This window comes from Chryseobacterium sp. CCNWLW53 (assembly GCF_037083525.1).
Taxonomy (GTDB): domain Bacteria; phylum Bacteroidota; class Bacteroidia; order Flavobacteriales; family Weeksellaceae; genus Chryseobacterium; species Chryseobacterium lathyri.
Genome location: NZ_JBAOJR010000001.1, coordinates 692,060 through 922,745 on the forward strand (window position 1 = coordinate 692,060; position 230,686 = coordinate 922,745).

Here is a 230,686-nt window from a genome sequence, read left to right on the forward strand (position 1 = left end):
TTTATTGCTTTAATGATTCTTTTTTTATGTTCTTCCATTTAACCAATACTGACAGGTAAAGGTATTAAGATGAACCGAATTTCACTTGTCATATATTGCTGTTTTTGAAAAAAGGACTGAAATCATAAAGTCTTTCGGAAAATGTTTTATAAATTTATCGTTAAAATCACTTTAAATCATTTAAAAATGAAAGGACAAACATTAGCATTACTGGCGGGGTGTGCATTTTTAGCGGCTTCATGCTGCACTACAAAAACGTATGCCGTTAACGCTAAGAGCGGAACACAGACGGGTGGAACGGCAAAGTTCACCCAGAAAGGAGAAGAAGTGACCATGAAACTTGAGGTTACAAATCTTACTCCAGGTATTCATGCAGTACACATTCACGAAAAAGGCGACTGTTCTGCAGCCGATGGAACTTCTACAGGCGGACACTGGAATCCTGCTAAAGACGACCATGGAAAATGGGGTGCCGAGCATTTCCACATGGGAGATATAGGAAACCTTACTGCTGATGCAAGCGGAAAAGCTGTCCTTACTTTCAAAACAAACAAATGGTGTCTGGGTTGTACGGATGAGTCTAAAAATATCATCGGAAAAGGGCTTATTGTACATGCTGCTGCAGACGATTTCCATACTCAGCCTACCGGAAATGCAGGAGGAAGAGTGGGATGCGTAGAAATTAAATAATCTTTTATTGCCATAAAAAAACCGCTGATCTTCATCAGCGGTTTTTTTGTTTTTATGATTTAGCTCCCATATCGGAAACGATATTCATTGCTTCCTGTAAGTATGGGTCTTTTTTCAGATTTTTGATCCACATTTCAGATTTTTTCTTGAATGCTTCGTCTTTTTTCTCTCTTTCCACTTCACTTGGATACATCATGAACTTCAGACCATTCTCGAACTTGCTCAAAGCTTTGAATTTCTCGATCTGAGCTTTTCTCTGCTTCATCAGTTCATTGAATTTGTTGATATTAAGCGTGATGTTTTCTTCTTTATCCAGCTTCTCTCTCCACTGGGCAGATTCAAGCAACAACTGGTAGTTGCTGTTTTTAGCCATTCTGTCTGCGCTTGCTTTTTCAAGAGCCTGAATATTGAAATAATTCAGTTTCTGGAAATTAGTCCCTGGAATTTTATCCCAGGCCAAAGCATAATCATCATATCGCTCTCCTACCTCAGCATAAGTAAAAAAGTCTTTCATCTGGATATCAGAAACAATTCCTTTTCTCTGGGTAGATTCTCCTGTGATTTTGTAGAATTTCTGGATGGTCAGTTTCAAAGATCCGAAATCATCTTCTGTATTCAGGAATCTGTTCAGGTCTACAAAAGTCTGTACCGTTCCTTTTCCAAAAGACTGTGGAGAACCAATGATCATTGCTCTTCCGTAGTCCTGCATTACACCGGCCAGAATCTCAGAAGCCGAAGCGGAAAGTTCGTTCTGCATGATCACTAACGGACCTGTCCAGATTGGAGTTTCATTTTTGTTCTTTAAAGTCTGGATTTTTCCGTTTCCGTCTTTCACCTGTACGTATGGTCCTGCATCCATGAAAAGTCCCATGATATCCCCTACTTCAGTTAATGATCCTCCGCCGTTGTTTCTAAGATCAAGAACGATTCCTTCAATGTTCTGCTGTTTAAGCTTGAGGATCTCATTTTTGATGTCGTCAGAAGCATTTCTTCCTTTAGCATCCTCAAAATCAGCATTAAAGCTTGGAAGGTTAATGAATCCATATTTCTTTCCGTTTGGAGAATTCACTACGATACTTCTTGCGAATGTATCTTCAATAGCTACTTCTTCACGGATCATCGTTACGTCCTTAATCGTTCCGTCTTTTTTCTGAACCGTCAGTGTTACCGGCGTTCCTTTTTCACCTCTGATGAGTCTTACGGCTTCATCAGAAAGCATTCCCACTACATTTACCGCATCTTCTTTCGGTTTAGATTTTACTTTCAGGATCTTGTCACCTTCAGAAAGTTGCTTGGACTTCCAGGCCGGTGCCCCAATCGTTAAAGCTCCAAGGAAAAGATTCCCTTTTTTCTCCTGGATAAGAGCTCCGATACCGATCACTTTTCCGGTGAACTGGGTATCAAAATCTTCTTTATCTTTTGGAGAATAGTAATTGGTATGTGGATCGAATACTTCAGTATATGCATTCATATACACGGTAAACCAATCCATTTTCTTTCTCTTTTTGAATCTGGTGAAGGTATCTTTTACAAGATCTTTCACTTCATCGGTCGCTTTTTTGATTTTCTGATCCTGATTAAGCGGCTGATATTTGATGGTATCTTTCAGCTTGTACTTCTGAACAGAGTCTTTCTTCTCTTTCTGAGCTTCTTCTTTACTGTTCATAGACTCAATCTCCTGAAGGATATTGTATTTGATATACTTTCTCCACTCGTTATACTGTTCCTGTTTGTTGACAGGTACTTTCTTAAGCTTAGGTTCAAGAGTCAATGATTCATCTTCCTGAAGATTAATCGGCTTGCTGAAGATATCCTGAGTAATCTTATCTATTTCATCCACTCTCTGATAAAGTCTGTCGATGGTAAGTTTGTAGAAGATCAGGTCGCCCTGGCTGATATAATCGTCCAGCTTTGCTTCATGCTTGCTGAATTCGTCCATATCAGACTGCAGAAAATATCTTTTAGCAGGGTCTACCAGTTCGAAATAATGTTTATAAACGTCCTTTGAATAGGCATCATTGATGGGTTTCGGGCTGTAATGTAAATAAGAAAGGGTATTCTTTACGCTCACCATAATCGTCTGCATCTTTTCATCGTCATTCTTTGGCGAGTTGAAACAAAACATTAGACTTGTCAATGGAATTAGGAGTAAAAATTTATTCAGTTTGAAATTTTTCCACATAAACTGTCTTTATTTATTAATTTTTTTAAAATATGTACTACAATTAGTAGCAGCAATTAATTCGCTGTTACAAACTATCAAATTTAATACCTTATTTATAATTATCGGATAGTTTTGAGTATTTTTGTTAAAATTTAATTTTTTATGGAAAGACCACTTATTCTGGTAACTAATGATGACGGAATCACAGCGCCTGGTATCAGAAACCTTATACAATTCATGAACGAAATTGGAGAAGTTATTGTTGTTGCCCCCAACTCTCCCCAAAGTGGAAAAGGCCACGCTATTACAATTAATTCTACCTTAAGCTACGAAGAAGTAACACTTGAAGGGCCACAAACAGATTATTCTTGTAGTGGAACTCCTGTAGACTGTGTAAAAATGGCTCTTGATAAAATTCTTACAAGAAGACCGGATATTGTAGTTTCAGGAATCAATCATGGCGCCAATTCTTCAATCAATGTGATCTATTCCGGAACGATGTCCGCCGCTGTAGAAGCAGGTGTGGAAGGTATTCCGGCTATTGGATTCTCCCTTCTTGATTTCAGCTGGGAAGCTGATTTTACCCAGGCTAAAGAATATATTCAGAATATTGTAAGAAGAACCCTTGAAAACCCAATGCCGAGAGGAATTGTACTGAACGTCAACATCCCGAAATTAACTGCAGGAGAAATAAAAGGCATAAAGGTCTGCAAACAGGCCAACGCCAAATGGGAAGAAAGCTTTGACGAAAGAGTGAATCCACACGGAAAGAAATATTACTGGCTAACGGGTTATTTTAACAATATGGATGATTCTGAAGATGCTGATGAAACAGCATTGGCCAACGGATATATTTCAATTGTTCCTGTAAAGTTCGACCTTACGGCTTATGAATACATGAAAACCCTTGAAGAAGTAATGAATTTCAACTGATGTACGGCAAGCTAGACAATCCTGTTTATCATTCACTTAATGAATACCACGAAAAGTTCTGCTTTAATTTTGGGGACACGAAATTTTACAACCCTGAAGTAGCCTGTTTTGGTGGCGCAGCAGAGATTTCAACAGCAGAAGACATTACAGAATATGCAAAGATCTGTGATGATTTTCTTATTTTCGGGACCCGCCCTGATCTGGGAAACTTAAAAACGGATCTGTCGCAACTCGTATGTGATCAGTATGTTCTGGAAAATCCCATTCAGAGTGATCTGACTGAGGAAATTATTGAACTGAAAGAAGATCATTATGACAAGCTTCTGGCATTTGTAATGAAATTCTATCCTTATTACTTTAAAGCAAGGACCCCTGAATTAGGGCGCTATTTTGGAATTTTTAAAGATGATCAATTGGTTGCTGTAACGGGCGAAAGGATGCAGATGAATGATATGACGGAGGTAAGCGCTGTGATTACAGATACGGATCATCTGGGAAAAGGTTTGGCCAAACAGCTGGTCACTTTTGTTTCCGGAAAGATCTTTGAAGATGGAAAAACACCTTTCCTGCATGTTGCAGAAAGCAATACCGGAGCTAAAATACTTTATGAAAAGCTAGGCTTCAAGCATAGAGGAAAAATAAACTTATGGGGCGTGAAAAGATAATTTTCCCGCCCTTTTATTATTATCCACAGACTTTTAAAAATTTGAGCGATCTGAGAGGATCTACGGTAAATCATTTTAAAACAAAACTTTATCCTCTTTTCTCAATTCCTCAAGGTATTTGATTTTATCATCCCTGTAAAACAAATTCATTGTCTCGAAAGGGATCATTTTTAAATCTTTATTGACGATGTGCACACAGGATTTTTTGATGGCGCGCACGTCAAAATCGTGAGCATCCATAAAATTCATAATGATAATTCTGAAGAGATTATCATAGTCTAAATTCGGAGCCGAAACTTCCGGAAGACAGCATAATAGCTGGTTTACTTTAGGCTGAACTTTATCTACAGAAATCCCGGTGCTGAAAATATCTAAAAGCTGCATTTGCAATCCCTTATCCTGTTCGTAAACGATCGTATTTTTCGTTTCATTATTCAGCAAGTCGGCAGGGTTGATATACCGTGTAAGAGGAATGGTTTCCCCTTCGAGCTTCAGAATATAGCCCATCGCCAAAGCATCAGGATTACATGGAACGGGAATAATATCATCGCCGTTCAGAAGCGGAAACTGATTTAAAATTTCCTGTCTTACTTCTGTTAAGGTAATTTTTTCGTGTGCAGAATCTTCCCTGTTTCTTCCTGCCACTTCAACGGGCTGAAAGGTAATCCCACGGACACATTTCTGTTTTAAGGCAAAATCAATCAATTTTCCGATCTCGTCGATATTTTTTCCTTTCTGAAGAACGATAACCAAAGTCGTGGAAAGATTTAATTCATTTAATTTTTCCAAGGCTTTCATGCGTACATCCGTCAAATCTTTTCCTCTGAAATCTTGCAAAACTTCTGGTTTAAAAGAATCAAACTGAAGATAAATTTCAAATTCCGGAGCATAAGTCGCCAGTTTTTCTACAAAACCGGGATCATTGGCAATACGGATTCCGTTGGTATTGAGCATCAGATGCTTAATCGGTTTTGATTTGGCAATATCCATAATTTTAAAAAACTCGGGATGAATGGTCGGCTCGCCACCACTGATCTGTACAACATCCGGCTCGCCCTCGTTTTTAACGATAGTATCAAACATGGCTTCAATCTGCTCCAAAGTTCTGTGACTTCCATAATGCGGTGAAGACATTGCATAACAGGTAGGACAAGTCAAATTACAGCGGTCAGTAACTTCCACAATAGAAAGACAGCTGTGCTGCTCATGATCTACGCATAAACCGCAATCGTAAGGACAGCCATATTCCACATCGGTTCCGAAATGAACGGGCATTTCAGAGGCTTTATTGTAGTTCCTGATATTTTTGTAGTACTGCACATCTGAAGCAATCATGGTCTTAAAAAAGCCATGGTCCGGACATCTTTTGGTCATAAAAACCGCCTCATCTTCAATAATGATCTTCGCGCCTACCCTTTTCAGGCATTCTGGACAAAGACTGATGGTATAATCGTAGTACGTATAATTTCTTACCGGCATAATTTCAATTTTTTACATTCCTCCACAAACAAAACCGCTGATCAGGCCACAAATCAACAACGAAATCAGCATCGTCTGCCAAAACTGCTTTTTTGTAAATTTCCTGTCATTATTCCATTCATAAATAACTTTTGCGATCAAGGTTATAACTAATGAAACTACCAGGCCAATTACTATGATTATTCCTATAATCATGACGACCAGGCCGCCAAGGTTACCAACTTCCAGAAGTGTCAGCATTTTCATAATTTAAGTTTTATGGTGTTTTTAATTTTATAAATGTAGTAAATAATCACCGAAAGAGATACCAGTTGAATGGTTCCTAAATTTCCGATGATCCCGATTTTAGGTTTAATAAAATCTAAAAAGAACCTGAACGTAAAATAACTGAGCATAAATGCCTGAAAAATAAAGCCTGAAGGATATTTTCTTTTTTTCTCAATTATTTTTAAACAGGACCATAAAACAATCAGAAAAGCAATTTCATAAAGCGCTACCGGATGTCTTAAATATTCATCACCAAGATGCATTCCGAACATTGAATCAGTGGGTAACCCGTAAGTCTCTTCGTGAACTCCCGTGAGAAAACAGCCGATTCTGCCGATGATTATAGCTAATATTAAAGGGTAAACAATCAAATCACCGGTACTTTCTTTGTGACCGACTATCTTTTTTGCCCATTCAACTCCAATCAGTCCAAAAGCTAAACCACCAACAATGGTGTTATTGGTCCAAAATCTTTTAAAGCTAAAATTTTCGAATAAAGTATAAGGATTTTCAAGGTTACCAATAAGCTTTGAACCGATTAAGGCCCCGGCCGTTGCCCCGATAAGTACTGCTGCGGAAGTATTGAAAGACAGTTTTTCGGCTGATTTTCTTTTTAAATAAAAATAAAAACGCATCCCGAGAAAAATACCCAGGGTTTCAAATACAGGATGTGCAAGAACTGTTTTACCGAAAATCTGAAAAGTAACAGGAAAATCCATCCTGTCAAAAGTAGTATATTTAAGGTAAATTACTAATTTTAATTTTTAAACAACAAATAAATTCATCAAAATGCGAATAGAAAATGATATAAAACTGGGTTTTAAAGATGTGATGTTCAGACCAAAGCGTTCTACTTTAAAATCCCGTTCGGAAGTGAGCCTCGAAAGGGAATTCACTTTCAGACATACCAAAAAGAAATGGAGTGGTGTTCCCCTGATTGCAGCTAATATGGATACGGTAGGAACTTTTGAAATGGCCGTAGAGCTGGCCAAAGACAAAATCATTACTGCCGTTCACAAACATTATACTCCCGAGGAATGGAGCCAGTTTCTGGACAGCCAGCCCGAAAGTATTTACCAGTATATCGCATTGAGTACCGGTACCGGCCAGGCTGATGAAGAAAAACTTAAAACGATCCTCGAAAAGCATCCAAAAATTGAGTTTCTGTGCATCGATGTAGCGAATGGGTATTCCGAGCATTTCGTTGGATTTGTGAAGAAGGCAAGGGCCAATTTTCCTGATAAAATTATTATGGCGGGAAATGTAGTGACGGGAGAAATGGTGGAAGAGCTTCTTCTTGTGGGCGCTGATATTATTAAGGTCGGCATCGGACCAGGTTCAGTATGTACAACAAGGGTGAAAACAGGAGTAGGCTATCCTCAGCTTTCTGCGATTATTGAGTGTTCTGATGCTGCTCACGGTCTTGGAGGGCATATTATCGCCGACGGAGGCTGTAAAGTTCCCGGGGATGTAGCCAAAGCTTTCGGAGGAGGTGCAGATTTTGTAATGCTTGGCGGAATGTTTGCCGGTCATGATGAAAGCGGCGGCGAAATCATTGAAGAAAACGGAAAAAAATACCGTTTGTTCTATGGCATGAGTTCCAAAACAGCGATGGATAAGCATTCCGGAGGCGTGGCAGAATACCGTGCTTCGGAAGGAAAAACGGTGAAGGCGGCTTACAAAGGTCCTGTTTCGGAAACGGTGAAAGATATTTTAGGCGGCGTACGCTCTACGTGTACTTATGTAGGAGCTTCCAAACTGAAAGAATTGTCTAAGAGGACTACTTTTATCAGGGTTCAGGAACAGGAGAACCAGATATTTAAAGACTGATATCTGAAAAGAAATAAGCTCTCGCTGATTTTGCAGATGGAGCAGATTTTTTATTTTTGATCACAGTAGAAATAAAAACCGGCTGTACAAGTGATGTACAGCCGGTTTTGTTTGTTTTAATATTAAGTCAGCATTCCGCCGTCTACGTTTAAAGTTTGTCCTGTGATATAAGAAGACATTTCGCTTCCTAAGAATACACATGCATTGGCAACATCTTTGGTCTGTCCTGCTCTCTTCATCGGAATTCTGTCTCTCCATGCCTGAAGGGTTTTCTCATCCAGATCTGCTGTCATTTCAGTTTCAGTAAATCCTGGTGCAACCGCGTTACATCTTATATTTCTTGATCCCAGCTCCAGTGCAATAGATTTTGTAAATCCTATTACTCCGGCTTTAGAAGCTGCATAATTGGACTGTCCCGGATTTCCGCTGATTCCAACTACTGAAGTCATATTGATAATAGATCCTGATTTAGCTTTCATCATCGGCTTAATCACCGCTTTCGTAAGGTTAAATACAGAATCCAGATTGATTCTCATTACCTGGTCCCAGTCTTCTTTAGACATTCTCAACAGCAGGTTATCTCTGGTGATTCCGGCATTGTTGATCAGAATATCGATCTTTCCGAACTCTTCCATTACATCGTCGATTAATTTTTGAGCTGCATCGTAATCTGATGCGTCAGACTGATATCCTTTGATCTGGGTTACAGAACTTAAAGCCGCCTCTAATGCTTGAGCTTTGTCTACAGAACCGGCATAGGTAAATGCTACTTTTGCACCCTGTTCAGCGTACATTTCAGCAATTTTTTTTCCGATTCCTCTTGTAGCTCCGGTAATTAGTGCTACCTTTCCTTCTAATAGTTTCATCATATCTCTTGATAATTATATTCTTGGTAAATACTACCGTCTTTTAAAAAACGGCAATTTAGCATATTTAATTTTATACTAATTAAGCAGTCCGCAAAGATATTATAAATTGTTATTCAATGCATTTCAAATCATCAAATTAGTGAAATTTTTTCGCTGTTTTTTATCATATTCTACAGACGGCTGCCGCTGTTTTTAAATCTTGTAAAATAAAGAATATCTGTTTTTTTATCTTTCTCCAGTTTCAAAACTTCCTTTTGCCAGTAATACTTATCATAAATAACATCTTTCAAAGGCTCGTTCTGAAAATTCACAACACCATATTTATCCTGCTTTTTTACAACAATTTCATTCTCAGAATTTTCAAATACAATGATATCATCGTATATAAAAGGAACAATCTCTTTTCCTTTTTCATTAATTATTCCGTACAAATTATTGCTGTTTCTGCAGACTACCGGTTTTGAATACAGATTAAAAATATTGAAAAAATCAGGCTCCTGCTCTTTGATAAAATCAATGTCTTTCAAAACAGAAACGGACTTATCAAGCACAGAGAATCTATAATAACTGTTCTGTTTTTTAATGATGAGCTGATCCGGATAGAAAGCTATGATCCGGGTATTTTCCTCTAAGATGTTCTTCAGGTCTTTATCCAGAAATTTGTCTTCATTTCCTTTTTTAAGATAAATGAAATCTTTCCCTGAAATACTGAAGCTCTGTATAAAATCATATTCCTGAGGAGCAATAATATCTCCTTGAAGATTCACAATTCCCGATTTCTTTGATTGATCACTGTAAACACTAAAGAGATCATTGAACAATGGCGTTAAAAACTTAAAGTTGCTAGGATAAAGCTTTTTGTCTTTCTTATCAAAAACAGTTGTTTTTCCTTTTTTTCTGAGATAAACATATTCTTTTGTTCCAAAATATTCCGGCGAAGCATCATCAAAGATCTCATCAGCGAGGATATTTCCTTCGATATCAATTAAGCCGTATTTTCCTGTAGCCCGGTTTTTAGTGATCAGAAAAGGGTATGAAGTAAAACTGTAGATCTGGGCCGAAAATTTGTGCAGCGTCTGCCCGTCTTTTCCAATGATTTCACTCTGATTATCTTCATTAATAATCAACGCTTTATCATTTTCAAACTGATAATCTTCTTTAAACTCCCTTCTGCTGACCTGTTTCCCTTCCAGATCGTATAAATACCAAGTTTTATCTTTCAATACGAAAAGTCGGTCTTCTGCTACGAACCTGATCCTGTCAGAATAAGGAATAATCTGTTTTCCGTTGTAATCATACACGGTTTCTTTCTCCTGTTTTGAAGAAATGATGCATTTTTCGCTGAGCCAGGGAGTATTAAAGCTCTGGTCATCCAAAGAGAGCAACTGATTCCCCTTTTCGTCAATAATGGCAGATTTTGTCTTATAGTTGGATTCTTCAGTGGTAAGAATGAACCTGTTTTTGAATATATGTGAAATGCTGTATTTTGATTCAAAGGTTATATTTCCTAATGAATCTACGATGCTTCTGGTCTTTGTTTTTGAATCATAAACGGTTCCGTATCCTCCGGAATAGGAATTGACTTCTTTTCCGATCTTTTTTGATAAAAGAATTTTGGTATACTGATTGGTCTGGGCCATACACACTGACGAACACAGTGCGAAAACTAAATTTCTCAATGAATTTAAATAGAATTATTGACAATAAGAACGATCTCTCCTTTTAAAGTTTTGCTTTTAGAAAATTCAATTAATTCATTGATTGTCCCGCGTTTGGTTTCTTCAAATTTTTTCGAAATTTCTCTGCTTAGACTGGCTTTTGTTTCTTCTCCGAAAAATTCTTTGATCTGCTCCAGAGTGGTATTGATCTTATGTGGGCTTTCGTATAGAACGATTGTTTTTTTCTCTTCTGCAAGCTGTTTCAGCTTCGTCTGCCTTCCTTTTTTCTGAGGCAGAAATCCTGCAAACAGAAATTCATTATTCGGAAGTCCGGACACGACAAGGGCCGGAATTAGAGCTGTGGCTCCGGGCAGACATATCATTTCGATATCATTGTCTGAGCCTGCTTTTGCCAGCAGATAGCCGGGATCTGAAATTCCCGGGGTTCCCGCATCGGTAATAATGGCAATATTCTGTCCGCTTTTAAGATCAGCAATTACTTTTTCAGTAGCCTGATGCTCGTTATGAAGGTGATAAGATTTTAAAGGCTTGGAAATCTCGTAATGCTTTAAAAGTATTCCTGATGTCCTTGTATCTTCACATAAAATATAATCAACTTCCTTAAGGACTTTTACAGCCCTGAAGGTCATGTCTTCTAAGTTCCCGACCGGTGTGGGAACAAAATATAAGATTCCGCTCAAAATTATAAGAATTTATTTTCTACCAATATCCAGAGTCTCTGGGCATATTCATCTACTTTACTCCACTTTCTTTCGTAATAAAGATCACTGAGATATTCTTTTGCTTCTTCCAGATTTCTGAAACTGTTCAGTTGGGCCACTGTATCATTCAGATCCGTCTGGCTTCCGCCAAAAAGCATTTTTGAAAAGGCAATTCTGTCATTCAGATCGAGCCTGAATTCAGGCTTCACCTTATCAGCCTCCATAAAGTTAGTCGGAATATTTGTTTTAAGAATGCTTCCCTGATCTTCTTTTGTTTCAGAAGGTTTTTCTTTCGGCACTTCTCTTTCCAGAGGATCATCATCAAAAAGCGTCTGCACAGCCTTCAATCCTTTGATATTAGCCAGTTTTATCTTTTTCTCCTGCTGATAGGCATCCAAATCTTCGAAGCTCTCATCAGAAGCCGGTTTTGTTTTTTCTGTCCCGGGAACAGGCTTTTCTATTTCAACAATTTTCCTTCTGTCATACACCTCTGCAAGGATAGTTTCTTCTTTTTCTTCTGAAGGAAAATCATTTTTTATTTCACTCAGAATACTTTCGACATTAGAAGTTTCTGTCAGCATTTCACCCTGTTCAACAGTTACATTGGATACACTGAACTGTTCTTCGTTTTCTTCAATCAGGATTTCGTCTTCCAGCATTTCCGTATCAAAGATGCTTGGAATTATTTCTGTCTGTTTTTTGTCTTTAGCTTCGGTATTATTATCTGCTTCTTCGTTTTCAAGGTCATTTGAAGCATCCGTTTCATGTGAAACATTGTCTTCATCTTCGTCAATTTCGTTCAATTGATTATTGAAAACAGCCTCCTCTTCTGTAATTTCATTGATGAATAAATCCTCATTGAGACCTTCATCATTATCCGGTTCAGCATCAGCAAGGATTCTTTCCTCATCCACAAAACTAAAGACTTTTTCGTTAACGTTGAACGCTTCATTTTCATCGATTTCGTTCAGCTGATTATTAAAAACAGCCTCCTCTTCTGTAAGATCACCTTGAGAAAGTTTTTCATTAGCATTTTTAGCCGGATCCTGATTATAATTTTCTTCTACAAAACTTACAATATTTTCATGGAACTCATTTTCTGCGATCTCATCAAGCTGATGGTTAAATTTTTCCTCCTCATCTCCTGAGGCAACTGCATATTCCTCTCCTTCATTTTCATCAATTTCATTAAACTCATTATTGAAGATCGCTTCTTCTTCCGTTACCTCATGATGAGATTCATGTACATCATCAGTTTTTAATGAAGCGTATTGGTTTTCTGAATTTTGCTGCGAATTATCTGTAATAAAATATTCGATATTCTTTTCCAGAAGTCTTAAAAAAGAGATCCTGTTTGCAAGCTCATCTACAAGATCCTGCTTGGAAAGTAATTCATCTACGTTGTTTATTTTCTCCAGAATATCAATGATATTCTTGGATTCAAAAAAAATTTTTTCCTTTAAATCTTGGATGTTCTGCATAATAAGAATCTTATTAAAATTGCTTACTTTTGATCTTAAAAATATACGGCTAATTTAACAAATGTTTTTAGAAAATACAATTAATCATTCCAAACAAAGTGGTTGGATGGAAGTTATTTGTGGCTCTATGTTTTCGGGGAAAACCGAAGAGCTGATCCGAAGATTGCGAAGAGCAGAAATGGCGGGCCAGAACGTGGAAATTTTTAAACCGAGACTGGATACACGATATTCTGACGAGGACGTTGTTTCTCATAATCAGAATAAAATACGCAGCACAGCAGTAGATAATCCCAATGAAATTCTTCTGCTGGCCTCTAACTGTGATGTAGTGGGAATAGATGAAGCTCAGTTTTTTGATGAAAGCATTGTTGATATTGCCAACCAGCTTGCCAACAGCGGCGTACGAGTGGTTGTGGCAGGTCTCGATATGGATTTCCTTGGACGTCCGTTCGGACCGATGCCCAATTTAATGGCTACTGCAGAATACGTTACTAAAGTGCATGCTATTTGCAAGAGAACGGGTAATCTGGCCAACTATTCTATGAGAACTTCCCAGGGAAATGATCTTGTGGAGCTTGGCGAAACGGAAAGTTACGAAGCAGTAAGCCGGCGTGTTTTTATTGATGAAGTACTTTTAAAAAAGAAAAAATAAATTAACTTGTAAAGGTAAAAGAGCAAAACTTTGAAATAAAAGCCTGGTTTGAACTATATATTTCAAATTCCCTCTATTTACCATTATTAGCTCAAAATATAGCAGAAGGGGTACCAATGAATTATACAGTAAAACAAATTGCAGACATCACCAATGCACAGATCATTGGAGATCAGGATTTAGTGATCAGAAATATAGCGTTCGACAGCAGAATTATTTATTCAACGAAGAATACGGCATTTGTAGCAATCAATACGCATAAGAATTCCGGTGAAAAATTCATTGAAGCTGCCATAGATCGTGGTATTGGTGTGATCATTTCTGAGCATCAGCTTCCGCAGTTTGATACTATAACATGGGTCATTGTTGAAAATTCGGTGGAATTCCTTCAGAAACTGGCAAAATATCATTTCGAAAATTCTCACCTTAAGTCTATCGGAATTACAGGAAGTAATGGAAAAACCATTTTGAAGGAATGGCTTTATCAATGTCTGTGGAATGAATTCCCGACTGTAAAAAGTCCGAAGAGTTTTAATTCCCAGATCGGTCTTCCGCTTTCCTTACTTCAGATCAACAATTCCCATCAGCTTGGAATTTTTGAAGTAGGAATTTCAAAGCCATACGAGATGGAAAAACTGGAAAATATATTCCATCCCCAGATTGGGCTGCTTACCCATATCGGAACTGCTCATGCAGCCAATTTTGAATCTGAAGAAGAGCTGATCAATGAAAAGATCATACTTTTTAAAGGTTCTGAAACCATTATCTATAATGGCGATAATACATTGGTTGACAAAAAGATAAAGGAATTATATTCTAGTAAAAAATTAATTTCCTACGGCCTTAAGAAAGGCAACCAGGTTTTCATAAAAGAAAATATTTCCAAGGATGAAAAAATTACGGTTGTTTATTTCGATGAAGAAATCTCCTTCCCTGTCCATCAGAGAGACGAAGCTACCTTAACGAACGCTCTGGCTTTGATCACCGTTTTAAAAGAATTGAATATCGATAATCAGAAAATTGTCGAAAAAATCAACGCTTTAAAGGCAGTGGAAATGCGTCTGGAAGCTATTGAAGGTATAAAAAATAATATCGTTATTAACGATTCTTTTAATCTGGATTTAGATTCCCTTAAAACTGCCCTTCAGTTCCTGAATGAATATAAAAAAACTAAAAAAACTTTGGTTTTAACGGATATTGTAGGGGTTAATTCTAATTCCAAAGAACTTTATGAAGAAGTTTCTGAACTGGTGAATGACCAGAATTTCGATTCTGTATTTCTTATCGGTGACGAAATATCAAAATTTAGTGAATTATTTAAATCTAAAACTTCTACTTTCGTTAATACTCAGGAATTAATTGACAGCAAGCATCTTACCGAAATTGAAAACCAGATTATCCTGCTTAAGGGAGCAAGAAAATTTGAGATCGAAAAGCTTAAGGATATTCTTGAACTCAGAAAGCATGATACCGTTCTAGAGATCAATCTGAATGCTATTCTTCACAATATCAACTATCACAAATCCCTCCTAAAACCGGGAACGAAAATGATGGCGATGGTAAAAGCGAATGCTTATGGGCTGGGCAGCTATGAAATTTCCGAATTTTTACAGCATCATCATATTGATTATCTGGGTGTTGCTTATGCCGATGAAGGAGTAGAGCTTCGAAAAAAAGGAATAACCACTCCTATTGTGGTCATGAATCCGGAACAGCACAGCTACGAAACCATCATTGAATATAACCTTGAGCCTGAGATTTACAGTTTCAGAGTATTGGAACTGTTTTACGATGCCGTACAGAAATCCGGTTACGACAAAAAATATCCTATTCATATCAAACTGGAGACGGGAATGCACCGCCTTGGTTTTAAAGATTTTGAGCTGGATCAACTAAGCGAAACTTTAAGTCATAAAAATGTAAAGGTTCAGAGCTTATTCAGCCATTTATCATCTTCTGATATGCCTGAAGAAAAACAATTTACATTCAGACAGCTTGAAGTTTTTGAAAAGAATTCCAGTTATCTGATCGAGAAACTGGGTTACGCTCCTCTCAGACACATCCTGAATTCTTCCGGGATAACAAGTTATACGGAACATCAGTATGAAATGGTAAGAATTGGCATTGGAATGATTGGAGAATCACCTTGTAGTGAAATACAGAAACAGCTTCAGTCTGTGGTAAGTTTTAAAACCGTAATTTCACAGATATCAACGGTTGATACCGGTGAATCTGTTGGCTACAGCAGAAAATATAAGGCTGATCATGCAGTAAAGATAGCTACTATTCCTGTCGGCTATGCCGATGGAATCCCAAGACTGATTGGAAACCAGGTTGGAAATGTAGGCGTTAACAAAATATTGGCTCCGATTGTCGGAAACATCTGCATGGACATGATGATGATTAATGTAGATCAGATTCCCAATGTAAAAGAAGGTGATACAGTCACCGTTTTTAATGCAAAACCAAGTTTAAAAGAATTTGCAGGCTACTGCAAAACAATAACCTATGAAGTGTTAACCTCCATTTCGCCCCGGGTGAAACGGATTTATATAAAAGACTAGTTATGAGAAAACTCCTGATCCTTCTCTTCGTATTCCAACTCCTGATGATCCATTCTCAAGTGAAAAAGGATCTGGTCATACCAAAAAATCCAAGAATCGGCCTTTCTCTTGCCGGTGGTGGTGCCAAAGGTTTTTCACACGTCGGAGTACTGAAAGTACTGGATTCACTAGGAGTAAAGGTCGATTATATTTCCGGAACCAGTATGGGAGCCATTGTTGGAGGCCTATATGCCTCGGGATATTCCGGGAAAGAAATAGAAAAGATTGTAATGGACACCGATTTCTATTCTCTTATAATGGATCCTAAATCCAGACAGGAAACTTCTTTCTTTAATAAATCCGTCGATAAATACCTTTTATCCATTCCTTTAAAAAACGGGAAGATATCCCTTCCCTCCTCCATAAGCTCAGGACAGAGAAATGTTTACCTACTTAAGGAACTTTTTAAAAATGTTTCCAATATTGATGATTTTTCCAAACTGCCAATTCCTTTTATGTGTGTTGCTACCAATCTGGAAAGCGGCAATATGGAAATTTTCGAAAAAGGCGATCTTGTACAGTCAATAATGGCCAGTTCTGCCTTTCCTTCTCTCATGGATCCTGTAAAAATTGGTGACAGTATTTATATAGACGGAGCGATGACGGTAAATTATCCTTCAAAGCCATTAAAGGACAAAGGAATCGATATCGTGATCGGTGTGGACCTAAACCAGGATTTATCGAAAAGAGCAGATTTAAACAATATTATATCAATCCTTAATCAGGTTATTGATTTCGGAATTAAAAGAGATACCAGAAAACAATATAAATACACAGATATTAATATCAAGCCCAATCTGAAAGGAATGACTGCTACCAGTTATGATGAGAAGAAAAAAATTCTCGACAGCGGCTATGCGGAAGGTATGAAATACACCGCTGTGTTGGATCAGCTTCCCAAACGAGAGTTTGACCGCCTTAGAGAGCGTGTAAACCCAATATATTCCAATGTGTATAAGATTGACAGTATTTCGCTGGATGGAGGCCGTATTTATGGTAAAAACTACGTCTTAGGTAAAATGGGCCTACGTCTGCCATCCATGCAAACCTATGGTTCTATCAACAAAAAAATCGATAAACTGGTTGCTACCAATAACTACCGTTTCATCAATTATGATATTATTCCAGAAAATGATGCCAATTATCTTAAGCTTTACGTTACAGAGGATGAAGCCCGCCATTTTTTAAAAGTTGGACTGCATTATGATGAAGTCTTCAAAACCGGTCTTCTTCTGAATTATTCAGGAAAGCGTCTTTTATTTAAAAATTCAAACTTGTCCCTTGATGTTATCGTAGGCGATAAACCAAGATATTATCTAAACTATTTTATTGATAACGGATATATCCCGGGCTTCGGTATCTACTCTTCCGGGATGAGCTTTGATCTTAAGAATATTGACAATAATGTAGTGGATAAATGGGAATGGTTCAGGAATGAAGCTTTTATACAGTCTGTATGGAAGGATAAATTTGCAATCGGAGGCGGAATCAGTCATGATTATTTCGGAGCTGAAATAAATGGTGAGCATGAAAGGTATATGCGTTTTTTAAATCCTTATGTTTTCCTGAAAAGTGATACCCAGAATGACAAAGACTTCCCATCTAGAGGCATTTACATCAACGCGGAAGGTAAAGTAATCGATCTTTTGAAATCTGAGGTTGAAAAGAGAATTATACAGGTTAAAGCAGATATCAGGATTAATGTTCCAATTTCAAAGCAATTTTCCTACCGTCTTAATTTGTATGGCGGAATTACCATCGGCGATAATCTTCCGGAATTTTACCAATACAGACTTGGCGGAATTTTTGAACAGAATATGATCAATTTCAGAAGCTTCGGAGGATTTTATTTTGCTCAGCTCAATACCAATAATGTCATTCTTGTTTCCAATGATCTTCAGTTCAAATTCAATAAAAACTATTTCTTAAGCGGGAATTTTAGCTTTGCCAATCTTTCGGATGATATCAATTTTGAAGATGCAGTTAAAGTAAATTATAGTTCAGTAGGACTTACTGCCGGATATAAATCTCCGTTTGGACAAATTAAGGTCAATTTTAGCCACTCACTTAAAAACAATCAAAAAGGCATATTCAGTGTTATTTTAGGACACTGGTTTTAATACAATGATACAATTCTTTTACGAAAATTTAGAGGAATCTGTAAATACAGATTATCAAAAATGGCTGGAAGATATTATTCTTTCAGAAGGAAAAAAACTAGGCGAAATCAATTATATTTTCTGCGATGATGAATATCTGCTTAAGATTAATCAGGATTATCTGCAGCATGATTATTATACCGACATCATCACTTTTGATTATGTAAAAGGGAAAACAATAAGCGGAGAGATTTTCGTATCTTTGCAGCGAATTTCAGACAATGCTTCTACCCTATCCAGAGATTACGAAGAAGAATTAAAAAGGGTTTTGGCTCATGGCATACTTCATCTTGCGGGATACAAGGATAAGACAGAAGAAGAAGAGAAAGAAATGCGGAGAATGGAAGATTTATACCTGGCTAAGTTTAAGGAATTAAATCCTTAATAAATTGAAGAATCACTTAAAGAATAATCCGTAAAGTGTTCAATTATAGCCACAATAAAAGCTCACCTGGAGCACATTCTCTAAAAATGTTTCACGTGAAACATTCATAGAAAACAGTAAAATTAAAGGCTTTAAATAAGCAATATAAAAATGATTTCAGATACATATGACGTAATCGTAGTAGGCGCCGGACATGCAGGTTGTGAAGCTGCAGCCGCTGCAGCGAACCTAGGTTCAAAAACCCTGCTTGTTACAATGAATATGCAGACCATCGGACAGATGAGCTGCAACCCGGCAATGGGAGGAATCGCAAAAGGACAGATCGTAAGAGAGATTGATGCTATGGGAGGATACTCCGGAATTGTAGCCGATAAGTCAGCAATCCAGTTCAAAATGCTGAATCTTTCAAAAGGCCCTGCGATGTGGTCTCCAAGAACGCAAAATGACAGAATGCTTTTTGCAGAAGAATGGAGATTAGCATTAGAAAACACACCCAATCTTGATTTCTTTCAGGATATGGTAAAACAGCTTATTGTAGAAAACAATAAGGTAACCGGAGTTATTACTTCTTTAGGAATTGAGATAAAAAGTAAATCTGTAGTTCTTACCAACGGAACATTCCTTAATGGTTTGATTCACGTTGGAGACAAACAATTAGGCGGTGGAAGAATGGGCGAACCTAGAGCATTCGGAATTACCGAACAATTGGTAAGCTTAGGTTTCGAAGCAGGTAGAATGAAAACAGGTACTCCTCCCCGAGTAGACGGAAGAAGCCTTGATTATTCTAAAATGGAAGAGCAGAAAGGCGATGAAAATCCTCAAAAGTTCAGCTACACAGATACTCCGAAATTAACAAAACAACTTAGCTGTCATATCGTTTACACCAACGAGACAGTACATGATATTTTACGTGAAGGTTTCGACAGAAGCCCAATGTTTAATGGTACAATTCAAAGTTTAGGCCCAAGATATTGTCCAAGTATTGAGGATAAGATCAACCGTTTTGCGGAAAGAACCAGACACCAGCTTTTCGTAGAACCGGAAGGATGGAAAACGGTTGAAATCTATGTAAACGGATTCAGCTCTTCCCTTCCGGAAGACGTACAGATCAAAGCCATGAAGCATATTCCCGGCTTTGAAAATGTAAAAGTATTCCGTCCCGGCTATGCTATTGAGTATGACTACTTCCCTCCTACCCAATTAAAGCATACATTAGAAACAAAACTAATCGATAATTTATATTTTGCGGGCCAGATCAACGGAACCACAGGATATGAAGAAGCTGCAGGACAAGGATTAATCGCTGGTATTAATGCCCACAATAAAGTACACGGAAAAGAAGATTTTATTCTGAACAGAGATGAAGCTTATATCGGAGTATTAATTGATGATTTGATCACAAAAGGAACGGAAGAACCATACAGAATGTTCACTTCCCGTGCAGAATACAGACTTTTATTAAGACAGGATAATGCTGATATCAGATTGACTGAAAAAGCTTACCATCTAGGTCTTGCTAAAGAAGACCGGTTAAGAAAAGTTGAAACAAAAGTAGCTAAGAGTCAGGAACTTGAAGAGTTCTTAAGAGAAACTTCTTTAAAGCCAGGTATTATTAATCCAATACTAGAAACTATTGAAAGTAATCCCGTAGATCAGGCTTACAGAGCATCGCAGTTTCTTACCAGACCTAATATTACACTGGAAAAGCTTGATACTATTGATGTTATCAAAGAATTTTCATCAAAATATGATGATGAAGTAAGAGAACAGGCTGAGATCAATATCAAATACAAAGGTTATATTGAAAAGGAAAAAGAAAATGTAGCGAAACTTAACCGTCTGGAAAATATAAAAATTCCGGAAGATTTTGATTATAAAAGCCTTTCCAGCCTTTCTTCAGAAGCAAAGCAGAAAATGTCTAATGTAAGACCAAAAACTATTGCACAGGCAGGCAGAATCAGTGGTGTTTCTCCAGCCGATATAAACGTTTTACTGGTCTATTTAGGACGTTAAAGCAAAAATGTTTCACGTGAAACATTTATAAATTAAAAGCAAAAATTAAGGTATTTATAGCCGTTAAGTTTTCAAGCAGTAAATACCTTATTTTTAAATATCAAGTTATTAATTCAATGAGAATAAAGGATCATTTTCTTTCACAGGAAATATTTGAAATAAAAGAAACAGAAACAAAAGGGGTTTTCAAGACCTCTCCTATTCCATCCAATATTTCCAAATATTACGAAAGCGAAGATTATATTTCCCATCATCAGGATTCAGGAAGTTTTAAAGAAAAGCTTTATAAATTCTTACAGTCTTTTAATCTGCAATACAAAAAAAATATCCTCGCAGACAGGATAAAAAAGGGATCTAAAGTTCTTGATTACGGTTGCGGTGCCGGAGAATTTGTAAAATATATAGAAAACGATTTTGAAACTTTCGGTTTTGAACCTGATGCCGATGCCAGAAAAGCTGCACTTAATAAAATATCCAAAACAACGGTAATTGATAATATCAACATTATTCAGGACCACAGTTTAGATGCTATTACATTATGGCACGTTTTTGAACATGTAGAGAACCAGGATGAGATGCTTGAAATTTTTCACAGAAAATTAAAAGATAAAGGACTTCTCATTATAGCTGTTCCCAACCCTACTTCTTATGACGCAAAACATTACAAAGAATATTGGGCAGCTTATGATGTACCGAGACATATTTATCATTTCTCCAAAAATGGTATGGAAAATTTAATTTCCAAGAAACCAAACTGGAAAATGAGAAAAATCAAACCTTTGGTCCTTGACTCTTTTTACATCTCCATGCTGAGCGAAAAATACAAAAAATCACCTCTTTTTTGGCTAAAAGCAGTTATTTACGGAACGATTTCTAACGTAAAGGCTCTTTTTTCGAACGAATTTTCAAGTTTGATATACATTATCGAAAAAAGATAGAAAATCGATTTTTGAGCCATTTCTGAAGGTCAATTTTCACCAATTTCAACAAAAAAAACAAAACCTGGAGAATATTCCGGGTTTATTTTTTGATCAATATATAAGTCAAATTAAAAAGTAAATTTAAAAACTCCCCTACTCGATTCCTTTAACAATTTAGAAAATGTAAAAAAGGAGTATATCAATTTATAGCAAGCTGTAAATTTCTAAAGATTATTGATTGACCAATTTCAGGTTAGAAAAATTATCCAAAATAAAAAAGCTGTTGAAAATAAAATTGAGCTAACAAATTATTTTACAAAATTTTGAATGAAGGTTAAAAATTTGATCATGTGAAAAAAAATAACCTTAAAAAATATTCGCCAATAGCATATTTTCATCAGAAAATAAATTTTATAAAAAGATGTAGATATCCACATCTTTTTAACAAAATTGGAAATTTACCACTCATTTTCGAAAACTAGCCTCAACTCACTCTTAATTTAAAAGCAAAACAAAAAAAGACCGCCATATCTGACGGTCTCCTATATATAAAAATAAAATATTATTTATTGATAGCAGCAACTCCAGGAAGTTCCAAACCTTCCAGACTTTCAAGCATCGCTCCTCCACCTGTAGAAACATAGCTCACTTTATCATCATAACCGAACTGCTTCACAAAAGCAACACTGTCACCTCCTCCCACTAAAGAGAAAGCTCCTAATTTTGTAGCTTCAGCAATACTGTCTCCCAAAGCAACTGTCCCGCCCGCAAAGTTTGACATTTCAAAAACTCCGATCGGCCCGTTCCAAAGGATTGTTCTTGAATTCAGCAATACATCATTGAACTGGTCTCTTGATTTATGACCTGCGTCAAGTCCCATCCACCCTTCAGGAATTGCATAGATATCTGCTTCTTTTCTTTCCGCATCATTATTAAAAGCTTCCGCAATAATAACATCAGAAGGAAGATATACTTTAACTTTATTTTCCTTCGCTTTTCCTAAAATCTCAAGAGCTAAAGGAAGTTTATCCTCTTCTACTAATGAGTTTCCTATTTTTCCGCCTAAAGCTTTAATAAAAGTAAATGCCATACCTCCTCCAATGATCAGATTATCAATTGCCGGAAGTATATTTTCTATAATGGTAATTTTAGTTGAAACCTTAGAACCTCCAAGTATAGCAGTTACAGGCTTCTCTCCTTTTCTCAACACTTTATCAATAGCCTGAAGTTCTTTAGCCATTAATAAACCGAAAAACTTAGTTGATTCAAAATATTGAGCAATAACTGCTGTAGAAGCATGTGCTCTGTGAGCTGTCCCGAATGCATCATTTACAAATGCATCTCCAAGTTTTGAAAGCTTTTCAGCGAATCCTGCATCCCCCTTTTCCTCTTCACTATGAAAACGAAGATTTTCCAACAATAAGATCTCACCAGGCTGAAGCTCAGAAGCTGCCTTTTCAGCCTTTTCCCCGATACATTCATCCACAAACTTAACTTCCTTTCCAAGAACAGCAGAAACTTCATCTACGATATGCTTAAGAGAGAATTCATCTTTTACTTCGCCTTTAGGTCTCCCAAGATGGGTCATTAAGATTACAGAGCCCCCGTCATTAATAATTTTTTCTACTGTAGGTTTTACAGCTACGATTCTTGTATTATCTGTTACTTTTAACTGATCATCCTGCGGAACATTGAAGTCCACTCTTACCAGAGCTTTCTTGTCTTTAAAATTGAAATCATTGATTGTTTTCATAAGTATCTTTGAATTTTCGTTTCACAAATGTAAGCTTTTAAACATTTTCAAGAGAACCAATAAAACAAAACTTTTTGAAAACTTTCCCCCAACCCAATCACCCACTAATCAACAATTTTTTCTCTTTAAAAGAAAAGAATAATGTAGTTGTTGTTGAGTATTGTTAGTTTCGGGGATAAGTTTTATCAAAATAATTGGTAACAAATAATTTTTATTCAATTCATATTTAATTCACATTGTAATATCTTGTAAATCTGTCTTTTCACAGACTTATTAACAGATGTGAGTAAGTTTGCCACAAATCCATTATTAGTTATTTGATTATGGAAAAACTTTGGATTAAGTGGAGAAAACATTTTGAAAGTTGTGGTTAAAATTTTCAAATACATTTCCCATTACGAAATAAATCCATCTTTAAAAACAGAAAGTTGGAAAAAGTTTTCCACAGTTATTCACATACCTTTTCACAAATTACCATGGATTAACTAACAGACTTTGTTATTATTCTTACCTTTGTCATGAAATAAAATCTAAAAAGACTTAATACAGGTATTATGAAAAGAAAAATAGCTATTGCTGCAGACCATGCAGGCTATGAATACAAGGAGATTGTTAAGAACTATCTTTCAGAACAATTTGATGTTCAGGATTTTGGCACGTTTTCCACAGACAGTGTGGATTATCCGGACTTTGTTCACCCTGCCGCAACATCTGTGGAAAATGGTGAGAACGAATTGGGAATATTGATCTGCGGAAGCGGAAACGGAGTTCAGATCACAGCGAACAAACACCAGAAGATCAGATGCGCACTTTGCTGGATGCCGGAGATTGCAGTGCTGGCAAGACAGCATAATGATGCCAATATGATCTCAATACCGGCAAGGTTTATCTCTAAAGAATTAGCCATAGAAATTGCTGAAAAATTTCTTTCTACAGAATTTGAAGGAGGAAGACACCAGAACAGAGTAGATAAAATTGCTGTTTGCTAAAATATATAAAGGCCTGTAAATCAAATTGCAGGCCTTATTTATTTTTTATTTTGTATCTTTGCAACAGTTAATAGAAATTACCAGTCTATTATTTCCATCCCAAACCTGAATACCTAAAAGATATTTATTCACAGGTTTTTCTCCCCTCTTCTCCATATTTGTAGTAATTTTAACAGACTAAGTTCCATTGTAAATAAATTGGAAAGAAAATTGATGCTGTTGAATTAATAAGAAAATATAAAAACAGTATCCATAAAGAGGTAATAATTCCTGAAAGTGATTTTATTGAAATGTCTCTTAATATGGAGGAAAAAATAATAAATAGAAAGTTTTAATTCGTGATCTTATTTATTTTGAATTTAAAAACTCTGCAGTTCAGAGATTTCAAAAACGGATTATTACAATAATAACAATTAAATAACATTAAAAATGCCAAGAAAAGGTAAATATATAAGCCATAAAAACGAACAGAAACTCATAGAGATCGGAAGACTGATCCTGCGTTTCATGAATACCAATTCATCGAAGATCTATAATTATAAGCAGATTGCAGACGGAATAGAGTATAAAAACCCCCGCCAGAGAGAGCTGGTGATCCAGGCCCTTCACAAACTTCAGGGCTCTGAAAAGATCAAAGAAGTAGAAAAAGGAAAATATATCGTTAATCTGAAGATTGCAGGAACTTTGACAGGAGTCATTGATTTTAACCAATCCGGAAATGCCTATGTTAATGTAGAAGGTGTGGAAGATGATATCTTTATTCATTCCAAAAATGTGAAAGATGCATTACAGGGCGATAAAGTCCTGATTGTGACTTATCATTTCAAAGGAAAAAAACTGGAAGGTTCCGTATTGGAAGTTCTGGAAAGAGCAAGAACTGAATTTGTAGGAACATTCCAGGTGGTTGCCCATAAAGATTTTGGATTTGTGGTTTGTGATAAAAAATCCATTCACACAGATATCTTTATTCCAAGATCTAAATTCGGAGGTGCTGAAAATGGCGATAAAGTTGTGGTAAAAATGATAGAATGGAAGCCGGGTGATAAGAATCCTGAAGGAGAAATCATCCAGGTATTGGGAGCTCCGGGTGAGCATGAAACTGAGATCCACTCTATTCTTGCGGAATATGGCCTTCCTTACGATTTTCCACAGGAAGTTGAGCTCGATGCGGATAAAATTGACAGGAGGATTACCGATGAAGAAGCTGCAAAGCGTTGGGATATGCGTGATATCTGTACCTTCACCATTGACCCTAAGGACGCAAAAGACTTTGATGATGCGCTTTCAATAAGAAAATTGGAAAACGGAAACTGGGAGATCGGTGTGCATATTGCAGACGTTTCACATTATGTAGTTCCGGGAACTATCCTGGATGATGAGGCTTACAAAAGGGCAACTTCGGTATACCTTGTAGACCGTGTGGTTCCAATGCTTCCCGAAGTTTTGAGTAACGATGTATGTTCACTTCGTCCTAATGAAGATAAATATACATTCTCTGCAGTTTTCGAGTTGAATGATAAAGCTGAGATCAAGAAACAATGGTTTGGAAGAACAGTGATTCATTCAGATAGAAGATTTACTTACGAAGAAGCTCAGGAACGTATAGAAACAGGCCAGGGAGACCTTGCAGAGGAAATCAATACCCTTGACAGGTTAGCCAAAATCATGCGTGACGAACGTGTAAGAAACGGAGCTATTACATTTGACAGAAGTGAAGTAAGATTCAATCTGGATGAAAACAACTCGCCTATCGGGGTATACTTTAAAATAAGTAAAGATTCCAATCACCTGATCGAAGAATTCATGCTTTTAGCCAATAAAAAAGTATCTGAATTTGTATCATTGAACAGTAAAGGTGGAGTAACAAACAATACCTTTATTTACAGGGTCCACGATGATCCGAATCCTGCAAAACTGGAAGCATTGAGAGATTTTGTCTCTACTTTCGGGTACAAAATGAATCTTGACAATACCAAGAAAGTTGCAGAATCTTTAAACAAGCTTCTTTCCGATGTCAAAGGAAAAGGAGAAGAAAATATGATCGAAACGTTGGCCATGAGAAGTATGAGCAAAGCGGTATACTCTACAGAGCCTATCGGCCATTACGGTTTAGGCTTCGAATACTACAGCCACTTTACCTCTCCTATCCGACGTTATCCTGACCTTCTTGCCCACCGCCTTTTACAGCACTATCTTGACGGAGGAAAATCTCCAAGCAAGCAGGAGCTGGAAGACAAAGCAAAACACTGCAGTTCTATGGAAAGACTGGCTGCCGACGCAGAAAGAGATTCCATCAAGTTCATGCAGGTGAAGTTTATGGAAAAACATCTTGGAGAAACATTTACAGGAGTTATTTCAGGTGTTGCAGAATTCGGTTTCTGGGTTGAAATTCCTGAAAACGGAGCTGAAGGATTAATCAAATTAAGGGATCTGGTAGATGATTCATATTCTTATGACGCAAAGACCCATGCAGTGTATGGCAACAGGACCGGTAAAAAATATCAGTTAGGAGATCAGGTTCAGATCAAAGTGGTAAAAGCCAACCTTATTCAAAAACAGTTAGACTTTAAGATTGTTGATTAATTAAATCATAAAGTCTAACTTTGTATTAATGGGATGAAATTTTTTTTCATTTAAAATACTATTGAATGTTTGAACTTGTACTATCTGCTATTATCTTAGGATTTATGCTGAGCCTGGTTTTTATAGGACCTATTTTTTTCCTTTTAATTGAGACCAGCTTCACCAGAGGGCCAAGACATGCTCTGGCACTGGATCTCGGAGTCATTACGGCAGATTTATTATGCATTGTTGCTGCATATTATGCAAGTGCGGATATTGTAACATTAATAGATAAGCATCCCGGATTTTACAGGATCACTTCCATACTTATTTTTGTATATGGGATTGTCATGATGGTCACCAGGACCAAAATGCATATGCCCGGTGAAGAAAAAATCATTGGCCAGAACTATTTTAAAACGTTTTTCAATGGTTTTTTCTTCAATCTTTTAAATGTGGGGGTTATTCTTTTCTGGCTGGTTACAGTAATCTCTGTAAGAAACCAGTACCCTGATACCAGCAGTTTTATACTGTATGTGAGTATCGTTATTGGTACCTATTTGTGTATCGACCTGGCCAAAATATTCTTAGCAAAACAATTTCACGATAAACTTACCCAGAAGCTTGCCAACCAGATCAGAAGAATCGTTGGTGGGATTCTTATTGTTTTCAGTTTCTTCATCTTTCTGCAGAGCTTTAAGAAATTTAATCAGTTCGACAGGCGTTTAGAAGAAGCTGAGAAAAAAGAAATCAAGTATCAAAAAACAGAATGAAAAAAATAATATTTCCCAAGGCCCTTAAAAAAGGGTCTAAAATAGCTGTTATTTCCCCTGCCGGAGCTGTAGATGTTTCTCAGCTTGAAAAGGGAATAGAAATGATTAAAAACAAAGGTTTTGAACCCGTTCTGGGCGAACACCTTTATACTAAATATTCAAACGGCTATAATTACGCCGGTACAGAACAGGAAAGAATTAAAGATATCAACTGGGCTTTAAATGATCAGGATATTTCAGCAATCTGGGCCTCTCGAGGAGGTTATGGCTGCCAGCATCTGGTTCAGCACTTAAAGCTGAAAAACTTTACAAATAATCCGAAATGGTATATCGGTTATTCCGATAATACTGTTATTCAAAGCTATTTATTGAAAAAAGGTTTTGCATCTATTCATGGACAAACCATTAAAACTTCCAGCTTTGGAGTTACAGATGAAAGCTATGATCTGGTTTTTGATATTTTGAAAGGGAAAAGGCCTGAATATGCTTTAAAATCACATAAGTTTAATAAGGCAGGGAATATTGAAGGAGAGCTGGTCGGAGGTAATTTAGCTTTGATCTATGCGCTTTTAGGAACCAAGTATTCCTTTGACTTCAGGGATAAGATTTTATTCATTGAAGATATAGGGGAAAATTTTTACGCTTTGGATAGAATGATTATGACCCTGGAATTAGCCGGAGTTTTCAATAAAATAAAAGGATTGATCGTTGGTGGGATGACCAATATGGGTGATGAAAAAGAGAATAAAAGCTATGAAGAAAGCTTCGATGAATTTGCCTACAAGCTAATTTCTGACAGAATTTCAAAATATAAATTCCCAACTGTTTTTGGATTTCCGAATGGACATATTAAAGATAACAGACCTTTAATCATTGGAGGGAAAGTTAATATGAAGGTCGGAGATAAGGTTAAGATTGAGTTTTAGAAAAAAGATGATTCCGGATGAAGCTTACTGAAAATTTTGAGCCCATAAAAATCACTCCGGATCTGGTGAAAAGCATGCTTTATATTCTGTTTTTAGTTAGTGTAGTCTCTTATTTTCTATTCTTTTACAAAGGACTAAAGTTTGAATATAAAGAGAAATGTCCCTGTAATGCTGAGTACACCCTTTCTCAGTATGATCAGAGAGGAAAGATTTGGGAAAGAAGGAACTATGCTTCTAAACCCGATTTTAAAACATTTGAACTCAAGAACAGAATGGGTTTTACACTTGATAAGCTTGAAAATATTGATTTTTATAAATTGAATGATACTCTGTTCAAACCCTCAGAAAAAAGTGAGTTTGATTTGTTTTCAAAACGATTTTACTGGGACTGCAAAAACAGAGAAGTGTGGATATCAACACACCATAAATTATCTTTTAAATAATGGCAACACATAATGATTTTGGTAAAATAGCGGAAGACCTTGCAGCAGAATATCTGCAGAAGAACGGCTATAAGATTGTTACCAGAAATTTCCGGTTTCAGAAAGCTGAAATCGATATTATTGCTGAAAAAGAGGGTTTAATTATCATCGTAGAAGTAAAAGCACGTTCCACAGATGCCTTTATGCTGCCTCAGGAGGCGGTAACCAAAACAAAAATCAGATCCATAGTTATTGCGGCCAATCATTATCTTGAAGAATTTAACAAAAGCAGTGAAGTAAGATTTGATATTATTTCTGTTCTTGCTGACGGAAAAGGAAATTTAGATATAGAACATATTGAAAGTGCTTTTGAAGCATTAGATGCAAATTAAAATCACTAAATACTTTGCACACTATACAACTATACATTTTACAATACAATGAAAACAATACTCATCACCGGAGCTACTTCCGGAATAGGAAAATCTACTGCAGAGCTTTTGGCCAGACAGGGAAACAGAATTATTATCTGTGGAAGAAGAAATGAAGTTTTGGAATCTTTAAAGGCTGAGCTTTCTCAATTTACCGAAATATTTAGTTTAAGTTTTGATGTAAGGAATCTTGAAGAAGTTGAAAAAGCAATAAGTTCACTGCCGGAAGAATGGAAAGCTATTGATGTTCTTATTAATAATGCAGGAAATGCACACGGTTTAGATCCTCTTTCTGCCGGAAAGACAGATGATTGGGATTCTATGATCGATGGGAATGTAAAAGGGCTTTTATATGTTTCCAAAATGATCATCCCTTCCATGAAAGACCGTAATTCAGGGCATATTGTAAACATTAGTTCAGTGGCGGCAAGACAGACTTATGCCAACGGAACTGTTTACTGTGCAACTAAAAAAGCAGTTGATGTGATTTCTGAAGGAATGCGTCTGGAACTTACTGAATTCGGGATCAAAGTGACCAATATCCAGCCAGGCGCGGTAGAGACAGACTTCTCTCTCGTAAGGTTTAAAGGAGACAGTGAAAGAGCTTCTACTGTATATGCAGGATATGAAGCTTTAAAGGCAGAAGATATTGCTGATGCTATTGCTTACTGCATTAATGCTCCAAAACATGTGATGGTTTCGGATATGACCATTTATCCTAGTGCACAGAGCGAGCCGAGAACGATTTACAGAAAATAAGGTGAAAAAATATCACTTTTTATCCTCCTTTTCTCATTTACTTTTTTGGAATGGGCAAAAACTATGGAGCTGGCATAGATAGAAATAAAGCCATAAATTTGCATAAACTAAAGCAATTTCGCTTTCTGCAATTTTTAAATTAAGAAAATGAGAGTATTATACCTCGAAACCTCTTCCAAAAACTGTTCGGTAGCTATTTCAGACGATGAAAAGCTCCTGTGCCTGTGCGAAGAAGTTTCTGAAAACTATAAACAATCTGAAAGCCTACATACCTTTGTGGAGTGGGCGCTGGAAGGAGCAGGGCTTACCATGAAAGATATAGAGGCCATTTCATTAGGTAAAGGGCCTGGTTCCTACACCGGATTAAGGATTGGGGCTGCCTCTGCAAAAGGTTTTTGCTATGGACTGAAGGTTCCCTTAATCGCAGTAAATTCTCTAGAAAGCATGATAGAGCCTTTTTTAGGCAAAAACTACGATTATATAGTGCCATTAGTCGATGCGAGGAGAATGGAGGTTTATACGGCTGCTTATGACGGCAAAACAGGAAAAGAACTTTCACCGACCGAAGCCAAAATTTTAGATGAAACCTCTTTCGGGGAATTTAAAGATAAAAAGGTGATTTTTGTAGGCGACGGCGCTAAGAAGGCCGAAGAAATTCTGAATCTTCCGGATGCAGAATTTAGGAATGATATCTACCCTTCTGCACAATACCTGATCAGAAAGACCATAGAAATGATAGATAAAAAAGAGTTTGAAGATATTGCCTACTTTGAACCGTTCTATCTCAAAGATTTCCATGGGGTGAAGAAAAAGAAATCTTCAGATTCTGTATGACTATAAAAAAATAAGCAGTTACATAAAAAAAAGCGAAGAGTAATTCTTCGCTTTTTATTTATTTGGGCATTTCCGGAATACCATCAGGATTTTTTTCTTTATCCTTATCTCTATCTTTTTTCAGTTTCTGTTTAGGCTTTTTGGGCTCTGTATCTGCGTCCTGTACCTGCTGAAGCTGGCTGTTTTTATCATTTCCGGCTGGATTCTGAGGAATACCATTATTCATATTCTGTACAGGTTGCGCCGGCATTTGTGGCTGCTGTGGAAGAGAATTTCCTTTATTATCTGTTGCCTGGAAAGAAAGCTCACTTTTCAGATAATTTAGCATTTCTTTCGCTTTTATGCCTTCCGGAGTTTTAGAATAATTCAGTGCGATCTGTTCAAGCTGCAGAATCATTACCTCTTTTCCGCTCATTTTCCCGGTGTTGAATGCATTCAATAGGTGGAATTTCGGAACAAGGGCATCTTTGGGATACTTCTGTATCGTCTGATCTATGATGTCACGGCTTTCCCCGAACTTTTCAGCTTCATAAAGAGCGTAAGCCTTTTTGTATTCATTTTCAACATCTGCTGATGATTTCACGAATGAATTATTCTTAGGGTTTCTTGCAAATTCAGCATAAGAAGTATAAGGATAATCGGTCAAAAGAATCTGTTTTGCTCTTTCAGAGACCTGAGGATTCTTTTGGTAATTCATTGCAAAGATTTCATAAAGAGCCTGAAGCATTACTTTTTCCTCAGGTTTTACATCTACAAGATCATATAATGTCTTTGTTGCCAAAGGGGTATTCGTAAAATAATTCTGATACATGACACCCAAACCTAATGAAGCAGTGTCTCTGTCTTTCTTTAACTGGCTCAGTTTTTCCTGATCAGTAGGAATCTGCTCAATATAGTAAGTCGGCTCAAAACGTCTTGGATTAGGTGCCGAAGTCACGCCAAGAGCTTCATTTTTCATATCTTCAATAGTCGCCATCTTTTTAGAATAACGCCAGTTATCAGCTAATGCCCTGTCTCCCCAGATCTGCTTAAAGGAAGATGATCCTTTGCTTATTGTTCCTGTATTGCTGAAATAAAAACCTTTGGTGGTAACCCCAAAATCTTCAAAAGAATTGGTGTTATTGGCAAAAATTGAATTCGCGCTATAATCCCCCGAATCAAAACCTTTGCTTCTTTCTGCACGTCTTCTCTCCTGTTCTTCTTTTTCTTCCTTAACTTTCAGTTTGGCGATATACTTCGAGAAAAAATCTGTTTTCTGAGCATCATTCATCTTCGCTAAAGAAAGAATACTGTCGTTTTTCTTGATCAGATAATAGTTTTTAGAAATCTTCTTAATATATTCAGACTGGTCTTTTAAAAGGACCTTAGAAGGCTCGTAAGTCATGACTGTAAGAGCGGAATCATAATAAGTTCCGGCGCCGATATAATCGTTTTTTTCCAGGTAGCTCTTCCCTATTTCATAATATGTAAGACCTCTTACCTGTGGATCTGAGACCTTTTCAAAAAGAGATTTTTTAAAGAATTCCTGAGCTTCGTCTTTCTTTCCGGCTTTGTTGGCCATTAAACCTAAAGCATAGTAAAATTCATTCTTTCTGGAGCCGTAAGTTCCTTTCTTACTGATCCCTTCCAGATAGTTTTTGGCTCCGTTATAATCCCCTTTTCCATTGAAGGTTTTAGCAATGGCAATTTGGGATTTTACTTCAAACTCAAAATCATTGGCATATTTATAAGCCTGGGTAAAGCTTTCACGGGCTTTATCATTTTGTCCCAGGTTTTCAGAAACCTGTCCTCTCAGATAGGCTATCCTGCTTTTCAGTTTTCTGTCAGAATTCAGCTCAAAAGCCCTGTCCAGTTCAGCTCCGGCTTCCTCCAGCTTTCCTGCGTCCAAAAGAGCCTCAGAATGATAAATGCTCAGCAGTTTAGCATAGCTTTTATTAATATCCTCACCCTGTAGTTTGGCAAAAGTTTCGTTGGCTTTATGATAATCTTTGATCTGCGCATAGGCTACACCCTGGTAGATTCTTGCCAGAGGAAGCCTTTTATCATCCTTCATGTGGGTGAAAACATAGTTCAGGGCATCCAGGGCCTGTACGGCCTTGTTCTGGTAGATTCTGGACTGTACAAGAATCATGTAAGCGTCAAAAATCTTTTTATTCTTTTCTTCACCGTTTCTGATAACAGAATATTTGTTGATGGCTTTCTGAGCCTTTGCCTCAGCAATTTCTAACGTAGTTGCTCCCTTGTTCTGGAGCTCATCAGGCATTCCGGGAGTTGTATTTCCCTGTGCATCGGGCATTCCGGGTGGCATCCCCGGAGCTCCTCTTTCAGAAGAAGGTCTGTTTACTTCAGCCATTTTCATGGAATTTTCAGCGAAGGCGGCAGATTGGCCCAGATCACTTCCCAAAGGCTGATCTTCAATAGTAAGAATAGGAATATAAGGCGCATAAAAATTGTCCTTGTGTCCCTTGTCTCTGCTCGTGAATTCGCTGTTTAACGCATCTTTTGCATTAAAAAGGGTATTGTAATATGTGTTGAATCCTTTCATGAATTTTGATCGCTGTTCCGGCTTTTTGGTCTTGGTAGCACAGGAAGCAACGATGCACATGATTAAAAGGAATAATATATTCTTTTTCATTATTCAATATAACTCTCTTATCTGCTTTTTATTATGAGCAGCTGATGATTTTGTAAAAATAACAAAATTTTGTAATGAATAATATTTATATTTCTTTCAAAATTTTATAAACCAAATGAGTAGGAAGTCCCATGATCGTATAAAAGCTTCCATTCATCCTGCTGATCTTGGCCATGCCCAGCCATTCCTGGATGCCATAGCTGCCTGCTTTGTCGAAAGGTTTGAAATTTTGAACGTAATATTCTATTTCATCATCGGTAATTTTATCAAATTCCACATCCGCAACATCAGTTTCGGTCCATGTTTTATTAACGGATTTTATGGTAATTCCCGTATAAACCTGATGAGTTTTTCCAGAAAGCAGCCGCAGCATATGCTTTGCTTCATTCCCTTCTTTCGGTTTTCCAAGGACCTTATTATCTATTGCAACTACAGTATCGGCTGTTAACAGTACTTCATCATCAGACAGTTTTCTGAATGCTGCTGCCTTTAATTCAGACAGATAAGCTGCTGCCTCTCCTATTTTGATATCCTTGGGAAGAATTTCTTCACAATCTATTTTTACAACCTCGAAATCGAAGCCTAAGCTTGAAAGCAGTTCTTTTCTTCTTGGTGACTGGGATGCTAAAAGTAATTTCATAAGTTTTTATACAGATTGCGTATTATCATCATGCCAGTTCCCCTGAACCTTCATGACCTGCTCGATTACATCACGTACTGCCCCGCTTCCTCCTTTTTTGGCAGAAATATAATCAGATATTCCCTTTACTTCAGGAACGGCATTTTCAGGACAGGCTGAAATAGCAGAATTTTCCATAATGTGAATATCAGGAAGATCATCTCCCATTGTCAGGATCTCCTCATTTTTAAGATTGTATTTCTTTTTAAAATCTTCAAAGTCAACCATTTTATCGTGTGACTTTGGATAATAATCCTCTATTCCAAGATAATTGATCCTGTGCTTTACCATTTCATCATTTCCGCCAGTGATTACTCCGATTAAATAATTGTTTTTTAGTGCTTTAACTACTGCATAGCCATCCAGAACATTCATTACCCTGCACATATTTCCACCGGGCATCAGATAAACGCTTCCATCTGTAAAAACTCCGTCTACATCAAATACAAATGCCTTAATATCTTTTAATTTCTCTTTATAGCTCATACATTTTTTGAATAGAATGATTCATTGTTTTATAAATTTCAAGACTTTCGCCTTTTAATAACTGTTCATGTATTTCCAGTATCCTCACATCATTTCTTACGGCTGGGCCGGTTTGGGCGGCTTTAGGCTCGATCTCATGAATTTTCTGTACTGTTTCATCAATCAAAGGCAGAAAATAATTAAACGGAATTTCCTGCGAATCTGAAATCTCCTTTGCCTTTGCGAAAAGATGATTGACAAAATTGCAGGCAAAAACTGCGGTAAGGTGGATATATTTTCTTTTCTCGTGGCTGCTTTCCATCACATTTTCTGAGATTTTGGAAGCAATTTCAAAAAGAAGCTGTTTATCCTGTTCATTTTCAGCTTCAATAAATAACGGAATCTTCTCATAATCCAGTTCTTTTGATTTTGAAAATGTCTGCAAAGGATAAAAACTCGCTTTTCGGTACGCGCCTTTCAGAATTTCTTTGGGAAGAGATCCCGAAGTATGGGCAACCAGACAGTCTTTTTTGGTGATAAGCTGAGAAACATTTTCAACGGAGTTATCGCTTACACAGATGATATACAGGTCTGCATCTTGAAGTTGCTCCGTAGAATAAGGAACATTCAATTCCCCGGAAATCTTCTTTAATTCTTCGCCGTTCCTTCCAAAAACTTGCATTAATGGAATATTCTTCAGGCTAAACGCCTTTGCCATGTGATAAGCCACATTTCCGGAACCTATAATTACAGTTTGCATCTAACAAAGATAAGATTTTAAAGGAAGACGGAGGCAGAGCTCCCTGAAGTTTATGGTGGAATATCTCTGTTCCTATTGTGTAAGGCACATGACATAATGATCTGATATTATTTTAAATATTTGGACCGAAAATTGAATAAGTAATTTAACTTTCGGCTATTTTTGTAATCCAAAACAGTGAAAGCATCTTATGAAGATTAAGGACGCGGAAATTATTTCGTTGATGCAGAATCCACGGACCCAGGAAAAAGGAGTCCGTGCCTTGATGGATGCTTATCAAAGCAGATTGTACTGGCATATCAGAAGAATTATTGTGGATGGAGATCTTGCTCAGGATACGCTACAGGAGACTTTTATTAAAGCTTACCAGAATTTTCACCAGTTCAAAAATGACAGTCAGCTGTATACCTGGCTTTACAGGATTGCTACCAACGAAGCATTACAGCAGGTCAATAAGTTGAAAAAAATGCAGAAAACGGATGAAGATCCTGAGTATTATATGCAGAACCTGGTGGCCGACAATACGGAAGGAGATGCGGAAGAAATACAGCTGCTGCTCCAGAACGCCATACAAAGCCTGCCCGAAAAGCAGAAACTGGTATTTATGATGCGGTATTATGATGATTTACCCTATGAAGAGATTTCTAAAATTGTAGATATGTCTGTGGGGACTTTAAAGACGAATTATCATTATGCCAAACAGAAAATAGAAGAGTATATTAAAGAAAATTACGAGAGATAATTTTTTGAACAAACAAAGATGAAAGAGTTCGACATAGAAAAACTAGAACGTAAGAATATTTACAAAATTCCGGATCATTTATTTGAAAATATCCAGGATAATGTAATGAACGAAGTGAAAGCGAATAAAAAAGCACCGGTTTTCAAATTAAACTGGATGTATGCTGCTGCTGCATCGCTTGCTTTAATATTCGGGGCAACGTATGTTTTTAATTCTGACAATGATCCGGCGGCAGATGTGGCGAATTCAAAAACATTAGCAGTCAACATTCAGGAACCAAAAACAGAAAGCGAACGTGCTTATGAAACTTTGGAAGCAGATTTAACTTCTGTTGAAAATAATAATCAAACAGTTAGTAGTCAGGGAACTAAAACTATTTCATACACTCCTAAAAAGGATGTTGAAAGCGCAACAGCTCCGCAGCCTGTAAAAGCTGCCACTAAAAAAGAAGAAATTAAAATGAATGAATATCTGGATTCTTTTTCCAATTCCGAAATATCAGAACTTGCAAGCAATTCGACTCAGGACGTTTATTTAGATTTATATAATTAAGAAAGATGAAAAAGATATTATTTACACTTTTTATTATTTATGGTTTTGGCCTGAATGCACAAAATGCACAGACTACAGATTATGACTGGAAAAAAATGGACCCTAAACAACGAAAAGAGGTAATAAACAATCTTTCTCCTGAAGAGAGAAAAGAACTTCTTAAAAAGTTTAGGAATAATATGGTGGTAGAAAATCTCGAAATTGATGCCAGCGATAAAACAGAATTTACTCAGCTTTATAATGAGTATTTAGATAACCAGAAGCAGATAAAAAGCCAGTTTAACCCTGATTTCAACCCTGAAACATTATCTGACGATGAAGCCAAAGCAAAGCTTCAGCAGAGTTTCGAAGTAGGACAGAAACTGCTTGATAACAGAAAGAAATATGCTGACAAGATGCAGCAGGTGATTCCTTGCCAAAAAGTATTGAAGCTATTCCAGTCTGAAGGAATGATGAGAGATAAAATGAATGAGAGAAAACCTCACAGCGGACGCAATAATAGTATGGCAAAGCCCAAACAAAACCCATAATAGTTTATTTTTTTAATGTTGGACGGCTCTTACAGACAATTGTTTGTGAGAGCCGTTTAGTTTTAAAGCAAATTCATATTTTTGATGAAATCTTTATGTTATATGAAAAAAATACTACAGATCGCTTTATTTTTTGTTTCACTAATTTCTTTTGCACAATCTCAGGAGGTCATTAAAGAAAGAGGAAATCTTTCAAATCCAAAAGGGAATATTTATAAGTCTCTTGAAGTAATTGATCAAAGAGAAGATCAAAAAATAGGAGAGCTGCCTTTCGGAGACGGCAAAGAAATGAAAGAAATTGTTTTTCCCACTTCCATAAATCATTTCTTAAGTCAATGGTATACAGAAAGTAACCATAAAGGCGGGAAAAATGAAATGGTTTTAGTTCTTAAAAAGCTTAAAACCTATCTGGGAGAAACAGTAGGAAAGGAAACAGAAGGAGATATAGAGTTTTCTGCCCAGACTTTTCTGAAAGATGGAGATAATTATAAGTTTTTATATAAAAAAGATACGGTTTATAGTTTCAGAAGTAAAAATATTTCGGATATAATGGTGAAAAATATTCCGGTTATTTTTGCGATGTTTATGAAAAAAACATATACGCTGAAACCCAAAGAAAATTCTGTAACAATCGATGCTCTTACGGATTATGAATCTTTTGTGAAAGCCAATTCCGAAGCATATAAAAATGAACAGCTGAAAGATGGAATTTACTTAAATCATACTTCATTTATGAACCAGATTCCTGAACCGGGAAATTATGTTTTTGAAAAAAATGAAAAAGGAGCAGTTTTAAGAGCGATAAAAGAAGAAAACGGTAAGAAAGATAAAATCTCTGCCAATGAAATGTTCATATATGTACAAAATGGAAAGGCTTATAAAAAAACATACTCGGGGTTTTTAGAGCTTAATAAAAATGACAGAGGATTTTATCTGGTAAGCAACAGAAGTTATATTCTTCCGGTTCAAAATTCTGCTGTTTTTTTGAGCGTTGGTGCAGGACAAGGAGGGATGTATGGAGGTCTTGCTGTTGGTCTTGTAGGAATTTTTGAGCGAGGACTTAGACAAAATAAGGCGAGAAAAAGTGAAACGTTTGCAATTTATATCGATCCACAGACAGGAGAATATGATTTTTCGGAAGAATAACATAACCACTCTTACAATTTTTTGTGGGAGTTGTTTAGTTTTTAAACTAATTCATATTTTTACGGACGAACTTTAAAAAAAACAAATGAAAAAAAAATTATTATTTCTATTATTTTCTAGTTTTGTTTCTGCTCAAAAAGATCAATTTATAGAGCTCAGAAATAGTATAAAAGATAAAAGTCATTTTGCCAAATCTCTTACTTTGCTAGACAAGAGAGAAGATAAAAACATAGGAATAGTTTCTCACAGAAAAGATCCTTTTGCGGTAAAATTTGAAAAAGATAATTTGGAAAAATTATTTTCTGATTGGTTTTTAGAAGATAATAAGGTACAGGGAAATATTCAATATTTTCTTGTGCTGGAAAATTTAAAGGTTAATGATATACCGTCTGAAAGATCAGTTACGGGACATCTGGAAATGAAAATGTCTACCTTTTTAAAAAGAAATGATAAATATTATTTTTTGAAAAAACGTACAATTTCAAAAGATTACCCACAGAAAGATCATGCATATATTACGAGAGCCATAGCGGCTAAAATATCATCGGAATTAGCTAATATTATCAAAGATTCCTACACTGAAACTGGGCTCAATATTCCTATTTTTGAAACTGATCTTGGAAATTATGAAAAAATAATACCCGAAAAGTTACCGGTTTACAGTTCTGAAACTTTTACGGACGGTGTTTATAAAGATTATAAATCATTTGCCGAACAAAAGCCAGATAAAGAATTTGCAGTAAAAAAGAATAAAGATGGTGTAATTAAAGGGGTGAAAAGGGTTGATGGTTATGATAATCTTGGTAAAGATGTTTTTGCGATTATAGATAACGGAATTGCCTATAAGAAAACACCCGTAAGTATTATCGAAATTGAAAAAGATAATGACGGCATTTTTATAATGGCATCTCAGGAAGAAATTTTTCCGCAATATAACAGTACACCGATTATTGTAGGAGCAGGTGCTGCAGGCGCTATTGGGGGATTGGTTGCTGCTGTAATAGACGTTGCAGCTACAAAAATCCGCAAACGTAATGCATCGTATTATAGAGTAGGAATTGATAAGCTTACAGGAGAATATATTTTACCCGAAAATTTCGATAAACCTAAATAAGACAAAATAAAAGAGAGACAATTTGTCTCTCTTTTATTTTTTTATCTGTAGTGATAGGGCTTTGAAATAGCAAGTGCGGAGAGTGGGAAAAGCTCCTAAAAACTAAATCATTTTAATGATGGTTTAAATTAATTTCACCCCATAAAATAAGAATGAGGAATTGTCTTGCTTTTTTTTATCTTTGCAAATTACAAGGTTCTTAAATGAAAAACATACGAAATTTTTGCATAATCGCTCATATCGACCACGGTAAAAGTACTTTGGCGGATAGACTATTGGAATATACCAATACTGTTACCCAAAGAGAATTACAGTCTCAGACGCTGGATGATATGGATTTGGAGAAAGAACGCGGGATTACGATCAAGTCTCACGCGATCCAGATGGATTATGAGTATAAAGGAGAAAAATATATCTTAAATCTTATTGATACCCCGGGACACGTAGACTTTTCTTATGAAGTTTCCCGTTCTATTGCTGCCTGCGAAGGAGCCCTTCTTATAGTAGATGCGGCACAGAGTATTCAGGCTCAGACCATCAGTAATCTTTATCTGGCATTAGAAAATGATTTGGAAATTATTCCAATTCTTAATAAAATAGATCTTCCGTCAGCAAACCCTGAAGAAGTAACCGATGAAATTATGGGACTTTTGGGCTGTAAATATGAAGATGTCCTTAGAGTTTCCGGAAAGACAGGAGAGGGAGTTCATGATTTGCTCGAACAGATTGTCAATAGAATTCCTGCCCCGGTTGGAGACCCGAATGCTCCGTTACAGGCACTGATCTTTGACTCTGTTTACAACCCGTTCAGAGGGATTGAGGCTTATTTCAAAGTAGTAAACGGAAGTATTTCTAAAAACGAGAAAATCAAATTTTTTGCTACGGGAAAAGAATATGGTGCTGATGAAGTAGGAACATTAAAACTAAAGCAGGTTCCGAAAAAGACTATTGAATGCGGTGATGTAGGCTACATTATTTCCGGAATTAAAGATGCAAGAGAAGTAAAAGTAGGTGATACCATTACCTCTTTCGTAAACCCAGCCGCTGCTGCGATTGACGGTTTTGAAGAAGTAAAGCCAATGGTATTTGCAGGGATTTATCCTATTGAATCGGAAGATTTTGAGGAGTTAAGATTTTCATTAGAAAAATTAAGACTGAATGATGCTTCTTTGGTTTTCGAACCTGAGAGTTCTGCAGCACTTGGTTTTGGTTTCCGTTGCGGATTCTTAGGAATGCTTCATATGGAAATCGTACAGGAACGTCTTGAGAGAGAGTTTGATATGAACGTAATTACTACGGTTCCCAACGTTTCATATCACGGGTTTTCAAAAAAAGATCCTGAAACTGCAATTTTAATCAACAACCCATCAGAAATGATTGATCCTAATCTTTTAGATAGAGTTGAAGAACCGTATATAAAAGCTTCTATCATTACTAAATCCGATTTTGTGGGTGCTGTAATGACGCTTTGTATTGAAAAGAGAGGAGAGATTGTCAACCAAAGTTATTTAACGGCAGACAGGGTAGAATTAACATTTAATATGCCTTTGGCAGAGGTTGTTTTCGACTTTTACGACAGACTGAAATCTATTTCCAAAGGATATGCGTCATTCGATTATTCACCAATAGGAATGCGTTCCTCTAAATTGGTTAAAATGGATATTCTGATCAATGGGGATATGGTAGACGCCCTTTCTTCACTGATTCACGATAGCAACGCTTATTATATCGGTAAAAAGATGTGTGAAAAGCTTCGTGAGCTGATTCCTAGACAGCAGTTCGATATTGCGGTTCAGGCAGCGCTGGGAGCGAAAGTTATTGCCAGGGAAACCATTAAAGCATTAAGAAAAGACGTTACCGCAAAATGTTACGGAGGAGATATTTCCAGAAAACGTAAGCTTCTTGAAAAACAGAAGGAAGGTAAGAAGAAAATGAAGCAGATTGGTAGAGTAGAAGTACCGCAATCAGCTTTCATGGCTGTATTAAAACTAAACGATTAATATAAAAAGACCGGTAATTTTTACCGGTCTTTTATTTTTTTAGAAATTTCGCTGTTTTTCGATAAGGTTGGCTTGTATCACCAAAGCACCGAGGCCGAGGATGACTTCAGCAATTCCCAAAGTTCTTACAAGATTGATCCCGCATACGAGACATTCAGGTTCCGGGAAAGGTTTTTTCCCTACAACAATGATCAAAACTCCTCCTATGATAATAATGACCACGATAAAGGCTCTTAATAATGTTTTCATGATGGTATAATTTTTTATTTTCTATACCAAAGTTGAGCATATCTGTCATAAAATTTATAAGGAAAATCACTGTTTCACTGCGGTGATTTCACTTGTTTTTATTTCTTTCTGGTGAATTTTATTTCCATGGTTTTATATTCTTTCCCTGTCTTAGAATCAGGACCATACATTTCCATGGTGTGATTGTTGGCATCCGTAAATGTGTAAACCTCTCTGAAATCACAATCTTGTCCAGGTCTTGCCGGATCAGTCATCTTACCTTTAAGTTCAATAGATTTCTTGGAAGGGTTCCAGTCTCCTTCCGCATGCATGATTCCCGTTCCCATGTTATCGACCCAGGTACTTACAAACTTTTTCTTAGCGTTGTCGTAGCCCATTATGCTCATTCCTTCAAACGGCATTCCCATAAAGCTTCCTTTGTAAGTACTGTGCTGATATCTTCCTTCAAAGATCATTTTATTTGTACATTCAGATTGGCTGGTTACAGGTTTTGAATCTTTCTCCATCCAGGAAGTAGTTGCTCCGGTCCAGCTTCCGTCATATAATGCCAGCGTTTTGTGCATCTCACCGGGTGTGGCGTAGTCCATCCAGGCTTTTGTCGCAGCAGCAGAATCTACAGGTTTCCATTCTGCAGAATCTGTTTTAGCTAAGCTTTTTTCAGTTACAGGCTTTCCTTTTTCACAAGCGGTCAAAAGAAAGACTATTGAAAATAATAACAATAGATTTTTCATAATCAGTTAATTTTAAGTGGGTTATTATAAAATAAAGTTAGTTAATTTTATTATTCTGTCAATTCTTTTTTGATTTCGTTTATTAATCTTACCTTTGTGTATTGGTAACGCAAATTAGAATTATGGGATCTTCAAAAAAAATTCAGGATATTAAAGTGGCTGTTGATGCCGTTATTTTCGGATACTTTGATAAGCAGGATCTTCAGCTTCTTTTGATCAAAAGAAAAATTGACCCTTTCAAAGGAGGCTGGGCGCTTCCGGGTGGTCTTGTTCTGGATGATGAAAATCTGGATGATGCAGTGAAAAGAGAACTTCACGAAGAAGCAGGCATAAAGCCCGATTTTTTGGAACAACTCTATACTTTTGGTAACGTTGGCCGCGATCCACGGAATAGAGTAGTTTCTGTGGCTTATTTAGGCCTTGTCAACCCATCCTATCATGAACTGTTTGCAGATTCTGATGCAGAAGATGCCCAGTGGTTCAGCGTAAATAAACTTCCATCACTTGCCTTCGACCATAAATCCATTATTGATATTGCGTTAAACAGACTCCGTACCAAGCTTCAGTATCAGCCTATCGGCTTTAACCTCTTGAATGAAGAATTTCCTTTTTCTGACCTTGAAAATCTTTACAGAACTATTGTTGGGCGTGAGATAGACCGCAGAAATTTTCGCAAAAAGATCATGAGCTATGGTCTGCTTAACGAAACCAATAATGTTAAAAAAGAAGGCAGCGGCAGGCCCGGAAAACTTTTTACTTTCAATAAGGAGAAGTATGAAGAACTTGAAAAAGAAGGCTTCTATTTCGAGCTCAAATAATCTTTACTTTAGACGAATCAAGTTCGAATTTACATAAAAAACTTATCATTTACCATTTTAAAATCATTAAACTTAAATTTTAGTTTGATGTATTTTTGTTATATTTCGTGAAAACATTAGTGTCATTAGTGTTTAAAATACTTAATTTTTAATATTGATAATCAATATGTTAAAGATTTAGCGTTAAAATAACACAAATAAATTTTGTACATAGAATTATATTGTTTTACATTTGTGTAATAATAACGCAATCATGAAATACACCTTACAAAATAATATTGAAAGATTTCAGAGAAAAGAAAGACTTGAATTTCTGTTCTTCTGGGGACATACGGTAAAAGATGAGATCACAAAGTCTTGTTTCAGTCAATGGTTTCCTATTCAATTTGAAGAAAATGGAATACTCTATAAAACCGCGGAGCATTATATGATGGCCGGAAAAGCAAGGTTATTTGATGATCAGGAGATTTTAGAAAAGATTTTAAGATCTGAAACACCTAACCAGGTCAAAAGCCTAGGAAGAAAAGTCAAAAATTTTGATCCGAAACTTTGGGACGGGCATAAATATGAAATAGTAAAAAGAGCTAATCTTTTGAAATTTTCCCAAAATTCAAAATTTAAAGATTTTTTATTATCAACTGATGATAAGATTCTGGTTGAGGCCAGTCCTTATGACAGGATCTGGGGAATAGGAATGCTGGAAACTGATCGCAGAGCCAAGAATCCGCTTCTTTGGGATGGAGAAAACCTGCTGGGCTTTGCTTTGATGGAAGTAAGAGACGAGTTAAGAAAATAAACACAATCACTAAACACAAAATTATATCATGGAAAAAACAGAACTTCACCCGCAGATATTTCTAATTGAAGATTTCCTGACCTCCGATGAGTGTGATGAATATATTGCTATGGCACAGGGAAAAGTATTTGAAGAAGCGAAGATCAATATGAATGGGCGCCAGATGATGAGTAAAGGCATCAGGAATAACGACCGACTGATGATTTTTGATAACGATTTGGCAGAAGATCTTTTCAGAAAAGCAGCAGAATTTCTTCCTCAGGAACATGAAAATTATAAGCTTCAGAATTTTAATGAAATGTTCAGAGTTTATAAATATTCTCCGGGGCAGCGATTCAAAATGCATCGGGACGGAAGCTACATCCGGAATGAAAATGAAAAAAGTTTCTATACTTTTCTAATCTATCTGAATGATGATTTTGAAGGAGGAGAAACAGAATTTGAAAGTTTGTTCACAGTAGCCCCAAAGAAAGGATCTGCTCTGGTTTTTTACCATCCGCTGAGACACGAAGGGAAAACTCTGATCAGCGGGCAGAAATATGTTTTAAGAACTGATGTAATGTATTCCAATAACTGACAATCTGTAATAGGATATGCATTACTATGCCTATTCCTTTTAGCGTAAAAACAACACAAAATAAATAAAAAATGGAAAGCGGACTAAAACCAAGATTCATAGAGTCGTTACAGAGAAATAATGACCAGATAAGAGAAGACCGTGCACGCACCATCGGGGCAGATTCCGAATTGATCTACAGGCGCAGGGTTGAGGATATAGAACTGAAAATAAAGAGACTGGAGAGAGAACAGGAAGGCCTCATTGATATCAGTCCTTTAGACAGGAACAGCCTCACATTTGCAGACTTTCAGCCCGAGGCATTTGTTCAGAAAGATATAGAATATTCATTAACCCTCAGAAATTTAAATATTCAGTTAGAAATCGCAGTAAAAAGATTTGAATATTTATTCGGTAAAACATTTTAATTATGGGAAGTACAAGATACGATATGGACGCTCGTTTCGACAGAGCAAGAAAAGAAGGTTACGGATCTAAATCCGCAGGTGAAATTTTCACTCAGAATGCAAAACGAAAAGCACATGAATCTATGAATCCCAAAGGGGTTTCTTTCAGAGAATCCAGAGATTCTGAAGTGCACCCGAACTCTGTTCCCATTATTTTGGGACTGGATGTAACGGGCAGTATGGGACATATTCCGCACGAGCTCATTAAAGAAGGACTTCCAAAATTAATGGGCGGAATTATCCAGGGCGGCGTTCCGGATCCGGCATTATTATTTCTGGGAATAGGTGATCATGAATGTGACGCGTACCCTTTACAGATTGGCCAGTTTGAATCCGGAGATGAGGAGCTGGATATGTGGCTGACACGGACTTATATTGAATCCGGTGGTGGCGGAAATGCTGGAGAAAGTTATCTGTTGGCGTGGTACTTTGCCGCTTTCCATACGAGAACCGATGCGTTTGAAAAGAGAAATCAGAAAGGGATTTTGTTTACGGTAGGTGACGAACCTTGCTTAAAAACGCTTCCGGCATCAGCAATCAGGGAAATTATGGGGACAGGGCAGCAGACTTATACGCATCACGAATTACTGGAAGAAGCGAAAAAGAGATATGAAGTGTATCACATTAATGTTCTGCATTCTGATCAGGCTATGAGAGCAGATAGAGGCTGGAAGGAATTATTAGGACAAAACTGTTTATCAATAGCCGATCACAGAGAAATTCCGAATGTAATTAAAGAAGTTATCTGTAACACATTTAAAAATAAAACGTTCAAATCTGCAGGTAAACACGGTTTTGATGATATTCAAATGTTTTAAGTCATGAAAAAGGCACAAATAGTAATAGGTCTGGGTTTTGGTGATGAAGGAAAGGGGATCACTACTGATTTTCTGGCACAACAAAACCCGGAGTCTGTTGTCATCAGGTTTTCCGGAGGCCAGCAGGCCGCACATACCGTAATGATTGATGGTAAAAAACATATCCATTCCAGTTTTGCAAGTGGAGCACTTCGGGGTCTGCCCTCTTATTTTACAGAACATTGTACGATTCATCCGGTATTTTTACTGAATGAAAGAAAGGAATTATTGGAGAAAAACGGAAATATTGAACTGCATATTCACCCATTGGCAAAAGTAACCACTCCGTTTGATGTCTGGCAAAACAGAACCAATGTAAAAAACCTGGAACACGGAACCTGCGGAAAAGGTATTGGAGCAACGATGAAAAGACAGGAAAGTCCTTACAAACTATTTGCCGCGGATTTAATAGCTCCAAGAGGAATGCTGATCGAAAAGTTAAAAGGAATAGCCTATTATTATGGTTTTATGGAAGAGGATCAGCTGGAAAAAGCGCTTCAGGATTTTCTGGGTGCCGTAGACCGGATCGATTGGAAAATAGATGATTATACTTATCTGAATTCATTTGAAAACTTAATTTTTGAGGGAAGCCAAGGAATTTTATTGGATATGGATCACGGAGTATTTCCCAATGTAACCTATACCCATACCACTTCAAAAAATGCTTTTGAGATCTGCAGGCTGTTGAACATTGAGGATATTGAAATGTATTATGTGACAAGGATTTATTCCACACGTCACGGAAATGGCTGGATGAGTAATGAAAAAGAATTGGTGCTGAAAAATAATGAAGAGGAAACATGTGTCTTTAATGATTATCAGAAGGAACTCCGTTTTGGAGAACTGGATTATGATCTGCTGAATTATGCTCTTCTTTTGGATGGAGCTTACGTTGCAGCAAGCAAAAAAAAACTGATTGTGACGTGTCTTGATCAAACAGATGAACAAATTAAAACAGAAAATTTAAAAGTGAAATTTGATGAAGTCTACGGATCATATTCCCCATATTCAAAAGACTTTAAACAAATTTTATAAACCAAATAATGGCTTTATATTTAGTGATAAAAACAGAGCCGAATACAATACAATGATGAAAGAATTTGAAATAAGAGCAGATTACGGCAGAGATACGATTGTGATATACCAGTCATACAATGAGCAGATTGCAAAATCTGCCGTGATGAATCAGAAGTTTTCTGCTCCTTTTTCATTCAACAGGATGACATGGATCAAACCTTCTTTCCTCTGGATGATGGAACGGAGTAATTACGGACAAAAATCCGGACAGGAATGTACTTTAGCCATCCATATTAAGAGAGAGGCCTGGGAAAAGGCATTGAGTAAAGCGGTTTTAACTTCTCCCGAAAAAAGGGTATACCCTAATCCGGGGACCTGGGAAAAAGAATTTAAAAAAGCAGAAGTCCATGTGCAGTGGGATCCGGAAAGGAATATTAAAGGTAACAAACTGGCGTACCGTTCTATTCAGGTTGGAATCAGCCGGTACCTGATTGAAGAATTTAATAATGAATGGATCGTTAAAATAGAAGATTATACGCCTTTGGTAAAAAAGATCTTAAACCTTACAAAGTTGGGAGAATATGATAAGGCAAAAAAACTGTTACCCATTGAAAAATTGTATCCGTTGCCGGCTGAGCTTGCTCTTACAATAGGGGCAAGTATTTAAAAAAAACAAAAGAAATGAAAACAATAAGTCTTTACAGACCGGTAGGAGAAAAAGAAATGATCCTGATTGTAGAAAGTGGATATAAAAATTTCCACCAAGACTGGAATGGCAGCCTATATTTTACCCTGTACTAGATGAAAGCTATGCTTCAGAAATTGCTGAAAAATGGAATACAAGGGATGAAGCTGGAAATTATCTCGGATTTGTTACAAAATTCGAGGTTCCGGAAGAAATCATGAATCAATATCCGGCTCAGAATGTGGGTGCGAGAAACCATAATGAATTGTGGGTTCCGGCGGAAGAGCTGGAAAGCTTTAATGATGCGATTGTTGGGAATATTGAGGTGATTAAAGTATTCATAGGAGACGAGTTTACAAAAGAGACAAGTCCTGAATTGGAAAGCCTGATATTAAATATTAAAAAATTACCATGACAAATAAAGGGATGGCAAAAGATACCTTAGAGATCTTAGCCAAGACATATTATATAAACGAAGAAAACGAAAAAATAACGATAGAAAAAGAACTTGAAATCTGTAAAAAAGAAACCGTTTTATTTTCACCCGAAGAACTTGCTGAAATGGCAAAAAATGAACTTCCGGAACTCGATTTTGAAACAAAGATTGAAATTTGGAATTGCAGTTCCTTGAAAGCAATATTAAAATTAGCAGATGAAGAAAATCAGAAAAAATTAATGTGTCTGAATTTTGCGTCAGCCAAAAATCCGGGCGGTGGATTTATCAACGGTGCTGAAGCGCAGGAAGAAAGTCTGGCCAGAACATCAGCATTGTATGAAACTTAGCTTCAGGCGGAAGATTATTATAAGATTCACAGAGCAATGGAGTCTTGTTTTTATACCGACATGATGATTTACAGTCCTAAAGTTCCTGTTTTCAGAAAAGATAAAGGAGAATTATTACCGAAACCTGTTTTGTGTAATTTTATTACTTCTCCTGCGGTCAATGCCGGAGTGGTAAAGCGGCAGGAACCGGAAAGAGCAGATGAGATATGTGATGTCATGGATATTAGAATGGATAAAATGCTTGCTTTAGCCCTGAATCAGGCAAATGAAACCCTAATTTTAGGCGCCTGGGGATGTGGAGTCTTCAGAAATGATCCAAAAGAGATTGCAGGTTTATTTAAAAAGCATCTTCATGGGAAATATAAAAATAAATTTAAAAGAGTGGTTTTTGCAGTCTTGACTAAAAATGAAGAGATGCTGAAATTGTTCGAAACAATATCATGAAACTTAAATTAAAAAAATATAAAGAACAACTACAGGATTGGCCTCAAAAAGGATATCACATCATGGCTCAATATGATGAAGATAAAATCATAGTCTATCAATCTTACCGAAAGGAAATTGGAGATTTTGCGTTTGAAAATCAATATTTTGGTGGAGGATTTAGTCTGGAAAGGATGACATGGATAAAACCTAATTTCCTTTGGATGATGTATCGAAACGGCTGGGGAAATAAAGAAGGGCAAGAATATGTTTTGGCGATTCATCTGAAAATGTCTGCTTTTAAAAGGTATCTGGAGAATGCAGTCTATTCTACTTATAATGATAAATTAGGAATTTCCCGTCAAGAATGGCAGAATCAGGTGAAACAATCTTCTGTACGATTACAATGGGACCCGGATCATGATCCTTTTGGAAACAAGCTGGAGAGAAGAGCGATACAAATAGGTTTAAGAAATGAATTTACCCGTTCTTTTGCTCGGGAAGATATTCTTTTAATAGAAAATATTTCAGATTTTGTAAAAGAGCAGTACCAGTTTGTTTTAAGGGATGATTTGGATAATCTGATTATTCCGGAAGAAAAGCCTCTGTTATTCGATCAGAAAAGATTAAATGAAAAGCTAAGATTAGATGACAACTAATTGCCATGAAAACTGAATTAACAAAAGGAGACATCACAAAAATCCCCGCATATGCTATTGTCAACGCAGCCAACTCATCACTGCTTGGCGGAGGTGGAGTAGATGGAGCTATTCATCGTGCAGGTGGAAAGCAGATTTTGGAAGAATGCATCCAGATCAGGAACAGACAGGGAAAATGCAATACAGGAGAAGCTGTGGTAACTTCAGCGGGAAACCTTCCGGCAAAATATGTCATTCATACTGTAGGGCCTGTCTGGAATGGAGATATCGAAAGAATGTCAAAACTTCTTTCAAATTGCTATAAAAACTCTTTACAGCTGGCAGAAAGCCTGGGTGCTAAAACCATTGCTTTTCCAAATATCAGTACAGGAATCTACAGGTTTCCAAAAGAATTGGCTGGAAAAATTGCTGTAGAAGCAGTACAGAATTTTCAGGCAGAGAATGTTAAGAAAATTATTTTTGTATGCTTTGATGACGAAAATGAAATGATTTACAAAAAATTATTAGATTAAAACAATGAAAAAACTAACCATATTAAGCGGTGCAGGAATCAGCGCCGAAAGCGGAATAAAAACATTCAGAGACGGGGATGGTCTCTGGGAAAATCATAATATAACCGATGTGGCAAGTCCTGAAGGATGGAGAAAAGACAGGGAATTGGTTCTGGAATTTTACAACCAGAGAAGAAGACAGCTTCATGAAGTTGAACCTAATGAAGCCCATCTATTGGTCGCAGAACTGGAAAAATATTTTGACGTTCAGATCATTACCCAAAACATAGATGATCTGCATGAAAGAGCCGGATCAACCAATATTCTTCATATTCACGGAGAATTGTTCAAATCCTGCTCTTGTAATAATAAAAACCTGATCTACGAACAGAAAGGAGATATACGAATTGGCGACAAAGCAGAAGATGGAGCTCAGTTAAGACCTTTTATAGTGTGGTTTGGGGAGGATGTTCCTTTGTACAAGACTGCGCAGGAAAAGGTAAAAGAGGCCGATATTTTGGTCGTTATAGGAACATCTCTGCAGGTGTATCCGGCAGCCGGACTGATCCATGACATCAAAAATGACTGTCTGCTGGTAGTTATCAATCCTAACGAAACAGGATTCGGATATGGACAAAGAGCCGTAGTGATGAAAGAATCCGCAACAAGAGGTATGCAGCTGCTATTTGATAAACTGGTAAACCTTGCCTGATGGAAAATATGGTAAAAGCCGGAATTTTTGGAGTGTGCATTGGGGATGCGCTGGGGGTTCCGGTTGAATTTAAGAAAAGAGAGGATTTAAAAAGATTTCCCGTTACGGGTTATCTGGAATTTATGTCATGGAACCAGCCCAAAGGAACATGGAGTGATGACAGTTCGTTAACTCTTTGTCTTGCAGAAGAGCTCACGAAAGGCTATGATTTAGAAAAAATTGGACAAAGCTTTGTAAAATGGAACAAATATGGACACTGGACAGCTCACGGAAGACTTTTTGATATTGGTGGAACCACAAGACACTCCATTGCAAGATTGATCAAAGGAGAAAGCGCAAGGTTTTCAGGAAATATTTTTGAAGAAGATAATGGGAATGGTTCTTTGATGAGAATTCTTCCCTTAGCTTTTTATCTTAAAAATGAAGAAAATATCGAAAAACTGTATCAAACGGTAAAAGAAGTCTCTGCAATTACCCACGGACATTTCCGTTCTGTTTTTGCATGCTTCATGTATGTGGTTTTCGCTATAGAACTCATTAAAGGGAAAAGTAAAAAAGAAGCTTTGGAATACGCTGATATTAATGGATTTAATCCTAAAGAAATAGAGCTTTTTCATCGTGTTTTAAAGAATGATATTTCAACCTATAAGGAAGATGAGATCAAAAGTGGCGGCTATGTCCTCCACAGTTTAGAAGCCTCGCTTTGGTGTTTTCTCAACTCTGAAACTTATTCCGAAGCTGTATAAAAGCAGTGAACCTGGGAGAAGATACCGATACAACCGGAGCCATCACAGGAGGAATTGCAGGCATTTACTACGGATTTGAAAATATTCAGGAAGAATGGGTTTCCGAACTTGTAAGAAAAGGAGATATTGAAGTTTTATGTGAAAAGCTTCAGAAAAAATTAATGAATTAAAGACAAAAATCATGAACGAAATACAAAACAAAAGAATAAGCAAATTTCTAAGCCTTATTCTGAGGCATCAGCCCGAGACCATTCAGCTGACACTGGATGAAAACGGATGGGTAGATGTTGATGAACTCATTACAAAATCTGCAAAAGGCAGAATGCATTTCAGTTTTGAAGAGCTGGAAGAAGTGGTGGAAACCAATAATAAAAAACGCTTTGCTTTTAATGAAGATAAAACCAGGATCAGAGCCAGCCAGGGACATTCCATTGATATAGATCTGGCCCTGAAACCGGCACAGCCACCCGATTTTCTGTATCACGGAACAGCAGAAACCAATATTTCTTCTATTCTGGCAAAAGGAATTGATAAAAGGAGCCGCCAACATGTTCATTTAAGCTCAGACAAGGAAACAGCTGCAAAAGTGGGAATGCGCCATGGAAAACCTGTGATTCTGACTATAAGAACAAATACAATGCATGAAGACGGAATACCGTTTTATCTTTCGGCAAACGGAGTGTGGCTGACAGATTTTGTGGATGCCAAATATATTTCAAAGTAAAGATGGACAGAACATTAGTTATTGGTGATATCCACGGAGGATTTAAAGCATTAAGGCAGGTTTTTGAAAGAGCGGAAGTAACAAAGGAAGATATACTTATTTTCCTGGGAGATTATGTTGACGGCTGGAGCGAATCTTCTCAGGTTATCCGTTTCCTCATGGAATTTTCCGAAAAGCAGGAATGCATCTTCATTAAAGGAAATCACGATGCCTGGTGTGAGGAATGGATGTCCACTGGAGAAAGACAGGATGTATGGTTATTCAACGGAGGAAAAAGCACTGTAGAAAGTTATAATGACTACTCATTGGAAGATCTGGCTTTACACCTGGAATTCTTTCAAAGGATGAAAAACTATCATGTAGATGATCAAAACCGGCTGTTTATTCATGCAGGCTATTCCTCTATGCACGGACCTGAAAAAGAAATCTATTCCAGCAATTACCGTTGGGACAGAACCTTGTGGGAAACGGCAGTCGCAATGGATAAGAAATTAGCGAAAAATTCAGAACTCTATCCGAAAAGACTGCTTTTGTACAGTGAGATATTTATAGGGCATACACCGACACTAGACATAGGAATCAGTCATCCTGTCAATAAGGCCAATGTCTGGAATATGGATACGGGAGCAGCTTTCACGGGTTCACTGTCAATAATGGATGTTAATACCAAGGAATTCTGGCAAAGCGATCCGCTTCCTACTTTATATCCGGATGAAAAAGGCAGAAATAACGATAGTGCAGGAAAGCAAACCTTATGAAAAAGCATCCCAAATTTTCAACATCCACCAACCTTATAGGTTTTTAAAATCTATAAGGTTTCTATTAATAACAGCGCCCCGGCTATTAATTTTTTTTCTCCCGCAGATCACAGATCTTTTTCTGAAATAACGAATAACCAAACGAAAATCCTTGATTTTCTGGCGCCTTAAAACAGCACTAAGATTAAAAACCCTAGCGTCCTTGCGATAATCCAACATCACAAAACAGACATCAATAAATCCACAATTTCCCTTTCCCACCCAAATCATATTAAGTAATTTTGAAGCTCAAAAACTGCTTCAATGAAACTGAGATACCTCCTGATTTTCCTGACTACATCTTTGCTTTTCGCTCAAAATTCATTTCAGACCCCTTTTGAAAAAGGAAATAAAAACCAAACGGTTACTTATGATGAAATGAATAGCTATTATCAGAACCTGGCTAAAAGCTTCAATACCGTCCAATACCTTAAAAAAGGAGAGGACGATAATGGAAGGCCCATTTATGTGGTGATTTACAATCCCTTTTCCGAAAAAGATGTTGAAAAACTCAGAAAAGACAAAGCCATTATCTTTGTGAACAACGGAATTCACCCGGGCGAACCGGACGGAATAGATGCCACAATGATGCTTATAAGGGATCTCGCAACCGGGAAAGTAAAAGCACCACAGAATTTTATTATAGCAGCTATTTCCGCCTATAACGTTAGTGGAATGCTGAACAGAGGCTCCCACTCCAGAGCTAATCAGAACGGTCCCGAGCAGTATGGTTTCAGAGGAAATGCAAGGAACTATGACCTGAACAGGGATTTCATTAAAGCAGATTCAAAAAATGCAAGAAGCTTCCAGGAAATTTACCAGTGGCTGCAGCCAGATGTTTTTATTGATAACCATGTAAGTAATGGAGCTGATTATCAGTATACTTTTACTTATATTTCTACCTTCAAGGAACGCCTTGGAGACACATTGGGAAATTACTTTTACAATGATTATCAGGCTAAAAACCTTGAGGATATGAAAAAACTGGGCTATGAAAGCACTCCTTATGTTAATATTCACGGAGATATTCCGGATGAGGGATTTGCTGCTTTTGAAGACTCTCCGAGATATTCTACAGGCTACACATCGCTCTTTAATTCGCTGGGAACAGTTCCTGAAACGCATATGCTGAAGCCTTATGATAAAAGAGTGGATGCGACATACAAATATATGCTCGTGAATCTTCAGAATTTAGACAAGAATTACAGGAAAATAAAACAGCTCCGTCTTGATAATTTGAAGCAGTATAAACCCGGAATGCAGTACGGAATCCGTTGGAAAATAGATTCAACCAGGTTTTCTACAATGGATTTCAAAGGCTACGAGGGAAGCTATAAGCCAAGTGATATTTCCGGAAAGCCAAGACTCTATTACGATAGGAATAAACCTTTTACCAAGAAGATTAAGCTCTTCATGACAGCCGTTCCTACGGGATATATCACCATTCCTAAATACTATGTAGTTCCACAATCCCAATACCGTGTGATCGAAGAGCTGAAAAGAAATAAAATCCTTATGACTGCTCTTAAAAAAGATAGCACGGCAATGGTTGAGGCTTATAAAATCAAAGACTTTAAAACGGTTAAAAATCCATACGAAGGACATTATCTTCATTATGATACCAGTGTGGAAACTGCAAAAAGGAATTTGGTTTTTTCAGCTGGGGATTATTTAATTCCAACAGATCAGCCTGGTGTAAAATATATCATTGAAACCCTTGAGCCTGAGGCTTTAGACTCTTTTTTTAACTGGAATTTATTTGATGGAATCCTGGCGCAGAAAGAATATTATTCCGCCTATATTTTTGAAGACACCGCTTCAGAATTACTAAAGTCAGATAAAAAGCTGAAAGATGCTTTTGAGGCCAAAAAAATATCAGATAAAAAGTTTGCGGAAGATGGAACGGCCCAACTCGACTGGATTTACAGAAATTCTCCTTACTTCGAAGAAAAGACATTCAGACAATATCCGATTTATAGAATCTTATAGAATTTTATATTTGACTTAAATAACTGATAATCAGAATTTAATTTACAGGTTTTTCACGCCTGAATAAAGGGTGTTTTTCCTGATAACTTTGGTACATATTCGGACGAAATTTGCTTTATAAAACCAATAAAAACTATAGTTATGGCAACTAAAAAGCATTTTTTCGTTTCACTGGAAGGAGTAGATCTTTCGGATGAGCAGTTGAAAAACATTGACAGAGGAATTCAGAACGTAGTTCTTTCTGAACTTTCAAAGATTGATAATACCCAGGCTTTCGGGGCTCACAGAGACTTCAAAGGATTGGTAAGACCATTGAAAATTAAAGACTGGTTTCCGTGGGGAATCATTATTTTCAAACCCGGAATTGATATTCAGAGCCAGTTGAAAGACATACAGTCTCAAATCAAAAGCTATGGAGGCTAATTCCAATACTTCAAAAAAGATGTGTCCCAGTTATCTAGGAAAAGTTGGGGCACAGCTTTTCGGGGTGGTCAGCAAAGAGGGGAAGGTACAGTTTATCACACCGCTCGCCGTCACAGAAGATTTTCTGCAGCAGAATAAAGATAAAAACAATCTTGAGCAGAGATTCCGTTTTACCGGAAAATGTGTAGAAAAAGGCTGCGCACAATGGAATAAAGAAGAGTCTAAATGTTCCCTATCCCGGAAAGTTCAGAATTTGGATTTTCATAAAGAAACAGAGCTTGTCTTTTGCCCGATCCGGTCTCAGTGCAGATGGTTCTCTCAGGATGGAAAAGAGGCCTGCTTTTCTTGCAATGAAGTGACACGAAATATGGAAGAACTGCTTGTAAATATGGAAGAATAAAAAAGACGCTTCAAATTGAAACGTCTTTTTTGTTTTTATTTTGGTAAGCCCCTTTTTAAAGCAATTTCTGCTCTTTTCACGGCTACTTTTTCTTTCCAGTCCATATATTTCTTTTTGAAATTGGACTTCATGATATCATCAAATTTACGCTGCACGGTAAGATTCCATAAAGAATGAGCCTTTACTGCCCAGGATTTGTCCCAGGCTCTTAAAGAGATAGAGAAACTTCCGTCCAGGTATTTCATCCAGTGCCACCATCCGGTAGGCATAAAAAGAGTATCACCATGCTCAAGGAAGCACTCAATTCCTTCTACACCATCCAGTGCAGGATATTTTTCAAAATCAGGATTGTCGATATCATAATCTTCCAGTGCATAGGTTGCATAAGGAAGTCGGTACAGTCTTTCTTTCCACTTGTATTCAAACAGCTTTACATGTTTTCTTCCGTTGAAATGAGTATGGAAAATGTGCGCCATATCAATGTCAAAATGAAGAAATGTAACAGAACCTTTCCCTCCAAAAAACATGGACGGATATTTATCAAGGAATCCACCCATCAGTTCTTTTGGAGAAATATAATCTTCCAGTAATTTTTTAGCGTGTTTTATAGGGTCAAAAAAGAAAATTCTCAGATCGGTAGGCTCTTTTTGGATGAGGTCTATATAATCTGCGAACTTCATTTTTGTAGTGGGCGTATTGATGGGAGCGGCAGGATCGGCCTTTTTAGAATCATAAAGAGGAACCTCTACATCACCTACTGCTTCCTTTACATAATCCATGGTCCACTTTTGGTAAGCAGGCCAGTTTCTTGCCATATTTTTAATGACAACGGGCCTTCTGGGCTTTAGATATTTTTCCGTAAACTCTTCCTGAGTAATATCATCAACAACATCTATAGGCTTTAAAATAATTCCCATTCTATAAATTTTATGTTACAAAATTATTAAATAAATATATATGAATCAGTGTTTAAGTATTTTTTAATCTATGATTCAAATCATTTTTAACTATTTAGACTAAATAAAAAATTAAAAAAATCATTTTTTTCTTAAGAACTCTTAGCTATTTCTCAATATTAGCCATTATTATTCAAAAAACGTACAGACGGTCAACAATAAGATTCTAAATAAATTAAAATTTTGGAATCAGATTTTTAAAGAATTAATAAGCCAAACAAACTATCGAAATGAAATTTACATCCTGTTACTTCAAATGATATACGAAATGGGTGAAATTTAAATATCACTAAGTTTATAGTGCTAAAGCATTTAACCTTTATCATTAAAATACATCTTTATAAAAGTGTAACAAAAAACACAAGCGACAAACTAATTAAGCAAATAATAAATTATGAAAGGAAAGATTTCTTTATTTCTGATGCTTTTTTTCACCGTGCTCACCTTTGCGCAGAAAACAGTGTCAGGGAAAATTACCGATGAAGATGGATCTGCTATTTCCAGTGCCAGTGTTACGGTAGAAGAACCAGGCAAAGATGCTATTTTGGCATATGGAATCACCAATTCCAAAGGAGAATATAAAGTGACGTTTACATCTGCAGAACCTAATGTGGATCTGAAAGTAAAAGCATTCAACCAAAAAACCCTGACCAAACAGATCAGTAACAGCGACCAGACTCTGACTTTCAAAATGCAGTCTGAAGCTACAGAAATAAAAGAAGTCCAGCTGAAAACAAAGATGATCACGGCAAGAGGCGATACCATTGCTTATGACCTTAAAGCTTTTGACAGTAAAAGCGACAGAACACTTGCCGATGTAATGAGAAAAATTCCCGGTATTGAAGTCAATAAAGACGGAACGATTCTTTACCAGGGAAATGCCATCAATAAATTTTATGTGAACGGAAAAGATCTGATGGAAGGCGGGTATGGGACGATTAACAATTCTCTTCCCAAAGATGCAGTGCAGAAAGTAGAAGTTCTTGAAAACCACCAGCCGGTAAAAATTCTTCAGGATAAAGTGCCTTCCGATCAGGCAGCGATCAATATCAAGTTAAAAAACTCTGTTACCATGACCGGAAGAGGAGAGGTCGGGACAGGATTCGGAGACCCGTGGTTATGGAATGTTAAACTTACCCCGATGTTTTTTGGACAGAAAAGCCAGTGGGTGGTGAATTACAAAACGAACAATATGGGTGAGCAGGTGGAAAATGAAGGGAATATCTTAGCTTTCGGAAGCCGGTTCGAAGGAAGAAGGATTAATGCTTCTCAAAATGACTGGCTGAATGTAGAAAACGCAAGTACACCCAACCTTCCGGTAAAAAGATATTTAATGAACAATGTGCATTATCTGTCAGCCAACTATCTTACCAATATCGACAAAAAGAAAGAGTGGGAGCTTAAAGCCAATGCCAACTATACCAATAATGCGGTTGAAAGAGAATCTTACAGCCAGACAGATTATTTTGGGGGAAGCTCCAATATTGTAAACATTCTTAATAATTTTTACACAGATAAAGCGAAAGGAGAATTAATATTTACAAAAAATGCTAAAAAAGGATTCTTTAAAAACACCACAAGTTTTTCTCAATATTGGAATGCAGACAGAGGAATTGTTGATAGAACGGATGCCGCAAACGGAGTAAAAAGACACGCCGATGAAGCAATAGAATCGCCAACAACATCTTTTCAGAACTCCCTGAGTACCATTATTCCGTGGAAAGAAAAAATGGTGAATCTTTTATCTTTTATAAGTTATCAGACCGATAAACAGACACTGAAAGTTTTTCCGGCTTCTTATCTGGATATTCCGGGATTCACTCCCGAACCTAAGAATTTTGCAAAACAAAACTTGAGACTTAAAACAATTGAAGCCAATCATTCTGCCAATATCGGGTTCTCTAAAAAGGGGTGGACCTTCACTCCGGAAATTGGATTTAACTTTAAAACAACAGATTTAGTTTCAGATTTATCAAATATTATAACGGCAGGAGCACTTCCGGCAGCCTATAGTAATGATCTTAGATATACTACGGCAACACCTTACGGAAGTTTGGGAGTAAATTATAAAAACGATTCATGGATGTTGTATGCCAATTTTCCTGTAAACTCTAATAACATTAAAGCGGAAGATCCGTTAAGAAATGTTGCTAAAGATGTAAATAAGGTGACTTTTGAACCTAGTGTTTTTGCACAGTATACTTTTGCCTCCTTTTGGAAAGCTTCGGTAAATGCTAATATTAATAACAATTTTGGAGAAATAAATACGGCTTATTCAGGATTCTTAATGACCTCTCCTGGCGGAATCAGTGCCATGGATATCAATAATCCGATACCTCAGAATAATAATAAATCTGCAGGAACAAGGCTGGAGTATAGAAACCCTTTGAATAATTTATTCTTCAACATCAATTACAGATTTTCAGACGCTAAAAGAAACCTGATTTCAAATCCTTTGATCAATGGGGCAGGTTATACCGTAATGCAGTATATAGAACAGGATAATCATGTATTAAATAATGGCTACAGTGTAGAAGTGGGAAAATACTTTCCAAAGTTCAAAACAAATGCCTCCCTCAGTTACAGCAACAATACAGCAAAATCTGATGCATTCCTGAATAATAATTCTTTTACAAACAACAACAACAGCCAGTCATATGGGATTAAATTCAATAATACCTATTTCAGCTGGATGAGCATAGATTATAATGCAAGTATCTCCAGAACAAAGCAAACCAGTACAGGAAATATAAACTCCAATGCCACCAGAACCGGGTTCACGCATAATCTTGGAGCGTTCTTCTATCCGGTAGAAGACCATACTATCGGATTCAACTGGGATCAGGTAAATACAAATGCAGCCGATCAAAAATACCACAACGGATTCTATGACGTTTCATATCAATTTACCTGGGCCAAAAAGAAAATTGATTTTGAACTTAAATGGATGAATATAGCCAACAAAAAAGTATTCGAAACATATGATATCAATACCACGAATATTACTTTTACAAGATATCAACTTCGCCCAAGCCAGGTTATGTTTACCGTGAAATTCAACTTTAAGTAAAAAAAAACAAAAACCAATCTCACTGAGATTGGTTTTTTATTTGAGATATATCCATACATATTGCTAAAAGCTCTGATGATCTGCTGACGGACCATAGCTTCCCGGAAGCGGAATATCATTCAGTCTGTAATACACTCCCAGTTGCGCCCTGTGATGCGTGATTTGGTTTAAAGAATGACGGATAGAGCCATATTTCGTCCATTTTGCTATTTCCTGACCATTGTTTTTTAAAGCCCATGTTTCATTAAGGTCTTCTTCTTTAGCATTGTCAAGCGCCTTCTCCGCAGATTTGAAATTTTCGTCCAGAGTCTGCAGAAGATCTTCTTTTGTAGAAAGATGCTTAGGCTGAAAATCTCCCTTCGCAAAATCCAGATCCGAAGTTTTCAGCATCACATCCGGCCATCCGAAAATTTCAGAAATATGAGTGGCAAGAGGCATCATTTTCATACTTTTCTCATGAGGAGCAAAATCATTTTTTCCTTCAGGATAAACTTCGAAAAATTTCCTGGTCGTCTGGTACTCTGCTTCAAGTTCATCTTTAAATTGTGATAAAGTGTCCATAATATTTGTTTTTAAGTACTTAAAGATAAGAGTTTTAAGAGAGAAAATGTTTTAAGGAAATCATAATTTTCTCTCATGGCTGATCAGATTTACCAGTTATACCTTTAAAAAGTCTGATAAATTATAATATATATAGTTGTTTTGTATTTGCTTGATAATCAGTGTAATGTATCAATTGAAGTGAAATTCTTTAAAAAAGCTGTAACATATTTCAGAAACTGATAACTAATTAGTAAATCTTTATTACAATGAAAAAGCTATTTTCTGTATTCTTTATTGCTCTTTTTGCCATAGCGTCGGCGCAGGATGCCAAAGAATCAAAAGAGGCAGCAAACCGTTTCTTCTATGAGCTGACTTTTAAACCGAAAAAGGATTCTGCCAAGATGGATAAAGTAATTACGATCCTGGATATTACAGACAAAAACAGATCCATTTATCAGGATTATACAGTGATTTCGCAGGATTCTATCATGAAAATTGAAATTGAAGCCATGCAGAAGGCAGGAACAATGAAAGATTTGTCGAAAACTATTAAAACCCCTAAAATATCAGCCAGAATATACAAATCATATCCAGGTATGAAAGTACAGTATGTGGATAAGATAGCAAACGGGTTTACACCAAGCAATATAGGATATAGCGAAGACCTAAAATTTAACTGGAATATCCTTAACGATAAGCAGAAAATTGGAGAATATAACACTCAAAAAGCGACTACTGAATTCGGAGGAAGAAAATGGACAGCATGGTTCAGTACAGAATTGCCTTTTCAGGATGGACCTTACAAATTCTTCGGACTTCCAGGTTTGATCGTTAAAATCGAAGATGATCAGAAAAATTATTCATGGGTTTTACAGGGAAATAAAAAAGTCAAGGATTATACAGAATACTCTTACATCGAAAACCTGATGCAGGCTAAAGGAGGAAAAGTAAATGAATTACCAAGAGAAAAATTTGAAAAAACATTCAATGATTTCAAAAAAGACCCTTTTGCATCCATAAGACCAATGATGACACAGGAAATGCTTTCTAAAACAGTTCCGGGAATGGATGGTACAGTGGGTGATATGGTGAAAAAACAGGAGAAGCAGTACAAAGACTTCTACAACGCCAATGATAATCCGATAGAAATATCATCAGTACAGCAGGATAAAAAGAAAAAATAAGACTTCATATCAACTAAATTATATTTTTAAAATCAACCCAGATACAGCAATGTGTTTGGGTTGATTTCTTTCATACTTTTCGTTATTTAGATTAAATTTAAATAGCGTATATTTGCCCTTACAAAAAATCCGGCTTTGAAACAGATTGACTTACATAAATTAAGCGGTTTCCCTAAAAACAAAATGGGAAAAATTTTAGGGTATGATAACGATTACCTGAAAATGCCAAACAAGATCATAGAAATGGGACTTTTACCGGAGACTATTTTCAGAATTTTGTACCAGGCGCCCTTCAAGGGTCCTATGTATGTAGAATTTGGAGAAGAAAAAAGCCGCATCGCTCTTCGTGAAGAAGAGGGAGAGTATATCATTGTTGAAGAATTGAATTAATGCAGGAAAATAAGAAAAAAAAGGTCCTTTTAGTCGGGAATCCTAATGTAGGAAAGTCTACGGTTTTCAATGCACTGTGCAATAAAAAACAGAAGACCGGAAACTATGCAGGAGTTACCGTTGCGAGCCATTCCGGAAATTACACCTATAAAAATGAAGAGGTTGAGGTGATCGACCTGCCGGGCTCGTACAGCGTTTATCCAAGTTCGGAAGACGAGGCTATTTTTTCTAAATTTCTTATTGATGAGCAGGAAAATTATGAAGGTGTAATCTATATTCTTGAAGCATTAAGCTTAAAAAGAGGACTACTTCTTTTCCAGCAGATACAGGATCTTGGTATTCCTATGATCCTGGTGGTCAACCAGATTGATCAGGCAGAAAGAAGAGGCATTAGCATTGATATCCAGAAATTTTCTGATGCTCTGGGGATTAAAATTATTCAAACCAATGCCAAAGAACAGATTGGAATAGATAAGATTAAAGAGTCTGTTTTGCAAAATGGATTTAAAAAAGCAGAGACCATCACTTTCGAAACGCCAAACGAACATAAAGATTTTATTCAGAAAATTGCGGCCCATAAAGGACTTGACAACGAATATAAAGCCTGGATGAGTATTTCATTGGGCTCCGATCTCGGAAGAATAGAATCTATAAAAGATCTTCTTAACCAGCCTGATTCTAAAAGCTTGGTTCCAAAACGATTACAGGTTCAGGAGACCGTAAGAAGATATCAGAGCGTAGATAAAATATTAGCAGATGTAATCTCTAAAAAAGCCCAGTTCAAAGAGCTTTTAACGGAGAAATTAGATAAAGTGCTGGTCCACAAATTCTGGGGCTATGTTGTTTTTCTTTTTATCCTGCTGATTATTTTCCAAAGTGTTTTCTTCCTTGCAGAATATCCGATGAACTGGATCGATGATTCCTTCTCATGGCTGGCTGCTTTTGCTGCAGAACATTTGCCGGAAGGGCCTGTCAATTCACTGGTTTCAAGTGGAATTATTCCCGGAATCGGAGGAATTGTAGTATTTGCCCCACAGATTGGTATTTTATTATATTTCCTATATCTACTGGAAGATTCAGGATATATGGCGAGAGTGGTATTTCTGATGGACAGGCTGCTGAGACCTTTCGGACTGAATGGGAAAAGTATCGTTCCTTTGGTATCAGGGACGGCTTGTGCCATTCCTGCTGTGATTTCTACAAGAAATATCGAAAATGTAAAAGAAAGATTATTAACCATACTGGTTACTCCTTTTATGACCTGTTCTGCAAGGCTTCCGGTATACAGCATCATTATCGGACTGATCATTTCTGACGGATCTTTCCTTGGAATTAAATATAAAGCACTAGTATTGATGGGAATGTACCTTTTGGGCTTCCTTGTAGCACTGTTTTCAGCAGCAGTTTTGAAAAGATTTATCAAAAATAAAGACAAGACTTATCTTGTAATGGATTTGCCAACTTATAAAAAGCCCCTTTTCGGATACGATCTTAAAATGGTACTGGGTAAGGTTTGGGACTTCGTTACAGGAGCAGGAAAGATTATTTTTATTGTAAGTATCATTGTCTGGTTTTTAAGTTATTTTGGACCCAAACAGAAACCCAATCAATTTGTGGCTACCAATGTAGAACTCGACCATTCTTATCTGGCCAAAATGGGTAAAGGGATTGAGCCTCTTATTGAACCGCTTGGCTACGACTGGAAAATGGGCGTGGGAATTCTGACAAGCTTTGTGGCCAGAGAAGTTTTCGTGGGAACAATGTCTACACTCTACAGTTTGGATGATGATGCCCCCGAAGTGAAAGTAATAGATAAAATGAGAAGAGACGTAAAACCTGACGGCGAAAAAGTGTTCAGCTTCGCAACAGGAATTTCCGTGCTTTTATTTTATGCATTCGCAATGCAGTGTGTTTCTACGCTTGCAGTAGTCTACAGAGAAACCAAAAGCTGGAAATGGACCGGCTTTCAGGTTGTAATGATGACCGGTTTGGCATATTTTGTGTCGTTGATAGCATATCAGATTTTAAAATAATGGATACTTCACTAATTTTTCAGTACGTAATCATCATACTGATCGTTGCATTCGCCTGTTATTCTTTATTTAAAGTACTCAGAAAGAATTTCGCACCGAAAAAATTCAGTTCCAAAAGAACCAACTGTGATAAAGACTGTGGTTGCTCCTGATCCCTGTTTTTAAACTTATAATTGAAAAAATTGTAGTAATTTCATTCTCTGAAACTAAAACCTTTTCGATTTGAGCCCAAAATCAGCAGCAGTCTTGTTATTCTCTCTTCTAACCATTTGGGCAAACGCCCAGACCGATACTGCTAAAATCAAGTCCTATGCAGATCAGGTAATGGTCCGTGTAAATCTCGACACCAATATTGAAAAATATGTTTTTACAGAAGGCCCTGAGGACAAACCTTTAGAAACCATCTTTTCAATCAACAATAAAACAAGAGCTTCCTTTTCTATTGATTATAGGATTATAAGTGCAACTATTTCATTTACACCAAGTTTTCTTCCCGGGAATAATGATGATGCGCTCAAAGGAAGCAGCTCCTATGCAGACTTTAGATTCAGGCTTTTCCCCAAAAAATTTATCCAGACCGTTTATTACAAAAACGTAAAAGGATTTTATATGGAAAATATGAGCGATTTTTTTCCGGACTGGAAAGAAGGAAAAGACCCATACCTTCAGTTTCCCGATCTTAGGGTTCAGAGTTTTGGAGGGTCTACAGCCTATGTACTAAAGGATAATTTCTCTCTGAAAAGTATTTATACACAAGGCGAATGGCAGAAAGAAAGCCGTGGAAGCTGGGTGCCTATTGTAGATTATGACCTTTCCATATTCAGAGATATTTTAAACGGACAGAAAAGTAAAGAAACCCAGTACAGTTTCGGGGGCAGCATGGGGTACTTTTATAATTGGGTGCTTGGCGCGAAAAAAAGAGTGAATATTGCTCCTCATATCTCGCTGGGATTAGGCGGAATGTTTTCCAACAGCTGGGATATTCAGGCGGACGGGACAAAATTTAACAAACAAAATACACAGTATCTAACCCTGAAGTTTGCTAGCGGACTTCATATAGGATATAATACAGACCGGTTTCTGTTCGGAGGAAAATTTAATGTCAATGCTTATGCCTACAATGAAAAAGATAACCAGAATGTAGAAAATAACAATCTATATGGATTGCTGTATATAGGTTACCGTTTTCCGCCACCGAAGGTTATCAAAAGGAATTATGACAAGATTCAGAAAAAGATTCCCATCTTATAACTTATTAGGTCTTTTAAGTATCTTTGCTAATGAAACCAATTAAAAAAATAAAAACAGAATGTCGTTAATAAAATCTATTTCCGGGATCAGAGGGACGATCGGCGGAAAAGTAAATGATAACTTAACCCCTCTGGATGTCGTGAAATTTGCATCAGCATTTGGAACCTGGCTTCAGAATACACAGAATAAAAAGAATTTAACCCTGGTCATAGGAAGAGATGCCAGAATTTCCGGGGAAATGGTTTCCTCGCTGGTAACAGCTACTCTGCAGGGATTGGGAATAAATGTAGTGGATCTTGGACTTTCTACAACACCAACGGTGGAAATAATGGTTCCTGAACTGAATGCAGATGGAGGAATTATCCTGACTGCTTCCCACAACCCAAAGCAATGGAATGCTCTTAAACTGTTGAATGGTAAAGGAGAGTTCATCAGTGGAGATGATGGTGCAAAAGTACTCGCTCTTGCTGAAAGTGAAGATTTCAACTACGCAGAAGTAGATGATCTTGGAAAATATGAAACAAGAAACGATGCGTTTGATATTCATATTCAGCAGATTTTAGATCTTCCGATGGTAGACATTGAAGCCATTAAAGCTAAAAAATTCAAAATCGTTCTCGATGCGGTAAATTCTACAGGAGGAATTGCAATTCCAATGCTTCTGGATAAGCTTGGCTGCGAAACAATTAAATTATATTGCGAACCAAACGGGCAGTTTCCACACAATCCTGAACCTTTGAAAGAGCACTTGGGAGACATCTGTGAGCTTGTAAAAAAAGAAAATGCAGATTTAGGAATCGTTGTAGATCCGGATGTAGACAGATTAGCCTTAATTGACGAGAAAGGGGAAATGTTCGGGGAAGAATATACCTTGGTTGCCGTTGCAGATTATTTATTGAAACATAAGAAAGGCGTTGCTATCTCAAACCTTTCCTCAAGCCGTGCTTTGAGGGATGTTGCCAGAAGCCACGATTCAGAATACTTTGCAAGTGCTGTAGGAGAAGTAAACGTAGTGAACCTGATGAAAGAAAAGAATGCAGTAATCGGAGGCGAAGGAAACGGGGGAATTATCTACCCTGACCTTCATTACGGAAGAGACTCTTTGGTAGGAGCAGCATTGTTTTTAACCCATCTGGCAAAAGAAAACAAATCCGTTTCCGAATTAAGAGCAGGATACCCAAGCTACTTTATGGGGAAAAAGAAAATAGAGCTGACTCCGGAGATTAATGTAGATGATATCTTAGCCAAAATGGAAAAAGAGTATCAGAACGAAGAAGTTTCTACCGTGGACGGTGTTAAAATTGACTTTGAAAACAACTGGGTGCACCTGAGAAAATCCAATACAGAACCTATCATCAGGATCTATACCGAGGCTTATACGCAGGAAGAAGCCGATAAGCTTGGAGATGATATCATCGCTAAAATCAAAAGTTTAATATAAAATACAAGAGGAACGGAACAGAAATGCTCCGTTCTTTTTTTGTCGGAGTTCTTTTTAAATAGTCCAGAAGAAAGAAACGAAAGCATATAAATAAACAGGTTCTGAATTTTGAGATTCTCACTGAAAATGAACCGTTATAACTATTTAACCACAATTTCCGTTTTTTATCCACAATCCTTTTATCTGTTTTCTTTTTTTACTATCTTTAATATAGAAATTTATGAAAAAATAATTCAAAAAAAAGTTGCAACTTTGCATAAACATTTGAATTTCAGTTTCAGAGGTTATTATTAATTAAAAGTTTGCCGAGGTTTGTAAGCATATTCAGACATCGGGCCGACAAAGACAACACTATTGGAAGAGTATTTTGGAAATGAACTTGTAAAAAAGTTCGAGGAAATGATGGAAAATAATGATGAATTCTACTTCGATACCGAAGAGCTAGAAGACATTATTGTTTATTATTTGGAGCTGGGAGATTTTAACTACGCAGACAATGCTGTTAATTATGGCCTTAAGCTTCATCCCAATTCATTGGATATCAAGATCAAAAGACTTGAGATTCTTTTGGAATGGGAAGATTATAATACCGCAAAAGAACTCATTGACGAACTGAAAGGTTCATCCATGGAAAACACAGACTTTATGGTCTGCTATGCGAAGTATTATTCGAACCTGGGAAACCCCAGAAAAGCCATTGACATCTGCAAAAAAGCCTTAGAACTGCAGGAAGAAGAAAACTTCCTTCATAACTTTATTGCGGACGAATATGTAAACTTGGGAGACCCTTTTAACGCTCTTAAACACTACAGAAAAGCTCTGAAAGAAGATCCTATGGATGAGTATTCTCTCGAAAACTGTATGATCTGCTTCAGCGACCTGAATAAGAGCGAGGAGGCTATTGCCTTTCTTAATGAATATTTAGATGAATTTGCCTATTCCGAAACCGCTTGGTTCGAATACGGGCAGTTTTACTTCAACAGAAAGAATTACGAAGAAGCCATAAAAGGATATGATTACCTTTTGGCCATCAACTCAAGTTCTGTAGGAGTATATGCAAACAAAGCAGCCTGTTACGAAGCCTTGGGACAGTACCAGAAGGCCGTAGAGGTATACGAGGAAATGCTTGAGCTTGAATATACCAAAGCATTTACATTTTATAAGATAGGATTGTGCTATAAGGCGCAGAAACAGTCCATAATGGCTTTAAATGCATTCCAGAAATCATTGAGAGAAGACCCACAGTTTTATCTTGCGATGATGGAACAATCTTATCTCTATGAAGAAATGGGAGGCATGAAAGAAGCCCTGCATTTTGCAAGAGAAGCTACCCAGCTGAATGACAGTAACCTTGACTATCAGAAAAGACTGGCATTTCTATTTATTGATTCCGGAAAATTTGAAGAAAGCCTTGCCTGTCTGAAAAAACTGGTAGATGCGGAACCTTCAAGGTTTTATAACTGGTATGCCTATTCAGAGGTTTTGATGCTTCTTGGAGAATATGAAGAGGCGGTAACTATTCTGGATAATGCCTTAAGGGTACATGACAGGGCAGAGCTTTACTATCAGCTCAGCAACTGCTATTTCAACCTGAGAAACCCGGAAAAAGGAGCAGAATCTCTTCAGAAAGCTTTAAATATTGACGCATCGCTTGCTCAGGATATGCAGAAAAAATATCCTTTCATCAAAGATGAGGTAAAGAAAGTCAAAGCCAAAGTGAAAAAGAAGAATTCTTAGAAGTTGGAAGAAGGAAGTTTAGACTGAAGATCGAAGGATCTGCCTTAATTCTCCTTAATAGCTTAAAGATTCTTAATGATTTAAATTAACAATCATAAATACTTAAATCCTGCATCGCTGCAGGATTTTTAATTTATGAATACCTGTTTATTTTTTTATAACCGCTGTTTTAGACCTTAAAAAAATCAGTCCGCCAATAATGACTCCTGCCCCTACAAACTGTAAAAAGCTCAGTTTTTCACCATCCAGAAATCCCCAGATAATAGCAACGATAGGCATCAGCAGGGTTACTGTTGACGCAAATAGCGGGGTAGATACCTTCAGTAGCCTGTAATTTAAAGTCATGGCCAGCCCGGTTCCAAAGATAGACAGCAAGCTTACAAACATCAGTCCCAGCATATTGTCTTCATTAAAACTGAATGTTGAAAAGAATCCCGTGAATGTTAAAGCAATAAGAGAAGGGAAAAATAAAACAAATGAAAAAACAAATGCCGATAAAATCGTGGAAGAGACATCCATTAGTTTAGATTTTACCGTTGTCGTGCTTAAAGCATAGCACAGCGTGGCCAGTAACAGCAATAATATCGGAATAAGTTTGAATTTTCCGCCTTCCCCGTCCCCTCCGAAAGCCAATAAGCAGACTCCGGCAAAGCTGATCATTGTTCCCACGATCTGCCTTTTAGTGGTGTCAAACTTCCAGACCAGCGCTCCCACAATAATCACGAAGATAGGCATCATAGAATTGATAATTCCGGCGATACTGCTGCTTACTTCCGTTTCCGCAATCGGAAATAGAAACATAGGAATGAAATTTCCTGTAAATGCAGCCAGGATAAGCCACTTCAAATGCTTTTTGGGAAACAGTTTATATTTTGAAATCGCGACCGGCATTAAAATAATTCCTGCGATCAGAACCCTGAGCGCCCCTACCTGATAGGGACTGAAATGCTCAAGAGACTTTTTGATCAAAATAAAAGACGAGCCCCAGATAACAGTTAATACAATCAGAAGGATCCATTTTTCTTTATCTGCGTTCATTATTTTTGTGTAAGATGTTTAAAAATTCTTTTTTAGGAATCATTTTTGCGCCTAAGCTTTCCAGGTGCTCTGTATGAGACTGACAGTCAATGAGATCAATATTATCTTTGTTATTTTCCACAAAATGAATAAAGCCGGCTTTAGAAGCATTGCTTACTTTCGCAAACATACTTTCGCCGCAGAAAACATTTCCGATCTGAAGGCCGTAAAAACCTCCAACCAGTTCTCCATCCTGCCATACCTCAATACTTTTGGCAAGACCATATTCATTAAGCTGAATAAAAGATTCCATCAGTTCATCCGAAAGCCATGTTCCAGTCTGTCCCTTTCTGCTCGTTTGCTGGCAGTTTTGGATCACTTCCCTAAAGCATTTGTTTTCAGAAAATGTAAAAATACCCCTGTTTAGTATTTTCCGCATCGATTTTGAAACTTTTAGTTCTTCAGGAAACAGGACAAATCTGGGATCCGGGCACCACCACAATATTTCCTCTCCGGGATTGTACCACGGAAAGATCCCCAGCTGGTAGGCGAACCAAACCCTTTCTGTAGACAGGTCTCCTCCAAAGGCAACCAGCCCGTCGTGACCGTCATAAAGTTCAGGATCGGGGAATGAAATCTCGTTTTCGTCTAATCGGACCATTTTTTTGGAAAAAAAATCCCACTTGATAAAGCAGGATTTATATTTGATCTTATTTTTTAATTAAAAAGGTAAATCATCATCATCGTCACCAGCGAAAGGATTTTCATTGGAAACCGGGGATGCAGATTGAGAAGGAGAGGCCTGAGTAGGCTCAGATCCGTTGTCCATTACTTTTTCAATTTTCCATCCTGTAATAGAATTGAAATACTTAGTTTCACCCTGAGGAGAAACCCATTCTCTTCCTCTGATGTTGATTCCCACTTTTACATTTTCACCCTCCTTAAGGTTATCTAATAAACTGATCTTATCAGACAAAAATTCTATGTTTATCGGCTGTGGATACTGTTCCTGGGTTAAAATAACCATTTCTCTCTTTTGAAAGCCGCTTGCAAATGTCTGAGCATCAAAAAGTTTCTTTACCGTTCCTTGTAATTCCATATTGTAATTATTAACGTTGTAAAAGTAAGAAAATGAAATGTAATAATTGGAGGACCTGAAAAAAAATATGAGAATTTTAATTTTTTTTTCTGAAAAGTTTGGAGACAATGGAAAAAGTCCTATATTTGCACTCACAAAAACGAAGCAAGCTCTTTAAAATAAGCAAAAACAAACCAGCGGATGTGGTGTAATTGGTAGCCACGCCAGACTTAGGATCTGGTGCCGTGAGGCGTGGGGGTTCGAGTCCCTTCATCCGCACTATGCGAAAATAGCTCAGCTGGTAGAGCACAACCTTGCCAAGGTTGGGGTCGCGGGTTCGAATCCCGTTTTTCGCTCCACACCTGCCCTGGTGGTGGAACTGGTAGACACGCAGGACTTAAAATCCTGTGTTCGTAAGAACGTGCGGGTTCAAGTCCCGCCCGGGGTACTAAACTCTCTGTTGATCTCAACGGAGAGTTTTTTTATTTTTAAAGGTTTGTAAGAAATCGTTTATTTATCATTGTTGGTAAGTATTTATGTTTTTTTTAGTTCTTATTTTAAGGCAAATGTTTTATATTTGTAGTCATAAAAAGAATAAGTTCTTTATATAAAGAATAAATAACGAGCGGATGTGGTGTAATTGGTAGCCACGCCAGACTTAGGATCTGGTGCCGTGAGGCGTGGGGGTTCGAGTCCCTTCATCCGCACTATGCGAAAAAACTCTCTGTATTGTTTACAGGGAGTTTTTGTTTTTATAGCCCTCATAAACGGGTGTTTGGCGTGCATTAGTCATGATGCTTTTTGATAAACTATTGATCCGCGTCAGTTTAATTAGCCTTTATCCGTATTTTCCACAAACATTCAATCTGTATCCAAGATAATAGTAACTTCTGTATCTGTGTCCATAATGGAATACTCCATAATTTTGTTATACTAAACAGAGCATTATGGAAACTATTATTCGAAACCAACAGCAGCTTCAATATGCTGACGTCTATATTTCAGATATGCAGTCGCTGAGAAATATCTTTCTGCAGTCCCAAAATTTATCCAGATTAAGCCAGGATTTCGGTGTACCCTTTCTTTTGGCTAAAAAAAGAAATGAGATTCTTGGTTTTGCAAGTCTGATCATTAACGGAAAAGGGGAGATCACATTTAAGATCTATGGGAAAAGTGATCTTGCAGACTCTGAAAAAAAGAATTTTAATCTTCAGGCAGAGCGTTATTTCAATAAAAACAATTCAGCAAATTTCCGGAATGCAGAACAGCTGAAAAGCAGTATCAATAGAATGATCAGCTGGTTGAATGTTGGATAAAACGTCAATAAATTTGTACATTTACTTAAAACCGGGGCTTTATGTCAAAAGACGTTCTCTATCTTAAAATAGCAAAATCTGTCACTGAGCAGATCAAAAGCGATACGCTGCAGCAAGGAGACAGACTGCCTTCACTAAGAAGTGCTCAAAAACTCTATAATGTCAGTCTGAATACTGTAAAACAGGCTTATATGGAACTGGAAAGCCGCTCTCTGGTTGAATCCCGTCCCAAATATGGCTATTTTGTGAGCCAGACTTCCCAAAGAAAGCTGGCATTGCCTTCGGTGGCTCCAATGAAAGAAGCTGAGAAGAAAAATACACCGGAAGATCTTATTGATAAAGTATTCGGAACCATTGATGGGACAGATGTTACCCAGTTTGCTTTGGGAATTCCTGGGAAAAGTTTCCTTCCTTTGGCAAAGCTCAAGAAATGTATGATCAATGTGATCAAAAGAAAGAATGATAGCGGTACAGATTATGAGCCGGTACAGGGAAGCGAATACCTCCGTCGGGAAGCTGCCAAATGGGCTCTGGTGTTGGAAGGAAAAATATCAGAAGACGATCTGGTCATCACCTCCGGGGCCATGAATGCAGTATATACCTGCCTGATGGCGGTGACGAAACCCGGAGATTCCGTAGCGGTGGAAAGCCCGGTCTATTTTGGAGTGCTTCAGGCGATCCAGCAGCTGGGACTGAAGGTGGTGGAAATTCCTACCCATCCTATTTACGGAGTAGATCTGGATGCCTTGAAAAAAGTGCTTCCTACACTTTCTGCCTGTTGTTTTGTGACGAATTTCAATAATCCGTTAGGCTTTCAGATGCCGGATGACAATAAAAAAGAACTGGTAAGGATGATTACGGAATATAATGTTCCTCTGATCGAAGATGATATATACGGAAACCTGTATTTTGGAGCAGAAAGACCCAAACCGTGTAAATTTTATGATGAAGCCGGGCTTGTGATGTGGATAGGATCAGTTTCCAAAACCCTTGCTCCCGGTTATCGTGTCGGTTGGGTTGCTCCCGGAAAATTTAAAGAAAAGGTAATCCGGCAGAAGCTGGTGCAGACTGTGTGCAGCCCATCCCTGTATCCGGATGTAATTGCGGATTTTCTTGAACACGGCCGCTATGACCACCATCTGAGAATGTTCAGAAATAAGCTGTATGCAAACTATCTTCAGATTCAGAAATCAGTGGGAGAGTATTTCCCGGACAATACAAAGGTTTCGGAACCTAAAGGAGGCTTTATGCTATGGCTGGAGCTGGATAAAAGGATATGCACGGAAGACCTTTATGATGAAGCCATGAGCCAGAAAATAACCTTTGCCCCGGGAAGAATGTTTTCCCAATATAATCAATATCAAAACTGTATGCGCCTTAACTATGCCCTGGAATGGACGGACAGGGTAGAAAGTGACCTTGAAAAGCTTGCAAAAATGGTTAAAAAAAGAATTTAATTAAACCTTATAAACGATGAATGATACAAATAATGAAGTAAAAATTATAGCCTATGATCCCCAATATAAAGAAGCCTTCAAGGCTTTAAACGAAGAATGGATCAAAAAATTTTTCACCATGGAGGCCGGCGATTATAAACTGCTGGACAATCCCGAAGAGCACATTATAAACAAAGGAGGATACATTGTTTTTGCTCTGCTGGATAATGAGCCAGTGGGAACATGTGCTTTAGTGAAATTGTCCGATAAGCCACTTAAATTTGAACTCTCAAAGATGGCTGTAAGCCCCAAAGCACAAGGAAAGCAAATAGGATATCTGGTAGGACAGACCTTGGTAGATAAAGCCAGGGAATTAAATGCAGAAAGTATTTCCCTTGAAACCAACTCTGTGCTCGTTCCTGCAATAAAATTATATGAAAAGCTTGGTTTTAAGCATATGCCAGCCTCTGATTCAGCTTATTGCCGCTGTGATACACAGATGCTGCTGGAGCTTTAAATAAGAAATATTGCTGTTCTTAGCTAAGATTCTTTCTGTTCATGAGGTTTTGCTTTCCCTCATGCCTATTCACTCTTTTTCCTTATTTTTGTGAAATTCCTTATTTCAATGAAAAAGATTATCCTCATCGAAGACGAAACCAGTGTTGTATCTTTTATAAAGAAAGGGCTTCAGGAAAACGGGTACGAAGTTTCCGTAGCCTTTGACGGACGCACTGGTGTACAGTTGGTGCAGGCCAACGATTTTGATCTGGTAATTCTGGACATTATGCTGCCGGAAATGAATGGGCTGGATGTCTGCAAAGAAATCAGGAAAACCAATCAGCATGTTCCTATCCTCTTTTTAACAGCTTTGGGAACTTCTGAAAATATAGTGTTGGGTCTGGAAAGCGGAGGTGATGATTATCTTGTAAAGCCATTCAAGTTCATTGAGCTGGTAGCCCGCGTGAAATCATTATTAAGAAGAAGCAATGGAGTAAGTCCTCAGGGAATTGCTGAACCGGAGCCTGATAATGAACATGTCTTCAAGTTTTCAGATCTGATTGTTAATGATTATACCAAGAAAGTTACCCGTGCCGGAGATGAAATTTCTTTAACTTCTACAGAATATAAACTGCTGCTCTACTTCCTGAATAATCCTGAAAAAGTAATTTCCAGAGCTGAAATTCTGGATGCAGTCTGGGGTGTCAATTATGAGCTGGGAACCAATGTTGTAGATGTTTATGTAAATTATCTGAGAAAAAAACTGGATAATCAGGATGATCATAAGCTGATTCATACTGTAATAGGGATGGGGTATGTACTGAAAAAACCTTAATGGATGTTTAATAAAGTTGTCACAAATCAAACCAAAACAATGGTGCTCTTAATGTTGGTATTTACTGCCATCATTCTGCTGTTCAGTGGGTTGGTTTATTTTTCTATTGTCAACTTTTCACACCAGAGATTCTATGAGCTGCTGAAGATCCGTACAACAACTATTGTTCAGATCGAAAAAAGCAAAGACCACCTTGACCTTCCCGAAAACTATATCCTCAACGGCCTCAATGATGAGGAGCTTCCCATGGAAAGAGATTATGTTTTTGCGGTTCCGGCGGATTCCAATTTCAGGAAGATCTCACAGGAGGTTCATATTCCGGACTATTTTTTCAAAAGTATCGTCAGAAAAGGTGAGGCCAATTATAATGACAAAGAATTTTATTATATCGGGCAGACCTTCAGGTATGATGATAAAGATTATATTGCCATTGCTTCTGCCAAGAACCATTACGTAATTTACTACCTGGGATTTTTAAAGAGAACGCTGATTACCTGTATTGTACTGTCCCTGTTCTTCAGTATGATTTTTTCTTTTTATCTGTCTAAAACCTTATTTAGGCCCATCTTAAAAATTACAGGTAAGGTAAAAGAGATCAGCTCCGAAAATCTTCACCTGAGACTGGAGCCGCAACCCGACAATAAGGAACTTAATGAGCTGGTAGATACTTTCAACGGAATGCTGAACCGGATAGAAACTTCATTTGAGACCCAAAACCATTTGATCGGGAATGTTTCCCATGAGCTGAGAACACCACTTACCTCGATCATGGGAGAAGCGGATGTCGCTCTTTCTATCGGCAGAACAGCCGATGAATACAAAGAAACCCTTGAGATTATCCTTGACGAAGCCGAAAAGCTGGATAAAAAGATCAAAGCCTTACTCATGATTGCTCAGACCGGTTTCGATGGAAAGATCCAGAAAATGGATAAAGTAAGAATCGATCAGCTGCTTTGGGATGTCATTGAAACCTTGAGAAAAATTGATTCAAGAAATAATATTTATCTGGATATCAGTATGCTTCCGGATAATCCTAAAAAATTAAAAGTACAGGGCAATGAACAGCTGCTTCATCTTGCGGTAGCCAATATCATCAATAACGGTTGTAAATATTCTAATTTCCAGCAGGTAAAAGTCTCGCTGGGCGCTACAGATACAGATGTTTATATCATTGTAAAGGACTTTGGAATAGGTATTCCGGAGGTGGAAATGAATAAAATCTACGACCCATTCTTCAGGGCTTCCAATACCAAAAACTACGAAGGCTACGGAATCGGACTTCCGCTGGCCAGAAACATCGTAAGAATGCACCACGGCGAACTGATCGTAAGTTCTCACGAAAACCAGGGAACCACAGTACAGATGCGTTTTCCTAATTTCTACAGTACGAGACCGGAAGGAGCTTAATAGCAAAGAATAATCCTACAAATACAAGAAGCAAAGAACAATCTGCTCAATTTCTTAACTCAGTGAGAGAAATCTACGTACTTTATTTTCATTCCTCCGAAAAATTAAAGTATCCATCTCAAATATCTCATATTAACGCCTGTTAACAATATTCTAATCTCATTTTAATCTCTTTAATCACATTTTAATTCCGTTCCAAAGCGCTTCTAATCTTACCGCTTTAGTTTTGTATCATCAAAATATGACGACAAACCTAAATCTAAAAAGATATGACCAAAACAATCTTAATCGCCACGGATTACTCTCTTGAGTCACTGAATATATTAAAAAAAGTGCTGAAAGAGAAAGAAACATCGGAAGACCAGAATCAGTATACTATTCTTTTGGTTTCAGGGTATGATGGTGGAGATTCCATCAGGGACCTTCTGTTCAACACAAAAAGTACCATTTTTAATAAGATCAGGCCGCAGGAATTCTGTGATGCCTATGGAATTATCAAAAATAAATACCCTCATTTAGTAAACAAGATTGTCTGCGATATTTTTACAGGAAGCTTTCAAAGGACATTCAACAATTATATGAAAACGGAAAATATTGAGGAAGCTTATTACTCTCCATCTATTAAGAGTAAAGGAAAGGGAAAATTTGATATTGCTCCTTACATCAGAAAATGCAAAGATATCAAGGTTCAGGAAATTAAAATTGAAATCCCTGAAAGACTTCCTGAAAGAGGAAAACTGGCAGAGATATTTGTTGAGGCCTAAAAAAATGATAAACACAATATAAAAGAATAAAAAAATGTTAAGAAATTATAGTAACAGCCGAACGTTGGGAGACAATATCAGATTGGGGACGCTGACTGCATTCACTGCAGGGACTATAAATATTGCCTCCCTTTTAATATTTCTCTCTTTTACATCGAACGTAACGGGACATTACGCCATCCTTGCTGCGGAAATCAGTAAGGGAAACTGGACGCAGGTGGCTGTAGTTGGGGCATGGATCTTTTTGTTCTTCTTCGGAAGCTTTTTGTCCAACTTCATCGTCATCAACTTTAATAAGAAAAGTAAATATTTTGCTCATGCAATGCCGATTGTGCTGGAAATCATATGTTTGCTTTTTGTGGGAATTTATGGGCAGTTTTATTATCAGAAAACATTGGAAGAAACAGAATATCTGGTTGCGCTGATGCTTTTTGCAACAGGACTTCAGAACGGGCTTACGGCAAGCATCTCCAATTTCTCGGTGAAAACGACCCACCTTACGGGTACCACCACCGATCTTGGAATTCTGCTTTCCATGTTTACCCAGAAAAAATACAGAAAGAATGGTGAGCTGATAGGAAGGGCAAAACTGCTCATGAGTATAATGGCAGCCTATGTTTTAGGAGCTGTTTTCTCTGGACTTACGTATTACTATCTTGAATTCAGGGTATTTTATGTGATCAGTCTGTGTCTTTTGATTGTGATCGGTTATGATGCCTATAAGATTCATATAAGGCATTTTAATACCAAATACCGATACAGCAGAATTTATAAAAAGCCCACTGTACTGGCTTATCTATATGACAAAGTCCACGGTATTCCAAAAAGAAAAGAAAAAAGAAAACTTGTCTTTGATGATTGAGCAATAAAGAAATAAAATAAATATCAAATTATTTTTTGTGTAAACTAGCTGTGAAACACCCCTTTTTGATAATGAAAAAGGGGTGTTCTTTATCAGAAATCTTGGTCGCGTAAATGAGCTACCTGTTTTAGACTAGAATAAACAGATAGATAGAACGTATGCTTAGTCAGTGGCGTAGCCGCGTCTCTTTGCTCAACTAAAAACTAAAGCAGCTCATCTTTAAACTTTGCGTTAAAAAATACCAGCCTTTCAGAATTCTTTTCCTCTGGCAGAGATTAAAAAATGGACAGGATGCAAAATGTGATTAAAATGTTGATAATTAAATTTTAATTCACGGTTTTAATGTTTTAATTCCCGTTTCCATTGCCTATTTTTGTAAGTTGATTATACGTTTTATGTCAGATATTATTCAGCTTTTACCGGATCATGTAGCCAACCAAATTGCGGCAGGAGAAGTGGTGCAGAGACCTGCGTCCATTGTGAAGGAACTTTTGGAAAATGCTATTGATGCGGGTGCATCCAAGATAGAATTGATTATCAGGGATGCAGGAAAAAACCTGATCCAGGTGGTAGATGATGGCAAAGGAATGTCTGAAACAGATGCCCGGATGGCGTTTGAAAGACATGCTACGTCAAAAATCAAAGCAACAGAAGATATTTTCAGAATTGCTACAAAAGGATTTCGTGGTGAAGCATTGGCTTCTATTGCTGCTGTTTCCCAGGTTGAACTGAGGACGAAGCAGAATGATGCCAAAATTGGAACCAATATCTATATTGAAGGCGGTGTATTTCAGTTTCAGGACCCGATACAGACTGCCGACGGATCCAATTTCCTGGTGAAAAACCTATTCTACAACGTTCCGGCCCGAAGAAAATTTCTTAAAAATAATAATGTTGAATTCAGACATGTCATTGATGAATTTCAGCGCGTTGCATTAGCTCATGAAAATCTGGAATTTTCTCTGTTTCATGATGATGAAGCTGTTTTCAGGTTGAGAAAAGGCAGCCAGATGCAGCGTATTGTGGATGTTTTCGGACGTAAACTGCAGCCGCAGCTGATTCCTATAAAAGAAGATATTATCTGGTGTAAACTTCACGGATTTGTTGCGAAGCCTGAAGGCGCCAAAAAATCAAGAGGAGAACAGTTTTTTTTCGTTAACGGAAGGTATTTCAAAAGTCCGTATTTCAATAAAGCAGTTCAGGAAGCTTTCGAAGGATTGCTTTTACCGGGCTATGTTCCTACATTTTTCCTTTATCTTGAATTAGATCCTGAAAAAATAGATGTGAATATCCATCCCCAGAAAACGGAAGTGAAGTTTGAAGATGAACACCTGATTTTTGCCCTTCTCCGTTCCACCATTAAAAGGTCCCTGGGAATTTATAACGTTTCTCCTAGCCTTGATTTTGATAAAGACCCGGAAATGGACGCCATGATGAATAAGCCTTTCCCAAGCAAAGGAAACGGCGGCGGCGGAGTCATCAAAATGCCGGAAATTATAGTAGACAAAGACTACAACCCTTTTATTGAAGAAAGAAATGTACGTCCCGAAGAAATTCAGAATCTTACGGAAATGTACCATCAGAATATTACAGCAGAACCCTCAAAGATTAATTTATTTGAAGACGAAGATTTTGATGAGGACCTGATGAGGTTACCCAATGGCTATTGGCTGTTCAATAAAGGAGATGTAACCCTGATGCTGGACCTTGGAAGAATGCACAGGTTGGTTGTTTCAGAGAACAATAAAACCTCCAGGAAGCCCAATATCAATCCAAATAGCCATACACTTCTGTTTTCTCTGGAGTATCATATGAACGAAATAGAAAAGAATAAATATAATTCTTTCAAAAAATTTCTGCCTGAACTTGGGTTTGACATGAAAATTGCACATGAAAGCGTGCTGAGGATAGACGCGCTTCCCGAGGGTTTGAAAGAAACCCAGGCCATGAAGTTCCTGGAGAACCTTTTTGAGATTCTGGAATATAAGACTGAAGAAGAATTTATGCAGTTTTATCTCAACCAGTGGAACAAAATGCAGTCCAAATCAAGGTTTGATTTCATCTATAAAAAAGATGCGGAACAGATGATCAAAGACTTTACAGCATTAGGCTTCCCGGAATTTTTACCGGATGGCAAAAGATGCTTTTATGAAGTTCCGTTTAATGATTTTAAAAACAAATTTTAAAAAATGTTTAACAATATACCGCCCATCACCAGGAATATTATCATTATCAATGTTATCGTGTTCATTGGGACTTATTTTCTTGGAAATCAGGTAATCGGCTACCTTGCCGGCTTTTATCCTTTTTCTCCGTTTTTCCATTCATGGCAAATCATTACCCACATGTTTATGCATGGAAGTATTATGCATATTTTGTTTAACATGCTGACCCTGTATAGTTTCGGACCTATCCTGGAGCAAACGTTGGGGGATAAAAAATATTTGATTCTCTATTTTTTAAGTGGATTAGGAGCTTTTTTCCTTTTTAATTTATGGAATTTCGTTGAGGCACAACAGCTTACAAATGAACTGCAGCAGCTCGGATTTAATGTTAATGCTTATTTATCCGGCGCAAGTGTAGGATTTAGTGGCGACGCTGCATCAGTTCTTAAGCAGAAAGAATTGTTGGAGAGTTTGAAGGGAATTGTAGCAACGCCTATGGTTGGTGCTTCCGGAGCTATTTTCGGAGTAGTGGCGGCTTTTGCTACCCTTTATCCCGATTCAAAAATCATGATGATGTTCATTCCTATTCCTATAAAGGTAAAATACCTGATGCCTATCGTTATTGTAGTTTCCATATACCTTGGAGTATCCGGAAACGGAGGTGGTATTGCCCATCTCGCTCACGTTGGAGGAGCATTAGTTGGCTGGATTCTTGCAAGAATTTGGAAGAAACATCTGTATAGATTCAATTAGAAACATCTGTGAAAGTCTTCCGTCTTATTATATTAATCCTGCATGTAGGCGTTTTGTTCCTGCTGCTTTGTACCTTTCTGAATGCCTATGTTCCGCCTAAAATATTTCCGTGGTTCAATCTGCTTTCCTTAGGTTTTCCGATCCTTATTGTCATATATGCAGTATTTACGCTTTTCTGGCTTTTCAGCTGGAAAAAGAGAAGTTTTGTATTTATGCTGGCTGGGCTTATCTTTTTTAGCCCTACACAAAGATGGGTGAATTTTTCTTCTGATAAAAAAGAGATAGCAAATCTGAAGGTCATTACCTTTAATGTGAAAGCTGGCTTAATGGGAGCCTCTGAAATTGAAAAGTACCTGGACAATGCCAATGCAGATGTCGTTATGCTGCAGGAGGCCGGTAAAAAAGTTTCTGTTAAAGATAAGGAAGTGATTAATAAGAATGGGATTCTTAAAATCTTTTCAAAACATAAAATAATAGACTCCAGAGAACTCATCAAGAGTGATTATGAAAGTAATAATGCCTATGCTTCCCAGGCAGATATTGAAATCAGAGGTAAAATATACCGTTTTATCAATATCTATCTGGAACCCTTTAAATTTGAAAAAGGGATGATCAAAATGGATGGGGTAAAAGAAGAAGATGAAAGGAAGCTGAAAAATATTGTTAAAAGGCTTATTCCTGTTTTTAAAAAACATCAGGATCAGGTGGATGAAATTAAAGAAGCGATTAGAAGTTCGCCTTATCCCGTGATGGTTATGGGAGATCTTAATTCCGTTCCCAATTCTTATGAATATTATCATTTATCTGATGGATTGCAGGATGCTTTTGTAGAGGCAGGAAAAGGGAGTGCCACAAGCTTTCATGATTATAAATTTCCGATAAGAATAGATTATATTTTTACCTCAAAAAGTATATTACCCATTACCTATAAAGTGGACCGGACTATAAAGCTTTCAGATCACTATCCGGTAGTAGCCACATTTTCAATAAGCCACTAATAATCATAAAATTAGTTAAAGTAACAGGCTTGGTAAGGTTTTTGATGAAAAAAATATACCCTAGACCGTTACTTCATGAAGCTGAGTCAATTACTGCTGTTTATACATATTGCTGTTGCCGTGCTGCTCTTGTGCACATTAGGTAATGCATGGATTCCGCCTAATTTTTTAGGCAGTCTTAACCTGCTTTCCCTGGGGTTTCCCTATCTGATTTTAATCTATGTTTTACTGACGCTTGTCTGGATTTTTAAAAGAAAGAAAATCGCTATTGCTTTTGCTTTAGGTGCCCTTCTTTTTTATAACCCGGTAAGAAGGTGGGTAAACTTCTCACCAAAAACAGAGAATTTAAGGTCGATCAGAGATATTAAAGTTCTCACATTTAATGTAAAATACGGAGATTTCGGCTGGGACAAAGTAAAAAAGTACATTACAGATCAGAATGCAGATATTATTCTTGTTCAGGAAAAAGACACCAACAGAGCAATAAAACGGGATATGATAAAATATCCGTCGGTTATTCTGAAAACAAAACATAAAATCTTAAGACAGGAACAGCTGATTGAGGATAAGGCAAGAGGAAACTCTTTCTATGCAGATGTAGACATCAACGGAAAGATCATAAGGGTGGTTACTGTTTATCTGGAACCTTTCAGGCTTCACAAATCAATGCTTAAATTTGATGGTCTTGCAAACATAGGAGGGAAAATTACCAATCTTCTTTCTCATATGACTCCGACCTTTAAGGCTCATGAAGATCAGATCAGAAAAATCAGAAAAGTAATTGATTTCTCACCTTATCCGGTTATCCTGGCAGGTGATTTTAATTCGGTGCCTAATTCCTATGAATATTATAACCTGGGAAAAGACCTTCAGGATGCCTTTGTTACGGTAGGAAATGGCGCGTCTACCAGCTTTCATGATTATAAAGTTCCGCTTAGGATCGACTATATATTTACCTCAAAATCCATTATTCCTTTAAGCTATAAAGTGGATCATGCTGTAAAATTATCGGATCACTATCCTGTAATTGCAGAATTTCTGCTAAATTAGTTCCATGAAAAATTTACTGTCTGCAGTTTTTATGGTATCATTGTTTTTAATGGCCTGCTCAAAGAAAGAAACTCCGGGTTTCGCCGCCGATCAGGACGTAAAAATTCATTATGATACAGCAGCGGTGGATTCATTTTCAGCAGGAGCAACATCAATAGATATTGTCCGCCAGATCCGGATGTCTTCACAGAAATACCAGGACTCTATAAAACAGGCAGAAAAACTTCAGAAAGAAGAACAGAAGCTGAAAGAAGAGCTTGATAAAGAAAATAAAAAAAAGCAGGAAGAGGATAAGAAAAAGACTGAAGCAGAGAAGAAAAAGAAAACGGCTGACAGCCCGCCTGCCAACGGAACAAAAACAGAATAAATACATTTAAAAAAATATACAATATGAAAAAACAAATTTTAGCAGCTGCTGCAGTGGCAGTACTTGCTGTATCATGCACAAAATCAACAACTAAAACAGAACAGGTTGAAAGCGCAGACGGATCGGTAACAACGACAACGACTACAGTTTCAGAAACGCCTGCTGCTGTTATAGATACCGCTAAAATAGACAAGGCTAAAGAAAATGTAAAAACCAAAGTGGATGCAGCCGGAAATAAAATAGACGATGCAGCCCAAAAAGCTAAGGAAGACCTTAATAAGGCCGGAAAAGATATCAAAGCCGGAGCTAAGGAAGTTGGCCAGGATGTAAAAGATGCTGCGGCAAAAGGAGCTGCCAAAGTAGAAGAGGGAGCGAAACAGCTGAAGGAAGATCTGAAGAAATAGTGAAATACTAAATAAAGAAAACGCAGTCAAATTTTTGACTGCGTTTTTTGTTACATATCTTTTGAGGAATGTTATTACTTGTTAAGCTCCAGCAAAGGATCTATATACTCCCTGTCGTTGCTTAGCCTCGGAACTTTATTCTGGCCGCCAAGTTTTCCCTTGGATTCCAGCCAGTGGTAAAAAAGATTAGGTTTTGCACTGTGGACAATTGGCCTTTTCAGGGTCAGGTTATTGTATCTTTTGGCCTCATAATCTGAATTGATCGTTTTTAAATGATGATCAAAAGCATCGGTAAAACGCTCCAGATCATCCGGATGCTGGCTGAACTCGAAAATCCATTCATGGGCACCGCTTTCATTTTCTTTCATAAAAACAGGAGCCCCCGTAAAATCGGTTATGCTTGCCCCGGTAACTTCACAGGCTTTGGTAAGGGCAGACTCTACATTGGTAATCATAAGTTCTTCTCCGAACGCGTTGATATAATGTTTGGTTCTTCCCGTAATTTTTATTCTGAAAGGATTGGTCGAAGTAAACACAACGGTATCGCCAATCAGGTATCTCCACAGTCCTCCGTTGGTAGTGATCACCATGGCATAGTTTTTCCCGACTTCAACATCTTCCAGGCTTACAACTTTCGGATTGGAAAAATGAAACTGGTCCATCGGAATGAACTCGTAAAAAATACCATAATCCAGCATCAGCAGCATTTCATCACTGTTTGATCTGTCCTGTATCCCGAAGAAGCCTTCAGAAGCATTGTAAATTTCGTAGTAATTGATCTTTTTTCCGATGATCTGCCTGTACTGGTCCTTGTATGGCTTAAAACTGATTCCGCCGTGAAAAAAGACCTCTAAATTAGGCCACAGCTCAGAAATACTTCCGCTGTTCGTCTCTTTTAAAACTCTTTGGAGCAGAACCATCATCCAACTGGGTACCCCAAGGATACTTCCCACATCTTCATTTTTTACTTCTGAGGTGATCGCTTTAAGTTTGCTTTCCCATTCGGACATCAGGGAAACCTTTTTACTTGGCGTTGTAGTAATCTCCACCCAAAAAGGAAGATTGTCAATTAAAATAGCTGAAAGATCCCCGAATTTGGTGTTGAAATCTGCATGAAGCTCAGAGCTTCCGCCCAAACGCAGGTTTTTATTAGTGAATAGCTGGTTTTCAGGATGGTTGTTGGCGTAGATGGAAACCATGTCCTTTCCTGCCTTCATATGACAGTATTCAAGGCTTTCTGCAGAAATAGGAATAAATTTGCTCTTTGCATTTGTGGTTCCCGATGATTTTGCAAAATGTTTGATGTAGCCCGGCCAGCTTACATCTTTTTGCCCCTGCCTTGCCTTCTCAATATAAGGTTCAAAATCTTCATAAGTAACGATCGGAACCTTGTTTTTGAAGTCCTGATAGCTCGAAATCGAATTAAAGCCATAGGTTTTGCCATATTCAGTGTCTTCTGCATGAAACAGCTGGGAAAAGAGTATACCTTTCTGAGTTTCAATGGGATGATCCATGAAATTCTGAATCTGATCTATCCTTTGGCGGATAAACCAGTTGACCACAGTATTGAAAAGTGCCTTTGTTGCCATTCCAACAAATATAATAATATTTGGATTTTTAGAGAATTTTTATGGTGTTAAATAAAAAAACCGCTACAAATTATGTAACGGCTCTGTATTTAGATTTATTATTTCTTAGCAATACTCATCAAAAGCTGCCTGAAGATTAGCTGCAATAGCGCCTGCAGGATTACCTTCAATGTGATGTCTTTCCAGCATGTGAACTAATTCACCATCCTTGAAAAGAGCTACACATGGTGAGCTTGGAGGGAATGGTGCAAGATGTTTTCTTGCTTCTGCTACAGCTTCCGTATCAAATCCTGCAAAAACAGTTGTTAAATGATCGGGCTTTTTGTCACCTGTCAAAGAATAGACAACTCCGGGTCTTGCTGCACCTGCTGCACATCCGCATACTGAATTAATAACCAATAGAGTAGTTCCCGGCTGCTTTAAAGCCTCTTCTACCTGTGCTGGAGATGTTAAATCTTCGAAACCTTTATCTGTAAGTTCTGCCTTCATAGGCATTACTAAATCTGTTGGATACATATATTTTGTTTTTATCGATACAAAGTTAAACAATTCTTTGCGTTTGTTCAATATATAAAAACTATCAAAGCTTTAGTCATAAAAAATTAATACAATATTAATATTTCAATAATATTCCAAAAAACATGAAATAAAGTTATGAATAATGATAATTAAGTATTAAATTTGAAATGATTCTGAAAACGACTGACCATGAAAAAAACATTTATGCTTTCCCTCGAGCATTCAAATTATTTAACATGATGTAATTTACAGCAGTTAAGTAAAGCTTATTCAGTTTTGAATGATGACAGACTGAATTAAATTTGAATATCAAAAAAATGAATCCCGGAACGCCAGCGTTCCGGGATTCTTTAATCAAATCGATATGCAAAGGTTGGATATCCTGTTTTGGGGATCGTGTTTCATGTTTGAGATGATATATACCCGAACCTCGTTTCACGTATCCTGTTTACGAAAGCAGCTTCTTAGCCATTTCGGAAATGCTTTTTCCGTCAGACTTACCTGCCAACGCTTTTGAAGCGACTCCCATCACCTTCCCTAAGTCTTTGGCAGACTCGGCTCCGGTTTGGGCAATAATATTCTTAATTTCTGCTTCAAGCTCTTCCGGACTAAGCTGTTCAGGAAGAAACTTCTCAATCACTTTCATCTGCGCTTCTTCCACTTCCGCAAGGTCATTTCTTCCCTGTGCTGCGAACTGTTCGAAAGAATCTTTACGCTGCTTGATCATTCTCTGAAGGATCGCAATTTCCTGTTCTGCAGAAACTTCAGCGCCTCTTGCTTCCGTCTGTAGAAGTAAAATCTGAGCTTTTACAGCTCTCAGAGAGTCCAGAGCAACCCTGTCTTTTTCTCTCATCGCTGTTTTAATCGCTTCACTTATAGTATTTTCTAAACTCATGGTTTTAAATTTAACAATGTATCAATGTAACAGTTTACCAATGACATGCTTCACAAACTCAGCATGACGGTTGTATTGTTACATTGGTACATTTTTACATTGTTATATTAATTTAATCAACATCTTTATTTAAAAATCTGTTTTCTCTCACCTGCATGGATCCGTTGTTATCGGACAGATACGTGTTGATATTCTGGTCAGATGCATTGGTTCCGTCAATGGCAATATTTTTTCTCTTGAAAGCAGGAACAGATTCGAATTCGCTTGTGCTGTCAAAGCTTTGATAGCGTGAATTGAATTCTTTTAATTTATTTCTTCTCTCCGAAATTCTTTCCTGATCAACAGCTTTATTTACAAACGTGAATTCTGACTCATTGGGTTTTGGCGTTTCAATTTCTGTTTTTTCCTCAAAAGCTGGTTTTGTTTCAGCTTTCGGCTCTTCCTGTCTTGTGTGGAAGATAGCTTCAACTGCCTGAACCGGAATCTCTGTTACTGTACTGGCTGGAGCTGTAAACTCTGCTTTTGGCTGTCCGAAATCTGTTTTAGGCTCATTAGACGAAGGCTGATTATTGACAAAGAAACTGAACTCAACAGGTTTTTCATCTGAGAAAGCACGGGTTGCCGGTGTAGACGGAGCTTCATCTTTTCTGGCATCAAAATCAAATTTAAAAGATTCAATTTCCAGATCATTGGGATCTTCTCCTTCTTCGTCATCATGAGAGAATAGGCTGTAGGATTGTTCCTCTGTTTCTTGTTCATTTCTCCAGCTATTCTGTGTATCTTCCTCTTTATCAAAGAATTTTATTTCGGTTTTAATTTCTTCTTCTTTAATAATCATTTTTTTTTCAGAAGAAGTCATACCGAATTGTGGAGCATCACTGTCTTCATCATCCAGCCTGAACGTGTGTTTTCCTCCGAAATCGCGAGTTGTTTCAGAAGTAGCATCTCTTTCTTCCCTTGTTTTAAAAGGAGAGGCTTTCGGAGTCTCTAAACTGTCGTTAAGGCTAATTCTGATTTTTTCAGTAGGCCCGGCGAATCTTTTGCTGTCATTTGAAAAACCTGTGGCGATAACAAGAACGCTTACAGAATCTCCTAATTCCTCATCTGCACCCACCCCGAAGATAATATCAGCGGTATTTCCAGCTTCTTTCTGGATATGGTCCATAATTACCCCGATCTCATCCATGGTTACTTCTTCTGCACCACTTCTGATCAGTAGAAGAACGTTTTTAGCCCCTGTGATCTTGTTGTCATTCAACAACGGAGAATCCAGTGCTTTTTTAACCGCTTCTTCTGCTTTGTTTTCTCCTGAAGCAATTCCTGTAGACATCAAAGCCGTACCGGAGTTCTGAAGGACAGATTTAGCATCTCTAAAGTCAATGTTTACATCAAAGTAACCGGTAATAACTTCTGCCATTCCTTTTGCGGCATTGGTTAAAACTTCATCGGCTTTTGAGAATCCCTGCTTGAAGCCAAGGTTTCCGAATTGCTGTCTTAGTTTATCATTATTGATCACAATCAGTGAGTCAACATTATTTCTTAATTTTTCCAGACCTATTTCGGCCTGCTCAAGTCTTCTTTTGCCTTCAAAGCTGAAAGGAACAGTAACGATACCTACCGTTAGAATTCCCATATCTTTGGCTACTTTGGCAATAACCGGAGCGGCTCCGGTACCTGTACCGCCACCCATTCCGGCTGTAATGAACACCATTTTGGTATTCTGGCCCATAGATGCTTTGATCTCTTCAATGCTTTCAATAGCGGATTTTTCCCCAACTTCAGGATCTGCTCCGGCACCAAGACCTTCGGTGATGGTAGTCCCCAGCTGTACTTTGTTGGCAACAGGGTTATTGTCTAAAGTCTGGGCATCGGTATTACAGACCACGAAATCTACTCCGTAAATACCTTTCTCATACATGTGCTTCAGGGCGTTGTTTCCGCCGCCTCCTACACCGATTACTTTTATAATGGATGAATTTCCTTTTGGCAAATCAAATGAAAATCCTTGTGTACCTATATTTTCCATAACTATGCTTTTTATAATTGATGATTGACGAATGATAACTGATGAGTGATAAATGGCGCCGGCAATAAACTGTGCATTTTATTTATCAATTATCAATGATCTTCTATCATTTATATTTTACTCTACTTCTTCAAAGAATTTTTTAACTTTTTCCATAAGCGACTGCCCGAAAGTCAGTTTCGCTCTTCTGTTTTCCTGCTGCTCACTAACAACGGACTGTTCCTGAACTATTGCTGTCGGCTGGGCCTGTTGCACTGTCTCTGTTTGTGAAGGAGCAGTTTCAGCTTTAGCCAATTCCTCTTCAACAAGCTCTTCTGTTTCTGATCCCTGTTTTTTGTCGCGGATCTTTAAGCTTTCCATCAGCAAGCCGATTGATGTAGCAAATTCCGGGCCTTTCAGGTACTGGTTTTTATCGTTAGCAATATATTCGTTGGCAAAACCGATTCTGCTGTCAAAACCTGTTGTATAATTGGCAAGCTGACGAAGATGCTTTAAGTTGGATCCACCTCCTGTAAGGACAATCCCTGCAATCAGCTTTTTCTTTTGTTCAAATGCCCCGTAAGCTTTTAATTCTGTATTCACCATTTCCAGGATCTCTTCTACTCTGGCATTGATGATCTGTGCCAGGGTTTTAAGAGAGATTTCCTTATCCGGTCTTCCGTGAAGCCCGGGAATAGTGACAAATGTACTGTCTTTTTCTAATTCCGGAACAGCAGAACCGAATTTTACTTTCAATTGTTCTGCATGTTTTTCTATAATAGAGCAGCCTTCTTTGATATCTTCCGTAATAATTCCGCCTCCGTAAGGAATTACGCAGGTATGACGGATGATATTGTCTTTGAAGATGGCAATATCTGTGGTACCACCTCCGATGTCTACAATGGCAACACCGGCTTCTTTTTCTTCTTTGGTTAAAACGGCTTCTGAAGACGCCAAAGGTTCCAGGGTAAGGGCTTCCATTTCCAGGCCGGCCTCTCTTACACATCTTGCGATGTTTCTGATGCTGCCCATTTGTCCTACCACTACATGGAAATTAGCTTCTAAACGTTTTCCGTGCATTCCTACCGGCTCCTGAATTTCGCCTTCGGAATCCACTTTATATTCCTGTGGAAGAACATGGATAATTTCTTCTCCGGGAAGCATCACAAGCTTTTTTACCTGGTCTTTCAGTGCTTCGATGTCGTCATCTGTAATAAATTTATCCGGATGCTCGCGCATGATATAGTCGGAATGCTGCAGAGAACGGATGTGTTTTCCTGCAATACCTACTGTCACTTTACGGATGGGAACTCCTGCGCTGGACTGTGCTTCAGAAACGGCGGCCTTGATTGAATTAATGGTCTGTGAGATATTATTCACAATTCCTTTATGAACTCCAAGACTTTTGGCCTTTCCAACCCCGAGAACTTCTATCTTCCCGTGCGCATTCCTCCTTCCGACAATCGCGACAATCTTCGTTGTCCCGATGTCCAGACCTACTGAATACTCTTGATTTTCCATTTTATGTCGATTTGATTTTTTTTCTACTTTTCCTTGTTTTCAATCCGGGGTTTATTCCGGTTTTATGCTAATTGTCCATCAGGACTTTTTTATTCTATTTTTACTTTTGCCTTAGGCTTTGTGGCCGCTGGCTTTTTCTCTGTTTTTTTAGTTTCCTTTGGTTTGACTGTAGTCTTTGGCTTTGCTTTTTCTTTCGGTTTAGCTGAAGACGTTTTTGTTTTCTTTGTTTCTGCAGATTTAGGAAGAATGTCAGGCTTTTTAACCGCTGCCAGAGCCGGGGCCTTCGCCAGTTCCATATTCCCTGCTTTCAGAATACTGTCGTTTTCTTTAAAATAAGGATTTAAAGTGGTTACAATCTGGTTCTGATATTTTACAGAGACCATGCTGTACTTTTGAGGATCCTGAAATACAAGATATTTTTCCACAAATGTTTTCAGACCTTTTACTTTAAACTCAATATTGTCCAGATCTCCTATTTCCACTTTATAATTTCCGTCACTGGTCAGGAGGTTATAATCGTCTTTGCTTTTTGAAATTCCGATAAAGAATTTTTTGCTGAAATCGTCTTTATCAATTTTCTCAACCAGCTCGGCCAGTTTCTGATATTCATCCGGTTTCACATTTCCGGTTACCAGCATGCATGGATGCGAGTAGGTTTTGGAAATAGGGAATTCCGTTCCTTTTTCATCTACATAGAAGTCTCTTCCGTCTTTATTCAGCCTGAAAACAGGAACTCTCTGCTTGATATCGAGGTATAATTTTCCGTTCAGGTTTAAATAGACATTGGCACTGTCTACGGCAGGAAGTGAATTGATCTTCTTTTCAAGTGTCGGAATATTCAGATCTCCCACTTTTCCGGAAGGGTTTTCTTTTTTTACAATTTCCCGGATATCTTTTTCATCAATGAAGTATACGGGTGTTTTTTCATTCATTTTTACAGAAATCTTATTGTCCGTAATCTTCTGGCCGCTGAATCTCTTTAATGAGAAACTCAGCAGTAATCCGAGGATGATCACCGTGACAGCAATTTTTAATATTCTGTATTTATTTTTCATATATTTTGTACAATGTACAAAGTACAGTGTACTATTGTATTCTAATTAGTTACTTTATTAATGATCTCTGTACTTTTTACATTGTACTTTGTACAGAAGAATTTATCCATTCACAAATAGGATCATACAGGGTATCAATATTTCCTGCGCCTACGGTGAGAAGGATATCAAAATCTTTTTCTTTTATTTTTTCAAAAGCACCGGACAAGTCCGATTTCTCTTTTTTATCTAAATTCACCTTTTCCAACAGCCAGTCAGAAGTTATTCCTTCAAAATTCTCCTGAAGCTCTCTTGCGGGGTAAATATCGAGAAGGATTAGTTCGTCTGCTTTCCCTAAGCTTTCTGCAAATCCGTCAGCGAAATCTCTTGTTCTGCTGAAAAGATGAGGCTGAAAGACCACCAACAGCTTTTTATCCGGGTAAAAGGTTTTGATTGAGCTCACTACCGCATTGATTTCTGTTGGGTGATGTGCATAATCATCGATATAAATCTTACCGTTAGGATAAATATGCTTGGTATATCTTCTTTTAATTCCTTTAAAATTGGCAATAGCCCTTTTCAGCGTTTCAAAATCTACGCCTAAATTGTGAAGGATTGCCAATGCTGCTGTAGCATTTTCCACATTATGGATTCCAGGGATTTCCCATACGAAATCTTTAATGGTTTCAGAAGGGGTATGGAAATCAAAATAGATCTTATCATGCTCCATGCGGAGATTATCGGAATAATAATCTGCCACCTCATTAACAGCATAGGTTTTATGGTCTCTGCCAATATCCAGCCCTTTTCTTACAAAAAGCTGTTTGTCATTCGGAACTAATGCAGCAAACTGTTTAAACCCTTCTTCGATATGGCTTTTATCACCATAAATATCCAGATGGTCTGCATCGGTAGAGGTTACTACTGCCCAGTCCGGGGAAAGGTTTAGAAAGCTTCTGTCATATTCATCTGCTTCTACTACAGAATACTGTGTACCATTATACAGAAAATTTGATTTGAAATTCTCAGAAATACCACCTAAAAAGCATGAAAACGGAAGATCGGCTTCTTTACACAGGTGAGAAACCAATGTAGAAGTAGTTGTTTTTCCGTGGGTTCCTGCTACAGCAATACAATCTGTATTTTCTGTGATCAGGCCTAAAACCTTGGCCCGTTTTAAAACTTCAAACTGATTTTGGTTGAAATAATCTAATATTCCCAATGTTTTAATGGCGGGAGTATAAATTACCAGGGTGTTTTCTTTTTGAAGTTTGGTTATTTTTTCGTCAATGGTATCTTCAAAAACAATATCAATTCCTTCTTTCATCAACAGGTCAGTAAGCTTGGTATTCGTTTTGTCGTAACCCAGCACTTTTTTACCGGAAGCATTGAAATAGCGTGCCAAAGCACTCATTCCTATACCTCCGATTCCTACGAAGTAATAATTTTGATATGTTTCTAATATGTTCATTCTTTTTGTATTAATGTATTTTGTAAAATGTATTCATGTAAGTTTCGTCGTTAATACATTTTACATTGTACTTTTTACAGTTTTAAATATCTCATCTACAATCTCTTTTGCGGCATTGGGCTTGGCAAAATATTCCAGATTGTGAGACATTTCATTTCTTATACTTTCACTGCTGCAGATCTCTTCCAGTGTATTCCAGAATTTTTCCTGCATTTCAGAGTCTTTTACCATTCTTGCTGCATTTTTTTCAACCAGATTCATGGCATTTTTGGTTTGGTGGTCTTCTGCCGCGAACGGGAAAGGTACCAGAAGAACCGGTTTTTTTGCTACCGCCAGCTCTGAAATGGCAATGGCTCCGGCCCTTGAAACAATAATGTCGGCTGCAGAGTAGGCCAGCTCCATATCTTTGATGAATTCAAGGATCTGGATGTTTCTGCTGTCGATGCCTTTTGTTTCTTCTACAATATCTTTATAATCAAGCTTTCCTGTCTGCCAGATGAGCTGATAATCTTTTTTGATTACTTCATTTAAATGAGATCTCCACGCATTGTTCAGTGTTCTGGATCCTAAAGAACCACCTACTGAAAGGATGGTAAGCTTATCTTTGCTCAGTCCCATTTTTTCTTTTGCCAAATTGGTCTCTGCCATTCCTGTAATGATATTCTCACGAATAGGGTTGCCCAGGAATTTTATTTTTTCAGAAGGAAAGCCTTCCACTTTTGGATAAGCTGTGAAAACCGCTTTAGCTTTCTTACTTAAGATTTTATTGGTTACCCCTGCATGGGCGTTCTGCTCCTGAATAAAGATTGGAATTCCCAGTTTACTGGCCTCATATAAAGCCGGTCCGCTTGCAAAACCTCCAGTTCCGACCGCAAAATCGGGAGCGAAATTCTTAATGATTTTCTTCGATTTAGATAGGCTTTTCAAAATTTTGAAAGGCAGTCCTAAATTTGATAAAATATTTCCTCTGTCGATTCCGGCAATATCAATGCCTTCGATTTTATAGCCTGCCTGTGGAACTTTTTCCATTTCCATTTTTCCGTTGGCTCCGATGAACAAAAATTCCGTATCAGGAAATCTTCTTCTGATTTCATCTGCAATAGCGATAGCCGGGAAGATGTGCCCTCCTGTTCCGCCTCCGGATAATACTACTTTTAGTTTTTTGTTCATTTTTATTGTCTTATTGGTACCGTTTGTTTTGAGTTAAGCGATATCATTAATTTCTGCTACACTTTGTTTTTTGCCCATTCCTTCTTCATCGTATATCTGGATTCTTGAGCTTATATTTAAAATAATTCCAAGCTGGAGATAGGTGACCAACATGGAGGTTCCTCCATAACTTATTAATGGTAATGGCTGCCCTGTTACCGGGATCAGATTAACGGCTACTGCAATATTAACAGAAAGCTGTATGAAGATCATCACCCCGAGACTGAGCACGAGGAGCGAGCCAAAAAAGGCGGGCATCTTGCTGGCAATCATCACAATTCTGATCATCATAATAAGATAGAGACAGATCAGGAAAGCGGCACCAATAAGCCCATATTCTTCTACAATCACGGCAAAAATAAAGTCGGAGGCGGACTGTGGAAGCATCTGCTTCAATGCACTTTTCCCAGGTCCCATTCCGGTAATTCCACCATGGACAATAGCGGCTTTGGCCTGCATGACCTGGTAGTTTTTGGCTTTTACGCTTTCATCATCTACATCAGCTGTTTTTGCTTTGCTGGAGGTAAATGTTTCGATACGGCTCATCCAGGTATGCACACGGTTACCGCCGATGAGGTTGGTATTTAATGCAATAATCAGGAAGAGAACAATGGCTACAAATGAGGAAGATATGAAGCCTGCAATGTATTTCCAGTGAAGCTGTCCTATAATCAGAACAATAACAGAAACCAGCAGGATCATCAATGCTGTGGAACCGTTGTCTTTTGCCACTAAAACAAATACCAGCAGGATAGGTCCGAATATGTACATAATGTTCTCAATCGGAAGTCTTTCCCTGGTTATTTTCTTGGTCAGATACCTGCAGAGATAAATGACGAGCATTAAAAAGGCAAATGACGACGGCTGGAATGAGATCGGTGTGCCGGGAATTTTGAGCCATCTTGAAGCACTGGCCCCATCAATGGTTTGTCCTGTAAACATGGTGACAACGAGAAGCACAATCATTAAGCCGAGCAGGATACTGCTGAGCTTACCGATGTACTCATATTTTACCATTCCAACGACTCTCATGATCACCAGACCCAGAACTACAAAGAACATATGTTTGATAACGTGGCCTGTAGTGGTCCCGTTATTAACGATATATTCCAGATTTGAACTTGCAGAATATACCGGGAAAATAGAGAAAATGGAGATCACAAGGATGACCATCCAAAGTACTTTATCGCCCTTTAGCAGTTCTATTCTGTTTTCTGTGTTCTGTTCGTCCATATTTTTTGTATTCATGTAAAATGTATGCTGTACAATGTACTTTTACATCCGTCATTTTACTTTTACTTTAATACCTGCTCTTTAAACTGTTTTCCTCTGTCTTCATAGCTTTTGAAGAGGTCAAAACTTGCGCAGCATGGGGAAAGCAGAACAGTATCTCCGCTTTTTGCCAGTGATTTTGATATTTTCACGGCTTCTTCCATGCTTGAAGTATCATAGATAAATTCTTTTTTGTCTTTAAAGAAGTTTATGATCTTCGTATTGTCTATTCCCAAGCAGACAATTGCTTTTACTTTTCTTTTAACGAGATCCTCAATTTCCGAGTAATCGTTTCCTTTATCTAAACCTCCCACGATCCAAACGGTTGGAGTTTTCATGCTTTCTAAAGCATAGTAGGTAGCGTTTACGTTTGTTGCCTTACTGTCGTTGATGTATTTTACACCATTGGTTTCTGTTACGAATTCAAGTCTGTGCTCTACTGCCTGGAAGGTCATCAATGAATTTCTAATACTTTCATTGTTGATTTCCAATATTTTACCGGCTATTGAGGCTGCCAGGCTATTGGCAACATTGTGATTTCCAAGAAGGGAAAGCTTATCAAGCTTCATTGAGAACTCATCCTTCATTTTTATCACGATCTGATCGTCATCAACGAAACCTCCTTCAGACAATTTTTCTTTTGTGGAGAAGGGAATCATTTTTGCTTTTATTTCCAGCTTTTCAAGGATGTTTTTGCTCATCTCGTCATCTTTGTTGTAGATGAAGAAATTATCATTTTCCTGGTTCTCAGCAATTCTGAATTTAGCTAAAGCATATTCTTCATAATTGTAGTTGTACTGATCCAGGTGATCCTGGGACAGGTTCAACAGCAGGGAAATATAAGGTCTGAAGTTTTGAATATCATCCAGTTGGAAAGAACTTACTTCCAGAACATAATATTCATGATTCTCATCGGCCACCTGCTTTGCAAAGCTGTATCCTATGTTTCCTCCCAGCCCTACATTCAGTCCGTCATTTTTCAGGATGTAGTAGATCAGGGAAGTTGTTGTTGTTTTTCCGTTGCTTCCTGTAATGGCAATGATTTTGGCATCAGTAAATTCTGAAGCAAATTCAATTTCAGAGGAAAGTCTTATTCCTTTTTCATGAATTTTGTGAACAATATCCGCCTTTTTGGGAATTCCCGGGCTTTTTACGATCCAGTCGGCATTTAAAATTCTATCTTCGTTGTGGTTTCCTTCTTCAAATTCAATTTCATTTTCGGCTAAAAACTGTTTGTAGTTATCCTTAATAGCCCCTTTGTCTGAAAGAAAAACGTCCAGACCTTGTTTTTTCGCTAAATAAGCAGCTCCGCACCCGCTCTCTCCACCTCCTAAAACAACTATTTTCATATTTATTTTTTTGTAAAAAGTAAAAAGTATTAATGTAATTTGGTTTTATTTTTAATACTCTTACTTTGATAAATTTATCTCATTTTTAATGTGATCAGACATACAATAGCCAGCATTACACCGATGATGATCATTCTGTTTACGATCTTACTTTCATGGAAACCACCTTTCTGATAATGGTGATGTAATGGTGACATTCTAAAAAATCTGTTATTCTGGGCATATTCCAGCCCGTATTTTCTTTTTCTGTATTTGAAAACAACAACCTGCAGCATGACAGACACGTTTTCAATCAGGAAGATCCCGCATAATACTGGAATCAGGAGTTCTTTTCTTAAAATAATGGCCAAAACAGCAATTACCCCTCCAAGCATCAGACTTCCTGTATCGCCCATAAAAACTTGTGCCGGGTAGGTGTTGTACCAGAAGAAACCTATTACGGCACCCACCATAGCTACTGCAAAAATGGTGGTTTCACCCATATTCGGGAGGAACATAATATTGAGGTAATCTGCAAAAATAATGTTCCCGGAAAGATAAGCGAACAGCGCGAGGGTGAGCAGTATGATGGCACTGGTTCCTGCTGCAAGCCCGTCTATTCCGTCTGTAATATTAGCTCCGTTTGATACGGCAGTTACAATGAAAATAACAATTGGGATAAAGACAATCCATGCCCACTCATGGGCATCTTTATCATTCATCCAGAACAGTATTCCACTGTAATCGAACTCGTTGTTTTTTGCAAACGGAACAGTAGAAACAGTAATCTTTTCTGTAGGCATAAAGTTTTGCTCTACATTGTTTCTGTTCACTACTTTAGCATCTGCATATTTTCTTTTGACGGTAATGTCCGGGTGGAAATACATTGTAATTCCGACAATTAGCCCTAATCCGACCTGGCCTACAATTTTAAATTTTCCGCTCAGACCGTCTTTATTTTTCTTGATCTTTTTTAAATAATCATCTACGAAACCTATAGCTCCCATCCATAACATGGAAACAAGAAGCAAAACAATATACACATTGGTAATCCTCGTAAAAAGCAGCACCGGAATAATGGTTGCAATGATAATAATAAGTCCTCCCATAGTAGGAGTCCCTTCTTTCTGCTTTTGTCCATCCAATCCAAGGTCACGCACCAATTCACCCATCTGTTTTGATCTCAGATAATTGATAATTCTCTTCCCGTAGACTAAGGCAATAATGAGAGAAAACAGCACGGCAATACCTGCACGGAAAGAAATGTATTTCAGCATTCCCAATCCCGGTATGTGGATTCCCTGACTGGTTAGATATTCGTATAGATAGTATAGCATGTCTTTTCTTTAATTTAAAAATTTAATTTATTTAAAGATTTAAGGAAGAGGTCTCTCCATATTTTCACTTAAATACTTAATAAAGTTTGAAATATTAGAAGAAACTTCCCGTGAAAGATTAATAATTTCTTCTGCTTTATTTTCATCTCCTAATTTTAATCTTTTACTCACAATTATCATACTTCTAACTTCGGCACAACTGCCTTTTGCAATTTTTAAATACTTAATAAATTGTCTGTTATTGTTATATTCTGAGCCTTCTGCAATATTATTGGATATTGAAAATCCGGCTCTTTTTATTTGGTTACTAAATTCAAATTCTCTTTCTAAATTTTCACTTTTGAGAAATAAATAAACTTTTTCAATTAAATCTAAGCTCTTGATGTAAACCGGGAAATTTTCAAAATTTTTAGTCATCATCAAAATTTTTTAATCTTATTTTTATTTGCTCATTAACTTCCAAAGTTCGTTGATCGTTTCTTTGTCGTCAAAATGATGTTTCACACCATTAATGTCCTGATAGTTTTCATGCCCTTTTCCGGCTACTAACACTATATCTCTTGGTTCTGCGAACCTGATTGCCATTTTTATAGCCTCTTTTCTATCCGGAATTGAAGTGTATTTGCTGAAGTTCTGAGGTTCAACGCCTGCTTCAATTTCTTTGATGATCTGGGCGGGATCTTCGGTTCTGGGATTATCTGAAGTGATGATTGCCAGTGTTGATTTTTTAGTGGCAATATTTCCCATTTCAGGCCTTTTGGAGTGATCTCTATCACCTCCACACCCGAAAACGGTGATCAGCCTTTCATTTTTCGTTCTGATATCGTTGATGCTGTCCAAAATATTTTCTAATGCATCCGGCGTGTGCGCATAATCAACAATGAAGAAAATTCCGCCATCTGATTTGAATGTTTCAAACCTTCCGGAAACTCTTTTCAGTTTGCTGATTGCCTGCAAAACTTCATCCTGCTCAAAACCAAGTTCGGAAGCAATTCCGAAAACCAGCAGTAGATTATAAATATTGAATTTTCCTGTCAGTGTAGTCCAGAATTCTTTTCCGTTAAAGTTCAGCAGCATTCCGTTGAAATCTATTTCTAAAGATTTTCCGTGGTAATCTGCCATGGTTTTCATAGCGTAAGACTTTTTCTTTGCCTTTGTATTCTGAAGCATCACCATCCCGTTTTTATCATCCACATTGGTGATGGCTATGGCTGTATCTTCCAGTTCGTCAAAAAATCTTTTCTTTGTTTTCAGATATTCATCGAAGGTTTTATGATAGTCTAAATGATCATGAGTAAGGTTGGTGAAACCAGCCACTTTAAAATGTAAACTTTCAATTCTGTTTTGAGCAATTCCGTGAGAACTTACTTCCATAAAAGCAAATTCGCAACCTTCTTCAACAGCCTGGGCTAAAATTTTATTAATGGTAATAACATCCGGAGTTGTATGCGTTGCCGGGATAATTTTTTCGCCGATTCTGATTTCCACTGTAGAAAGCAGTGCAGAATTGTACCCCAGGTTTTTGAATACATCAAAAAGAAGGGTAGATACAGATGTTTTTCCGTTGGTTCCGGTAACTCCGATCAGTTTAAGCTTTTGTGACGGATTTCCATAAAAATTGGATGCCAAATGTCCCAATGCTTTAGATGAATCTTTCACCTTGATGTAGGTAACGCTTTCATCCATGGTTTCTGGAAACTCTTCACATACAATAGCTTTTGCACCTTTTTCAACAGATGATGCAATGTAAGAGTGTCCGTCTGCAACGGTTCCTCTCACTGCTACATAGAGTGAGCCTTCCGTAACCTTTCTGCTGTCGAAAACCAATTCGGAAACCTCACGGGTATCTTCGCCGTGAATTTCTAAAACTGGGATCCTTTTTAATAATTCTGTTATTATCATTTTATATCTGAGAGGAATTTTTCCTATCCTTTATTAGTAGTCCTTTGAGACTTGTTTCTGTTATTTTAATTCTGCAGAGACAAATAAATTCTCTGGTTTTTGCTGATTATTGTGCCCTCCAGCGGGAACTGTTCTTTAATTCTTCCAACACCTTTATAATCAATTCTGTAACCTAAGTTTTCCAGTTGGGGGATCACATTTTTACCGATGAGGCCTACTACATTAGGCATCTGTTTATTATTAACAGCTACCTTTACATTAGGCTCTACCATTTTACTGAGATTCACCTTTCTGTCTACCAGCATTTCTTTTTCAATATTCTGCGGAGTCTTCAGGAATGTTTTTCCTGCAATTTCTTTAAATACCGGAGCTGAAACGGATCCCCCATAAAAACCTTTTGCGGTATTGGGCTCACTAATCATCACATAGCAGGTATATTTCGGTTGGTCTGCAGGGTAGAAGCCGGCAAATGATGCGCGGTACTTCATTGGGCCTGGTAACCAGTATTCAAATCTTGCGGTACCTGTTTTTCCTGCCATTTTCAGGTTGGGTGTAAAGATGCTTCGTCCCGTTCCTTTTTCTACGGCTTTGGTAAGTGCGCTGGTCATCATTTTAATCGCTTTTTCTGATGCCATTTTGTTCACCATTACTTCGGGCTTCGCACTGTAGACTACTTTTCCTTCTTTCATGATCTTGTCGATGAACAGAGGCTTAAGCATTTTACCGCCGTTAGCAACCCCGTTATAGAAGGTTGTTAGCTGTAACAGGTTGATATTTGATGAATATCCGTAAGAAATTGAAGCCAGTGTTGCGGCATTCCATCTCTTGTTTTGTGGAGTTACGATTTTCGGTTTTGTGATTCCCGGAAGCTCGATATCCATTTTGTCGAATAATTTCCATCTTCTCAGGTGATCAAGAAAGATCTGTGGTTTTTCCGCATAATATTTTGTAATCAATTTTGCGGTTCCCACGTTGCTTGATTTGGCTAAAACATCACTTATATCATAAGTTCCCCCGCCATGACCGTCTGAAATTCTCTGCTTGGCATAAGTCCAGACTCCGCCTCCTACATTTACGGTCGTATTTTCATCAATGAAGCCATCGTCCATCGCTGCTAAAAGTGAAATGGTTTTAAAGGTTGATCCCGGTTCGATATTGTCTTTTAAAGCATAGTTATAAGAATCTTCATATTCTCCCGATTCCATTCTTCTCAGGTTGACAAGAGCCCGTACTTTTCCGGTTTCGGTTTCCATGACGATCACTGTTCCGTGCTTGGCTTCAAAAGTGATCAGCTGTTTCTCTAAAGCAGAGTGGGCAATATCCTGAATCCTAAGGTCTAAAGTGGTGTAAACATCTTCACCGTCCACCGGTTCTTTTACCTTCCAGTAGTCGATGGGCTTCCATTGGGATGAGTTGATCCTTTGCTCCAATCTTTTTCCGTCGGTTCCTGTAAGGTATTTAGAAAAAGCGCCTTCAAGACCGGCTTTAACTTCGCCGTTATCCATACCGATGGTTCCCGCTCCAATTTCTGATGTAGCCAGTTCTCTTTTATAATTTCTGTCGACGATAAAACCGCCTTTATTTTTTCCTTTTTTGAAGATTGGGAAGTTTCTGATCCTGTCGTACTCATCAAAGTCGAGCCCTTTAACTAAAGTATAGTATTGGTTTTTCTTCTTTTTCTGTTCGTCAAATTTCTTTCTGAATTCTCCTCTGGGTTTTCCGAACATTTTGCTCAAAGAATCCGTCAATGCACCGATATTGTTGCTGTAGATAGTATCCTTCATTGTTTTAAAATCAAGATAGATATCATAGCGCATTACGGTTGTTGCCAGAATGGATCCGTCTGAAGCGAACAGGTTTCCGCGGGCAGCCTTGAGAGTGGCTTCGCGGTAGTTTTTATTAATGTAATCGTCCTTAATTTCCTGAACATTAGTGTTTTGCAGGATCACGATCCTGGCAAGAAACATCACAAATACGCACAAGACTCCTACAGCGAAGAGGTAGCCCCACCTTAACGTTTTTTTACGTTTGTTATCGTATTCATTTTGTTTTTGCATCTGTACTGTCCAGTTTGATTAGCAATTTATGAGGATGGTTTTCCAAAGTCATCAGTGAGTCTTTTGCTACTTCCTTCCCCAGTTGGGATTCCATTTTTACTTTGATCAGCTTACTCTGGGCGTAAGCGTTTCTTGATTTATATTCTTCAGTTTCTTCTTTTAATGCATTAACAATTTTGATCTTCTTGTTGACGAGGTGATTGCTATAAATCATCGCCATCATGAGGATGAACAACAGCAAAAAATACTTGTAATGAGTTTTGATCTCATCACGGTTCAGAAAGTTTCCTTTTATAATGTCTATAAAAGTGAGCTTCTTCTGAGGGCGATTTGTTGTTCGTTTTGCCAATTTGTTTATGTCAATTTGTTTGCAGTGATTCCGCTTTGCCTGTCAATGGTCAATTTCTTATGAATCTTTATTCACTTTTCACAATTGACAATTCACTTATTTGCCATTCACTTTTACACTTTAATTCCAGTTCTCATTTTTGCACTTCTTGCTCTTGAGTTTTCTTCAATCTCCTTGTCATCCGGGATGATCGCTTTACTTTTAAGCAATTCAAATACCTTTTTATAATTTCCGTAGATGTCTCTCTGCTGCTCTCCTTCAAACATTCCGTTTTTAAGGAATCTTTTTACCAGACGGTCTTCTAATGAATGGTAAGAAATCACGACAAGTCTTCCTCCGGGTTTTAAAATATTCAGAGACTGAACAAGCATTTCTTTCAGGGCTTCAAGCTCCTGGTTAACTTCTATTCTTATTGCCTGAAAAAGCTGTGCATAGAATTTATTAACCTTATGGGGCGGAAGGTAGCTGAAAAGTTTTTTCAGGTCTTCGGTCGTCGTGATGGTTTTCGTTTTTCTGTGATGAACAATATCTCTTGCCAGCTTTCTTGCTTCTCTCAATTCACCGTAATGATAAAAAATATCGGCAAGCTCAGTTTCCTCATATTCATTGATCACTCTCTTGGCATCAAGATTCTGCATCACGTTCATTCTCATGTCCAGAGGAGCGTTGTTTCTGGTAGAAAAACCTCTTTCTGCCTCATCAAACTGATGGGATGAAACGCCAAGGTCTGCCAATACTCCGTCTATCTGAGAAATCCCATACATTAGCATGGAGTTTTCCAAAAACCTGAAATTCTGATTCACCAGTGTAAACCTGGGATCGTCAATTGTATTTTTAAGAGCATCCAGATCCTGATCAAAACTGAAAAGTTTTCCTTTTTCTGAAAGTCTGCTCAAAATTTCTCTTGAATGGCCTCCTCCTCCAAAAGTGCAGTCCACGTATATTCCGTCAGGATTCGTCACCAAATCATCAACGCTCTGCTTCAATAAAACGGGGTTGTGGTACATACTTAATTGTGTTTTTACTTGCTTTTTACTGCAAGTGTGGTTTATTCTTCATCGAAAGAGCCCATTACATCTTCGGCCAGGCTTGCAAAATCAGCTTCATTGGTAGAAATCACCTTTTCATAGGCTTCTTTATCCCAAATTTCAAAAAGCTCTCCTGCGCTGGTAATGACAGTATCTTTCTGAAGGTTTGCAAAATGAACCAGATCTTTTGAGATCTGAAGTCTTCCCGCATTGTCCAACTCTACTGTTTTTACCCCTGCCGTAAACATTCGAATGAAATCAGCATTCTTTTTAATGAATCTGTTTAGCTTATTAATTTTGCCCATCAGTTTGTCCCATGCATTCATAGGATAGACTTCGAGGCAAGGTTGGAACACAGATCTCTTGACTACAAATGCCTTATCGTCGAAGTTTTCCATCTGTTTGATCAGGGAGGAGGGAACTTTTAAACGGCCTTTGTCGTCAATTTTACACTCATATGTTCCAATGAAACTTTTCATTTGGGACAAATTTATATAATAATTTCCAAAATTTCCCACTTTTTCCCACTTTTTGACTTAATGTTAATAAGTTTTATTAAAGATTCAATTTGAAACGGGTAAGTAATTGATATGTTGTTTGTTGTAAAATGTATTATTTAGGCCATAGTAAAGAGGTTCTGAAAAAAGTAAAGAAAAAGGATGATATTATATTATTTTTAGTTTAAATTAGGGTAATCAAAATTTTTTTGAGGTTTAATTTGTATTTTTGCAGAGCTTTATTAAGGCATTTTATGATATTTAGTACAAAAAAAGAAAAGAAATATACTTTTGTAGAGGCGGGAGAAGGACATCCATTGGTGCTGTTGCACGGTTTAATGGGTGGTTTGAGTAATTTCGATAAGATGGTAGATTTTTTTTCGGAAAAGGGATTCAAGGTATATGTTCCTCAGTTGCCTATCTATGATTTACCGGTACTCAATACTAATCTTACCACTATTGCCAAATATATTATCAAGTTTATAGAAAGTCATATTTCCGGACCTGTTACTATTGTAGGAAACTCTATGGGAGGACATGTGGGACTTATTCTGACTCTGGCAAGGCCGGACCTGGTGAAAAATCTTGTATTAACAGGAAGCTCTGGATTGTATGAAAGAACTTTCGGAGACAGTTTCCCAAGAAAAAACGACCGTTCCTACATAAGGAAGAAAACGGAAGAGGTTTTCTATGATCCTGCTATCGCCACAGAAGATCTTGTAGACGAGGTTTTTTCTGTAGTAAATGACAGAATGAAAGGAATAAAAACAGTAATGCTGGCAAGAAGCGCTATTAAACATAATATGCTGAACGACCTTCCTAAGATTTTGACCCCTACGTGTTTGATCTGGGGGAGGCAGGATAATGTAACACCTCCTGAAGTGGCTGAAGATATGCATAAGTTTATTCCAAATTCAGATCTCTTCTGGATCGAGAAATGCGGACATGCTGCGATGATGGAGAAGCCGGACGAATTCAATGAAATTCTCTACAGCTGGTTAAAAGACAAAGTTTAAAACAAATAATAATAAACCATTAAGAGCTTTTCTTAATGGTTTGTTTTTCTAAAATATTCGAGAGATGGTTATTAAAACAGCAAATTTTGTAAAGAGTAGTGGGAAATGGCAGGAATGCCCAGAGCCTACTATGCCTGAATATGCTTTTATCGGAAGGTCTAATGTCGGAAAATCATCACTGATTAATGCGATGATGAATCACAAGGATCTGGCAAAAACTTCTGGAACTCCGGGAAAAACTCAGCTGATCAATCATTTTTTAGTAAATGAAGACTGGTATCTGACGGATTTACCGGGTTATGGATATGCAAAAGTTTCAAAATCTATAAGAAAGGATTTTGAAAAGCTGATTACCAATTATATTCTGAACAGAAGAAACCTCGTGAACCTTTTCGTTTTGGTAGATTCACGACATACTCCGCAAAAGATAGATCTGGAATTTATCCAGTGGTGCGGGGAAAGCGGAATTCCTTTTTCAATTGTTTTCACGAAAGTTGATAAACTGAAACCGAATGTTGCGATACAAAATGTAGAAAACTATAAAAACGAGCTGCACAAAACCTGGGATGATTTGCCCGAACTGTATGTAACTTCTGCGGAAAAGAAAACGGGTGGTGATGAGATCCTGGATTTTATTCAGAAAACGAATGAATTCCTGAAAAATAATAATGTAAGTTTTGATGAGTAATATAATCTGGAAAATTAAAACCTTCAACGAGTTTACAGTTCCTGAGCTGTACTCGGTCTTAAAGGCCCGTATTGATGTCTTTGTGATCGAGCAGAACTGTCCTTATCCTGATCTGGATAATTACGATCAGAAGGGAATTCATATCTGGGCTGAAGAAGATGGTCAGATTCTTGCGTACTGCCGTGTTTTTGACAAAGGAATAAAGTATGATGAAACTTCTCTCGGAAGAGTTCTTACAACGGAACAGGCGAGAGGAAAAAACCTGGGGCGACAGCTGATTAAGTATGCTGTAGAAACAATAGAGAACCGTTTCCATACTTCAGAGATTAAAATCTCGGCACAGGATTATTTATTAAGATTTTATTCCGAATTCGGATTTGTAGATACCGGGAAAAAATACCTGGAAGATGATATTCCACATACGGAAATGATAAGAAAATAGAAAAGCGAAGAGAAATCTTCGCTTTTTTTGAAATATGATGAGTGTATTTTTTATGATTCACCTGTAATGGCTTTTATAATAATAGGTTCTAAATTGGAAGGTAAATCGGCTGATTTTATCTGGTATTTTTTAATTTTCATTTCTTTAAACCAATTTTCCCAGTATTCTTTGATAACGGCTTCCTCAAATGGATTTCCTTTTTCAGGATTAATTCCGAGTACAATGACTTCCAGGTTGCTTAAGTTATCATTGGCTTTCACGAAACCAAAATTATTCTTCTCAAATGTTGTTTTAAAATCAGACTTTGTTAAATTGTTTGATTTAATAAGCTTTGAGGTTAAATAAGAGGTTTTTGTTTTTTCTGAAAACTTGGAATTTTCATGATACATGTATCCGTCTGTCAGGATAAACAAGATATTCTTGTGATCTTCTTTTACACAATAATCATTGACTTTATTTTTAAAAAATTCCCAGATATCAGAACCTACATATTTTCCGTCTTTAATTGCGGACTGATAAATATTGGCGGGTAATGTAGCATATTTTTTTTCAACGGTATTGAAATAGGCTTTGTTTGTATTTTGATCGAAAGAAACTTTAAGCTCTTTTGTAAAGTCATTGATTTTAGGGTCGGAAGGCTCAGGATTGAAGAAGACCTGCATCTGATCATTATACGTGATGATCCTTTTTGTTTTGATATGGTTCAGAAATCCTTTTTCGATTGCTTTAATATATTCTATATCCCTTTGGAAATATTCCATTGTTGGATTCGGGTTTATTTGGGGATCAATCCGGTCGGATAAATCAATCAGAATACTGACATTGATATTGTTAGAGTCAACTTTAGAAGAAGTTGTACCAGGTGGGAGATCTTTGGGTTCTTTTTTACAACAGCAGACCAAAGAAATGATTAATAATAAATACAATATTTTTTTCATGACAAGTGACTTATAATGCAGATAAATAAACTAAATTTTGATTATCAGAGTTAGCTCCTACATCTTTCAGATTGGTGTTGTAGGTGTCGATACAGCTGTCTATCATGGTTTGCTTTTCCGTTTTTGAAACAGCTATTTTTTCACCAATATAGGTAATCCAGCCCTGAACATATTCCGAAGCGTAGAGTTTGTAATCTTTGGTAGGAATAATCACTCCGTCAATGATGTTTTGAAGTTCTTCAATTCTTCCGCGTGTTTTTATGATGAGTTCTTTGGTAGCTCCTATATTGGAGAGGATTTCTTCAATTTCTTTTTTAAGAACATTAATTTTTTCCATCAGGAAGAGCACATTTTTCTGTCTGATCTCCTGTTCGTTTTTAATTTTATCTTTCTCCCGGTGTTCCTTCATCACAAAATCGAAAACCAGTCCCCAAATAATGTAAACAATGAATCCCGCGAAAATAATTCCCCAAAACTGATTTTTGGTAAAAGCGATTTTAAGATTGAATGGGGGAGAATCGAAGGTTTTGTTTAGTTCATATAATTTAGACTCAATTTCGTATGCCAAAATAGCATCGAAGATGAAGGTGATGAGGAATAACAGTCCCAGTTTGATATAATTGAGTCTGGTTTTGTTTTCTCCAAACATATGAATTAAAAAACCAAGACCTAAGAAAACAGATGGAATCAGGGTGACAAAAGCCCCTTCTATTGCCCCTTCATTCCAGGCTTTGCTGAACGCCTGTGCATCTAATACACTTTGAATCACCGTGCTTTTAGCATCAAAACTTTTAAAAAACGCCGAATAGGAAGTTGAAATATAAAATGTAAGCAGGTACAAACTGATGGGAACAAGAAGAATGGCACCGATCCAGAATTTTGTGGAAGCCCCTTTTGTTGCTTTTACATTGTGCTTTTCCGGATTTCTGGGTAAATCGTTGATCTCCGCTTTTAAACTTTCAATTTTATTTTGATGATTCTCAATTTCATTATTTTTATTGTTAAGTTGTTCTTCTTTGGTTTCCAGTGAAACGGTCAATGCTTTAATCTCTGTTTCTCTGTTTTTTTGTTCATTAATATAAGATTCTTTGAGCTTTTGCTGTTTTTCCACCATTTCTTTTTCCTCATTCTGGAATTTGGAGTAAACGGCATCCAGGCAAATGAAGAGCGTTGTATGGTTTCCATTATTTCTGGAACTGTCTCTATAGCCGGATTCATGGTAGGTTCGCTTTCTGCTTTCCTCAGGAGATTCTGCATTGGAATCAATTTCCGGTATGGGAGATTCTTCTTTTAACGCTTCAATGGGAATTGATTTTAATTTGAATAAATTTTTAATATTAGTGGTCATGATCAGTTAGTTTTTTAGTTCGTATAAAATATCTGTTTTATTTTTTCCGGTTTTTACAGAGGTTATCAGATAATCGACAATCGCTTTTACGTTTTCTTGAAGGAACCCAAACATCAGAACATATTTTTCCATTGCAGAATATTCATTCGGGGAAACTACTCCATCTGCCCAGATCATTACGGTGAGGTCATAGAGATAGTCTACTTTTTCTTCAATGGTCTGGGGAACGAGCGATTTAAAATTGATAGGATTTAAAAGGATTTCGTCCAGGTGTTTAGGGGATATGCCTCTTTCTTCCGCACATTTATAAAGCATTTTCAGTTCCAGGGTACTGAAATCATCATCACAGATGGCCATCTGGTAGAGTCTTAAAAAATGTGCTTTAAGGTTTTCGGTAATTTGAATATGTTCCATGTTTGGGTTAGTTTTCTCTTGGTTTTTTAGGATTAATAATGACATCCCGGGAATGGAGCCTCGGCTGGGTAGGGTGTGCTATCGTTTCTTCCGTAGCTTCTGTGATTTCTTTCTTTTTTTCTTCCGGTTTTTCAACAAAAGCGATCAGCAGAAAGAGGATCCCGGTTATGATATCAATAGGAATCCAGATATTTTTTCTGTACAGATAAATAGGAAAAACAGGGTTGAAAAGGATAAGGATGAAGAGGAAAATCAGACTGAAATAATATTGCTTAAAACGGTCTGCATTATACAAAACAAGTAAAGCACCCATGGAAATGAGAATTCTCAAAATAGTATAATATTCTATAGGAAGTCTGAAAATAGCTAGGAAACAACAGACCGCGCATAAGGTAAGAAAAGGTTTCATGGGATTAAGTTTTAAAATCCGGTCTTGAGATTATATTTGTAATTAAAATTATCTTCAGACATAAAAATGAAAATGAAAAAATCAATCAGTGCAATAAATGCGGGAATGAATGTCCAAAAGAATAGCAAATACAATAATCCTAATTTATTTTGTGCTAAATAAAATCTATGAATGCCTAGGCAGCCTAAAAAGAGAGCAAGCATTGCGGCAGTAAATTTTGATTTCATATGGCTAAACTCTTGATAATATTTCGTTCTTTTTACTTTCAAATTCTTCGACAGAAATGATTCCGTTATCCATTAATCCTTTCAGTTTTTGTAAAACAGCAAAAGGATCTTCAGCTTCTATAAGCTGTGTAACAGTTTGCGGAGTTTGAAAAGGTTGTGCTATTATCGGAGTGGCATTATTTACCGTAACTCCACCTGCTGAGGCTCTTCTGACCTCAAGATCTTTTTCTCTTCTTACACCTCTCATCTTCTCTTCAATTTCCTGGGCAAACTGGTAAAGTTTTCTGGCTTGGGCTTTTGGCAGATAATCCATCATATTGGTGTAATTGCCTATGGTTTTCATTGTAAAAGTGGCCCCTAAAATTCCTTCTTTAATATGACAATCTGCAATATCTACCCAATTATAATCCTGAAAGTCCATGGATAATCCAAAGTTTTTAGGTCTGCAGAAGATAATTCTTCTGTTGGTAAGTGCTATACAGTCTGGAGAAAAATTGATAGCAGGTTTTTTTTGAACAGCAATATATTCTACAAACTCCTGGGATGTTATAAGATCATTGATTCTCTCTAAAAGCTTTTCAACGGCTTTTGGATCTTGTTCTTCGTTTAAAAATTTCTTTAAATTCATGATGTTTTGTTTTTCAAATTATTTTACATCTTTGTAATAGACATATCCGACTTTTCCGCTTTTTTTCACCTGCACTTTATACCAGGAATCCTGTTTGGATAATTGTTTTAATTCAGTGTTTTTTGGAACGGTCTCTATTACTTTAGACTTTAGAAAAGGCTTTTCATAGATCTTGGTTACTGCAATCCCTGCAAAATACCGGTTGTTGGTATTGATGTTGATTTCATCAATCCGGATTTTAGGAGAATTATAAGATTTACTTTTTTTAGTGTAATGCGAATCCGGAGAGGCTTTAGATTTCTTTTTACTGGAAGATGATTTCTTTCCATAAGAGCCACCACTGCATACGCCGCAGCTTCCTCCGGAAGAGCAATGAGCGCAACCTGTACAGTTGGAGCAGGCACTGCATGATGCAGAACCGGTACATCTTCTGCCATGGTGTAGGCTTTTGGAGCCGGAAAGACTGAAAGAATTAGCAGTCAATATACCAATGCTTAGGATGAGTATAGAGATGAATGTTTTCATGGATATTAGTTTTTGTTAATTATAGTTTTCTAAGGTTTTATGGAGTGCTTCTTTGAAATTGTAAATTTCATCCAGGTTGTTCAATAGGACTTTTTCCCCAGCTTCTTTACCGTTATGAAAAGTTTCCAGGTATTTATTTGAGGTATTAAAGTGAAAGCGGCAAAGAGGTTTTCTGTTGTTGTCATCCAGTAAAACTCCAAAATAGGATAGAGTATCCCTGTGGGCAATTCTCTGGGAAGGAACTTTTTCTCTTAAAATCGCTTTTACAATCTGGAAGGCTTCCAGCTCTTCTTCGGTGGTTACAATCTTTGAATCATTATTTTCATCGATAGACTGAGCGGTTTTCACCCCTTCTTCCTGTTTTTCAATCTGTTCATTAATGCTTAATGCAGATTTAAGCCTGAAACTGATGGATTCATTGATGGAAGTCGTTAAAGCCTTCTTGGTATATTCTTTAAAAGAAACCATTCTGTTGGCTGTCATTGGTTTTTCAAAAAATCTGCTGACTAATAATTTGACGAGCTCATCGGAAGGGGTTTCAATTTCTTTTTCAAACTCTTTCCTGATCGCTTTGATGTATTTCAAGGCTTCGGCAGAATCTAATATGCTTTCAAGATTGTAATCTTTTTTGGTGAAACTTTCAAGAATTTTGATAGAACTGTCTTTTAAATCTTCAATATTGATGGTGAAAAAAGGCTTCTCATCCATAATATTAGGCTTTTCCAGGTCGGTATAGAAATTATAGACGATTCCATTGGTCAACACGCCAAACCGTGTTTTTGAAACATGATAATACCGGTGAAGCTGAGAATTGTGTGCATCAGCATTTTCTTTCCAGTGCTTACATTCTATAATAAAAATAGATTCATCATTATGTTTGATTACATAATCTACTTTCTCTCCCTTTTTCGTTCCGATGTCGCAAATATGTTCCGGAAGAACTTCTGTCGGATTAAAGATATCGTACCCTAAAATCTGTATAAAAGGCATTACAAAAGCATTTTTTGTCGCTTCTTCCGTACTGATCTGGTCTTTCAGGCCGACTACTTTCTGGTGTAACTGTTCAAGTTTAATTTTGAGATCCATAGTATTGTTTTTAAAGGGTTTCGTCAACGATTTCAGCAGTAGGCGCATTTTTTTTCACAGATGAAATCCCGATTTCCATTGAAGATTTGGAACTGTAATATTGACTTTTACCAATGATTTCTCCGTTTCTTGCTTTTAGTACAAAGTAGTCTTTATCGTTTTTTGCAACTCTTCTGTCGTATCTTGAATCTTCCTGGGAATTGACCCTCACAGATTCAATACCTTTTATACAAGATGCTTTTTGAACGTAGCCTTCGCTGGTTAAAATGATTTCGCCATTTCCGGCTTTTAGATTAAACTGATACTCGTTGTTGACTCTTTTTGTGATGACAAATTTTTCCATAACAATTACTTAGCTAGTGTGACATTCGTTTGAACATGTTTTACACCCATTTGATTGGGAGTACGTTTTCTTTGATTCTTTTACAGCATCCTTACAAGAAGAATATTCTCCCAAATATTTTCTATTCGCAGGGTCCGGCAGATATTTGCAGTTTTCATGATGTACTTCATGATCTCCGTTGCTTTGTGCTCTTTTGTTTACGTAATACCTTTTCATATTATTTATTTTAAATGTTTAACACTCCAAAAGTAGAACGATTAGAAAACCAATCCTTACGGTTAACCGTAAAAGATAAAACCTTTCAAATTTTTGAAAGGTTTTATACAATATTTAAAAACAAGATTAAATAATTCCCAGATCTTTGCAGAAAGCTATTAATTGTTCATTGCTTGTAACTCCCAGCGCTTCTTTTAAACTGTTTAATTTTTTTTCCACACTACTCAGGCTATTGGGTGTGATATTATTATTCTGCAGATAAGTCGGAATATTTTTTTGCTGAACCCCTTGAGAAAGAAGAGAAACAAGTGTTATGTCATATTTTGTAAACTCATAACTGTTGAGTTTTTTAACTTCCTGTTTAAGGTCAAGAGACAGATAGTTTTCATTAACGTAAACGGATGCGATTGCTTTTTTCAGTTCTTTAGAGTCGTTTCTGGCTTTGCGGACGTATCCATTAATCCTGGATTCGGTAAAAAGCAAATCAATAATTCCTGATTTACGTTCTCCGGAAAAGACGATGATTTTTAATAAAGGCTGTAACTTTCTGACTTCGTCAATCAGTTCTTTTCCATCTTTAATATTCTGAAGATGATGATCTTCTTCATAAGAAAGATCCGTAATCATCAAGTCGTAAGGATCGTTTTCCCGAATAGATTTTTTAATTTTTGCTAAGGCATCATCACAGTAATATACATAATCAACATTCGGAATATTGAGTTCTTCTAATGTTTTCTGGACAGATAAACTACCCATTTCATGGTCTTCGGCTATTAAAATTTTTTTGAACATTTTTTAGTTTTTAGTAAACAGGAAATGAAATGTCGACTTTCAGTCCCTTTTCGGTTTCGGTGTCAAAAATAATTTGTCCTTTTAAAATTTCTATACGGGAAACCGCATTTGATAATCCATTTTTATACATTACCGCTCCGGACATTCCAATTCCATTGTCTTTATAATGGATGGTGATCTCATTGTTAATTCTTTCAAAGCGAAACGAAACAACAGATGCTTTGCTGTGTTTTTTCATGTTGACAAGCAGCTCACGAATGATTTGATAGATTTCTTCCTGTTTAGGCTGGCTTACATTTTCCCAGATATTTTTTTCGTTTCCAGCGATATAGGTTTTTACTGTATCGTTATTAAAAGAGCCAATACTGTTTGAAATCTTTTCGCTAAAATCCTGTTCATCTTTAGCATCTTCCTTTTCGTAGGAAATGTCTCTGGATTTCTCATACACAAATTCCAGCTCATCTAAAGCTTTTTCTTTATCAAAATTTTCCTGATTTTCTATTTTTGTCATGACCTGGTAAATTCCGTTGGCAACCACGTCATGGACTTTTTTCGACATTTTAAGTTGAGTGTTTTTTACTTCGAGCTCTTTTTCTTGTTCGAGTCTTTTTTTTCTTTTTTTATACCAGAACCCTCCACTAACTAAGAGAATAGATAAGGATAATAAACCAATATTTCTTTTTAAAAGCTCAGCTTCATTTTCTGCTATTTCATTCTTCATTTTTTCTGCATCAAATCTAATCAGAGCGAATTGATTTTTCGCTTTATTTCTAGCGGTTTGAAGACTATCATTGAGATTTTGATACTTCAAAAAGAAATGTTTTGAATTATTAGAACTTTCCAATGTAATTATCTTCTGAAGTGCTTTTAACTGATCATCCGGACTATTATTTTTTTTAGCTATCTGCCAGTTTTCATTGGCATAATACAATGCTTTTTTAGGGTCTTTATTTTCAAAATATTCTGTTAGATGATAAAAACTTGCATTTAAGCCATCATTGTCATTTGTCTCCTTTCTGATTTGAAGAGCTTCATTTAGTTCTGGCTCTGCATTATATGCAGGATTTTGGCTAAATTTTGTATAAGCTAAATTATCATAGACCTTTGAGAAAATCTTAGCATGGACTTTTATATTTGGAAAAGCTAATATTTTATTAAAAATATGAATGGCAGAATCATGTTTTTTTAAGTATGTGTATGAGATTGCTTTGTTATTTAGTAGGGTTAACTGATCAATCGGGTCTTTTGAAAAGCTGACAGCTTTATTGTAAAACTGTGCGGCTTTATTATATTCTTTTAAATTTTGGCAGGTAATGCCTAAGTTATTATAATTTCCTACTATTTCCAGAGTATCCTTTTGGGGGTTTAAATATTTAATTGCAGATAAAGCTGTTTCTTGGCTGCCATAATAATCTCCATTTTCACATTGTAAAATGGCCATATTTACTAAACAACTACCGGCGAATGAAGGATTGTCCTCTTGAATGAAAAAATCTTTTGCCTTATTGAAATATTTAAAAGCACTATCTTTTTCTGCAGTTTTTAAATAATTATATGCCTTGTCATAGTCTGTTCTATCACTTTTTGCAGTTCTGTTGTTTTTATTACAGGAAAATAGAATTACAGGTAATAAGAAGATGAATTTTTTCAATTAGTTTTTTATCAAAAATAATAAAAAAAGCGAAAGAAATTCTCTTTCGCTAAATTGGTTATTTTTTTGGAGGAGGAGGAAGCTGTCCCGTTTCTCCACCCGTATCCCCCGGATCTACTCCTTCTCCCGGATCTGTCAGTTGAACTGTTGTCTGCTCCTGATTATTACTATTATCTGATGTCGTGTTTGCGTTGTTATTTGAAAATGCTAATCCCAATAGCATCAATATTAATTCTAACATTGGTTTAAAAATTTAAAATTTGGCATTAGTGTTCTTCCTCACGAAACAGATCGTGAGCAGTGTTACACGTGTAAAAATTTCGAAGCGCTTCTTAAATTTTTGGGAAGTAAACCTTCAAAAACGGAGGAGAAACATCCGCTTCCCAACCCGGAGTTTTCCTCCGTTTTCTCTGGTGATTTTGAAATCAGCTTTTTTTGAATTTGTTTTTTCATTGTTTATTTCTGCTGATTTCTGAGGACAAAGTAAAGACAGAAGTGGGTGTCATTCCTAGACAGAGGAAAGACAGCTGACTGAAGGTAAATGTCTGATTTTTATGGAAATCCGTAATGCAGTTGTCTAAGTTTTGTCTAACTTAGACAGCACTAATCCATTTAAACTAATTCCATGTTTGATAAGAAGAAATTGTTGCTAAAAAAAGCATACGAAAAAGCGAAAAAAGAACTCAATAGAATTGACCCCAGTGATATTTCTGTTTTAAGTTATCTAACCTTAAAACTAGAAGAAAGGTTTGATGTGGTTAAGGATGTAAGAACCTTTGTGAGATATCATAAAAGACTTATAAGAGAGAATAGGGATTACGATATTGATGAGATTACATTGGATCAATTAAGCTGGTATGTAGAATATGATAATTTTGAGGAATTTTGTGAGAATGTAGTGATTGAGAAAGATACAGGGGAAACTAAGATCGAGCTTAAAATAGATCAGGATGAAGATTCCCTTTCCGAAAGGTTATCTAAGATCATCATAAACATTACCAATCAACCCATTTTTAATGTACCTCAATTGGCGAAAAATGGGATGGGAATTGGGGCTATAATATTAACTTTGGCTTTTGGGTTGGCTTATAATGGAGGGGAATTAGGTGAAGATAAATATATGTATTGGAATGGAGAAGAATATATAGGTACAAGCGATGCAAATGCTAATCCTAACTCTGAAGTAGTGGCAATGGACAGAAATATATTTAATCACTTTAAGAAAATTACAAGACCAGATACTTTAACTGTAGAAAATGCTGTAGGCAAGGCATGGTATTCAAAATATAATAATAAGGTGGAATTCTTTACTATGGATGGGAAAAATCCGGAAAACGGAAAAGAACTCAAAAGAGTTAGTGAGCATATGGTGGATTTTTATGCTGGAATAAAGTAAAATATACGTCCTTTTAATTACTTTTTCACAAAAAAAAGCGAACATCAAAAAGATATTCGCTTTATATTTTTTACGCTTCATTCAGCATTCCCAATTCCCCAAAATGTTTTTTAAATTTCTGGATCTTCGGGCCTACTACGGCACTACAGTAAGGTTGGTTAGGGTTCACGTTATAATAACCCTGGTGATACTGTTCAGCAGGCCAGAACTTCTCGAACTGCGTTATTTCCGTTACGTATTTTCCAGGCCATTTACCTGATTCTTCGGATTTTTTAAGGGCTTCCTCGGCTTTAGCTTTTTCTGCATTATCTTTATAATAAATAATGGAACGGTATTGTGTTCCGATATCATTGCCCTGTCTGTTTAGCTGGGTAGGATCATGAAGGAAGAAAAATACATCCATCAGCTGTGCATAAGAAATGATTTTAGGGTCGAAAGTAATCTGTACCACTTCAGCGTGTCCCGTTTCTCCTGTACACACTTCCTCATAGGTTGGATTGTCTTTGTGGCCTCCTGAATATCCGGAGATAGCAGATTGCACGCCTTTAAGCATGTTGAAACAGCTTTCCACACACCAGAAGCATCCACCGCCGAAAGTGATCTGTTCTAAATTATTATTATCCATTATTTTTAATTATTTATTAGCCGTTTTCTTCTCTCTGCATTGGCAGAAAATGAGTAAAAAACCAATCAAAAATAAGAAAAACTTTTTCATTTCGGATGATAAACAGAATGATTTAAAACAGAATTGATTGTATGTTTTAATGATTAATGAGACGATAAATTGAAAGATATGGCACAAATAATTCTGTGAGATCTGTGGAAAAATCAATTGAGTATGTTGTTTAAAAACAAAAAGCATCCCCAAAAGGATGCTTTTATTATTTTAATGCTGTTTCAGTTATTTTTCCCAAACTAAAGCACTTGCTCCAAGAATGGCAGCATCTGCTTCATCAAGTTCACTGAAAACCAGTTTCACTTTATTTCTGAAAATCGGAAGAAGATTTCTTTCCATATGAAGTTTTGCAGGCTTCAAAATAAAATCACCGGCCTTGATCACGCCGCCGAATAAAAGAATGGCTTCCGGTGAAGAAAACATGACGAAATTCGCCAAAGCTTCACCCAGCTTCTGTCCCGTATATCTGAAAACCTCAATAGAAATTGGGTCACCTTTTATGGCACATTCATGTACCGTTTTTGAGTTAATGGATTCTTCAGGATATTGACTCAGCATAGATTCAGGAAATTCAGCCCTCATTTTTTTTGCGGTGATCGCAATTCCTGTCGCTGATGCATAAGCTTCCAGGCTTCCTTCAGATCCTGTGCTCCAGTGCTTTCTTCCGCCTGGTTTTACAATGGTATGGCCAAGTTCTCCTGCAAAGCCGTCATGTCCGTAAATCAAACTTCCATTGGAAATGATTCCACTGCCTACTCCTGTTCCCAGGGTAATCATAATGAAATCCTTCATACCTCGTGCTGCTCCGAACAGCATTTCACCAAGAGCTGCTGCATTAGCATCATTGGTAATGGTACATGGCAGGCTGAATTTGGCTTTCATCAGCTCACTGAAAGGGATCAGTCCTTTCCAGGGTAAGTTGGGAGCCTGTTCGATGGTTCCTTTATAATAGTTGGCATTAGGAGCGCCTACTCCAATTCCGTCAAAGTTTTTCTCTGTACCGTATTTTTCGATCAGGGGCTGAACCTGCTCATACAAAGCTTCGATAAAGTCTTCCACTTTTTCGTACTCATCAGTTCTCAGACTTCCTTTTTCCAGAACTTCACCGCGATGGTTTACTACTCCGAACTTTGTATTCGTTCCGCCGATATCAATTCCTAGAGCAACTTGTTTTGATAAATCTATTAATGACATTTCCTGTTTATAAATTCTAAAGGGTTAAAATTATAAAAAAGATTGTATTAATGAATTATTAACAAACTTTTATTTAAAAAACTTTTATGCAGCTTTTACCGGTTTCTTTTTTCTTCTGCCCCACCAGATCATAAATCCGGTGACAGGCAAGGAAGCACACAAGAGGCTGACAATAAATGCAATGATCTTTGTAGGAAGCCCTAGAATTGCTCCTACATGAATGTCATAGTTGGCCGCTACTGCTTTTTCGCCGAAGTTTTTGTCCTTGGGATCGTGGGTGTGGAGCAGTTCACCGGAGTTTTCATCAAAAATAAGGCTGCTGTTTTTGTGATAAGAATAAGAAAGGTGCTTTACAAACACTTCAAAATTAGGATGCTCATGATCATCCATATGCTCATGGCCAAGGTCAATAGCAAAACCGAAAGCATCAGGATATTTCTGCTGTACAGTATGAATGACTTTGTCCAGTGTTCCTTCAGTCCGTAGTTCTATCGGAGCCTTGGTTTTAATGTAGGAAAAATCCGGATATTTTGTTTCTCCCCCGGAGAATATCACGTATATCATAGCCTGTACAAAGAAAAAAGCATAAAAAAGTCCTGTAATTGCGAAGATGAGAGCAAAGATGGAGGAATAAAAGCCAAGCACATTGTGAAGGTCATAATTCTTTCTTTTCCAGCTTTTGATGTTCTTCCATTTAAAAGAAAAACGTTGCTTTCTTGCTGCTTTATTTTTAGGCCACCAGAGAACAATTCCGGTAATAAGCATGATGATAAATATGATAACAGGGATTCCCACTACATAGGTTCCCCAGTCCTGTTTCAGTAAAAAGCTCCAGTGGATCATTTTTACAATATTGAAGAATCCGTTCTTTTCATCATATGTTCTGAGGACTTTTCCCGTATAAGGATTTACATAAGCCGCTTTATAGATCGGAAATTCATCAAAATAATTCCAGGTATCTGTATTATGCTCATACCAATAAAATATGTACGACATTTTTTTATCGATAGGGACATTTACCCAATGGATAGGATACTTTTCTTTTACCTGTTCGGCAACAGCTTTTTCTATTACTCTGATGGGGAGAACCTGTTTTTGTGCTATATTCTGTTCATTATGGTAGATGACGTCCTTTCTGGTGAGATTTTCTATTTCGTCTTTGAAAACATAAAGCGCTCCTGTAATGGAAATGATAAAAATCAAAAAGCCAATTCCCAGACCTAGCCACAGGTGCAGTTTGGCTGACCATTTTTTGAAAAAGCCCGGTTTTTTCTTATGATGATGTTTTTTTCTCATATCGCAGTTCAAAGTATCACAAAGATAAATTTATCTTTTTATTTAGTTTAATTAAAATTTATATTCAAGCATCAGAGTGCCTCTTCTCCCCAGTGAATTCACGAATTCGCTATCACGAGCAGACCACCATGCTATGGCAGGCTGATACATTTTGTTGAACAGGTTTTCAATACCCAACGAAACTCTCCAGTTTGTATTGATTTCGTAGCTTGATTTAAAATTAAAAACAGTGTATTCCGGAACATAACCTTCTCCGTATACAAATAATCCGGTTTTTGCATTTGGCTGAAATCTGTCCTGCTCAAAGGCGTGCAGCATATCAAAACCAATTGATAGAGTTTGTATAGGTCTTGCCTGAACATAAGCAAGTATCTTAGGCGCAGAAATCCGGCTGTTATTGATTTTTGCAGAATAATCCCCATCGTCTTTAATGGAGGTAATCCCTTCCATCCAGCTGTAGCTTCCTCCGAAATTGATCCATTTTGCAGGGGTAAAGTGAAGGAACCCTTCTACACCGTAAACAATTTCCGGCGACCTCTGTATGGTTAATGCCCGGTCTGCACTCTGTACAAATGAAGCCCCCAGTTTTGAAGTGCTTACATAAGACGTAATTTCGTAGTTGACCCATTTTGAAATCTGTCCTGTAGCACCGAATTCATAATTGTTGACAATGATAGGCTTGGTTTCAAGATTTTGAATGGTTCCCTGGGTAGATGTTCTCAGAATTCTTCCCAGCTCATTGATAGAGTAGGACTGAGAGAAGCTTCCGAACAGGTTAACGAAAGGTTCAATATTGTAACGTACTCCTAAATTAGCCACTAATGCATTATATTTTAGTTTTCCACCGGTCACAAAAATGCTTGTTGTAAAAGTTCCGTCACTTTTAATAGAGGAAAGGGTATTAAAATCTCCTACTTTAACGTTCATGTTTTCGTAGCGAAGACCTCCTTTAATGGTTAATTTTTTTAATAAATCGATTTTAACCAACACAAAAGGGGCCAGGTTGGTCATATTCATATCCGGTGTCCAGTAACGCCCATCTTCAAGCTTCTGAACGGTCTGGTCATTAAGGATATCCATTCCGTACATGACTTCAGCCTGCGAATTTTGAGCGTTCCAAAGCTTTGTATCAAAGTTGAATCTGGCGCCATATTTTTTGGAAATGACATTGGACTGCCCTCCTCCGAAGAAGGTGTCGCTGTATCCGTATACTGTCTTGAAATCCTGCATATAAGCATTGAAATTCAATGAAGTAGTTCCTCCAAAAAGATTCTGGTTATCATAATTGATCCTGAAATTGTGGTTTTTTGGTGTTCCCTGAGGTGTCGTTTCGAGGTTTTTTCCTACACCTTCGCCAATGGTTGGTTTAAAGCCGTATTTTCCGGTTACGAGCCCTAAGTTAAGATCAGATCTGGAGGAATATCCAATGTAAGAAGCTTCAATTCTCTGGTCATTATTGATATTATAACCAACTTTAAGCATTCCGTTATAGTTATCCATTTTTGCAGGGCTGTAGGTTGGAGTAAGGTTTACTCCGTCGGCATCTTTCATATAGCCGGTTCTTTCATAGGCAAGAGAGAAAACATAATCAAATTTATTCACTTTTCCGGATAGCAGCTGGCTGGCTCTTATTCCTAAAGTTCCTCCATAGGTCTGGCCTGTAAAACCAACCTGGGTAAGTCCGGAAATTTTTTTATCAGATTTACTTCTTCTGGTGATATAGTTGATGATTCCGCCGTCTGCACCGTTTCCGTAGATAGAAGAGGCTCCTTTGATCACTTCAATTCTTTCAATAACAGAAGGATCGATGCTTCTGATGTCTCTTGCCCCGTTTCTTAAAGGGGTAGATTGTGGAATTCCGTCAATAAGAACAAGAACCTGACGACCTCTTAAAGTCTGGCCTGTGTTGGAGGTCTGCCCGGAGTTGGTCCCTAAGCTGGGAACCGTATACTGAAGAATGCTGGTGATATCAGAATTGACGGTAAGCTGAGACTGGATCTGCTTTTCTGCAACAATCGTTACTGAGCTTGGTATTTCTTTAATACTTTCTTTTTTTCTGGAAGCAGTCATCACAACTTCATCCACATTGTTGGTCTGCAGGCTGTCCTTAACCTGTGCAAAAACTGTTGCCGACCCTAAGCATGCGGCTGATAAAAGCGCTTTTTTCATTATATTTTCTTTCCTTGTTTCTTTTGTTTTCCCCACCATACTAAAAAGCCGGTAACGGGGAGTGATGTGCAGATGAGACCCGTAATGAACCATAAAATTTTCCCGAACAGCCCAAAATAGGATCCTGTGTGGATATCATAGTTGGCATTGGCATATTTTTCTGCATTGCTCAGTTTCTGATGAGGTTTATCTGCAAGAAGTTTCCCTGAATATTTGTCAAAGACCAATGTATTTCTCTCACTGTAGCGTCCTTCCTGTCCATATATGGTAACCGGTATGTTCTTTAATTCTTTTCCCTTTTTGTTTTTTCCGTTCAGTGGAATTCTGAAGCTGGAAGAGGTAGGATAAAGCTTTCTGGTTTCCTGAGCGGTAAGATCAAAAACGGATGTGTTTTTGATCATCAGGGAGTCCGGAGATTTGATTTCCTTTTCTTTTGGCAGCTCCAAAGAGCCCGAAAGTGTAAGATTGAAGGTGTTTTTGACGTACGGATAGGCAAAGTAAATCCCTGTAATACTCATCAGCAGGGCCAAGAATGAAGCATAAAAACCTAATACATTATGAAGATCGTAATTTTTACGTTTCCAGGTCTTCACATTTTCCCAACTGAACCAGAATCGTCCTTTTCTTGCTTTTTTGTTCTTTGGCCACCATAAAATAATTCCCGTAATCAGCATGAAGATAAACAGGACTGTAGGAATTCCTACTACATATTTTCCCCAATCTGATTTTAAAAGTAAACTCCAGTGAACGGCTTTTAAAATAGGAAAGAGGTCATATTTTTCATTATAAATTCCTGTAGTTTCTCCTGTATACTGATTAACATATACCAGTTTATTGATGAGAACTTCATCAAAATAATTCCAGGCTTTTTTGTTTTTTTCGTAATAAAGAAATTCATAAGATTTGTTTTTATCTAACTGAATTTCAATAGAGCTGACAGGGTATTTTTCATTCATTTCCAAAGAAACCTTTTCTTTAAGAACTTGAATGGAAAGAGGATTTTGGTTGATGGTTTCAGCTTTTACATAAATGGCATCTTTTCTGAGAACGTTTTGAATCTCATCTTTGAAAACATACATTGTACCTGTTAAAGCAACAATGAAAACAATGATACCAACGGACAAACCAAACCACAAATGCAGTTTGGCAGACCATTTCTTTGTAAAAGAAACTTTCTTTTTATGGTAGTGCTTTTTCTTCATAGAAAAAAGTTAACCTCCGCAAAGGCTAACTTTTAATTATTTAAAATTTATATCCGATTGATAATCTCCAGTTACGTGGAGCATTGTAGATCCATGCGTATGAGCCATCATCTGATCTATACCCGCTGTAAAGCTTTCTGTTCAGAACGTTGTTCAGCAATAGATTGACATCGAATTTTTTTGCTACATAAGAAATCCCGAAGTTGGTGTCAAAATAATCTTCAAGGCTTTGATCATACTTTGCCGTTGTTCCAAACCAGGACTGTCTCCCTCCCTGATATTGATAACCTGCTGAAATACCAAATCCTTTTAAATTGCCATGTTCAAATCTGTAGCTTAACCAGGTATTCTGTACATTTTTGGCATTTCCGGGAGACTGCTGACCTATTTTTGCTGCATCACTGTCTTTAATTGTTTTTGCATCTGTATAGGCATAATTAATAACAACATTTAATCCCTTGATAATTTCTCCTTTAATGTCAGCTTCGAAACCTCTTGCTCTTTGTTCACCGGTAGCTACTGAAAGACCACTGCCTGGACGGGCGGGATCAGATGTAAATATATTTTGTCTTCTTATATCATATACAGCAAATGTTGAATTCCATTTCCCGCCAAACCAGTCTTTTTTAATACCGATTTCAAGGTTTTGGCCTCTGAAAGGCGTGGTAAGAGGGACACCTTTAGGGTTTGTTTCTGAATATTGAATAGCCGACTGTGGAACGAAAGTCTTGTCAAAAACTCCATATGCAGAGAAATCATCACTGAAAGAGTAACTTAATCCTACTCTTGGTGTAAATTCACCAGCTGTATCTTTAGGAACTATATTTCCTTCTGAGTAGTAAGGATATCCTGCGAAAGTGGTTCCGCTTGTGTATCTTCCTGCTAATGTAAGACGAAGTTTGTTATTGAACATTTCTATCTGATCCTGTGCATAATATGAGGTATATTTTACGCCTTGGTCATTGTAGAAAGGAGCTGCGGAGTTTAAAGTATAAAAACTATCTGGCGGTAATGTAGAAGGATCTACACCATATTGAGGGTTTTGAATATTAATTGGATAAATTGCAGTCTCAACTCCATTTACAATTTTTGAATACCCTGAAAAATCTGCGTTATATTTTCTGTTCCCATAATCAAATCCAGCAATAATTTTGTGAACGATATTTCCTGTATTCAGAGTTCCTCTTAAATAAGTCTGGAATATGTGGTTTTTTCCGGCAGCCTGCCAGTTGCTTAAAGTCCTGTTAAATATGTTTTTATCAGCAGGGTCAAAAGTTCCCCACCATGAGCCACCATCATAATTCATATCCATATAGGCATACTGTGTACTCCAAACCCAGTCTTTGAATAATTTCTGATCCAGGCTTAAGAATAAACTCTGATCTTTCACTTCTGTTTTTTTGAAGTTCGGATCATTAAAATTGGTATGAACATTCAACGAAGCATAGCCGTCATTAGACATTAAATATGCTCCCGGCTGGTTGAATTTCAGATATTGATAATTATACTGAGCCGTGAATGTTGTTGTTTTTGTAGGTCTGAATGTAATAGACGGAGCGATGATTATTTTGCTTGTTTTATCATTTTCTGACCATGATTTGTTGGAGCTTCCCATTAAGTTTAAACGGTAATCCAAAACACCATCCTTCACAATAACACCGTCAAGATCAGCTTCACCTCTGAAAAGGTTGTAGCTTCCCGTTGTGAATCTTACGCTGTTGGCAAATTTTCCGGTAGGTTTTTTTGTGACTACATTGTAAAACCCGGCAGGGTCACCCATAGATCCCATGAAACCAGCAGGTCCCTTTACGAATTCTATTCTGTCGATGATAGATGCATCAGGATTAATAGGGCCCCATGTTGAAGAAACATTCATTCCGTTCATGTAAGTTGCGATACTTGCTCCCCGCATGAAAACGTTTGAGTAAACATTGTCCCAGTGTTCTACTTTTCTGGCACCACTTACGTTACGGACAATTCCTTCGGACATGTTTAAAGTGATCTGGTCGGCCAGAACCTGCCCGCTTATAGACTGTACGTTCTGTGGCAGCTCTATAAGAGGAGTCTGTAACCTTAATGATCCGGAGACTTCGTTAAGTTTATATTTTTGATAATATCTTCCGTTGACAACAACCTCTTCGATATCATTAGATTTAATAGTGTCTTTTTCCTGAGAAAAAACCAGGATAGAACCTAACAATGAGGCACAGATCAGTACATTTTTCATGAATAAGTCTAATTTTCTGCAAATATATTGTTTTTAATTGTTCTAAATAAATAATAAAATTGATATTTGTCATAAATTATTAGTTGATGAATAGCAAAACCCCGCTTCAGCACTGCTGAAGCGGGGTTTTTATAAGATTTTATTATTGAATTCTTAGGCCGGAATTTCTCCTTTGTATAAGAAAGAAATAATTTCTTTGTTCATCTTGTCTACCATTTCACTGAATAAGTGGAATGATTCCTGTTTGTAAATTACCAGTGGATCTTTCTGTTCGTAAACAGCTCCCTGTGAAGATCTTCTCAGGTCATCCATTTCACGAAGGTGAAGTTTCCAGTTTTCATCAATGATGGATAAAGTGATGTTCTTTTCAAAATCATTGATCAGGCTTTCACATTGAGTTTCGTAAGCTTCTTTAAGATCCGCAACAATAGTCATTGTCTTGTGACCATCTGTGAAAGGAACCTGGATCATTTTGAACATGGAACCCTGGTTTTGATATACGTTCTCAATGATAGGGAATGATTTCTCTTTCAGTAAGTTCAGTTTCATTTTGTAATCTTCTTGAGCTGCTTTGAAAAGAAGATCTGTTAATTCAGGAACCTGCTTGCTCTTGAAGTCATTTTCAGAAACCGGAGATTCCATAGTGAAGAACTTAATGACATCAAATTCGAAATCCTTATAGTTTCCTGTAGCTTTTCCTTTAGCAACAATTGAATTGGAAACATCGAAAATCATGTTCGTAATGTCATATTTCAGGTGATCTCCGAACAGGGCATTCTTTCTTCTTTTATAGATTACGTCACGCTGCTTGTTCATTACGTCATCATATTCAAGAAGTCTTTTTCTGATCCCGAAGTTGTTTTCTTCTACTTTCTTCTGAGCTCTTTCAATAGACTTGCTGATCATAGAATGCTGAATAACTTCACCTTCCTTATGACCCATTCTGTCCATCATTTTTGCGATTCTCTCGGAACCGAATAAACGCATCAGGTTATCTTCAAGAGATACATAGAACTGAGAACTACCAGGGTCTCCCTGACGTCCCGCTCTACCTCTAAGCTGTCTGTCTACACGTCTTGAATCATGTCTTTCCGTACCGATAATGGCTAAACCACCAGCTTCTTTTACTTCTTTGGTAAGCTTGATATCCGTACCACGACCTGCCATGTTCGTTGCAATCGTTACAACTCCCGGCTGTCCTGCTCCGGCAACGATCTCCGCTTCTTTTTTGTGAAGCTTCGCATTCAATACCTGGTGTGGAATTTTTCTTAATTGAAGCGCTTTAGAAAGTAACTGAGAGATTTCAACAGAAGTAGTACCCACAAGTACAGGTCTTTTTGCTGCTGTTAATTTTTCAATTTCCTCGATTACAGCGTTATATTTTTCACGGTTAGTTTTGAAAACTAGATCCTGTCTGTCATGTCTTAAAATAGGACGGTTGGTAGGAATTACCACAACATCTAATTTGTAGATTTCCCAAAGCTCTCCCGCCTCTGTTTCAGCAGTACCTGTCATCCCCGCAAGCTTATTGTACATACGGAAATAGTTCTGAAGCGTTACCGTTGCAAAGGTCTGCGTAGCTGCTTCAATTTTTACATTTTCTTTAGCTTCAATTGCCTGGTGGAGACCATCTGAATAACGTCTTCCCTCCATGATACGACCTGTCTGCTCGTCAACAATCTTTACTTCACCGTCAATAACTACATACTCATCATCTTTTTCGAATAATGTATAGGCTTTTAACAGCTGGCTCATCGTGTGTACACGTTCAGATTTTTCAGCGAATTCAGAGAAAAGTCTTTCTTTAGCTTCAAATTCTTCTTCTTTAGATAAATTTTTAGCCTCAACTTCTGCGATTTCTGTCCCGATATCCGGAAGAACGAAGAAATTGTTATCTTCATTTCCCTGAGACATGTATTCAACACCTTTATCCGTAAGATCTACCTGATTGTTCTTTTCTTCTATTACAAAGTAAAGATCTTTATCTACAATCGGCATATCACGGTTGTTGTCCTGCATATACTGAGCCTCAGTTTTTTGAAGCAATGCTCTGTTTCCGCTTTCCGATAAGAATTTGATTAACTGTCTGTTTTTAGGGAGACCTCTGTATGCCTGAAGCAATTTGAATCCTCCTTCTTTTGTGTTTCCTGCAGCGATTAATTTTTTCGCCTCATTAAAGATGGAGGAAACTGTTTTTTTCTGAACTTCAACAATTCTGTCGATAGAAGGTTTAAGAACATCGAATTCCTGTCTGTCTCCCTGAGGAACCGGACCTGAAATAATCAACGGTGTTCTGGCATCATCTACCAATACGGAATCTACCTCATCCACAATGGCAAAGTTCAATTCTCTTTGCACAAGTTCTGTAGGTGAAGTTACCATGTTGTCTCTCAGATAATCGAACCCGAATTCGTTATTCGTTCCGTAGGTAATATCTGAATTGTATGCTTTTCTTCTTCCGTCTGAGTTCGGCTGGTGGTTATCAATACAGTCGATAGACATTCCGTGGAACTGATAAAGAGGGCCCATCCATGCGGAGTCTCTTTTCGCAAGATAATCATTCACCGTTACTACGTGAACCCCTCTTTCAGGAAGAGCATTTAAGTAAATAGGCAATGTTCCTACCAAAGTTTTACCTTCACCGGTTGCCATTTCAGCAATTTTACCGCTGTGAAGAATAACCCCTCCGATAAACTGAACATCATAATGGACCATATCCCAAACTACAGGAGTTCCGGCTGCGTCCCATGAGCTTTTCCAGATTGCAGTATCTCCCTGAATCTCTACGAAATCTTTACCCGCAGCAGCCAATTGTCTGTCCCAATCAGTTGCTTTAACACGGATGCCTCCGTTCTGGGCCCATCTTCTTGCCGTTTCTTTTACCAGGGCAAAAGCTTCAGGAAGAACCTGAGCAAGAACTTTCTCTTCAATGTCGTATGATTCTTTCTTCAGAGATTCAATCTTTGAGAAAAGAGCTTCTTTTTCATCTACGTTAGTTGAATTTTTTACCTGCTCTTTTATTTGTTCTATCTGCGCTGTTATTTTGCTGGTTGAAGATTTTATGTTCTCTTTAAATTCAGCAGTTTTTTCTCTCAGCCCATCATCAGTTAACTGTTGAATGGCTGGTTCTACAGCTTTGATTTTTGTTACAACTTTTTTTACTTCTTTTAGGTCCTGCGCTTTTTTGTCTCCCAAAAACCCTTTAAGAACTTTGTTTAAAAAACTCATAAATTTTTTGCTTTATGCTTAAAGCAATATGCTTTAAGCGTTTTACTGACACGCTTATCGTGTGAATGTTTTATATAAAAAAGGGCAAAAAAGCTCTAAGCATGACGCTCAAAGCTTATTGCTTTCATTAATATTCGTCTTCGTTCCAAAGGAAATCCTCGTCGGTAGGATAATCACTCCAAACCTCTTCGATAGATTCATAGATTTCTCCTTCGTCTTCAATTGCCTGAAGGTTTTCAACTACTTCCATTGGTGCACCAGTTCTGATTGCATAGTCAATAAGTTCTGCTTTTGTCATTGGCCAAGGTGCGTCACTTAGGTATGAGGCTAATTCTAATGTCCAGTACATAATTTTCTGATTTTTTTGCAAAAGTATAAAATTAGCTTATATTATACGCTTTTTTATACTTGATTTTCAATTCTTTTTGATTAATTTTTGTTCATTGCCCGTCATAGGCTGCATTACAGCTGTGCCAGCAACTTATATGATGTCATTTTCTCAAAAACCATTCCACAAATTTTTTTATGCCATTTTGGAAGTCTGTGTCTGGTTTGTAGCCAATTAATGTCTTTGCTTTTGTGATATCTGCACAGGTTTTCTGGACATCTCCCGGCTGCATTGGCAGATTTTTCTTCATGGCAGAAATTCCCAGGGCGGTTTCTATTGTGCCAAGCATTTTTGATAAAGTAATCACCTCACTTTCTCCTAGGTTAATAATTTCGTAAACCCCGGAATGAGTTTCTAAATAGAGAATGGATTTTGTGATTCCGTCGATAATATCATCAATATAAGTGTAGTCTCTTGCTGTATTTCCATCACCATAGAATGGTATTTCCTGTCCTTCTGAGATCAGTTTTGTAAATTTATGGATGGCAAGATCCGGCCTCTGTCTGGGGCCGTATACGGTGAAGAACCTAAGCTGGATCATGTCTATATGATACAGATTATGGTAAACGTGTCCCAAAATTTCGCCGCTTTTTTTGGTTGCAGCATAAGGTGAAATAGGGCGGTCTACATTATCTGCTTCTGAAAACGGAGTTTTTTCATTGTTGCCATAAACGCTTGACGAAGAGGCGCATATGAATTTATTGATGTTGAATTCTTTGCAGAGTTCCCAAAGATTCATCGTTCCACGTACATTTACTTCCTCATATTCCAGAGGCCTTTCAATGGACGGACGTACTCCTGCAAGGGCTGCAAGATGAATGACAAGGTCGATTTTGTGATTTTTAAAAATAGTTTCAAGTCCCTTTTTATCACGGATATCCTGATAATATAACTGATATTTATCCGATTGTGAAAGGCTAACCAGATGTGTAATATCGGTCTCTTTGTCCGAAAACTCAAAATCCGAAATTTTATCAATAGACTCTAATGTATTTTTAATTTTTGTCTGATAATTATAGAAATTATCAAAATTGTCAACGTTTATGACAGAATGTCCATTCCTTAATAATCGTTCTATTAAGTGTGAACCTATAAAGCCGCTTCCGCCAGTTACAAGATAAATCATTTGTGGATTTTTAATAGGCAAATTTATTAATAATACTTGAATGCTGTTTTCATACTTTTGTCAGAAAGAATAATACATGATCAATTTCCGAAAACTATTTGTATTACCCAAGGAAGAAGATGAAGAATTTACATTCCAGGAAATAGAAGAAGGAATTTATTTTCGGGGACATAATTTATGGCTTCTGGTAATTTCTATGGGAATTGCATGTGTAGGCCTGAATATCAACAGTTCAGCAGCTGTTATTGGTGCGATGCTTATTTCACCGTTAATGGGGCCAATTGTAGGAATGGCCTTTGGTCTTTCTACAGGAAACAGGAGGCTTATAAGACTTGGCATTATCAATTGGGTTCTGATGATTGTTGTTGCGATGTGTTCCTCCGCACTGTATTTTTTTGTTTCCCCTTTTCATTCAGAGACTTCTCAATTGGAAAGTTTTAAGACCGCTACGATTTTTGATTGTTTCCTGGCTTTATTGGGCGGTCTGGCCTGGTTCCTCGGAATTGTAAGGAAAGAAGCTGTAAAAGTAATTGCGGGTGTTGCTGTTTCCACGGCATGTATTCCGCCTCTTTGTACAGCTGGTTTTGGAATAGCGAATGGAAATTGGGAGTATTTTTGGGGAGGCTTTTATTTTTATCTTATCAATTGCTTTTTTATAGGAGTAGGAACCTGGATATTAAGTATATTTTTAGGGTATCAAAGATATTACAGAATAAAGGATAGATCTCACAACCGTAAAATTTCTGGTTTCATCAGTTTACTTTCAATCGTTATCTTAATTCCCAGTATTCTACTTACAAAAAAGAAATGGGAAAAGGAAAAGCTAAAGGAGCGTGCAGAAAATTATATTAAAAATATTAAAGAAAACCATTCGGAGCTGGCTATTATCAGCTATGAGGCATTTAAAGAAAATGATCAGGACTTTTTGAAGATAACACTTTTGAATGACAGTGTCACGATTAGTAAAAAAAGACTGGATGCCCACAATGAGCTGGTAAAAGATATTCACTTGATTTGGCAATATTCACCAGGGGTGAGAAGTTCTGAAAATCCGGAAATGCAAAAACTTCAGAGTCAGATAACAGCGCTGAAAGAAGAAATAGACAGGATCAAATCACAGAATAAAATCAAATAAATTTAATTTTAATATATTTACGATAAACAGAACAATTATGCAGTTTCAAGGGCAAATTTTAAAAATGACGAGTTTCGATGCACAGCCAATTCAATATTATCTCAATCTTTCGGGAGACCTTATCCATATGAATGAGCTGTTCGGAAAAGAATTGAGGGTAAAACACACCGGATTTCAATGTGTTAACTGCGGAGAAAATAAACCTGTTTATAGAATGGGGTTCTGTAAAAACTGCTTCTTTGAAAGTCCTTACGCCAGTGATACAATTATACGGCCTGAGCTTTCTACTGCTCACTTGGGGGTTGCTGAACGTGACCTGGAAGTGGAAAAACAAATCCAACTGCAGCCTCATACCGTATATCTTGCTTATACCGGGGATGTAAAAGTTGGTGTAACGAGAAATAACCAGATCCCGACGAGATGGATCGATCAAGGGGCCACTTTTGCCCTTCCGATCGCCAGAACAGAGAACCGTTATGAAGCAGGAATGATAGAAGTTGCTTTAAAAGAGCATCTTCCTGATAAAACAAACTGGAAAAAAATGCTTCAGGATGATTTTGAAGGCGAAATAGACCTTGCCGATTTCCAGCAGAAGATCAGGCAGTATTTTCCTGAGGATTTCGAGAAGTTCTACAGCGAAGGAGAAAACTTATGGAAATTCGATTATCCTTTTGAAAAACCAGCTAAAATAACGTCTTTCACTCTGGATAAGAAACCTGAGTTTACCGGAAAGCTTATCGGTATCAAGGGGCAGTATTTAAGTTTTCAAGGGGGAGATTTCATAAATGTGAGAGGACATGAGGGGTATGTAATTGAGCTGGAAATAAAAAATTAATCCTTATATTTAAAATAACGAAAACCAAATCACAAATATGAATAAATGGGTTAAAAAGTTATTGATAGGCCTTGGAATTCTGTTGGTCATTCTTCTGGCTGCAAATTTCGGGTTGAATATCTGGCTTAAAACCCAGCTTCCTGAATATATAAAGAATAATACCGACTATAAGGTTTCCTATAAAAAACTGGATGTAGATCTTGGTTCAGGAAATATTTTTGTAGCAGGAATAACGGTAAACAGCAAAGATCCCCAAAATACCAACGTAATTGGGCTCCAGGGAACAATTGATACCCTAAAGATCAGCCGTTTCGGAATTTATGATGCTGTTTTCAATAAAAGAATCAGCTCATCTGACCTTCTGCTGGCGAAACCCAATTTAAATATCAGCCTTGCCCAACCTGTAGACCATAAAACGGGAAAAAAGCGAAATCCGGTTTTGTTTGAAAATATAAGGATCAATAAAGGGGTCATCAATATTTTTAAGCATACCAAACAGAAATTTCTGTCCGTGAAGGATCTAGATCTTTTTGTAGAAAACCTCCAGATGACCGAAGAGTCTGTAGAAGATAAGCTTCCGGTAGTTTTTGACCGTTATGATATCAAAGGGAGAAATTTTTTCTTTCGTCCGGATAATGTTTATGCCATTACCATCAGCAATATTGCAACGTCAAACGGACAGATGTCGGTCGGAAATTTTCGTCTGATTCCGCTGCTTTCTTTCGAACAGTTTAAAAGATTCTATCCCAAGAAACCAAAACTGTTTGAGTTTTCCATTCCAAAAATGGATTTTAAAGATGTGGTTTTAAAGAAGAACAAAATTTCGCTGGCCAATGCTGATTTTCAAAATCCGGTTCTTAATGTATATAATACCGGAATAAAACCCCAAAAGGCTGAGAGAAAAATGAATTTTGAGATCAATCTGGAAGATGTGAGACTTAACAGCCTCTCTGTATTGGTCAATAAACCTGACGGAAGCAGACTGTTTTTTGCAAAAACACTGAATGTAAAAGTCAACCAGCTGAAGTTTGATAAGGTCACTGCGGCAGAAGTGATTCCTGTTGGATATAAAGATTTCCATTTTTCAGGAAAGGATATACAGTACTCAAATCACCGGAACTTTGCCGTTGAGAGCTTTGCATTAAACCCCAAAAGCGGTGAAATCAGGAATCTGATCCTCTCTCCCGGAACAATGGCGGCAGAGAAGGGTTCTATGGATTTAAAAACCAGCCATATTGCATTCAACATTAATAAGTTTGAATTTATTGACAGAAAACTTAATCTTGATCTTAAAGATGTTCTTGTTGAGAATATAAACGGAACGATTAAGGCTGCTGAAAGCAAAGTGAAAAAGAACCATGGCCAGGGAATAATACAATCTGTAATAGTCCGGAAAATGACTCTTAAAAACTCTGATATTGTTTACGATAAAGGAATGCAGCCATTGGCATTTCATGACCTCAATGCGACTGTCAATGCCATTGAAATAGCTCGAAAACCTAATGGGCAAGGACTTTCTTTCAAAATTAGAGACTATTTCCTCACAACCCGGAACTTCGCTTATAAAACACAATTTTATAATTTAAGCGCCAGTCTTTTAAAATTAAATAAAAATAAAATTCAGATCAATAACTTTGCGATGAAGCCTCTCGTTTCAAGAGCACAGTTTATCAGAATGATACCTGTTGAGCGGGATTTGTACGACCTCAAGGCGACACAGGTAACGGCAGACGGAAGCTGGGACCTGTTTTCGGATAATAAATCCATCAATGCTTCCAATGTGACTGTTCTTGCTGCAAATGCCAATATTTTCAGAAGTAAGATTCCCAAAGATGATCCTAAAATAAAACCTTTGTATTCCAGGTTGCTAAGGTCTATAAAAATTCCAATGACCGTTAATAACCTTGACCTGAAAAATTCAGTTCTGGTCTATGAAGAAGACACTCCGGAAAGTGCAGGGCCCGGAAAACTGACGTTCAGCAGTTTTAATATGAACGTTAAAAACCTTAATTCTGCCAAAACAAAAGAAAGATCTACAAAAGTAGATATCAACATCAACTGCTCGTTTATGAACCTGGCGCCGCTTTCTGTCAATTGGGGCTTTGATGTGGCAGATCATACCGATGCATTTTCAATTTCCGGGAAAACAACCAATCTTCCTGCAGGCGGAATTAATCCGTTTATCAGACCTTACCTTCATGTCACGGCAACTTCTGGAACAATTCAGCAAATGTTATTTAATTTCAAAGGAAATCCTGCAGGAATACACGGAACATTCAACCTGAAACATAAAGATCTCAAAATTGCCGTTCTAAATAAGGATAATCATGAGAAAAAGGGTGTACTGACTGCTGTTGCCAATCTCTTTATAAGATCCGACTCCGAAAAATTTCCTGAAGCCGTTGCAGTGGAAAATGTTGAAAGAGACCCTACAAAATCATTCTTCAATCTTTTCTGGAAAGGAATTGAGCAGGGGCTGAAGAAGACTTTAATAGGTGTGAATATTGATAAAACCGAGAAAACCGTAAAAGATGCCGTTTCTTCTGTAAAAGAAGTAAAACAAACAGTAAAAGAACTGAAACAGGATATTAAAGCAAAAAAAGAAGAGCCTAAGCCACAGAAAAAGGAAAAGAAAGGCTTCCTGAAAGGAGTTTTTAAGAAAAAAGAAAAACCCGTAACTGAATAGTTCCGGGATATATCTTAAGGGATAAAGTTGTTATTTCTGGATTTAATCTTTAAGCCGCTAAAAGTTAAATTCATCACTTTCCAGAATAGGAATGTCTCTTAAAAATTTATCAAATTCTTCTCCCGGATAGTTGCTGTCTGCCCCGTAAGAGTCTATAATCATTCCTCGGTTTCCTTCATTATCCTTTACAACGTACAATACTGCGCTATCATCCGGATTGCTGTCTCCTTCAAAACGGTAAGTTTTTAAAATGGTCAGCTCTGACGGCTGGTATATTTTTTCTGAATTTTCAAATTTCATTTCGCAGGCCTCATTCATTCTGAATTCTCTGTGTATTCCTCTTCCTGCAAGAGTATTCATGACCTGGCTCAAAGTTGTCATCCTGTCGTTATTTTCTGAATTATCCATAATATTATTTTCTTAAACTACTACAATAATTAAACCATTGATTTGTCAAATTTACATAAAAAGACAATTACATCTTTGATTAAAATAATGCTGAATGTTAACAAAATTTATAATTCAAAAAAATAAAATAGGTATACTTTTTGCAATAACTACTTTAATAAATCGGACAAAATATGAAAAAAGAAGTTGGCGTTTTACTGGCAGGGGGAGTTGGTCTTTTGGCAGTATTAGGTTTTATTGGAATAAAAAAGATATTGACTAAAAAAGATAAAAAATATAGTGATACCTATTCGGATTATCACAGACATTTTGATGAAAAAAACCACGATGATGAATATCACGGAGTGGAATTTTATGCACTGAAGTAGTAAAAGAATATATTTAATTATGTTAAATCCGGCTCTGTCAAAGAGGCCGGATTTTTTGTGGATAACTTTAATGTTAAAACTTATATTTTATAAGAAATCCACTTTAATTTTACATCACAATGCAGAACGAAAAATTCATAAAAGGACAAGGAGCGCAGCGAAACGTGATCAACCGTTTCGACAGGTATACCTATGAGCCGGATGATGAAGATTTCGAAACCGTAAAAACTTCTTTTACGGAAGTTTTTCCGAAAACCATTGTGAATCAGGTGAAAAGTGAAGACCTGCCGATGGAATATTCCATGAATCCGTATCAGGGCTGCGAACACGGATGTTCCTATTGCTTTGCAAGACCCACCCATGAATATTGGGGCTATAGTGCCGGAATTGATTTTGAAAGAAAAATCATGGTAAAGAAAAATGCTCCGGAACTGTTAGAGAAATTTTTTCAGAAAAGAGGTTACAGACCAGCACCTATCCTTCTTTCCGGAAACACTGACTGCTATCAGCCTGCAGAAAGGCAGTTTGAAATCACCCGAAAACTACTTCAGGTCTGCCTGGATTACAGACATCCAGTTAATATTCTGACAAAAAATGCGCTTGTTCTGAGAGACCTGGATATTCTAAAACCTATGGCAGAGCAGAACCTGGTTTCTGTGTCACTTAGTATACCTACTATTAATGAAGAGCTTAGGCGGAAAATGGAACCGAGAACAAGCTCGGCTCCGAATAAATTGAAGGCTGTAGAGATTCTTACAGAAAACAAAATTCCCGTGCATGTCATGGTGGCACCCATTATTCCCGGGCTGAACAGTGATGAGCCGTTAAGCATTTTAAAAGCTATTTCCGATGCAGGAGCTTTAAGCTTCGGATATACGTTGGTAAGGCTCAATGATACGATAGAGCCTGTTTTTGTCAATTGGATAGAAACCCATTTCCCGGACAGGGCACAAAAGGTTTTAAATCTTATCCGATCTATGCGAGGGGGGAAACTGGGCGACAAAAGATATTTTGAAAGACAGAGAGGAGAGGGGAATATCGCTGAAATGATTCACAATACATTCAAAATCGGGAGAAAGAAATTTTTTGACGGAAGCGAATTTCCCAAACTGTCTACAGCGAATTTTACCGGAGCCAAAGATCAGCAATTGAGGCTGTTCGATTGAATTTAAAGAGTTTTTAGTAAAGTCTTTCTTAAATAAAAACCGCTCCAAAAGGAACGGTTTTCTTATTCGTTTTTGATTTTAAAATTACATAGAGTCATCCGGACATTGGAAATCATCGCTGCAAGCTGCACAGATTACAGTTCCGCTGCAATAATACATACAGAATTCCGGTTCCGGAAGCTTAATTGCTCCTGCTCCTGAGATGCTTTTTAACTGGCCTTTGTTTAGTTTTTTTAAATTTTTCATACTGTTTTAATTAAAAATTTGATATTAAAGTAAAGATAATTAAAATATTTTTAACTAAAATAAGATATGGTAGATTTTAATATTAAAAATTTGTGATATAAAAATAAAAGTCAATAATTAATCTGAAGGGTATCCTATTATCTTGGTACCCGGAATACAGATCAATTATTGACTTTTTTATATTACTTTTTGATAAGTCCTAATTCAATAAGTCTTTCATGTAAAAATTCTCCTGCAGTTGTATCTTCATACAGCTTCGGATTGTTTTCATCAATACAGTTTTCAAGAGCATTCAATGACATTTCGCTCACCGGATGCATAAAGAACGGAATAGAATATCTTGATGTTCCCCATAATTCTCTTGGAGGGTTAACCACTCTGTGAATAGTAGATTTCAATTTGTTGTTGGTATGTCTTGAGAGCATATCTCCAACATTGATCATTAATTCATCCGGTTCAGCAATCGCATCGATCCATTCTCCGTTGTGGTTTTGAACCTGAAGGCCTTTTCCCTGAGATCCCATCAGAAGAGTGATCAGGTTAATGTCTCCATGAGCAGCAGCTCTTACCGCATCATCCGGTTCCTGGGTAATTGGTGGATAGTGGATGGGTCTTAAAATAGAGTTTCCTTCAGCGATTTTATCGTCAAAATAAAACTCGTCCAGACCAAGATACAGAGCCAAAGCTCTTAATACATACTGGCCTGTTTTTTCGAGCATTTGATAGGCTTCTTTACCTACTTCATTGAATTTTGGAAGCTCATCAACGATCACGTTGTCAGGATACTCGGATTTGTATTTTGAATCATCAGACACATACTGTCCGAAATGCCAAAATTCTTTTAAATCACCTTTTTTGAAACCCTTAGCGGTTTCTTTACCGAATCCTACGTAACCTCTCTGGCCACCGATTCCTAGAATTTCATACTTCTGCTTCGTTTCTACAGGGAGTTCAAAAAAGTTTTTAACTTCTCCGTAGAGTTCATCTACTAGTTTGTCATCAAGAAAATGGCCTTTTAAGGCAACAAAACCAATTTCTTCATAAGCTTTTCCGATTTCATTTACAAATTTCTGTTTGCGTTCCGGGTTGTCCGAAAGGAAATCACGCAGGTCTACACTAGGTATTTTATCCATTTTTAGAAATTTACGAATCACAAAATTACATATTTTTTAAATGAAATAATTCTAAAATAAGTATTTATCAGTTAAATTTGCTGTATGAAAAAATATTCTTCTAAGAGAAGTATTCAGATACTTGCCCATCTTCTTCAGCAGTACGGAATTTCAGATGTTATCATTTCCCCGGGATCCAGAAATGCGCCCCTGGCGATTCATTTTTCGGAAATTGATGCTTTCAACTGTTACAGTATTGTAGATGAAAGGAGTGCAGCTTTTGTAGGAATAGGAATGGCTAAAAGTGAGAAAAAGCCGGTAGCAATAACATGTACCAGCGGCTCTGCAGTAGCCAACTACTACCCAGCAGTTACAGAAGCTTTCTATCAGAATGTTCCGCTTTTGATCCTGACCGCCGACCGGCCTACGGATTTTGTAGATATTTTTGACGGGCAAACCATCAGGCAGAAGGATATTTTTCATCAGCATTCTTATGGTGACTTTCAGCTCTTGGAAGACAGTAAAGAAAATGCAGAGGATGTTAATTTTGACATTATTAAAAAAGCAATTGAGCTTTGTTTTGAAAAACAGGGACCGGTACACATCAATATTCCGTTGGAAGAGCCTTTATATGAGCTGGTTTCAGAGCTTCCCTCTTTTCCCTCCGTTGAAAAAACGATCAGGCATAAGGAATATGAGGTGCCATCCAATTTAATCGCAGACTGGCATACGTCCCAGAGAATTATGATTCTTGTGGGAACCAAAGATCACAGCCCGGAGCTGGAAAATCAATTAACGCAACTGGTGAAAAACCATTCTGTTGTTGTATTGAGTGAAGCTAACTCTAATCTGTATCATGAGAAGTTTTTCAGGCATATTGACCGTTATATTTTTAATTTTACTGAAGAGGATTATAAAACCTATGCTCCGGATCTTCTGATTACGGTAGGTCAGAATGTAGTTTCCAAAAAAGTAAAACAATTCCTGAGAAGTGCCCGTCCGAAGCAACATTGGCACCTGGATGAAGTGTGGCAGCCGGATACCTATTTCTCTCTGACTGAAAAGATTGAAGTGAAGCCGGAGGTTTTCTTTTCCAAACTTCTGAAATTCATCAACCTTGAACCTAGACCCTATTTTAATCTTTGGGACGTTCTAAGGGATAAAAAAGATGCTAAACATGAACAATTCCTGAATAAAGCCGAATTTTCGGATTTTTATTTCTTTAATAAAGCTTCACAGACCATTCCTGAAAATTACAATATCCATTTCAGTAATTCCTCCGCGATCAGATATGCACAGCTCTTTGATTTTGGAAAAAGGAAAATGTACTGTAACAGAGGAACAAGTGGTATAGATGGCTCTACTTCTACGGCAATGGGTTTTGCCATAAAAAATGCAAATCCAACCCTGCTTATTACAGGGGATTTAGGCTTTTTCTATGATATCAACGGGCTTTGGAACCAATATATTCCACCGTTTGTAAGAATTATTATTTTCAATAATGGGGAAGGAAATATCTTTAAAATTATTCCGGGACCGGGTAATGCCAATCCCAATACTTTAGACGAATTTATAGCGACAAAACACCGCAAACATGCTGAACATTTAGCAAAACATTTCGGTTTCTCCTACATCAAAGTGGAAGATGAGCCTACGCTGGACCGTGTGCTGGAGAATTTCTTCAAACCTGATCTGCAGCCGAAAATCCTTGAGGTAAATACATACGGGAAAAACAGCGCAGATGTTCAGAAAGCTTATTTCGAGTTCATGAAAGGGAATTAAAGATCAAGATATTCTTCATTCCCCGGTAAATTTGTAATCTTGTCAATAGGATAAATAAACATATCATCAAAATCATTCAGGGCATTAATCAGTTGAAAATGAGAAAACTGCTTAATGTTCTGAAGTGTGATTTCAGTTTCTTTTATCTTTTTATGTTTCAGAAGATTCTGCCTCTGTACTCCGTTCAGCAGATAAGTAGCCGGCGTAAACCAGTCCTTACCTTTTAAGAAAAGAATGTTAGAAAAAGAAGTGTCAGTGATGTGGTTGTTTTTAACAATGATGATCTCTTCAGCTTTTGATTTCATTTTCATCTTGTCCAGCTCCTTACGGTCTTCAAATTTGAAAGAATAGTCAAAGCTGTTGTTTTCAACCAGCTGGAAGCTCTGTATCTCAGGAATAGCGTATGGGATCATCATCGTCCGTACCCTTTTATCAAGGTCATAGGAAAGTCTCAGTTTGAAAAGACCGTCCTCATCATGTTCAAGATTTTTGAAGATCTTGGCCAGATCAATAGAGCCTTCTTTCCCGAAATGGGCAAAAGTCTGGTTGATACGTTTTTGATGTAGTTCCAGAAGAAAAATCTCCTGATCTTCTACTTTTATGCTTTCAATGAATTGGGACATAGATTTTATTTTTCATTTCCTGATATTCGTCTTCTAACTTGCTCATATGCGTTATACCGCCACCGCTTTTGAAATAAAGCAGGTCTCCCTCTTTTTCAATAAAGCGTATCATCACACAGCTGTCAAGGTTTTCACCGTCAAACCAGCCGCATACTCCGGTATAATAACCCCTGTCATATCCTTCCGCATCTAAGATTATTTCCAGTGTTCTCGGCTTTGGAGCGCCGAGAATTGACCCGGCGGGAAGCAGTTTTTCCATCATGCTGCCTATTTTTCCTGCAAACTCTGGCTTTATATTTCCTGAAATTTCAGAACTCATCGCATACAGGTCTTTTTGCTGTGTCCTGATGAGGTCTATATGCTGGAACTGGTCAACTTTCACATTATCTGCAACCATGCTGAGATCATTCCGGAGAAGATCCACAACAGTATAATGCTCCGCTTTTTCTTTTTTGTCGTTTTTCAAAACTTCAGCTGCGTTTTCCAATGATGCATCAATAGTACCTTTCATTGGATAAGTCAAAATTTTGCCGTCAATAATCTTTACAAAAGTTTCAGGAGAAAAAAATACAAAAAAATCTTTATAAAACACTTTATACTTCGCATTTGAGTGATAAAAAATTTCTTCGAGGCTTAAATTGGTCTGAATCCTAGTCTTTCTTGTATAATTGACAAGATAAGAATTTCCCAGACGGATATTTTTCTGAACCTTATCAAATCCTTTTTTAAAGCTTTCCAGCGTTTCCGGAAATGATTCCCATTCAATTTTTTTATTGAGGACGTGTTTCTGTTTTGAGTTTGATAGTTGCTGAAAATCAACTAACAAGCCTGATTTATTAATTTCATTTTCTCTATAGATTTCTATATTCTCCGAAAGGAAATCGATCATGAAAAAGTACGGAACCTTCTGAAGGGAAAGTTCGTCCATTTCCATAAATTTTTGATGATTCATTGAAAACATCCTGCAAAAATAATTAATGATGATTACTTTTGTGTAAAATTTTTTTAATGCAGAGCAGATATCCTCAGAAACCAGGAATAGATTTTATACTGAAGCAGGCTTTTTTCTATTGGAATAAGACTCTTTTCTTTCAATTAATATTTTCAATTTTTTATTTTGGGATCTTTTTTACGGTGCTTTTCTTCTTTGATGGGAAGTATGGTATTTTAGCCCAATATGCAGAAGCGGCGAAATATGCAAAAGATGGCATGGAAGCATATTCTGCGCAGATCGTAAAAATGCAGTCCAATCCGGGATTTCAATATTTTTCCTGGGCTATTATCGGAACTTCTATTTTTCTTTATCCCCTTAATATTGGGTTTTATCAGATTTACAGGAAAATTGACATGAATGAAAAACTGGAACTTGGAGATCTGCTTGTAGGATACAATGGGTTTAATTTTTTCAAATATATAGGATATTATATTTTCTGGTCATTTGTCTATGTCTATACATTTCAGACTATTATCCTTGCTGTTATATGGGTATTTGTCACCATTTTTGTTGCCCCACTGATGTTTTTTAACAATAAACGGATTTTCGAAGCTGTTTCACTGAATCTTCAGGCTTTAAGAAAATATTTTTTAGAAATACTGGTCTGCGTTATTGTTGCGATTTTCTTTAAGTTTATTGGGTTTGCATTATTTTTTATAGGCGGACTCTTTACGTTTCCGTTTTGGAACGCAATGATTTACTCACTGTATAAAACGATTTTCTCGGAAAAAAGTTAAACTTTCAAAAGGTTTAATATGTTTTTATGCCAAAAAAAGTTAAATTTGGTGAAACCATTAAATATTAAACTATGTCAGAATTTAACGAATTTGATCAACAGGGATCTGTTCCAAACAGGGATACAGGATCCATTATTTCGCATTCATTTGAAATGTATAAAGGCGTTTTTCTTTACGGAATCGTCGCGATGATAATTTACCTTATAGGAGGATTCATCATTCAGTCTGTCAGCGGGTTCAATTCTGCGTCCATGATGGAAGAAATGAAAGATGCAGGTGGAGATTACTCTAATTTCAGCTACTGGAATGCTCCGGGATTTTCGCTTTATCTTTCATTGTCCGGTCTTCTGGGGATTTTATTGGCTCCATTATACGTAGGACTGATCTATATAGTGAATAAATACAATACTAAAAGTCAGATCGATTTTGCAGACCTTTTCATCGGATATAAGCAGAATTTTGTAAATATCCTGATCTACAGTATTCTTTCGGGGATTATTTCAAGTGTTGCGATGGCGCTGTGCTTTTTCCCGTTTATTTTTGTTTATCCTTTCCTTTTATTGGGGTATCCTATTCTATTATTCGAAAATGCATCGGCTACTGAAGCATTAGGGAAGTCTTTTAACATTGCCAAAGAAAATTACGGAACGTTTCTTGGTACTACCGTATTGGGAGGACTGATCTCTATTGCCGGAATTGTTTTATGCGGTATTGGTATTATCTTAACGGCTCCTTTTATGATGATCGTCATGTATTCTGCTTATTGTGCTTTTTTAGGAAAACCGAGACAAATCGAATTTAAGAAATAAATAAAATAATAAGATAGGAACACAATGGATAAAGATAAACAGATAAGCAATGTTGCGATAAAACAAGTTGCCCTGCTGGCTATAATTCTGGTGCTTACCGGATTAATCTGTTTTAATCTTTCACTGTTCATACCATCAGTGCTTGGAGCGATCACTATTTATGTGGTCTGTAGAAGATATAATTTCTATCTGCAGGAAGAAAAAAAATGGAAATCTTGGCAATCATCGCTTGTTTTGATGCTGGCCAGTCTTATTATCCTTATTCTTCCAATCTATTTTATTGCCGACCTTCTGATCGATAAGCTGGGAAATGCCCAGGTTTATATGACCAAATTCAATGTATTTCTGGATAAAATACACTCATACATCTACTCAAAAACAAGTTTTGATATTCTCAGCAAAGAGAATATGGATAAAGTAAAGAATTCTGCAGGAAAGTTTTCTACATCAGCATTAAGTGGTACATTTAATACCCTTACTGTGGTAATGTCCATGTATTTTATTCTTTATTTTATGCTGGATAGGCCAAGACTGTTTGAGAAGATCCTGAGCTCTTCCGCTCCATTAAAAAGGGCTAATATTTCTTTGATCGGCGATAAGCTTAGAAAGCTGATCATGGCCAACGCGATTGGAATTCCTGTTGTAGCCTTAGGGCAGGGAATCGTAGCACTGATAGGGTACTTTATCTTTGGAGCACCCAGTCCAGTTCTTCTTTTTGCTTTAACAGCTGCTGCTTCAATGGTTCCTGTTGTAGGTGCAGCTATTGTGTATATTCCGGTATGTATTTTTATGATTGCTGAAGGCAATACTGGGCAGGGACTTGGTTTGGCCGCCTATTGTTTGATAGTAGTCGGGCTTACGGATAATCTGCTTCGATTTACCCTTTTAAAGAAACTTGAAAATATTCATCCGTTGAATACTGTGTTCGGAATTATTATGGGAATGAATTTATTTGGCTTTATGGGACTGATTTTCGGACCGATCCTTATTTCATTTACCCTGCTTCTGATCCAGGTTTACAGGAATGAATTTTCAGATGAAGACACACCGCCAGATCTTAAACTGCCGGATAATGATGAAGAAGAAAAAGTTAATTTAATTGTATAAAAGTGGAAGGCGTAAATTCAGAAATATTAAAGGAGATCTGCATCGTAAAGATGCCTTTTGGAAAATATGAAGGAACAGTGCTTGCTGACCTTCCGGTAAGCTACCTGGAGTGGTTCAACAGAAAGGGTATGCCTAAAGGAAAATTAGGGATGCAGCTTTCAACCGTTTACGAAATTAAGCTCAATGGCCTGATGGACCTTCTGATACCAATCAGAGCTTCTTTAAGATAAGGAAGAGTCTTTCTGATTGACAAATAAGTATAATTTTAGGGCCGCATCGAAGATGCGGCCCTAAAAATTATTATAATACCATCTATTATTCTCTCAAAGCTGTGATTTCATCTCTAAGCTTGGCTGCTTTTATGAAATCAAGATTTTTAGCGGCAGCTTCCATTTCTTTCTGCTTCTGGACAATGATTTTTTCAATGTCTTTATCTCCGTAGCTGGCTTTTGTTTCAGCTGCCTTCTGAAGAATCTCCTTCTGGGTGTATTTCGGATCCGGGAAATCTTTACTTCTTCCCACAAGATTTTCTGAGATCTTTTTATTTAAGGCCTGAGGAACAAGTCCATTGGCTTCATTATGCTGTATTTGTTTCTTACGACGGTATTCGGTTTCATCCAGGGCGGCCTGCATGGACTTTGTGATCTTATCGGCGTACATGATTGCTTTTCCGTTAACATTTCTTGCTGCACGTCCTACCGTCTGGATCATCGATCTTCTGCTTCTGAGCATTCCCTCTTTATCAGCATCCAGAATGGCTACCAGAGACACTTCCGGAAGGTCAAGTCCCTCTCTTAACAGATTGACCCCGATGAGTACGTCAAAAATCCCCAAACGTAGGTCCTGCATAATCTGGATACGTTCCAACGTTTCTACATCTGAATGGATATATCTTGTCCTGATCCCGAATTTCATGAAGTATTTGGTAAGTTCTTCGGCCATTTTCTTCGTTAAGGTGGTAACCAGAACTCTTTCGTCAGCGTCTGCTCTTTTTTGGATCTCCTCCATCAGATCATCAATCTGGTTTAGGCTTGGTCTTACTTCGATAACGGGGTCGAGAAGCCCTGTTGGACGGATGATCTGCTCAATATAAGCTCCTCCGGTTTTCTCCAGTTCATAATCAGCTGGTGTTGCAGAAACATAGATCACCTGGTTTTGCATGGCTTCAAATTCCTCAAACTTAAGAGGCCTGTTGTCCATAGCAGCCGGAAGTCTGAAGCCATATTCTACCAAAGCTTCTTTTCTGCTCCGGTCACCACCGTACATGGCATGAACCTGGGGAATAGTAACGTGGCTTTCATCAATAACCATTAAAAAGTCTTTCGGGAAATAATCAATCAGGCAGAATGGTCTTGAACCGGGAAGCCTTCCGTCAAGATATCTTGAATAGTTCTCAATCCCTGAGCAGTAGCCCAGTTCCTTGATCATTTCAAGATCCAGTTCTGTTCTTTCCTGAAGTCTTTTAGCTTCCAGGGGTTTTTCAATAGAATTAAAGAAATCTACCTGCTTTACCATATCGTCCTGGATGCTTCTGATAGCTCCGTTTAGAGTTTCTTTTGATGTCACAAAGAGGTTCGCGGGATAAATCTGAATCTGATCAAAATTAGATTCTACATTTCCACTTACAGGATCAAAACTCTGGATTTTTTCGATTTCATCTCCAAAAAACTGAATCCTCACTGCATTATCAGCATATGCCGGAAAAACATCAATAACATCTCCTTTTACCCGGAACGTACCTCTCTGAAAGTCTCCCAATGTTCTGGCATATAATGCGTTAACTAAAGAATGGAGGAGTGCGGTTCTCGTTACTTTTTCTCCAATAGCTAATGTGATAAGTGATTTATGAAATTCTGAAGGGTTTCCGATACCGTAAATACATGAAACAGAGGCTACAATCAGTACATCTCTTCTTCCTGAAAGAAGGCTGGCTGTTGCGGAGAGACGTAGTTTTTCTACTTCTTCGTTAATGCTCAGATCTTTCTCAATATAAGTCCCGGTTGTTGCAATATAGGCTTCCGGTTGGTAATAATCATAATAGCTGACAAAATACTCAACAGCGTTATCAGGAAAAAATTCCTTAAACTCCATGAATAGCTGTGCTGCCAGAGTCTTGTTGTGGGCAAGAACCAATGTGGGTTTCTGTACATTCTGTACAACGTTTGCGACAGTAAAGGTTTTCCCGGAGCCCGTTACACCAAGAAGGGTCTGGTATTTTTCGCCGATCTCAATGCCTTCTGTAAGCTTTTCGATTGCTTGTGGCTGGTCGCCTGTAGGTTTATATTCTGATTGAAGATTAAAATTCATAGGAAATGATGTATACAACAAAAATACGAAAGAAATTTTTAGCCTTCATAAAGTATTTGAAGGTGAATGTTTTAATTGTGTTTTTTTCTCTGTCCGTAAAGTATACAAAATAAAAAAGCGCTAAACTTATAGCGCTTGTTAATTCATCTTACTGAAAACTCATGGACATAGGCAATGTGAAGATGCTTGCTGTTGCTTTTCCATTTCTTGTTGCAGGCTTCCATACCATTCCGTTATTTACTGCTGTAACGGTTTTAACAATTTCTTTATTGAATGCCTCATTATCACCGTAGGCTGTTATTTGACTTATTTTTCCGGTTTCATCAACATGTATATGTGCTGTTGATTTTACCAGTTTTTCTTTTCCGTCAAATATACTTGTGTCAAGCATTGACCCAATTTTTGAGCGAAGTAATTTTGCTCCTTCTGGAAATTCTGCTTGAACAAAATCCCTATCCTGTTGTTGGTTTACATTTGTGTTATTACCTTCATTACTATTTGCTTGTGCTGTTTTCTTTGGGGAGATAGTATCTGCAGCGGCTTTTGTACTTTCTTTCTTGAATTCCACTGCTTTACTGGGCTTCTCTTTTATTTTTTCAAAATAACCAGAGTTAGTTGAAGTGACTTGAGGAGACTCCACATTTTCTACAGTCCCTGCGCCCACTTTTTGGGGGTTGTAAGGAGCAATAGGATTGACTGCGTATGTTCTTTCTGCGAATAGAGCTGTTGCTGCAATGAGAGTTGTGATTCCTGCCATTTTTTTCAGGACAGTGAATCTGGATTTTTTCTTTGTCATCATAATAAATCGTTTTTTGGTGTTGTTAAAATTAAATGAATGGGTAAGAGGCGGGTTCTGGATATTGATAATCTCATCAAGAATCAGATTCTGGTACTCTTTAATGTCGTATTTCCTGTTCAAAACAGCTTCGTCTGCAAGAAATTCATGGTTGGTAATGATTGCTTTTTTATAAATATGAAGAATTGGATTGAACCATGTGAAAATTTTCAGGATATCTATAAAAATAAGATCTATGCTGTGTTTCTGGTCAATATGGTTTTTTTCATGCAGGAAGATCCTTGGATCAATTATATTATTTTTTATATAACTCTTACCTAAATAAATGGTATTCCAAAAGCTAAACGGAGGAAGGTTTTCATGAGCTACCTTAACAGTGTAATTCTGGTAGATCATCTTTTCACCCTGTACGTTTCTGATAGCTATAATTGACAAGATACTTTTTATTAAAAGGAAAAGAGCAACGGCTCCGTAGATGAACCATATCAGATTTATCCAATCAAAAATTTCCTGGGCAGGCTGTGCCTGGATGATCTGTTGTGCGGCATCTTCAAATATGATCTCAGACTTATTCACTGTTTTTGGAGGTTGTACTGTGATGGAAATAAATGGGATCACAAGAGAAAAAATCAAAGAAACAAGCAAATAAAACCTGTTAAACCGGTACATTTTTTCTTTTTCCAAAAACAGGTAATATACAGCAATACATACTGAAGAACACAGCACCATTTTTAGAACAATAATGAACATGTTTATTCTTTTATCTTTTGGTCTATTATATCGCGGAGTTCTTTCAACTGCTTCTGACTGAACTTTGCATTAGAAGTAAAAAATGAAGCAAACTGAGTCACCGAGCTGTTGAAAAAACGATCAATCATAGAGGTCATTTCCTCATTAAAATATTCCCCTTTCTCTACTTTTGGATAGTATTCACGGGAATTTCCATACAATGTATAACCTACCAGGTCTTTATTCTGCATTCTTTTCAGCAGTGTGGCGATGGTTGTCGCGGCAGGTTTGGGTTCCGGATACGAATCAAGAATGTCTTTCATGAAAACTCGCTTCTTTTCCCAAAGGATTTCCATAAGATTTTTTTCCGAATCGGTTAATTTTATCTCTTTCATTCTACAATGTTGTAATTTGTTCTACAAATGTAGAATAAAAATTTTCACCTGCAAATTTTTGTGGCACTATTTTTCCATTTATTTTTAACCACTAATCACAACGCTATGAAATTCAAACCAATTTATGTACCGGCACTCAGTGTTTTTTTACTTTTATCCTCATGTAAGAAGAACAATGCAAATGCCCAGCAGACAGGAAACGACGGTAGTGTAGAGACCGAAAAACCGAATACGAATTATAAACCCGCTTTTGATGGACAAACCAGAATTAAAGCTGTAAAAACCACAACAGCCTATAAAGTTGAAGTCCTTAATAAAGACCTTGGCAGGCCATGGGGAATTGTAAATCTTCCCGATGGAAGGTTTCTTATTACCGATAAAAACGGCCATATGAATGTGGTTTCAACAGATGGAAAACAGGTTTCTAAAATCGGAGGATTCCCCAAAGTAGATTCAAAAGGGCAGGGAGGAATGCTGGATGTAGCCCTTGATCCTGATTTTAAGACGAATAATATTATTTATTTTAGTTTTTCAGAACCATTTGGTGAAGGAAATCTGACATCGGTGGCAAAAGGAAAGCTCTCGGCAGATCTTAAAAATATTTCAGAAGTTAAAGTTATTTTCCGTGCAGAACCTTCCTATGATGGCGATAAGCATTATGGGAGCAGACTGGCTTTTGACAGGGACGGAAATCTATTTGTAAGTACAGGGGAAAGATCTGACAAACAGACAAGAGTGTATGCCCAGAAAACAGATAATTATTTAGGAAAGATATTAAAAATTACAAAAGAAGGAAAACCGGCTCCGGGAAATCCGTTTATTGGAAAACAGGGATATAAGCCGGAAATTTATGCCTATGGCGTAAGGAATCCACAGGGAATGGCAATAGATCCGAACGGAACGCTTTGGGATGTTGAAATGGGCCCCAGAGGTGGTGATGAAATTAATCTGATACAACCCGGGAAAAATTATGGCTGGGGAGATATAACCTATGGAATTGAATATTCCGGAGCTAAAGTGGGAGATGGTATAACCCAAAAAGAGGGAACAGAACAGCCCGTTTATTATTGGGATCCTGTAATTTCTCCGAGCGGAGTTACGTTCTATACCGGAAATATTGAGGAATGGAAAGGAAATCTTATCATCGGGTGTTTAAGTGGCGAGCACATTAACAGGATTGTTATGAAAGATAATAAGGTGGTGGGCGAAGAACGCCTTCTTGCTGACCAGAAAGAACGTTTCAGAGATGTGCTGGATGGAATGGATGACAGCCTGTATGCCGTTACAGACAGTGGTAAGCTCTATAAAATCTCTAAAAAATAAAAAGAGGCTGTATCAGCAGATTATTTCAACAAAATCAAATTGTTGATTATTCTTTACGTTGATACAGCCCTTTATGCTTATTTTAAAACTTAAAATTAAGTCTTGCAAAAGCCTGTCTTCCTGCAAAACCCATCTGTACAGGATCGAAAATGCCTCCGGATTCTGTATTGCCGTCTACAGCGGCAGTTTGTAATGTAGGATAGCGGTTAAACAGGTTCTTGCTTCCAATAGTAAGATTGAAGCTTTTGGAAAATTCATAACCAAAAGATAAGTCGGTTGTTACTTTTGCCCCATAAAGCTGGTAGTCATCTGCACCGTTGTAGCCTATCAGCTTTACCTTATCAAATCTTACCAGCTGAAGGTTGGCATTGAACTTATCAATTTTGTAATTTAAGTTCAGATTGACCTTTGTTTTGGGAGCGGACGCTAAAATGAATGCTCTTTCTCTCGCACTCAGGTAGACGTCCTCTTTTCCTTTTAACTTTTCTGAAGTATTGATCTTAGTGATTTCCATGTCATTGTAGTTCCCTGCTAAAGTAGCGGAAAGCTTTCCCGAACCAATATTTTCCGTGTAGCTTAATATAATATCAACCCCTTTTGTTCTGGTATCTATTGCATTGGTGAAAAACTGGGCCTGGTCGATATGATTATCAGCTAGTATTTGACCTATAGCATCATCATCCTGTGTGAAATTTCCTGTCAATACAATCCGGTCTTTTACTTTAATGTAATATCCATCCACTGTTGCCGTGAACTTTCCTGTATTGAAAGTGAATCCGGCACTTCCATTTAACGAGGTTTCTTGCTTTAATTGTGGAATTCCAACTGTTTGTGCAAGGTTACTATCATTAGCAGCAAGCTGTATCGTTACAAGGTTTCCTCCTTGAAAGTTCGTAAACTGAAGACTGTAATATTTTTGTGCCAGAGAAGGTGCCCTGAATCCTGTAGAAACAGAACCTCTGAATGCAAATTGAGGAGTAATGGCATACCGTGTCGCGAATTTACCATTCAAAGTACTTCCGAAGTCACTGTAGTTTTCAAACCTTCCTGCCACGCTGATCATCCAGTCTTTGGTGATATCCAGTTCAGTGTCTACATAGGCGGCAAAATTATTTCTGTTTTTATTAAATTCCTGTGAATATCCAGGAAATCCCTGCGAGCCGCCGGGGCGCACATCGCCGGATAATGGATTGGTAACAAGGAGACCTTCAGGAGTGTCAGATGTTACAATATTTCCGTTAACGTCATACATTGCATATGATGCTTCTTCTCCTTTAATAATCTCAAATTCTTCATATCTGAATTCGGATCCGAGAGCAACGTTTAAACCTTCCAATACCTTAAACTGTTTTGAAGCATTAAAACCTGTTGTATTCTGCAAAAGAGAATGTCCGCCGGCATTAAAACTCGTAGGAGATTTTATTCCCAGAGTGGCATTAATTGTGTTGTCTATCTGATAAGTAAACCTGTTGCTTCCGAATGCATTGTAAAAATCGACATCCCAGCTAGCAACTTTAAATTTCAGACCGTTGTCAAAAGTGAAATCTGTAATGCTGGTATCTTCTATAGGATTAAAACCGTTAGGATAAACTTCAGGGATATTTCCGTCGGCATCCGGTGATCTTGTCCATGCATAGGCATTCGTCTTACGATAGGAAAATCCCTGGCGGGAATAGAATTTCAACCCGTCAGACAAGGGAAGCTCTACATTTCCGAAGAAATAAATATTCTGTGATTTTGCATCCCCAAACCTTTCCCTTGGAGATGAATACTTTTCCGGATTGGCATTCCGTATGGTACGGTCTTTATTGACAAATTCAACAGTGAAATTACCGAAACCTCCTTTGTTGCCTATTTTGGTTCCCAGATTTCCGCTGAAATCGAAAGTAGTTCCGTCTATTTTATGATCCGATACCACATCTTTGTTCCCGGGGCTTTTAAAAAGATTCATTCCATAAAAGGCATTGCCCTCAAAACCCTGACTGCGGTCATTAAGAATAACATTGATAACCCCGGCTATCGCATCAGATCCGTATTGTGCTGAGGCTCCGTCCCGAAGCACTTCAATCCTTTTTATCGCCCCGATCGGAATGGTGTTCATATCCGATCCTGTGTTTCCTCTTCCTTTTGTTCCAAAAACATTAATCAGTGAGGATTGGTGATATCTTTTTCCGTTCAGTAAAAGCAAGGTCTGATCCGGGCCAAGTCCACGAAGGGTTGCTGGGTCAGTTGCATCAGCGCCGTCTGATCCCGACTGTTTATTGGAATTGAAGGAAGGGGCACTGAACTGAAGAAGCTGGTTCACTTCTATCTGTCCCGTCGACTGGCTAACTTGTTTAATATCAATTACATCAACGGGAACAGGAGTGTTGGTGACGGTCCTTTTTTTATTCCGGCTTCCGGTAATGGAAACTTCCTCTATTTTTGATTCCTTGGAAATCGTATCATTTGTATTTTGCGAATACAACATCGAAACTGTTCCCAAAAAAAGAACACTTGTGTACTTTAATTTCATATTTCATATTTAAGTTAGTGATTGTATCAAAAATATTGAATTTTAATCTCAAATCAATATGAAAATATGCTATTGTGTAAGAATTATTTAAATTAAGTTAAATTTTAATTAAATAAAGAAAAATTTCAATCAATATGCTTGTAATAATGAAAAATATTAACTTTAAAAACTTTTGATTATGCGGCTAAGTCCCTCTTCCAGAATTTCTCTGGAAGTAGAAAAGCAAATCCTGATATGACCTTCGGCACCTTTTCCAAACCATCTTTCAGAGCCTGGAACAACAGCTACTTTTCCCTCTTTTAAAACGTGCTGTGTAAAGGCTTCGCTTGAAAATCCGTTTTCAATTTTCGGGAAAATAACAAACGTTGCTTCAGGTAAATTCGGGGTTAAAATACCGGAATTACTCAACATGCTATAGGCAAGATCCCTGTTGTGCTGCAAATGCTCAAGGAAATCATTAAACCACGGCTTGGCCTTTTCAATAGCCACACTTGCTGCAATCTGAGATAATGTAGAAACACCCTCAATGGTAGAATTGAACTGGGATTTTTCGGTAAAATCATCCAAAAGTTCCTGATCATTACACAAAACAGCTCCAATTCTCAAACCGGCGATCCCGAATGATTTTGAAAATCCAAAAACAGTAAAGCTCTTCTTTTTTGCAGCTTCTGAGACTGAAGAATACGTATTGAATTCTTTCTTGTCATAAACGATATCACTCCAGATCTCGTCACTCATTACCCATAGATTATGAGCTTCGGCTATTTCTGAAATTTTTATTAAAACCTCTTTTGAATAAACCCTTCCCACCGGATTGTGAGGATTGCAGATGCTGATCAGTTTTGTTTTTGATGAGATTAAAGAAGTCAGCATTTCAAAATCGATCTCTCCTGTTTTGGAATCAACAGCGCATAATTTGATGTTTCCCCCCGCTGCTTCCACTGTCTTTTTGAACAGGAAATCCACCGGATCGAAAATAATAGCCTCATCTCCGGGGCCTAAAACATATTTGGCGACCAGAAACATTCCCTGGGCAGCACTGTTCACTGCTAAAACATTTTCCGGGGTAAAACTTCCGTTCTTTTCCGTATTGAAGTGTTTTGCAACGCTCTTTTTGAATTCAGGAATTCCTGAAAACGGACCATAGCTGAGGTATCCGTCTTTGATATATTCAATAATTCCCTGCTCGATCTCGGGAGACATTCTGAAATCCGGATCTGCTGCTGTTAAAGGAATAATTCCGTTTTCCAGGGTTGCCCATCTTCCGTTATACGCTTTTCTTTTCAGGGCCTCAAAATTGATATCTTTATTTGTAAACATTTTTTATTTGTATGAAATTGGTAAGGTGTTTTTTTGCTGCTCGTTTAATGGAAGCAGGAACTGGTTCAGGAGTGTTCTTCCGTTTTTGATGTGGATCTCAATTTCTGCTTTTCTCTCTTCCTCATATTTCTGGAAAGTTTCCGGAAGATTATTGTCTTCTAGTAAAAGGCTTGTTAAAACATAAGAGTCTTTTAAAGCCGAAGTAACACCCTGACTTGTAAAAGGAATCAGAGGATGAGCCGCATCGCCTATAAATACAATATTTTCGTGATAAAAAGGATTGAGCTTTTCCAATTCATACACCCTCCATATGTGGGCATTTTCATAGCTGGAATCATTGATAATCGAGGACATAAGAGGATTCCAGTCTCCGAAATTATCAACAATGAATTGTTTGATACAGTCTGGAGTATAATCTTCATTGATGAAAAACCGGGTAATATCAAACTGGCAGTACCATAGTATTTTTGTAGAGGAAAGCTTTAATACTCCGAAAGTAAGGCCTCCGTTTTCATGATGAAATTTCAAAAAATTACTTTCAAGCCTGCTGGCAATTTCTTCATTTTCAATAATATTGACCACTTCATTTTCTAAAACGGCTTTCATTTTTTCATCTTCAAAAATTTTTCTTCTGATTCTGCTTCTTGAACCGTCTGAAGCTATAATAATGTCAGCTTCTAAGGATGTGCCGTCATTGAGCGTTATACAGGATTTCCCGCCGGAAAAACCATTCAGGGTAACTGTTGTATCATAAGATATTTTATCGGAAGGAATGCCTTCGGCCAAAATCTCTATCAGGGTACTTCTTGAAACGACAAAAACATCTTCAAGGTCTTTTTCAGAAAGAATCTCGCCATTTTGATGGTAGTGAAGATACTTTTTTAAAAACTGGCCTTTTTTGTAGAGATCATCAATATTAATGATATTGGAAAGGTATTCAATGCCTTCTTTGGGAAGGATAAATCCGTGTCCCTTCAGGTCATTTTGAGTTCTTCTTTCATAAATATGGTAATCAATATTATTTTTTTCCAAATAATTTGCCATACTCAATCCGGAAACTCCCGCTCCTATGATTGCAACTTTATACATCCTTATTAGTTTTAAATAGTGTTATTAGTTTTTATTACAAATCCAAAGATCTCCGTTTTTGTATTTTTTGCGGGAGACTTTGTTTTCTTCAGTAAGTTTCTTCAGCGTATCAAATGCTTTATCGAAAGAGATATTGGAAAGAACCGCAAATTCCTGGGTGGTTAAAGTAGGATAAACTGTAAACAACTGGTCTGGTTCTGTAGAATATTCCTGTTTTTTTGCGTCAGGGCTTATTTTTGTTATTCTGCGTTCAAAATCTGTATAAGGTTTAAAACCGTAGAGAATGTCTAAGATTCCATCGTCTTTGGTGAAGATCAAAGTAGGGAATCCTCTTACCCCAAGCTGTCTTCCAAGGTCCAGATCTTTTTTGAATTCGATCTGAGCTTTGGATTCATAATCCTCTTTCCACTGGGCTACATCTAATCCTGCCATTTCCGCTGCTTTTTCAAGATGCTCGGATTTTGTAATATTTAATTTATCAAGAAAAACCATTTCACGGATAATTCTCATATAGTTTACAGCTTTCTTTTTATCCTGCATTTGTGCTGCTTTAAAAGCAATGGATGGGGGATAGGAAGAATTTAAAGGATCTGTCAGCCAGACTCCTCCTTCAATCGGCATTTTATAATAAGGACTTACCTCTTCCCAATGGCCGGCAACATCACTTGGTTTACTGATCCCCCCGGAATTGTAAATATCCCATGATGGTAAAAGCCCTCCCATTCTGTAATCTATTTCTACCGAATTGCCATATTCTAATTTCATTTTTCTCAGCTGGGCTTCAATTCCCCAGCAGGAAGAGCAGATGGGATCTGTGTAATAAATAATGGTGATTTTATCTTTAGTACCCTGAAGCTGTTCTGTTGAGTATTCTGAATCTTGTGTTTCCAGGATTTCGCATATTCCTTTTTCCGGATCACAATTTAGAAGAGGATTCTTGTTCATATTATTGTTGTTTGAGTTAAGTAAATTAAAGAATAAAAGTAGGTAGGTAAAAATGTCCAAAATGAAGTTTTTTTGGTTAACATAATATTTGGGCAGGACAAAGGAATAATAACCAGACCGGTTATTATTGAAAGAATAATAAAGTAGAATTATTCCGGAGCTTTAAAGATATTGTCGTCCGAATGAAACCCTGCGACACCACCACTCACTGCAAACTTCATGGCAGAAGCTGCGGTCATTCCCACTACAGGTTTGATGTTTTTTTCTTCAGTAACTATTACCCAGCCTGAAATAGCGTAGGAATGGGGCAGGTATACCGCCACGTAATTGTGTTTTTCAACGTCTGACATTTCTTTTTGAGTCAGAAAGCCTATTCTCCAGATCTCCGGATTTTCATTTGTCTTTACCCAGACAGGATCGTTGAATTTCTTTTTGTCTCCTACAAATGATGACATAACGTCTTTTGTAGGGGTATAAATATGCTTTACTCCCGGAATTTTTTCCAGAAGGCTATCCATAGTATCGAAAAAGAATTTACCTACGACAAATTTATTTCCGAGATATCCCAGAACTGCTGTGATAAGTATCGTTGAAACAAAAACAAGACCCGGAATCTCTTTTGCGACAGAAGGAATAATGTTGTCAACAGCGCTTACAACATACCAGATCACAAAAATAGTAAGTCCGATTGGACCAATAATAACCAACCCCTGAAAGAAATTTTTCAGAAAAAAATTGGCAATATTTTCGAAGGTCAGTTTTTTCAACGTGGATTCTTTACTTTTTTATTTTTTTAACCGTGGATTGTTTCTTTGTTTCCGTAAGATTTAATGATATTGGCTTCATATTCCAGCCATGCGTCCCAGCGCTTGTTTACTTTTTCGGGATTTCCAAGTTGTCTCGCAAATCCTATAAATGTTGTATAATGGTTAGCTTCAGAGATCATCAGCTCTTTATAAAATGTCTTCAGCTCTTCATCTTTAATATTTTCAGTAAGAACTTTAAATCTTTCACAGCTTCTGGCTTCTATCATAGCGGCAAAAAGCATTTTGTCAACAATGAGATCATCTCTGTTGCCTCCTTTCTGAATGAAATTCACAAGTTCATTTACATAGTCATCTTTTCTAGTACGCCCAAAAGTATACCCCCGTTTTTTAATGATCTCATGAACCTGATTGAAATGATCCAGCTCTTCCTGCGCGATGGCGAGAAGCTCAGTAACAATTTCAGGATATTCGGGAAGCATAGTGATTAAGCCAATAGCATTAGTTGCTGCTTTTTGCTCACACCACGCGTGATCCGTTAAAATTTCTTCAATGTTTTCCTCTGCAATATTTGCCCACCTTGGATCGGTGGGAAGTTTCAACTTAAACATGCTTTGAATTTTCTGTAAAATTAAAATAAATTGCGATAAGAAAAATTATTTTATTTCAAATTGATTGCTAAAGCGTTAAGAAGCTGTTTTTTTTCTTAAAAATTCCAGAATTTTCCAGCCTGTATCATCCACTTTTTTCAATCCAGCCGCAATAATGAAAGCAAAGATTACATTAACGGTATAAATTAAAATCATGAGCACCCACCACGGCATGTTTTCCTGTAAGGCAACCACAATGAAATAAACCAGTGATGAGCTTATACCCTGTGCGAAATAAAAAAATATGGCATTCTTACCAATGTAGGTAACGAAATTTTCTTTTGTAATCTTTAACCTGTTATAAAGCACAAATAATGTCGTTAATGAAAACAGTGACCAAATGATATAAGGAATTTTTGGCGGAAATTTATTTTTATTGATTTTGTAGAAAATCTCATTTCCATAATACCAAAACATCCAGATCAGTGCTGCTGCGACTATCATATATAAAACAGGGATTGCTTTTGCAGGAATCTTTTTACCACGCATTCTGTTGGCAATTAAAAAGATGGTAAGATAAAAAGCGACATAGCCTACCTGTCCTCCGGGATAATATTCCGGGAAAACATTAAATATTAGAGTCAGTGTCAGGCATAGTGCTATAAACCAGTTGACATGTTTTGGGAAGAATCTTAAGATCAGTACTCCGAAAACAGCCAGTATAAAATATACTTTCAGATACCAGAAGCTTCCCATGACAACGGGGAATGTATCAGCGTTTGTGTACTGGTGAAGATACCAGTTACCAAGATTCTGCCATTGCGGAATATCTGATACGCTGGTCGCTGCATACTTTGAACCAAAGGTTGAATAGAAACTCTGGAGCCATTCCAGGGAAAAGAACGTTAATCCGAAGACCTTGAAAAAATAATCCAGAAAGAACAGAAATGTTACAAAGATCATATAAGTGATCTGAAGTTTTAATAACCTGTAAAATGTTTTTTCGATGTTTGATCCTGATGTGATTCCGCTTAAAGCATAAAAGAGGGCTACATCAAATACCAGGGAAAATACTCTCACCTCGGCAGGAATATAAAACTGTCCGGACCAAAAAGCGGTATGGATGAATATAATGGAGAGGGTTGCCATTCCCTTGGCAAAATCAATATAGAGATCTCTGTTCATTTGTTGTAGGATATGGCTCAAAAATAAATAAAGTTTGGGATATTTATCCAATAAACTAAAAAGAGACAGAACATTGCTGCCTGTCTCCTTTGTTAAATATGCTAAAAAATGAATGTTATTTAAGGTGCTTAAATTCTTCTTCAGAAATTTCTCCGGTCTGAATCTTTCTAAGTTCATCGATATACTGGCTCATATAAGCATCGATCTCCGGATTTACAGTGTTTTTGCCCATTTTGTAGGTGCCGTTTAACACGCCCTGATAATAGTAGAAGAAGTTGTAGTCAAAATTGGCTGCGTTAAGATCGTACTGCCCAAGAAGGAATCCTAAACGTACTGCAGATCTTCTTTGAGGAGGAGTTCCGTGGTGATTCGCGCTTGTGGTCTGGTAGTCACCGATGCTCTGTGCAAATTCATAAGCTGCAGCAATTTCAGCGAAACTGGTTTTGTTGTATCCGTTTGGTCTTCTTAAATAATATCCTGCAAAACCGTCTGCTTCCAGTTCGTTTGGTCTTGCTGTAGATTCGTTTACAGTAGGAAGACCGAAAATATACTGTAACTGATGCCCGTATTCATGAGCAAGGATCATGGCATTCACGATATCTCCTCCTTTATTCTTTGCATCCGCATAGATTGCGTAACCATAATAAATTTTTCCTGTGGAATAAGAGATCGCATTGTAAGTGGAATTGAAATTGGAAGGATCGTCTACAAAACGAAGAGTTGGATTGCTTCTTCCCCAAAGACTGGCGATTTTAGTCATCTGGGAATTCATAAAGTTGGTGTCTGTTGTGTTTGAAAGACCCGTTTTAAGCACTGCGGTTGAACTCCAGTACTGATCTACATAGGAGCAGCTTTTTTGAAGTTCTCCGGGTTGTTCGATCTTTGCACTTGCAGATTGAGATTCAGGAAGGACAGATTCTTCCATTTTGTCATCACGGCACGCTGATAATGAAAAAGCGGCAATGGCTCCTGCTAATAAGCAGAATTTAAAGTTTCTTTTCATATAAAATATTTTTTGGTGATAACGAAGGTATAAAATTATCTCTTAAGTATGAGCATATTAATGTTAAAAATTATTCAAAACATAGTGAAATGGATTTTGTTATTATTTTTACTAAAAATACGGGACTGATTGTAAGCTATTTGGAAATTTATTCATATATTTGCACCTCGAAATAACTAAAAATTTATAAACAATGTTTGCAATTGTAGAAATAGCAGGGCTTCAATACAAAGTTGAGCAAGACCAGAAGTTGTTTGTAAACCGTTTAAAAGGAGAAAAAGGAGACAAAGTTTCTTTTGACAAAATTCTTCTTACTGTAAACGGTTCAATCACTGTTGGCGCCCCAGCTGTAAACGGAATCACTGTAGATGCAGAGATCCTAGACCATGTAAAAGCTGATAAAGTAATCGTTTTCAAAAAGAAAAGAAGAAAAGGTTATCAGGTGAAAAACGGTCACAGACAATCTTTAACTCAAATTAAAATCACTGGTATCACTGGTTTTGACGGAAGTACTAAGAAAGCTGCTAAAAAAGAAACTGTAAAGGCTGAAGTTCTTTCAGACAACGCAACGGTTAACTTTGGTGAAGATCACGAACTGAACTATCACTTAAAGAAAAACAACCTGTCTCAGTCTAAAGAAAACAGAGAAACTTTAATTACTTTAGGTAAAGCGGTTAAAGTTGAATTAGAAAAGAATGTTCTTACTCACGAAGAAGTAGATGCTGCTATCGTTAAGAATATTGATCAATTTAAAGCACTTAACAAATAATCCAGTAATAAAATGGCACACAAGAAAGGAGTCGGTAGTTCCAAGAACGGTAGAGAGTCTCACTCTAAGAGATTAGGTGTGAAGATTTTCGGTGGACAAGAAGCTATTGCCGGAAATATTATTATCAGACAGAGAGGTACACAACACCACCCGGGTGAAAACGTGGGTATTGGTAAAGACCATACTTTGTTTGCATTAGTAGACGGTAAAGTAGTTTTCAGAAAGAAAGCAAACAACAGATCTTTCGTATCTGTAGAGCCAAACGCATAATTATTTAAGCGTTTTATAAAATTTAAACCTCAGCCAATGGCTGAGGTTTTTTTTGTGCTTAATTCTGTGAAAAGAAAAATATTTTTGCTAATATTCTTATTGTAGTGAAATATTTATATATTTGTTAACAATCAAATAACAAATCATTTGCGGATGCCGAAAAGCAGATAGAGTAGGCAACAAATTAAAACAAAATACTATGAAAAATCTAAAAAAGCTATCAAAAAAACAATTGAGAACAATAGATGGTGGTGCTTTAGCATGTCCTCCTCCTGCAACTACTTGCGTAGAATGGTGCACATGGACTCCACAACAGAGATTAATGTGCCGTAACATGATTATAGATCCGGATCCATGCGGATGTTAGAATAAATAAGTTATTGAAAAATATAAACCTCGGCAGTGCTGAGGTTTTTATATTAAAACATACTGCTGTAAAAATTTTACGCCTGCTGTTTTGCAGATAGACTCATCTGTAATTGATCAAAAAAGCTCCTTGTCAAGTAGACAAGGAGCTTTTTGTTTTAAAATCCTACCTGGAATCCTGCTTTTATTCCGAATGTTGAAATATCCGGTCTGTCGAGATAATTTCCTCGCCAGTTAAAATCTACCCTGAATATTCTAAGGTTTCCGATTCCGATATTTTCAATTCCGAAACCGTATTCAAAATAGATCTGCTCGCTTGGCGCTGAATATTTGAACCCTTCCACATTAATGGATTTAGAGGCATCACTTAAAGTTCCGTAAGCGGTTCTGATAAATGCGATTTCTCTAAGTTTCAGTTTTTTAATCAAAGGAATGAAAGAAAGTATTTTTCCATTGAAATGATGTTCAAGATGAAGCGTTGAATAGGTGTCTGCTACAAATTCATAATAATTAAGTTGTGAAAATGTATTCTGCGCAAGGCTGTATGACTGGTTTCCTGGGATTACATTCTGCAGTGCCAGAGGAACTGTGTCAAAAGTTTTTCCTGCTTCAAAGTTAACAATAGTTTTACCCCAGCTTCCGATCAGAATAGGCTTGTAGAACATGAATTGAAGACGGTTATAGTTGAAGTCGCCGTTAAAAAGCCCCTCAATTCCTCTAGTGTACTTCAGGATAATAGTTGGAGCCAATGTTCCGTGCTCATAACGGTCAACTCCTGTCTGGGAGAATTTTGCTCCAGGTCTTGCAATTAAACTTAAGGTGACGTGGGAATCATTAAGTGTTTTTCTCAAATCTCCATTGCGGTAATACATCAAGCTGAATTTATCTGGATTGGCGGATTTTATGCTCTGTAATGTTCCGTCTACCCTTACCTGGAAGTTTTTCCAGGGTTCAATAGAAGCGAAAATATTAGTCTTGTTTATAGAGCTCAAAGAAGCGTTTTCACCTCTTGCAAAAAGGGTAGATGAAGCAAACGTACGTGCCATGATTCCGTCATCGGTAGTAAGCTGTACACCTAATTGTTCAATATCTCTTTTTGTTCCCGCCCCGATCATGAACCTGTTCACTCTGTTGAACATATAGCGGGCTTCGGCTCCGTATTTAACTTTTTCGTCTTTAAATCCATAAGCTGTGTAAAACTGAACCCTCCATGGGTCATTTTGCCCAAAGTAAGTTCTTGCTCCCAGTCTTATCCTGTCACCTTCCACTTCATTTTTACCGTAAATTGAAAAAATAGGGCCTATATCAATACCTTTAAAGGCATTGTAATATCCTGATGCAAGTGTTTCGTAGATTTTAACGATACGATTGAATTTTGGAGTCTGCTGAAGCTTGTCAAGCATTTCATAGACACCCTGTTCGGATTTTGAGAGTGAGTCAGGTCTTGCTTTTACCCAATAGGCATCGTCTTTATCTACAAATTTATCATCGTATTCTTCCTGTTTCCGTGTGAATACTTTATCATCGAGAGGTTTATTGAATTCATATTGAGAATAATCAACCGACCGTTTGGCTATGATGCTTTTAGAGGTCCTCTTTTTTGCGAAAGGTGTAAGTTCTATCTCTGTAATGAACTTTTTAGGAAGGAATGTATTTTCGTCGGGGTTGTCGTATTCCAGCTCCGTGGAAATACTGTTGATAAAGTTAACATTGATCTTCTGTGTGGATTTTAAAGTGGCTCCTAATACAGCATAATTATCGGTATCAATATAAAGGTAGCCCTGAAAGGCTAAGACGTCTTTCCTTTTGGGTTGGTATCTTATTTTATAGGCATTCTCACCATGAATAGAAATGGTATCTGTTAAATTATAATCATAAGTGCTGAATCCGTTTGTCCCGACGGGGCTTGGGAATCCTATATCGAAATAATTTAATGTATTGTCGTAAATATTAATATCGCGGTAGAGGTTTTTTGCAGTAATGGTAATTACCTGATTATCCTGAAATCCTGATGTTTTTTGGGCAACCAGTAATCTTTTTGTCTTTTTTCCGGGTTTGTTTTCTCCGAAATTTTCATAAATGGATTCATTCAGGAAGATAGGGAGTCCAATCTTTCCACTGGCTGTAGAATCGGCATAATCAAAAATGAAATCAAGCTTATTGAAGATCTTTTTACTCATAAAAGCGCTGTCCAGGTTATTCGCGTCAAACTGGATTTTCTCGTACTCTTTATAAGTATAGGTGTCGAATTTCTCTAGCCCATTGTTTCGTTTTCTTTTCCATACTTCCTGCATGATAGCATAAGCAGGGTTTTCTTTCTTATTTTTGTATTTGGGCTTTTCGTTGTGAATAACGATCTCACCAATTGTGCTTACTTTTTCTTGCGAAAGCTGTACAAAAATATTGGCCGCGTTTTCGGGAGTGACGGTAACGGTTTCTGTGGAATAATTTTTTTTCGCAAATTTCAGCTTATAAATAATACTGTCCGACTGGACGCTAAAGGTTCCAAGGGAAGTTTTTAGAAAAGGTTCAGTATTATCATTAATAAAGACGTCTACACCGGAAATTTCTTTATTGGTTTTTGCATCTACAATTCTTCCGTTTGCTGTGTTTTGGGCGTATGCCAGGCAGGATATAAAAAACAGAAAGAATAGATTATAATATTTGGAGTTGTTATTTAACATCATTTGTTTCTTCAAGCAATTAGCACAAACAAAAAGCGTGCTGTTTATTTAAAAAAGATCATTTTTTTTAACGTTTTCTACGAAAATTCATAAAACTACAAATGTAACGAAAATAACAGTAAAAGATTATAGTAATTAATGACTTAATAATATTGGATTTAATATGAAACAAACGCTGTTAAAAATGCTATATCAAAAAGCAAATATTGATAAATGAATGTTCTGACATTTGCAATTAACATTTTTTCCACAATTTATCAACGCATTAATTGAGTGCATCAACTTATCAATGCCTTTTCAACAGGCTATTCACATATTTTTAACAGGCTTATAAAGTATTCTCCATAACATGCCAATAGCTTATTAGTATTTTTTCCACAAATTACTAACAGTTGTATTTTATTTATTTTCAATGGTTTATTACTGATTAGTATACTTTTCCGCAAAATGTAATGGTGATATGCTTTTGACTAATGTTAAATACAGAAGATTTAACTAACATTTTTACTATTTTAAGAAAATTGTTAATAAATTCTTGATTGTAGCATTAATAGATGGATTGGTACTTTCTGATGGATTAAGAATATAAAATAAAGGCATAAAAAAAGACTTACAGAAATGTAAGTCTTTTTGCTCCTCCTGCTGGGCTCGAACCAGCGACCCTCTGATTAACAGTCAGATGCTCTAACCAACTGAGCTAAGGAGGAATTTTCCTCTGTTTAAGGTGATGCAAATATAAAAGGAATATTAATATCAGGCAAATTTTATCCCCGATTAAAGGCTATTTTTGACTAAAAATGTTGAATCTCAGTAAGAAATATTTTCAGAAAATAATTGAATTAATTCTAATCATCTTCAAATAAATGCCGGAAATAGAGTTCCGGGGATTCTAAAAAATTCTTTGTTAGCTGATAATGCTCTGTTTCTCTATAACTGACCTGTTGAATTTTGTTATCCAATAAATAAATTTCTGCACCGGGATAGCTCATCAGGATCGGGGAATGGCTGGAAATAATGAACTGGGCTTTCCCTGCTTTTTCCAATTTGTGAATGATGGATAATAATGATAATTGCCTTTGTGGCGAAAGAGCGGATTCCGGCTCATCAAGAATATAAAGGCCATTCTGGAAATGATTGTGAAATAAGGCAAGAAAAGCTTCGCCGTGGGATTGCTGATGCAGGGATTTTCCTCCATAGGCATTCAGAACTCTTCTGTCTTCTTTGGCAACTTCATCTATATAAGTTGCAAAGTTGAAAAAGCTTTCAGCTCTCATAAAGAATCCCTGCCCGGTTTTCGTTTTCCAGGAGAGTGTAAGATGTTCGGATAGTCCTGATTCGGTTTTATGGAAATTGTAGTTGTGGTTTCTGCTGCCTCCGGATACATTGAAATCACACTTTTCTGCAATGGCTTCCAGTAATGTAGATTTACCGATGCCATTTTCTCCAACGAAAAAAGTGACATTGCTTTTGAGCTTTAAATCTAAACCATTACTAAGAAAAGGAAGATTAAAAGGAAAATCTTCCGGATGATTGTCTTTTAAGTAAATCCGGGATAGGTAAGGCATTAGAATTATTTTACATATTCTGATTCCATCAAGCAAAATCTATGCAAAATAAAAAAGACCTACATTTCTGTAAGTCTTTTTTGGCTCCTCCTGCTGGGCTCGAACCAGCGACCCTCTGATTAACAGTCAGATGCTCTAACCAACTGAGCTAAGGAGGAATGTCCTTTGTTTTAAGTGGTGCAAATATAGGACGAATATTTATACCGCACAAATATTTTTTAGAAAAAAAATCAAAAAAATTATAAACTGCCTGTAAGTGCTTTAAAGATATCACTTCCGAAGATCAGTAACATCAATCCTAACAGGAAGATAACCCCGATCATCTGTGCGTTTTCCAATACTTTTTGAGGAACAGGTTTCCCCGTAATCACTTCCCACAAAGTAAATAAAACGTGCCCACCATCAAGTCCCGGAATAGGAATCAGGTTCAGGAATGCCAGCCAAACAGAAAACATAGCTGTGAAACTCCAGAATAAGCTCCAGTTAATAGAGACGGCACCATCTTTAGATTTCTGTACCGGCATATTCTTAATGATCGCCAGTGGACCTCCTACTTTCTTATATCCCTGAACTTTCTTGTTGAATACCAGCTTAAACTGCTTCACCTGATACGTTAAGCTTTCAATACTTCTTGTAAATCCTCTTCCGATAGATTGTACAACAGTAAAATGCTGTGTGTTGGCGAATTTTTCAAGCTGTTTGTAAGAAGCTATTCCTAATGTACCTTCCTTAGAAACTTCGAGACTTAGTGGCTGTACAGCGCCAGCTCTTAATACCTTCATATTAATTGCCTTACCTGCATTTTTTATAACAACACCTTGAAGTTCATCATAATAATTAATCTTCTGACCGTTTACCGAAACTACCTGGTCACCTACTTTTAACCCTGCTTCAGCAGTTTTAGGATTCACAATAGTATCAATTACAGGAGCGTATCTTGGATTCAGGAATGCTTTTGGGTTTTCATCTTTAAAAGCGAGTGCTTTTCCGTCATCGTTGGTGTTAAAAGTAACCTCTTTTCCTTTCCTTAAAACAGTTATTTGATCACTTAATAAAATATCCAAAGACAGCTTATCCAAATTGTTCTGAACCTTTCCGTCTACCTTTAAAATCTTGTCACCATCTTCAAAGCCCATTGCTTTTGCAACATTGGTATAATGCATTGGGGTTTCTACTTTCGTTGTATCAAAAGAAGTTTCTCCGTTGAAGTATGAAAGACTTCCAAAAATGATCCAGGCAAGGAAAAAGTTAACAGTAACTCCTCCCAGCATGATAATCAGTCTCTGCCATGCCGGTTTGGATCTGAATTCCCATGGTTGTGCAGGTTTTTTCATCTGCTCTTTATCCATACTTTCATCAATCATCCCTGCAATTTTCACATAGCCACCGAAGGGAAGCCATCCGATACCGTATTTTGTCTGTTCAGGATGTTTTCTCCAGTCGTTGTCTGAAAGTTTTGATATATCGATAGGAACTTCTTTCTCTTTTCCGTCTACTACGATAGTTTCTGTGTCCGGAAGGTTTTTGGAAAGAAATTTATACTGCCATTTTCCGTTGATCTTCTTCATTGAAAAGATAGAAAACCATGGATCGAAAAACAGGAAGAATTTCTCAGCCCTGGTCTTAAACCATTTTGCCGGTAAAAAGTGTCCAAGCTCATGAAGAACCACTAAAATAGAAATACTTAGTATGAACTGGAAAATCTTGATTGCTAATTCCATTAATAAATTTTAGATTTTAATTTGCAAAGGTAACAATTATCAAAACTATGCCAAATAAAAAAGCCCCTCTAAATGAGAAGCTTTGTCATATATTTAGTGAATTCTACAGGTTGAAAGAAACCCCTATGCTGCCGTTGTTGCCGACTTCTGCAAAAACACCCACTTTTTCGGTGAAAAAGTAACGCGCTCCAATATGGGCTCCGATCCCGAAATCCTTTCCAAGAACACCAACGTCAACACCTGGATAAATATCCCATTTTGCAGGTAAATCAAGTGCTTCATTAAGATGAAAATTCAATCTTCCGAAAACAAAAACACGGTTATCTTTATCATGATCTTTATAATTATCAAAATAAACATTCAGCCCGGCCCCAACGGATATCAGTTTATTCAATCCGTAATCATAGGTTCCGGTAACTCCGGTTCCGTATCCCCAGGCGCTTAATCCTGCCTGAACTTTTTGGTCGCCTTTACCCGTGTATGCCTGCGCATTGGCTGCAGTACCGAAAAAAGCAATCATCAACACAAAAAACAATTTCTTCATAAACTTTACTTTTTATAAAATGATAATAATGAAAATATCCTCATCAAAAATAGAACCGAAATCAACGGAAAATCGTATTTTTATTGAAGTTATTTAACAAAGTTTATGAGAATTGTAGGACTTAATTTAGATATTGTCTGGAAAGATAAAGACAGAAATTTTCAACTGATCGGAGAACAGTTGAAAGATCAGGAAGCTGATATTTTCCTGCTTCCGGAAATGTTTTCTACCGGTTTCTGTATGGATGCTGCTGAGGTTTCGGATAGAAATGAAGAATCCCTGGAATTTCTGAAAAAAATCTCAAAAGAAAAAAATGCAGCCATTTGCGGGAGTGCTCCGGTAGAAGAAAATGGTAAATTTTATAACAGAATGTACTTCGTACAGCCTGATTCTGAAACCGTTTTCTATGATAAAAGGCACCTGTTTTCTTTCTCGGGAGAAGATAAAGTGTATACGCCCGGAGATAAAAGAGTTATTGTAAATTATAAAGGCTTCAGGATTTTATTGCAGGTCTGCTACGATCTCCGTTTCCCGGTTTTTGCAAGAAATAATGATGATTATGATGCTGTTCTATACGTAGCCAACTGGCCGGAAAAAAGAGTGGGAGCCTGGGAACACCTTCTGAAAGCCAGGGCAATAGAAAACCTGTCTTTTGTTTTTGGTTTAAACAGAATCGGGACAGATGGGAATGGTCTTTTTTACCAGGAAAGCTCACATTGTTTTTTTGCAGATGGGACAGAAATTTCACAAAAGAATGGAAATATCATTTCTGCAGAACTGAATATGGAGGAACTGAAAGATTTCAGGCAGCACTTCCAGTTTCTGAATGACAGAGATAATTTTGAGATCAAAATTAAATAATTCGAAAGTTAAGATTTTAATATTTTTTTGATTTTTATTGAATGTTTTGAAATGTTTTTTATTTTTTCAAAAGTATATTGTAATTTTTTTTAATTTTAAATATATAATTAGAAAGAATAATATATGAATAAAAAGCTACTGTTTGTTGTCTTCTGTGTTTTGAATTTGGTGATGAACGCGCAGGAAAATACACGTCATCAAGAAAATGATATTGCTGAATTTCAATTGGAAGATGGATCTTCATTTAAAGCAAACTCTGTGAACGCAGTTACTAAAACTATTAATGTGGGACAAATAATAGTCCACAACAGAATATCTGCATTTCAATATACAACACAGGCAGGTGAGAAGACGAAAGAAATAAACTCTAAAGATGTAAGAAAGATTATTTATTATAATGGTGATGAAATTTCTCAAATTCAGGAAAAAATTAAAGTAAAAACGGTAGATAAGAAAGGAAATCTTTCAAATGATACAGCCGAAACGTTCGAATACTTACTCTATGACGGTAAAATTAAATTATACAGTTCAAATGTATTTGAGTGTATGGGATTGAATGCATGCTATTATACTCATTCAAACTTTTATATCCAAAAAAGTGGTGAACCTTACACGGTTTTGGCAGTAAAACAAAAGAGTCAGTTCAATTCTAAGATGGGATCATCCATTGAAAATATCGTTGATGCTTTCAGAGCAATTGGCGGAGATTGTAGTTCATTTAATCAGTATTTAAATTCTTTTGAGAAAGAAATGATGCAGGAAAAGCATTTGGATAAAACTTTACAAAAAGAATATCAGGAAATTTATAAAACTACTTTACAAGAAGTAAAAAAGGATAGAGTGCAAGCCAAAAAATTATTTTATATCGTTGGAGATAAAATACAAAACAGGCAGGCTGAAATTTACATTGGAATCATAAAAGAGTATGAGAAGAATTGCCCGTAAATATACTGGTAATTCGTTATAAAAATCCCATGGATTTCACGAATCGAGACGGATTCTATTCTCAATTATCTGTGTAAATATGAAATCTGTGGGATATAAAAATAAAAAAACTGTGAAAAATCACAGTTTAAGAATATTGTTTAAGCAGTTCCGTGAGTGTATTCACATCATGTACGCCGCTTTCTTTCCATAAGAGTTCTCCGTTTTTAAAGACTGCCAGAGTTGGGACTCCACGTACACCATATTGTGCAGCAAGAGCAGGATATTGGTCTACATCTACTTTGATGATTCTTGCTCCTTCACCTATATTTTCCTTTACGGTATTTAACACTGATGACTGTACTTTGCATGGCTGGCACCATGTGGCAAAAAAGTCAATAAGTACAGGTCTTTCCGAATTAATGATTTCTTGAAACTTTTGTGACATAGTTTTGTTTTTTTATTTAAACCATTAAGATTCAGGAAATAAATCTTAATGGTATGACATTTTTATTTTCCGGACTGTTTCTCGTCCTGAATTGCTTTTATATTTTGCAAGCTTGTACCATCATAAGCTTCCACCCCATTTTTCTTTAAGATTTCCATAGCCTGATCGGCCTGAATGCCTTTGTTGCAGAAAACAACCACTTTCTTGCCTTTAAGCGAATCCATATTGTTCTGTATTTCAGCTAGTGGAATATTGATTGCGCCTTTTGCAGTTCCTGCTTCATATTGTTCAGGAATTCTTACATCGACTAAAGTAACATCAGGGCTGTTGACCATTTCTCTGATGTCAACCTTTTGAGTGCGGCTGGTACTTGTTGTTTTACAGGCTGTTAACGCTAGAATAATAGCAATGAAGTATCCTGCAACCTTTCCTTTTATCATCTTACAATGTTTTTGATTGGCAAACAAAATCTGTTGTAGGCAATTTTTCTATCTTTTTGATGCCGTTGAAGCCACCTTCTATTTCAGTGAAATTTCTGATTCCATGTGAGTTAAGTATGCTTGCTGCGATCATGCTTCTGTATCCGCCGGCACAGTGAAGGAAGAAATGTTCAGAATCATCAATGGTTTTTACCCAGTCGCTGATGATATCCAATGGCTTGTTAAATGCGTTGTCAACATGTTCAGCAGAATACTCACTTAATTTTCTTACGTCAATAATTTTGGCATTTTCAGTGAACTGTTCTGCAAATTCTGCAGGAGAAATTCTTTTGACCTCATCAATTTCTTTACCTGCATTTTTCCAGGTGTTGAAGCTTCCGTCCAGGTACCCTAAAACATTATCAAAACCTACCCTGCTTAATCTTGTGATTACTTCTTCTTCAGTACCTTCATCACTTACAAGCAGAATTGGGTGTTTTACATCTACGATCATATTCCCTACCCAAGGGGCGAAATCTCCTTTAAGGCCAATGTTGATCGAATTCGGAATGAATCCTTTATGGAATTCTGCAGGGCTTCTTGTGTCTAAAATCAAAGCTCCGGTTTCTTCTGCCAATGCTTCAAAATCTTCTGCAGTAACAGGATTTAATCCTTTGTTCATCACTACATCCAGACTTTCATATCCGCCTTTGTTCATAGCTACGTTCATTCCGAAGTATTTCGGAGGAGCAGTAAGACCGTCAAGAACTTCTCTGATAAAAGATTCTTTATCCGGCTGATTAAGGGCGTAATTCGTTTTTTTCTGATTTCCTAAAATATCTACCGTTTCCTTCTGCATATTCTTTCCACATGCTGACCCGGCTCCATGTGCAGGATATACCGTAATGCTGTCGTTCAAAGGTAAAATTTTAGTCTGAAGGCTTTCATAAAGAATGCCTGCAAGATCCTCCTGGGTAAGATTAGTTGCTTTTTGTGCCAGGTCGGGTCTTCCAACATCACCTAAAAATAGAGTGTCTCCAGTAAAAATAGCAGTCTCAGTGCCGTTTTCGTCAATTAAAAGGTAGGTTGTACTCTCCATTGTATGTCCCGGAGTATGCAATGCTTTTATTTTTATTTTTCCGATTTCAAAAATCTGGTTGTCTTCAGCAATGATCGCTTCAAATGCAGGTTGGGCAGTAGGTCCGTATACAATAGGAGCTCCTGTTTTTTTGCTTAGATCCAAATGTCCTGAAACAAAATCCGCATGGAAATGGGTTTCGAAAATGTATTTTAAAGTAACATTATCTTTGTCAAGGCGATCCAGATAAGGTTTAACCTCTCTTAGAGGATCAATAATTGCAGCTTCATTCTCTGATACAATATAATAGGCACCCTGAGCCAGACAGCCCGTATATATTTGTTCAATTTTCATTGGGATCTTTTTTAAATTTTAGATAAAGATACAAAGTATTAGATGAAATGTGAATGAATTGTTAAATTCAGACGATAGTTTCTTTCAATATTCATAGGCTGGCAGATATAAAACCCTTTGTTTTCAAATGAAAAGCCGGAAGTGAAGAATCGCTATTTGACACAACTGTTTTTTATCATGTCTGAAAAATGGAAATAATTATGTAGTGCTATTACTTGCAGCTTTTTTTAACCAATTTGTGAAATTTATAAAAGATGGGGAGAAAGACCTCTGCTGAATAGATCATTAATATTATTTTAATGACCGAATATTTTATAAAAAATTTTATATTTATCAGTTAAAAAAGATCAGATGGCAGATAAAACACAATTTATTGAAGAACTAAATGCAAAATACACTCCGAAAGGAGAACACATTATATTGGGAAAAGGAATGCTGGACGGAGAAGTAGTACCGGAAGTTAACGTTACAATTCCTTTGAAAACCATTAACCGTCACGGTCTTATCGCAGGAGCAACAGGAACGGGTAAAACGAAAACGCTTCAGGTATTTGCTGAACAGCTTTCCCATGCAGGAATTCCTTCTTTGGTTTTGGATATTAAAGGAGATTTTTCAGGAATAGCTGAAGCGGGGCAAATGAATCCTGTAATTGAGGAGAGATATGCTAAAACACAGCTTCCTTATAATCCGCAGGCCTTTCCGGTAGAACTGATGAGCATATCAGGAGGAAAAGGAGTGAAATTAAGAGCTACTGTTACAGAATTTGGCCCAATTTTATTAAGTAAGATCCTGGAGCTTAATGATACTCAGCAGAGTATTATGTCTATTGTTTTTAAATACAGTGATGATAAAGGCCTTCCGTTAATTGATCTCAATGACTTAAAAAAAGTCTTGCAGTATGTAACGGATAATGCTCAGGGAAAAGCTGAACTGGCGGCTAACTACGGCTCTATAGCTCCGGCTTCTTTAGGAGCCATTTTAAGATCTATTGTTGCGCTGGAACAGCAGGGCGCAGCTAATTTCTTTGGCGAATTAAGCTTTGATGTTCATGACCTTCTTGAAACCAGAGATGGAAAGGGAGTCGTGAATATTTTAAGGGTGTCGGAAATTCAGAATAAGCCACAATTGTTTTCTACCTTTATGCTTTCGCTCTTTGCCGAAATTTATATGACTTTCCCTGAAGAAGGAGACAGCGGAAAACCTAAACTTGTCCTTTTCATAGATGAAGCTCACCTTATTTTTGATGAATCTTCAAAAACTTTGCTTTCACAGATCGAAACAATGGTTAAGCTGATCCGTTCTAAGGGTGTCGGAATCTATTTTATCACGCAGATTCCAGGTGATGTTCCTGAAAATATTTTGTCACAGCTTGGACTGAAAATACAGCATGCCCTGAGAGGTTTTACCGCAAAAGATAAAAAAGAAATTACCAAAGCTGTCGAAAATTACCCAACGACAGAATTTTATAATGCATCGAATCTGATTCAGAACCTTGGGATCGGAGAGGCTTTTATAACGGCTTTGGATGAAAAAGGAATCCCAACACCTCTTGTTCATACTTATCTGATTTCTCCGGAATCAAGAATGGATGTTCTGAATGACGCTGAAATTTCAGAACTGACTGGAAATTCTTCTTTGGTCGCTAAATATGAACAACCTGTGGATAAAGAATCTGCTTACGAAATATTGACCAACAGAATGGAGCAGGCAGCTCAAAACTCAGCGCCGACTCAGAAGACAAAACCTGTAAAAGAAGAACCAGGAATGTTTGAGCAAGTACTTCAAAGCAAGGCCGGAAGGACTTTTACCAGTACTTTGATGCGGGAAGGAGCAAAAGCTTTGCTGGGAATGTTCGGGCTTGGCGGAAGAAGGAGATAGTATTTAAAATAAGTTGATAAACTGATTTGTTATGAAAAAGAACATCAGTTTTATGGTGTTAAATTGGTTGTCCTGAAGCTGTTTTATGAGTGGCCTCAAGGTGCGGTTTACTTTTTTTGACATATTTTTTGTTATTTTAGCAGGATTACCTTTACGGGTAAATATTTAATTTAAAAATAGCAGTATAACTACAACTCAATGTATTCAATTATAGATATAGAAAGTAATGGTGCAGGTTATAGACATGAATGCATTATAGACATAGCCATCTACAGGTATGATGGTCAGAAGATTACGGACCAGTTTATATCTCTTGTCAATCCCGAAAGTGATATTACCCCGTTTGTGCAGAAACTGACAAACATTACGCCTAAAATGGTGAAAACGGCTCCAAAATTCCATGAAATAGCTAAAAGAATCATTGAGATTACTGAAAATACAACTTTGGTAGGCCATAATATTGATTTTGATTACAGAATGCTGCGCCAGTCTTTCAAAAGACTTGGTTATGACTTTCAGACCAATACCTTAGATACCATTCCTTTGGCAAAAAAAATGATTCCCGATGAAGTAAGTTATTCATTGGGTAAGCTGGTGAAATCGCTCGGTATTCCATTGACGAACCATCACAGGGCTGAAGGAGATGCAAGGGCAACGCTGGAACTGTTCAAGCTTTTAATATCAAAAGACACTGAAAATGAGATCATCCAGAAGCAACATGACGAGACCAATGCAAAAACATATATTAATAAGATCAAAGTTCTGACTCAGGATCTTCCCAACGAAAAAGGTTTTGTCTATTTCCAGAACGAAGCCGGAAAAATCATGCTATCAGATTACGTTCAGGATATCAATAAGTTTTCAAAAAAAGTCTTCAATTCCAAGTCTAAAAAATGGGAACAGATTCAGAAAGATGTTGAACAGATCAATTATGAGCTTACAGGAACAGATATTATTGCAAAACTGATCCTTAATTCCAAAAATATCAAAAAAAGAGAAGTATGTCCGTTCGGACTTTACTTTAGGAATAATAGGTACATAGTTGAAAAAAATAAACTGAATAAAACGGAAAGGCCTATCCTGAAATTCAGATCATTTACCCAGGGAACAAAAGCGGTTCAGTTTATTGGCTTGCAGGAAGAATTTAATGATGTCAATGTTTTCCTCAAAAAGATAGATTTCAGAAAAAGAAATGAACTTTGGCTCGGTCAGGGAAGAAAACTGGGTGAGAAGCTGTTTCTGATTATTGAAAACGGCAGGGTAGTTTCGTATGGCTTTTATGAACTGTTTACACAGATACAAACCCTCAGTAAGCTTTCAAAACTGAAAATAGACCTGCCTCTATCTTCCACAGATCTCCATAATGATCTCCAGCTTGCCCTGCTTCGTGGTGATTTTGAGACGTTGCCATTGCCAAAATAATAGAAGAATTAATACTTTACAAGTTTTTGTCAGGAAAAAAATGCTTTTCAAATGAATTTCCTTGAAATAAAAAATAAATAGTACTTTTGCAAAAATAAAAAAGAAGCAATGCAAAATTTTAAACAAATTAAAACTGGAAAAAAGGGGGCTGTAAAGTTCTCTAAGGTTTGGAATATTTAAAAGAGTTGTCTTGCATAAAAATAATTAATGTGGCAGGCTCTTTTGGAAGAATCTGCCTTTTTTTATGTTAAAATCAAATTATGAATTCAAAAGATTTGCTACAGATTGCCAATGAATATGGCACGCCAGTGTATGTTTACGATGCTGAATCTATTAAAACCCAATACGAGAAGCTTACATCTTCTTTCTTAAAACACACGAAGTTCTTTTATGCTGCCAAGGCGTTGACCAATATCAACATCTTAAAGTATGTCAAGAATCTGGGCGCATCTTTGGATTGTGTATCAATAAATGAAGTAAAACTTGGGCTGAAGGCCGGATTCACTAAAGAAAAGATCCTTTTCACCCCAAACTGTGTAGACCTTGCCGAAATTGAAGACGCAATGAAGCTGGGTGTTCACATTAATATTGATAATATCTCTATTCTTGAGCAGTTCGGGAATAAATTTGGAAACTCTTATCCGATCCTTGTAAGAATCAACCCACATATTTTTGCAGGAGGAAACTATAAAATTTCAACAGGACACATCGACAGCAAGTTCGGGATTTCTATTCACCAGGTTCGCCATATCGAAAGAGTGATGAAGAGCACCAACCTTAATGTAGAGGGTCTTCACATGCACACAGGAAGCGAGATTAAAGATCCGGATGTTTTCTTGCAGGCATTAGACATTATGCTGGAACTTTCCGAGCATTTCCCTAACCTTAAATATCTGGATATGGGAAGCGGGTTCAAAATTCCTTACCAGGACAGCGAAGAAGAAACAGATGTGAAAACCTTAGGTAAAAAAGTAGAAAAAGTATTGTCCGAGTTCACAAAATCTACAGGAAGAAAGTTTGAACTATGGTTTGAGCCCGGAAAATTCCTAGTAGGAAAAAGCGGATATCTTTTGGTAAAAGCTAATGTGATCAAGCAAACGACGGCTACTGTATTTGTAGGAGTGAATTCAGGGTTTAATCACCTGATCCGTCCCATGTTCTATGACTCTTACCATAAAATCGAGAACCTTTCAAATCCAAAAGGAGCGGAAAGAATCTATACGGTAGTAGGGAACATCTGCGAAACCGATACTTTTGCCTGGGACAGAAAACTGAATGAAGTAAGAGAAGGTGATATTCTTGTTTTCTATAATGCCGGAGCGTACGGTTTTGAAATGAGCTCAAACTTTAATTCAAGATTAAAACCGGCAGAAGTCTTATTCTTAGACGGAAAAGCACATCTGATCCGTAAAAGAGATGAATTTGAAGATCTGTTGAGAAACCAGATAGAAGTAATTTAAAATCAAATATAAATTTATAGAAGCTCTGCAGATTACTGCAGAGTTTTTTTGTTTGAAGGAACCAGAAAAAAATTCATTCTTAATAATGTTTTAAAGCATTTTACTGTAATCAAAAGAGCTTTAATGTGTTGAAATTTTAATACTTTTTAGGAATAGAAATTATAATTTATTAGCTAAATTTGAGAGAGGTAAGAATTTTAAACACTTCCCATTCACGATCCTTTCGGGATTCCTTAACTAAAATAAACACCAAAAAATACTAATTATGGCTAAAAACATAGCAGAGCAGATTGTTGAAATGCTCGAAAATGCCAATGTGAAAAGAATTTATGCAGTAACCGGCGACAGCCTTAATCATCTTAATATTGCTGTTAAAAAAAGCAGTATTGAATGGATTCATGTAAGGCATGAAGAAGTAGGTGCATATGCGGCTGCGGCAGAAGCAGAGCTTGATGGGTTTGCAGTATGTGCAGGGAGCTGTGGTCCGGGACACGTTCACCTGATCAATGGAGTTTATGAGGCGCATAAATCCCACGTTCCCATGCTTGTCATCGCTTCCACGATCCCAAGTGATGAAATGGGAATGGATTATTTCCAGGAAACGAATACTATAAAACTATTTGATGATTGCAGTCACTACAACCAGATGATCACAAGACCGGAACAGGTACAGAGAACGCTTCAGACCGCCATTCAGCATGCCATCTCAAAAAAAGGTGTGGCAGTAATCGGGCTTCCGGGAGATGTATCAGAACTTGATGCCGAAGAAGGACCTACATCTGCCCAGATATTCAGGACCAATCCCGTCATCAGACCTTCCGATGAAGAATTAGAACAGCTGGCTACCTTGGTTAATGAAAGCAAAAAAGTTACCCTTTATTGTGGAATTGGAGCAGGAGAAGCGAATGCTGAGGTTGTAGAACTATCGAAGTTTCTAAAAGCTCCCGTAGGCTATTCTTTCCGTGGAAAAATGGCCATTCAGCCTAATAATCCTAATGAAGTGGGTCTTACAGGACTACTGGGATTTCCGTCAGCCTATCATGCGATGCACGAAGCAGATCTTGTTATTCTTTTAGGAACCGATTTTCCGTACCAAAAATTCATGCCTGTAAAAAACAAAATTGTCCAGATCGATGAAAGTCCTGAAAGATTAGGAAGAAGAGCAAAATTGGAACTGGGTCTGGCAGGAGATGTAAAAGAAACTATTAAAGCCCTGCTGCCGTTGCTGCAAGAAAAAACAGATGCTCATTTCCTTAATGAACAATTGGCATTTTATGAAAAAGTAAAAGAAACTCAGTTTGCTTACGTGAAAGACTTTGGAAAAGAAAACGCCATACAGCCTGAATATGTTGCACATACTTTAGACCGGTTGGCTAAAAAAGATGCCATTTTCACAGTAGACACAGGCATGTGCTGCGTGTGGGGAGCAAGGTTTATTACAGGAACAGGCGAAAGAAAGATGTTGGGCTCCTTCAACCACGGATCGATGGCGAATGCTATGCCGATGGCTATAGGTGCCTCTTTGGCTCACCCCGACAGAGAAGTGATCGCTATGTGCGGAGACGGAGGAATTTCAATGCTCTTGGGAGATATGGCAACCATATTTCAGTATAAGCTCCCGGTAAAACTGATCGTTTTCAATAACAGAACCCTGGGAATGGTAAAACTTGAAATGGAAGTAGGCGGTATGCCGGATAATGAAACCGATATGATTAACCCTGATTTCGCAATGATAGCCCAAGCCATGGGATATCCCGGAAAAAATGTTCATAAACCTGAAGAGGTAGAAGATGCCATTAAAGAATGTCTTGCTTATAACGGGCCTTATCTTCTTAATATATTTACCAATCCAAATGCACTTGCTCTTCCCCCGAAGATAGACTTTGATCAGGTCATGGGAATGACAAAATCTATGGCCCAGCTGATGCTTGGCGGTAAGATGGAAGAGGTTCTGGAAACTGTGAAATCCAACTATAAACATATTAAAGGACTGCTGTAATGAGTGCTTCCTTAAAAAAGTTTTATATAATCGCGTGGTTATTCGGGTTGGTGTTTTATTTTCTGGATTATGTGGTCAGGTCTGCACCGGCAGTCATGATTCCGGAACTGGTCAATAATTTCAGTACAACAGAACTGAAGCTTGTCAGTCTGATCGGAACGTATTACTATACTTACTCTACCTGCAGCCTCATCGCGGGGATGGCTTTGGATAAATTTGGCGGCAAAAAGTCACTTTTTGCAGGCGCTTTAATCCTGGGGATAGGCTGTTTGCTGTTTTTAGCTTCTTCCTATTCTGGTGGCGTGGCTGGAAGGCTGTTGCAGGGAGCAGGATGTGCTTTTGCATTTCCTGGCTGTGTTTATCTTGCAAGTAAAGGATTCTCTTCCAAATCTTTGGCAACGGCTGTTGGATTTACACAATGTATCGGAATGCTCGGCGGGACGGCGGGACAGTTTATCGTGGGACCATGGGTAGAAGAAGGAGTAAATATAGACACCTTCTGGCTTTGGTCGGGTATTATTACAGTTATTACAGCATTTTGCCTGTTCTTGGTAATTCCCGGTGAAAAACAATCTGAAGTACAGCCTGGCGATGCTGTTAAAAAAGTTGGATATCTAGAGCCATATAAAGTTGTCTTTAAAAATCCCCAATCCTGGCTCTGTGGTATTATTTCAGGGTTACTATTTGCTCCTACCACCATATTTGCAATGACATGGGGCGTTGCATTCTTCGAAAAAGATAAAGGCTTTATGTTTCATGATGCTGCCATTACCAGTGCAATGGTTGCTTTCGGATGGGTATTCGGGTGTCCGCTTTTAGGTTTTATTACAGATAAAATCGGAAGAAGGAAACCTGTTTTAATCGGAGGAGCAATCCTGATGATCTTCAGTTTTCTGCAGCTGCTGTATCTTCCGGAATTATATCCGGCCAAAATAAGCATGTTTATTTTTGGCCTTGGTTCCGGGGCTGCCATGATCCCGTATTCTATCATTAAAGAAGCAAATCCTGATTATGTAAAAGGAAGTGCAACCGGAGCAATTAATTTCATCACCTTTGGAGTAACTACCCTGGTGAGTCCGGTATTCAGCAGATGGTTTGGGAAAAGTTTAGAGGCTTCTTCAGGAGAGATGCATTTTCAGTCTTCCCTGTTATTCTGGATTGCAGGAATTGTTCTTGCAGTTTTGATTTCATTCTTGTTAAAAGAAACAGGAAGTAAAGCACAGTTACAGACTTTAAACGCTTAAATGATTTCAATAGTTTTTCTTTCTTGGAAAGCGTTTAAATAAGTAAATTTGTTAAAGCAATTTAATAACTCATGAACAGTCTATGAAAATTTTTACATTAGTGATGGCACTTCTTGTGGCAAACTTTACATTTGCCCAGCAGGATGTTGAAGACAGGGATGATAACCCGATTACGGAAATCAATAAAAATCTTCTAAAAATAGATATCAAAGAACCTCTTTTGCAGGTGGCGGTGAAAAACTGTAACGATTTCAAGCCGGCAGCCTTTGAAGGCGGTGTAACGGTTTATAAAGAAACCTTGCAAAAATTTATGTACGATTACCTGAATTCAGATTTTTATGTCCTGAACGGAGATTTTACATTTACTCTCACCGTTGATCAGACCGGAAAAGTGACCCATATTGAAGGAACTCCTAAAGTAGCCAACAGCACTTATTTTTTTGATGATATGAAATATGTAGTAAGAAGAATCAAAAAGAACTGGATTCCCGCTTTGTGTAACGGTCAGCCTGTTGCTTCACAGATCAAAATTAAAATGCATTTCTCTTCAATCGCTACAGATTTATAAACTACTCAGATGAAAAAATACCTTTTATTATTACTTTTACTATGCATCGGAATTAAAAGCTTTTCTCAAAATACGTCCCCGGTAGAAGTAGCTTCATATACCCAGAAAGCTAAATTCCCCGGTGGTGATGAAGCTTTTCGGAAACAATTTATGGATATGCTTTACGCTTATGTTGATACCCAAAGCTACGCAATCAATGGTAAAATAACTTTTTTAATCAATATTTCACCGGAAGGTAAAATGAACAAGCTTGACGTTGTCCCGAAGATCAAAAACAGTGAAATGTTTATTGATGACGTAAAATATGCTATGAAGAAGATCAAAGGAAAATGGACGCCCGCCATGTATGGGGATACTCCTGTTGATTCTAAAATGATCATCAAGGTTAATTTCAGTACCAATGCATATGACCATGATTAGAATGCTGTTTGCATTATTGGTTATATTTTCCCTGAAGTTATCAGGACAGGAAGCTGTGCAAAATTCTTCGAAAGAAGCTATGCCGGGAGGAATGAACAGTTTCAGAGCAGAAGTGGCTAAACAAATCGATCTCAGTGGTTTCGTCTGGACGCAGCCCTTTAAGCTCGTAGTAAATTTCTCCGTGAGCAGAGAAGGAAAAATGGAAAATATAAAGCTGCAGGAGTCTTCCGGAAATGCTGAATTTGACCAAAGGATCATAGACGGAATCAAAAGGATGAGAAAGAAAAAATGGACACCTGCAAAAAGATATGGAGAGCCGGTTGAGTCTTTTTATACCCTTCCGTTAAACTTTAATCCTCCGAAATAATCCCCTGCCATTCTGTCACAATATTTTGTATCTTTGCAGACTAATTTGTTTGGGATTTAAAATTCATCACGATGCTTTGAAATTTAAATGCTGAGCATTGAACTTTTAAAACGATTATTGTGCAGGAAAAATATATAGACGAAACAAAACAGGGAGAAGCTTTTGCTATCGCTGAAAGACCTGAGAATTCTAAAAAGCTCTTTTTAGAAAGCTATGGCTGTCAGATGAACTTTTCTGATTCTGAAATTGTTGCATCTATTCTTAATGAGCAGGGGTACAATACAACCCTGAAAGTAGAAGAAGCAGACCTTATCCTTTTAAATACATGCTCCATCCGGGAAAAAGCGGAGCAAACCGTAAGAATGCGTCTTTCACAGTTCAAAAACCTGAAGAAAGAGAAACCTAATATGACGGTAGGAGTTTTGGGATGCATGGCAGAAAGATTAAAAACCAAATTCTTGGAAGAAGAGCAGCTGGTAGACCTTGTGGTAGGCCCTGATGCCTACAGAGATCTTCCCAACCTTCTGAAAGAAACAGAGGACGGAAGAGACGCCATCAACGTAATCCTTTCAAAAGAAGAGACCTATGCAGACATCAATCCGGTCCGTTTAGGCGGAAATGGGGTTACAGCTTTTGTAACCATCACCAGAGGTTGCGATAATATGTGTACCTTCTGTGTAGTTCCTTTTACCAGAGGTAGAGAAAGAAGCCGCGATCCGCATTCCATCATTAAAGAATGTAAAGACCTTTTAAATAACGGATACAAAGAGATCACCCTTTTAGGGCAAAACGTAGACTCATACTTATGGTACGGAGGAGGTCCGAAAAAAGATTTCGTTAAAGCTTCCGAAATGCAGAAAGCTACGGCTGTTAATTTTGCACAACTGCTTGATTTAGTAGCTAAAGCTGTACCTGAAATGAGAATCCGGTTCTCTACTTCAAATCCTCAGGACATGAGCCTTGAAGTGTTCAGAATGATTGCAAAACATGATAATATCTGTAAATATGTTCACCTTCCTGTACAGAGCGGCAGTAACAATATGCTTCTGGCTATGAACAGGCAGCATACCCGTGAAGAATATTTGGATTTAATTAAAAAAGCAAAGGAAATTGTTCCTGATATTGCTTTTTCACAGGACATGATCATCGGTTTCTGCAATGAAACAGAACAGGATCATCAGGATACCTTAAGCCTGATGAAAGAAGTGGAGTATGACTACGGTTATATGTTTGCTTATTCCGAAAGACCGGGAACGCCTGCCCATAAAAAAATGGAAGACAATATTCCTGCTGACGTCAAACAAAAGCGTCTTGCTGAGGTTATTGCCCTTCAGGGAGAGCTATCCAGAAAAAGAATGGAATCTTATGTAGGAAGACATCATCAGGTCCTCATCGAAGGGATATCCAGAAAAAATAAAAACCAGTGGAAGGGAAGAAACTCACAGAATGCAGTCTGTGTTTTTGATATGCTTGAAGGCCAGAAAATAGGTGACATTGTGGACGTTTTTGTCTATGGCAATACACAGGGCACACTTTTAGGAAGAACAGCGGAGTAATTTTAAAGTTTTCCTGAAAAACTGGCAGTCTTCAATATGACCAGGGGACAAAGGGGTTTGACTATAAAGAAGAGAAACTGGCCATTATAGAAAAACTGCAAAAAAGAAAAAATATCTTCCGAAACTAAGATGAACGGTTATATTACCGTAAGATTTTTAGTAAATTGTGAAGGAAAAACAGGACTGTCAGGGTTCAGCAGATGAATACAGATCTTAAAGAAACGGGTCCGGATAAAGAATTGGAAGACAGACTGCTGCGGTTTACGAAATCGCTGGGCGGTTGGATGCCAAAAGAGAAAAAAGGTTTTAAAGCAGGCTATTATCAGTATTTAACCTATAAAATTGAAAATGGAAAAGTTTCAGAGGTATTACCTTAGCTTTTTGTTACTTATCGTTTACACCAATACTATTGCGCAGGTCAACTGTAATGCAGTAGAGGGTGAGGACTGCAAAAAAGCTTGTGAACTATACAACTGGGCTTCAGACAGGCAAGGAAGCAGGGAATCCCAGGAAGCCTTTGATAAAGCGATTGGGCTCTGCCCCGATTTCTCCAGTTCCTATATGGAGAAAGTTGTTCCCTACCTTAAAAACGGGGATTTTGTAACCTGGAAAATACTTATTGATAAAGCTGTTGCTGCAGATCCTAAAATGTACTTAGGGTACAGAGGCTGGTACAAATTCCAGTTTTTGCGGGATTATAAAGGGGCAATCCGGGATTTAGAAGGATTAAAAAAATACTATCCTGATGATCTGGGAAGGTCTTTAAACAGAGACTATCATTTAGAGGTGGTGAAAGCCATGTCTTACAGTGCTTTAGGACAGAAAGAAAAAGCGGTCGGGATCATTGAAAACCTTTTGGCTTCCAAAGGGTATTTTAAAGGGATGTACGACCACTACCAGTTGGGGGTAACCTATTTTGAGCTTAGCAGATGCGACAAAGCCTTAGAAAATTTTGAAAAACAAAGCAAAGAAAACAACTTTGCCGAGAATATATACTTTAAAAGTAAAGTTTCTAAAATCAGGAACAAAGATTATTTGGATTTAAAAAAGTTAGCATTAATGACTTATGATGAAGGAAAGACCATGAAAGATGTCTACACTCATCACTTCAACAAAATCTACAGAAAACAGATCGAGGAACTGTAGATTATTAAATCAATAATCAAAAATTTACTTATGAGCAACGACTTACAAAACATAAAAAACCGCTTTGGAATTATCGGGAACTTCCCGGCACTGAACCGCGCTTTAGAAAAGGCAATCCAGGTTGCGCCTACGGACATTTCCGTCCTGGTCATTGGAGAAAGTGGTGTTGGAAAAGAATTTATCCCGAAAATCATTCATTCAGAATCCAAAAGAAAGCATCAGCCCTATATTGTGGTCAATTGTGGAGCAATTCCGGAAGGGACCATTGATTCTGAGTTATTTGGCCACGAAAAAGGAGCATTTACCGGAGCTACAGCAACCAGAAAAGGATATTTTGAGGTAGCAGACGGTGGAACCATTTTCCTTGATGAGGTAGGAGAGCTTCCCCTGCAGACCCAGGTCCGTCTTTTGAGGGTGCTGGAAAGCGGTGAATTCATGAAAGTGGGTTCCTCTCAGGTTCAGAAAACCAATGTGAGAATTGTGGCAGCTACCAACGTGAATATGATGAAGGCTATTCACGACGGAAGATTCCGTGAAGACTTATTTTACCGTCTGAATACTGTGCAGATCGACATGCCGCCTTTACGGGAAAGAAAAGGAGACATTCACTTGCTATTCAGAAAATTCTCTATAGACTTTGCAGAAAAATACAGAATGCCGGAACTGGAACTTGAGCCAAGTGCCGTTCATTATATTGAAAATTATAGCTTTCCGGGAAATATCCGTCAGCTGAGAAACCTGGTAGAGCAGATGACCGTAGTGGAAAGAAACAGACAGGTAACAGTTGAAAAGCTGGCTGAATATATCCCTATGGAAACCCATTTGCCGATGGTCGTGAATAATCAGAATGCCCAAAAGCAGAATGATTTCGGAAGTGAAAGAGAAATTATGTACAAAATTCTCTTTGACATGAGAAGTGATATCAACGACTTAAAATCACTTACCTCAGAACTGATCAAAAACAGAGGAACTGCTGATCTCAGCAATCAGGAGAAAAATCTGATCAACAGGATCTATTCTGCAGAGCAGACACAGCCGGTGAGCCAAAATTCACTGCTGTATTTCGAGGACAAATCACCGGGAGTACAGTCTGCACCTACCATCATTTCAAATGCTGAGGACAGCTATGAAGATATTGAAGATATAGAAATAGAAGAAAACAGACCTGAATCCTTATCTCTTCAGAATAATGAAAAAGATTTGATTATCAAAGCATTGGATAAGCATAAGGGACGCAGGAACAGGGCGGCAGACGAGCTTGGTATTTCACAAAGAACTTTATACAGAAAAATAAAACAATATAACTTAGAAGACTAACGGAGATGAAGAATTTGGAGCGACTCACCCCTCGTAGAAAGCATTTCCAAGCTTATAATTATTGCATGCGGGATAAGAATACTGTTTTCCATACCTTTGGGAATCTGTATGAGGATGTAGTCTGTAAAGATGTATTAGAGAAATAAAAAAGGTATGAGTAAATTAAAAATAATATTTGGGTTTGTAATTCTTTCGCTGTTCCAGCAGTGTTACTCTTTTACAGGATCATCATTGACAGACGAAAAAACCGTCCAGATCAATGAATTTCCGAATAATGCAGCGCTGGTGAATCCTACCCTTTCCCAGCAGTTTTCTACAGATATCCAGAACAGATTTCTGCAGAGAACCACATTAAAAGGAACAAAATCAAATCCTGACATTCTGATAGAAGGTGAAATTTCAGACTATAATTTTTCGCCGACTACGATCAGCTCCAATACACTGACAAACCCTTCGGGAGGCGTTGTACAGCAGGCACAGAACAAGCTGACCATCAGTGTAAAAGTGCATTACGAAAATAAAATACATCCGGATTCCAGTTTTGACAGAACCTATTCGGATGAAGTGGTTTACAACAGCGACCTGAGCCAGAGCCAGATAGAAACTTCCCAGGTAAAACTTGTAACAGATAGAATTATTAATAAGATATTTAACGATATTGTAGCCAATTGGTAAGATGAATCCCAGAGTTTTAGAACTATTAAAGAGTCCCAAAAATATACAGTCAGAAGATCTAGCTCTTTTGAAAGAAGAAATACATGCTTTTCCCTATGTTCAGAACATCAGGGCGCTTCATTTGTTTGGGGTACATCTTTACGATAAAGAAAACTATCAGAAAGAACTTTCCACGACCGCCGCTTATACCACAGATAAGAAACTTCTTTACCAGCTGATCAACGGTAAAATCCAACGTGAACCGAAACCGGAAACTGTAGAAGATAGATATGCTTCTAAAATTCTGGAAAAACCAGTAAAATATTCTTATAAAGAGAAAACATTCCCGATAAAAAGAGACGAGTCTCCCGAAAAAAGGGAAAACAAATATGAAGAGGCAGCAGGTATGATTCCGCCTTCAAAGGAAGTTAAGCATATTCATGTTAATGGGGAAAGAAACAGAATTCTATTTGAAGGAGAAGAAAACTTCCTGGACGAAGTGCATTCTGAAATAATAGATCTTGAATCTACGCTGGAATCAGGAGTAATAGTTACGCAAAAAACTGAACCGGTAACAGAACATCTTAACGAAAAAACTATAACCGAGCCGGCCGCAAATAAAAAAGATCAGCCTGAAAACCCAGAAGCCGGAGTAGAATTCACTCCTGAATTAATTGTTGAGGAAAATAAAATTGACAGCCCCTCAGAAGAGCTGAAAATACAGACAGATGATGCACTAAGCTTCCATGAAGTAGAAACTCTGACACCGGAAACAGAGCCATCAGCTGAAGAGACAGAGACAAATGAAGCTATTGAAGAGCCCGTGACTGCTGAAACAGCGCCGGACCCGGAAATTACAAATGAAGATACCCATGTAAATGAGCCTCATGCTGAGATCAGTTTCCACGGGATGGATGAATTTCTGCCGGATGTTAAAATCCAAGGAAACACAGATAACGAAGCTGTAACTGCTGAAATTCCTAATCCGAATGTAAATAAGCATGAGGAAGAAATGAGACGCCTTATTGAAGAAGTAGAGAAAAAAATGAAAGAAGTACAGGCGGTATCAAAGGTTGAAAATGAAGAGCCTGAAACTACCGATCATGAGATCAGTTTTGCTGAAACACAGAGCTTTCATTTCTGGTCCACGGAAAAAGAAGAACCAAAAGCTGAAGAACCTGCTACGCAACTAAAAGAAGATATAATCGAACAGCCAATTCAGCATGAAGAGCCTGTAGAGATTCGGGAAAAAGTAGAAGAAATTGAAACTGCGGTAGAACAAGCTTTTGTGTGGAAGCCTATGAGTCTTGAGTCCAATCTGCCCGATTCCATGATCAGCCATGCCAGTGCAGGTCCTGCGGCTAAGGCAGAAACCCCAAAAGAGGAGAAAATCCCGGTAATAGAAGATAAACAAGAAAGAATTGTTCCACAAACGGTTGAAGAACCTCAAAAAGATTCTGAAACAGTCTCAGACGAAAAACTTTCTGTTGCTGAAGAAGAAATACCTGAAATTGTAGAAGAGAAAAATGAAGAAGTTGAAAATTCAGAAGCAATGATCGAAACAAAAATGCCAAAAGAAGAAGCACCAGTTATGAATGTATCTTTCTTTGGGACCGATATTTCGAGTCTGGCAGTAGAAAAAGCAGCAAAAGAAGAAGAGCCTGTTCATCAGGGCAAAGCAGAGAGCCAAACACAGGCCGACAGCAATGTGCCCGGATTTATCAATACATGGCAGAGCTGGCTTAAGATCGGCAGAACAGAAGAGGAGGTTTCTCAAAAGGAAAAAACTCCGGTTCAGGAAAAGGTAATTGAAGCTTTCATTGAAAATAATCCTAAAATAAGTCAGTTAAGAGACGAGAGTACTTACGTTGTCAAAGAAAAGAATGATGACATTTCTCATTTGATGACAGAGACACTTGCCAACCTTTATTTCGAGCAGAAACTCTATACTAAAGCCATCAAGGCATTTGAAATTCTGATCAATAAAAACCCGGAAAAAAAGGAATATTTCCAATCTAAAATCAAGGAAATAAAAGATTTCAGAAGTAAAAGCTAAATAGGCTTAAAAAAGATACTAAAAAGGCTGATCACAGAAAAGTGTCAGCCTTATTTTTTTATATACTATCAGTGGCGTTTTTACTGCCACGCAGTTTCCGCAGGGCTTTCCGTCCAAAGATAATAACAAGAATAATCATGATAAGTGCAAAAACGGCAGCAATAATTGGTGCAGCCATCGCCAGTATAGACATGATTCCGGCTCCTGCAGTTTCAGTAGTTCCCACTACAGAATTTCCCAGGCCGCCCGTTGTCGCAGTAGAAGCTGCCCGGATTCCTGCGAAACCGGAACTGATCGTAGCAGCTGTTCCGCCCCCGGCAATTAATGCAAGTGCCCATTGCGGAAAAGTTCCAAGATCGGCAAACTGGCTGGCAAATAAAACAGAGCCCGCCACAGTAGCCAAAGGAACCGAGACCGTATCCAGCAGATGATCCACAAACGGAATATAATAGGTTAAAATTTCAGCGATTGTTGCAATTCCGGTAGTAATAAGTGCCGGAAGCCCCGAAAGCCATTCAAAATGCTCATTCATCGGGATCCAGTGAAAATAAGAGGCAAGACTTACCGCAAACATCGGCAGAAAAACTCTGAAGCCCGTAGCGGCTGCCAATCCTATACCAATGAAGGCGCTGAGTATGTAGGAAAAATAGGGAACATGATCTAACATTTTAATTTTCAGATTTATTGTTTCCCCTAAAATTACAAAAACTATGCAAGGTTTTGTAAAAAATAAATACTTGTAGATTTTATAACAACAACTTTCCGGAATCATCTGTGAAAATCTGTGCCATCTGTAGTTAAACACACCTTCAGGCTTTACAAGAGTTTACACAAGATGATTGCATTGGGAAATTACTACACTGTTATATTGCTACATCATTGAGGCTTCTTCTGCATATGACAAAGCTTGATGAACTGCTCTTCCACTTCCTGAAACTTAGCAGGCATTTCTGGGGAAACCCAAAACATCATAGTCAATGTTTTTTCTCCGAAAGCCTCTTTAAACAGATTCTTGTTCAGACGATAACACTCCCGCAAAAGTCTTTTTACCCGATTCCTGTATACAGCCTTTTTGAAATATCTTTTAGAAACAGATACCCCGAACTTATGGCTTTCCACCTCCAGATTGGGCCTGTCCTTCAGAATGATGACCCTCAGATTTCCGCAGCTCCTCCATTTACCTTTGTCAAAAAGTAAAGCAATCTCAGTATTTTTTTTGAGCTTTTCTTCCCTGGAGTATTTAAAGTTCTGCATTAATCTTGTTTCACTAGATAATTAATCACCTCAGCTGCTGCATACAATCCGAAGATGGCAGGGATATAGCTGATAGTGCCGTAGAAAGACCTTTTGTAATTGGCTCCGTCCGTCATTTTCAAACTTTCTTCCTGCTGAAGCTCATTCGAGAATACACATCTGAAACCCTTATTGATCTTTTCCTTTTTAAGTCTTTTTCTGATCTGTCTGGCAAGAAAACAGTTCTGCGTTTTGCTGATATCTCTTACCATTACTTTGCTGGGATCTGTTTTTCCACCGGCTCCCATAGAGCTGATCAGTTTTATTTTTCTTCTTTTGGCTGCTTTTATTAAGCATAGCTTTGGAGTAACACTGTCGATACAGTCCAAAATATAGTTAAACTTATCAGAATCAATGACTTCATCCATTCTTTCCGGATTCAGGAATTCATTGATCTTGATTAAATTAATTTTCGGATTGATGTCAAGAAGCCTTTCAGCAACAACCTCCACTTTGTGTTTCCCCACTGTAGAATGCAATGCCGGAAGCTGTCTGTTGACGTTGGTGATGTCCACCGTATCGCCGTCTACAATAGTCATATTCCCTACACCCGCTCTGGCTAAAAATTCTGCGGCAAAAGAGCCCACGCCTCCTAAGCCTATTACCAGTACATTTGCTTTATTAAGTTTCTCCAGCCCTTCTTCTTTGATCAGGAGCTCTGTTCTCTCCAGCCAATACTTATCCATTCTTTATCGTGTCTAAATTTTCTACAATATGTTCATTCAGTTTTTCGAGAGAAATACCCTTTAATTCCGAAACTTTTGAATATAACTCCTCTATGTTAAAATCTTCATTATCAGTTTCTAAAAACAATCTGTCTAAAGGAGTGTTTCTTACAATATCCTGCAAAGATAGATGATACAAAACAGCTTTTCCAAAACTCAAATAAAAATTATTTTTCAGAAGGTCTTCCGCTATCCGTTGCTTTTTATTAAAACCGTGAATGATAACCGCCTGTTCAGCCTTCTTTTTAAAAGAAATGACCTCATAAAACTTTCTTACACAGTGAATAATCAGAGGTTTTTTCACCTCGTTTGAAATAATAATCTGTCTCTGGAAAACCTTCTCCTGGATATTCTGGGGTATCGGTACAATAGAGTCCAGTCCGCATTCACCGATAGCCAGACAGTTTTCTGAAATATTGGATTCCAGCCAGCTGAACTGTTCCTTCATAGAATCCACAACAATATCTTTAGGATGTATACCTATAGAATAAGGAGAATCCGGAGGAACTGTCCCAAAATCTATATTGTAGATCCCATTCAGGTTATTCTTCTTATGATGGTGAAAATCAAAAAAATCCATTCACAAAAGTACAACTATCCAGAATTAATTTAAAATTATTAAACGAACGTTTATAATTTTGTTAAAAATTTCTTAACTTTACTCAAAGTGCACTTCATGAGAAAAAAATTTACAGAAAAACAGATCCATATTTTGGACATTGCCGAAGAGCTTATCGCCAAAAAGGGATATGAAGGAACCTCTGTAAGGGATATCTGTTCCAAGGCCAACATTAATGTGGCCATGATTTCCTATTACTTCGGTTCCAAAGAAAAAATGATGTCCTATCTCTATCAATACCGCGTATTGAAGACCAGAGAGAATTTTTCAGAATTTGCAGATACCATTAAGGATGGCAAACCCGAAATGCAGCTCAGGGAGATCATTAAGTACATTGTTTCGCAACTATTCAAATACAATTATTTCCACGGGTTTGTGACACAGGAGCTCAGACATACCGAAAACTTAAAAGATGAGCTATTGGATTTCTATCAGCTGTTTGTGAAAAAGCTGGATGATGTTATCAAAAAAGGGGTTGCATCAGGCGTATTTACTTTCACACCAAAGCCTGAAGATATTCTTACCATGATCATTGGGTCTACATTATTTGTCATCAGGAACAAAAATTTCTATGAGCTGTATGTGCCGAGTAAAAATGAAGAGGCTTATACCAAAGAAGCAGAAAAAAAAGTAAGAATGAATCTTTTAGTCAGTGTTTTTGCTATTTTAGGATATGCCGCGGATTAAAATAGGTGCACACTTAAAATGCGTTAAATGATTATAAATATAAGAATCTATTAGCGGAAAAAATATACTTTGCATATTAATTAGATCGGAAAACACACCGAATATTTTTAACAAATTAAAATAATTAATATGGAAAAATTAGATCTTGCTAAAAAATACAAAACGTATTTTACAGCTAAAGCTCAGCCACAGCTAGTACAGATTGAAAAAGCATCTTTTATTTCAATTTGCGGCAAAGGAGATCCTTCCGGAGAACCTTTTAAAAAAAACATTGAAGCATTGTATTCCATTGCTTATACCTTAAAATTCACATATAAAGAAAAAAATGAAGATTTTGTGGTGTCAAAGTTAGAAGGACTTTGGTGGTTCGATGAAAAAAAATATGCGGGAAAAACGATTGATAGCAGTCCGGTTGAAGTTCCCAGAAGCGAATGGGAGTACCGCTTAATGATTCGTATGCCTGAATTTGTTAAGCCTGAAGATCTCGTAAACGTAATAGACAAAGTATCCGGTGAAAAGAGAATACAAAAAGCCACGGCTGTTGAATGGTTCACATTAGAGGAAGGACGCTCAGTTCAGATAATGCATTTAGGGCCGTTTTCCACTGAACCTGAATCTTTGAAAAAAATCAGTGTTTTTATGGATAATAACCGTCTTTCCAGGAATGGTTTGCACCACGAAATTTACCTCTCTGATTTTAGGAAAACAGCCCCTGAAAAGTTAAGGACGATTTTAAGGGAACCGGTAAAATAGCCTAAAATGTATTTTGGATATTTTTATTGCAATTGATAATTCAGCATCTATTGTAAACTAAAATACGTTAAATATTCATAAAAAAAAATCTATTGACAAAAAAGTTATATTTTTGCAAATTAGTAAATCGGCTGTATCATCCGAAAACTGTTGAATTTTTTATATGAAAAAATATATTTTAGGTCTTTTTGCAGTGGCAGTGATTTCCTCATGCGTAAGCCAGCAGGAAAAAGCAATGAAGAGTGCTGACAAGAATTTTATCTTAAAGGCAGCTAATGATAACTTTGCCAAAAAGAAGTGGAAGAATGCATTAGCACTATATGACAGGCTTACTAACCTCGTAGCAGGAACAGATGATTTTCCTAATGTAGGTTTTAATACTGCTTATGCGAATTATTATGACAAAAGCTATAAGCTGGCGGGGCATCAGTTTAAAAACTTTGCGGTCAACTTCCCTAAAGATCCAAGAGCAGAAGAAGCAGCGTATATGTCTGCATTATGCTACTACGAAGGTTCTATGGATTATAACCTGGACCAGTCCACTACAGAAACCGCAATCAATGAGCTTCAGGATTTCCTGACCAATTATCCAAACTCTGAAAGATCTAAAAATATCAGTCAGCTGATTGACGAGCTGTCTTATAAATTAGAGTTCAAGGCATATGAAAATGCCAGACAGTACTTCAAAATGGGTGAGTACAAAGCTGCTAACGTTGCTTTTGAAAACGTACTGGAAGATTTTCCAAGTACCAAGCTTCGTCCGAAGATTTATGATTATATCATGAAATCACGCTATGAGCTGGCTTTAAAGTCTGTATATGACCTTAAAGATGAGCGTATAGAAAGTGCCCTTGCTTATACAAAGCTGGTAGAAAAAGAGCTTCCGAATACGGAATATTCTAAAACAGCAGTAGACCTTAGAGCGAAACTGACAAAAGAAAAAGAAAACTTTGCTGTTGTTAAAAAACAGACAGAAGCAAGAATTGCAGCATTAACGGCAAGACAGAAAAAGGAGGCTGATAAAATGGCAGAAAAAACTAAAGCTGAGCAGCAGATTAAAGATCAGATCAGCAATGAAAAGAAGGCAATGCAGATCCAGAGGGATAGTGCAGCACTTCAGACCCCTCCTCCGGCGGCCACTTTCAAAATCCAAAGATAATTCGTAAATTTGCCATCTTATTAATAAAATAAATTTCTCAAAATGAGCGTAAAAGATACAAAAGCAGAAGTAAATACTATTACTTACGATAAAGACAAGATTGAAGATAAAGTAGGTTCAATCTATGAAGCTATTGTTATCATGGGAAAGAGAGCAGAGCAGATCAACGCAGAAATCCGTACAGAACTTCACAATAAACTGGACGAATTTGCGGTGCACAATTCTACATTGGAAGAAGTTTTCGAAAACAGAGAGCAGATTGAAATCTCTAAACATTATGAAAAACTTCCTAAGCCTACTTCTATTGCTATCGAAGAATGGCTGAATGAAGATATCTATTTCAGAAAGACAGAAGACAGAAAATAATTATTTGTGTTTTTTATATATGAAGGTCATAAAGGAATTCAGTTCTTTTATGACCTTTGTCTGTTTATACCTGTCTTTGTGCGAAAAAATAAGTAATTTAGTATTTCAAAAATTAAAACTAAATGAGTGTTTCCGGTAAAAAGATACTTATCGCTGTTTCTGGAGGAATTGCGGCCTATAAAATTCATTTCCTGATCAGGGATTTTGTAAAAAAAGGAGCCGAAGTTCAGATGATTATGACGCCCGATGCAGAGCAGTTTGTAACGAAATTAAGTCTTTCAACCCTTTCCAAAAAACCTGTATATTCAGATTTTTATGGCAATAACGGTACCTGGAACAGCCATGTGGAGATGGCCTTATGGGCAGATGTAATGATCGTAACTCCATGTACGGCTAATACCTTGGCTAAAATGGTTCACGGTATGTGTGACAACCTCGTGATTGCTACCTATATGTCTGCAAAATGCCCTGTATTTATTGCTCCGGCAATGGACCTTGATATGTATGCGCATCCTTCCACCAAACAGAATATTGAACTGGCAGAAGATTACGGTCACATCATTATCCCCGCTGAAACCGGTGAACTGGCCAGCGGATTGGTAGGGCAGGGAAGAATGGCAGAACCTGAGACTATCTTTAAAACTGTTGAAAACTTTTTTAACTCCGTAAATCATGCCAAAAGCTTAGAAGGAAAAACAGTGCTGATCACAGCCGGGCCAACCTATGAAGCTCTTGATCCCGTAAGATTTATCGGTAACCATTCCTCAGGCAAAATGGGTTTTTCCCTTGCTGAAGAAGCCTCAAAAAGAGGCGCAAAAGTTATTTTGATATCAGGACCCAGCTCACAGAAGACAGAAGATAAAAATATCCAGCTTCATAAAGTAACCTCTGCCAAAGAAATGCTGAATAAAGTGTTTGAATTTTATGACCGCGTGGATATTGGTATTGCCAGTGCCGCCGTAGCAGACTATGCCCCAAAAGAGGTTGCGAAAGAGAAAATAAAAAAAAATGATGATAATTTAACCATTGAACTGATTAAAAATCCTGATATTCTTAAAACAATGGGTGAAAAGAAAACCCATCAGTTTTTGGTAGGTTTTGCCTTGGAAACCCAGAATGAAGAAGAAAATGCCAAAGGGAAACTCGAAAAGAAAAATCTTGATATGATCGTGCTGAACTCCCTCCGTGATGAAGGTGCAGGCTTTAAAAACGACACCAATAAAATTAAGATATTTACCAAAACAGGAAAAAAAGAATTTGATCTCAAATCTAAAGATGAAGTCGCTGCAGATATTCTGGATTTTGTTGAGGCTCAACTTTTAAAATAATTTTAATAAATTTCCGTTCTCAATTTTTAATAGATAATGAAAAAAATCATAAGCCTATTTTTGCTGCTTTTTATATATAACCTGAGTTTTTCCCAGGAATTGCTTGCGACCGTACAGATCAACTCCCAGCAACTGGGAGGAAGTAACCAGCAGGCCTATAAAGCCTTGGAGAAAAGTCTTAGAGACTTCATCAATAATACCAGCTGGACGGGGAAAAAACTTCAGAATTTCGAAAAGATCAAATGTAATTTTGCAGTTGTTATTGCTGAAAGAGACGGAAACCGTTTCAAGGGAAGCATTGTGATTCAGGCTGTGCGCCCCGTATTCAGTACCAGCTATGAGTCTCCGCTGATTAACCTTCAGGACCAGAGATTTGCCTTTGAATATATTGAAAACGAAAATCTTGTATTCAATGAAAGACAGTTCTCAGGAAAAAACCTTATTGATGTGATCAGCTTTTATGTGTACGTCATTTTAGGTTATGACGCAGACAGCTTCCAGTCTATGGGCGGAACACCATGGTTTGCAAAAGCCCAGCAGATTGCCCAGAACTCTCAGAACAGAAACTATGAAGGCTGGAATGTCATCAATGAGCCAAGAAGCCGTACCATCCTCATCAATGAAATTATCAACCCGAACTGGAATCAATTGCGTTCCACGATGTATACCTATCACAGAGCAGGTTTGGATAATCTGTTCAACCAGGATCAGACCGCTGCGAAAAAAGTGATTTTTGACGCCCTTATGCAGCTGAAAAGGTATGAAAACTCTTTCCAGCAATCCTATTACTTCAATCTGTTTCTTGATAATAAAAGTGATGAGATCTTCAATATTTTCAATTCAGGAAATAATGGAGGACTTGTTATGAATGATCTTAAACAGCTGATGATGATTTTCACACCTAAATATTCGGAGAATAAGTGGAGTAAGTGGAAATAAAGATCCTTCGTTTTAAGTTTTTGAATACTTAATTCTATATTTGCATTACTTAAAGTAATCAGCTATTATCCATGCTTTCGAGAATTTATATTAAAAATTTTGCCTTGATTGATACTCTTGAAGTATCATTGCATAACGGTTTACAGGTCATCACCGGTGAGACCGGAGCAGGAAAATCTATTATTTTAGGTGCCTTAAGGCTTATCCTGGGCGAAAGGGCAGACGTAAAATCTATTTCCAAATCAGAAGAGAAAAGTATTGTAGAAACTGAATTTGATTTAAATAACCAGTTCAAAAAATTCTTTATTGAAAATGATCTCGATTATGAGCATCAGACCATCATCCGAAGGGAAATTCTTCCTTCCGGAAAATCCAGAGCATTTATCAATGATGTACCGGTAACCCTTGATGTACTTAAAGAATTATCTTCAAAACTGATTGATATCCACTCGCAGTTTGAAACCTCAAACCTTTTTACCTCAGAATACCAGTTTAAAATTATTGACGGCCTTTCTGAAAATAAAAAAGCTATTGAAGAATATCAGAATGAATTTTCAGATTTTCAGAGTTTAAAAATACAGCTTAAAAAATTTCAGGCCCAGCTTTCTGAAAACAGGAAAGAAAGCGATTATAAAGAGTTTCTCTTAAACGAACTGGAGGAACTTAAACTGGACGATATAGACTATGAAGACCTTCAGAACCAGCTTTCCATCCAGGAGAATGCCGAAATGATCTCTGAAAACCTGGTCCAGATTCTTTCAAGGTTTCACCAGGAAGAAGTCGGGATCCTTTCTTTCTTCAACGAAGCTAAAAATAAACTATCAAAAATATCAGAAGTTTCAGGCAGTTTTTCAGAACTTGATGAAAGACTGGAAACTTCTTTTGTGGAGCTAAAAGATATTATTTCCGAACTTGAAAATGAATCGGAAAGAATAGAAATCAATCCAGCCAATCTTGCTATCCTTGTTGATCTTAATAATAAAATCAATGCCCAGTTTCTAAAGCATAGCGTTTCTGATATCAATGAATTGAAAGAACTCAGAGACCAGCTTGCAGGGGAACAGAAAGGTGCTTCAGAACTTGAAGATAAAATTTTGGAAATTGAAGAAAGTATTTCCAAAAAAGAAAAAACACTTCAGTCTCTGGCCGAAAAACTTTCAAAAAACAGAAAAAAATCTATTCCTGTCTTTGTCAAAAAAGCAGAAGGTCTTCTTAAAAAATTAGGTCTTGAAAAAGCCCGAGTTGACATTGAGCTTCAGGATACCCCTGAATTTAATGCATTCGGGAAAGAAAATATACAGTTGCTGTTTCAAGCTAACTCAGGCTTCCCTTTAAAACCAATTCAGACGGCTATTTCCGGCGGTGAAAGGTCCAGGGTCATGCTTGCAGTGAAGAAAATCATTGCCGAAAGCGACGAGCTTCCAACCCTAATTCTGGATGAAATAGATACGGGAGTTTCCGGGAAAGTAGCAGAAGAGATTGGAAACCTGATGCGGGAAATGGCCACAGACATGCAGCTTATTGTTATTTCTCACCTTGCACAAGTTGCAGCCAAAGGAAATAATAACTACAAAGTGGTTAAACGTGATATTTCCGGTAAAACACAATCCACCATCATTCCTCTGGATGACGAGGAAAAGCTGAACGAGATTGCTCAGCTTCTTTCCGGGAGCAAAATTACTGAGGCCGCACTGGCACAGGCTAAAGAACTTATTGGCTAAAATTGTAACATATTTTACATTATACTGACTAATGTAAAAAAACTAAATATGTTTCTAAAGTTCCTCAGGCTCGAAATCAAGAGCTTTTTCCGTGGTACTTCTGTAGGGGTGAATCTTGCCATGAAGATCCTTCGTTTTATAGGAATCCTCTACTTTATGGCGTGCCTGGCAGGAGGTGCTTTTGCCGCATTCTTCTATGTGCGGGACGAAATGCACCAAGATCCTTTAAAAGCGATTTCAAAACTTGTAGTGGTTGCCTGGGCACTGGACCTCATTCTGAAATACATCTGGCAGGAAATGTCTACCCAGAATATCAAACCGTTTCTGACCCAGAATATTCCCAAGAATACACTGGTCAATTATATGCTTGTGAAAACCTTTCTTTCGGCATTAAGCTGGCTGAATTCTTTATTCTTTATTACATTTTCCCTTATTGCACTGTTCAATGGATACAGTGTGACGGGTATTTTGGCCTGGTTAATCGGGATTTCTTTTTTGTTTTACCTTAATAATTTCATTAATATTCTGTTTAATGATAAGGAAATAGTAGCAATTATCATAGGGCTTCTATTTGCTGCGGTGGCTGGGCTTGGGTATTATAATATAGTCCCTGTGCTTTCTTACTCAGAGAGATTTGTTTACAGTTTCTACAAGAATCCTTATATGATTGTAATTCCGGTTATGCTGTTTTTCAGTCTTTGGAAAATATGCTTTAATTACGTCCGGAAAGAATTTTATTTGGATCAGGGGCTTGAAGCTAAAAAACAGTTTGGGAAAACGGAAAATATTGCTTTTCTAAACAAATATGGCGTTATCGGAACCTTTATCAACAATGATATTAAAATGCTGAGACGGAATAAAGTCACCAAAGGAATTCTGATCGGAAGTTTTTTCTTTCTTTTTTACGGATTGCTGATGTATACCTCTGTGATTTATAAGACGCCTGCCATGATGATGTTTATGGGACTGTTTGTAACAGGAGGCTTTCAGTTTCTCTTCGGGCAGCGGGTTCCTGCATTCGACAGTTCTTACTATCCATTGATGATGACGCTGAATGTTCCTTACAAAGAATATCTCAAGGCAAAATGGTGGCTGATCAATATTGTGACGGCAGCTTCAATCATTGTTGCATTATTTTATGCTTATTTCGGTTGGGAAGTTTATATCACATTTTTGGCAGCAGGACTTTATAATATCGGAGTGAATTCCCAGCTTACCCTTTGGTCCGGGGCATTTAATAAAACCCAAATTGATCTGAATTCAAAAGAAAAAAGAATAGGACAGAAAAACAGCTTTAATCTGAAATCCATGCTCTTATTAATTCCGAAAATGCTGCTTCCAATGGGTGTTTTTGCCCTTTCAAAATATTTCTTTGGAATTACGGCTGGAGTTGTAAGCATCGCAGTTTTTGGACTTGCAGGATTCTTCCTCAGAGAAAAAATATTCGATATCATCGTCAAACAATATAAACGCGAAAAATACAGTACACTAGACGCATTTAAAAACAAAGATTAACTATGATTACTATCAATAATTTATCCAAGACTTACGGAACTGCCACAGTTCTTAATATTGAGCATCTTGAAATCCCTAACGGTGAAACCTTTGGACTGGTAGGAAACAACGGAGCCGGAAAAACCACTCTTTTCAGTCTTATGCTTGATCTGATTCAGCCTACTACAGGCTTCGTAAGTATTGATGATATCAAGGTGAATGAATCTGAAGCCTGGAAAAACAAAGTTTCTGCTTTTGTAGATGATACTTTCCTGATTGGCTATCTGACACCGGAAGAATATTTTTATTTTATCGGAGAACTGAGAGGCCAGAATAAAGCCTCCATTGATGAGTTTTTAAAGCCATTTCACGATTTTTTCAATGGTGAGATTCTTAATTCAGGAAAATACGTCCGTGATCTGTCAAAAGGAAATCAGAAAAAAGTAGGAATAGTAGGAGCTGTCATCGGAAATCCGGAGATCATTATCCTTGATGAACCTTTTGCGAACCTGGATCCTTCCACCCAGATCAAACTGAAAAATCTGATCAAAGAACTTTCAAAGCAGGATGGTGTAACTTTTCTGATCTCGAGCCATGATCTTTCCCATACCACAGAAGTCTGTAACAGAATCGTTGTTGTGAATAAAGGACAGCTTGTAAAAGATATAAAGACCAATCCGGAAACGTTAAAGGATCTTGAACAGTATTTTGCAGATCAGGTTTCAGTGCCTTCAGCAGTTAGTTTATAATAAAAAGGCCGAGAAAATTTTCCCGGCCATTCCATCAATTATTTTAAATAGGATCTTCCTCTATCGGAATTGCACACATATCTACATGCACCATGCACAACCCCTGGCAAGGATTGTCCGTGGGAATACTGCAGCATGCATAATAGCCATTGTACTGAACAAGATACCAGTTTGTAGGACAGCGCGGAATAACCGCACCTCCAAATACCTGTTACAGGCTTTCTCTGCTGAATTTTTTTAAATTTTTCATAAGATTAGTTTTTATATTATATCACTAATATATGAAATTATATAATTGAAATAGATTTAAAATTTTGAATATCAGTATTTTATACAAATTAAAAGCCTCAGGATTCCTGAGGCTTTTCTACATTTAATCTATAATTCTAAAAATTTATTTCAGGCTTCCCACCATATCTTCCGGCTTCACCCATTCGTCAAACTGCTCAGCCGTTAAAAAGCCAAGGTTTACAGCTTCTTCTTTTAGAGTAGTGCCATTTTTATGGGCTGTTTTTGCAATTTTTGCTGCATTTTCGTAACCGATGTGGGTGTTTAAAGCAGTAACAAGCATCAATGATTTGTCTACCAGTTCTTTAATTCTCTCATGGTTGGGTTCAATACCTTCCGCACAATGATCATTGAATGAGATACATGCATCTGCAATCAATTGGGCAGACTGAAGGAAATTGTAGGCCATAACAGGTTTGAAAACATTAAGTTCATAATTCCCTTGCGTTCCTGCAAACGAAATCGTAGTATCATTTCCTAAAACCTGGGCACAAACCATAGTCATTGCTTCATTCTGTGTAGGATTTACTTTTCCAGGCATAATAGAAGATCCCGGTTCATTTTCCGGAATATGAATTTCCCCGATTCCTGAACGTGGTCCTGACGCTAATAACCTGATATCCTGGGCAATCTTGAATAAAGAAACAGCCAGTTGTTTTAGTGCGCCGTGAGATTCCACAATCGCATCATGAGCGGCCAGCGCTTCAAATTTATTTTCAGCCGTAACAAAAGGATGGTTCGTAAATTTCGCGATATATTCAGCTACTTTTATATCATAACCGTTTGGAGTGTTAAGCCCTGTACCTACTGCGGTGCCGCCCAAAGCAAGTTCAGAAAGGTGGGGAAGTGTATTTTTTAAAGCTCTTAATCCAAATTCAAGCTGAGCTCTGTATCCTGAAAATTCCTGTCCCAGAGTAAGCGGAGTAGCATCCATAAGATGCGTTCTGCCGATTTTTACAATATCTTTAAAAGCTTCTGCTTTTGCAGCAAGTGTATTCTTTAATTTTTCAACAGCAGGAATGGTTACCTCCACCACTTTCTTATAAGCGGCAATATGCATGGCTGTAGGATAAGTGTCATTGGAAGACTGTGATTTATTCACATCATCATTCGGATGAATTTCGGATTTGTCGCCTAAAGTTCCTCCATTGTTAACATGAGCCCTGTTTGAAACCACTTCATTAACGTTCATATTCGATTGCGTTCCCGAGCCCGTCTGCCAGATCACCAATGGAAACTGATCATTCAGCTTTCCTTCCAGGATTTCGTCGCATACCTTAGCAATCATATCTCTTTTCTCTGCAGAAAGAACGCCAAGATCAGTATTGGTGTAAGCTGCTGCTTTCTTTAAATAAGCAAAAGCTTCAATGATTTCGTGGGGCATAGAACCTTCAGGTCCTATCTTAAAATTATTCCTTGAACGTTCAGTCTGTGCTCCCCAAAACTTATCTGCAGGCACCTGAACCTCTCCCATAGTATCCTTTTCGATTCTGTAATTCATTGTGATTGAAATTTTTATAAAGTTAATTATAAACGCAGAATCACGCAATTTATAATCATTATAAATATCAATACAGATGACTGATTTTACTCATGCTTTTTTGAGGATGCCGTATTTTTGCACAAACAAAAATTGAATGGATTTTAGATATCAGGATCCGTATCCGATCCAGAAAGACGATACGGTGTATAAAAAGCTTACATCAGATTACGTAAAGGTTGAAAAATTAGGAGAAAGAGAGATTTTGACCATTGATCCTAAGGGTCTTGAACTTCTGGCTGAAGAAGCAATGGCAGATGTTTCTTTTATGCTTCGCTCTTCACATCTTGAAAGTCTGAGAAGAATCATCGACGATCCGGAGGCTACTGATAACGATAGATTCGTTGCCTATAACCTGTTGCAGAATGCTGCGGTTGCCGTTGAAGGAGCTCTTCCTTCATGCCAGGATACAGGTACGGCTATTGTAATGGGGAAAAAAGGAGAAAATGTTTATACAGGGGTTGATGACGGAGAATATTTAAGCAAAGGAATTTACAATACTTATCAGAAAAGAAACCTGAGATATTCCCAGGTAGTCCCTTTGACGATGTTTGACGAAAAAAATTCAGGGTCAAATCTTCCTGCACAGATTGATATCTATGCTAAAAAAGGAGATTACTACGAATTTTTATTTTTAACGAAAGGAGGAGGTTCTGCCAACAAAACATTCCTTTATCAAAAAACCAAATCATTACTGAACGAAAAATCTCTTGAAGAATTCGTTAAAGAAAGAATTTCAGATCTGGGTACAGCGGCATGCCCGCCTTATCACCTGGCGCTGGTTATTGGAGGAACTTCTGCTGAAGCGAATCTGGCTGCCGTGAAAAAAGCATCGGCAAAATATTACGATCATCTTCCGACAGAAGGAAACGAAGCAGGACAGGCCTTCAGAGACCTTGAATGGGAAGCTAAAGTTCAGAAAATCTGTCAGGAAAGTGCTATCGGAGCGCAGTTTGGAGGGAAATACCTTACCCATGATGTAAGAGTAATCAGACTTCCTCGTCATGCTGCTTCTTGTCCGGTCGGAATGGGAGTTTCATGTTCAGCAGACAGAAATATCAAAGGAAAAATTACAAAAGAGGGTATTTTCCTTGAACAGCTTGAACAGGATCCGAAAAGATTTTTACCGGATACACCTCCACACCTGGAAGAGGCTGTTGAGATTAACCTAAATAAACCAATGCCGGAAATTCTTGCCGAACTGTCCAAATACCCGATCAAAACAAGATTGAAGTTGAACGGAACGTTAATTGTAGCAAGAGATATTGCCCACGCAAAGATCAAAGAGATCATCGATAGCGGAAAACCGATGCCGGAATATTTCAAAAATCATCCGATCTATTATGCAGGACCGGCAAAAACTCCGGAAGGAATGGCTTCAGGAAGCTTCGGGCCTACGACAGCAGGAAGAATGGATGTATACGTTGATGAGTTCCAGAGCCACGGCGGAAGTATGATCATGCTGGCCAAAGGAAACAGAAGTAAGGATGTTACCAATGCCTGTGGTAAATATGGAGGATTTTATCTGGGATCCATCGGAGGACCTGCAGCGATCCTTGCCAAAGACAATATTGTGTCTGTAGACGTTGTAGACTTCCCGGAACTGGGGATGGAAGCCGTAAGAAAAATTGAAGTAAAAGATTTCCCGGCATTCATCATTACAGACGATAAAGGCAATGATTTCTTCGCAGATCTTGCCCACTAATTAGTTTAAAATCAAAATAAATTATAAAATAGGGCTTCTATCTTTTGTGTACAAAACAAAAAAGTCCTATTTTTGCCTAAAATCTTAGAGAATGATAACTATTTTATCAGCATTTTGGCCGTTTTACCAGTTCCTATGGACTGTATTCTTTATAATTATGTTCTTAGTAGGATTCTGGTGTATCTTCATGTTCTTCGGATTGGTAATCCCAATGTGGTTAACTGAAGGTCTGAAAGAATATTTCGGAAAAGTAAAACCTTTCGACCCTGAAGATATCAGAAGAAAACAGGTAAATGAGCAGGAAGGTGTAGAAGTAATCTTCAGCAACCCTAAAGGGAACGGACCTTTCATCCATGATCACGGACATCATCATTAATTGATTGTCATTGCTTTTTCACCTGAATTCTGAAAAAGTAATATCAAAGCAAAACAACATATATAAACCGCTTAATTGTTTAGGCGGTTTTTTTATTACCCGTTTCTCAGCTTTTCCGGGGAAACTCCGAATTTTTTCTTAAATGCACGGGTAAAATTCTGGACATACTCATAACCACATTCAATAGCGATTTCCTTAATCATAATGTCTTTGTCGATGATCATTTTCTTTGCCTTGAGCATTCTCAGTTCCGAAATATAATCCGTCACGGTCATATCATACTGATGTTTAAATTCTTTCCTGATCTTATTATGGCTGATACCCGTCAGCTTTCCGATGTCTTCTGCTTTTATATTTTTGTGATAATTCTCATCGATGAACTTTTTGACGGTAAAAGAAATGCCAGGCTCTTCCCGGGTATTGTTTTTTTCATTGAATTGCTCAAAAATAAGGATGAGGAGTTTAATAATCTTTGCCTCGACAAATAACCTCTGTATCATTCCTTTCTTTGAATAGCTGATCAGCTCATTTAAAATCATGTGCATTTCTACAGTCATGTAGGGAGGAGTTTTCTTGTGGAGAAAAATATAATTGTTCCGGATCATATTTTCCAGAATTTCCGCATTTTCTCTGCTCGATTCGGGATCGATAAGGTTAAAGATATGCTGGTAATTGATCTGTATCTGGAAATATTTGATAGTTTCCTGGCTTTCTGTCCAAAGTTCGGCTGTGCTTTCCTGAGAAGAATAGTGGAGGATATACTGGTTTTTTCTGAACATGAATTTTGTTTCACAGTCATTCGCTTCTAATCTGATATTGGGGCTTAGCAGAAAGAGAAGACTGAAGCTCGCCTTACTCTCAATCATATGTAATCTTGAAAACTTCTTAGGCTGATGCTCTTCCTGCATGATCATCTTGATATGGTCGGAAGTGAAAAGCAATCCGTTTCTGGAGGAATTCTTCATACACAATGATTTAGGGATGTATAATTTTTTGAAACAAAGCCTAACATCAGATAACAAAAAGTTTGGAAATGATAACTCAGGGTTAAGAATGAAAGGTAATTTTGCACAAAATTAAATTAAATTTAGAATAATTAAAAATAATATTAAATATGTTTCAAAATTTACATTTTGCGATGCGTAAAATAGGCACCGGTTTAGCATTGCTGACCATCGCAGGAAGTTATCTATATGCCCAACAATGGGAAGATGTAGGAAGTGCAGCGGGAGTTTCAGCAGCTGGAAGCAGTTATAATAACCTGACCGTAGACCAGACAGGGAATTATTACCTTTCTTATTATGACACTTCTGTCGCTAAAGGCTCTGTACAGAAATTCAATGGAACTTCATGGTCATATGTAGGAGGATCTCCAGGAATTACAGAAGGAACGGCAACATTTAACTCCCTGTCATTAGACAGTTCCGGGAATGTTTTTTATACCAGTCAGATTGGTTATCCGGGTTCAGGAATTGCAGCACAGCAGTTTAACGGAACTGTATGGTCATCGCTTCCCAACGTTACAACATCAGCAGCTAACTATCATGCTTCTGCAGTTTCTCCATCTAACATACTTTTTACATTTGGAGGTCAGAATTCAGGAACAGTACAGCGTTATATAAACGGAGCCTGGGAACAGGTAGGAAATACAGGATTTTCCAATGGGGCTACATTTGCAGAAATGGTTATAGGATCTGATCAAAAAGTATACACCTGCAGTATATCCGGAGGTGTAAGGGTGTATCAGAATAATACTTCAGCAGCGGCTACGGATGCATGGAGCCTGGTTGGAGGAAGTATTGTAGATGCCGCTTCTTCCTCAGAACAGTATACCTCAGATATTGCTATAGATGGAAATAATAATCTGTATGTAGCTTATGTTTCCAGTTCGGCTAACGGGCAGAAACTGAACGTTAAGAAATTTGAAGGAAATGCATGGGTACAGCTTGGACAGGCTAATTTTTCCGGTGGGAAGGTACAGCACGTAGCTATAGCGGTGACCCAGTCCGGACAGCCTTATGTGGTTGCCAGCCGTTTTGAAAATGATGATCTGTTAAGAAATACAGTGTATAAATTTGATGCTGCTATCCAAAATTGGGTGACTTTAGGCGGGAATTTTATTTCTGACGGAGAGGCAAGATATAACGACCTGGCCATAGACAGAGCAAATAATTATTTGGTGCTGGCTTACACGGAAGATGTTACTAAAGTGAAAAGAATTCCGTTAGACGGTGTTCCGCCTGGCTGTACCAATACAGACCCGGGCAGCAATGCTGGAGATACGGGCTGTGTTACTTTTACTTACCGTGGACAGCAGGTTACCTATGCAACTGTAAGAGGTGGTGACGGAAATATATGGCTGCAGCAAAACCTGGGAAGCTCTCAGATTGCCTCTGCCATGGGTGACGAGAGTTCCTATGGAGACCTTTTCCAATGGGGAAGATGGGATGACGGACATCAGCTTAGAAATTCAGCAACAGCGGCTCCGGTATCTCCCAATTCACCGGACGGATTAGCTGGTTTGAGTGCTTTTATCATTGGTTCACCTTCATGGTGGGGAACCTTTGAGGCTACCGATAAATGGAGTGCTTCAGATCCTGCAAATGTATCCAAGCATGTAGGGGCAGATCCTTGCCGGGCTGTAGGAACAGGCTGGAAAATGCCATCGCAGGCAGAATGGACAGGTATTGTGAATGCAGAAAATATTGCCAATCCCGGCACAGCTTACAACAGTCACCTGAAACTTCCTGCGTCCGGTTACAGAAGTTCTTCCAACGGGGCACTTACGTTTGCAGGACAGAGAGGGTATTTCTGGAGCTCGGATACATCAAATTCAGGGGGGAAATACTTATATATAGGCTCTACCATTGCCAATCCTTCTTCAGGGGCGATGAGGGGACAGGGTTCTGCGGTAAGATGTATAAAAACTGCTTCTGCTCTTGGAACATCTGATATCATAAGAAATATTGAAACAGTGGGAATGTATCCTAACCCGACAAACGGGATCCTTAATATCAAAACAGATTCACTGATTGAAAGTGTAAATGTGACCAATATGACAGGGCAAAGACTTAATAATGTACAGCTTGTTAATAATCAAATCCATATGAACGGACTTCCGGATGGAATTTATATCGTGGAATTAAAATTAAAGAACGGCCATATTTTTTCTAAGAAAATTATTAAAAACTAGGTCCTGTTCCGTTTGATTGATCAGCAAAGCCTTTTGTTGTGGAATATCATGATTAGTTTATTTTATTTTAAAAATAGTTCATTACAATTACTTTTCCTGCAAAGACCTGTGAAAAAACTCACGGGTCTTTTTATGTGAATAAAAAAATGAAGAACTTAAAGAAAAATAAATCCTATATTCGATAAAAAAATAAAAAATGAAGAAATTTTATTCCCTTATTTATCTGTTTGTTGCAGCCTTTGTTTTTGGGCAGATCAACTACACGATTGCCCCGAATCCATTTAATGAAACGGATGCTATTACTTTAACCGTTCCGGGAGATCAGATTGATGAAGCAGCCTGGGGTGTTTCAAATAATGCCATTTATATCTGGTCCTGGTCCTTGGACACTAACTATCAGAACAGCCAGGACTGTCCTACAAACGGCAGCTGGAATAATTCTAATGAGCTGAATAAGCTCACTTACAATTCAGGGACAGACACATATTCTCTAACCTTTACTCCTACTGCTTTTTATGGAAGAACGGGAATCGGAAGGTTCGGGTTTTTATTAAAAGATAAAACCGGAGCTCACCAAACCTCTCCCGATATATTTGTCAATGTAGGGATCTTAAATTTGAACTTAACCAATCCGGCTGCGAATAGTCTGACTACAGTTCCGGCAGGAAATTCAGTCAATATTACGGCGTCCACCAATGTTGCCTCAACATTTCAGCTAAAAGCAAACGGAGCAGTAGTAAATTCTACTTCAACTCCTTCACAGTCGTATAGTTATAACTATACGGTGACTCAGGATGCCAATATGGAACTGATTGCAACAGCCAATTCAAATACTAAGAATGCTACATTCATATTGCAGGTCCCAAGAAATGTCATTTCTGAAGCAATTCCGGCTTGGATCAGACAGGGAATCAATTATAATCCTACAGACAATACAAAAGTAGGTCTTGCTCTTTATGCACCTTATAAAAACTTTGTTCATGTCATCGGAAGTTTTAATAACTGGACTGTGAATGACACTTATTTAATGAAGCGGGATACTGCAAATCCTGATCTTTACTGGATTGAACTGACCGGATTGACTCCACAACAGTTATATACTTTCCAGTACAGAACGAATGATCTGAGAAAAATAGCGGATCCTTATTCACCGCAGATCTTGTCTTCTTATGATGATCAGTGGATTTCGGCATCTACTTATCCAAATCTGCCTGCATTTCCGGTAGGTCAGGATTTTGAAGTTTCAATGTTTAAAACAGGCCAGGCACCTTACAATTGGCAGGTTATGAACTTTCAGAGGCCCAGTAAAGAAAATCTGGTTGTGTATGAACTGTTGCTAAGAGATTTTACTCAGGAAAAAAATTGGCAGTCACTAATCAACAAGATAACATATTTAAAGAACCTAAATATCAATGCTATTGAGCTTCTTCCTATTATGGAGTTTGATGGTAATCTTTCATGGGGATATAATCCGTCTTTTCATTATGCTTTAGATAAGGCCTATGGCACTCCGGAAAAATTCAAAGAATTTGTAGACATCTGCCATCAAAATGGGATTGCAATAATTCTGGATGTTGCTTTTAACCATGCAACGGGGCGGTCCCCATTGGTAAGACTCTGGAATATTGATCCGGATGGTGATGGCTATGGTGATGTTGCAGCCAATAATCCTTACTTCAATCAGGTGCCAAAGCATTCTTATAATGTTTTCCATGATTTCAACCATTCAAGTGCAGCAACTAAATATTATGTCGAAAGGACTTTACAGCAATGGCTGACTGAATATAAAATTGATGGATTCCGTTGGGACCTGACAAAAGGGTTTACCCAAAACTGTTCTGCAAATGATGAAGCCTGTACTAATGCATATCAGCAAGACAGGGTAGATGTTCTTAAATATTATGCTGATAAACAGTGGGGTATTGATCCGAATTCCTATATGATCTTCGAACATTTGGGAACCGATGCAGAAGAGCAACAGTGGGCCAACTATAGAATTGCCGAAGGAAAAGGGATAATGCTTTGGAATAAGCAGACTGAGCCTTACAACCAAAATACAATGGGCTATAAGGAAAACAGTAACTATGACAGAATGAACCACAGTCTTCATGGGTTTACCAATATGCATGCTGTAGGATATGGGGAAAGTCACGATGAAGAAAGATTAATGTTTAAAAACCTTGCGTATGGTGCGGTTAATGGAAATTACAACGTTACCAATCTGAACACTGCTCTTGAAAGAATGAAAACTTTCGGAGCAACATTCTTTACCATTCCTGGTCCGAAAATGATCTGGCAGTTTGGAGAGTTGGGATATGAATTCAGTATCAACCGATGCGCAGATGGTACCATCAATGATGGATGCAGAATTGATGAAAAGCCTGTTGCCTTTACTTTAGGATATGATACCAACGCCAACAGAAAAGCAGTGTATGATACTTGGGCTAAAATTATCAATATCAGAAATACCTATCCGGTTTTCAAATCCAAAACATATACTGTAGAGTCTAACAATCTTACCAACGATCCTGAAGGCCTGATCACCAGAATTTATGTATATGACAATTCAATAGCGGGAATGAAGAATGTGGTAGTTTTGGCGAATTATACCACTGCCGCTCAAAATGTTGTTCCTTACTTCCCTTATACAGGGCAGTGGCAGAACCTGATGGATAACTCTGTTTCTAATATTGCTTCTACAACAGCTCCTATTACCTTACAACCGGGAGAGTTCAGAATTTTTGGAAATTACGCAGGGGCACTGTCAGCATCTGATGTAAATGCTGCGAATAAACTCTCGCTTCAGATTGCAGATAATCCTGTGAAAAACGGTGTGGCAAAATTAATATATCACAAAGCCAAAAACGGAGAGATTGTTATTTTTGACATGAGCGGTAAAAAATTGGATTCCATTAAATTAAATACCGAAAACGGAACTTATGAATTGAAAGCGAATTACCCGCCGGGGACCTATTTGGTTCATCTACGGTCTGAAACAGGCACTGCCATTCAGAAGATGATTATTAAATAACAAAAGAGGGACGATAAACATCGTCCCTCTTTTTTATAAAACACTACAGAATATATAAATCTAATTTTTGCCAATTAAAAATATTAGTCTACTTTTGCAGTAGATTTATCAAGAAAGGTGGAGGGATTTGGCCCTATGAAACCTTAGCAACCTGCACGACTCTAAAAAGTGTAAAGGTGCTAATTCCAACCCAGTTTGGGGAAGATGAGAAAAGTCAATATTCTGACAACAATTCCATTTCTTGAAGTCTTTTATAGCTGCGGATGAGGTCCGTGGGGAATATTTATGATTAATTTATAAGGACAAAGATGAAAAAGTTAAGCCTGTCTGTTATACTCCTGGGAGCTGTTTTGGTGAACGCACAGGAACAGGAAAAAGGAAATCAGATCGAAGATATAATTATCGTAGGAAACCGCAATACGAAAAGGACAAAACTGGAAACACCGGTTCCCGTAGATGTTATCAATATAGAAAAGCTGCAGAAATCTGCACCACAGACTACGGTTCAGGATCTGCTGAATTATGTGATTCCATCATTTAATTCTGTAAGGCAGTCAGCATCTGACGGGACAGAACATATTGATCCTGTAAGCCTAAGAGGAATGGGGCCGGATCAGGTTTTGGTACTCATCAATGGGAAAAGAAGACACACCACTTCACTGGTCAATTATCAGAATACCGTTGGAAATGGCTCTGTAGGAACAGATCTCAGTACAATTCCGGTAATCGCTATTGACAGGATAGAAGTGTTAAGAGACGGGGCAGCTGCACAATATGGTTCTGATGCCATTGCAGGAGTAGTTAATATTATTCTTAAGAAAGATATAGGAGCATCAGCTTCAGCATCCTATGGAATTAGCGGAAGAAATGATGGTGAAACCTATCAGGCCGGAATCAATTACGGATCTTCTCTTGGGAAAAAGGAAAGTTATATAAACCTTTCATTGCAATTGAGCCACAGAGGAAAGACCACAAGAACTCAAAATCATGATCTGGACATTTTCGGAGATAATTTTGCCTATGAATTTGCTAATGATCCTATCGCGGCCAGAGCTGCTGATGATCAGATTATTAGAGAACGAGGCCTCACCAGGGATGACTTTAATTTTCAAATCGGGGATGCACAAATCAGGCAGGCCCAGTTGTTTTTTAATTCTGAATACCCTTTAAGTGAAAGCTTTAAGCTGTATTCCTTTGGAGGTTTCAGCATTAAAGAAGGAAAAGGCTTCGGTTTCAGAAGGCTTCCCGGAGAAAAAGATAATGTAGTTTCTTCTATCTATCCAAACGGATTTCAGGCCTCTTTGAACTCGCAGGTTTACGACTTTTCTTATGCTGTAGGGGCAAAATATAATGTTAACAACTGGTTGCTTGATGTAAGTAATACTTTCGGAAGCAATACTTTCAATTATAATGTAGACAATACCAATAATGCATCTTTAGGGGCGAAATCTCCAACGAGCTTTTATGCAGGAGCGCACAGCTTTCTTCAGAATACGGTGAATCTTGATGTTTCTAAAAATCTGAATCAGTTTAATATAGCATTTGGGGGAGAATTCCGTTTTGAGCAGTACGAGATCAAACCGGGAGATGAAGCTTCCTACACCCGGTATGATATCAATGGAAATCCTGCGGTTCCCGGATCTACCGTGGAGGGGAATGGCGGCTCACAATCATTTATCGGTTTTTCTCCGGACAATGCTTTAAAGAAATCCAGGAATTCAACAGCCGTATATGCTGATGTTTCTTATGATATCGCTAAAAAATTGAACATAGATCTGGCAGGAAGATTTGAAAATTATTCGGATTTTGGAAATACGCTGAATGGAAAACTGGCCGTGAGATATGAATTTGTAAAAGATTATGCAATACGGGCATCAGTAGGAACTGGCTTCAGGGCTCCATCGCTTCAGCAGCAGTATTTTAATAATTCCTATGCCGACATCTCCACTTCAGGATCGGGAATTGTCACCAAAGGGATTTTCAGGAATGACAGTGATGCAGCCAGAGCGCTTGGATTTGATCAATTAAAACAAGAAACATCAGTCAATGCCAGTGCAGGCCTTACCCTGAAACCTGCCAACAGGCTGTTTGTAACAGTTGACGGATATTGGATCAGAGTAAAAGACCGAATAGTGATCACCAGTAATATCGAAGATCCGAGACTGGCCCAGTACGACGTAGAAAGCGGAAGATTCTTTGCTAATGCAGTAGACACAGAAACAAAGGGAGTAGATGTTGTTATCACTTATGATTGGAAACTGGGTGGAGGAAATTTAAATATCAATCTGGCAGGAAATTATACAGAAACCAAGATCACAGATTTCCATTTTCCTGAAAACCTTGTGCCTTCACAGGATGAATATTTCGGACCGGACCAGATCAATATCATCGAAACACTTTCTCCTAAGACAAAAGCTTCCTTAGGATTGAATTATGCAATTGGAAAATTCAATTTTATGGTGAGAAATACGTATTTTGGCCAGGTCATAAGAGATGGCTACCCATTTGGAAAAGTTCAGAAGTTCTCTCCTAAAGTGGTTACAGATGTGAGTGTAGGCTATGATATAACGAAAAATATTAATCTTACCATAGGAGCCAATAATGCCTTTGATGTGTTTCCGGACCTTCAGATCTATGAAAATTCATACTATGGAGTGTTTAAATATGCGCCGGTCCAGATGGGAACGCTGGGGAGTTATTTCTTCGGAAGACTTAATTTTAATTTTTAACTGCTAAATGAGTACTGCTACACATCAGATCGGCTGGAAAACGGCTGCCGCAATTGTTGTCTCCAATATGATAGGGACAGGAATATTCACCACGTTAGGCTTTCAGCTGTCTGATATTACCAACACCTACAGTATTTTCCTGTTGTGGATCATCGGCGGAATCCTAGCCCTGTTCGGAGCGTTTTGCTATGCCGAGCTGGGATCTTATTTTAAAGGAAACGGCGGAGATTATATTTATCTTAAAGAAACCTATCATCCGGTATTTGGCTATCTGGTGAGCTGGATCTCTCTGATCATCGGGTTTTCTGCACCAGTTGCTTTGGCTGCGCTTGCAATGTCCAAATACCTTTCAGCGTTTAATTATACTTTTGGAAACGGCTTTGCCATAGGCTTCATTTTTCTTGTGGCAGCGAGCTTATCGTTCAGCCTTAAAACATCAAGCAGGTTTCATAATTTTTTTACCTTTATCAAAATTGCTTTTATCATTATACTGGTGATTCTTGGCGTTGTGCTTTCAGGATCTGAGATAGGAAACAGCCTGAAATTCACTGACAGCTGGCAGAACGAGATTATGCTTCCAGCTTTTGCTACATCCCTGGTTTTTGTTACCTATTCCTATACCGGCTGGAATTCTGCTTCTTACATTGCAGGAGAAATAAAAGACGTTCAGAGAAATCTTCCTAAAGCTTTAATTGTGGGAACTGTTTTTGTCACAGTAAGTTATCTGCTGGTCAATTTTATCATGCTGAAACATGCACCTGTAAGCCAGTTGGCAGGGAAAGAAGATGTCATGGGGGAAGCCGCAGGGAATATGCTGGGCAGCGGTTTTGGGAAAATCGTCAATGTTTTTATTGCCTTACAGCTGATTGCTACCATCAGTGGCTATTTATGGGTAGGTTCAAGACTTACACAGGCTTTTGCGAAAGAAAACCATTTGTGGAGATCACTTGCTGTCAATAATAAAAAAGGAATTCCCGTGAGGGCTATTTTTGCTCATGCAGTGATTGCTTCAGTGATCATTCTGACAGGAAGTTTTAAAGAGATCTTTGTGTATACCGCTTTTATTCTTCAGCTGTTTGCCAGCCTTTCTATTTCGACGGTTTTCTTTCTTAAAAAAAACCAGCGGAAAATATTTAAATCCAATATATTTTACATTTTTCCAGCAGTTTTTCTGCTTTTCAGTATGTATATCCTCTACTTTACACTCATCCATAATCCTAAAGAAAGCATTATAGGACTTGGAATTGTAGCCTTTGGACTGATTTTATATATCATTGACAGGAAATTTTTTAAAAAACCTTGACAGGGTAAATATTCTGTTTATTCTAAAAAACACCATAAATCCTAATGATTCAAAAAATTATGTGAATCTGGCAGGTCAAAGGAATTTTAATTTGAATTAATAAATTCTTATCTTTGCACTCTCAAAAATTGCAGAATGTCTAAATCATTAATTCCAAAACTAGAAGCTATTAAACAAAGATATAATGAGGTTGCCGACCTTATTATACAGCCTGATATCATTTCAGATCAAAAAAAATATTCTTCTCTGAATAAAGAATACAGTGATTTAGGAAAGATTGTAAAAGTTTACGACCAGTATAAAGGTGCCCTGGATACGATTGAAGAATCTGATGAGATCATCGCCGACGGTTCAGACAGAGATCTTGTAGACCTTGCGAAAGAGGAAAAAATGGAAGCTCAGGCTAAAATACCCGGCCTGGAAGAAGAATTAAAAGTTCTTTTGATTCCTAAAGATCCTGCAGATGATAAAAACATCATAGTAGAATTACGTGCCGGAACAGGAGGTGATGAAGCGGCCATTTTTGTGGAAGACATCTACAGAATGTATAGCATGTACTTCAAAACAAAAGGATGGAGACATGAAGTGACGGATTCTAACGAAGCAGCAAAAGGCTACAAAGAACTCATCATGAAAGTAGAAGGGGAAGGTGTTTACGGAATCATGAAATTCGAGTCCGGAGTTCACCGTGTACAGCGTGTTCCCGAAACTGAATCTCAGGGAAGAGTTCATACTTCTGCCATCACCATTGCAGTGCTTCCGGAAGCTGAAGAAGTGGATGTGGAGATCAATCCTGCAGATATCGAAATGCAGACATCCCGTTCAGGAGGTGCCGGTGGACAAAACGTTAACAAAGTAGAAACCAAGGTACAGCTTACTCACAAGCCTTCAGGTTTAGTGGTAGTATGTCAGCAGGCCCGTTCTCAGCTGGCAAACCGTGAGCTCGCAATGGAAATGCTTCGTGCAAAACTATATGATATTAAACTTCAGGAAGTTCAGGGAGATATTGCTGCACAGAGAAAAACAATGGTTTCTACAGGAGACCGTTCCGCAAAGATTAAAACTTACAACTATCCTCAGGGGAGAGTGACAGATCATAGAATCAATAAATCTATGTATAACCTCGATGCTTATATGAACGGAGATATTTCTGAAATGATAGATGCAGTCATCATGGCGGAAAATGCAGAGAAGATGAAGGGAGAAGAAGAAAATTATTAAAAATAAATTATAAATCAGGCTCTTGAAATCCAGGAGCTTTTTTTTGCTGTATATTCATTCAAAAAAACATTGAATTAAAACAAAATAATATGAACAATTTTAAGGTCATTATATTCATGATGCTGGCATTGTTAAGTCAAAATCTGCTGGCTCAGACAGAAGTGAAGAAACCTTCTGAAGTCTTTGAAATGTATTTTGGAACTTTCGTTAAAAACGATGATGCTGTACTTTCTAAGCTGAATGATTATTTAAGACCTACCGTAGAAGGAGAAAATGCTTATCAGGTAGATTTTAAAACCGTTTCCAGGGATATGATGAAAGAAACCACCGACAACTTTTTATCTGCTTTTTCCAAAACCACGGCAGACGCCTGCAGAAAAGAAGCCGAAGATTATTTCACCGCTATGATGGAAAATTTTAAAAATGGAAAACTTTCCGTTAAAGACGTAAAAATTGTCCAGAATGAATATATAGAGGATCAGAAAATTGCTGAGGTTAATTATTCAGTCAGCTTCAAGGTTCCGGCTAAATTTTCTGATATTCCAACGGGGGATATGAAAAACGTTAAGCCTGAAGACCTTAAAAAATACCTTGTTCAAAGTGTACAGGCTTTTAAAAATGCTGATAAAACAGTGATAACGGAGCAAAAGTTCAGTTTGTACCAGCTAAACGAAGGTGGAAAAACATACTACTGGAACGGCAGCCCTGATGAAATTGTTGCGGGATTGACAGATTTCTATTTTGATAGTTTCGGATCTAAATAATGATCTTTGAAAAATAGTAATAAAGCTCTGGTTTCAGGGCTTTTTTTATTTCGTATACTTTACGTATTTTTGAGAAAACCCTTGATTATGAATTTTAAGCCTATGTTATTAACTGCTGGAGTTTTGTTTTCAGCAACTATTTATTCTCAAAAAATGAATTATCCTAAAGCAGAAAAAGGAAGTCAGACAGATACCTATTTTGGTAATGCAGTTGCAGACCCTTTCAGAGATCTTGAAAATGATTCCGACGCCACAAAGAAATGGGTAGATGATGAAGTAGCCTACAGCCAGAATTATCTTTCAAAGATCCCGTTCAGAAATACAATCAAGGATCAGCTAACCGAGATCTGGAATTATGAGAAAATTTCAGCACCTTTCAAAGAAGGAGATTATACGTACTATTATAAAAATAATGGCCTTCAGGCGCAGTCTATCTTATACAGAACAGATAATAAGACCAAAGCAACGGAGATATTTTTAGATCCTAATAAATTTTCAGAAAAAGGAACTACTTCTCTTTCCAATCTGTCATTCAATAAAAAAGGAAACCTGGCAGCATACTCCATTTCTGAAGGCGGGAGCGACTGGAATAAGATCATTATCATAGACGCCATTACCAAAAAACAGATTGATGAAACATTGGTAGATGTAAAATTCAGCGGAATTTCCTGGCAGGGTGATGAAGGATTCTACTATTCGAGCTATGATAAACCGAAAGAAGGAACGGTCCTTTCGGGAATGACAGATAAGCACAAAGTGTATTTCCATAAATTAGGAACTAAACAGTCTGAGGACAAATTGATCTTCGGAGGAGATAAAACACCTAGAAGATATCTTGGAGCAGGGGTTTCTGAAGACCAAAGGTACCTGATTATTTCTGCAGCCAATGCAACCAATGGGAACGAATTGTATATCAAAGACTTAAAAAAAAGAGGTGACTTTGTACAGATTAATAAAGGTTTTGATATTAATGCCAGTATTGTAGATACTCAGGGGGATGACCTTTTTATCTTTACCGATAAAGATGCCCCGAACATGCGCCTTGTAAAAACTAGCATCACCAATCCTTCACCGGAAACCTGGAAAGATGTTATCCCGCAAACAGAAAATGTATTGGGAATATCTACAGGAGGCGGATATTTCTTTGCTACTTATATGGTTGATGCTATTGATCAGGTAAAGCAGTTTGACAAAACAGGAAAACTGATCAGGGAAATTGCTCTTCCAGGAAAAGGAAACGTAGGAGGTTTTGGAGGAAAAGAAGAGGAAAAAGAACTTTATTTCTCTTTCAGCAACTATATTACACCGGGAACGACCTACAAATTCAATGCAGATTCAGGGAAATCAGAAGTTTATCAGAAGCCTAAAGTAAAATTCAATCCGGAAGATTATATTTCAGAGCAAGTGTTCTACACTTCAAAAGACGGAACCAAGATTCCTATGATGATCAACTATAAAAAAGGAACAAAGCTAGACGGTAAAAACCCTACGATCCTGTATTCTTACGGAGGTTTCAATATCAGCCTTCAGCCTTCATTCTCTGTAGTGAATGCGATCTGGATGGAAAACGGAGGAATTTATGCAGTACCGAACATCCGCGGTGGTGGTGAATATGGTAAAAAATGGCACGATGCAGGAACAAAAACACAAAAGAAAAACGTTTTTGAAGATTTCATTGCAGCAGGAGAATATCTGCAAAGCAAAGGTTATACTTCAAAAGAATATATGGCATTATCCGGAAGATCAAACGGAGGGCTGCTTGTAGGAGCAACAATGACCATGCGTCCTGATCTTGCAAAAGTAGCGTTCCCAGGAGTAGGAGTGTTGGATATGCTGAGGTACAATAAATTCACAGCAGGAGCCGGCTGGTCATATGACTACGGAACAGCAGAAGACAGCAAAGAAATGTTTGAATATCTTAAATCATACTCTCCGGTGCACAATGTGAAAAAAGGAACATGCTATCCTTCCACAATGATCATTACAAGTGATCATGATGACAGGGTGGTTCCGGCGCATTCTTTCAAATTCGGAGCAGAACTTCAGGATAAGCAAGGCTGTAAAAATCCAATTTTATTAAGAATTGAGAAAAATGCAGGTCACGGAGCCGGAAGGGCAACCGACCAGGTAATCAGTGAAAATGCAGATCTTATTTCTTTTGCCCTGTACGAAATGGGAATAACAAAATTGAAATAATATAATGTAAATAATAAATTTCGGCCGCTCAGAGAGCGGCCGAAACTATTATATATTTTACTTTGTGTTTTTAGTTTTATTCTTTTGTATCAGCTGATTTCTGATCTCATTCATTTGCTTTTGTATTTCTTCAATCTGCTTTTTCTGCTCTTCCATTATTTTTTCCGGACTGGTTGTAGTACGCGTGTTGTTTCCGCTGGCCATTCTTGAAGTATTGGAATAAGTGGCGGGATTATACGGATCTACCATACAGTCAGCATCAGGGGTTGTTCCCAGAACTCCGGCATCGGTTACGGTAATTTTATAGCAATTGCCTCCGGGAGATTTTAAAACAATAAGATCAGCTACATCCCTCCACACCAGATCATTTGGCGTTCCCGCAACATTTCCAGGAGCAGTTGATTTACCATGGGTTACAAGGACTTGCCCCCTTAGTCCGTAATTTCTGGGAAGGTAATATTCACCGGTAGTAGTTCCTGTATTGTCCTTGTACATAAAATAAGGACCTAGATATATGCTATTGGGAACAGTAAAAGAGGTATATACTCCTGTAGAGGTATCCTGTGAACTCATAGAAAAGCCACCCTGACTTGCTGTCATATTTGAATTTAGACTTCCATTTGAATTTGTAAGCATCGCTACGCTATACCCCGGCATATTAATCAAGTCTAATGCTGCTCCACCGTCGGAGGTACCTGTATTAAAAGAGGAAATGTTTTTAGTCTGTGCAAATATGCTCCCTGTTCCATCTGAAGGATTGATAACTCCGGCTATATTATATTCTGGGGCCAAGGTGGTGTTGGTTTCCAGTAAATATTGGGTATTAGTGGATGTATCTGTTTTGGAAGATCTGAAATCACCGTTTACATCCAGCGTTTTTTCAGGAGTTGAGGTATTGATTCCTACATTCCCGGTTCCTACTTGAGCCGATACGCTCGCCATGCATAAAACAAGGCAGGGTAAAAAAATTCTTTTCATCTGTTTCTGATTTTGGAAGCAAAAGTAGTAGTCTCTTAAACAGAAAGAAAGCTTTTTATCTGTAAAATTCAGAATTTTACAGATAGATACTTCATTATAACTGTTTGATAATTAATTATTTGATTGCTCTTTCTTGTTCCTGTATAGTAAGCTCTTTTTGATACATTTTGTAAGCACTGGAATAGGTATAAAGAGTTGAATTTTATAAATAAATTATTTTTTGCTGAATTTTTCTTTCCATTTTTTTACCGTGTTTCTGCTGAGGCTATAATGATTGGCTAACTCAGAATCATTCATCCTGTTCGTTTTTTGGTAATCCAGTATGGCTATTATTGTCGAATGATCGTAGGAACGGTATTTTTGATTAGTATATACCTTTCCGAAAATAATCTCATTCAATTTGATGACCTCCAGGGTAGATAGCTTTTTTTTGGAAAGATAATACTGGCATTCCTCTACTTTTTCAGGATACTTCATGATGATGAGGTCAGAATATATTTTAATATAATCGGGAAAATCTGTATCTATCTCTGATGTTTTTTTATCCATTTGTATAAGGTGGTTTTTGGTATTTTATATTCTTCAATGATCTGTGTTTTACTTTTTTCTCCGGAAGAAACAAGGTGGAGGATAAAATCTATAATCTCTTTTGTATAGACACTCTTCCGGAATTCTGCAGGTTTGAGACTGCCTGAATTTCTTCTTTGATTGAAGTTTTGACTTTTGGGTGGGGAATAAAGAACCAGATGTTGGGAATATATCCTGAAAAAATCATATTTCAGTAATTTGCTCCACTTCAGAAGAATATCCGTATCAAGGGATTTGGATTCATACATGGCTTCTATTTCTCTTTCAGAACACTTAAAAAAATCACATGCTCGGGATATTTCGATACTGCATTCCGCTATATGCTGACTGATTAAATTTCCAATATGGATATCTTTAAAATTCATTTTTGCTGATCTTTATTTTAGAATGATGAAGAAATTTTTTCAGGCCTTGTATATTGATTGGGAGTAAGTCCAGGCAGCCTGTAACTGAAAGTTAAGTGTTTTCCTCTGCCAGATTTTATGATTATTTTGTGCTGGCAGCGGCAGGGAATTGCCACAGAAGAAATTTTCTGTGGCAATTTTAATTGATCATTTGTGTATTTAGAATCTGTCTGTGTGCATTTCTGTTATGAATGCAATGCTTTTTTACGGCGTACAAGGAGTTGTACTTCTGAATAAGTTACCGTCTGCATCTATACATGCATAGGCATTTCCGGTGCCTTTCAGTTGGTTTACCTGCACTTTTCCGTCTTTATATATTGTTAATGCATTTTTTTTGGCAGTTTCATTGGAACCTATACCCACTTGAAGAATAGGATCTGTCCCTACCCAGCTTGTAGAAGTGTTAGTAGAGGTAATTTCATTCCATCGTCCTAAAACAATTTCCCCAAAAGTACTAGCTATAAGGTCTGCTCCTATAGTTGTGGATACATGTCCTTTAGAAATATTTCTAGTCCCGATAGAAGTAGCATAATGGCTGGTGCCACTTCCGCCGATGGTATTATTCAGCCCAAAAACGGTAGCGTATGATGCGTCGGCGTTTACTATGTTATCCGCTCCGGAAACAAAAGAGGTAGGAGAATTCACCTGATTTCTTGCACCGCTAATGAATGTGAGGTTTGCATTAGTAACAGTATTCTGAGAACCTAATACTCCTACATAAGAAGAGTTATTTGCAATGTTTTGAGACCCAAGTACGGAAACAGAAGAGGAGGTCTCGCTTGTTGAATTCCCGGATCCGCCAACAAGATTATAATCTCCTGATACTATGTTCTGATACCCGCTTACAATTGAATAGTCGTTTTTTACCTGATTACTATTACCAAAGACTGCATTTCCAACGGATTGCGTTACTCCGGCAATAGGAGAAATATTATTATTGAGTCCTGATACTAAGTTATATGCAGTACCGTTTCCAGAGATAACATTTCCAAAACCTCCTACCAGACTGCGAGGCCCATCAACGTTATTTTGTATGCCAAAAACAGCACTATAGCTTGAGCTGGGTGATAGCGTATTTGTATTCCCTGCCACAATTGCATTTACGCTGGCCACAACATTGCTATCCCCAAAAGCAGCGCTACTTACTCCCGATACTTTATTATTATTACCTACTGCAATAGAGTTTTGCCCGATGGCGGAAGAACCGTCCACTTCTTCTGCGTTGGGAGACCCGCCACGAATAGCCCCACGAACATCTAATCGGGTTAAAGGCTTTGCAGTTGCGAAATTACCCAAACCAACATTTCCATTTTGATAAATATTTTGAGTATTAGCTGTTGCTGGGTTTGTGCTGTTTTCTATGAACCAGGGTTCAGTGCCTGTTGCTGCCCCCGAAGCTATTTTTACCCAAGCTGCTCCGTCAAAATAGAAATATCCCGGTTCTGTTACATTAAGAGTTTTGGAAGTGGTAGGATTTGCTGCTGCTGTTGCATATACAATCGTCCCTGTCTGATCTGTTGTGTATAGGTTATCTTTTGCTTTAAGCTCATTGCCGGTAAGACGTGGAGCAATCAGACCATCAATCTTAGTAATATCAGAAGGAGATGCTACAACATCCAAAGTTGCTTTAGGAGTAGGAGTATTTATACCAACCTGAGCGAACGAAACTGCCGAAGCCAAAATAGCGACAGTAAATAATGTTTTTTTCATAAATATGTTTTTTGTGTTAGAAATAATTTTAACGGAACAAAACTATCCCGACTATTTATGAAAACCTATTTATATACCTGTTAATTTCGGAATCTTACAGCATAAAAAAAATAAGTAACTGGTTTATTATCAGGTGTTTGTTTGAACTTTGTCTTCTGTTTGTATTTTATTTTCATTAGTCGCATTTTCAATAAAAACAGAAGGCGAAATTCCCGTGATTTTTTTAAAAATTTTTGAGAAATTTTCTGCGGAAGAGAAACCGGAGATTTCAGCAAGGGCACCTACCTTATATTTTCTATACTTAGAATCTTCCAGTATATTTCTGCATATATATTCTATACGAAGTTCATTGATGTAAGTATTGAAGTTTTTGCCATAATGTTGGCTGATGATTTCTGAAAGATAGCGTGGATTGGTCTTAAGGTCAGATGCCAGGGAAGATAAACTGAGATTGGGATTAATAAATTTTTCGGACTGCTCAAATTTTTTCAATTTCTGCAATATTTTTTTTTCTACAGCTTCCGGAATAGTACGGTCTTTTTGCGATTCTGTAGTATCTATCACCGATTCCAGAGGATTTTCCTTAGGAATAAAAGTACTGCTATTGTTTTCTTTTAACTTTTGTTCAAGCCTGGAAATTATGTTTTGAAAGAGTTGCTTTTGTTTTGCTTTCTTACGCTGATAATAAAAAATAATTCCCGCCAGACTCAGAACCGTAAAAATGCCAAGTGCCATCAAAAAATTATACGTACGTTTTCTTTTGTCGGCCTCTTCTTTTATAATACTATCCAAAATCTGTACAGATTTGTTGACCGCTTTTTGGTTTTCTGCGGAAAGACTGCTTCTCGCGGTTTGGTATAGTTCATTATACTTTTTATACTCCTTCAAATTATTTTCAGCCAGATAGTTTTGGGCTAAATAATGATATAATTCTACTCTTTTGGGATCCTTAGGCTCAGTAAGTTTTTCGGCACTTATCAATGTATCAATAGCTTTCTGATACTCTTTCCGGTTGGTATAAATAACAGAAAGGTATATTTGGGCAGAAGAAATATGATATTGCTCCCACTCAGTACCTTTCGCAGAAATAATTGCTTTTTCCAGCATAGCTTCTGCTTTCTCCCATTGTTTTGCAAAAACATAATTCACTCCAGCTCCCAAATACGTAACCGTATACTGAAATTTTACCTTATCGGATGTTTTCATATGGGAAAGTGCATCTAAAGATTTTGTGATGTAAATACTTGCGGAATCGTATTTTTTTTCTTCAGTAAGGGCTTTTGAATATTCTGTGAGAAGAAGAGATTTCACCCAGTTGCTTTCCTGTGGATCATGAATTTTTTCAGCATCGTTCAACCCTTCTTTCAAGGAAGATTTTGCTTTCGGAATAAGCCCGATATCTCTGTATCTGTTCGCTAAAAGCCCGCAAATTCGTACTCTTTGATTATAATTTTCGCCAAGATATGAAACGTCTTTAGCTTTTTGAGCAAATGAGAGTGCTTCATTGTTTTTTCCTAAAAAATAATAACAGGTGCTTATTTCCAGGTAAAGTTCTGCCAAAGAATTATGATCTTTAAATGTGGGCAGATAAGAATTAGCGATTGCCAAAGCAGAGTCTGGGTTTTTATCTTGCGCCTGCTGAATTCTCCTCATAGCCTTTACGAGTTCCGTTTGTGATATTTTTTTTGAATCGTCAACGGAATTTTGTGAGAAAATTAATGTAGAAAAGAATAGAAAGGGAAAAAATAAAAAATTTTTCATTAAATACCTGCTTTCTTACAAAAGTATTAAAAAAATAAGCTTGTAAATAATCAAATACTAAGCATCTCGAATTCCAAACTGTAATTTATGCATATGTTTCACTGTGCCGGAAGAGCAATTGATCAGGTAAAATACGGATCTTATAGCATTTGCTTTATATGAAATGGGAATAAAGAAATTGAAATAATATAATAATAAGTAAGTATTTCAATAACAGAGACCGGGCATTTGTCCAGTCTTTTTTATGCTTAAAGGTAAGGAAAACTGTACGTTAACATAAGTTTCATGTTTCGCTCAAAAAAATTAACTTTACGGAGACAAAAATTATTGGAATGCGAAAGACAATTTCTGTGAAAACTCCGGATTTTAGCATAGAGCCTCAGCAAAGAGAGATCTATAACTTTGAAAAAGACGGATTAGAATTAAAATCATCTTACACCTCAGAAGATGTTAAAAATAAATCTTTAACACAGACTTCTCCAGGAATTGCACCCTATCTCAGAGGCCCATATTCTACCATGTACGTACAGAAACCATGGACGGTAAGGCAGTATGCAGGTTTCTCTACTGCAGAAGAATCAAACGCATTTTACAGAAGAAATCTGGCAGCAGGACAGAAAGGATTATCAGTTGCTTTTGATCTCGCAACACACAGAGGATATGATTCCGATCACTCAAGAGTAGTAGGAGATGTAGGTAAAGCAGGTGTCGCCATTGATTCTGTGGAAGATATGAAGATCCTTTTCAATGAAATTCCATTAGATCAGATTTCTGTATCCATGACCATGAACGGTGCTGTACTTCCAATTTTGTCCTTCTATATTGTGGCTGCTGAAGAGCAGGGTGTAAAGCAGGAATTGCTTTCGGGAACCATTCAGAACGACATTTTGAAAGAGTTCATGGTGAGGAATACCTATATTTATCCACCGGCGCCTTCCATGAAAATTATTGCAGATATTTTTGAATATACTGCTCAAAATATTCCCAAATTCAATTCTATTTCCATTTCAGGATACCATATGCAGGAAGCAGGCGCCACTCCGGTACTGGAAATGGCCTATACCTTGGCAGACGGTCTTGAATATGTAAGAACAGGAATTAAAGCCGGAATGAACGTCGATGATTTTGCCCCAAGGCTTTCATTTTTCTGGGCAATCGGGATGAATCATTTCATGGAAATTGCAAAAATGCGTGCTGCAAGATACATCTGGGCAACTCTTTTAAAGCAGTTCAACCCGCAGAATGCGAAATCTTTAGCATTAAGAACCCACTCACAGACCTCTGGTTGGTCTCTTACAGAACAGGAACCCTTTAACAATATTACAAGAACAGCTATTGAGGCTCTTTCTTCAGCTTTAGGAGGAACCCAGTCGCTGCATACCAACGCTCTGGATGAAGCCATCGCACTTCCAACAGATTATTCAGCAAAAATTGCAAGAAATACCCAGATTATCCTCCAGCAGGAAAGTGGGATCTGTGACGTTGTAGACCCTATGGGTGGAAGTAACCTTGTGGAAAGCCTTACCCAGCAAATGATCGAGGAAGCGATGAAATACATCGATGAGGTAGAGCAGGAAGGAGGAATGACAAAAGCCATTGAAGCCGGAATTCCAAAAATGAGGATTGAAGAAGCAGCCGCTAAAAAGCAGGCTAAAATTGACAGTGGTGAAGAATTTATTATTGGCGTAAATTCATTCAGAACAGTCTTAAAACAGGACGGAATAGAGATCCTGGATATCGATAATACAGAAGTCCGCAGAAAACAGATCGAAAGACTTGAAAAAATAAAAGCAGAAAGAAATCCTCAAGCCGTTACAGAAATCCTGAACGAGATCCGTGAAAGTGCAAAGACAGGAAAAGGAAATCTTCTGGCATTATGTATAGAAGCAGCAAGAAGAAGAGTGACTCTTGGTGAAATGAGCGATGCCATGGAAGAAACCTTCGGTAGATATAAAGCCAATATTAGAACAATCTCTGGAGTATACGCTATGAATGCCGGAAAAAACGAATATTTTGAAAAAGCCCTTCATCTGACTCAGAAATTCGAAGAAGAAGAAGGCCGTCGACCAAGATTGATGGTTGCGAAAATGGGGCAGGACGGACATGACAGAGGTGCCAAAGTAGTAGCTACTGCATTCGCAGATATGGGATTTGATGTCGATGTGGCACCATTGTTTCAGACTCCTGAAGAAGTAGCCAAACAGGCTGTAGAAAACGATATCCACATTCTTGGAGTTTCCTCACTGGCAGCTGGGCACAAAACCCTTGTCCCTCAGGTGGTCGAAGAGCTCAAAAAACTGGGAGCTGATGATGTGACCATTGTGGTAGGTGGCGTTATTCCACAGCAGGACTACGAATTTCTGTATGCCAACGGTGCCGATTTTATTTTCGGTCCGGGAACCAATCTTCCTAAATGTGCGGTGGAAATCTTAGAAAAATTTTTAAATTAACATTTTTTATAGAATAATTGCATAGCTTTTGTATAGTTTAAGTGAAAAATTTCATTATGGCTTATACAGTAGTTTCAGTATTTCCGGTGACTGTAGATACAGAGGAAATTAAAAAGAATTTAAAAGAAAAAGGTTTTGATGAAGCAAATATTATTGTTTCAAAATCTAAGGTAGAAAGCGGATTGTCAGCTGATCATTATCAGGAGGATGAACAAACAAAAGAATTTTTTGAATACGTTTTTGCTCACGATGCAGAAATGCTGGAGGCTTACCGCAAGCACAGTATTGGCAGAAGCAATGTTATTGTGTATGCGGATGACTTGCAGCAGGCTAAGGTCGCCAAGACTGTTTTAAATGAAAACGGTGCACTTGAAGTTTACCGTAAACCGTCAGAAGCACGGGACAGCATTCCTGAAGGTATGTCGGAGCAGGAATACAACGGAATCATTGCCAAAGCAAGGCATAATATCTATTTTCTGGGATCAGAAAGAGTCTACCATTCCAATGAAGCTAAAGGGATGGACGACGAGATGGATAGCTTAGGATCAAAAGATTAGTCATCCCAATAAAGCAAAGCCTGGATATAAAATTATTCAGGCTTTTTTATTTAAAAAATTTGAATATTCAGAAAAATTAATATATTTGCACCTGAAAATCAAGTTTAACCCATTAAAAAACAACGAAGCAATGTTCAAAACGAATCAAAATTCTTCAGCTGGAGTACCGCTTATGGTGGTAAGGCTTCGTGGTTTGGTATACTCTTAGAATAATAGTACAACGAAATATCAAAACCCGAAGTCGTAAAGATTTCGGGTTTTTTATTGCGCAATATTTAAACTCCAGTTTCCCCGAAATTTTTTAGTGTCATTAAGAACAAAGTGAAAAGATCTTTATGATCTATTTTATACTGTTCATTATCGTAAAATCAATCAACTTATATTTTAGTTGAGTAAGAAAAGATGTGCACAAATCCAAAATCTGGATATTGTAACGGCATCTTGTTTCTTATAATTTATGGAAAATTATAATCTTCTGTTTCTTCGACTGAGAAGTGCAAGAAGCAGAAAAAGAGCAGGTAGAAAAGATGTAGAAAAACAGATAAGAAAAAAATATAATCGTAGTGAAAAGCTGTGGGATATCAGAAGGAAAATTCCCTGGATTCCGCTGGAAAATCCTTATCAGAGAGGATTTGTAAGATTCTTTGTTCTCCGGGATGATGTGAAAAGATCCAAAGATGCAGATTTTTTCGAAGGGATTTTGAACAAAATCAACACCTACATGTATTCTGAAAGCCGACAATTCCTGAAAAAAAAGAAAAAGTCTGGAAGAAGAATATACGTGGAACGAGAACAGAAACTTAAAAGGATTTCTTCATTGGGATGGAATGATCCAAAGTTAGGATTCACACAGAGAGAAAGACAGTACTTTCTTAAAAAAGAAGAATACAATCCATTCCGGAAAAGAAACGATATCTACTACGAATTTATTGAACCCTGGAGATTTATCCTCCGAGTAAGACCCAATATGATCACCCATTATAAACCATTGGATTCTGAACTGGAAAAAGAATGTGATGAACTGGGATCCTATTTAAGGCAATATAAAGTGGCGGGAATTATCCGGAAAAAAATTTATGGTAGACCAAAACCATGGAAAGCAGATTATGAAACTGATCTTATCAAAAGCAGGAAATATGCTGCCTGTATCATGTCTGCAACAGAGCTTGCAGATTATTTTGAGGACTTATAAGTCCAATTATTTAAAACAAAAAACAATGGGAAATTTAAAACTAAAAGGAAAAGATATATTAAAACTCGGTTATCCGAACAATCAAAGCGTCAATGTGGCTTTGGAGGTTATGAAAAGAAATTTTGCAACGAAGAATATTCACCATGTAAAATCTATTTTAAAAGAAATCCTCCTCAACCCGGAGAACTTTGAAAAAGACCTGACTTTCGGGCAGATTGCAGAATCGCTGCTTTCATCCAGAAAAACAGAAAAAAGGATGCTCAATACACAGCGTGCTTCCTTTCAGATCTTTGGAAACAATATCTCTGAAGAAGCCAAAAACCAGCTGTACACAGCTTTAAAACTGCCGATTTCAACGCAGGGCGCTTTAATGCCCGATGCACACAGCGGTTACGGACTTCCGATAGGCGGTGTTCTTGCGGTAGAAAACGCAGTGATCCCTTACGGAGTAGGCATGGATATTGGCTGCAGGATGAGTCTCAGTATTTTGGATATACCGGTTTCATATCTTGACGGAGCAAGAGATAAATATGAAAAAGCTCTTGCCGAACACACCAAATTCGGGATGTACGAAATCCATAAATCTCATATAGATCATGAAATCTTTGAGAGAGATACCTTCGATATGATTCCGGTTTTAAGGAGATTAAAAGGAAAAGCCATTAAACAAATGGGTTCTTCCGGCGGAGGGAATCACTTTGTGGAATTCGGAGAAGTTGAAATTGCGGAAGAAGATGACCAGATCGGCCTTCCAAAAGGAAAATATCTGGGAATACTTTCACACAGCGGTTCCAGAGGTTTAGGAGCTGAGATTGCACAATACTATTCAAGAGTTGCTGCAGATCAGTGTCCGTTGCCAAAAGAAGCCCAACAGTTCGCCTGGCTGGATCTGAATACCCATCTCGGCCTGGAATACTGGACCGCAATGAACCTTGCCGGAGATTATGCCTCTGCCTGTCACGATGACATTCACAGAAGACTGGTAAAAGCGGTCGGCGGAAGAGTAAAAGCAAGAATTGAAAACCATCACAATTTTGCATGGAAGGAGATTCATAACGGAAAAGAAGTGATTGTTCACAGGAAAGGAGCTACACCTGCTAATGTAAACGAACTGGGAATGATTCCGGGTTCCATGACGGCAAAAGGCTTTATCGTTCGTGGAAAAGGAAACCCGGATGCTTTGAATTCAGCGTCACACGGAGCCGGTAGAGCTCATTCGAGAGGAGAATGCAGAAGCCTTTTTACTCAGAATGATATCAAAAAAGAGCTTAAGCTGAAGAAAGTCACTTTGATAGGCGGAAATACTGAAGAAGCACCGATGGCTTATAAAGACATCCATGAAGTAATGAATGCACAAAGTGAATTGGTCGATATTCTCGGAACATTTCAACCTCGAATTGTGAGAATGGATAAATAAGTAAGTTGCTGGTTTATAGTTATCAGTTGAGAGAATTTTACTATTAGTTATAAACCTGCAGTATTCCAACCTTATAGGTTTTCAAAACTTATAAGGTTTAAAAAAAAATAATAATAAGGTTGGTGTTTATAGTTGGCAGATCAAAAAAATTGTACTGTCAATTATAAACCATCAACTCTCAACAAAAAACAAAAAATGGGAGCACCTCATAATATAAAAAGATACGGAGAAGTCTGGCCGGAATTTAGAATTCTGCACGGGCTTGAAATTTTAAATAAACTAAAAGATAAAGTCATCATATCAGGAGGCTGGGCCTGGCATTTCATGTCAGAAACAGGACATACGGAATACAAGCATGCCCATGACCATAAGGATATTGATGTTTTTGTAAAGAAAGAAAACACAGCAGAAACAGTTATGATTCTTCAGCAGGAAGATTTTCAGAAAGTATGGACCCGCTATGATCATTTACAGAGCGAAGAGAATTTCCGCAGATATGAAAAGACAATGGAACTCCAAAACGGAAAATCTCACAGAATTACTATAGATTTCTTCGAAAGGAATGACTTGGAGACGATTGAAATCAATGGCTTTACCGTTGTCAAACCTGAACTTTTACTGACGTTTTACAGAAACATCCATTCCAGTGATAAATGCTGGGCTGTAATGGCTGCTAAAGATTTACTGCAGAAAGGGATCGACCCTATTGGTCATCCAAAATTAAGTGAAATCCCTAAAGTAAAGTAAAATGGAAAAGCTTATACAAATAACCTCAGGAAGAGGGCCTTTAGAGTGCCAGTGGGTCACCGCTAAAATTCTGAAGGTCTTCCTTGAGGAAATTAAAAACAATACAATAGATTACGAAATCATTCACCGTGAAAACGGCGATGAAAACCTGACTTTAAAATCTGTAACCATTCTTCTAAAAGCAAAAGATCTGGATCCATTTTTAAAAACATGGTTAGGAAGCATATGCTGGACCGGTAAAAGCACATTCAGGAAGCTCCATAAAAGAAGCAACTGGTTTATCGGTGTTTTCGAGCTGGAGGGGCTGGAGAAAATCAATTTTAATGAAAAAGATATTCAGTTCCAGACCACAAGAAGCCAGGGAAGTGGCGGACAGAATGTAAATAAAGTCAACACGGCTGTTCGGGCCGTTCATATACCCACCGGAGAAAGTGTATTTGCACAGGGTTCCCGGTCACAGCTGGAGAATAAAAAGCTGGCCATTATGCGGCTGAAAGAAAAAGTAACCGGATTGTATATCAAACAGCTTGAAAAAAGAATGCAGGATACATGGAACAATCATCTGCAGGTGCAGAGAGGAAATCCGATCCGCACATTCTCCGGAGCGGATTTTAAAAAGAACTATCAGGATAAATCATTTAAGAAACAGAGGAATATCCTGAAAAAAGAATTAAAAAACAACAGAAATGACCTTAACTAAAAGTAAATATTATTTTGAAGCCCTGGATAATTATCCATACAGCCTTCCGGACTGCCTGGAAGCTTTGAACTATGCCCTGTCCTATGATCCCGAAGATGCAGACAGCCTCTGCCTGATGGGAAGAATATACAGCGAAATGCTGACCGATTACGAAAGGGCAAAAATGTATTTCGAAGAAGCCATGCAGTGTAATGTAGCCAATCTCAACACACCACAGCATTATATCAAATGTCTTTTGGACAATGAAGACCTCGATGAAGCAGAAAAACTGATCCATTATGCTTTAAGAATCAAAGGAATAGACAAAGCAAGAATATTGATACAGAAATCGTTGTTGTTTGAAATCAGGTTGGAATATAAAAAAGCATTGGAACCTTTAAAAGAAGCAAGAAAATACAGTTATAACCAGGCTATAATTGATTTTTTGAAAAGCAGGAAGAAATTTATTAAAAGCAAAATGACAGAAACTAAAAAGAAAGGAAAAAAGTAATTACTTTCTTAAGTGATGTCTTACTCATTACAGAAGGATCTTTTTAAGGTCCTTTTTTTGTAGCTTTAATATATGGAACTTAATTATGAACTTAAAAAGCTTCAGCTAAAGGAAACTTTCTCGATTGCCTATGGTAATTATGACACAAGAGAAGCATTACTGATAGAATTATCTTATTTAAACTGTAAAGGATATGGTGAATGTGTTGCCATAGATTATTATCATATTGATCTGAAAAACTTTATCATCAGATTAAAAGAGATACAGCCGTTACTTGAAAAGCGGACTGTTGTTCATCCCAAAGATTTTTTTCACTTTCTTTCAACGCTGGATCTGCATCCGTTTTTAATGTCCGCCTTAGATTGCGCCTATTGGGACCTTTTCGGAAAACTTGAAAACAAAAGCTTTACGGAACTAAATCATATTCCTTCCGGGAACTTGGCAGAGAGCTCCATTACCATTTCAGTAGCGGATATTGAAAATCAGATCCGGAAAATAGAAAAAAGCAGCTGGAACAGATTTAAAGTAAAATGTAAAGGGCTGCATGAAGACAATATCGAAAAGCTGCTGAGGTTGAACCGCAACATTGCTTTAGATTCCAATGCCAGTTTTACAGATCTGGACTGTATCTGGCTTCAGGAAAATGAAAATATCAGGCAGTTTTCTTACCTGGAACAGCCAAGACCGGTTGACCAGTATAAAGTTTTAAAAAAAGAAGGTTTTGCCAATTGGATGGCAGATGAAGATTCCCAGGATCTTAATTCCCTGGAAGAGCTCCTGCCTTATTATAAGAGTGTCAATATCAAGCTGATGAAATGCGGTGGACTCACTCCGGCATTGGAGATGATTATAAAAGCAAAAGAACTGGGTTATAAAACAATGATAGGCTGCATGACAGAATCTACGGTTGGGATCTCCGCTGGCTGTGTATTGGCGGGCCTTACTGATTTTGCCGACCTTGATGGCGCCAATCTTATTTCCAATGACTATGCCTCCGGAAATTTTGTAAAAAACGGAAACATTATCCTGTCGGGAAAACCGGGACTTGGGATAGAATTATAATTTATTTATTGTGAATAGTGAATAACATTGCTTAAACACTGATACGCTCCAACTCTCCAACCCTATCTCCCTCCAACTCTTTCACTCTCCAACTCTAAAATGCTACTTCTTATTCACAGAAATCAGGTAATCATATACCATTTGGTGCTGCTCATCGCTTAATTTTGCTTTCGGAGCCATTCTGCTTAATGTTTTGATCCATCCTTGGTCATCATGCTTAGCAGGATCCGGAAGCTTGTGGCATTTGGAGCATGAATTTTCAAAAATAGTTTTTCCCTGAACCAGCTGCTCAGATGCGGTGTACTTTGGCCCTG

216 protein-coding genes, 6 tRNA genes, 2 pseudogenes and 1 riboswitch (2 of these 225 cut by a window edge) are annotated in these 230,686 nt (G+C 37.5%); of the genes and pseudogenes, 126 read left to right on the top strand and 98 right to left on the bottom strand.

Going from position 1 to position 230,686, the window contains the following annotated elements; genetic code table 11:
- Positions 1-38: the 5' end (the start) of an AraC family transcriptional regulator gene (locus tag V6R96_RS03215; protein ID WP_336377982.1), read on the bottom strand. The gene continues 865 nt to the left of window position 1, outside the view; only the first 38 of its 903 coding nucleotides appear in the window; its start codon is at positions 36-38; its stop codon lies beyond the left edge, outside the window.
- Between the two features lie 148 nt (positions 39-186).
- Here V6R96_RS03215 and V6R96_RS03220 point away from each other — a divergent pair, with 148 nt between their 5' ends.
- Entirely contained in the window at positions 187-690 is a 504-nt protein-coding gene (locus tag V6R96_RS03220) for a superoxide dismutase family protein (protein WP_111954394.1), read from the top strand.
- 52 nt (positions 691-742) lie between these two features.
- On the opposite strand, the gene V6R96_RS03225 is transcribed toward V6R96_RS03220, so the two are convergent.
- On the bottom strand, positions 743-2,872 hold the full coding sequence (locus V6R96_RS03225) for a carboxy terminal-processing peptidase (RefSeq protein WP_336377983.1): 2,130 nt from the start codon (positions 2,870-2,872) through the stop codon (positions 743-745).
- A gap of 144 nt (positions 2,873-3,016) precedes the next feature.
- Between V6R96_RS03225 and surE the strand changes: the two genes are divergently transcribed.
- Both surE and V6R96_RS03235 read left to right on the top strand, forming a co-directional pair.
- Positions 3,017-3,787, top strand: coding sequence for a 5'/3'-nucleotidase SurE (surE, locus tag V6R96_RS03230; RefSeq protein ID WP_111953983.1), 771 nt, complete (start codon positions 3,017-3,019; stop codon positions 3,785-3,787).
- Positions 3,787-4,452 (top strand): GNAT family N-acetyltransferase, encoded by a 666-nt coding sequence (locus V6R96_RS03235; protein WP_336377984.1) that lies wholly within the window; start codon positions 3,787-3,789, stop codon positions 4,450-4,452. The genes surE and V6R96_RS03235 overlap by 1 nt, the downstream gene beginning before the upstream one ends.
- Positions 4,453-4,527: 75 nt before the next feature.
- Here the strand turns inward: V6R96_RS03235 and V6R96_RS03240 are convergent, their stop codons facing one another.
- The 3 genes from V6R96_RS03240 to V6R96_RS03250 are packed head-to-tail and all read right to left on the bottom strand — an operon-like array spanning position 4,528 to position 6,917.
- The gene (locus V6R96_RS03240; RefSeq protein ID WP_336377985.1) at positions 4,528-5,931 is read right to left on the bottom strand and encodes a radical SAM protein; all 1,404 of its coding nucleotides are present in this window, start codon (positions 5,929-5,931) and stop codon (positions 4,528-4,530) included.
- A 12-nt stretch (positions 5,932-5,943) separates the two neighbouring features.
- The gene (locus V6R96_RS03245) at positions 5,944-6,177 is read right to left on the bottom strand and encodes a hypothetical protein (RefSeq protein WP_174772311.1); all 234 of its coding nucleotides are present in this window, start codon (positions 6,175-6,177) and stop codon (positions 5,944-5,946) included.
- Entirely contained in the window at positions 6,174-6,917 is a 744-nt protein-coding gene (locus V6R96_RS03250) for a prolipoprotein diacylglyceryl transferase family protein (RefSeq protein WP_336377986.1), read from the bottom strand. Before V6R96_RS03250 ends, V6R96_RS03245 begins: the two co-directional genes overlap by 4 nt.
- A gap of 70 nt (positions 6,918-6,987) precedes the next feature.
- On the opposite strand from V6R96_RS03250, the gene V6R96_RS03255 reads away from it, so the two are divergent.
- Positions 6,988-8,028 (top strand): GMP reductase, encoded by a 1,041-nt coding sequence (locus V6R96_RS03255; RefSeq protein WP_223557893.1) that lies wholly within the window; start codon positions 6,988-6,990, stop codon positions 8,026-8,028.
- A gap of 122 nt (positions 8,029-8,150) precedes the next feature.
- Here V6R96_RS03255 and fabG read toward each other — a convergent pair whose 3' ends face one another.
- The 4 genes from fabG to V6R96_RS03275 form a co-directional block, all read right to left on the bottom strand.
- Positions 8,151-8,894, bottom strand: coding sequence for a 3-oxoacyl-[acyl-carrier-protein] reductase (fabG, locus tag V6R96_RS03260; protein WP_111953971.1), 744 nt, complete (start codon positions 8,892-8,894; stop codon positions 8,151-8,153).
- A gap of 173 nt (positions 8,895-9,067) precedes the next feature.
- Positions 9,068-10,576 carry a WG repeat-containing protein gene (locus tag V6R96_RS03265; RefSeq protein WP_336377987.1) on the bottom strand — a complete coding sequence of 503 codons (1,509 nt, stop codon included), beginning with the start codon at positions 10,574-10,576 and terminating at the stop codon, positions 9,068-9,070.
- A 5-nt stretch (positions 10,577-10,581) separates the two neighbouring features.
- Positions 10,582-11,256, bottom strand: a complete 675-nt coding sequence (gene rsmI, locus V6R96_RS03270; RefSeq protein ID WP_336377988.1) for a 16S rRNA (cytidine(1402)-2'-O)-methyltransferase — start codon at positions 11,254-11,256, stop codon at positions 10,582-10,584.
- Positions 11,257-11,258: 2 nt separating this feature from the next.
- The gene (locus V6R96_RS03275; protein WP_336377989.1) at positions 11,259-12,758 is read right to left on the bottom strand and encodes a hypothetical protein; all 1,500 of its coding nucleotides are present in this window, start codon (positions 12,756-12,758) and stop codon (positions 11,259-11,261) included.
- Between the two features lie 61 nt (positions 12,759-12,819).
- On the opposite strand from V6R96_RS03275, the gene V6R96_RS03280 reads away from it, so the two are divergent.
- From V6R96_RS03280 to V6R96_RS03305, 6 genes are all read left to right on the top strand, one after another.
- Positions 12,820-13,410 carry a thymidine kinase gene (locus V6R96_RS03280; protein WP_223557889.1) on the top strand — a complete coding sequence of 197 codons (591 nt, stop codon included), beginning with the start codon at positions 12,820-12,822 and terminating at the stop codon, positions 13,408-13,410.
- Between the two features lie 116 nt (positions 13,411-13,526).
- Entirely contained in the window at positions 13,527-15,974 is a 2,448-nt protein-coding gene (locus tag V6R96_RS03285) for a bifunctional UDP-N-acetylmuramoyl-tripeptide:D-alanyl-D-alanine ligase/alanine racemase (protein WP_336377990.1), read from the top strand.
- Positions 15,975-15,976: 2 nt separating this feature from the next.
- Complete coding sequence (locus tag V6R96_RS03290) at positions 15,977-18,133, top strand: patatin-like phospholipase family protein (protein ID WP_336377991.1); 2,157 nt, start codon at positions 15,977-15,979, stop codon at positions 18,131-18,133.
- Positions 18,134-18,137: 4 nt separating this feature from the next.
- Positions 18,138-18,557, top strand: coding sequence for an rRNA maturation RNase YbeY (gene ybeY / locus V6R96_RS03295; protein ID WP_336377992.1), 420 nt, complete (start codon positions 18,138-18,140; stop codon positions 18,555-18,557).
- Between the two features lie 150 nt (positions 18,558-18,707).
- On the top strand, positions 18,708-20,570 hold the full coding sequence (mnmG, locus tag V6R96_RS03300; protein ID WP_223557886.1) for a tRNA uridine-5-carboxymethylaminomethyl(34) synthesis enzyme MnmG: 1,863 nt from the start codon (positions 18,708-18,710) through the stop codon (positions 20,568-20,570).
- Between the two features lie 116 nt (positions 20,571-20,686).
- Entirely contained in the window at positions 20,687-21,508 is an 822-nt protein-coding gene (locus V6R96_RS03305; RefSeq protein ID WP_336377993.1) for a class I SAM-dependent methyltransferase, read from the top strand.
- Positions 21,509-22,052: 544 nt separating this feature from the next.
- On the opposite strand, the gene V6R96_RS03310 is transcribed toward V6R96_RS03305, so the two are convergent.
- On the bottom strand, positions 22,053-23,243 hold the full coding sequence (locus V6R96_RS03310; protein ID WP_111953951.1) for a phosphoglycerate kinase: 1,191 nt from the start codon (positions 23,241-23,243) through the stop codon (positions 22,053-22,055).
- A gap of 554 nt (positions 23,244-23,797) precedes the next feature.
- On the opposite strand from V6R96_RS03310, the gene rpiB reads away from it, so the two are divergent.
- The 8 genes from rpiB (at position 23,798) to tsaB (ending at position 30,939) form a co-directional block, all read left to right on the top strand.
- Positions 23,798-24,232 (top strand): ribose 5-phosphate isomerase B, encoded by a 435-nt coding sequence (rpiB, locus tag V6R96_RS03315; protein WP_111953949.1) that lies wholly within the window; start codon positions 23,798-23,800, stop codon positions 24,230-24,232.
- 429 nt (positions 24,233-24,661) lie between these two features.
- Entirely contained in the window at positions 24,662-26,815 is a 2,154-nt protein-coding gene (gene rnr / locus V6R96_RS03320; protein ID WP_336377994.1) for a ribonuclease R, read from the top strand.
- A gap of 65 nt (positions 26,816-26,880) precedes the next feature.
- Positions 26,881-27,567 carry a LysE family translocator gene (locus V6R96_RS03325; RefSeq protein WP_306841085.1) on the top strand — a complete coding sequence of 229 codons (687 nt, stop codon included), beginning with the start codon at positions 26,881-26,883 and terminating at the stop codon, positions 27,565-27,567.
- Positions 27,564-28,493, top strand: a complete 930-nt coding sequence (locus V6R96_RS03330) for an LD-carboxypeptidase (RefSeq protein WP_223557883.1) — start codon at positions 27,564-27,566, stop codon at positions 28,491-28,493. Before V6R96_RS03325 ends, V6R96_RS03330 begins: the two co-directional genes overlap by 4 nt.
- 17 nt (positions 28,494-28,510) lie before the next feature.
- Positions 28,511-28,936 carry a hypothetical protein gene (locus V6R96_RS03335; RefSeq protein WP_336377995.1) on the top strand — a complete coding sequence of 142 codons (426 nt, stop codon included), beginning with the start codon at positions 28,511-28,513 and terminating at the stop codon, positions 28,934-28,936.
- On the top strand, positions 28,936-29,307 hold the full coding sequence (locus tag V6R96_RS03340) for a YraN family protein (protein WP_111953939.1): 372 nt from the start codon (positions 28,936-28,938) through the stop codon (positions 29,305-29,307). Before V6R96_RS03335 ends, V6R96_RS03340 begins: the two co-directional genes overlap by 1 nt.
- 48 nt (positions 29,308-29,355) lie before the next feature.
- A complete protein-coding gene (locus tag V6R96_RS03345; RefSeq protein WP_336377996.1) occupies positions 29,356-30,105 on the top strand; it encodes an SDR family NAD(P)-dependent oxidoreductase in 750 nt (249 codons plus the stop codon).
- A gap of 147 nt (positions 30,106-30,252) precedes the next feature.
- Positions 30,253-30,939, top strand: coding sequence for a tRNA (adenosine(37)-N6)-threonylcarbamoyltransferase complex dimerization subunit type 1 TsaB (tsaB, locus tag V6R96_RS03350; protein ID WP_336377997.1), 687 nt, complete (start codon positions 30,253-30,255; stop codon positions 30,937-30,939).
- 58 nt (positions 30,940-30,997) lie between these two features.
- Here tsaB and V6R96_RS03355 read toward each other — a convergent pair whose 3' ends face one another.
- From V6R96_RS03355 to V6R96_RS03370, 4 genes are all read right to left on the bottom strand, one after another.
- Positions 30,998-33,574: a tetratricopeptide repeat protein gene (locus V6R96_RS03355; protein WP_336377998.1), complete on the bottom strand. Its 2,577-nt coding sequence runs from the start codon at positions 33,572-33,574 to the stop codon at positions 30,998-31,000.
- 85 nt (positions 33,575-33,659) lie between these two features.
- Complete coding sequence (locus V6R96_RS03360) at positions 33,660-34,214, bottom strand: Maf family nucleotide pyrophosphatase (protein WP_336377999.1); 555 nt, start codon at positions 34,212-34,214, stop codon at positions 33,660-33,662.
- A 6-nt stretch (positions 34,215-34,220) separates the two neighbouring features.
- Positions 34,221-34,739: an HAD family hydrolase gene (locus V6R96_RS03365; RefSeq protein WP_111953931.1), complete on the bottom strand. Its 519-nt coding sequence runs from the start codon at positions 34,737-34,739 to the stop codon at positions 34,221-34,223.
- On the bottom strand, positions 34,729-35,478 hold the full coding sequence (locus tag V6R96_RS03370; RefSeq protein WP_336378000.1) for a DUF2520 domain-containing protein: 750 nt from the start codon (positions 35,476-35,478) through the stop codon (positions 34,729-34,731). The genes V6R96_RS03365 and V6R96_RS03370 overlap by 11 nt, the downstream gene beginning before the upstream one ends.
- A gap of 190 nt (positions 35,479-35,668) precedes the next feature.
- Between V6R96_RS03370 and V6R96_RS03375 the strand changes: the two genes are divergently transcribed.
- The 6 genes from V6R96_RS03375 (at position 35,669) to lepA (ending at position 41,562) form a co-directional block, all read left to right on the top strand.
- Complete coding sequence (locus tag V6R96_RS03375) at positions 35,669-36,220, top strand: RNA polymerase sigma factor (protein WP_034701130.1); 552 nt, start codon at positions 35,669-35,671, stop codon at positions 36,218-36,220.
- An 18-nt stretch (positions 36,221-36,238) separates the two neighbouring features.
- Positions 36,239-36,772, top strand: a complete 534-nt coding sequence (locus V6R96_RS03380) for a hypothetical protein (protein WP_336378001.1) — start codon at positions 36,239-36,241, stop codon at positions 36,770-36,772.
- A gap of 5 nt (positions 36,773-36,777) precedes the next feature.
- Positions 36,778-37,302 carry a hypothetical protein gene (locus tag V6R96_RS03385; protein WP_223557875.1) on the top strand — a complete coding sequence of 175 codons (525 nt, stop codon included), beginning with the start codon at positions 36,778-36,780 and terminating at the stop codon, positions 37,300-37,302.
- A gap of 102 nt (positions 37,303-37,404) precedes the next feature.
- Positions 37,405-38,448 carry a hypothetical protein gene (locus tag V6R96_RS03390; protein ID WP_336378002.1) on the top strand — a complete coding sequence of 348 codons (1,044 nt, stop codon included), beginning with the start codon at positions 37,405-37,407 and terminating at the stop codon, positions 38,446-38,448.
- 85 nt (positions 38,449-38,533) lie between these two features.
- The gene (locus V6R96_RS03395; protein ID WP_336378003.1) at positions 38,534-39,562 is read left to right on the top strand and encodes a hypothetical protein; all 1,029 of its coding nucleotides are present in this window, start codon (positions 38,534-38,536) and stop codon (positions 39,560-39,562) included.
- A gap of 203 nt (positions 39,563-39,765) precedes the next feature.
- Entirely contained in the window at positions 39,766-41,562 is a 1,797-nt protein-coding gene (lepA, locus tag V6R96_RS03400) for a translation elongation factor 4 (protein WP_111953921.1), read from the top strand.
- Positions 41,563-41,601: 39 nt separating this feature from the next.
- Here lepA and V6R96_RS03405 read toward each other — a convergent pair whose 3' ends face one another.
- Entirely contained in the window at positions 41,602-41,811 is a 210-nt protein-coding gene (locus V6R96_RS03405; protein WP_111953919.1) for a hypothetical protein, read from the bottom strand.
- A gap of 98 nt (positions 41,812-41,909) precedes the next feature.
- Positions 41,910-42,542: a DUF1579 domain-containing protein gene (locus tag V6R96_RS03410; protein WP_336378004.1), complete on the bottom strand. Its 633-nt coding sequence runs from the start codon at positions 42,540-42,542 to the stop codon at positions 41,910-41,912.
- A gap of 140 nt (positions 42,543-42,682) precedes the next feature.
- Here V6R96_RS03410 and V6R96_RS03415 point away from each other — a divergent pair, with 140 nt between their 5' ends.
- The 18 genes and pseudogenes from V6R96_RS03415 (at position 42,683) to V6R96_RS03500 (ending at position 55,885) form a co-directional block, all read left to right on the top strand.
- Positions 42,683-43,360 carry an NrtR DNA-binding winged helix domain-containing protein gene (locus V6R96_RS03415; RefSeq protein WP_111954392.1) on the top strand — a complete coding sequence of 226 codons (678 nt, stop codon included), beginning with the start codon at positions 42,683-42,685 and terminating at the stop codon, positions 43,358-43,360.
- 253 nt (positions 43,361-43,613) lie between these two features.
- Positions 43,614-44,156 carry an NADAR family protein gene (locus V6R96_RS03420; RefSeq protein ID WP_336378005.1) on the top strand — a complete coding sequence of 181 codons (543 nt, stop codon included), beginning with the start codon at positions 43,614-43,616 and terminating at the stop codon, positions 44,154-44,156.
- Between the two features lie 28 nt (positions 44,157-44,184).
- Positions 44,185-44,733 carry a 2OG-Fe(II) oxygenase gene (locus V6R96_RS03425; protein WP_336378006.1) on the top strand — a complete coding sequence of 183 codons (549 nt, stop codon included), beginning with the start codon at positions 44,185-44,187 and terminating at the stop codon, positions 44,731-44,733.
- Positions 44,734-44,804: 71 nt separating this feature from the next.
- Positions 44,805-45,140, top strand: a complete 336-nt coding sequence (locus tag V6R96_RS03430; RefSeq protein ID WP_336378007.1) for a hypothetical protein — start codon at positions 44,805-44,807, stop codon at positions 45,138-45,140.
- 2 nt (positions 45,141-45,142) lie between these two features.
- The gene (locus V6R96_RS03435; protein WP_336378008.1) at positions 45,143-45,997 is read left to right on the top strand and encodes a hypothetical protein; all 855 of its coding nucleotides are present in this window, start codon (positions 45,143-45,145) and stop codon (positions 45,995-45,997) included.
- Positions 45,998-46,000: 3 nt separating this feature from the next.
- Positions 46,001-47,071, top strand: coding sequence for an adenylosuccinate synthetase (locus V6R96_RS03440; protein WP_336378009.1), 1,071 nt, complete (start codon positions 46,001-46,003; stop codon positions 47,069-47,071).
- Positions 47,072-47,123: 52 nt separating this feature from the next.
- Positions 47,124-47,720, top strand: coding sequence for a DUF4291 domain-containing protein (locus V6R96_RS03445; RefSeq protein WP_336378010.1), 597 nt, complete (start codon positions 47,124-47,126; stop codon positions 47,718-47,720).
- Positions 47,721-47,955: 235 nt separating this feature from the next.
- A complete protein-coding gene (locus tag V6R96_RS03450; protein ID WP_336378011.1) occupies positions 47,956-48,153 on the top strand; it encodes a hypothetical protein in 198 nt (65 codons plus the stop codon).
- An 11-nt stretch (positions 48,154-48,164) separates the two neighbouring features.
- Positions 48,165-48,965 (top strand): annotated as a pseudogene (locus V6R96_RS03455) (TIGR02452 family protein).
- Positions 48,962-49,603, top strand: a complete 642-nt coding sequence (locus tag V6R96_RS03460) for a DUF4291 domain-containing protein (RefSeq protein WP_336378012.1) — start codon at positions 48,962-48,964, stop codon at positions 49,601-49,603. The pseudogene V6R96_RS03455 and the gene V6R96_RS03460 overlap by 4 nt, the downstream one beginning before the upstream one ends.
- Before the next feature lie 5 nt (positions 49,604-49,608).
- Complete coding sequence (locus V6R96_RS03465) at positions 49,609-50,115, top strand: O-acetyl-ADP-ribose deacetylase (RefSeq protein WP_336378013.1); 507 nt, start codon at positions 49,609-49,611, stop codon at positions 50,113-50,115.
- A 4-nt stretch (positions 50,116-50,119) separates the two neighbouring features.
- A complete protein-coding gene (locus tag V6R96_RS03470; protein WP_336378014.1) occupies positions 50,120-50,806 on the top strand; it encodes a Sir2 family NAD-dependent protein deacetylase in 687 nt (228 codons plus the stop codon).
- Between the two features lie 8 nt (positions 50,807-50,814).
- A pseudogene (locus tag V6R96_RS03475) lies at positions 50,815-51,722 on the top strand (ADP-ribosylglycohydrolase family protein).
- Between the two features lie 11 nt (positions 51,723-51,733).
- Positions 51,734-52,276 carry an RNA 2'-phosphotransferase gene (locus V6R96_RS03480; protein ID WP_336378015.1) on the top strand — a complete coding sequence of 181 codons (543 nt, stop codon included), beginning with the start codon at positions 51,734-51,736 and terminating at the stop codon, positions 52,274-52,276.
- A gap of 2 nt (positions 52,277-52,278) precedes the next feature.
- Positions 52,279-53,034: a metallophosphoesterase family protein gene (locus V6R96_RS03485; RefSeq protein ID WP_336378016.1), complete on the top strand. Its 756-nt coding sequence runs from the start codon at positions 52,279-52,281 to the stop codon at positions 53,032-53,034.
- Positions 53,035-53,337: 303 nt separating this feature from the next.
- The gene (locus V6R96_RS03490; protein WP_336378017.1) at positions 53,338-55,062 is read left to right on the top strand and encodes a hypothetical protein; all 1,725 of its coding nucleotides are present in this window, start codon (positions 53,338-53,340) and stop codon (positions 55,060-55,062) included.
- A 141-nt stretch (positions 55,063-55,203) separates the two neighbouring features.
- Positions 55,204-55,485 (top strand): hypothetical protein, encoded by a 282-nt coding sequence (locus V6R96_RS03495; protein ID WP_111953889.1) that lies wholly within the window; start codon positions 55,204-55,206, stop codon positions 55,483-55,485.
- Positions 55,475-55,885 carry a hypothetical protein gene (locus V6R96_RS03500; protein WP_336378018.1) on the top strand — a complete coding sequence of 137 codons (411 nt, stop codon included), beginning with the start codon at positions 55,475-55,477 and terminating at the stop codon, positions 55,883-55,885. Before V6R96_RS03495 ends, V6R96_RS03500 begins: the two co-directional genes overlap by 11 nt.
- A 35-nt stretch (positions 55,886-55,920) precedes the next feature.
- On the opposite strand, the gene V6R96_RS03505 is transcribed toward V6R96_RS03500, so the two are convergent.
- Positions 55,921-56,802 (bottom strand): cupin-like domain-containing protein, encoded by an 882-nt coding sequence (locus V6R96_RS03505; protein ID WP_111953885.1) that lies wholly within the window; start codon positions 56,800-56,802, stop codon positions 55,921-55,923.
- A gap of 433 nt (positions 56,803-57,235) precedes the next feature.
- Here V6R96_RS03505 and V6R96_RS03510 point away from each other — a divergent pair, with 433 nt between their 5' ends.
- Positions 57,236-59,911: a carboxypeptidase-like regulatory domain-containing protein gene (locus V6R96_RS03510; protein WP_336378019.1), complete on the top strand. Its 2,676-nt coding sequence runs from the start codon at positions 57,236-57,238 to the stop codon at positions 59,909-59,911.
- 63 nt (positions 59,912-59,974) lie between these two features.
- Here the strand turns inward: V6R96_RS03510 and V6R96_RS03515 are convergent, their stop codons facing one another.
- Positions 59,975-60,472, bottom strand: coding sequence for a DinB family protein (locus V6R96_RS03515; RefSeq protein WP_336378020.1), 498 nt, complete (start codon positions 60,470-60,472; stop codon positions 59,975-59,977).
- Positions 60,473-60,720: 248 nt separating this feature from the next.
- Here V6R96_RS03515 and V6R96_RS03520 point away from each other — a divergent pair, with 248 nt between their 5' ends.
- The 6 genes from V6R96_RS03520 to V6R96_RS03545 all read left to right on the top strand — a co-directional run bounded on the left by V6R96_RS03520 (position 60,721) and on the right by V6R96_RS03545 (position 68,490).
- The gene (locus tag V6R96_RS03520) at positions 60,721-61,638 is read left to right on the top strand and encodes a GLPGLI family protein (RefSeq protein WP_336378021.1); all 918 of its coding nucleotides are present in this window, start codon (positions 60,721-60,723) and stop codon (positions 61,636-61,638) included.
- 135 nt (positions 61,639-61,773) lie between these two features.
- Complete coding sequence (locus V6R96_RS03525; RefSeq protein ID WP_111953877.1) at positions 61,774-62,028, top strand: FeoA family protein; 255 nt, start codon at positions 61,774-61,776, stop codon at positions 62,026-62,028.
- Entirely contained in the window at positions 62,028-64,061 is a 2,034-nt protein-coding gene (gene feoB / locus V6R96_RS03530) for a ferrous iron transport protein B (RefSeq protein WP_336378022.1), read from the top strand. The genes V6R96_RS03525 and feoB overlap by 1 nt, the downstream gene beginning before the upstream one ends.
- Positions 64,062-64,283: 222 nt before the next feature.
- Positions 64,284-65,312 carry a DUF4421 family protein gene (locus V6R96_RS03535; RefSeq protein ID WP_336378023.1) on the top strand — a complete coding sequence of 343 codons (1,029 nt, stop codon included), beginning with the start codon at positions 64,284-64,286 and terminating at the stop codon, positions 65,310-65,312.
- A 58-nt stretch (positions 65,313-65,370) separates the two neighbouring features.
- Positions 65,371-66,753 carry a phosphoglucosamine mutase gene (glmM, locus tag V6R96_RS03540; RefSeq protein WP_336378024.1) on the top strand — a complete coding sequence of 461 codons (1,383 nt, stop codon included), beginning with the start codon at positions 65,371-65,373 and terminating at the stop codon, positions 66,751-66,753.
- Positions 66,754-67,107: 354 nt separating this feature from the next.
- Positions 67,108-68,490 carry a tetratricopeptide repeat protein gene (locus tag V6R96_RS03545; protein WP_111953865.1) on the top strand — a complete coding sequence of 461 codons (1,383 nt, stop codon included), beginning with the start codon at positions 67,108-67,110 and terminating at the stop codon, positions 68,488-68,490.
- A gap of 147 nt (positions 68,491-68,637) precedes the next feature.
- Here V6R96_RS03545 and V6R96_RS03550 read toward each other — a convergent pair whose 3' ends face one another.
- The 3 genes from V6R96_RS03550 to V6R96_RS03560 are packed head-to-tail and all read right to left on the bottom strand — an operon-like array spanning position 68,638 to position 70,606.
- Positions 68,638-69,528 (bottom strand): DMT family transporter, encoded by an 891-nt coding sequence (locus V6R96_RS03550; protein ID WP_111953863.1) that lies wholly within the window; start codon positions 69,526-69,528, stop codon positions 68,638-68,640.
- Positions 69,515-70,168, bottom strand: a complete 654-nt coding sequence (gene aat, locus V6R96_RS03555) for a leucyl/phenylalanyl-tRNA--protein transferase (protein WP_111953861.1) — start codon at positions 70,166-70,168, stop codon at positions 69,515-69,517. Before aat ends, V6R96_RS03550 begins: the two co-directional genes overlap by 14 nt.
- Before the next feature lie 60 nt (positions 70,169-70,228).
- Positions 70,229-70,606 carry a DUF3127 domain-containing protein gene (locus V6R96_RS03560; RefSeq protein ID WP_034739828.1) on the bottom strand — a complete coding sequence of 126 codons (378 nt, stop codon included), beginning with the start codon at positions 70,604-70,606 and terminating at the stop codon, positions 70,229-70,231.
- A 176-nt stretch (positions 70,607-70,782) separates the two neighbouring features.
- On the opposite strand from V6R96_RS03560, the gene V6R96_RS03565 reads away from it, so the two are divergent.
- The 17 genes from V6R96_RS03565 to V6R96_RS03645 all read left to right on the top strand — a co-directional run bounded on the left by V6R96_RS03565 (position 70,783) and on the right by V6R96_RS03645 (position 83,440).
- Positions 70,783-70,864, top strand: a tRNA-Leu gene (locus V6R96_RS03565).
- A gap of 4 nt (positions 70,865-70,868) precedes the next feature.
- Positions 70,869-70,944 (top strand) — tRNA-Gly (locus tag V6R96_RS03570).
- Between the two features lie 5 nt (positions 70,945-70,949).
- A tRNA-Leu gene (locus V6R96_RS03575) sits at positions 70,950-71,033 on the top strand.
- A gap of 177 nt (positions 71,034-71,210) precedes the next feature.
- A tRNA-Leu gene (locus tag V6R96_RS03580) sits at positions 71,211-71,292 on the top strand.
- A gap of 240 nt (positions 71,293-71,532) precedes the next feature.
- Positions 71,533-71,901: a hypothetical protein gene (locus tag V6R96_RS03585; protein WP_223557854.1), complete on the top strand. Its 369-nt coding sequence runs from the start codon at positions 71,533-71,535 to the stop codon at positions 71,899-71,901.
- 41 nt (positions 71,902-71,942) lie between these two features.
- Positions 71,943-73,358 carry a PLP-dependent aminotransferase family protein gene (locus tag V6R96_RS03590; RefSeq protein ID WP_336378025.1) on the top strand — a complete coding sequence of 472 codons (1,416 nt, stop codon included), beginning with the start codon at positions 71,943-71,945 and terminating at the stop codon, positions 73,356-73,358.
- A gap of 16 nt (positions 73,359-73,374) precedes the next feature.
- Positions 73,375-73,854: a GNAT family N-acetyltransferase gene (locus V6R96_RS03595; RefSeq protein ID WP_336378026.1), complete on the top strand. Its 480-nt coding sequence runs from the start codon at positions 73,375-73,377 to the stop codon at positions 73,852-73,854.
- Positions 73,855-73,962: 108 nt separating this feature from the next.
- Complete coding sequence (locus tag V6R96_RS03600; protein WP_336378027.1) at positions 73,963-74,670, top strand: response regulator transcription factor; 708 nt, start codon at positions 73,963-73,965, stop codon at positions 74,668-74,670.
- A gap of 51 nt (positions 74,671-74,721) precedes the next feature.
- The gene (locus V6R96_RS03605; protein WP_223557850.1) at positions 74,722-76,077 is read left to right on the top strand and encodes a HAMP domain-containing sensor histidine kinase; all 1,356 of its coding nucleotides are present in this window, start codon (positions 74,722-74,724) and stop codon (positions 76,075-76,077) included.
- A 269-nt stretch (positions 76,078-76,346) separates the two neighbouring features.
- Positions 76,347-76,841, top strand: coding sequence for a hypothetical protein (locus V6R96_RS03610; RefSeq protein WP_336378028.1), 495 nt, complete (start codon positions 76,347-76,349; stop codon positions 76,839-76,841).
- Between the two features lie 34 nt (positions 76,842-76,875).
- On the top strand, positions 76,876-77,703 hold the full coding sequence (locus V6R96_RS03615) for a YoaK family protein (protein ID WP_111953847.1): 828 nt from the start codon (positions 76,876-76,878) through the stop codon (positions 77,701-77,703).
- Between the two features lie 395 nt (positions 77,704-78,098).
- The gene (gene mutL, locus V6R96_RS03620; protein ID WP_111953845.1) at positions 78,099-79,889 is read left to right on the top strand and encodes a DNA mismatch repair endonuclease MutL; all 1,791 of its coding nucleotides are present in this window, start codon (positions 78,099-78,101) and stop codon (positions 79,887-79,889) included.
- A gap of 3 nt (positions 79,890-79,892) precedes the next feature.
- Positions 79,893-80,621, top strand: a complete 729-nt coding sequence (locus tag V6R96_RS03625; RefSeq protein WP_336378029.1) for a rhomboid family intramembrane serine protease — start codon at positions 79,893-79,895, stop codon at positions 80,619-80,621.
- An 8-nt stretch (positions 80,622-80,629) separates the two neighbouring features.
- Complete coding sequence (locus V6R96_RS03630) at positions 80,630-81,619, top strand: endonuclease/exonuclease/phosphatase family protein (RefSeq protein WP_336378030.1); 990 nt, start codon at positions 80,630-80,632, stop codon at positions 81,617-81,619.
- Positions 81,620-81,694: 75 nt separating this feature from the next.
- Positions 81,695-82,669, top strand: a complete 975-nt coding sequence (locus tag V6R96_RS03635; protein WP_336378031.1) for an endonuclease/exonuclease/phosphatase family protein — start codon at positions 81,695-81,697, stop codon at positions 82,667-82,669.
- Positions 82,670-82,673: 4 nt separating this feature from the next.
- Positions 82,674-83,036: a hypothetical protein gene (locus tag V6R96_RS03640; protein ID WP_111953837.1), complete on the top strand. Its 363-nt coding sequence runs from the start codon at positions 82,674-82,676 to the stop codon at positions 83,034-83,036.
- A 23-nt stretch (positions 83,037-83,059) separates the two neighbouring features.
- A complete protein-coding gene (locus V6R96_RS03645; RefSeq protein ID WP_223557845.1) occupies positions 83,060-83,440 on the top strand; it encodes a hypothetical protein in 381 nt (126 codons plus the stop codon).
- 74 nt (positions 83,441-83,514) lie between these two features.
- Here V6R96_RS03645 and V6R96_RS03650 read toward each other — a convergent pair whose 3' ends face one another.
- The 17 genes from V6R96_RS03650 to mraZ all read right to left on the bottom strand — a co-directional run bounded on the left by V6R96_RS03650 (position 83,515) and on the right by mraZ (position 103,435).
- Complete coding sequence (locus V6R96_RS03650; protein WP_336378032.1) at positions 83,515-85,029, bottom strand: GH3 auxin-responsive promoter family protein; 1,515 nt, start codon at positions 85,027-85,029, stop codon at positions 83,515-83,517.
- A gap of 105 nt (positions 85,030-85,134) precedes the next feature.
- A complete protein-coding gene (locus V6R96_RS03655) occupies positions 85,135-85,545 on the bottom strand; it encodes a BrxA/BrxB family bacilliredoxin (protein WP_034701172.1) in 411 nt (136 codons plus the stop codon).
- A gap of 451 nt (positions 85,546-85,996) precedes the next feature.
- A complete protein-coding gene (locus V6R96_RS03660; RefSeq protein ID WP_336378033.1) occupies positions 85,997-86,443 on the bottom strand; it encodes a GatB/YqeY domain-containing protein in 447 nt (148 codons plus the stop codon).
- Positions 86,444-86,555: 112 nt separating this feature from the next.
- A complete protein-coding gene (gene ftsZ / locus V6R96_RS03665) occupies positions 86,556-88,469 on the bottom strand; it encodes a cell division protein FtsZ (protein ID WP_336378034.1) in 1,914 nt (637 codons plus the stop codon).
- A gap of 117 nt (positions 88,470-88,586) precedes the next feature.
- Positions 88,587-89,969, bottom strand: a complete 1,383-nt coding sequence (ftsA, locus tag V6R96_RS03670) for a cell division protein FtsA (protein ID WP_336378035.1) — start codon at positions 89,967-89,969, stop codon at positions 88,587-88,589.
- 89 nt (positions 89,970-90,058) lie between these two features.
- Positions 90,059-91,024 carry a cell division protein FtsQ gene (locus V6R96_RS03675; RefSeq protein WP_336378036.1) on the bottom strand — a complete coding sequence of 322 codons (966 nt, stop codon included), beginning with the start codon at positions 91,022-91,024 and terminating at the stop codon, positions 90,059-90,061.
- 76 nt (positions 91,025-91,100) lie between these two features.
- Complete coding sequence (gene murC, locus V6R96_RS03680; RefSeq protein ID WP_336378037.1) at positions 91,101-92,474, bottom strand: UDP-N-acetylmuramate--L-alanine ligase; 1,374 nt, start codon at positions 92,472-92,474, stop codon at positions 91,101-91,103.
- A gap of 60 nt (positions 92,475-92,534) precedes the next feature.
- Entirely contained in the window at positions 92,535-93,644 is a 1,110-nt protein-coding gene (gene murG, locus V6R96_RS03685) for an undecaprenyldiphospho-muramoylpentapeptide beta-N-acetylglucosaminyltransferase (protein ID WP_336378038.1), read from the bottom strand.
- Between the two features lie 33 nt (positions 93,645-93,677).
- Positions 93,678-94,916, bottom strand: a complete 1,239-nt coding sequence (locus V6R96_RS03690) for an FtsW/RodA/SpoVE family cell cycle protein (protein ID WP_111954388.1) — start codon at positions 94,914-94,916, stop codon at positions 93,678-93,680.
- 62 nt (positions 94,917-94,978) lie between these two features.
- The gene (gene murD, locus V6R96_RS03695; RefSeq protein WP_336378039.1) at positions 94,979-96,304 is read right to left on the bottom strand and encodes a UDP-N-acetylmuramoyl-L-alanine--D-glutamate ligase; all 1,326 of its coding nucleotides are present in this window, start codon (positions 96,302-96,304) and stop codon (positions 94,979-94,981) included.
- Between the two features lie 74 nt (positions 96,305-96,378).
- The gene (mraY, locus tag V6R96_RS03700) at positions 96,379-97,620 is read right to left on the bottom strand and encodes a phospho-N-acetylmuramoyl-pentapeptide-transferase (protein WP_111953817.1); all 1,242 of its coding nucleotides are present in this window, start codon (positions 97,618-97,620) and stop codon (positions 96,379-96,381) included.
- Between the two features lie 39 nt (positions 97,621-97,659).
- Positions 97,660-98,040, bottom strand: coding sequence for a four helix bundle protein (locus tag V6R96_RS03705; protein WP_228452614.1), 381 nt, complete (start codon positions 98,038-98,040; stop codon positions 97,660-97,662).
- Positions 98,041-98,061: 21 nt separating this feature from the next.
- Positions 98,062-99,522, bottom strand: coding sequence for a UDP-N-acetylmuramoyl-L-alanyl-D-glutamate--2,6-diaminopimelate ligase (locus V6R96_RS03710; RefSeq protein ID WP_336378040.1), 1,461 nt, complete (start codon positions 99,520-99,522; stop codon positions 98,062-98,064).
- Positions 99,523-99,587: 65 nt separating this feature from the next.
- Positions 99,588-101,579: a penicillin-binding transpeptidase domain-containing protein gene (locus tag V6R96_RS03715; RefSeq protein ID WP_223557836.1), complete on the bottom strand. Its 1,992-nt coding sequence runs from the start codon at positions 101,577-101,579 to the stop codon at positions 99,588-99,590.
- A complete protein-coding gene (locus V6R96_RS03720; RefSeq protein WP_034701184.1) occupies positions 101,563-101,928 on the bottom strand; it encodes an FtsL-like putative cell division protein in 366 nt (121 codons plus the stop codon). Before V6R96_RS03720 ends, V6R96_RS03715 begins: the two co-directional genes overlap by 17 nt.
- 113 nt (positions 101,929-102,041) lie before the next feature.
- The gene (rsmH, locus tag V6R96_RS03725; protein ID WP_111953807.1) at positions 102,042-102,935 is read right to left on the bottom strand and encodes a 16S rRNA (cytosine(1402)-N(4))-methyltransferase RsmH; all 894 of its coding nucleotides are present in this window, start codon (positions 102,933-102,935) and stop codon (positions 102,042-102,044) included.
- A 41-nt stretch (positions 102,936-102,976) separates the two neighbouring features.
- Complete coding sequence (gene mraZ, locus V6R96_RS03730) at positions 102,977-103,435, bottom strand: division/cell wall cluster transcriptional repressor MraZ (protein ID WP_048501622.1); 459 nt, start codon at positions 103,433-103,435, stop codon at positions 102,977-102,979.
- A 272-nt stretch (positions 103,436-103,707) separates the two neighbouring features.
- On the opposite strand from mraZ, the gene V6R96_RS03735 reads away from it, so the two are divergent.
- The 3 genes from V6R96_RS03735 (at position 103,708) to V6R96_RS03745 (ending at position 105,599) form a co-directional block, all read left to right on the top strand.
- Positions 103,708-104,469, top strand: a complete 762-nt coding sequence (locus V6R96_RS03735; protein WP_111953805.1) for an alpha/beta fold hydrolase — start codon at positions 103,708-103,710, stop codon at positions 104,467-104,469.
- A 64-nt stretch (positions 104,470-104,533) separates the two neighbouring features.
- Positions 104,534-105,157, top strand: coding sequence for a ribosome biogenesis GTP-binding protein YihA/YsxC (gene yihA / locus V6R96_RS03740; protein WP_111953803.1), 624 nt, complete (start codon positions 104,534-104,536; stop codon positions 105,155-105,157).
- Positions 105,150-105,599: a GNAT family N-acetyltransferase gene (locus tag V6R96_RS03745; protein WP_336378041.1), complete on the top strand. Its 450-nt coding sequence runs from the start codon at positions 105,150-105,152 to the stop codon at positions 105,597-105,599. The genes yihA and V6R96_RS03745 overlap by 8 nt, the downstream gene beginning before the upstream one ends.
- Before the next feature lie 50 nt (positions 105,600-105,649).
- On the opposite strand, the gene V6R96_RS03750 is transcribed toward V6R96_RS03745, so the two are convergent.
- The 14 genes from V6R96_RS03750 to V6R96_RS03815 all read right to left on the bottom strand — a co-directional run bounded on the left by V6R96_RS03750 (position 105,650) and on the right by V6R96_RS03815 (position 114,629).
- Positions 105,650-106,537: a hypothetical protein gene (locus V6R96_RS03750; RefSeq protein WP_336378042.1), complete on the bottom strand. Its 888-nt coding sequence runs from the start codon at positions 106,535-106,537 to the stop codon at positions 105,650-105,652.
- 10 nt (positions 106,538-106,547) lie between these two features.
- A complete protein-coding gene (locus V6R96_RS03755; protein ID WP_336378043.1) occupies positions 106,548-107,885 on the bottom strand; it encodes a beta-carotene 15,15'-monooxygenase in 1,338 nt (445 codons plus the stop codon).
- Positions 107,886-107,891: 6 nt separating this feature from the next.
- A complete protein-coding gene (locus V6R96_RS03760; protein WP_336378044.1) occupies positions 107,892-108,299 on the bottom strand; it encodes a hypothetical protein in 408 nt (135 codons plus the stop codon).
- Between the two features lie 7 nt (positions 108,300-108,306).
- On the bottom strand, positions 108,307-108,708 hold the full coding sequence (locus V6R96_RS03765; protein WP_336378045.1) for a DUF6804 family protein: 402 nt from the start codon (positions 108,706-108,708) through the stop codon (positions 108,307-108,309).
- 11 nt (positions 108,709-108,719) lie between these two features.
- The gene (locus tag V6R96_RS03770; RefSeq protein ID WP_336378046.1) at positions 108,720-108,935 is read right to left on the bottom strand and encodes a TM2 domain-containing protein; all 216 of its coding nucleotides are present in this window, start codon (positions 108,933-108,935) and stop codon (positions 108,720-108,722) included.
- A 4-nt stretch (positions 108,936-108,939) separates the two neighbouring features.
- Positions 108,940-109,563 carry a PH domain-containing protein gene (locus V6R96_RS03775; protein WP_111953789.1) on the bottom strand — a complete coding sequence of 208 codons (624 nt, stop codon included), beginning with the start codon at positions 109,561-109,563 and terminating at the stop codon, positions 108,940-108,942.
- An 18-nt stretch (positions 109,564-109,581) separates the two neighbouring features.
- Positions 109,582-110,088, bottom strand: coding sequence for an SH3 domain-containing protein (locus tag V6R96_RS03780; protein ID WP_336378047.1), 507 nt, complete (start codon positions 110,086-110,088; stop codon positions 109,582-109,584).
- A gap of 15 nt (positions 110,089-110,103) precedes the next feature.
- Entirely contained in the window at positions 110,104-111,174 is a 1,071-nt protein-coding gene (locus tag V6R96_RS03785) for a type I restriction endonuclease (RefSeq protein WP_336378048.1), read from the bottom strand.
- 10 nt (positions 111,175-111,184) lie between these two features.
- Complete coding sequence (locus tag V6R96_RS03790; RefSeq protein ID WP_336378049.1) at positions 111,185-111,517, bottom strand: YegP family protein; 333 nt, start codon at positions 111,515-111,517, stop codon at positions 111,185-111,187.
- Between the two features lie 9 nt (positions 111,518-111,526).
- Entirely contained in the window at positions 111,527-111,733 is a 207-nt protein-coding gene (locus V6R96_RS03795) for a hypothetical protein (RefSeq protein ID WP_336378050.1), read from the bottom strand.
- Positions 111,734-111,859: 126 nt separating this feature from the next.
- Positions 111,860-112,525 carry a response regulator gene (locus V6R96_RS03800; RefSeq protein WP_336378051.1) on the bottom strand — a complete coding sequence of 222 codons (666 nt, stop codon included), beginning with the start codon at positions 112,523-112,525 and terminating at the stop codon, positions 111,860-111,862.
- A gap of 10 nt (positions 112,526-112,535) precedes the next feature.
- Positions 112,536-114,176, bottom strand: a complete 1,641-nt coding sequence (locus V6R96_RS03805) for a hypothetical protein (protein ID WP_336378052.1) — start codon at positions 114,174-114,176, stop codon at positions 112,536-112,538.
- A 58-nt stretch (positions 114,177-114,234) separates the two neighbouring features.
- Positions 114,235-114,417: a hypothetical protein gene (locus V6R96_RS03810; RefSeq protein WP_306841225.1), complete on the bottom strand. Its 183-nt coding sequence runs from the start codon at positions 114,415-114,417 to the stop codon at positions 114,235-114,237.
- 62 nt (positions 114,418-114,479) lie between these two features.
- Positions 114,480-114,629 carry a hypothetical protein gene (locus V6R96_RS03815; RefSeq protein WP_336378053.1) on the bottom strand — a complete coding sequence of 50 codons (150 nt, stop codon included), beginning with the start codon at positions 114,627-114,629 and terminating at the stop codon, positions 114,480-114,482.
- Positions 114,630-114,801: 172 nt separating this feature from the next.
- Between V6R96_RS03815 and V6R96_RS03820 the strand changes: the two genes are divergently transcribed.
- Entirely contained in the window at positions 114,802-115,572 is a 771-nt protein-coding gene (locus V6R96_RS03820; protein WP_336378054.1) for a hypothetical protein, read from the top strand.
- A gap of 70 nt (positions 115,573-115,642) precedes the next feature.
- Here V6R96_RS03820 and msrA read toward each other — a convergent pair whose 3' ends face one another.
- The 9 genes from msrA to V6R96_RS03865 form a co-directional block, all read right to left on the bottom strand.
- Complete coding sequence (gene msrA / locus V6R96_RS03825; RefSeq protein ID WP_336378055.1) at positions 115,643-116,197, bottom strand: peptide-methionine (S)-S-oxide reductase MsrA; 555 nt, start codon at positions 116,195-116,197, stop codon at positions 115,643-115,645.
- Positions 116,198-116,473: 276 nt separating this feature from the next.
- Positions 116,474-117,442 carry an ROK family protein gene (locus V6R96_RS03830; RefSeq protein ID WP_111953769.1) on the bottom strand — a complete coding sequence of 323 codons (969 nt, stop codon included), beginning with the start codon at positions 117,440-117,442 and terminating at the stop codon, positions 116,474-116,476.
- Positions 117,443-117,526: 84 nt separating this feature from the next.
- A complete protein-coding gene (locus V6R96_RS03835; protein ID WP_336378056.1) occupies positions 117,527-118,738 on the bottom strand; it encodes a PepSY-associated TM helix domain-containing protein in 1,212 nt (403 codons plus the stop codon).
- Between the two features lie 51 nt (positions 118,739-118,789).
- Complete coding sequence (locus V6R96_RS03840) at positions 118,790-120,907, bottom strand: TonB-dependent receptor (RefSeq protein WP_223557821.1); 2,118 nt, start codon at positions 120,905-120,907, stop codon at positions 118,790-118,792.
- A complete protein-coding gene (locus V6R96_RS03845) occupies positions 120,907-122,109 on the bottom strand; it encodes a PepSY-associated TM helix domain-containing protein (protein WP_336378057.1) in 1,203 nt (400 codons plus the stop codon). Before V6R96_RS03845 ends, V6R96_RS03840 begins: the two co-directional genes overlap by 1 nt.
- Positions 122,110-122,149: 40 nt before the next feature.
- A complete protein-coding gene (locus tag V6R96_RS03850; RefSeq protein ID WP_111953763.1) occupies positions 122,150-124,336 on the bottom strand; it encodes a TonB-dependent siderophore receptor in 2,187 nt (728 codons plus the stop codon).
- Positions 124,337-124,489: 153 nt separating this feature from the next.
- Positions 124,490-127,564, bottom strand: coding sequence for a preprotein translocase subunit SecA (secA, locus tag V6R96_RS03855; RefSeq protein ID WP_336378058.1), 3,075 nt, complete (start codon positions 127,562-127,564; stop codon positions 124,490-124,492).
- Between the two features lie 127 nt (positions 127,565-127,691).
- The gene (locus tag V6R96_RS03860; RefSeq protein WP_002662059.1) at positions 127,692-127,913 is read right to left on the bottom strand and encodes a DUF2795 domain-containing protein; all 222 of its coding nucleotides are present in this window, start codon (positions 127,911-127,913) and stop codon (positions 127,692-127,694) included.
- Between the two features lie 142 nt (positions 127,914-128,055).
- Positions 128,056-129,078 carry a GDP-mannose 4,6-dehydratase gene (locus V6R96_RS03865; RefSeq protein ID WP_336378059.1) on the bottom strand — a complete coding sequence of 341 codons (1,023 nt, stop codon included), beginning with the start codon at positions 129,076-129,078 and terminating at the stop codon, positions 128,056-128,058.
- Between the two features lie 76 nt (positions 129,079-129,154).
- On the opposite strand from V6R96_RS03865, the gene V6R96_RS03870 reads away from it, so the two are divergent.
- The 3 genes from V6R96_RS03870 to V6R96_RS03880 are packed head-to-tail and all read left to right on the top strand — an operon-like array spanning position 129,155 to position 133,734.
- Complete coding sequence (locus V6R96_RS03870) at positions 129,155-130,213, top strand: DUF389 domain-containing protein (protein ID WP_111953757.1); 1,059 nt, start codon at positions 129,155-129,157, stop codon at positions 130,211-130,213.
- Between the two features lie 37 nt (positions 130,214-130,250).
- Positions 130,251-131,048: a DUF2797 domain-containing protein gene (locus tag V6R96_RS03875; RefSeq protein WP_336378060.1), complete on the top strand. Its 798-nt coding sequence runs from the start codon at positions 130,251-130,253 to the stop codon at positions 131,046-131,048.
- Between the two features lie 37 nt (positions 131,049-131,085).
- Positions 131,086-133,734, top strand: a complete 2,649-nt coding sequence (locus tag V6R96_RS03880) for a hypothetical protein (RefSeq protein WP_336378061.1) — start codon at positions 131,086-131,088, stop codon at positions 133,732-133,734.
- A gap of 57 nt (positions 133,735-133,791) precedes the next feature.
- Here V6R96_RS03880 and V6R96_RS03885 read toward each other — a convergent pair whose 3' ends face one another.
- A complete protein-coding gene (locus tag V6R96_RS03885; protein WP_336378062.1) occupies positions 133,792-134,142 on the bottom strand; it encodes a hypothetical protein in 351 nt (116 codons plus the stop codon).
- 173 nt (positions 134,143-134,315) lie between these two features.
- On the opposite strand from V6R96_RS03885, the gene V6R96_RS03890 reads away from it, so the two are divergent.
- Positions 134,316-134,510 carry a hypothetical protein gene (locus tag V6R96_RS03890; protein WP_111953749.1) on the top strand — a complete coding sequence of 65 codons (195 nt, stop codon included), beginning with the start codon at positions 134,316-134,318 and terminating at the stop codon, positions 134,508-134,510.
- A 119-nt stretch (positions 134,511-134,629) separates the two neighbouring features.
- Entirely contained in the window at positions 134,630-135,676 is a 1,047-nt protein-coding gene (locus tag V6R96_RS03895) for a PA0069 family radical SAM protein (RefSeq protein ID WP_336378063.1), read from the top strand.
- 84 nt (positions 135,677-135,760) lie between these two features.
- Here V6R96_RS03895 and V6R96_RS03900 read toward each other — a convergent pair whose 3' ends face one another.
- Together V6R96_RS03900 and V6R96_RS03905 are read right to left on the bottom strand one after the other, a co-directional pair.
- Positions 135,761-135,922, bottom strand: a complete 162-nt coding sequence (locus V6R96_RS03900; RefSeq protein ID WP_167409392.1) for a bacteriocin-like protein — start codon at positions 135,920-135,922, stop codon at positions 135,761-135,763.
- A 182-nt stretch (positions 135,923-136,104) separates the two neighbouring features.
- Complete coding sequence (locus V6R96_RS03905; protein WP_336378064.1) at positions 136,105-137,055, bottom strand: 2-oxoglutarate and iron-dependent oxygenase domain-containing protein; 951 nt, start codon at positions 137,053-137,055, stop codon at positions 136,105-136,107.
- 84 nt (positions 137,056-137,139) lie between these two features.
- Here V6R96_RS03905 and menD point away from each other — a divergent pair, with 84 nt between their 5' ends.
- The gene (menD, locus tag V6R96_RS03910; RefSeq protein ID WP_111953743.1) at positions 137,140-138,816 is read left to right on the top strand and encodes a 2-succinyl-5-enolpyruvyl-6-hydroxy-3-cyclohexene-1-carboxylic-acid synthase; all 1,677 of its coding nucleotides are present in this window, start codon (positions 137,140-137,142) and stop codon (positions 138,814-138,816) included.
- Here the strand turns inward: menD and V6R96_RS03915 are convergent.
- Entirely contained in the window at positions 138,813-139,439 is a 627-nt protein-coding gene (locus V6R96_RS03915; RefSeq protein WP_111953741.1) for an aminotransferase class IV, read from the bottom strand. The genes menD and V6R96_RS03915 overlap by 4 nt on opposite strands.
- On the bottom strand, positions 139,423-140,400 hold the full coding sequence (locus V6R96_RS03920) for an aminodeoxychorismate synthase component I (protein ID WP_336378065.1): 978 nt from the start codon (positions 140,398-140,400) through the stop codon (positions 139,423-139,425). Before V6R96_RS03920 ends, V6R96_RS03915 begins: the two co-directional genes overlap by 17 nt.
- Positions 140,401-140,447: 47 nt before the next feature.
- Between V6R96_RS03920 and V6R96_RS03925 the strand changes: the two genes are divergently transcribed.
- From V6R96_RS03925 to V6R96_RS03940, 4 genes are all read left to right on the top strand, one after another.
- Entirely contained in the window at positions 140,448-141,170 is a 723-nt protein-coding gene (locus V6R96_RS03925; protein WP_223557811.1) for a hypothetical protein, read from the top strand.
- A gap of 71 nt (positions 141,171-141,241) precedes the next feature.
- On the top strand, positions 141,242-141,979 hold the full coding sequence (locus V6R96_RS03930; RefSeq protein WP_223557810.1) for a beta-carotene 15,15'-monooxygenase: 738 nt from the start codon (positions 141,242-141,244) through the stop codon (positions 141,977-141,979).
- Between the two features lie 24 nt (positions 141,980-142,003).
- Complete coding sequence (locus tag V6R96_RS03935) at positions 142,004-143,086, top strand: AI-2E family transporter (protein WP_223557809.1); 1,083 nt, start codon at positions 142,004-142,006, stop codon at positions 143,084-143,086.
- Between the two features lie 2 nt (positions 143,087-143,088).
- Positions 143,089-143,316, top strand: coding sequence for a DUF3820 family protein (locus V6R96_RS03940; RefSeq protein ID WP_034701224.1), 228 nt, complete (start codon positions 143,089-143,091; stop codon positions 143,314-143,316).
- A gap of 85 nt (positions 143,317-143,401) precedes the next feature.
- Here V6R96_RS03940 and uvrB read toward each other — a convergent pair whose 3' ends face one another.
- From uvrB to V6R96_RS03955, 3 genes are all read right to left on the bottom strand, one after another.
- Positions 143,402-145,393: an excinuclease ABC subunit UvrB gene (gene uvrB, locus V6R96_RS03945; RefSeq protein ID WP_111953729.1), complete on the bottom strand. Its 1,992-nt coding sequence runs from the start codon at positions 145,391-145,393 to the stop codon at positions 143,402-143,404.
- Between the two features lie 148 nt (positions 145,394-145,541).
- Positions 145,542-146,939: a M56 family metallopeptidase gene (locus tag V6R96_RS03950; RefSeq protein WP_336378066.1), complete on the bottom strand. Its 1,398-nt coding sequence runs from the start codon at positions 146,937-146,939 to the stop codon at positions 145,542-145,544.
- Between the two features lie 2 nt (positions 146,940-146,941).
- Positions 146,942-147,313: a BlaI/MecI/CopY family transcriptional regulator gene (locus V6R96_RS03955; protein WP_223557807.1), complete on the bottom strand. Its 372-nt coding sequence runs from the start codon at positions 147,311-147,313 to the stop codon at positions 146,942-146,944.
- 105 nt (positions 147,314-147,418) lie between these two features.
- On the opposite strand from V6R96_RS03955, the gene V6R96_RS03960 reads away from it, so the two are divergent.
- Positions 147,419-148,636 (top strand): PQQ-dependent sugar dehydrogenase, encoded by a 1,218-nt coding sequence (locus V6R96_RS03960; RefSeq protein WP_336378067.1) that lies wholly within the window; start codon positions 147,419-147,421, stop codon positions 148,634-148,636.
- 82 nt (positions 148,637-148,718) lie between these two features.
- Here V6R96_RS03960 and V6R96_RS03965 read toward each other — a convergent pair whose 3' ends face one another.
- The 8 genes from V6R96_RS03965 to V6R96_RS04000 all read right to left on the bottom strand — a co-directional run bounded on the left by V6R96_RS03965 (position 148,719) and on the right by V6R96_RS04000 (position 158,047).
- The gene (locus tag V6R96_RS03965; protein ID WP_223557805.1) at positions 148,719-151,151 is read right to left on the bottom strand and encodes a TonB-dependent siderophore receptor; all 2,433 of its coding nucleotides are present in this window, start codon (positions 151,149-151,151) and stop codon (positions 148,719-148,721) included.
- Positions 151,152-151,313: 162 nt separating this feature from the next.
- A complete protein-coding gene (locus V6R96_RS03970) occupies positions 151,314-152,471 on the bottom strand; it encodes a pyridoxal phosphate-dependent aminotransferase (protein ID WP_111953719.1) in 1,158 nt (385 codons plus the stop codon).
- Positions 152,472-152,474: 3 nt separating this feature from the next.
- Entirely contained in the window at positions 152,475-153,560 is a 1,086-nt protein-coding gene (locus V6R96_RS03975; protein ID WP_336378068.1) for an NAD(P)/FAD-dependent oxidoreductase, read from the bottom strand.
- A gap of 24 nt (positions 153,561-153,584) precedes the next feature.
- Entirely contained in the window at positions 153,585-154,505 is a 921-nt protein-coding gene (locus V6R96_RS03980; protein WP_336378069.1) for a DsbA family protein, read from the bottom strand.
- 149 nt (positions 154,506-154,654) lie between these two features.
- Positions 154,655-155,272: a DUF502 domain-containing protein gene (locus V6R96_RS03985; protein WP_111953713.1), complete on the bottom strand. Its 618-nt coding sequence runs from the start codon at positions 155,270-155,272 to the stop codon at positions 154,655-154,657.
- A gap of 26 nt (positions 155,273-155,298) precedes the next feature.
- Positions 155,299-155,880, bottom strand: coding sequence for a tRNA-(ms[2]io[6]A)-hydroxylase (locus tag V6R96_RS03990; RefSeq protein WP_111953711.1), 582 nt, complete (start codon positions 155,878-155,880; stop codon positions 155,299-155,301).
- Positions 155,881-155,955: 75 nt separating this feature from the next.
- Positions 155,956-157,044 carry an acyltransferase family protein gene (locus V6R96_RS03995; RefSeq protein ID WP_336378070.1) on the bottom strand — a complete coding sequence of 363 codons (1,089 nt, stop codon included), beginning with the start codon at positions 157,042-157,044 and terminating at the stop codon, positions 155,956-155,958.
- Between the two features lie 115 nt (positions 157,045-157,159).
- Positions 157,160-158,047, bottom strand: coding sequence for a metalloprotease (locus tag V6R96_RS04000; RefSeq protein ID WP_111953707.1), 888 nt, complete (start codon positions 158,045-158,047; stop codon positions 157,160-157,162).
- Positions 158,048-158,240: 193 nt separating this feature from the next.
- Here V6R96_RS04000 and rplU point away from each other — a divergent pair, with 193 nt between their 5' ends.
- The 3 genes from rplU (at position 158,241) to V6R96_RS04015 (ending at position 159,453) form a co-directional block, all read left to right on the top strand.
- Positions 158,241-158,816: a 50S ribosomal protein L21 gene (rplU, locus tag V6R96_RS04005; protein ID WP_111953705.1), complete on the top strand. Its 576-nt coding sequence runs from the start codon at positions 158,241-158,243 to the stop codon at positions 158,814-158,816.
- A gap of 12 nt (positions 158,817-158,828) precedes the next feature.
- Positions 158,829-159,086 (top strand): 50S ribosomal protein L27, encoded by a 258-nt coding sequence (gene rpmA, locus V6R96_RS04010; RefSeq protein ID WP_111953703.1) that lies wholly within the window; start codon positions 158,829-158,831, stop codon positions 159,084-159,086.
- A gap of 199 nt (positions 159,087-159,285) precedes the next feature.
- Complete coding sequence (locus tag V6R96_RS04015; protein ID WP_223557801.1) at positions 159,286-159,453, top strand: bacteriocin-like protein; 168 nt, start codon at positions 159,286-159,288, stop codon at positions 159,451-159,453.
- Positions 159,454-159,610: 157 nt separating this feature from the next.
- Here the strand turns inward: V6R96_RS04015 and V6R96_RS04020 are convergent, their stop codons facing one another.
- The 6 genes from V6R96_RS04020 to V6R96_RS04045 all read right to left on the bottom strand — a co-directional run bounded on the left by V6R96_RS04020 (position 159,611) and on the right by V6R96_RS04045 (position 165,966).
- Complete coding sequence (locus V6R96_RS04020; RefSeq protein WP_223557800.1) at positions 159,611-162,139, bottom strand: DUF5686 family protein; 2,529 nt, start codon at positions 162,137-162,139, stop codon at positions 159,611-159,613.
- Between the two features lie 630 nt (positions 162,140-162,769).
- Positions 162,770-162,843, bottom strand: a tRNA-Asn gene (locus tag V6R96_RS04025).
- 138 nt (positions 162,844-162,981) lie between these two features.
- Positions 162,982-163,701 carry an AAA family ATPase gene (locus V6R96_RS04030; RefSeq protein WP_223557797.1) on the bottom strand — a complete coding sequence of 240 codons (720 nt, stop codon included), beginning with the start codon at positions 163,699-163,701 and terminating at the stop codon, positions 162,982-162,984.
- Between the two features lie 81 nt (positions 163,702-163,782).
- Positions 163,783-163,859 (bottom strand) — tRNA-Asn (locus V6R96_RS04035).
- 81 nt (positions 163,860-163,940) lie between these two features.
- On the bottom strand, positions 163,941-165,422 hold the full coding sequence (gene rseP / locus V6R96_RS04040; protein ID WP_336378072.1) for an RIP metalloprotease RseP: 1,482 nt from the start codon (positions 165,420-165,422) through the stop codon (positions 163,941-163,943).
- 103 nt (positions 165,423-165,525) lie between these two features.
- On the bottom strand, positions 165,526-165,966 hold the full coding sequence (locus V6R96_RS04045) for a DUF6646 family protein (RefSeq protein WP_223557795.1): 441 nt from the start codon (positions 165,964-165,966) through the stop codon (positions 165,526-165,528).
- Between the two features lie 105 nt (positions 165,967-166,071).
- Here V6R96_RS04045 and V6R96_RS04050 point away from each other — a divergent pair, with 105 nt between their 5' ends.
- Both V6R96_RS04050 and V6R96_RS04055 read left to right on the top strand, forming a co-directional pair.
- A complete protein-coding gene (locus V6R96_RS04050; protein WP_336378073.1) occupies positions 166,072-166,827 on the top strand; it encodes a nitrilase family protein in 756 nt (251 codons plus the stop codon).
- Between the two features lie 123 nt (positions 166,828-166,950).
- Positions 166,951-167,772 carry a hypothetical protein gene (locus V6R96_RS04055; protein ID WP_336378074.1) on the top strand — a complete coding sequence of 274 codons (822 nt, stop codon included), beginning with the start codon at positions 166,951-166,953 and terminating at the stop codon, positions 167,770-167,772.
- Positions 167,773-167,899: 127 nt separating this feature from the next.
- On the opposite strand, the gene V6R96_RS04060 is transcribed toward V6R96_RS04055, so the two are convergent.
- The 3 genes from V6R96_RS04060 to V6R96_RS04070 all read right to left on the bottom strand — a co-directional run bounded on the left by V6R96_RS04060 (position 167,900) and on the right by V6R96_RS04070 (position 170,050).
- Complete coding sequence (locus tag V6R96_RS04060; protein ID WP_034701246.1) at positions 167,900-168,199, bottom strand: co-chaperone YbbN; 300 nt, start codon at positions 168,197-168,199, stop codon at positions 167,900-167,902.
- Between the two features lie 62 nt (positions 168,200-168,261).
- Positions 168,262-168,639: a rhodanese-like domain-containing protein gene (locus V6R96_RS04065; RefSeq protein WP_336378075.1), complete on the bottom strand. Its 378-nt coding sequence runs from the start codon at positions 168,637-168,639 to the stop codon at positions 168,262-168,264.
- A gap of 1 nt (position 168,640) precedes the next feature.
- Positions 168,641-170,050 (bottom strand): MBL fold metallo-hydrolase, encoded by a 1,410-nt coding sequence (locus V6R96_RS04070; protein WP_336378076.1) that lies wholly within the window; start codon positions 170,048-170,050, stop codon positions 168,641-168,643.
- Between the two features lie 351 nt (positions 170,051-170,401).
- Here V6R96_RS04070 and V6R96_RS04075 point away from each other — a divergent pair, with 351 nt between their 5' ends.
- The 14 genes from V6R96_RS04075 (at position 170,402) to V6R96_RS04140 (ending at position 186,137) form a co-directional block, all read left to right on the top strand.
- Positions 170,402-171,928, top strand: coding sequence for a helicase HerA-like domain-containing protein (locus V6R96_RS04075; protein WP_223557790.1), 1,527 nt, complete (start codon positions 170,402-170,404; stop codon positions 171,926-171,928).
- A 198-nt stretch (positions 171,929-172,126) separates the two neighbouring features.
- Positions 172,127-173,350 carry a 3'-5' exonuclease gene (locus V6R96_RS04080; protein WP_336378077.1) on the top strand — a complete coding sequence of 408 codons (1,224 nt, stop codon included), beginning with the start codon at positions 172,127-172,129 and terminating at the stop codon, positions 173,348-173,350.
- 260 nt (positions 173,351-173,610) lie between these two features.
- On the top strand, positions 173,611-174,810 hold the full coding sequence (gene lysA / locus V6R96_RS04085; RefSeq protein ID WP_174772310.1) for a diaminopimelate decarboxylase: 1,200 nt from the start codon (positions 173,611-173,613) through the stop codon (positions 174,808-174,810).
- A gap of 265 nt (positions 174,811-175,075) precedes the next feature.
- The gene (locus V6R96_RS04090) at positions 175,076-176,809 is read left to right on the top strand and encodes a thiamine pyrophosphate-dependent enzyme (protein WP_223557788.1); all 1,734 of its coding nucleotides are present in this window, start codon (positions 175,076-175,078) and stop codon (positions 176,807-176,809) included.
- Positions 176,809-178,053, top strand: a complete 1,245-nt coding sequence (locus V6R96_RS04095) for an MFS transporter (protein ID WP_336378078.1) — start codon at positions 176,809-176,811, stop codon at positions 178,051-178,053. Before V6R96_RS04090 ends, V6R96_RS04095 begins: the two co-directional genes overlap by 1 nt.
- Before the next feature lie 82 nt (positions 178,054-178,135).
- Positions 178,136-178,621: a hypothetical protein gene (locus V6R96_RS04100; RefSeq protein WP_336378079.1), complete on the top strand. Its 486-nt coding sequence runs from the start codon at positions 178,136-178,138 to the stop codon at positions 178,619-178,621.
- Between the two features lie 9 nt (positions 178,622-178,630).
- Positions 178,631-179,041, top strand: coding sequence for a hypothetical protein (locus V6R96_RS04105; protein ID WP_336378080.1), 411 nt, complete (start codon positions 178,631-178,633; stop codon positions 179,039-179,041).
- Entirely contained in the window at positions 179,028-179,408 is a 381-nt protein-coding gene (locus tag V6R96_RS04110; RefSeq protein ID WP_336378081.1) for an energy transducer TonB, read from the top strand. Before V6R96_RS04105 ends, V6R96_RS04110 begins: the two co-directional genes overlap by 14 nt.
- A gap of 119 nt (positions 179,409-179,527) precedes the next feature.
- Positions 179,528-180,964: a tRNA (N6-isopentenyl adenosine(37)-C2)-methylthiotransferase MiaB gene (gene miaB / locus V6R96_RS04115; RefSeq protein WP_223557783.1), complete on the top strand. Its 1,437-nt coding sequence runs from the start codon at positions 179,528-179,530 to the stop codon at positions 180,962-180,964.
- Positions 180,965-181,164: 200 nt separating this feature from the next.
- Positions 181,165-181,341, top strand: a complete 177-nt coding sequence (locus V6R96_RS04120) for a hypothetical protein (RefSeq protein ID WP_336378082.1) — start codon at positions 181,165-181,167, stop codon at positions 181,339-181,341.
- The gene (locus V6R96_RS04125) at positions 181,313-182,110 is read left to right on the top strand and encodes a hypothetical protein (RefSeq protein WP_336378083.1); all 798 of its coding nucleotides are present in this window, start codon (positions 181,313-181,315) and stop codon (positions 182,108-182,110) included. The genes V6R96_RS04120 and V6R96_RS04125 overlap by 29 nt, the downstream gene beginning before the upstream one ends.
- A 30-nt stretch (positions 182,111-182,140) precedes the next feature.
- Positions 182,141-183,427, top strand: coding sequence for a sigma-54 dependent transcriptional regulator (locus V6R96_RS04130; protein WP_336378084.1), 1,287 nt, complete (start codon positions 182,141-182,143; stop codon positions 183,425-183,427).
- Between the two features lie 153 nt (positions 183,428-183,580).
- Positions 183,581-184,102 (top strand): LPS assembly lipoprotein LptE, encoded by a 522-nt coding sequence (gene lptE / locus V6R96_RS04135; protein WP_111953663.1) that lies wholly within the window; start codon positions 183,581-183,583, stop codon positions 184,100-184,102.
- A 67-nt stretch (positions 184,103-184,169) separates the two neighbouring features.
- Positions 184,170-186,137: a hypothetical protein gene (locus tag V6R96_RS04140; RefSeq protein ID WP_336378085.1), complete on the top strand. Its 1,968-nt coding sequence runs from the start codon at positions 184,170-184,172 to the stop codon at positions 186,135-186,137.
- A 58-nt stretch (positions 186,138-186,195) separates the two neighbouring features.
- Here the strand turns inward: V6R96_RS04140 and V6R96_RS04145 are convergent, their stop codons facing one another.
- The 4 genes from V6R96_RS04145 to V6R96_RS04160 all read right to left on the bottom strand — a co-directional run bounded on the left by V6R96_RS04145 (position 186,196) and on the right by V6R96_RS04160 (position 188,735).
- Positions 186,196-186,804 carry a DUF4126 domain-containing protein gene (locus tag V6R96_RS04145; protein WP_336378086.1) on the bottom strand — a complete coding sequence of 203 codons (609 nt, stop codon included), beginning with the start codon at positions 186,802-186,804 and terminating at the stop codon, positions 186,196-186,198.
- A gap of 209 nt (positions 186,805-187,013) precedes the next feature.
- A complete protein-coding gene (gene rnpA, locus V6R96_RS04150) occupies positions 187,014-187,391 on the bottom strand; it encodes a ribonuclease P protein component (RefSeq protein WP_336378087.1) in 378 nt (125 codons plus the stop codon).
- Entirely contained in the window at positions 187,391-188,116 is a 726-nt protein-coding gene (locus tag V6R96_RS04155) for a ThiF family adenylyltransferase (RefSeq protein ID WP_111953655.1), read from the bottom strand. Before V6R96_RS04155 ends, rnpA begins: the two co-directional genes overlap by 1 nt.
- Positions 188,109-188,735, bottom strand: a complete 627-nt coding sequence (locus tag V6R96_RS04160; protein WP_111953653.1) for a TatD family hydrolase — start codon at positions 188,733-188,735, stop codon at positions 188,109-188,111. The genes V6R96_RS04155 and V6R96_RS04160 overlap by 8 nt, the downstream gene beginning before the upstream one ends.
- Before the next feature lie 96 nt (positions 188,736-188,831).
- Here V6R96_RS04160 and V6R96_RS04165 point away from each other — a divergent pair, with 96 nt between their 5' ends.
- From V6R96_RS04165 to V6R96_RS04205, 9 genes are all read left to right on the top strand, one after another.
- Positions 188,832-189,461, top strand: a complete 630-nt coding sequence (locus tag V6R96_RS04165; protein WP_073328854.1) for a TetR/AcrR family transcriptional regulator — start codon at positions 188,832-188,834, stop codon at positions 189,459-189,461.
- 129 nt (positions 189,462-189,590) lie between these two features.
- The gene (locus V6R96_RS04170; protein ID WP_336378088.1) at positions 189,591-190,214 is read left to right on the top strand and encodes a GyrI-like domain-containing protein; all 624 of its coding nucleotides are present in this window, start codon (positions 189,591-189,593) and stop codon (positions 190,212-190,214) included.
- 163 nt (positions 190,215-190,377) lie between these two features.
- Positions 190,378-191,373, top strand: coding sequence for an outer membrane protein assembly factor BamD (locus V6R96_RS04175; RefSeq protein WP_111953649.1), 996 nt, complete (start codon positions 190,378-190,380; stop codon positions 191,371-191,373).
- A gap of 42 nt (positions 191,374-191,415) precedes the next feature.
- Positions 191,416-191,739 carry a DNA-directed RNA polymerase subunit omega gene (locus V6R96_RS04180; protein WP_027372958.1) on the top strand — a complete coding sequence of 108 codons (324 nt, stop codon included), beginning with the start codon at positions 191,416-191,418 and terminating at the stop codon, positions 191,737-191,739.
- Between the two features lie 122 nt (positions 191,740-191,861).
- Complete coding sequence (gene coaBC / locus V6R96_RS04185; protein WP_336378089.1) at positions 191,862-193,067, top strand: bifunctional phosphopantothenoylcysteine decarboxylase/phosphopantothenate--cysteine ligase CoaBC; 1,206 nt, start codon at positions 191,862-191,864, stop codon at positions 193,065-193,067.
- 36 nt (positions 193,068-193,103) lie between these two features.
- A complete protein-coding gene (locus V6R96_RS04190) occupies positions 193,104-194,006 on the top strand; it encodes a DUF4835 family protein (protein WP_111953645.1) in 903 nt (300 codons plus the stop codon).
- A gap of 71 nt (positions 194,007-194,077) precedes the next feature.
- Entirely contained in the window at positions 194,078-195,727 is a 1,650-nt protein-coding gene (locus tag V6R96_RS04195) for a DNA repair protein RecN (protein ID WP_336378090.1), read from the top strand.
- A 48-nt stretch (positions 195,728-195,775) separates the two neighbouring features.
- Entirely contained in the window at positions 195,776-197,242 is a 1,467-nt protein-coding gene (locus V6R96_RS04200) for a DUF5687 family protein (protein ID WP_336378091.1), read from the top strand.
- Between the two features lie 2 nt (positions 197,243-197,244).
- The gene (locus V6R96_RS04205) at positions 197,245-197,970 is read left to right on the top strand and encodes an ABC transporter ATP-binding protein (RefSeq protein ID WP_223557771.1); all 726 of its coding nucleotides are present in this window, start codon (positions 197,245-197,247) and stop codon (positions 197,968-197,970) included.
- Between the two features lie 394 nt (positions 197,971-198,364).
- Here the strand turns inward: V6R96_RS04205 and fumC are convergent, their stop codons facing one another.
- On the bottom strand, positions 198,365-199,759 hold the full coding sequence (gene fumC, locus V6R96_RS04210; protein ID WP_336378092.1) for a class II fumarate hydratase: 1,395 nt from the start codon (positions 199,757-199,759) through the stop codon (positions 198,365-198,367).
- A 136-nt stretch (positions 199,760-199,895) separates the two neighbouring features.
- Between fumC and V6R96_RS04215 the strand changes: the two genes are divergently transcribed.
- Together V6R96_RS04215 and V6R96_RS04220 are read left to right on the top strand one after the other, a co-directional pair.
- The gene (locus V6R96_RS04215) at positions 199,896-201,503 is read left to right on the top strand and encodes a fumarate hydratase (RefSeq protein WP_336378093.1); all 1,608 of its coding nucleotides are present in this window, start codon (positions 199,896-199,898) and stop codon (positions 201,501-201,503) included.
- Positions 201,504-201,594: 91 nt separating this feature from the next.
- Positions 201,595-201,879 carry a hypothetical protein gene (locus tag V6R96_RS04220; RefSeq protein ID WP_174772309.1) on the top strand — a complete coding sequence of 95 codons (285 nt, stop codon included), beginning with the start codon at positions 201,595-201,597 and terminating at the stop codon, positions 201,877-201,879.
- Positions 201,880-201,974: 95 nt separating this feature from the next.
- Here the strand turns inward: V6R96_RS04220 and V6R96_RS04225 are convergent, their stop codons facing one another.
- On the bottom strand, positions 201,975-202,844 hold the full coding sequence (locus tag V6R96_RS04225) for an AraC family transcriptional regulator (protein WP_336378094.1): 870 nt from the start codon (positions 202,842-202,844) through the stop codon (positions 201,975-201,977).
- Between the two features lie 149 nt (positions 202,845-202,993).
- On the opposite strand from V6R96_RS04225, the gene V6R96_RS04230 reads away from it, so the two are divergent.
- The 7 genes from V6R96_RS04230 (at position 202,994) to V6R96_RS04260 (ending at position 216,316) form a co-directional block, all read left to right on the top strand.
- Entirely contained in the window at positions 202,994-205,072 is a 2,079-nt protein-coding gene (locus V6R96_RS04230) for a T9SS type A sorting domain-containing protein (protein ID WP_336378095.1), read from the top strand.
- A 196-nt stretch (positions 205,073-205,268) separates the two neighbouring features.
- Complete coding sequence (locus V6R96_RS04235; protein ID WP_336378096.1) at positions 205,269-208,103, top strand: alpha-amylase family glycosyl hydrolase; 2,835 nt, start codon at positions 205,269-205,271, stop codon at positions 208,101-208,103.
- Between the two features lie 102 nt (positions 208,104-208,205).
- A riboswitch (SAM riboswitch) is annotated at positions 208,206-208,314 on the top strand.
- Between the two features lie 97 nt (positions 208,315-208,411).
- Positions 208,412-210,832: a TonB-dependent receptor gene (locus V6R96_RS04240; RefSeq protein WP_336378097.1), complete on the top strand. Its 2,421-nt coding sequence runs from the start codon at positions 208,412-208,414 to the stop codon at positions 210,830-210,832.
- A 7-nt stretch (positions 210,833-210,839) separates the two neighbouring features.
- Complete coding sequence (locus V6R96_RS04245; protein WP_336378098.1) at positions 210,840-212,135, top strand: amino acid permease; 1,296 nt, start codon at positions 210,840-210,842, stop codon at positions 212,133-212,135.
- A gap of 135 nt (positions 212,136-212,270) precedes the next feature.
- Positions 212,271-213,356 carry a peptide chain release factor 1 gene (gene prfA / locus V6R96_RS04250; protein ID WP_111958425.1) on the top strand — a complete coding sequence of 362 codons (1,086 nt, stop codon included), beginning with the start codon at positions 212,271-212,273 and terminating at the stop codon, positions 213,354-213,356.
- Positions 213,357-213,445: 89 nt separating this feature from the next.
- A complete protein-coding gene (locus tag V6R96_RS04255) occupies positions 213,446-214,120 on the top strand; it encodes a hypothetical protein (protein ID WP_146897151.1) in 675 nt (224 codons plus the stop codon).
- A gap of 87 nt (positions 214,121-214,207) precedes the next feature.
- Positions 214,208-216,316 carry a prolyl oligopeptidase family serine peptidase gene (locus tag V6R96_RS04260; RefSeq protein ID WP_407934741.1) on the top strand — a complete coding sequence of 703 codons (2,109 nt, stop codon included), beginning with the start codon at positions 214,208-214,210 and terminating at the stop codon, positions 216,314-216,316.
- A 57-nt stretch (positions 216,317-216,373) separates the two neighbouring features.
- Here the strand turns inward: V6R96_RS04260 and V6R96_RS04265 are convergent, their stop codons facing one another.
- The 5 genes from V6R96_RS04265 to V6R96_RS04285 all read right to left on the bottom strand — a co-directional run bounded on the left by V6R96_RS04265 (position 216,374) and on the right by V6R96_RS04285 (position 221,649).
- The gene (locus V6R96_RS04265) at positions 216,374-217,294 is read right to left on the bottom strand and encodes a hypothetical protein (RefSeq protein WP_336378099.1); all 921 of its coding nucleotides are present in this window, start codon (positions 217,292-217,294) and stop codon (positions 216,374-216,376) included.
- Positions 217,295-217,507: 213 nt separating this feature from the next.
- Positions 217,508-217,843 (bottom strand): helix-turn-helix domain-containing protein, encoded by a 336-nt coding sequence (locus V6R96_RS04270; RefSeq protein ID WP_336378100.1) that lies wholly within the window; start codon positions 217,841-217,843, stop codon positions 217,508-217,510.
- A complete protein-coding gene (locus tag V6R96_RS04275; RefSeq protein ID WP_336378101.1) occupies positions 217,819-218,247 on the bottom strand; it encodes a helix-turn-helix domain-containing protein in 429 nt (142 codons plus the stop codon). The genes V6R96_RS04270 and V6R96_RS04275 overlap by 25 nt, the downstream gene beginning before the upstream one ends.
- A 243-nt stretch (positions 218,248-218,490) precedes the next feature.
- The gene (locus V6R96_RS04280) at positions 218,491-219,996 is read right to left on the bottom strand and encodes a hypothetical protein (RefSeq protein WP_336378102.1); all 1,506 of its coding nucleotides are present in this window, start codon (positions 219,994-219,996) and stop codon (positions 218,491-218,493) included.
- Between the two features lie 129 nt (positions 219,997-220,125).
- The gene (locus V6R96_RS04285) at positions 220,126-221,649 is read right to left on the bottom strand and encodes a helix-turn-helix domain-containing protein (protein WP_336378103.1); all 1,524 of its coding nucleotides are present in this window, start codon (positions 221,647-221,649) and stop codon (positions 220,126-220,128) included.
- Positions 221,650-222,089: 440 nt separating this feature from the next.
- Here V6R96_RS04285 and scpA point away from each other — a divergent pair, with 440 nt between their 5' ends.
- From scpA to V6R96_RS04325, 8 genes are all read left to right on the top strand, one after another.
- A complete protein-coding gene (scpA, locus tag V6R96_RS04290; RefSeq protein WP_336378104.1) occupies positions 222,090-224,207 on the top strand; it encodes a methylmalonyl-CoA mutase in 2,118 nt (705 codons plus the stop codon).
- A gap of 56 nt (positions 224,208-224,263) precedes the next feature.
- Positions 224,264-224,764: a hypothetical protein gene (locus V6R96_RS04295; RefSeq protein WP_336378105.1), complete on the top strand. Its 501-nt coding sequence runs from the start codon at positions 224,264-224,266 to the stop codon at positions 224,762-224,764.
- Positions 224,765-225,221: 457 nt separating this feature from the next.
- Positions 225,222-225,956 (top strand): hypothetical protein, encoded by a 735-nt coding sequence (locus V6R96_RS04300; protein ID WP_336378106.1) that lies wholly within the window; start codon positions 225,222-225,224, stop codon positions 225,954-225,956.
- A 25-nt stretch (positions 225,957-225,981) separates the two neighbouring features.
- Complete coding sequence (locus V6R96_RS04305; RefSeq protein WP_336378107.1) at positions 225,982-227,373, top strand: RtcB family protein; 1,392 nt, start codon at positions 225,982-225,984, stop codon at positions 227,371-227,373.
- A gap of 195 nt (positions 227,374-227,568) precedes the next feature.
- Positions 227,569-228,120, top strand: a complete 552-nt coding sequence (locus V6R96_RS04310) for a hypothetical protein (RefSeq protein WP_336378108.1) — start codon at positions 227,569-227,571, stop codon at positions 228,118-228,120.
- 1 nt (position 228,121) lies between these two features.
- The gene (gene prfH / locus V6R96_RS04315) at positions 228,122-228,820 is read left to right on the top strand and encodes a peptide chain release factor H (RefSeq protein WP_336378109.1); all 699 of its coding nucleotides are present in this window, start codon (positions 228,122-228,124) and stop codon (positions 228,818-228,820) included.
- A complete protein-coding gene (locus tag V6R96_RS04320; RefSeq protein WP_336378110.1) occupies positions 228,807-229,310 on the top strand; it encodes a hypothetical protein in 504 nt (167 codons plus the stop codon). Before prfH ends, V6R96_RS04320 begins: the two co-directional genes overlap by 14 nt.
- Before the next feature lie 72 nt (positions 229,311-229,382).
- A complete protein-coding gene (locus tag V6R96_RS04325; RefSeq protein ID WP_336378111.1) occupies positions 229,383-230,372 on the top strand; it encodes an enolase C-terminal domain-like protein in 990 nt (329 codons plus the stop codon).
- Positions 230,373-230,474: 102 nt separating this feature from the next.
- On the opposite strand, the gene V6R96_RS04330 is transcribed toward V6R96_RS04325, so the two are convergent.
- A protein-coding gene (locus V6R96_RS04330; RefSeq protein ID WP_111958717.1) for a cytochrome C crosses the window boundary here: on the bottom strand, positions 230,475-230,686 show its 3' portion. It continues 76 nt past the right edge of the window; only the last 212 of its 288 coding nucleotides appear in the window; the start codon falls outside the window, past its right edge — the gene reads right to left on this strand; its stop codon occupies positions 230,475-230,477.

Bases quoted from the DNA above. Each gene is read 5' to 3' on its own strand.
- V6R96_RS03410 (WP_336378004.1), bottom strand. From the start codon at position 42,542: ATGAAAAATCTATTGTTATTATTTTCAATAGTCTTTCTTTTGACCGCT.
- prfH (WP_336378109.1), top strand. From the start codon at position 228,122: ATGGAAAAGCTTATACAAATAACCTCAGGAAGAGGGCCTTTAGAGTGC.
- V6R96_RS03850 (WP_111953763.1), bottom strand. From the start codon at position 124,336: ATGAAAAATGTACTGATCTGTGCCTCATTGTTAGGTTCTATCCTGGTT.
- V6R96_RS03690 (WP_111954388.1), bottom strand. From the start codon at position 94,916: ATGGACGAACAGAACACAGAAAACAGAATAGAACTGCTAAAGGGCGAT.
- V6R96_RS03815 (WP_336378053.1), bottom strand. From the start codon at position 114,629: ATGAAAAAACAAATTCAAAAAAAGCTGATTTCAAAATCACCAGAGAAA.
- V6R96_RS03235 (WP_336377984.1), top strand. From the start codon at position 3,787: ATGTACGGCAAGCTAGACAATCCTGTTTATCATTCACTTAATGAATAC.
- V6R96_RS03925 (WP_223557811.1), top strand. From the start codon at position 140,448: ATGCAGAGCAGATATCCTCAGAAACCAGGAATAGATTTTATACTGAAG.
- V6R96_RS03325 (WP_306841085.1), top strand. From the start codon at position 26,881: ATGTTTGAACTTGTACTATCTGCTATTATCTTAGGATTTATGCTGAGC.
- V6R96_RS03980 (WP_336378069.1), bottom strand. From the start codon at position 154,505: ATGAACAAGAATCCTCTTCTAAATTGTGATCCGGAAAAAGGAATATGC.
- fabG (WP_111953971.1), bottom strand. From the start codon at position 8,894: ATGAAACTATTAGAAGGAAAGGTAGCACTAATTACCGGAGCTACAAGA.
- V6R96_RS04130 (WP_336378084.1), top strand. From the start codon at position 182,141: ATGAGCAACGACTTACAAAACATAAAAAACCGCTTTGGAATTATCGGG.
- V6R96_RS03430 (WP_336378007.1), top strand. From the start codon at position 44,805: ATGGAAAGCGGACTAAAACCAAGATTCATAGAGTCGTTACAGAGAAAT.
- rsmH (WP_111953807.1), bottom strand. From the start codon at position 102,935: ATGTACCACAACCCCGTTTTATTGAAGCAGAGCGTTGATGATTTGGTG.
- V6R96_RS03710 (WP_336378040.1), bottom strand. From the start codon at position 99,522: ATGATAATAACAGAATTATTAAAAAGGATCCCAGTTTTAGAAATTCAC.
- V6R96_RS03380 (WP_336378001.1), top strand. From the start codon at position 36,239: ATGAAAGAGTTCGACATAGAAAAACTAGAACGTAAGAATATTTACAAA.
- V6R96_RS03785 (WP_336378048.1), bottom strand. From the start codon at position 111,174: ATGGATCTCAAAATTAAACTTGAACAGTTACACCAGAAAGTAGTCGGC.
- V6R96_RS04045 (WP_223557795.1), bottom strand. From the start codon at position 165,966: ATGAAGAAATTGTTTTTTGTGTTGATGATTGCTTTTTTCGGTACTGCA.
- rpiB (WP_111953949.1), top strand. From the start codon at position 23,798: ATGAAAAGAAAAATAGCTATTGCTGCAGACCATGCAGGCTATGAATAC.
- V6R96_RS03770 (WP_336378046.1), bottom strand. From the start codon at position 108,935: ATGAAATCAAAATTTACTGCCGCAATGCTTGCTCTCTTTTTAGGCTGC.
- V6R96_RS03390 (WP_336378002.1), top strand. From the start codon at position 37,405: ATGAAAAAAATACTACAGATCGCTTTATTTTTTGTTTCACTAATTTCT.
- V6R96_RS04170 (WP_336378088.1), top strand. From the start codon at position 189,591: ATGGAAAAATTAGATCTTGCTAAAAAATACAAAACGTATTTTACAGCT.
- V6R96_RS03450 (WP_336378011.1), top strand. From the start codon at position 47,956: ATGAATCAATATCCGGCTCAGAATGTGGGTGCGAGAAACCATAATGAA.
- V6R96_RS03485 (WP_336378016.1), top strand. From the start codon at position 52,279: ATGGACAGAACATTAGTTATTGGTGATATCCACGGAGGATTTAAAGCA.
- V6R96_RS03305 (WP_336377993.1), top strand. From the start codon at position 20,687: ATGAGAATAAAGGATCATTTTCTTTCACAGGAAATATTTGAAATAAAA.
- surE (WP_111953983.1), top strand. From the start codon at position 3,017: ATGGAAAGACCACTTATTCTGGTAACTAATGATGACGGAATCACAGCG.
- V6R96_RS03605 (WP_223557850.1), top strand. From the start codon at position 74,722: ATGTTGGTATTTACTGCCATCATTCTGCTGTTCAGTGGGTTGGTTTAT.
- murG (WP_336378038.1), bottom strand. From the start codon at position 93,644: ATGAACAAAAAACTAAAAGTAGTATTATCCGGAGGCGGAACAGGAGGG.
- V6R96_RS03310 (WP_111953951.1), bottom strand. From the start codon at position 23,243: ATGAAAACAATCAATGATTTCAATTTTAAAGACAAGAAAGCTCTGGTA.
- V6R96_RS03960 (WP_336378067.1), top strand. From the start codon at position 147,419: ATGAAATTCAAACCAATTTATGTACCGGCACTCAGTGTTTTTTTACTT.
- tsaB (WP_336377997.1), top strand. From the start codon at position 30,253: ATGAGAGTATTATACCTCGAAACCTCTTCCAAAAACTGTTCGGTAGCT.
- V6R96_RS03610 (WP_336378028.1), top strand. From the start codon at position 76,347: ATGACCAAAACAATCTTAATCGCCACGGATTACTCTCTTGAGTCACTG.
- V6R96_RS03510 (WP_336378019.1), top strand. From the start codon at position 57,236: ATGAAAGGAAAGATTTCTTTATTTCTGATGCTTTTTTTCACCGTGCTC.
- V6R96_RS03255 (WP_223557893.1), top strand. From the start codon at position 6,988: ATGCGAATAGAAAATGATATAAAACTGGGTTTTAAAGATGTGATGTTC.
- V6R96_RS03460 (WP_336378012.1), top strand. From the start codon at position 48,962: ATGAAACTTAAATTAAAAAAATATAAAGAACAACTACAGGATTGGCCT.
- V6R96_RS03830 (WP_111953769.1), bottom strand. From the start codon at position 117,442: ATGTCATTAATAGATTTATCAAAACAAGTTGCTCTAGGAATTGATATC.
- V6R96_RS04055 (WP_336378074.1), top strand. From the start codon at position 166,951: ATGAATAAAAAGCTACTGTTTGTTGTCTTCTGTGTTTTGAATTTGGTG.
- V6R96_RS03500 (WP_336378018.1), top strand. From the start codon at position 55,475: ATGGAGGCTAATTCCAATACTTCAAAAAAGATGTGTCCCAGTTATCTA.
- V6R96_RS04145 (WP_336378086.1), bottom strand. From the start codon at position 186,804: ATGTTAGATCATGTTCCCTATTTTTCCTACATACTCAGCGCCTTCATT.
- V6R96_RS04275 (WP_336378101.1), bottom strand. From the start codon at position 218,247: ATGAATTTTAAAGATATCCATATTGGAAATTTAATCAGTCAGCATATA.
- glmM (WP_336378024.1), top strand. From the start codon at position 65,371: ATGTCGTTAATAAAATCTATTTCCGGGATCAGAGGGACGATCGGCGGA.
- V6R96_RS04060 (WP_034701246.1), bottom strand. From the start codon at position 168,199: ATGTCACAAAAGTTTCAAGAAATCATTAATTCGGAAAGACCTGTACTT.
- V6R96_RS03495 (WP_111953889.1), top strand. From the start codon at position 55,204: ATGGCAACTAAAAAGCATTTTTTCGTTTCACTGGAAGGAGTAGATCTT.
- V6R96_RS03285 (WP_336377990.1), top strand. From the start codon at position 13,527: ATGAATTATACAGTAAAACAAATTGCAGACATCACCAATGCACAGATC.
- V6R96_RS04255 (WP_146897151.1), top strand. From the start codon at position 213,446: ATGAACAATTTTAAGGTCATTATATTCATGATGCTGGCATTGTTAAGT.
- V6R96_RS03995 (WP_336378070.1), bottom strand. From the start codon at position 157,044: ATGAACAGAGATCTCTATATTGATTTTGCCAAGGGAATGGCAACCCTC.
- V6R96_RS03420 (WP_336378005.1), top strand. From the start codon at position 43,614: ATGAAATACACCTTACAAAATAATATTGAAAGATTTCAGAGAAAAGAA.
- yihA (WP_111953803.1), top strand. From the start codon at position 104,534: ATGGTTATTAAAACAGCAAATTTTGTAAAGAGTAGTGGGAAATGGCAG.
- V6R96_RS04155 (WP_111953655.1), bottom strand. From the start codon at position 188,116: ATGGATAAGTATTGGCTGGAGAGAACAGAGCTCCTGATCAAAGAAGAA.
- V6R96_RS04295 (WP_336378105.1), top strand. From the start codon at position 224,264: ATGGCTTATACAGTAGTTTCAGTATTTCCGGTGACTGTAGATACAGAG.
- V6R96_RS04180 (WP_027372958.1), top strand. From the start codon at position 191,416: ATGAGCGTAAAAGATACAAAAGCAGAAGTAAATACTATTACTTACGAT.
- V6R96_RS03445 (WP_336378010.1), top strand. From the start codon at position 47,124: ATGATGAAAGAATTTGAAATAAGAGCAGATTACGGCAGAGATACGATT.
- V6R96_RS03615 (WP_111953847.1), top strand. From the start codon at position 76,876: ATGTTAAGAAATTATAGTAACAGCCGAACGTTGGGAGACAATATCAGA.
- V6R96_RS03395 (WP_336378003.1), top strand. From the start codon at position 38,534: ATGAAAAAAAAATTATTATTTCTATTATTTTCTAGTTTTGTTTCTGCT.
- V6R96_RS03375 (WP_034701130.1), top strand. From the start codon at position 35,669: ATGAAGATTAAGGACGCGGAAATTATTTCGTTGATGCAGAATCCACGG.
- V6R96_RS03845 (WP_336378057.1), bottom strand. From the start codon at position 122,109: ATGAAGAAAAAGCACTACCATAAAAAGAAAGTTTCTTTTACAAAGAAA.
- feoB (WP_336378022.1), top strand. From the start codon at position 62,028: ATGCAGGAAAATAAGAAAAAAAAGGTCCTTTTAGTCGGGAATCCTAAT.
- V6R96_RS03520 (WP_336378021.1), top strand. From the start codon at position 60,721: ATGAAAAAGCTATTTTCTGTATTCTTTATTGCTCTTTTTGCCATAGCG.
- V6R96_RS03355 (WP_336377998.1), bottom strand. From the start codon at position 33,574: ATGAAAAAGAATATATTATTCCTTTTAATCATGTGCATCGTTGCTTCC.
- V6R96_RS03425 (WP_336378006.1), top strand. From the start codon at position 44,185: ATGGAAAAAACAGAACTTCACCCGCAGATATTTCTAATTGAAGATTTC.
- msrA (WP_336378055.1), bottom strand. From the start codon at position 116,197: ATGGATAATAATAATTTAGAACAGATCACTTTCGGCGGTGGATGCTTC.
- V6R96_RS03550 (WP_111953863.1), bottom strand. From the start codon at position 69,528: ATGAACGCAGATAAAGAAAAATGGATCCTTCTGATTGTATTAACTGTT.
- V6R96_RS03635 (WP_336378031.1), top strand. From the start codon at position 81,695: ATGAAGCTGAGTCAATTACTGCTGTTTATACATATTGCTGTTGCCGTG.
- prfA (WP_111958425.1), top strand. From the start codon at position 212,271: ATGTCTAAATCATTAATTCCAAAACTAGAAGCTATTAAACAAAGATAT.
- menD (WP_111953743.1), top strand. From the start codon at position 137,140: ATGAAAAAATATTCTTCTAAGAGAAGTATTCAGATACTTGCCCATCTT.
- V6R96_RS03965 (WP_223557805.1), bottom strand. From the start codon at position 151,151: ATGAAATTAAAGTACACAAGTGTTCTTTTTTTGGGAACAGTTTCGATG.
- V6R96_RS03930 (WP_223557810.1), top strand. From the start codon at position 141,242: ATGTCAGAATTTAACGAATTTGATCAACAGGGATCTGTTCCAAACAGG.
- V6R96_RS04225 (WP_336378094.1), bottom strand. From the start codon at position 202,844: ATGAAGAATTCCTCCAGAAACGGATTGCTTTTCACTTCCGACCATATC.
- V6R96_RS03225 (WP_336377983.1), bottom strand. From the start codon at position 2,872: ATGTGGAAAAATTTCAAACTGAATAAATTTTTACTCCTAATTCCATTG.
- V6R96_RS03820 (WP_336378054.1), top strand. From the start codon at position 114,802: ATGTTTGATAAGAAGAAATTGTTGCTAAAAAAAGCATACGAAAAAGCG.
- ftsA (WP_336378035.1), bottom strand. From the start codon at position 89,969: ATGGAAAATCAAGAGTATTCAGTAGGTCTGGACATCGGGACAACGAAG.
- V6R96_RS03875 (WP_336378060.1), top strand. From the start codon at position 130,251: ATGCAGTTTCAAGGGCAAATTTTAAAAATGACGAGTTTCGATGCACAG.
- V6R96_RS04320 (WP_336378110.1), top strand. From the start codon at position 228,807: ATGACCTTAACTAAAAGTAAATATTATTTTGAAGCCCTGGATAATTAT.
- ybeY (WP_336377992.1), top strand. From the start codon at position 18,138: ATGATACAATTCTTTTACGAAAATTTAGAGGAATCTGTAAATACAGAT.
- coaBC (WP_336378089.1), top strand. From the start codon at position 191,862: ATGAGTGTTTCCGGTAAAAAGATACTTATCGCTGTTTCTGGAGGAATT.
- V6R96_RS03275 (WP_336377989.1), bottom strand. From the start codon at position 12,758: ATGCAGAACATCCAAGATTTAAAGGAAAAAATTTTTTTTGAATCCAAG.
- mnmG (WP_223557886.1), top strand. From the start codon at position 18,708: ATGATTTCAGATACATATGACGTAATCGTAGTAGGCGCCGGACATGCA.
- V6R96_RS03810 (WP_306841225.1), bottom strand. From the start codon at position 114,417: ATGTTAGAATTAATATTGATGCTATTGGGATTAGCATTTTCAAATAAC.
- V6R96_RS03840 (WP_223557821.1), bottom strand. From the start codon at position 120,907: ATGAAAAAAGCGCTTTTATCAGCCGCATGCTTAGGGTCGGCAACAGTT.
- V6R96_RS03905 (WP_336378064.1), bottom strand. From the start codon at position 137,055: ATGGATAAAATACCTAGTGTAGACCTGCGTGATTTCCTTTCGGACAAC.
- V6R96_RS03585 (WP_223557854.1), top strand. From the start codon at position 71,533: ATGGAAACTATTATTCGAAACCAACAGCAGCTTCAATATGCTGACGTC.
- rpmA (WP_111953703.1), top strand. From the start codon at position 158,829: ATGGCACACAAGAAAGGAGTCGGTAGTTCCAAGAACGGTAGAGAGTCT.
- V6R96_RS04280 (WP_336378102.1), bottom strand. From the start codon at position 219,996: ATGAAAAAAACATTATTTACTGTCGCTATTTTGGCTTCGGCAGTTTCG.
- V6R96_RS03745 (WP_336378041.1), top strand. From the start codon at position 105,150: ATGAGTAATATAATCTGGAAAATTAAAACCTTCAACGAGTTTACAGTT.
- rnpA (WP_336378087.1), bottom strand. From the start codon at position 187,391: ATGCAGAACTTTAAATACTCCAGGGAAGAAAAGCTCAAAAAAAATACT.
- V6R96_RS03970 (WP_111953719.1), bottom strand. From the start codon at position 152,471: ATGTTTACAAATAAAGATATCAATTTTGAGGCCCTGAAAAGAAAAGCG.
- rplU (WP_111953705.1), top strand. From the start codon at position 158,241: ATGTTTGCAATTGTAGAAATAGCAGGGCTTCAATACAAAGTTGAGCAA.
- V6R96_RS04125 (WP_336378083.1), top strand. From the start codon at position 181,313: ATGGAAAAGTTTCAGAGGTATTACCTTAGCTTTTTGTTACTTATCGTT.
- V6R96_RS04270 (WP_336378100.1), bottom strand. From the start codon at position 217,843: ATGGATAAAAAAACATCAGAGATAGATACAGATTTTCCCGATTATATT.
- V6R96_RS04245 (WP_336378098.1), top strand. From the start codon at position 210,840: ATGAGTACTGCTACACATCAGATCGGCTGGAAAACGGCTGCCGCAATT.
- V6R96_RS03865 (WP_336378059.1), bottom strand. From the start codon at position 129,078: ATGATTTATCTTGTAACTGGCGGAAGCGGCTTTATAGGTTCACACTTA.
- V6R96_RS03365 (WP_111953931.1), bottom strand. From the start codon at position 34,739: ATGAGCTATAAAGAGAAATTAAAAGATATTAAGGCATTTGTATTTGAT.
- V6R96_RS04120 (WP_336378082.1), top strand. From the start codon at position 181,165: ATGAATACAGATCTTAAAGAAACGGGTCCGGATAAAGAATTGGAAGAC.
- V6R96_RS03955 (WP_223557807.1), bottom strand. From the start codon at position 147,313: ATGAAAGAGATAAAATTAACCGATTCGGAAAAAAATCTTATGGAAATC.
- aat (WP_111953861.1), bottom strand. From the start codon at position 70,168: ATGGTCCGATTAGACGAAAACGAGATTTCATTCCCCGATCCTGAACTT.
- V6R96_RS03885 (WP_336378062.1), bottom strand. From the start codon at position 134,142: ATGGATAATTCAGAAAATAACGACAGGATGACAACTTTGAGCCAGGTC.
- mutL (WP_111953845.1), top strand. From the start codon at position 78,099: ATGTCAGATATTATTCAGCTTTTACCGGATCATGTAGCCAACCAAATT.
- V6R96_RS03250 (WP_336377986.1), bottom strand. From the start codon at position 6,917: ATGGATTTTCCTGTTACTTTTCAGATTTTCGGTAAAACAGTTCTTGCA.
- V6R96_RS03490 (WP_336378017.1), top strand. From the start codon at position 53,338: ATGAAACTGAGATACCTCCTGATTTTCCTGACTACATCTTTGCTTTTC.
- V6R96_RS03975 (WP_336378068.1), bottom strand. From the start codon at position 153,560: ATGTATAAAGTTGCAATCATAGGAGCGGGAGTTTCCGGATTGAGTATG.
- V6R96_RS03240 (WP_336377985.1), bottom strand. From the start codon at position 5,931: ATGCCGGTAAGAAATTATACGTACTACGATTATACCATCAGTCTTTGT.
- lysA (WP_174772310.1), top strand. From the start codon at position 173,611: ATGAATTCAAAAGATTTGCTACAGATTGCCAATGAATATGGCACGCCA.
- V6R96_RS04165 (WP_073328854.1), top strand. From the start codon at position 188,832: ATGAGAAAAAAATTTACAGAAAAACAGATCCATATTTTGGACATTGCC.
- V6R96_RS03950 (WP_336378066.1), bottom strand. From the start codon at position 146,939: ATGTTCATTATTGTTCTAAAAATGGTGCTGTGTTCTTCAGTATGTATT.
- V6R96_RS03220 (WP_111954394.1), top strand. From the start codon at position 187: ATGAAAGGACAAACATTAGCATTACTGGCGGGGTGTGCATTTTTAGCG.
- V6R96_RS03655 (WP_034701172.1), bottom strand. From the start codon at position 85,545: ATGTATCCAACAGATTTAGTAATGCCTATGAAGGCAGAACTTACAGAT.
- V6R96_RS03790 (WP_336378049.1), bottom strand. From the start codon at position 111,517: ATGGAAAAATTTGTCATCACAAAAAGAGTCAACAACGAGTATCAGTTT.
- rseP (WP_336378072.1), bottom strand. From the start codon at position 165,422: ATGGAATTAGCAATCAAGATTTTCCAGTTCATACTAAGTATTTCTATT.
- V6R96_RS04200 (WP_336378091.1), top strand. From the start codon at position 195,776: ATGTTTCTAAAGTTCCTCAGGCTCGAAATCAAGAGCTTTTTCCGTGGT.
- V6R96_RS03435 (WP_336378008.1), top strand. From the start codon at position 45,143: ATGGGAAGTACAAGATACGATATGGACGCTCGTTTCGACAGAGCAAGA.
- V6R96_RS03920 (WP_336378065.1), bottom strand. From the start codon at position 140,400: ATGTTTTCAATGAATCATCAAAAATTTATGGAAATGGACGAACTTTCC.
- V6R96_RS04215 (WP_336378093.1), top strand. From the start codon at position 199,896: ATGGATTTTAGATATCAGGATCCGTATCCGATCCAGAAAGACGATACG.
- V6R96_RS03735 (WP_111953805.1), top strand. From the start codon at position 103,708: ATGATATTTAGTACAAAAAAAGAAAAGAAATATACTTTTGTAGAGGCG.
- V6R96_RS03750 (WP_336378042.1), bottom strand. From the start codon at position 106,537: ATGAAAAAAATATTGTATTTATTATTAATCATTTCTTTGGTCTGCTGT.
- V6R96_RS03335 (WP_336377995.1), top strand. From the start codon at position 28,511: ATGAAGCTTACTGAAAATTTTGAGCCCATAAAAATCACTCCGGATCTG.
- V6R96_RS04100 (WP_336378079.1), top strand. From the start codon at position 178,136: ATGAAAATTTTTACATTAGTGATGGCACTTCTTGTGGCAAACTTTACA.
- V6R96_RS03505 (WP_111953885.1), bottom strand. From the start codon at position 56,802: ATGGGAATTATTTTAAAGCCTATAGATGTTGTTGATGATATTACTCAG.
- V6R96_RS04080 (WP_336378077.1), top strand. From the start codon at position 172,127: ATGTATTCAATTATAGATATAGAAAGTAATGGTGCAGGTTATAGACAT.
- V6R96_RS03935 (WP_223557809.1), top strand. From the start codon at position 142,004: ATGGATAAAGATAAACAGATAAGCAATGTTGCGATAAAACAAGTTGCC.
- V6R96_RS03915 (WP_111953741.1), bottom strand. From the start codon at position 139,439: ATGTCCCAATTCATTGAAAGCATAAAAGTAGAAGATCAGGAGATTTTT.
- V6R96_RS03775 (WP_111953789.1), bottom strand. From the start codon at position 109,563: ATGAATTTAAAGAAATTTTTAAACGAAGAACAAGATCCAAAAGCCGTT.
- V6R96_RS03340 (WP_111953939.1), top strand. From the start codon at position 28,936: ATGGCAACACATAATGATTTTGGTAAAATAGCGGAAGACCTTGCAGCA.
- V6R96_RS03755 (WP_336378043.1), bottom strand. From the start codon at position 107,885: ATGACCACTAATATTAAAAATTTATTCAAATTAAAATCAATTCCCATT.
- V6R96_RS03780 (WP_336378047.1), bottom strand. From the start codon at position 110,088: ATGAAAACATTCATCTCTATACTCATCCTAAGCATTGGTATATTGACT.
- V6R96_RS03870 (WP_111953757.1), top strand. From the start codon at position 129,155: ATGATCAATTTCCGAAAACTATTTGTATTACCCAAGGAAGAAGATGAA.
- V6R96_RS03385 (WP_223557875.1), top strand. From the start codon at position 36,778: ATGAAAAAGATATTATTTACACTTTTTATTATTTATGGTTTTGGCCTG.
- V6R96_RS03640 (WP_111953837.1), top strand. From the start codon at position 82,674: ATGAAAAATTTACTGTCTGCAGTTTTTATGGTATCATTGTTTTTAATG.
- V6R96_RS03600 (WP_336378027.1), top strand. From the start codon at position 73,963: ATGAAAAAGATTATCCTCATCGAAGACGAAACCAGTGTTGTATCTTTT.
- V6R96_RS04325 (WP_336378111.1), top strand. From the start codon at position 229,383: ATGGAACTTAATTATGAACTTAAAAAGCTTCAGCTAAAGGAAACTTTC.
- V6R96_RS04190 (WP_111953645.1), top strand. From the start codon at position 193,104: ATGAAAAAAATCATAAGCCTATTTTTGCTGCTTTTTATATATAACCTG.
- V6R96_RS04195 (WP_336378090.1), top strand. From the start codon at position 194,078: ATGCTTTCGAGAATTTATATTAAAAATTTTGCCTTGATTGATACTCTT.
- V6R96_RS04235 (WP_336378096.1), top strand. From the start codon at position 205,269: ATGAAGAAATTTTATTCCCTTATTTATCTGTTTGTTGCAGCCTTTGTT.
- V6R96_RS04300 (WP_336378106.1), top strand. From the start codon at position 225,222: ATGGAAAATTATAATCTTCTGTTTCTTCGACTGAGAAGTGCAAGAAGC.
- V6R96_RS03405 (WP_111953919.1), bottom strand. From the start codon at position 41,811: ATGAAAACATTATTAAGAGCCTTTATCGTGGTCATTATTATCATAGGA.
- V6R96_RS03650 (WP_336378032.1), bottom strand. From the start codon at position 85,029: ATGGCAACAAAGGCACTTTTCAATACTGTGGTCAACTGGTTTATCCGC.
- V6R96_RS03835 (WP_336378056.1), bottom strand. From the start codon at position 118,738: ATGAGAAAAAAACATCATCATAAGAAAAAACCGGGCTTTTTCAAAAAA.
- V6R96_RS03595 (WP_336378026.1), top strand. From the start codon at position 73,375: ATGAATGATACAAATAATGAAGTAAAAATTATAGCCTATGATCCCCAA.
- V6R96_RS03990 (WP_111953711.1), bottom strand. From the start codon at position 155,880: ATGTTTAAGTTGAAACTTCCCACCGATCCAAGGTGGGCAAATATTGCA.
- V6R96_RS04160 (WP_111953653.1), bottom strand. From the start codon at position 188,735: ATGGATTTTTTTGATTTTCACCATCATAAGAAGAATAACCTGAATGGG.
- V6R96_RS03625 (WP_336378029.1), top strand. From the start codon at position 79,893: ATGTTTAACAATATACCGCCCATCACCAGGAATATTATCATTATCAAT.
- V6R96_RS03900 (WP_167409392.1), bottom strand. From the start codon at position 135,922: ATGAAAAATTTAAAAAAACTAAACAAAGGCCAGTTAAAAAGCATCTCA.
- V6R96_RS04075 (WP_223557790.1), top strand. From the start codon at position 170,402: ATGGCAGATAAAACACAATTTATTGAAGAACTAAATGCAAAATACACT.
- V6R96_RS03480 (WP_336378015.1), top strand. From the start codon at position 51,734: ATGAACGAAATACAAAACAAAAGAATAAGCAAATTTCTAAGCCTTATT.
- V6R96_RS03880 (WP_336378061.1), top strand. From the start codon at position 131,086: ATGAATAAATGGGTTAAAAAGTTATTGATAGGCCTTGGAATTCTGTTG.
- V6R96_RS04030 (WP_223557797.1), bottom strand. From the start codon at position 163,701: ATGCCTTACCTATCCCGGATTTACTTAAAAGACAATCATCCGGAAGAT.
- scpA (WP_336378104.1), top strand. From the start codon at position 222,090: ATGCGAAAGACAATTTCTGTGAAAACTCCGGATTTTAGCATAGAGCCT.
- V6R96_RS04205 (WP_223557771.1), top strand. From the start codon at position 197,245: ATGATTACTATCAATAATTTATCCAAGACTTACGGAACTGCCACAGTT.
- V6R96_RS03465 (WP_336378013.1), top strand. From the start codon at position 49,609: ATGAAAACTGAATTAACAAAAGGAGACATCACAAAAATCCCCGCATAT.
- V6R96_RS03795 (WP_336378050.1), bottom strand. From the start codon at position 111,733: ATGAAAAGGTATTACGTAAACAAAAGAGCACAAAGCAACGGAGATCAT.
- V6R96_RS04105 (WP_336378080.1), top strand. From the start codon at position 178,631: ATGAAAAAATACCTTTTATTATTACTTTTACTATGCATCGGAATTAAA.
- V6R96_RS04305 (WP_336378107.1), top strand. From the start codon at position 225,982: ATGGGAAATTTAAAACTAAAAGGAAAAGATATATTAAAACTCGGTTAT.
- V6R96_RS03515 (WP_336378020.1), bottom strand. From the start codon at position 60,472: ATGGACACTTTATCACAATTTAAAGATGAACTTGAAGCAGAGTACCAG.
- V6R96_RS03280 (WP_223557889.1), top strand. From the start codon at position 12,820: ATGTTTTTAGAAAATACAATTAATCATTCCAAACAAAGTGGTTGGATG.
- V6R96_RS04175 (WP_111953649.1), top strand. From the start codon at position 190,378: ATGAAAAAATATATTTTAGGTCTTTTTGCAGTGGCAGTGATTTCCTCA.
- V6R96_RS03440 (WP_336378009.1), top strand. From the start codon at position 46,001: ATGAAAAAGGCACAAATAGTAATAGGTCTGGGTTTTGGTGATGAAGGA.
- V6R96_RS04110 (WP_336378081.1), top strand. From the start codon at position 179,028: ATGACCATGATTAGAATGCTGTTTGCATTATTGGTTATATTTTCCCTG.
- V6R96_RS04020 (WP_223557800.1), bottom strand. From the start codon at position 162,139: ATGATGTTAAATAACAACTCCAAATATTATAATCTATTCTTTCTGTTT.
- V6R96_RS04000 (WP_111953707.1), bottom strand. From the start codon at position 158,047: ATGAAAAGAAACTTTAAATTCTGCTTATTAGCAGGAGCCATTGCCGCT.
- V6R96_RS03675 (WP_336378036.1), bottom strand. From the start codon at position 91,024: ATGAAAAATAAATACAGAATATTAAAAATTGCTGTCACGGTGATCATC.
- V6R96_RS03470 (WP_336378014.1), top strand. From the start codon at position 50,120: ATGAAAAAACTAACCATATTAAGCGGTGCAGGAATCAGCGCCGAAAGC.
- V6R96_RS03705 (WP_228452614.1), bottom strand. From the start codon at position 98,040: ATGATGACTAAAAATTTTGAAAATTTCCCGGTTTACATCAAGAGCTTA.
- V6R96_RS03590 (WP_336378025.1), top strand. From the start codon at position 71,943: ATGTCAAAAGACGTTCTCTATCTTAAAATAGCAAAATCTGTCACTGAG.
- V6R96_RS04285 (WP_336378103.1), bottom strand. From the start codon at position 221,649: ATGAGGAGAATTCAGCAGGCGCAAGATAAAAACCCAGACTCTGCTTTG.
- V6R96_RS04220 (WP_174772309.1), top strand. From the start codon at position 201,595: ATGATAACTATTTTATCAGCATTTTGGCCGTTTTACCAGTTCCTATGG.
- V6R96_RS03645 (WP_223557845.1), top strand. From the start codon at position 83,060: ATGAAAAAACAAATTTTAGCAGCTGCTGCAGTGGCAGTACTTGCTGTA.
- secA (WP_336378058.1), bottom strand. From the start codon at position 127,564: ATGAGTTTTTTAAACAAAGTTCTTAAAGGGTTTTTGGGAGACAAAAAA.
- V6R96_RS03860 (WP_002662059.1), bottom strand. From the start codon at position 127,913: ATGTACTGGACATTAGAATTAGCCTCATACCTAAGTGACGCACCTTGG.
- V6R96_RS03560 (WP_034739828.1), bottom strand. From the start codon at position 70,606: ATGGAATTACAAGGAACGGTAAAGAAACTTTTTGATGCTCAGACATTT.
- V6R96_RS04095 (WP_336378078.1), top strand. From the start codon at position 176,809: ATGAGTGCTTCCTTAAAAAAGTTTTATATAATCGCGTGGTTATTCGGG.
- fumC (WP_336378092.1), bottom strand. From the start codon at position 199,759: ATGAATTACAGAATCGAAAAGGATACTATGGGAGAGGTTCAGGTGCCT.
- rnr (WP_336377994.1), top strand. From the start codon at position 24,662: ATGCCAAGAAAAGGTAAATATATAAGCCATAAAAACGAACAGAAACTC.
- V6R96_RS04090 (WP_223557788.1), top strand. From the start codon at position 175,076: ATGGCTAAAAACATAGCAGAGCAGATTGTTGAAATGCTCGAAAATGCC.
- V6R96_RS04015 (WP_223557801.1), top strand. From the start codon at position 159,286: ATGAAAAATCTAAAAAAGCTATCAAAAAAACAATTGAGAACAATAGAT.
- V6R96_RS04310 (WP_336378108.1), top strand. From the start codon at position 227,569: ATGGGAGCACCTCATAATATAAAAAGATACGGAGAAGTCTGGCCGGAA.
- V6R96_RS04265 (WP_336378099.1), bottom strand. From the start codon at position 217,294: ATGAAAAGAATTTTTTTACCCTGCCTTGTTTTATGCATGGCGAGCGTA.
- V6R96_RS03360 (WP_336377999.1), bottom strand. From the start codon at position 34,214: ATGAAATTACTTTTAGCATCCCAGTCACCAAGAAGAAAAGAACTGCTT.
- murC (WP_336378037.1), bottom strand. From the start codon at position 92,474: ATGAACATATTAGAAACATATCAAAATTATTACTTCGTAGGAATCGGA.
- V6R96_RS04050 (WP_336378073.1), top strand. From the start codon at position 166,072: ATGAGAATTGTAGGACTTAATTTAGATATTGTCTGGAAAGATAAAGAC.
- V6R96_RS04070 (WP_336378076.1), bottom strand. From the start codon at position 170,050: ATGAAAATTGAACAAATATATACGGGCTGTCTGGCTCAGGGTGCCTAT.
- V6R96_RS03760 (WP_336378044.1), bottom strand. From the start codon at position 108,299: ATGGAACATATTCAAATTACCGAAAACCTTAAAGCACATTTTTTAAGA.
- V6R96_RS04240 (WP_336378097.1), top strand. From the start codon at position 208,412: ATGAAAAAGTTAAGCCTGTCTGTTATACTCCTGGGAGCTGTTTTGGTG.
- mraZ (WP_048501622.1), bottom strand. From the start codon at position 103,435: ATGAAAAGTTTCATTGGAACATATGAGTGTAAAATTGACGACAAAGGC.
- V6R96_RS03345 (WP_336377996.1), top strand. From the start codon at position 29,356: ATGAAAACAATACTCATCACCGGAGCTACTTCCGGAATAGGAAAATCT.
- V6R96_RS03330 (WP_223557883.1), top strand. From the start codon at position 27,564: ATGAAAAAAATAATATTTCCCAAGGCCCTTAAAAAAGGGTCTAAAATA.
- lptE (WP_111953663.1), top strand. From the start codon at position 183,581: ATGAGTAAATTAAAAATAATATTTGGGTTTGTAATTCTTTCGCTGTTC.
- V6R96_RS03895 (WP_336378063.1), top strand. From the start codon at position 134,630: ATGCAGAACGAAAAATTCATAAAAGGACAAGGAGCGCAGCGAAACGTG.
- V6R96_RS03715 (WP_223557836.1), bottom strand. From the start codon at position 101,579: ATGCAAAAACAAAATGAATACGATAACAAACGTAAAAAAACGTTAAGG.
- V6R96_RS03245 (WP_174772311.1), bottom strand. From the start codon at position 6,177: ATGAAAATGCTGACACTTCTGGAAGTTGGTAACCTTGGCGGCCTGGTC.
- ftsZ (WP_336378034.1), bottom strand. From the start codon at position 88,469: ATGGAAAATATAGGTACACAAGGATTTTCATTTGATTTGCCAAAAGGA.
- V6R96_RS04230 (WP_336378095.1), top strand. From the start codon at position 202,994: ATGTTTCAAAATTTACATTTTGCGATGCGTAAAATAGGCACCGGTTTA.
- mraY (WP_111953817.1), bottom strand. From the start codon at position 97,620: ATGCTATACTATCTATACGAATATCTAACCAGTCAGGGAATCCACATA.
- V6R96_RS03660 (WP_336378033.1), bottom strand. From the start codon at position 86,443: ATGAGTTTAGAAAATACTATAAGTGAAGCGATTAAAACAGCGATGAGA.
- V6R96_RS04065 (WP_336378075.1), bottom strand. From the start codon at position 168,639: ATGATAAAAGGAAAGGTTGCAGGATACTTCATTGCTATTATTCTAGCG.
- uvrB (WP_111953729.1), bottom strand. From the start codon at position 145,393: ATGAATTTTAATCTTCAATCAGAATATAAACCTACAGGCGACCAGCCA.
- V6R96_RS03890 (WP_111953749.1), top strand. From the start codon at position 134,316: ATGAAAAAAGAAGTTGGCGTTTTACTGGCAGGGGGAGTTGGTCTTTTG.
- V6R96_RS03765 (WP_336378045.1), bottom strand. From the start codon at position 108,708: ATGAAACCTTTTCTTACCTTATGCGCGGTCTGTTGTTTCCTAGCTATT.
- lepA (WP_111953921.1), top strand. From the start codon at position 39,766: ATGAAAAACATACGAAATTTTTGCATAATCGCTCATATCGACCACGGT.
- V6R96_RS03290 (WP_336377991.1), top strand. From the start codon at position 15,977: ATGAGAAAACTCCTGATCCTTCTCTTCGTATTCCAACTCCTGATGATC.
- V6R96_RS03800 (WP_336378051.1), bottom strand. From the start codon at position 112,525: ATGTTCAAAAAAATTTTAATAGCCGAAGACCATGAAATGGGTAGTTTA.
- V6R96_RS03370 (WP_336378000.1), bottom strand. From the start codon at position 35,478: ATGCAAACTGTAATTATAGGTTCCGGAAATGTGGCTTATCACATGGCA.
- V6R96_RS04260 (WP_407934741.1), top strand. From the start codon at position 214,208: ATGAATTTTAAGCCTATGTTATTAACTGCTGGAGTTTTGTTTTCAGCA.
- murD (WP_336378039.1), bottom strand. From the start codon at position 96,304: ATGAAAATAGTTGTTTTAGGAGGTGGAGAGAGCGGGTGCGGAGCTGCT.